192 protein-coding genes (1 of these 192 running past the window's edge) are annotated in these 213,072 nt (G+C 67.3%); 121 read left to right on the top strand and 71 right to left on the bottom strand.

Going from position 1 to position 213,072, the window contains the following annotated elements:
• Positions 1-491: 491 nt before the first annotated feature.
• The 6 genes from ACWF4Z_RS15040 to ACWF4Z_RS15015 form a co-directional block, all read right to left on the bottom strand.
• Positions 492-776 carry a helix-hairpin-helix domain-containing protein gene (locus ACWF4Z_RS15040; protein WP_452243602.1) on the bottom strand — a complete coding sequence of 95 codons (285 nt, stop codon included), beginning with the start codon at positions 774-776 and terminating at the stop codon, positions 492-494.
• 70 nt (positions 777-846) lie between these two features.
• Positions 847-1,497, bottom strand: coding sequence for a hypothetical protein (locus ACWF4Z_RS15035; RefSeq protein ID WP_452243601.1), 651 nt, complete (start codon positions 1,495-1,497; stop codon positions 847-849).
• Positions 1,498-1,749: 252 nt separating this feature from the next.
• Positions 1,750-4,872: a chromosome segregation ATPase gene (locus tag ACWF4Z_RS15030; protein ID WP_452243600.1), complete on the bottom strand. Its 3,123-nt coding sequence runs from the start codon at positions 4,870-4,872 to the stop codon at positions 1,750-1,752.
• The gene (locus ACWF4Z_RS15025; protein ID WP_452243599.1) at positions 4,869-5,573 is read right to left on the bottom strand and encodes a hypothetical protein; all 705 of its coding nucleotides are present in this window, start codon (positions 5,571-5,573) and stop codon (positions 4,869-4,871) included. Before ACWF4Z_RS15025 ends, ACWF4Z_RS15030 begins: the two co-directional genes overlap by 4 nt.
• On the bottom strand, positions 5,566-6,255 hold the full coding sequence (locus tag ACWF4Z_RS15020; RefSeq protein WP_452243598.1) for a hypothetical protein: 690 nt from the start codon (positions 6,253-6,255) through the stop codon (positions 5,566-5,568). Before ACWF4Z_RS15020 ends, ACWF4Z_RS15025 begins: the two co-directional genes overlap by 8 nt.
• On the bottom strand, positions 6,252-7,442 hold the full coding sequence (locus ACWF4Z_RS15015; protein WP_452243597.1) for a hypothetical protein: 1,191 nt from the start codon (positions 7,440-7,442) through the stop codon (positions 6,252-6,254). Before ACWF4Z_RS15015 ends, ACWF4Z_RS15020 begins: the two co-directional genes overlap by 4 nt.
• Positions 7,443-8,024: 582 nt before the next feature.
• Between ACWF4Z_RS15015 and ACWF4Z_RS15010 the strand changes: the two genes are divergently transcribed.
• Positions 8,025-8,816 carry a TrmH family RNA methyltransferase gene (locus ACWF4Z_RS15010; RefSeq protein WP_452243596.1) on the top strand — a complete coding sequence of 264 codons (792 nt, stop codon included), beginning with the start codon at positions 8,025-8,027 and terminating at the stop codon, positions 8,814-8,816.
• Here the strand turns inward: ACWF4Z_RS15010 and ACWF4Z_RS15005 are convergent.
• Positions 8,748-9,824, bottom strand: coding sequence for a LacI family DNA-binding transcriptional regulator (locus ACWF4Z_RS15005; protein WP_452243595.1), 1,077 nt, complete (start codon positions 9,822-9,824; stop codon positions 8,748-8,750). The genes ACWF4Z_RS15010 and ACWF4Z_RS15005 overlap by 69 nt on opposite strands.
• Positions 9,825-9,986: 162 nt before the next feature.
• On the opposite strand from ACWF4Z_RS15005, the gene ACWF4Z_RS15000 reads away from it, so the two are divergent.
• The 7 genes from ACWF4Z_RS15000 to ACWF4Z_RS14970 are packed head-to-tail and all read left to right on the top strand — an operon-like array spanning position 9,987 to position 18,960.
• A complete protein-coding gene (locus ACWF4Z_RS15000; protein ID WP_452243594.1) occupies positions 9,987-11,561 on the top strand; it encodes a glycoside hydrolase family 13 protein in 1,575 nt (524 codons plus the stop codon).
• Positions 11,562-11,569: 8 nt separating this feature from the next.
• On the top strand, positions 11,570-12,928 hold the full coding sequence (locus tag ACWF4Z_RS14995; protein WP_452243593.1) for an ABC transporter substrate-binding protein: 1,359 nt from the start codon (positions 11,570-11,572) through the stop codon (positions 12,926-12,928).
• Positions 12,929-12,932: 4 nt separating this feature from the next.
• Positions 12,933-13,862 (top strand): carbohydrate ABC transporter permease, encoded by a 930-nt coding sequence (locus ACWF4Z_RS14990; protein ID WP_452243592.1) that lies wholly within the window; start codon positions 12,933-12,935, stop codon positions 13,860-13,862.
• Complete coding sequence (locus ACWF4Z_RS14985) at positions 13,859-14,728, top strand: carbohydrate ABC transporter permease (protein ID WP_452243591.1); 870 nt, start codon at positions 13,859-13,861, stop codon at positions 14,726-14,728. Before ACWF4Z_RS14990 ends, ACWF4Z_RS14985 begins: the two co-directional genes overlap by 4 nt.
• 41 nt (positions 14,729-14,769) lie before the next feature.
• Positions 14,770-17,622 (top strand): CBM35 domain-containing protein, encoded by a 2,853-nt coding sequence (locus ACWF4Z_RS14980; protein WP_452243590.1) that lies wholly within the window; start codon positions 14,770-14,772, stop codon positions 17,620-17,622.
• Between the two features lie 54 nt (positions 17,623-17,676).
• Positions 17,677-18,657, top strand: a complete 981-nt coding sequence (locus tag ACWF4Z_RS14975; protein WP_452243589.1) for an SGNH/GDSL hydrolase family protein — start codon at positions 17,677-17,679, stop codon at positions 18,655-18,657.
• Positions 18,658-18,681: 24 nt separating this feature from the next.
• The gene (locus ACWF4Z_RS14970) at positions 18,682-18,960 is read left to right on the top strand and encodes an iron chaperone (protein ID WP_452243588.1); all 279 of its coding nucleotides are present in this window, start codon (positions 18,682-18,684) and stop codon (positions 18,958-18,960) included.
• A 79-nt stretch (positions 18,961-19,039) separates the two neighbouring features.
• Here ACWF4Z_RS14970 and ACWF4Z_RS14965 read toward each other — a convergent pair whose 3' ends face one another.
• Positions 19,040-20,359 (bottom strand): SWIM zinc finger family protein, encoded by a 1,320-nt coding sequence (locus tag ACWF4Z_RS14965; RefSeq protein WP_452243587.1) that lies wholly within the window; start codon positions 20,357-20,359, stop codon positions 19,040-19,042.
• Positions 20,352-23,168 (bottom strand): DEAD/DEAH box helicase, encoded by a 2,817-nt coding sequence (locus ACWF4Z_RS14960; protein ID WP_452243586.1) that lies wholly within the window; start codon positions 23,166-23,168, stop codon positions 20,352-20,354. Before ACWF4Z_RS14960 ends, ACWF4Z_RS14965 begins: the two co-directional genes overlap by 8 nt.
• Positions 23,169-23,281: 113 nt before the next feature.
• Between ACWF4Z_RS14960 and ACWF4Z_RS14955 the strand changes: the two genes are divergently transcribed.
• On the top strand, positions 23,282-24,247 hold the full coding sequence (locus ACWF4Z_RS14955; RefSeq protein WP_452243585.1) for a zinc-binding dehydrogenase: 966 nt from the start codon (positions 23,282-23,284) through the stop codon (positions 24,245-24,247).
• Between the two features lie 92 nt (positions 24,248-24,339).
• Here the strand turns inward: ACWF4Z_RS14955 and ACWF4Z_RS14950 are convergent, their stop codons facing one another.
• Positions 24,340-25,593: a diguanylate cyclase gene (locus ACWF4Z_RS14950; protein WP_452243584.1), complete on the bottom strand. Its 1,254-nt coding sequence runs from the start codon at positions 25,591-25,593 to the stop codon at positions 24,340-24,342.
• Positions 25,594-25,796: 203 nt separating this feature from the next.
• Between ACWF4Z_RS14950 and ACWF4Z_RS14945 the strand changes: the two genes are divergently transcribed.
• From ACWF4Z_RS14945 to ACWF4Z_RS14935, 3 genes are all read left to right on the top strand, one after another.
• Complete coding sequence (locus tag ACWF4Z_RS14945; RefSeq protein ID WP_452243583.1) at positions 25,797-25,985, top strand: DEAD/DEAH box helicase; 189 nt, start codon at positions 25,797-25,799, stop codon at positions 25,983-25,985.
• Positions 25,986-26,704: 719 nt separating this feature from the next.
• Complete coding sequence (locus ACWF4Z_RS14940; protein ID WP_452243582.1) at positions 26,705-29,302, top strand: MXAN_6230/SCO0854 family RING domain-containing protein; 2,598 nt, start codon at positions 26,705-26,707, stop codon at positions 29,300-29,302.
• Positions 29,303-29,449: 147 nt separating this feature from the next.
• Positions 29,450-29,995 carry a hypothetical protein gene (locus tag ACWF4Z_RS14935; protein WP_452243581.1) on the top strand — a complete coding sequence of 182 codons (546 nt, stop codon included), beginning with the start codon at positions 29,450-29,452 and terminating at the stop codon, positions 29,993-29,995.
• A 101-nt stretch (positions 29,996-30,096) separates the two neighbouring features.
• Here the strand turns inward: ACWF4Z_RS14935 and ACWF4Z_RS14930 are convergent, their stop codons facing one another.
• Entirely contained in the window at positions 30,097-30,855 is a 759-nt protein-coding gene (locus tag ACWF4Z_RS14930; RefSeq protein WP_452243580.1) for a FadR/GntR family transcriptional regulator, read from the bottom strand.
• A 154-nt stretch (positions 30,856-31,009) separates the two neighbouring features.
• Here ACWF4Z_RS14930 and ACWF4Z_RS14925 point away from each other — a divergent pair, with 154 nt between their 5' ends.
• The 8 genes from ACWF4Z_RS14925 (at position 31,010) to ACWF4Z_RS14890 (ending at position 39,863) form a co-directional block, all read left to right on the top strand.
• The gene (locus ACWF4Z_RS14925; protein WP_452243579.1) at positions 31,010-32,566 is read left to right on the top strand and encodes an ABC transporter substrate-binding protein; all 1,557 of its coding nucleotides are present in this window, start codon (positions 31,010-31,012) and stop codon (positions 32,564-32,566) included.
• A gap of 5 nt (positions 32,567-32,571) precedes the next feature.
• Complete coding sequence (locus tag ACWF4Z_RS14920) at positions 32,572-33,522, top strand: ABC transporter permease (protein ID WP_452243578.1); 951 nt, start codon at positions 32,572-32,574, stop codon at positions 33,520-33,522.
• Positions 33,522-34,340 carry an ABC transporter permease gene (locus ACWF4Z_RS14915; RefSeq protein WP_452243577.1) on the top strand — a complete coding sequence of 273 codons (819 nt, stop codon included), beginning with the start codon at positions 33,522-33,524 and terminating at the stop codon, positions 34,338-34,340. Before ACWF4Z_RS14920 ends, ACWF4Z_RS14915 begins: the two co-directional genes overlap by 1 nt.
• The gene (locus tag ACWF4Z_RS14910) at positions 34,337-35,299 is read left to right on the top strand and encodes an ABC transporter ATP-binding protein (protein ID WP_452243576.1); all 963 of its coding nucleotides are present in this window, start codon (positions 34,337-34,339) and stop codon (positions 35,297-35,299) included. Before ACWF4Z_RS14915 ends, ACWF4Z_RS14910 begins: the two co-directional genes overlap by 4 nt.
• Positions 35,292-36,131 carry an ATP-binding cassette domain-containing protein gene (locus tag ACWF4Z_RS14905; protein ID WP_452243575.1) on the top strand — a complete coding sequence of 280 codons (840 nt, stop codon included), beginning with the start codon at positions 35,292-35,294 and terminating at the stop codon, positions 36,129-36,131. Before ACWF4Z_RS14910 ends, ACWF4Z_RS14905 begins: the two co-directional genes overlap by 8 nt.
• Positions 36,128-37,561 (top strand): aldehyde dehydrogenase family protein, encoded by a 1,434-nt coding sequence (locus tag ACWF4Z_RS14900; protein ID WP_452243574.1) that lies wholly within the window; start codon positions 36,128-36,130, stop codon positions 37,559-37,561. Before ACWF4Z_RS14905 ends, ACWF4Z_RS14900 begins: the two co-directional genes overlap by 4 nt.
• A 161-nt stretch (positions 37,562-37,722) precedes the next feature.
• Positions 37,723-38,496 carry an SDR family NAD(P)-dependent oxidoreductase gene (locus tag ACWF4Z_RS14895; RefSeq protein WP_452243573.1) on the top strand — a complete coding sequence of 258 codons (774 nt, stop codon included), beginning with the start codon at positions 37,723-37,725 and terminating at the stop codon, positions 38,494-38,496.
• A gap of 11 nt (positions 38,497-38,507) precedes the next feature.
• Entirely contained in the window at positions 38,508-39,863 is a 1,356-nt protein-coding gene (locus tag ACWF4Z_RS14890) for an amidase (RefSeq protein ID WP_452243572.1), read from the top strand.
• Positions 39,864-39,991: 128 nt separating this feature from the next.
• On the opposite strand, the gene ACWF4Z_RS14885 is transcribed toward ACWF4Z_RS14890, so the two are convergent.
• The 3 genes from ACWF4Z_RS14885 to ACWF4Z_RS14875 form a co-directional block, all read right to left on the bottom strand.
• Complete coding sequence (locus ACWF4Z_RS14885) at positions 39,992-40,792, bottom strand: L,D-transpeptidase (protein ID WP_452243571.1); 801 nt, start codon at positions 40,790-40,792, stop codon at positions 39,992-39,994.
• A 578-nt stretch (positions 40,793-41,370) separates the two neighbouring features.
• Positions 41,371-41,787: a hypothetical protein gene (locus tag ACWF4Z_RS14880; RefSeq protein ID WP_452243570.1), complete on the bottom strand. Its 417-nt coding sequence runs from the start codon at positions 41,785-41,787 to the stop codon at positions 41,371-41,373.
• A gap of 9 nt (positions 41,788-41,796) precedes the next feature.
• Positions 41,797-42,690, bottom strand: coding sequence for an SEC-C metal-binding domain-containing protein (locus ACWF4Z_RS14875; protein WP_452243569.1), 894 nt, complete (start codon positions 42,688-42,690; stop codon positions 41,797-41,799).
• A gap of 117 nt (positions 42,691-42,807) precedes the next feature.
• Between ACWF4Z_RS14875 and ACWF4Z_RS14870 the strand changes: the two genes are divergently transcribed.
• Together ACWF4Z_RS14870 and ACWF4Z_RS14865 are read left to right on the top strand one after the other, a co-directional pair.
• A complete protein-coding gene (locus ACWF4Z_RS14870) occupies positions 42,808-43,695 on the top strand; it encodes a LysR family transcriptional regulator (protein ID WP_452243568.1) in 888 nt (295 codons plus the stop codon).
• 98 nt (positions 43,696-43,793) lie between these two features.
• Positions 43,794-45,263 carry a plasmid pRiA4b ORF-3 family protein gene (locus ACWF4Z_RS14865; protein WP_452243567.1) on the top strand — a complete coding sequence of 490 codons (1,470 nt, stop codon included), beginning with the start codon at positions 43,794-43,796 and terminating at the stop codon, positions 45,261-45,263.
• Between the two features lie 53 nt (positions 45,264-45,316).
• On the opposite strand, the gene ACWF4Z_RS14860 is transcribed toward ACWF4Z_RS14865, so the two are convergent.
• Entirely contained in the window at positions 45,317-46,291 is a 975-nt protein-coding gene (locus ACWF4Z_RS14860) for an aldo/keto reductase (protein WP_452243566.1), read from the bottom strand.
• Positions 46,292-46,986: 695 nt separating this feature from the next.
• On the bottom strand, positions 46,987-48,072 hold the full coding sequence (locus tag ACWF4Z_RS14855; protein ID WP_452243565.1) for a DNA cytosine methyltransferase: 1,086 nt from the start codon (positions 48,070-48,072) through the stop codon (positions 46,987-46,989).
• 67 nt (positions 48,073-48,139) lie between these two features.
• On the opposite strand from ACWF4Z_RS14855, the gene ACWF4Z_RS14850 reads away from it, so the two are divergent.
• Complete coding sequence (locus ACWF4Z_RS14850) at positions 48,140-48,628, top strand: very short patch repair endonuclease (RefSeq protein WP_452243564.1); 489 nt, start codon at positions 48,140-48,142, stop codon at positions 48,626-48,628.
• Here ACWF4Z_RS14850 and ACWF4Z_RS14845 read toward each other — a convergent pair.
• Genes ACWF4Z_RS14845 through ACWF4Z_RS14835 form a run of 3 tightly spaced genes read right to left on the bottom strand, consistent with a single transcriptional unit; the run spans position 48,615 to position 52,346 of the window.
• Positions 48,615-49,472 carry a DUF6339 family protein gene (locus tag ACWF4Z_RS14845; protein ID WP_452243563.1) on the bottom strand — a complete coding sequence of 286 codons (858 nt, stop codon included), beginning with the start codon at positions 49,470-49,472 and terminating at the stop codon, positions 48,615-48,617. The two genes, ACWF4Z_RS14850 and ACWF4Z_RS14845, sit on opposite strands and share 14 nt — an antisense overlap.
• Entirely contained in the window at positions 49,465-50,418 is a 954-nt protein-coding gene (locus ACWF4Z_RS14840; protein ID WP_452243562.1) for a hypothetical protein, read from the bottom strand. Before ACWF4Z_RS14840 ends, ACWF4Z_RS14845 begins: the two co-directional genes overlap by 8 nt.
• A complete protein-coding gene (locus ACWF4Z_RS14835) occupies positions 50,415-52,346 on the bottom strand; it encodes a hypothetical protein (RefSeq protein WP_452243561.1) in 1,932 nt (643 codons plus the stop codon). The genes ACWF4Z_RS14840 and ACWF4Z_RS14835 overlap by 4 nt, the downstream gene beginning before the upstream one ends.
• 565 nt (positions 52,347-52,911) lie before the next feature.
• Here ACWF4Z_RS14835 and ACWF4Z_RS14830 point away from each other — a divergent pair.
• From ACWF4Z_RS14830 to ACWF4Z_RS14820, 3 genes are read left to right on the top strand one after another with little or no spacing between them, the layout of a single operon-like run.
• Positions 52,912-53,937: a ribbon-helix-helix domain-containing protein gene (locus tag ACWF4Z_RS14830; RefSeq protein ID WP_452243560.1), complete on the top strand. Its 1,026-nt coding sequence runs from the start codon at positions 52,912-52,914 to the stop codon at positions 53,935-53,937.
• On the top strand, positions 53,934-56,270 hold the full coding sequence (locus ACWF4Z_RS14825) for a hypothetical protein (RefSeq protein ID WP_452243559.1): 2,337 nt from the start codon (positions 53,934-53,936) through the stop codon (positions 56,268-56,270). Before ACWF4Z_RS14830 ends, ACWF4Z_RS14825 begins: the two co-directional genes overlap by 4 nt.
• A gap of 1 nt (position 56,271) precedes the next feature.
• Positions 56,272-56,958 (top strand): hypothetical protein, encoded by a 687-nt coding sequence (locus ACWF4Z_RS14820; RefSeq protein WP_452243558.1) that lies wholly within the window; start codon positions 56,272-56,274, stop codon positions 56,956-56,958.
• Positions 56,959-57,787: 829 nt separating this feature from the next.
• Here the strand turns inward: ACWF4Z_RS14820 and ACWF4Z_RS14815 are convergent.
• The 3 genes from ACWF4Z_RS14815 to ACWF4Z_RS14805 are packed head-to-tail and all read right to left on the bottom strand — an operon-like array spanning position 57,788 to position 59,851.
• A complete protein-coding gene (locus tag ACWF4Z_RS14815) occupies positions 57,788-58,237 on the bottom strand; it encodes a deaminase (protein ID WP_452243557.1) in 450 nt (149 codons plus the stop codon).
• The gene (locus tag ACWF4Z_RS14810; RefSeq protein WP_452243556.1) at positions 58,230-58,919 is read right to left on the bottom strand and encodes a RibD family protein; all 690 of its coding nucleotides are present in this window, start codon (positions 58,917-58,919) and stop codon (positions 58,230-58,232) included. Before ACWF4Z_RS14810 ends, ACWF4Z_RS14815 begins: the two co-directional genes overlap by 8 nt.
• The gene (locus tag ACWF4Z_RS14805; protein ID WP_452243555.1) at positions 58,916-59,851 is read right to left on the bottom strand and encodes a hypothetical protein; all 936 of its coding nucleotides are present in this window, start codon (positions 59,849-59,851) and stop codon (positions 58,916-58,918) included. Before ACWF4Z_RS14805 ends, ACWF4Z_RS14810 begins: the two co-directional genes overlap by 4 nt.
• A 233-nt stretch (positions 59,852-60,084) precedes the next feature.
• On the opposite strand from ACWF4Z_RS14805, the gene ACWF4Z_RS14800 reads away from it, so the two are divergent.
• Genes ACWF4Z_RS14800 through ACWF4Z_RS14790 form a run of 3 tightly spaced genes read left to right on the top strand, consistent with a single transcriptional unit; the run spans position 60,085 to position 61,608 of the window.
• Complete coding sequence (locus ACWF4Z_RS14800; RefSeq protein ID WP_452243554.1) at positions 60,085-60,345, top strand: hypothetical protein; 261 nt, start codon at positions 60,085-60,087, stop codon at positions 60,343-60,345.
• Between the two features lie 5 nt (positions 60,346-60,350).
• Positions 60,351-61,205 carry a DNA/RNA non-specific endonuclease gene (locus tag ACWF4Z_RS14795; RefSeq protein ID WP_452243553.1) on the top strand — a complete coding sequence of 285 codons (855 nt, stop codon included), beginning with the start codon at positions 60,351-60,353 and terminating at the stop codon, positions 61,203-61,205.
• Positions 61,192-61,608: a hypothetical protein gene (locus ACWF4Z_RS14790; RefSeq protein WP_452243552.1), complete on the top strand. Its 417-nt coding sequence runs from the start codon at positions 61,192-61,194 to the stop codon at positions 61,606-61,608. The genes ACWF4Z_RS14795 and ACWF4Z_RS14790 overlap by 14 nt, the downstream gene beginning before the upstream one ends.
• A gap of 55 nt (positions 61,609-61,663) precedes the next feature.
• On the opposite strand, the gene ACWF4Z_RS14785 is transcribed toward ACWF4Z_RS14790, so the two are convergent.
• The 3 genes from ACWF4Z_RS14785 to ACWF4Z_RS14775 form a co-directional block, all read right to left on the bottom strand.
• Positions 61,664-62,296 (bottom strand): hypothetical protein, encoded by a 633-nt coding sequence (locus ACWF4Z_RS14785; RefSeq protein WP_452243551.1) that lies wholly within the window; start codon positions 62,294-62,296, stop codon positions 61,664-61,666.
• Positions 62,293-62,649 (bottom strand): hypothetical protein, encoded by a 357-nt coding sequence (locus ACWF4Z_RS14780; RefSeq protein WP_452243550.1) that lies wholly within the window; start codon positions 62,647-62,649, stop codon positions 62,293-62,295. The genes ACWF4Z_RS14785 and ACWF4Z_RS14780 overlap by 4 nt, the downstream gene beginning before the upstream one ends.
• Before the next feature lie 88 nt (positions 62,650-62,737).
• On the bottom strand, positions 62,738-63,091 hold the full coding sequence (locus tag ACWF4Z_RS14775) for a hypothetical protein (RefSeq protein WP_452243549.1): 354 nt from the start codon (positions 63,089-63,091) through the stop codon (positions 62,738-62,740).
• Between the two features lie 104 nt (positions 63,092-63,195).
• On the opposite strand from ACWF4Z_RS14775, the gene ACWF4Z_RS14770 reads away from it, so the two are divergent.
• Positions 63,196-63,525: an effector-associated constant component EACC1 gene (locus ACWF4Z_RS14770; protein ID WP_452243548.1), complete on the top strand. Its 330-nt coding sequence runs from the start codon at positions 63,196-63,198 to the stop codon at positions 63,523-63,525.
• A gap of 521 nt (positions 63,526-64,046) precedes the next feature.
• On the opposite strand, the gene ACWF4Z_RS14765 is transcribed toward ACWF4Z_RS14770, so the two are convergent.
• Positions 64,047-65,177, bottom strand: a complete 1,131-nt coding sequence (locus tag ACWF4Z_RS14765; RefSeq protein ID WP_452243547.1) for an epoxide hydrolase family protein — start codon at positions 65,175-65,177, stop codon at positions 64,047-64,049.
• Between the two features lie 54 nt (positions 65,178-65,231).
• On the opposite strand from ACWF4Z_RS14765, the gene ACWF4Z_RS14760 reads away from it, so the two are divergent.
• Positions 65,232-66,227 carry a helix-turn-helix transcriptional regulator gene (locus tag ACWF4Z_RS14760; protein WP_452243546.1) on the top strand — a complete coding sequence of 332 codons (996 nt, stop codon included), beginning with the start codon at positions 65,232-65,234 and terminating at the stop codon, positions 66,225-66,227.
• On the opposite strand, the gene ACWF4Z_RS14755 is transcribed toward ACWF4Z_RS14760, so the two are convergent.
• Both ACWF4Z_RS14755 and ACWF4Z_RS14750 read right to left on the bottom strand, forming a co-directional pair.
• Entirely contained in the window at positions 66,211-66,858 is a 648-nt protein-coding gene (locus tag ACWF4Z_RS14755; RefSeq protein WP_452243545.1) for a response regulator, read from the bottom strand. The genes ACWF4Z_RS14760 and ACWF4Z_RS14755 overlap by 17 nt on opposite strands.
• Positions 66,855-68,837: a histidine kinase gene (locus tag ACWF4Z_RS14750; RefSeq protein ID WP_452243544.1), complete on the bottom strand. Its 1,983-nt coding sequence runs from the start codon at positions 68,835-68,837 to the stop codon at positions 66,855-66,857. The genes ACWF4Z_RS14755 and ACWF4Z_RS14750 overlap by 4 nt, the downstream gene beginning before the upstream one ends.
• Positions 68,838-69,004: 167 nt before the next feature.
• On the opposite strand from ACWF4Z_RS14750, the gene ACWF4Z_RS14745 reads away from it, so the two are divergent.
• Positions 69,005-69,349 (top strand): hypothetical protein, encoded by a 345-nt coding sequence (locus ACWF4Z_RS14745; RefSeq protein ID WP_452243543.1) that lies wholly within the window; start codon positions 69,005-69,007, stop codon positions 69,347-69,349.
• Positions 69,346-70,035 (top strand): hypothetical protein, encoded by a 690-nt coding sequence (locus ACWF4Z_RS14740; protein WP_452243542.1) that lies wholly within the window; start codon positions 69,346-69,348, stop codon positions 70,033-70,035. Before ACWF4Z_RS14745 ends, ACWF4Z_RS14740 begins: the two co-directional genes overlap by 4 nt.
• A gap of 93 nt (positions 70,036-70,128) precedes the next feature.
• Here the strand turns inward: ACWF4Z_RS14740 and ACWF4Z_RS14735 are convergent, their stop codons facing one another.
• On the bottom strand, positions 70,129-70,680 hold the full coding sequence (locus ACWF4Z_RS14735) for a dihydrofolate reductase family protein (RefSeq protein WP_452243541.1): 552 nt from the start codon (positions 70,678-70,680) through the stop codon (positions 70,129-70,131).
• Positions 70,681-70,754: 74 nt separating this feature from the next.
• A complete protein-coding gene (locus ACWF4Z_RS14730) occupies positions 70,755-71,792 on the bottom strand; it encodes an alpha/beta hydrolase family protein (RefSeq protein ID WP_452243540.1) in 1,038 nt (345 codons plus the stop codon).
• Positions 71,793-72,114: 322 nt separating this feature from the next.
• Between ACWF4Z_RS14730 and ACWF4Z_RS14725 the strand changes: the two genes are divergently transcribed.
• A complete protein-coding gene (locus tag ACWF4Z_RS14725; RefSeq protein WP_452243539.1) occupies positions 72,115-73,479 on the top strand; it encodes an FAD-binding oxidoreductase in 1,365 nt (454 codons plus the stop codon).
• A gap of 85 nt (positions 73,480-73,564) precedes the next feature.
• Here ACWF4Z_RS14725 and ACWF4Z_RS14720 read toward each other — a convergent pair whose 3' ends face one another.
• From ACWF4Z_RS14720 to ACWF4Z_RS14705, 4 genes are all read right to left on the bottom strand, one after another.
• Positions 73,565-74,230, bottom strand: a complete 666-nt coding sequence (locus ACWF4Z_RS14720; RefSeq protein WP_452243538.1) for a hypothetical protein — start codon at positions 74,228-74,230, stop codon at positions 73,565-73,567.
• Positions 74,227-74,850 (bottom strand): hypothetical protein, encoded by a 624-nt coding sequence (locus tag ACWF4Z_RS14715; protein WP_452243537.1) that lies wholly within the window; start codon positions 74,848-74,850, stop codon positions 74,227-74,229. The genes ACWF4Z_RS14720 and ACWF4Z_RS14715 overlap by 4 nt, the downstream gene beginning before the upstream one ends.
• A 203-nt stretch (positions 74,851-75,053) precedes the next feature.
• The gene (locus ACWF4Z_RS14710; RefSeq protein ID WP_452243536.1) at positions 75,054-75,596 is read right to left on the bottom strand and encodes a dihydrofolate reductase family protein; all 543 of its coding nucleotides are present in this window, start codon (positions 75,594-75,596) and stop codon (positions 75,054-75,056) included.
• Between the two features lie 14 nt (positions 75,597-75,610).
• Positions 75,611-76,174, bottom strand: a complete 564-nt coding sequence (locus ACWF4Z_RS14705) for an NADPH-dependent FMN reductase (protein WP_452243535.1) — start codon at positions 76,172-76,174, stop codon at positions 75,611-75,613.
• 108 nt (positions 76,175-76,282) lie between these two features.
• Between ACWF4Z_RS14705 and ACWF4Z_RS14700 the strand changes: the two genes are divergently transcribed.
• Both ACWF4Z_RS14700 and ACWF4Z_RS14695 read left to right on the top strand, forming a co-directional pair.
• The gene (locus tag ACWF4Z_RS14700; protein ID WP_452243534.1) at positions 76,283-79,294 is read left to right on the top strand and encodes a BTAD domain-containing putative transcriptional regulator; all 3,012 of its coding nucleotides are present in this window, start codon (positions 76,283-76,285) and stop codon (positions 79,292-79,294) included.
• Positions 79,295-79,396: 102 nt separating this feature from the next.
• Positions 79,397-80,911 (top strand): LLM class flavin-dependent oxidoreductase, encoded by a 1,515-nt coding sequence (locus ACWF4Z_RS14695; RefSeq protein WP_452243533.1) that lies wholly within the window; start codon positions 79,397-79,399, stop codon positions 80,909-80,911.
• Here the strand turns inward: ACWF4Z_RS14695 and ACWF4Z_RS14690 are convergent, their stop codons facing one another.
• The 4 genes from ACWF4Z_RS14690 to ACWF4Z_RS14675 form a co-directional block, all read right to left on the bottom strand.
• Positions 80,912-81,538 carry a DUF6308 family protein gene (locus tag ACWF4Z_RS14690; protein WP_452243532.1) on the bottom strand — a complete coding sequence of 209 codons (627 nt, stop codon included), beginning with the start codon at positions 81,536-81,538 and terminating at the stop codon, positions 80,912-80,914.
• Between the two features lie 213 nt (positions 81,539-81,751).
• Entirely contained in the window at positions 81,752-81,973 is a 222-nt protein-coding gene (locus tag ACWF4Z_RS14685) for a TrfB-related DNA-binding protein (RefSeq protein WP_452243531.1), read from the bottom strand.
• A gap of 46 nt (positions 81,974-82,019) precedes the next feature.
• The gene (locus ACWF4Z_RS14680) at positions 82,020-83,039 is read right to left on the bottom strand and encodes a Gfo/Idh/MocA family protein (protein ID WP_452243530.1); all 1,020 of its coding nucleotides are present in this window, start codon (positions 83,037-83,039) and stop codon (positions 82,020-82,022) included.
• Positions 83,040-83,056: 17 nt separating this feature from the next.
• Positions 83,057-83,824: an SDR family NAD(P)-dependent oxidoreductase gene (locus ACWF4Z_RS14675; protein WP_452243529.1), complete on the bottom strand. Its 768-nt coding sequence runs from the start codon at positions 83,822-83,824 to the stop codon at positions 83,057-83,059.
• Between the two features lie 99 nt (positions 83,825-83,923).
• Between ACWF4Z_RS14675 and ACWF4Z_RS14670 the strand changes: the two genes are divergently transcribed.
• Together ACWF4Z_RS14670 and ACWF4Z_RS14665 are read left to right on the top strand one after the other, a co-directional pair.
• Positions 83,924-85,153, top strand: coding sequence for an ROK family protein (locus tag ACWF4Z_RS14670; protein ID WP_452243528.1), 1,230 nt, complete (start codon positions 83,924-83,926; stop codon positions 85,151-85,153).
• A gap of 375 nt (positions 85,154-85,528) precedes the next feature.
• A complete protein-coding gene (locus ACWF4Z_RS14665; protein WP_452243527.1) occupies positions 85,529-86,155 on the top strand; it encodes a LysE family transporter in 627 nt (208 codons plus the stop codon).
• Between the two features lie 9 nt (positions 86,156-86,164).
• On the opposite strand, the gene ACWF4Z_RS14660 is transcribed toward ACWF4Z_RS14665, so the two are convergent.
• Both ACWF4Z_RS14660 and ACWF4Z_RS14655 read right to left on the bottom strand, forming a co-directional pair.
• On the bottom strand, positions 86,165-89,674 hold the full coding sequence (locus ACWF4Z_RS14660; protein ID WP_452243526.1) for a UvrD-helicase domain-containing protein: 3,510 nt from the start codon (positions 89,672-89,674) through the stop codon (positions 86,165-86,167).
• Entirely contained in the window at positions 89,667-92,777 is a 3,111-nt protein-coding gene (locus tag ACWF4Z_RS14655) for a PD-(D/E)XK nuclease family protein (protein ID WP_452243525.1), read from the bottom strand. The genes ACWF4Z_RS14660 and ACWF4Z_RS14655 overlap by 8 nt, the downstream gene beginning before the upstream one ends.
• Positions 92,778-92,988: 211 nt before the next feature.
• Between ACWF4Z_RS14655 and ACWF4Z_RS14650 the strand changes: the two genes are divergently transcribed.
• The 9 genes from ACWF4Z_RS14650 to ACWF4Z_RS14610 all read left to right on the top strand — a co-directional run bounded on the left by ACWF4Z_RS14650 (position 92,989) and on the right by ACWF4Z_RS14610 (position 100,256).
• Positions 92,989-93,210, top strand: a complete 222-nt coding sequence (locus ACWF4Z_RS14650; RefSeq protein WP_452243524.1) for a hypothetical protein — start codon at positions 92,989-92,991, stop codon at positions 93,208-93,210.
• 42 nt (positions 93,211-93,252) lie between these two features.
• Positions 93,253-93,648: a VOC family protein gene (locus tag ACWF4Z_RS14645; protein ID WP_452243523.1), complete on the top strand. Its 396-nt coding sequence runs from the start codon at positions 93,253-93,255 to the stop codon at positions 93,646-93,648.
• 241 nt (positions 93,649-93,889) lie between these two features.
• Positions 93,890-96,589, top strand: a complete 2,700-nt coding sequence (locus tag ACWF4Z_RS14640; RefSeq protein WP_452243522.1) for an FtsK/SpoIIIE domain-containing protein — start codon at positions 93,890-93,892, stop codon at positions 96,587-96,589.
• Positions 96,586-97,260, top strand: coding sequence for a hypothetical protein (locus ACWF4Z_RS14635; protein WP_452243521.1), 675 nt, complete (start codon positions 96,586-96,588; stop codon positions 97,258-97,260). The genes ACWF4Z_RS14640 and ACWF4Z_RS14635 overlap by 4 nt, the downstream gene beginning before the upstream one ends.
• Before the next feature lie 18 nt (positions 97,261-97,278).
• Positions 97,279-97,539: a hypothetical protein gene (locus ACWF4Z_RS14630; protein ID WP_363691976.1), complete on the top strand. Its 261-nt coding sequence runs from the start codon at positions 97,279-97,281 to the stop codon at positions 97,537-97,539.
• Positions 97,540-97,563: 24 nt separating this feature from the next.
• Positions 97,564-98,787: a CdiA C-terminal domain-containing protein gene (locus tag ACWF4Z_RS14625; RefSeq protein WP_452243520.1), complete on the top strand. Its 1,224-nt coding sequence runs from the start codon at positions 97,564-97,566 to the stop codon at positions 98,785-98,787.
• On the top strand, positions 98,787-99,263 hold the full coding sequence (locus ACWF4Z_RS14620) for a hypothetical protein (RefSeq protein WP_452243519.1): 477 nt from the start codon (positions 98,787-98,789) through the stop codon (positions 99,261-99,263). The genes ACWF4Z_RS14625 and ACWF4Z_RS14620 overlap by 1 nt, the downstream gene beginning before the upstream one ends.
• Positions 99,264-99,639: 376 nt before the next feature.
• Positions 99,640-99,864: a hypothetical protein gene (locus tag ACWF4Z_RS14615; protein WP_452243518.1), complete on the top strand. Its 225-nt coding sequence runs from the start codon at positions 99,640-99,642 to the stop codon at positions 99,862-99,864.
• A complete protein-coding gene (locus ACWF4Z_RS14610) occupies positions 99,861-100,256 on the top strand; it encodes a hypothetical protein (RefSeq protein ID WP_452243517.1) in 396 nt (131 codons plus the stop codon). Before ACWF4Z_RS14615 ends, ACWF4Z_RS14610 begins: the two co-directional genes overlap by 4 nt.
• 211 nt (positions 100,257-100,467) lie before the next feature.
• Here ACWF4Z_RS14610 and ACWF4Z_RS14605 read toward each other — a convergent pair whose 3' ends face one another.
• Positions 100,468-100,779 (bottom strand): hypothetical protein, encoded by a 312-nt coding sequence (locus tag ACWF4Z_RS14605; protein ID WP_452243516.1) that lies wholly within the window; start codon positions 100,777-100,779, stop codon positions 100,468-100,470.
• 188 nt (positions 100,780-100,967) lie between these two features.
• Between ACWF4Z_RS14605 and ACWF4Z_RS14600 the strand changes: the two genes are divergently transcribed.
• Both ACWF4Z_RS14600 and ACWF4Z_RS14595 read left to right on the top strand, forming a co-directional pair.
• Positions 100,968-101,957, top strand: a complete 990-nt coding sequence (locus ACWF4Z_RS14600; RefSeq protein ID WP_452243515.1) for an oxidoreductase — start codon at positions 100,968-100,970, stop codon at positions 101,955-101,957.
• 11 nt (positions 101,958-101,968) lie between these two features.
• Entirely contained in the window at positions 101,969-102,460 is a 492-nt protein-coding gene (locus ACWF4Z_RS14595; RefSeq protein WP_452243514.1) for a metallophosphoesterase family protein, read from the top strand.
• 158 nt (positions 102,461-102,618) lie between these two features.
• Here ACWF4Z_RS14595 and ACWF4Z_RS14590 read toward each other — a convergent pair whose 3' ends face one another.
• Positions 102,619-102,774 carry a hypothetical protein gene (locus ACWF4Z_RS14590; protein WP_165546543.1) on the bottom strand — a complete coding sequence of 52 codons (156 nt, stop codon included), beginning with the start codon at positions 102,772-102,774 and terminating at the stop codon, positions 102,619-102,621.
• 116 nt (positions 102,775-102,890) lie between these two features.
• Here ACWF4Z_RS14590 and ACWF4Z_RS14585 point away from each other — a divergent pair, with 116 nt between their 5' ends.
• From ACWF4Z_RS14585 to ACWF4Z_RS14575, 3 genes are all read left to right on the top strand, one after another.
• Positions 102,891-103,424 (top strand): hypothetical protein, encoded by a 534-nt coding sequence (locus tag ACWF4Z_RS14585; RefSeq protein ID WP_452243513.1) that lies wholly within the window; start codon positions 102,891-102,893, stop codon positions 103,422-103,424.
• Between the two features lie 105 nt (positions 103,425-103,529).
• Entirely contained in the window at positions 103,530-104,762 is a 1,233-nt protein-coding gene (locus ACWF4Z_RS14580; RefSeq protein ID WP_452243512.1) for an exonuclease domain-containing protein, read from the top strand.
• 103 nt (positions 104,763-104,865) lie between these two features.
• Positions 104,866-105,342 (top strand): orotate phosphoribosyltransferase, encoded by a 477-nt coding sequence (locus ACWF4Z_RS14575; RefSeq protein ID WP_452243511.1) that lies wholly within the window; start codon positions 104,866-104,868, stop codon positions 105,340-105,342.
• A gap of 14 nt (positions 105,343-105,356) precedes the next feature.
• Here the strand turns inward: ACWF4Z_RS14575 and ACWF4Z_RS14570 are convergent, their stop codons facing one another.
• From ACWF4Z_RS14570 to ACWF4Z_RS14560, 3 genes are all read right to left on the bottom strand, one after another.
• Positions 105,357-105,608 carry a hypothetical protein gene (locus tag ACWF4Z_RS14570; protein ID WP_452243510.1) on the bottom strand — a complete coding sequence of 84 codons (252 nt, stop codon included), beginning with the start codon at positions 105,606-105,608 and terminating at the stop codon, positions 105,357-105,359.
• 74 nt (positions 105,609-105,682) lie between these two features.
• Positions 105,683-106,171 (bottom strand): FBP domain-containing protein, encoded by a 489-nt coding sequence (locus tag ACWF4Z_RS14565; RefSeq protein ID WP_452243509.1) that lies wholly within the window; start codon positions 106,169-106,171, stop codon positions 105,683-105,685.
• Positions 106,172-106,259: 88 nt separating this feature from the next.
• Positions 106,260-106,655 (bottom strand): hypothetical protein, encoded by a 396-nt coding sequence (locus ACWF4Z_RS14560; protein WP_452243508.1) that lies wholly within the window; start codon positions 106,653-106,655, stop codon positions 106,260-106,262.
• Between the two features lie 152 nt (positions 106,656-106,807).
• Between ACWF4Z_RS14560 and ACWF4Z_RS14555 the strand changes: the two genes are divergently transcribed.
• Positions 106,808-107,359, top strand: coding sequence for a YceI family protein (locus tag ACWF4Z_RS14555; RefSeq protein WP_452243507.1), 552 nt, complete (start codon positions 106,808-106,810; stop codon positions 107,357-107,359).
• A 192-nt stretch (positions 107,360-107,551) separates the two neighbouring features.
• Positions 107,552-108,106, top strand: a complete 555-nt coding sequence (locus ACWF4Z_RS14550; protein WP_452243506.1) for a hypothetical protein — start codon at positions 107,552-107,554, stop codon at positions 108,104-108,106.
• A 4-nt stretch (positions 108,107-108,110) separates the two neighbouring features.
• Here ACWF4Z_RS14550 and ACWF4Z_RS14545 read toward each other — a convergent pair whose 3' ends face one another.
• Positions 108,111-108,662 carry a hypothetical protein gene (locus ACWF4Z_RS14545; protein ID WP_452243505.1) on the bottom strand — a complete coding sequence of 184 codons (552 nt, stop codon included), beginning with the start codon at positions 108,660-108,662 and terminating at the stop codon, positions 108,111-108,113.
• Positions 108,663-108,906: 244 nt separating this feature from the next.
• On the opposite strand from ACWF4Z_RS14545, the gene ACWF4Z_RS14540 reads away from it, so the two are divergent.
• The 5 genes from ACWF4Z_RS14540 to pgm are packed head-to-tail and all read left to right on the top strand — an operon-like array spanning position 108,907 to position 114,567.
• The gene (locus tag ACWF4Z_RS14540) at positions 108,907-109,515 is read left to right on the top strand and encodes a hypothetical protein (RefSeq protein WP_452243504.1); all 609 of its coding nucleotides are present in this window, start codon (positions 108,907-108,909) and stop codon (positions 109,513-109,515) included.
• Between the two features lie 24 nt (positions 109,516-109,539).
• Positions 109,540-110,745 carry a sensor histidine kinase gene (locus ACWF4Z_RS14535; protein WP_452243503.1) on the top strand — a complete coding sequence of 402 codons (1,206 nt, stop codon included), beginning with the start codon at positions 109,540-109,542 and terminating at the stop codon, positions 110,743-110,745.
• Positions 110,720-111,385, top strand: coding sequence for a response regulator (locus ACWF4Z_RS14530; protein ID WP_452243502.1), 666 nt, complete (start codon positions 110,720-110,722; stop codon positions 111,383-111,385). Before ACWF4Z_RS14535 ends, ACWF4Z_RS14530 begins: the two co-directional genes overlap by 26 nt.
• 34 nt (positions 111,386-111,419) lie before the next feature.
• Positions 111,420-112,898, top strand: coding sequence for a fused MFS/spermidine synthase (locus ACWF4Z_RS14525; protein WP_452243501.1), 1,479 nt, complete (start codon positions 111,420-111,422; stop codon positions 112,896-112,898).
• 46 nt (positions 112,899-112,944) lie between these two features.
• Positions 112,945-114,567 (top strand): phosphoglucomutase (alpha-D-glucose-1,6-bisphosphate-dependent), encoded by a 1,623-nt coding sequence (gene pgm, locus ACWF4Z_RS14520; protein WP_452243500.1) that lies wholly within the window; start codon positions 112,945-112,947, stop codon positions 114,565-114,567.
• Here the strand turns inward: pgm and ACWF4Z_RS14515 are convergent.
• The gene (locus ACWF4Z_RS14515; RefSeq protein WP_452243499.1) at positions 114,560-114,946 is read right to left on the bottom strand and encodes a DUF3037 domain-containing protein; all 387 of its coding nucleotides are present in this window, start codon (positions 114,944-114,946) and stop codon (positions 114,560-114,562) included. The two genes, pgm and ACWF4Z_RS14515, sit on opposite strands and share 8 nt — an antisense overlap.
• Positions 114,943-115,680, bottom strand: coding sequence for a HipA family kinase (locus ACWF4Z_RS14510; protein WP_452243498.1), 738 nt, complete (start codon positions 115,678-115,680; stop codon positions 114,943-114,945). Before ACWF4Z_RS14510 ends, ACWF4Z_RS14515 begins: the two co-directional genes overlap by 4 nt.
• Before the next feature lie 42 nt (positions 115,681-115,722).
• Here ACWF4Z_RS14510 and ACWF4Z_RS14505 point away from each other — a divergent pair, with 42 nt between their 5' ends.
• Positions 115,723-116,778: a carboxylate-amine ligase gene (locus tag ACWF4Z_RS14505; RefSeq protein WP_452243497.1), complete on the top strand. Its 1,056-nt coding sequence runs from the start codon at positions 115,723-115,725 to the stop codon at positions 116,776-116,778.
• Here the strand turns inward: ACWF4Z_RS14505 and ACWF4Z_RS14500 are convergent.
• Both ACWF4Z_RS14500 and ACWF4Z_RS14495 read right to left on the bottom strand, forming a co-directional pair.
• Positions 116,775-118,565, bottom strand: coding sequence for a glycerophosphodiester phosphodiesterase family protein (locus tag ACWF4Z_RS14500; RefSeq protein ID WP_452243496.1), 1,791 nt, complete (start codon positions 118,563-118,565; stop codon positions 116,775-116,777). The genes ACWF4Z_RS14505 and ACWF4Z_RS14500 overlap by 4 nt on opposite strands.
• Positions 118,566-118,924: 359 nt before the next feature.
• The gene (locus tag ACWF4Z_RS14495; protein WP_452243495.1) at positions 118,925-119,539 is read right to left on the bottom strand and encodes a hypothetical protein; all 615 of its coding nucleotides are present in this window, start codon (positions 119,537-119,539) and stop codon (positions 118,925-118,927) included.
• 70 nt (positions 119,540-119,609) lie between these two features.
• Here ACWF4Z_RS14495 and ACWF4Z_RS14490 point away from each other — a divergent pair, with 70 nt between their 5' ends.
• The 18 genes from ACWF4Z_RS14490 to ACWF4Z_RS14405 all read left to right on the top strand — a co-directional run bounded on the left by ACWF4Z_RS14490 (position 119,610) and on the right by ACWF4Z_RS14405 (position 139,631).
• Positions 119,610-120,434, top strand: a complete 825-nt coding sequence (locus tag ACWF4Z_RS14490) for a GNAT family N-acetyltransferase (RefSeq protein WP_452243494.1) — start codon at positions 119,610-119,612, stop codon at positions 120,432-120,434.
• A 17-nt stretch (positions 120,435-120,451) separates the two neighbouring features.
• Positions 120,452-120,841, top strand: coding sequence for a hypothetical protein (locus ACWF4Z_RS14485; protein WP_452243493.1), 390 nt, complete (start codon positions 120,452-120,454; stop codon positions 120,839-120,841).
• A gap of 96 nt (positions 120,842-120,937) precedes the next feature.
• Positions 120,938-122,047, top strand: coding sequence for a GNAT family N-acetyltransferase (locus ACWF4Z_RS14480; protein ID WP_452243492.1), 1,110 nt, complete (start codon positions 120,938-120,940; stop codon positions 122,045-122,047).
• Positions 122,019-122,969: a potassium channel family protein gene (locus tag ACWF4Z_RS14475; RefSeq protein WP_452243606.1), complete on the top strand. Its 951-nt coding sequence runs from the start codon at positions 122,019-122,021 to the stop codon at positions 122,967-122,969. Before ACWF4Z_RS14480 ends, ACWF4Z_RS14475 begins: the two co-directional genes overlap by 29 nt.
• Before the next feature lie 652 nt (positions 122,970-123,621).
• Complete coding sequence (locus tag ACWF4Z_RS14470; protein ID WP_452243491.1) at positions 123,622-124,839, top strand: MFS transporter; 1,218 nt, start codon at positions 123,622-123,624, stop codon at positions 124,837-124,839.
• A gap of 160 nt (positions 124,840-124,999) precedes the next feature.
• On the top strand, positions 125,000-125,986 hold the full coding sequence (locus ACWF4Z_RS14465) for a LacI family DNA-binding transcriptional regulator (protein ID WP_452243490.1): 987 nt from the start codon (positions 125,000-125,002) through the stop codon (positions 125,984-125,986).
• On the top strand, positions 125,983-126,900 hold the full coding sequence (locus ACWF4Z_RS14460; RefSeq protein WP_452243489.1) for a carbohydrate ABC transporter permease: 918 nt from the start codon (positions 125,983-125,985) through the stop codon (positions 126,898-126,900). Before ACWF4Z_RS14465 ends, ACWF4Z_RS14460 begins: the two co-directional genes overlap by 4 nt.
• Positions 126,897-127,730, top strand: coding sequence for a carbohydrate ABC transporter permease (locus tag ACWF4Z_RS14455; protein ID WP_452243488.1), 834 nt, complete (start codon positions 126,897-126,899; stop codon positions 127,728-127,730). Before ACWF4Z_RS14460 ends, ACWF4Z_RS14455 begins: the two co-directional genes overlap by 4 nt.
• Before the next feature lie 8 nt (positions 127,731-127,738).
• Complete coding sequence (locus ACWF4Z_RS14450; protein ID WP_452243487.1) at positions 127,739-129,019, top strand: ABC transporter substrate-binding protein; 1,281 nt, start codon at positions 127,739-127,741, stop codon at positions 129,017-129,019.
• Positions 129,016-130,155: an ADP-ribosylglycohydrolase family protein gene (locus tag ACWF4Z_RS14445; protein WP_452243486.1), complete on the top strand. Its 1,140-nt coding sequence runs from the start codon at positions 129,016-129,018 to the stop codon at positions 130,153-130,155. The genes ACWF4Z_RS14450 and ACWF4Z_RS14445 overlap by 4 nt, the downstream gene beginning before the upstream one ends.
• Positions 130,152-131,450, top strand: a complete 1,299-nt coding sequence (locus ACWF4Z_RS14440) for an ADP-ribosylglycohydrolase family protein (protein ID WP_452243485.1) — start codon at positions 130,152-130,154, stop codon at positions 131,448-131,450. Before ACWF4Z_RS14445 ends, ACWF4Z_RS14440 begins: the two co-directional genes overlap by 4 nt.
• On the top strand, positions 131,440-132,363 hold the full coding sequence (locus tag ACWF4Z_RS14435; protein WP_452243484.1) for a ribokinase: 924 nt from the start codon (positions 131,440-131,442) through the stop codon (positions 132,361-132,363). The genes ACWF4Z_RS14440 and ACWF4Z_RS14435 overlap by 11 nt, the downstream gene beginning before the upstream one ends.
• The gene (locus ACWF4Z_RS14430; protein ID WP_452243483.1) at positions 132,360-134,348 is read left to right on the top strand and encodes an SUMF1/EgtB/PvdO family nonheme iron enzyme; all 1,989 of its coding nucleotides are present in this window, start codon (positions 132,360-132,362) and stop codon (positions 134,346-134,348) included. The genes ACWF4Z_RS14435 and ACWF4Z_RS14430 overlap by 4 nt, the downstream gene beginning before the upstream one ends.
• On the top strand, positions 134,345-135,532 hold the full coding sequence (locus ACWF4Z_RS14425) for a CaiB/BaiF CoA transferase family protein (protein ID WP_452243482.1): 1,188 nt from the start codon (positions 134,345-134,347) through the stop codon (positions 135,530-135,532). The genes ACWF4Z_RS14430 and ACWF4Z_RS14425 overlap by 4 nt, the downstream gene beginning before the upstream one ends.
• Positions 135,533-135,542: 10 nt before the next feature.
• Positions 135,543-136,370, top strand: a complete 828-nt coding sequence (locus ACWF4Z_RS14420; RefSeq protein WP_452243481.1) for an HpcH/HpaI aldolase/citrate lyase family protein — start codon at positions 135,543-135,545, stop codon at positions 136,368-136,370.
• Between the two features lie 10 nt (positions 136,371-136,380).
• Complete coding sequence (locus tag ACWF4Z_RS14415) at positions 136,381-137,973, top strand: phytoene desaturase family protein (protein ID WP_452243480.1); 1,593 nt, start codon at positions 136,381-136,383, stop codon at positions 137,971-137,973.
• Positions 137,858-138,394 carry a TIGR03668 family PPOX class F420-dependent oxidoreductase gene (locus ACWF4Z_RS14410; protein WP_452243479.1) on the top strand — a complete coding sequence of 179 codons (537 nt, stop codon included), beginning with the start codon at positions 137,858-137,860 and terminating at the stop codon, positions 138,392-138,394. Before ACWF4Z_RS14415 ends, ACWF4Z_RS14410 begins: the two co-directional genes overlap by 116 nt.
• A 1-nt stretch (position 138,395) precedes the next feature.
• Positions 138,396-139,631, top strand: coding sequence for an RNA polymerase sigma factor (locus ACWF4Z_RS14405; RefSeq protein ID WP_452243478.1), 1,236 nt, complete (start codon positions 138,396-138,398; stop codon positions 139,629-139,631).
• 582 nt (positions 139,632-140,213) lie between these two features.
• On the opposite strand, the gene ACWF4Z_RS14400 is transcribed toward ACWF4Z_RS14405, so the two are convergent.
• From ACWF4Z_RS14400 to ACWF4Z_RS14390, 3 genes are read right to left on the bottom strand one after another with little or no spacing between them, the layout of a single operon-like run.
• Complete coding sequence (locus tag ACWF4Z_RS14400; RefSeq protein ID WP_452243477.1) at positions 140,214-141,182, bottom strand: Gfo/Idh/MocA family protein; 969 nt, start codon at positions 141,180-141,182, stop codon at positions 140,214-140,216.
• Positions 141,179-142,171, bottom strand: coding sequence for an alcohol dehydrogenase catalytic domain-containing protein (locus ACWF4Z_RS14395; RefSeq protein ID WP_452243476.1), 993 nt, complete (start codon positions 142,169-142,171; stop codon positions 141,179-141,181). Before ACWF4Z_RS14395 ends, ACWF4Z_RS14400 begins: the two co-directional genes overlap by 4 nt.
• 57 nt (positions 142,172-142,228) lie before the next feature.
• Positions 142,229-143,212: a LacI family DNA-binding transcriptional regulator gene (locus ACWF4Z_RS14390; RefSeq protein WP_452243605.1), complete on the bottom strand. Its 984-nt coding sequence runs from the start codon at positions 143,210-143,212 to the stop codon at positions 142,229-142,231.
• Positions 143,213-143,313: 101 nt separating this feature from the next.
• On the opposite strand from ACWF4Z_RS14390, the gene ACWF4Z_RS14385 reads away from it, so the two are divergent.
• A complete protein-coding gene (locus tag ACWF4Z_RS14385; protein ID WP_452243475.1) occupies positions 143,314-144,618 on the top strand; it encodes an acyl-CoA dehydrogenase family protein in 1,305 nt (434 codons plus the stop codon).
• Positions 144,615-145,820, top strand: a complete 1,206-nt coding sequence (locus ACWF4Z_RS14380) for an acyl-CoA dehydrogenase family protein (protein WP_452243474.1) — start codon at positions 144,615-144,617, stop codon at positions 145,818-145,820. The genes ACWF4Z_RS14385 and ACWF4Z_RS14380 overlap by 4 nt, the downstream gene beginning before the upstream one ends.
• Positions 145,821-145,988: 168 nt before the next feature.
• Here the strand turns inward: ACWF4Z_RS14380 and ACWF4Z_RS14375 are convergent, their stop codons facing one another.
• Both ACWF4Z_RS14375 and ACWF4Z_RS14370 read right to left on the bottom strand, forming a co-directional pair.
• On the bottom strand, positions 145,989-146,741 hold the full coding sequence (locus tag ACWF4Z_RS14375) for an SDR family oxidoreductase (RefSeq protein WP_452243473.1): 753 nt from the start codon (positions 146,739-146,741) through the stop codon (positions 145,989-145,991).
• A gap of 261 nt (positions 146,742-147,002) precedes the next feature.
• Positions 147,003-148,124: an acyl-CoA dehydrogenase family protein gene (locus tag ACWF4Z_RS14370; protein WP_452243472.1), complete on the bottom strand. Its 1,122-nt coding sequence runs from the start codon at positions 148,122-148,124 to the stop codon at positions 147,003-147,005.
• A gap of 150 nt (positions 148,125-148,274) precedes the next feature.
• On the opposite strand from ACWF4Z_RS14370, the gene ACWF4Z_RS14365 reads away from it, so the two are divergent.
• From ACWF4Z_RS14365 to ACWF4Z_RS14305, 13 genes are all read left to right on the top strand, one after another.
• Positions 148,275-149,321: an aldo/keto reductase gene (locus ACWF4Z_RS14365; protein ID WP_452243471.1), complete on the top strand. Its 1,047-nt coding sequence runs from the start codon at positions 148,275-148,277 to the stop codon at positions 149,319-149,321.
• The gene (locus ACWF4Z_RS14360) at positions 149,318-150,397 is read left to right on the top strand and encodes an LLM class flavin-dependent oxidoreductase (RefSeq protein WP_452243470.1); all 1,080 of its coding nucleotides are present in this window, start codon (positions 149,318-149,320) and stop codon (positions 150,395-150,397) included. Before ACWF4Z_RS14365 ends, ACWF4Z_RS14360 begins: the two co-directional genes overlap by 4 nt.
• A gap of 124 nt (positions 150,398-150,521) precedes the next feature.
• A complete protein-coding gene (locus ACWF4Z_RS14355; protein ID WP_452243469.1) occupies positions 150,522-152,231 on the top strand; it encodes an ABC transporter substrate-binding protein in 1,710 nt (569 codons plus the stop codon).
• A complete protein-coding gene (locus ACWF4Z_RS14350; protein ID WP_452243468.1) occupies positions 152,232-153,215 on the top strand; it encodes an ABC transporter permease in 984 nt (327 codons plus the stop codon).
• Positions 153,212-154,027, top strand: a complete 816-nt coding sequence (locus tag ACWF4Z_RS14345; protein WP_452243467.1) for an ABC transporter permease — start codon at positions 153,212-153,214, stop codon at positions 154,025-154,027. Before ACWF4Z_RS14350 ends, ACWF4Z_RS14345 begins: the two co-directional genes overlap by 4 nt.
• Positions 154,024-155,688: a dipeptide ABC transporter ATP-binding protein gene (locus tag ACWF4Z_RS14340; RefSeq protein ID WP_452243466.1), complete on the top strand. Its 1,665-nt coding sequence runs from the start codon at positions 154,024-154,026 to the stop codon at positions 155,686-155,688. Before ACWF4Z_RS14345 ends, ACWF4Z_RS14340 begins: the two co-directional genes overlap by 4 nt.
• A 24-nt stretch (positions 155,689-155,712) precedes the next feature.
• Positions 155,713-156,936: an LLM class flavin-dependent oxidoreductase gene (locus ACWF4Z_RS14335; protein ID WP_452243465.1), complete on the top strand. Its 1,224-nt coding sequence runs from the start codon at positions 155,713-155,715 to the stop codon at positions 156,934-156,936.
• Positions 156,933-157,862: a hypothetical protein gene (locus tag ACWF4Z_RS14330; RefSeq protein WP_452243464.1), complete on the top strand. Its 930-nt coding sequence runs from the start codon at positions 156,933-156,935 to the stop codon at positions 157,860-157,862. Before ACWF4Z_RS14335 ends, ACWF4Z_RS14330 begins: the two co-directional genes overlap by 4 nt.
• The gene (locus ACWF4Z_RS14325) at positions 157,859-159,055 is read left to right on the top strand and encodes an acyl-CoA dehydrogenase family protein (protein ID WP_452243463.1); all 1,197 of its coding nucleotides are present in this window, start codon (positions 157,859-157,861) and stop codon (positions 159,053-159,055) included. The genes ACWF4Z_RS14330 and ACWF4Z_RS14325 overlap by 4 nt, the downstream gene beginning before the upstream one ends.
• A gap of 68 nt (positions 159,056-159,123) precedes the next feature.
• Positions 159,124-160,281 (top strand): LLM class flavin-dependent oxidoreductase, encoded by a 1,158-nt coding sequence (locus tag ACWF4Z_RS14320; protein ID WP_452243462.1) that lies wholly within the window; start codon positions 159,124-159,126, stop codon positions 160,279-160,281.
• 129 nt (positions 160,282-160,410) lie between these two features.
• Positions 160,411-161,181 (top strand): sensor histidine kinase, encoded by a 771-nt coding sequence (locus tag ACWF4Z_RS14315; protein ID WP_452243461.1) that lies wholly within the window; start codon positions 160,411-160,413, stop codon positions 161,179-161,181.
• 82 nt (positions 161,182-161,263) lie between these two features.
• Complete coding sequence (nhaA, locus tag ACWF4Z_RS14310; protein WP_452243460.1) at positions 161,264-163,105, top strand: Na+/H+ antiporter NhaA; 1,842 nt, start codon at positions 161,264-161,266, stop codon at positions 163,103-163,105.
• A 142-nt stretch (positions 163,106-163,247) separates the two neighbouring features.
• Positions 163,248-165,242: a sensor histidine kinase gene (locus ACWF4Z_RS14305; protein ID WP_452243459.1), complete on the top strand. Its 1,995-nt coding sequence runs from the start codon at positions 163,248-163,250 to the stop codon at positions 165,240-165,242.
• Between the two features lie 35 nt (positions 165,243-165,277).
• On the opposite strand, the gene ACWF4Z_RS14300 is transcribed toward ACWF4Z_RS14305, so the two are convergent.
• A complete protein-coding gene (locus ACWF4Z_RS14300; protein ID WP_452243458.1) occupies positions 165,278-165,847 on the bottom strand; it encodes a hypothetical protein in 570 nt (189 codons plus the stop codon).
• A 158-nt stretch (positions 165,848-166,005) separates the two neighbouring features.
• Here ACWF4Z_RS14300 and ACWF4Z_RS14295 point away from each other — a divergent pair, with 158 nt between their 5' ends.
• From ACWF4Z_RS14295 to hemA, 4 genes are all read left to right on the top strand, one after another.
• Entirely contained in the window at positions 166,006-167,844 is a 1,839-nt protein-coding gene (locus tag ACWF4Z_RS14295) for a sigma-54-dependent Fis family transcriptional regulator (RefSeq protein WP_452243457.1), read from the top strand.
• Between the two features lie 205 nt (positions 167,845-168,049).
• On the top strand, positions 168,050-168,670 hold the full coding sequence (locus ACWF4Z_RS14290) for an MIP/aquaporin family protein (protein WP_452243456.1): 621 nt from the start codon (positions 168,050-168,052) through the stop codon (positions 168,668-168,670).
• Positions 168,671-168,713: 43 nt separating this feature from the next.
• The gene (locus tag ACWF4Z_RS14285) at positions 168,714-170,174 is read left to right on the top strand and encodes a catalase (protein ID WP_452243455.1); all 1,461 of its coding nucleotides are present in this window, start codon (positions 168,714-168,716) and stop codon (positions 170,172-170,174) included.
• A gap of 88 nt (positions 170,175-170,262) precedes the next feature.
• Entirely contained in the window at positions 170,263-171,585 is a 1,323-nt protein-coding gene (gene hemA, locus ACWF4Z_RS14280) for a glutamyl-tRNA reductase (protein WP_452243454.1), read from the top strand.
• Here hemA and ACWF4Z_RS14275 read toward each other — a convergent pair.
• The 8 genes from ACWF4Z_RS14275 to ACWF4Z_RS14240 are packed head-to-tail and all read right to left on the bottom strand — an operon-like array spanning position 171,537 to position 179,473.
• On the bottom strand, positions 171,537-172,292 hold the full coding sequence (locus tag ACWF4Z_RS14275; protein WP_452243453.1) for an SDR family oxidoreductase: 756 nt from the start codon (positions 172,290-172,292) through the stop codon (positions 171,537-171,539). The two genes, hemA and ACWF4Z_RS14275, sit on opposite strands and share 49 nt — an antisense overlap.
• Entirely contained in the window at positions 172,289-173,077 is a 789-nt protein-coding gene (locus ACWF4Z_RS14270) for an SDR family oxidoreductase (protein WP_452243452.1), read from the bottom strand. Before ACWF4Z_RS14270 ends, ACWF4Z_RS14275 begins: the two co-directional genes overlap by 4 nt.
• Complete coding sequence (locus ACWF4Z_RS14265) at positions 173,074-173,826, bottom strand: amidohydrolase family protein (RefSeq protein WP_452243451.1); 753 nt, start codon at positions 173,824-173,826, stop codon at positions 173,074-173,076. The genes ACWF4Z_RS14270 and ACWF4Z_RS14265 overlap by 4 nt, the downstream gene beginning before the upstream one ends.
• Positions 173,823-174,563, bottom strand: coding sequence for an amidohydrolase family protein (locus tag ACWF4Z_RS14260; protein ID WP_452243450.1), 741 nt, complete (start codon positions 174,561-174,563; stop codon positions 173,823-173,825). Before ACWF4Z_RS14260 ends, ACWF4Z_RS14265 begins: the two co-directional genes overlap by 4 nt.
• A 47-nt stretch (positions 174,564-174,610) precedes the next feature.
• The gene (locus ACWF4Z_RS14255) at positions 174,611-175,846 is read right to left on the bottom strand and encodes an amidohydrolase family protein (RefSeq protein WP_452243449.1); all 1,236 of its coding nucleotides are present in this window, start codon (positions 175,844-175,846) and stop codon (positions 174,611-174,613) included.
• 5 nt (positions 175,847-175,851) lie between these two features.
• Positions 175,852-176,547: a cysteine hydrolase family protein gene (locus tag ACWF4Z_RS14250; protein WP_452243448.1), complete on the bottom strand. Its 696-nt coding sequence runs from the start codon at positions 176,545-176,547 to the stop codon at positions 175,852-175,854.
• Entirely contained in the window at positions 176,544-178,229 is a 1,686-nt protein-coding gene (locus ACWF4Z_RS14245; RefSeq protein WP_452243447.1) for an ABC transporter substrate-binding protein, read from the bottom strand. The genes ACWF4Z_RS14250 and ACWF4Z_RS14245 overlap by 4 nt, the downstream gene beginning before the upstream one ends.
• A complete protein-coding gene (locus ACWF4Z_RS14240; protein ID WP_452243446.1) occupies positions 178,226-179,473 on the bottom strand; it encodes a M20 metallopeptidase family protein in 1,248 nt (415 codons plus the stop codon). The genes ACWF4Z_RS14245 and ACWF4Z_RS14240 overlap by 4 nt, the downstream gene beginning before the upstream one ends.
• Positions 179,474-179,568: 95 nt before the next feature.
• Here ACWF4Z_RS14240 and ACWF4Z_RS14235 point away from each other — a divergent pair, with 95 nt between their 5' ends.
• The 4 genes from ACWF4Z_RS14235 (at position 179,569) to ACWF4Z_RS14220 (ending at position 184,650) form a co-directional block, all read left to right on the top strand.
• On the top strand, positions 179,569-180,630 hold the full coding sequence (locus ACWF4Z_RS14235) for an Lrp/AsnC family transcriptional regulator (protein ID WP_452243445.1): 1,062 nt from the start codon (positions 179,569-179,571) through the stop codon (positions 180,628-180,630).
• 110 nt (positions 180,631-180,740) lie between these two features.
• Positions 180,741-181,670 carry an ABC transporter permease gene (locus ACWF4Z_RS14230; protein ID WP_452243444.1) on the top strand — a complete coding sequence of 310 codons (930 nt, stop codon included), beginning with the start codon at positions 180,741-180,743 and terminating at the stop codon, positions 181,668-181,670.
• Entirely contained in the window at positions 181,667-182,593 is a 927-nt protein-coding gene (locus ACWF4Z_RS14225) for an ABC transporter permease (RefSeq protein ID WP_452243443.1), read from the top strand. Before ACWF4Z_RS14230 ends, ACWF4Z_RS14225 begins: the two co-directional genes overlap by 4 nt.
• On the top strand, positions 182,590-184,650 hold the full coding sequence (locus ACWF4Z_RS14220) for a dipeptide ABC transporter ATP-binding protein (protein WP_452243442.1): 2,061 nt from the start codon (positions 182,590-182,592) through the stop codon (positions 184,648-184,650). Before ACWF4Z_RS14225 ends, ACWF4Z_RS14220 begins: the two co-directional genes overlap by 4 nt.
• Positions 184,651-184,655: 5 nt before the next feature.
• Here ACWF4Z_RS14220 and ACWF4Z_RS14215 read toward each other — a convergent pair whose 3' ends face one another.
• Genes ACWF4Z_RS14215 through ACWF4Z_RS14205 form a run of 3 tightly spaced genes read right to left on the bottom strand, consistent with a single transcriptional unit; the run spans position 184,656 to position 188,277 of the window.
• Positions 184,656-185,540, bottom strand: coding sequence for an ROK family protein (locus ACWF4Z_RS14215; protein ID WP_452243441.1), 885 nt, complete (start codon positions 185,538-185,540; stop codon positions 184,656-184,658).
• Complete coding sequence (locus ACWF4Z_RS14210; protein ID WP_452243440.1) at positions 185,537-186,565, bottom strand: LacI family DNA-binding transcriptional regulator; 1,029 nt, start codon at positions 186,563-186,565, stop codon at positions 185,537-185,539. Before ACWF4Z_RS14210 ends, ACWF4Z_RS14215 begins: the two co-directional genes overlap by 4 nt.
• Positions 186,562-188,277, bottom strand: a complete 1,716-nt coding sequence (locus tag ACWF4Z_RS14205) for a class I mannose-6-phosphate isomerase (RefSeq protein ID WP_452243439.1) — start codon at positions 188,275-188,277, stop codon at positions 186,562-186,564. Before ACWF4Z_RS14205 ends, ACWF4Z_RS14210 begins: the two co-directional genes overlap by 4 nt.
• Before the next feature lie 122 nt (positions 188,278-188,399).
• On the opposite strand from ACWF4Z_RS14205, the gene ACWF4Z_RS14200 reads away from it, so the two are divergent.
• The 7 genes from ACWF4Z_RS14200 to ACWF4Z_RS14170 all read left to right on the top strand — a co-directional run bounded on the left by ACWF4Z_RS14200 (position 188,400) and on the right by ACWF4Z_RS14170 (position 197,695).
• Positions 188,400-191,204, top strand: coding sequence for a carbohydrate binding domain-containing protein (locus ACWF4Z_RS14200; protein ID WP_452243438.1), 2,805 nt, complete (start codon positions 188,400-188,402; stop codon positions 191,202-191,204).
• A 35-nt stretch (positions 191,205-191,239) separates the two neighbouring features.
• Positions 191,240-192,499 (top strand): ABC transporter substrate-binding protein, encoded by a 1,260-nt coding sequence (locus ACWF4Z_RS14195; RefSeq protein WP_452243437.1) that lies wholly within the window; start codon positions 191,240-191,242, stop codon positions 192,497-192,499.
• Positions 192,500-192,521: 22 nt separating this feature from the next.
• Positions 192,522-193,397 carry a carbohydrate ABC transporter permease gene (locus ACWF4Z_RS14190; RefSeq protein ID WP_452243436.1) on the top strand — a complete coding sequence of 292 codons (876 nt, stop codon included), beginning with the start codon at positions 192,522-192,524 and terminating at the stop codon, positions 193,395-193,397.
• Positions 193,394-194,203 (top strand): carbohydrate ABC transporter permease, encoded by an 810-nt coding sequence (locus ACWF4Z_RS14185; RefSeq protein WP_452243435.1) that lies wholly within the window; start codon positions 193,394-193,396, stop codon positions 194,201-194,203. Before ACWF4Z_RS14190 ends, ACWF4Z_RS14185 begins: the two co-directional genes overlap by 4 nt.
• A 10-nt stretch (positions 194,204-194,213) precedes the next feature.
• Positions 194,214-195,350 (top strand): galactonate dehydratase, encoded by a 1,137-nt coding sequence (gene dgoD, locus ACWF4Z_RS14180; protein WP_452243434.1) that lies wholly within the window; start codon positions 194,214-194,216, stop codon positions 195,348-195,350.
• A gap of 18 nt (positions 195,351-195,368) precedes the next feature.
• Positions 195,369-196,751, top strand: a complete 1,383-nt coding sequence (locus ACWF4Z_RS14175) for an MFS transporter (protein WP_452243433.1) — start codon at positions 195,369-195,371, stop codon at positions 196,749-196,751.
• Between the two features lie 92 nt (positions 196,752-196,843).
• Positions 196,844-197,695 (top strand): MBL fold metallo-hydrolase, encoded by an 852-nt coding sequence (locus ACWF4Z_RS14170; RefSeq protein ID WP_452243432.1) that lies wholly within the window; start codon positions 196,844-196,846, stop codon positions 197,693-197,695.
• 4 nt (positions 197,696-197,699) lie between these two features.
• Here the strand turns inward: ACWF4Z_RS14170 and ACWF4Z_RS14165 are convergent, their stop codons facing one another.
• Positions 197,700-200,411, bottom strand: a complete 2,712-nt coding sequence (locus ACWF4Z_RS14165; RefSeq protein WP_452243431.1) for an ATP-binding protein — start codon at positions 200,409-200,411, stop codon at positions 197,700-197,702.
• Between the two features lie 166 nt (positions 200,412-200,577).
• Between ACWF4Z_RS14165 and ACWF4Z_RS14160 the strand changes: the two genes are divergently transcribed.
• Genes ACWF4Z_RS14160 through ACWF4Z_RS14145 form a run of 4 tightly spaced genes read left to right on the top strand, consistent with a single transcriptional unit; the run spans position 200,578 to position 202,859 of the window.
• Entirely contained in the window at positions 200,578-201,000 is a 423-nt protein-coding gene (locus ACWF4Z_RS14160; RefSeq protein ID WP_452243430.1) for a hypothetical protein, read from the top strand.
• Positions 200,997-202,226: an NRAMP family divalent metal transporter gene (locus ACWF4Z_RS14155; RefSeq protein ID WP_452243429.1), complete on the top strand. Its 1,230-nt coding sequence runs from the start codon at positions 200,997-200,999 to the stop codon at positions 202,224-202,226. Before ACWF4Z_RS14160 ends, ACWF4Z_RS14155 begins: the two co-directional genes overlap by 4 nt.
• Positions 202,223-202,531 (top strand): hypothetical protein, encoded by a 309-nt coding sequence (locus ACWF4Z_RS14150; protein WP_452243428.1) that lies wholly within the window; start codon positions 202,223-202,225, stop codon positions 202,529-202,531. Before ACWF4Z_RS14155 ends, ACWF4Z_RS14150 begins: the two co-directional genes overlap by 4 nt.
• On the top strand, positions 202,518-202,859 hold the full coding sequence (locus ACWF4Z_RS14145) for a hypothetical protein (RefSeq protein ID WP_452243427.1): 342 nt from the start codon (positions 202,518-202,520) through the stop codon (positions 202,857-202,859). Before ACWF4Z_RS14150 ends, ACWF4Z_RS14145 begins: the two co-directional genes overlap by 14 nt.
• A 21-nt stretch (positions 202,860-202,880) precedes the next feature.
• Here ACWF4Z_RS14145 and ACWF4Z_RS14140 read toward each other — a convergent pair whose 3' ends face one another.
• A complete protein-coding gene (locus ACWF4Z_RS14140; protein WP_452243426.1) occupies positions 202,881-203,234 on the bottom strand; it encodes a hypothetical protein in 354 nt (117 codons plus the stop codon).
• Positions 203,235-203,340: 106 nt separating this feature from the next.
• On the opposite strand from ACWF4Z_RS14140, the gene ACWF4Z_RS14135 reads away from it, so the two are divergent.
• From ACWF4Z_RS14135 to ACWF4Z_RS14095, 9 genes are all read left to right on the top strand, one after another.
• Positions 203,341-203,862 carry a type 1 glutamine amidotransferase domain-containing protein gene (locus ACWF4Z_RS14135; protein ID WP_452243425.1) on the top strand — a complete coding sequence of 174 codons (522 nt, stop codon included), beginning with the start codon at positions 203,341-203,343 and terminating at the stop codon, positions 203,860-203,862.
• A gap of 2 nt (positions 203,863-203,864) precedes the next feature.
• The gene (locus ACWF4Z_RS14130; protein ID WP_452243424.1) at positions 203,865-204,746 is read left to right on the top strand and encodes an alpha/beta hydrolase; all 882 of its coding nucleotides are present in this window, start codon (positions 203,865-203,867) and stop codon (positions 204,744-204,746) included.
• Positions 204,747-204,803: 57 nt separating this feature from the next.
• Positions 204,804-205,574, top strand: coding sequence for an FAD:protein FMN transferase (locus tag ACWF4Z_RS14125; RefSeq protein ID WP_452243423.1), 771 nt, complete (start codon positions 204,804-204,806; stop codon positions 205,572-205,574).
• Entirely contained in the window at positions 205,571-206,233 is a 663-nt protein-coding gene (locus ACWF4Z_RS14120; RefSeq protein ID WP_452243422.1) for a response regulator transcription factor, read from the top strand. Before ACWF4Z_RS14125 ends, ACWF4Z_RS14120 begins: the two co-directional genes overlap by 4 nt.
• Entirely contained in the window at positions 206,230-207,462 is a 1,233-nt protein-coding gene (locus tag ACWF4Z_RS14115; protein WP_452243421.1) for a sensor histidine kinase, read from the top strand. The genes ACWF4Z_RS14120 and ACWF4Z_RS14115 overlap by 4 nt, the downstream gene beginning before the upstream one ends.
• Positions 207,463-207,485: 23 nt before the next feature.
• Positions 207,486-208,907 carry a ferredoxin reductase family protein gene (locus ACWF4Z_RS14110; RefSeq protein ID WP_452243420.1) on the top strand — a complete coding sequence of 474 codons (1,422 nt, stop codon included), beginning with the start codon at positions 207,486-207,488 and terminating at the stop codon, positions 208,905-208,907.
• 13 nt (positions 208,908-208,920) lie between these two features.
• Positions 208,921-209,463 (top strand): FMN-binding protein, encoded by a 543-nt coding sequence (locus ACWF4Z_RS14105; RefSeq protein WP_452243419.1) that lies wholly within the window; start codon positions 208,921-208,923, stop codon positions 209,461-209,463.
• On the top strand, positions 209,460-209,906 hold the full coding sequence (locus ACWF4Z_RS14100) for an FMN-binding protein (protein ID WP_452243418.1): 447 nt from the start codon (positions 209,460-209,462) through the stop codon (positions 209,904-209,906). The genes ACWF4Z_RS14105 and ACWF4Z_RS14100 overlap by 4 nt, the downstream gene beginning before the upstream one ends.
• Before the next feature lie 71 nt (positions 209,907-209,977).
• On the top strand, positions 209,978-210,469 hold the full coding sequence (locus tag ACWF4Z_RS14095; RefSeq protein ID WP_452243417.1) for a DUF2231 domain-containing protein: 492 nt from the start codon (positions 209,978-209,980) through the stop codon (positions 210,467-210,469).
• A 48-nt stretch (positions 210,470-210,517) separates the two neighbouring features.
• Here ACWF4Z_RS14095 and ACWF4Z_RS14090 read toward each other — a convergent pair whose 3' ends face one another.
• Together ACWF4Z_RS14090 and ACWF4Z_RS14085 are read right to left on the bottom strand one after the other, a co-directional pair.
• Positions 210,518-212,704: a S8 family serine peptidase gene (locus ACWF4Z_RS14090; RefSeq protein WP_452243416.1), complete on the bottom strand. Its 2,187-nt coding sequence runs from the start codon at positions 212,702-212,704 to the stop codon at positions 210,518-210,520.
• Positions 212,701-213,072 carry the final stretch of a copper resistance CopC/CopD family protein gene (locus tag ACWF4Z_RS14085; RefSeq protein ID WP_452243415.1) on the bottom strand. It continues 1,227 nt past the right edge of the window, so the window shows 372 of its 1,599 coding nt (coding positions 1,228-1,599); the start codon falls outside the window, past its right edge; it ends in the stop codon at positions 212,701-212,703. The genes ACWF4Z_RS14090 and ACWF4Z_RS14085 overlap by 4 nt, the downstream gene beginning before the upstream one ends.

Raw genomic sequence — 213,072 nt, 5'->3', positions numbered from 1 at the left:
GATGGTACTGCGACCGGGAGGTCGTGGGAGAGTAGGACGCCGCCGGACATTCACACTGTTAAGGGCCACCCCACAAGGGGTGGCCCTTAACATTTCCCCCGGCACTTCGCCGGGCGATTCTTAACGCCCACAGGCGAGCTCCTGATACCGTAGTGGACCAACACACGCCGGTCGGCTGATGCCGGGCCGGTCTACGCGTCGGTGGCTTGACCTCGAGTGGGTCGGTGTATGCGCTGCTGGGTTGCACCCGGGCGGGTCGGTCTACGCGCCTCTCGGTTGATCCCTCGTGTGCCGGAGTACGCGTCGGTGGGGTTGAGTTGGGCGGACCGGTGTACGCACTCGTGGGTTGATCTTGAGTGGGTCGGGCTACGCGTCGATGGGTTGATCTTGAGTAGGTCGGTGTATGCGGTGGTGGTTGAGCCCGAGCGGGGCGGCCGCGCTGGTGGGTTGGTCCTGGGGGCGTCGGGGAGCGGGCCGGCGGGGGATGTGCGTTAGGCGGTGGTTCGGTGGGTGGAGGACGCCGTGAGTGCTTTGCGGGTGGGTGTGTAGGTCCACCAGGGGCGGGCGGGGTTGCCGTTGGCCTGGTCTGTGGCGGACATCATGGTGTCTAGGAGACATGGGTCGTGGCTCTGTCCGTCGATTGTGCAGATGGTGTCGTAGAGCTCGACGGGATCGCGGCCGGCTAGTTGGTCGACCCTGGTAATGCCGGCGCGTCCGAGGTACCTGGCTACTGCCGGACCTACGTTCATCAGACCTGTGAGCTCTGTGGCATTCATACGGCCATGGTGTCGGGCGTCACTACGCGGAGTCTTGAAGGTTTCGGACATTCCGTACGGTGGTGACCGACTAGATCTCCGGGGCGATGCCGACCAGGGCGGCGGCGGCGCAGATGTGGACCGGGGTCAGGTCGGCGGGAGCGACTGGGGCCTGAAGCAGGGTGCCGCGCTCGTACGGCGTGAGCGTGATGTCGATGCCGTGGGCGCCGGCGACGAGACCGCGGACGTACGTGAGCCAGCCCATCATCGGGATCCCGCGCCTGAAGACGCCCGCCGCGGCAGCGAGTTCGGTGTCCGCGATGCTCGCCCACTGGGGCTCCCAGATCGTGACGACCGCGCGGAGGACCTGGGCGAACCGCTCCGGCTGGGCGAGTGCGTCCTCGTCACTCCAGTGCAGGGTCAGCTGGTCGGAGACCGTGGTGAGTGTCCCACCCATCGACAGGTCGAACAGCCACGGCAGCTCGCCGGTGCTCTGCAAGTGCAGGCGCGTCGTACTGGACCCGTTCGCGAGGACCTTTGTTGTGGCCTCGACCATCTCCTGCAGTGGGCTGGAGCCGTCAGCTTCGAGGACGTGGTAGCCCCAGCGCTCGTCCTGGGTCCAGTTGTGTACGTCGGGGAACGCCACCGCGACCGCTGTCAGCGTACGGCCGACGCGCAGCGATCGGTGCTCGATCGACTCGTCCCGATGGGTCCACTGGGCGCGAAGCAGCCAGGATGCCATTCACGCCCTCCGATCGTGGGGCGACCAGACCCGCGCTGGAGACGGTACGCCGCTAGTCGAACGATTGACCAGGGCTCCGCCCACCCAGTGTTGGCGGATCGACCCGGACCATGTTCGCCGTACGGCATGCCGACGGACAGGCGTGGGATCGATTTCTGGAGCGGTCACCGGTCCAGTCTGAAGCACCACCTGGTCCGGTGTATGCATCGGGGTCCGATTTAGGTAATCACCCGACCAAATTCTTGACAACTGTCAAGGAGTCAAAGTGGGTGATGCGAGGTCGAGCGTTGGCGTCGGACCGCGATACGAGCTCAGCCACTCGCGGAGCAGTTCCACCCGGGCGCCGTACTCCTCATTGCCCTTGACCACGGGTGCCTGGTTGTACGCCATCGTGTCGGAGCTCCGCCGGAGCTTCACATACAGCCGCGAGGACGCCAGCGCGTACCGCTCCATGTCGTCCTGCAGAGCGCCGATGACCGTGATGTTCCGGTCGCGGCCGATCTGCTCGAACAACGCGACCGCCTCACGTCGGTGCTGCGACCCGAGATTGCGTCCCAGCTCGTCCAGGATCAGCAGCAGCGGCCGGTCCGAGCCGCCGGCGAGCGCGGCCGCGCAGACCAGCTTGACCGCCTTCTCGTCCATCTGGGCGGTGTTGCCCTTCACGTTGAACGCCGAGAACGGCCCACCCTCGGAGCGACGCCACTTGGGCGTGACGGTCCAGCGCCACGGCTTGTCCGGCTCGGCCGGCGGATCGGGCTCGGGGAACTCGAGTTTCGCGCCGTACCCGCCGTACTGCTGATCGAGTCGGTCGAACTCCTGTGAGACCAGCCGGAGTCGCGCCTTGATGCCGTCGGCGAGTGATGCGCGGTGTGCACGTGCGGTGCTCTCGGCCTCGCCCAAGCCTTCGCGGGCGCGCTCGAGCGCGGCGTTGCGTTCGGCGCGCTGGCTGGCGATTTGTTGTTGCTGCAGGCTGTCGAAGGTCTCATGCTGCGCGAGGTGACTGCTCAAGGTCCGATGCAGCGCCGGGACGAGGCCGACGCGAGCGCCGAGCGTGCCGTTCGTCCAGCCGTCAGGGCCGTTGAGGATCTCCCAGAGCTCCGTCGGGATCTCCTCGCGGGACCGCGCATTCGGGAAGCAGCGGCGGATGACGTCTTCGAGCTGCGTGCAGGCCTGGTGGTTCCAGTCTGCCGTCGTACGGCGTTGTGCGTCATCCGGCAGTCCGAGAATGAACGCCTCGGCTTCCGTCGGCGTTCCACCCCAGGCAGTCGTCCGAGTAGTCAGGTCGAGCGCGGTCTGCTCCTCGAGCAGCGTGAGCCGGCGGCCGGTCAGGTCGTCCAGCAGCCGCTCGTGGTCACGACGCGTCGATTCGAGGTTCTTGAGCCGTTCGTCCCGGACGAGCTGCTGCCCGGCCGCGGCCTCGGCCGACTCCTTCGCGGCCTGCAGGTGCGGTGCGAGCGAGTCACGGTCGGTCTCGTGCCGATCGATCGTCTCCCGCAACGCGAGGATCTGCTCCTGCACCGACTCGGCATCGGCGAGGGCGCGGGCGGCCGCCGTACGACGCTGTGCCTGCTCGACTCGGGATCGCGCTTGGTCAAGCGCCGCGGAAGCAATGGCCCGTGCCTCGACGGCGGCCTCGACGCGGCGGCGAGCGGCCTCGATGCGCGCGGTCCGGCCGGTCAGCGGCTCGTCGAACTGACCGACCGCGACAACGCCCGCGACGTCGTCGATGGTGTCTTTGGTCGCGCGCTCGCCGATGGCCGTGAAGAAGGCGTCGAGTGTGAAGCGCTTGTCGGCGGACTTCGGTCCACCGCGCGGGCCCTTGCCGGTCCCCGGGCGATTCGCCAGCACGAGCAGGAATCCGGCGTACCCGGCATCGGACAGAGCGGTCGCCGCCACGCTCGCGTCAGCGGCGTCGATGACAACGGCCTCGCGGTACGGCGCGAGTCGTGGCTCCCACTCGGCGCGGTCCGACGCCGACAACTCGGTGATGTCGGTCAGCGCACCGCACTCGATGCCCGCGTTCTCCAGGACCTGCTGCTGCGGCGCCGACACGGTCTGACCGCTCTCGGCCTCCCGGAGCTCCGCCGTCGCGTGGTCGACCGCCGAGCGGGCCAGGTGATCCCGGCCAATGTGCTCCTCGAGTACGGCGCGGGCCTCGTCCTGCTCGTCCGCCGCGGCGGCAAGGTCACGCCCGTCCGCCGAACGCCCCGCGTCCACCAGCTTGCGATGCTCCTGACCGAGCCGCTCCAACTGCTCCCGCACCGAACGCTGCGCCAGGTCGAGCTCGCGGTCGCGCGCATCCAGCTTGTCGCGCTCCTGACGCGTCAGCTGAACGTCCCTGAGCAGGACCTCCTCGTTGCCAAAGGCATCGATCTCGGAGTCGACGGCCTCGCGCCGTACCTCCTGCTCCGCGACGCGTTCGTCGAGTACGCCGAGCTCCTGGCGGATCTCGTCGTTGCGGGCCTCGCCGTCGATCAGGTGCCGGGCGCACCGAGCGAGCCACGATTCCTTCGCTGCGGCGAGCGCGTCCCGGGCCGCGGCGCGCTGCAGGATGCCGGCCTCGACCGTCGCCATCTCCTGCTCCCAGCGCTGCAGGTCGGCCGTCGCCTGCTTGGTCGCCTCGCGCTGCGTGTGTTCGGCGGATCTGTGCGCCTGCTCCTGCTCGAGCTCGTGATCGAGGCCCGTGAGGGTCGCGATCGCGTTGAAGATCCGCGCCGGGCCGAGCTCGTTGAGCGGCTCGGCGAGGAGGTTGGCGGTCGGGCTTGATCGCACCGACGTCGACAAGAACGAGACGCAGCGGACCTGACCGCCGTACAGAACCGTGGACAGCTTGTTGGCGTGGAAGTCGGTACGGCCGTTCGAATGCGGCAGAGCGGCCCACAGCGCGTCGGCACCGGCGGCGCGCTCGGCCTCGGTCGCGCCGTACGGGACGTGGAGACCGTTCTTCCAGCGCAGATCGAGGTACGACGCTTTGCGGTTGATGCGGATCCACACCGTGATGGCAGCGGCCTCGATCTCGGCGAGGTCGGTCAGCTCAGGGTCGGAGAAGACGCCGACGATGTAGCCGCGGTCGACGTTCGACCAATTGCCTTCCTGGCCGGCCGCCTCGGCGGTGAAGAGCAGCTCGGCCGCGCCGGGGGCACCGCTGGTCAGACGCCACTGGTCGTCGGCGTGCAGGAGGCTGAGGGCTGCGATCCACGACGACTTGCCGGCGCCGTTCGAGTCCGTCGGGCCCTGGCCCGCGACCGTGACGAGGCCCTGGCCGACCATCGGGATCGGATGCGTCGACAGACGAGACAGGTCGACGACCTGAACGCCGAGCAGCACCTTGGACCCGAGGATGTCGTACGGCCCGTCCTCTACACCGCTGCTCATGCGATTCCTTCCGTACTCAGACTGCTTGGATCCGTGCTGCTTGACGCTTCGTTGGTGACGTCCGGGCTCGGGGTGCCGTTACGGGCTCGGATCGCTTCGGCGATCGGGCTGGCCGGGGCGGCGGCCAGAATCAGTTGGTCCTGCAGGCGTCGGCGCGCGGCCGGAGTGAGCCGTTGGAGTTGCGGACCGGGGATGTAGCTCGGACCGCCGGAGTGGTCGCCGGACAGCTGGATCAGACCGGCTGCTCGGAGGCGCTGGAGGGCGAGGCGTCGTTCCTCGCCGCTGATCCTCGTCGTGCGCAGCTCGTCGACAGTCGTGGGCCGCGCCGACTTCCAACTGTCGCCGGTCAGGATCCCTTCGCTGCGGGGGATCGCGACCGAGTGGATCAGGACGAGGACCAGGACGGCGCGATCGATGACCGAGAGCGGCTGCCAGCCCTGCGCGGTCAGGCTCGCGGCGATGTCGTCGTCGTACCCGGCCGTCCAGTGGGTGCCGTCGACGTGCACCAGGGTCCGCCCGATCAGCTTCAACATCTTCTGGACATGCCGACGAAGGGTGACGTCGCGCAGTCCTGCCAGCTGGACCTCGGCGACCGGATGCGCCGCGTACTGCACCGCGCTGAACGCCGCCAGCGCCTCATCGCGAGCCCGATCGCCGAGATCCTCCAGGAGGGGATCGAACAACACGTGCTGCTCACTCATCGGACACCTCCGTACGGCGCTCGTCCGCGCCGGAGGTGTCGTCCGGGAGGGCATCTGGTGATGGAGTCGGCTGGGTCGACGTGAGGAGTGCCGGTGGTGGGTCGGGGAGATGGCGGCACAGGTCTCTGAGGGTTGACTCGTCGGCGGGGGTCCAGGTGATGACGCGGGGGCCTAGGCGAACCTCACCGGCCTTTTCGTTCCAGCGGAGCCAGTGGGTGGCGTGGAGGCGGCGGAGGCTGCCGATGATCAGGGTCAGGTCGCTCGATTGCTCCGGGCGGCCGCGCATGCCGGCGTACACGGATCTGACCTGCGCGAGCGTGCCGGTCGACCCGGGCCAGGCGGGGCCGCTGCGGTCGGTCCAGCAGCAGGCGACGCAGATTGCCAGGACACGAGCTGTCTCGTTCGGCTGCTCGACCGCGACGGGGGGAGTGTCGAGCTCGTCGAGGACGGTGTGACCGGCACCGGAGGGCAGCGTGGGCACGAGCCAGACCGTTGCGCCGTCCGGCGAGACGGCTCTGGTGAGACCTGCGACCGCGGGTGTGTCCGGCTCGACCTCCAGCGGGCCGGCCGACTGCACCTTCGCCCACCACAACGCGTTGTACAACCGCCGCTCAACAGCCTCCGACGCCCGCGTCGCACTCGGCTCCGACGCCCGCGTCGCACTCGGCTCGGGCGTGGTCATCGGGTCACCCGGCGGAAGACGCCTTCGGTTGCCCAGGGGGTGCCAGCGGTGGGGTCGATCCGCATGCCGTCTGAATAGACCAGCTCGTAGTCGAGCTCGTCGTGCAGGTGGGCCGCGGTCAATTCGGCCAGCACCCGGCGCGCGGTGATCCAGTCGCCGGCGTCGTCGATGACCGCGACGATGTCGACCGAAGCTCGCCCGGCGAGCACGCGCTCGGCCTCCGCGCGCAGCTCCTCGCGGTCCGTCGCGGCCGCTGACTCCGGCGCGTCGACGTCCCCGGTCGGTCTCGGCGGCGCCATCCGGGCGGTCCCGGTACGGCGTCCTGTCTCGACGGCCTCGACCATCGTCTGGGGCGAGAAGTCCGGCGCCGCGGCATCGAACAGCAGCCCGTCGAGGACCCCCGCCAGCACCTCCGATGAACTGCCTCGCGTGAACGTCACCCATGTCTCGATCGGCAGCAGTCCGAGTGCGCGCGTCGTACCGGCTCGCTCGACCAGACGTCCTGCGGCTAGTTGCACGGCATCGGCGTACGCGGCGAGTGCCATCCGCAGCGACGTGCACGCGCGATGCAGCGCGGGCCAGCGGTCCAGGACGATGCGGTGCACCTTCTCGGCCTGCTCGATCAGGCGCTCGTTGCCCCAGGCGAGCTGAGCGTTCTCGCGCAGTTGGGCGGTCGTGCTGGTGGAGACCAGAATGGCTAGCTCGTTCCCGAGGAGGCGGAACACCTTTGTCAACCGCCCGATCGAGGCCAGGCCGTCGTCCTCGGTTGCAGTCGGGTCGCTGACGCTGTGGGCTTCCAGCGTGAGCAGTTGGTGCAGCTCACCTTGACCGCCCTGGACGGACATCCGGCGCAGGAACATGAGCATCACGTACGGCGCGAACGCGGCTCGGTGGCGTAGCTCGTTCGGACGGTCGACGAGTTTGGTGATGGCGCCGTACTGCCGCAGTACGTCGAAGCGCCGGACGATCACGTCGTGCGGGTACGAGCGGCAGGCGAGCGTCGCCTGCTCGACCGTGAGCCCGTCGCTGCCGGCCTCGGCGAATGCGTCCAGGATCGCCTGGTCCACGTCGAGGAGATCGGGGTCGACGATCATCGCGCCGGCCTCGCGGGCGAGCACGGCGAAGACCTGGCGGTAGACGCGCAACACGGCCGCCTCGGCCTCGGCGTCCAGCAAAGTCGCGTCCATCAGCACTCCCTCCCGTGTGATAACCCGAGGGCTACCAGAGACAAGGACTCTAACCACCCAAACCCCCACCCCAAAAACCGAGCCACGAGTACCTGGGGATAACTACGAACGGCAGGGCTGGAGGGGGCACACCCCCACCCCAAAACCGAGACGCGAGTACCTGGGGATAACTACGAACGGCAGGGGTAGAGGGGGCACACCCCCGCCCCAAAGCTGGGACGCCGGACCGGTGGTTGCTCGACTTTGTGCATGGGGTCCGTGTTTGGCGGGCGTTGGCGTACGGAATCGGTGCACAAAGTCGGGGTGGACAGCGCGGGGCGCGTGGCGCGGGGGAGGGGGTTGGGGTTGTGGATGGGGGGTGGAAAACCGGGTGACGGTGGGGTGGGGAGTGTTTAGCATCCGTAGGGTGATGAGAATCCTTGGCTGACGCGGTCCTGGTTGACCGCGCTCAGTTCACGCCGCCTCGAGTTGTGAGGTTCCGCTGCTAGCGGGACCGTGACTCCGGGCGATCGCAACGCCGGTGCGGACCCACCACAGGGTCCCCGGTGCGCTTGTTGATTCTCTCCTTTCGGAGCTTTGCACATGACCGTGCATGACGCGCGCCCCATCGGTGCGCAACACCCCCGTGTCCGCGACCTGCTCTCCGTCCGCAAGGACGGCTCATCCGGCCGCATCATGGTCGAGGGCAGCTGGGAACACGATCGCCTACTAGCGACCCCGACCACGATCGACGCCTTCTTCTGGTGTCCCGAAGCCGGTCAGACGGACATCCGGAGCATCGCCGACCGCGCGGCCGAGGTCTACCGCATCTCGGCGAAGCTGCTCGCCCGCCTCTCCCGGAAGACCCGGCCCGACGGCCTGATCTCCATCGCCCGCCTGCCGGTCTGGACCCCACAAGCTTTCAGCTTCGGCAACGAGTCGCTGGTCCTCGTCGCCGACGGAGTCGAGTACGCCGGAAACCTCGGCACGCTGATCCGGACCGTCGACGCCGCCAAGGCCGACTGCCTGATTCTCACCAGCAGACGAGCCAAGCCCAGCCACCCGAGCGTCTACTCGGCCAGCCGCGGCACAGTCCTGTCGACACCCGTCCTGGAGTTCGACGACATCGCGTCCGCGGCGGCGTGGTTGCGCGACCACGGCTTCGGCGTCCACCTCGCCGATCCGGCGGCAACAGGTAGCTACCGGGTTCCGGCGTACGACGGTCCGACGGCCTTCGTCGTTGGTTCGGAGGGCGCAGGCTTGTCGCGTGAGTGGCACGAGCAGGGATTCGGTGCGGTGTCGATCCCGATGCTCGGGCAAGCCGACTCACTCAACGTCGCGCTGTCGGCCGGCATCCTCCTGTTCGAGGCGCGAGCCCGCAAGGAAGGCTGGTGACGCGGTCGACCCACGCTCGATCAACGAGACATCGAGCGTGATCGGATCGGCCGGGTGGTCCTTGCCCTCGATCGCGTCGAGCAGCAGCCGGACGGCGATCTCGGCCTTGCGTGGGATGTCCTGCGCGATCGTGGTCAGCTTCGGCGTGACGTACTCACTCAGGTCGAGGTTGTCGAAGCCGAGGACGGACACCTGGCCGGGGACGTCGTACCCGGCTTCGGCGAGGCCCTCCATGATGCCGATCGCGAGGATGTCCGCGGTCGCGAACACAGCGGTTGCGTCCGGGTGCTCGGCCATCAGTTGCCGGCCGAGCTCCCGGCCGCTGGCGTGCGTGGTGGTCTCGACCGTGACGAGTCGCTCGGTCCAGGTCAGGCCGGCTTCGGCGTATGCCGCGCGGAACCCGTCGTACCGTTGGTGGACGACGCCGATGCCGCTGAACGACGGCCCGGCGAACACGATCTCGCGGTGCCCGAGGGTCAGCAGGTGCCGCGCCGCGAGCAGCGCGCCGGTGTAGTCGTCGGACCGGACCCCGGTGGTGAGCGGGTTGGCGGCGTAACTGTCGACGGCCAGGAGAGAGACGCTGCCGACAGCTCCGGGGGTCAGCCGCTCGATGTCCTCGTCCAGGAACCCGAGCAGGACCGCACCGTCCAGGCTCCACGACTTGAGCGCCTCCCCAACCTCACCGGGCTGGGCGATGCCGCGGAGCAGCAGGTGGTAGCCGCTCTTGCGCAGCTCTCGCTCGATCTGGCCGAGGATCGCCACGTTGTGCGGGCTGATCATCAGGCTGTCCTCGTCGGCCGCCGGCACCAGCAGTCCGATCAGCTTGGACGCGCGCGCGGCCAGGCTGCGAGCCGAGGCGCTGGGCACGTAGCCGCGCTCGGCGACGATCCGCTGGATCCGCTCGATGGTGTCGGGTGAGACCCGGGCCCGCTTGCCGTTCACGACGTTCGAGACCGTCATCATGCTGACGCCGGCCTCGTCCGCGATGTCCTTCAGCGTGACCCGCATCCACAGTCCCCTCTCGCTTTTCTCACCCTAACCGGGCAGCACCGCAGCGGCCCGCGGCCCGGTGCCGCCGGTTTGCGCCCACCCGTTGACAGCTCGTTTCCAGGACATTACGGTCCAGCAAGGTGGAGCGCTAAACCTACCACAAACGAAGGGATTCCGGAGATGGACCAGTGGTGGCGGGACGCGGTGATCTACCAGATCTACCCGCGCAGCTTCGCCGACAGCGACGGCGACGGCACAGGCGATCTGGCCGGGGTGCGCTCACGGTTGCCGTACCTGCGGAGCCTCGGCGTCGACGCGATCTGGTTCACGCCCTGGTACCTGTCCCCGTTGGCCGACGGCGGGTACGACGTCGCCGACTACCGCCGGATCGACCCGGCCTTCGGAGCGGTCGACGAGGCGGAGCGATTGATCTCGGACGCCGCCGCCCTGGGCATCCGCACGATCATCGATATCGTCCCGAACCACGTCTCCAGCGAGCACGAATGGTTCCGCGCCGCGCTCGCCGCCGGACCGGGATCACCGGAGCGCGAGCGATTCTGGTTCCGCACCGGCCAGGAGCCACCGACCGACTGGGTGTCCAGCTTCGGCGGCGAGACCTGGACCCGGACCAAGGACCCGGACGGTACGCCGGGGGAGTGGTACCTGCACCTGTTCACGCCCGAGCAGCCCGACCTCAACTGGAACCATCCGGACGTACGCCGCGAACACGAGGAGATCCTGCGGTTCTGGTTCGACCGCGGCGTCGCCGGTATCCGGATCGACAGCGCGACCATGCCGGTCAAGGACCCGTCGTTCCCGAACGTCGGCCAGACCGAGCAGCATCCGTACGTCGATCGCGACGGACTCCACGAGATCTATCGGGACTGGCGTGCCGTCGCCGACTCCTACGACCCACCCCGGATACTGGTCGGCGAGATCTGGCTCGCCGATCCGGTCCGGTTCGCCCGCTACCTGCGACCCGACGAGATGCACACCGCCTTCAACTTCGACCTGATGGGTCGGCCGTGGGACGCCGACGCGTTCCGCGAATCCATCCGTACGACGCTTGCCGCGCATGCCCCCGTGGACGCGCCGGCCACCTGGGTGCTGTCCAACCACGATGTGACCCGTCCGGTGACTCGGTACGGGCGCGCGGACAGTTCGTTCTCGTTCGCCACCAAGCGGTTCGGCGTACCGACCGATCTGGAGCTGGGCCTGCGCAGAGCGCGGGCGGCTGCTCTCTTGACCGGGGCGCTGCCGGGGTCGCTGTACATCTACCAGGGCGACGAGCTGGGGTTGCCCGAGGTCGAGGACCTGCCGCTGGTTGCGTTGCAGGATCCGATCTTCCATCGGTCCGACGGCGTCGACCCGGGTCGCGACGGCTGCCGAGTCCCGTTGCCGTGGACAACGATCGGCGGGACCTTCGGGTTCAATTCGCAGGGCTTCGGGCCTTGGCTGCCACAGCCCGGCGACTGGGGTTCCTACTCCGTCGAGGCTCAGCAGGACGACCCGGACTCGATGTTGTCGCTCTACCGGTCGATGCTGCGGCTGCGTCGCGAGCTCGGCGCCGGTTTCGACTGGTACGACGGCGAGTTGCTGGGGTTCCGCCGGGGTGACGTGCTCTGCCTGGTCAACTTCGGACCCGAGCCGCGGCCGTTGCCGTCGTACCGAACCGTTCTGCTCGCCAGTGCCGACCTGGCCGGCGACCTCCTACCCACCGACACCGCCGTCTGGCTGCGGCTGCACGACCACTAGGAGAGATCATGAAGTCCTTCATTGCCGCGGCCTTGGTGGTCGCTCTCGGCCTGACCGCGTGTTCCGGTTCAGGCTCCGCCAAAAGCGATACCTCCACCGGTCCGGTGACGGTCAAGGTGGCGCGCGACCCGGGTCTCGACAAGGGCGCTATCGCTGCTTTCGACCAGCGCGTGGCGCAGTTCGAGCAGGCCAATCCGGGCATCGACATCGTGCCGCAGGAGTACAACTGGACCGCGACCACCTTCACCGCCCAACTCGCCGGCGGCACACTGCCGGACGTGTTCACGGTCCCATTCACCGACGGCCGTGGGCTGATCGAGCGCAAGCAGATCGCCGACATCAGTGGACTGGTGACCGGGCTGCCGTACGCCGGCCGCTTCAACGCGAACGTGGCGAAGGCCGGTCAGGCCGAGGACGGCAAGCAGTGGGCAGTCCCGATCGCGGCGTACGGACAGGCGCTGCACTACAACCGCACTCTGTTCAAGCAGGCCGGGCTCGATCCGGACCAGCCACCGACCACTTGGGACGAGGTCCGCGCGGATGCCAAGCAAATCGCGGACAAGACCGGCAAGGCGGGTTACGCCGAGCTGACCACGGACAACACCGGCGGGTGGATCCTCACCACGCTCGACTACGCGTTCGGCGGCCGGACCGAGAAGATCGACGGCGATGCGGCGACGGCCGAGCTCGATACTCCGGAGATGACCGCGGTGCTGCAGCTGCTGAAGGACATGCGGTGGTCGGACAACAGCATGGGGTCGAACTTCCTGTACGACTGGGCCGGCATCAACCAGGCGTTCGCCTCGGGCCAGATCGGCATGTACGTGTCGGGCGGCGGCAACTACGGCTCACTGGTGACGCAGAACGCCCTCAAGCCGGCGGACTACGGCGTGACCGTGCTGCCGTTGATGGACAAGCCGGATGCCGGCGTACTGGGTGGTGGGACGCTCGCAACGGTCAGTGCGAAGTCCAACGATGCTGTGAAGGCCGCTGCGGTCAAGTGGATCGACTTCTACTACCTGAAGAAGCTCACCGACCAGGAGGCCGCCGTACTGGATGCTAAGACGACGGCCGCGTCGAAGCAGCCCGTTGGCGCACCGCAGTTGCCGGTGTTCGATCGGGCGACGTACGACGAGTCGCTGCGATGGGTGGCGTCGTACGTCAATGTCCCGCAGGCCCAGCTGAAGCCCTACACCGACAAGATGTTCGACCAGCCGTTGGTGACCGAGCCGGTCCGGTCGACGCAGGAGGTCTACAAGCTCCTCGACCCGGTCGTGCAGTCCGTACTGACAAACAAGAACGCCGACATCGCCGATCTGTTGAAGAAGGCCGACGCCGAGGCTCAGGCCTTGCTGGACCGGAAGTAGGCCGATGGCGACGTCAGTGCTGGTGAACCGGGCGGTCCGGCCGATAGCGCGCCGGCGATGGCGGACCGGTGGGCTGAGCACCCTGGTGTTCCTGTTACCGCTGCTGATCGTGTTCGGCGTCTTCTCGTGGATCCCGATCGGGCGTGCGGTGGTGATGAGCTTCCAGGAGACCAATCTGGTCACCCCGTCCACCTTTGTCGGCCTGCAGAACTTCAAGGACGTCCTGGCGGATCCGTTGCTCTGGACCGCGGTGAAGAACACGCTGTACTTCGCCCTGCTCGCGCTGGTCTTCGGCTACCCGGTGCCGCTCGTCGCCGCGGTGGTGATGAGCGAGGTACGACGTTTCAAAGGTCTCTACAGCGCACTGGCGTACCTGCCGGTGGTGATCCCGCCCGTGGTCGCCGTACTGCTGTGGAAGTTCTTCTACGACGCCGGACCGACCGGAGTGTTCAACACCATCCTGGGGGCGGTGGGGATCGGACCGGTGTCGTGGCTGCAGGACTCGGCGTCGGCCATGCCGTCGCTGGTGCTCGAGGCGACCTGGGCGGCGGCGGGCGGGACGATCATCATCTACCTGGCCGCATTGACCGGGGTGTCGACAGATCTCTACGAGGCGGCCGAGATCGACCGGGCGTCCATCTGGCGCAAGATCTGGCACGTCACCCTGCCCCAACTGCGCGGTGTCCTGCTGATCACCTTCATCCTCCAGATTGTCGGTACCGCGCAGGTCTTCCTGGAGCCGTTCCTGTTCACCGGTGGTGGCCCGGCCAACTCGACCACGACCATCCTGTTGCAGATCTACAACTACGCCTTCGCCAACAGCCTCGGCGGCGAGTACGGGATGGCGACCGCGTTGAGCATCATGCTCGCAGTCGTGCTCGGTCTGCTCTCCGCGCTCTACTTCCGGCTGACCAGGTCCTGGAGTACGTCGTGAGTCGCGGCATCCTGTCACCGGCCGACTGGCGGCGGATCCGGTGGCGGGTGCTCGGGCTGCACGGCGTACTGCTGGTCGTGTTGTTCGTCGCCGGACTCGGGCCGATGCTGTGGCTGGCCAAGGCCGCGATCACGCCGACCCAGGACACGCTGCGGTCGCCGTTGGCCCTGTGGCCGCACGGGATCGACTGGGCGAACCTGGCCACCGCGTGGACCCGCGTCGAGGTGGACAAATACTTCCTCAACACCGTGGCCCTGGCGGCCGGGTCGTGGCTGATGCAGTTGTTCGTGGCAACGACCGCCGGCTACGCACTCGCCGTACTGCGTCCTCGGTACGGCAAGCTGATCACCGGTGTCGTGCTGGCGACGCTGTTCGTGCCGTCGGTGGTCCTGCTGGTTCCGCTGTATCTGACGATCGTCGACCCGCCGTTGCTGAAGGCATCATTGATCAACTCGTTCTGGGCGGTCTGGCTGCCGGCCGGGGCGAATGCCTTCAACATCCTGCTGGTGCAGCGGTTCTTCGCGAACCTGCCCCGCGAGGTGTTCGAGGCGGCGCGGGTCGACGGTGCCGGTCCGTTCCGGTTGTTCTGGTCGGTGGTGCTGCCGATGTCGCGCCCGATCCTGGGTGTGTTGTCGGTGTTCGCGATCATCGCCGCCTGGAAGGACTTCCTCTGGCCGATGCTCGTACTGCCGGACCCCGCGCGGCAGCCCTTGTCGGTCCGGCTGCCGGCGCTGCAGCGGTTCGTCGAACTCGACGTCTTCCTGGCCGCGTTGGCGATCTCCACCGTCATCCCGGTGGTGCTGTTCCTGGTGTTCCAGCGCTTCTTCCTCAAGACGGGTGCCCTCACCGGCGCCGTCAAGGGCTGACCCGCCCATCCCGCCCCACAGCTCAGACGAAGGGCACCGCCATGTCGAAATCACTCCGGATCGCTCTGATCGCGGTCTTGTTGACGTTCCTCCTGGCCCGGACCGCAGCCGCTGCGGTTCGGACCATCGAAGCCGAGTCCGCCACCCTCTCCGGTGGTGCCGTGGTCGAGACCGAACACACCGGCTACTCGGGCACCGGGTACGTCGGCGGCTTCACCGACGCCCACAAGGGCACCGCCGCAGTCAGCGCGACTGTCAACGCCGGCACGTACCAAATCACGCTTCGGTACGCGAACGGGACCGGCTCCGACAAAACGCTGTCCCTGTACATCGGCGCGACCCGGCTGCAGCAGGTCACGCTGCCCGCCACGGCCTCCTGGACGTCGTGGGCCGACAACACCACGACGCTGTCACTGACCGCCGCGACAACCGTCTCGTACCGGTTCGACAGTACGGACTCGGGCAACGTCAACCTGGACAAGGTGACGTTGACCGACGCGCCGGCTCCGGCCGAAGGGACGTACGAGGCCGAGCAGGCCGCGCTCTCCGGCGGCGCTGTCGTCGCGACCGACCACGGTGGCTACAGCGGATCCGGGTTCGTGGGTGGGTACGTCGACGGCAACAAGGGGAACGCGGCAACGACCTTCACCGTGACCTCGACCAAGGCGGGCACAGGTACGGCGACTCTCCGCTACGCCAATGGGACTGGCGCGACGATGACGTTGTCGCTGTACGCCGGTGGTAGCAAGGTCCGCCAGATCAGTCTGCCGGCGACGGCGAACTGGGACACCTGGGGCACTGCGTCCGAGCAGCTCCCGCTGGTTGCCGGCAGCAACACCATCGCCTATCGCTTCGACAGCGCGGATTCGGGGAATGTCAACCTCGACAATCTCACGGTCGCGGCGCCGGTGGACGAGGCTCCGCCCGGCGCACTCGAGCGCGGCTTCCTGTCCGGCGGCGCCTCAGTCGGTACGTCGATCACCGGCTTCACCGGAGGCGGGTACGTCACCGGGTTCACCGCGGTCGGCGGCCGGGTGATCCGTACTGTGAACGTCGCCGCGGCCGGGAACGCAACGGTCACAGTGCGATACGCCAACAGCACCGGCGCCACCAAGACGTTGAGTACCTACGCGAACGGCGTGAAGGCCGGGCAGCTATCGTTGCCGGCGGCAACTGGCTGGTCGACGGTTCAGCACACGCTGCCGCTGCGGGCCGGGCTCAACCTGATCGGGTACCAGTACGACTCCGGTGACAGCGGGAATGTTGCCCTCGACGACATCACCGTTGCCGGGTCGACCCAACTCGCGGCCCGTGGAGCGACCGTTCCGTACACCGAGTACGAGGCGGAGAACGGCAGTACCAACGGCGTCGTACTCGGCCCGGACCGCACATATCGCACTGTTCCGTCGGAGTCTTCCGGACGACGGGCAGTGCGCCTGGACAACACCGGTAAGTACGTGCGATTCACGCTGACCCAGCCGACGAACTCGCTGGTGGTGCGCTACTCCATCCCCGACAACGCGGCCGGCACCGGCATCACCGCACCGCTCGGGATCTACACCGGCGGCAGCAAGGTGAAGGACGTCACCCTCACGTCCGCCTACAGCTGGGTCTACGGCCTATATCCGTTCCCGAACGACCCCGCGCAAGGTGGCGGACACCGCTTCTACGACGAGGTCCGTACGACGTTGCCCAGCTACCCGGCCGGGACCGTACTGACGCTGCAGAACGACACATCCACACCGATCACCGTCGACCTGATCGACACCGAGGTCGTCGCCCCGGCCCTCACTGCTCCAGCAGGTGCGCTCGACGTCACGTCGTACGGCGCGGTGTCGGGGACAGGGGACGACACCGCCGCGTTCAACTCTGCGATCAGTGCCGCGAAGGCCGCGGGCAAGCCGCTGTGGATCCCGGTCGGTACCTTCGACCTGACGTCGCGTCTGAACGTTGACAACGTGACGATCCGCGGCGCCGGCATGTGGTACTCCACCGTCCGTGGCAACGCCGGTCGCGGCGGATTCTTCGCGGTCGGCGGCAACGTTCAGCTGGCCGACTTCACCTTCGCCGGCGACGTCCGGTATCGCGATCCGGACGGATCGGTGACGACCGATGCCGCGCTTGAAGGCAACTTCGGTACCGGATCGCTGATCCACAACCTCTGGATCGAACACACCAAGGTCGGTCTCTGGGCGACCGGTGGAACCGACGGGCTCTACGTGGCCGGCATCCGGATCCGGGACAGCTTCGCCGACGGGGTCAACCTCAACAGCGGGGTCGCCAATACCCGCGTCGACCAAAGCGTGTTCCGCAACACCGGCGACGACGCCCTCGCGATGTGGTCCAACAGTGCCGCGGTCACGAACTCCGCCTTCACCTTCAACACCGCGACGTTGCCCGCCCTGGCCAACACCGCCGCGATCTACGGCGGCAACGCCAACCGGATCGAGGACAACCTGTTGTCCGACACCGTCTACACCGCCTCGGGGATCACCGTCTCGACCTGGCACGGTGCCTTGCCCTTCACCGGTACGACGATCGTCCAGCGCAACACGGTCACCCGGGCCGGCGGCTTCAACACCGACTGGAACAGCAGTCAGGGCGCGCTCTGGATCTACGCCGAGGCTCGCGACATCACGGCACCGGTCCTGGTGAAGGACGTCGACATCGTCGACAGCACCTACCAAGGCATCCTGATGAGCTGGCAGAAGAACGTCAGCAACCTCACTTTCGACCACGTCAAGGTCCAGAACACCGGGACCTACGGCATCGACATCCAGGTCGCCGGCAGCGCGACGTTCAACTACGTCACCGTGTCCGGCACCGGCTCCGGCGGCCTCAACAACACGACCGGCTACACCCTGATCAGAGGCCCCGGGAACAGCGGCTTCTGAGCGCCACCGGCAGAATGGAGGGCGTTCACGCCCGCAGCAGTCAAGGAGCAATCGGTGGCATTCGAACCAGGCGAGGTCGTCGCCCCGTCAGATCCGCGCATCGTCCTGGCGGGGCAGTGGGGTCACCAGCCCGGGTTGGCGATCACCGTCAACTCGGGGTCGCGGATCTCGTTCTCGTATGCGGGCGAGCGGCTCCAGCTCCTGTTCGACACCGACGGGCTCACCGTCGCACCGCACCTGTGGATCGCGGTCGACGACGGTGAGCCCGCGCTCCACCTCGTCGACGCCCCGGTCATCGAACTGGACGCCCCGACCGGCCGACACCAGGTCGAGATCGTCGTCAAGGACGTGAACGAGCACGCGAACCGCTGGAACCCGCCGTTCGAATCCGCGGTCGTGTTCGCCGGCCTCGTCCTCGACGTGAACTCGCGGCTGCGGCTCAGCGGTCGACCGGGCGGTCCGCGGATCGAGTTCTACGGCGATTCGATCACGCAAGGCGTGCGGTCGCTGAGCTCGCATCCGGAATCCGAGGGTGCTGACGGTACGACGTCGTACGCGTATTTGACTGCTCGCGCGTTCGGGGCGACGTCGTACCAGGTCGGCTTCGGGCGTCAGGGGATCAGCCGGCCCGGGAACGGCGAGGTCCCGCCCGGCATCGAGTCGTTCGGCTGGAACTTCGCCGGCTCGCCGGCCGAACGCGTCGAGCCGTCCGACGTCGTCGTGATCAACCTCGGCGTCAACGATCCGACGCTCGAGCCGGAGGAGTACGCCGGCTACGTCGCGCGAGTGCGGTCGGCGTACCCGGAAACGAGGATCGTGGCGCTGACGCCGTTCAGCGGCAAGCATGCCGAGACCATCCAGGCCGCGGTGAAGTCGCTCGACGATCCCAACCTCGTCTGCATCGATTCGACCGGCTGGATCACCGAGGACGACTGCACCGACCTCGTCCACCCGAGCGTGGCCGGCCACGCCAAGATCGCCGCTCAGTTGATCCCGGCCCTCGAAACCCACACCTCACTCCGACGTCCCAACTGACGGTTTTCGAGGCAAGATGACGCCATGAAGTTCTCGAGCGTCGACGAGTACATCGCGTCGTTCCCGGCTGACGTGCGGGAGGTGCTGGAGGAGGTACGACGTACCATCCGCGCCGTCGTGCCCGCAGCGGGCGAGAAGATCAGCTACGACATCCCCACGATCACGCTGGACGGCAAGTCCCTCCTCCACTTCAGCGCCTGGAAACACCACCTCGCCGTCTACCCGGTCCCACCCGTCGACGAAGCCCTAGCCGCCGACCTCAACACTACCGCTCAGGCAAAAGCACCCTCAAGTTCCCACTGACCAAGCCCATCCCCTACCCCCTGATAACCCAACTAACCCAAGCCTTCCTCACCACCCGCACCCAGCCTCAGTAGGCCGGTTAGCTCGTGAGGAGGTCGCGGGGGTCGGGGGATGGGGGGCGGGTGAGGGTCCAGTCGTTGAAGTGTTGGTCGAAGCGATACCAGAGGTGGTCGGGGCCCAGGCGTAGTTGGGTTTTGCCGGCGGTGACTCGGTTGGAGTGGGTGGTGGCGCCGGGGAGGGCTTCGAGGGCCTCGGCCAGGGATCGGGGGTCGACGTCGGTGGGTTCGTCGACTGTGGCTGCTAGGCCGCCGGCGCCTGCCTCGCGCCAGGCGACGGCCCAGCTGGTGAGTTGGCGGGCGGGAACTCCGGCTCGATGCGCGAGGTCGGCGAGGTCCGTCGTACCGAGGGCTAATGCCGCTCGGCGGGCGAGGTCTTGTTGGAACGGCAGGCTCAGACCACCGTCGCCGTCGCCGGATGCGAACTCCCAGGCTCGCTGGGCCGCATCCGTTGCCAGGGCGACAAGATCGCGTACGTCGACGCCCGAGGAGCGTGGTGGATCGAGCACCCGCACCGCAGCGGGCGTGCCAGGGGAACCGAGCGGCCGAGGTGGGACAGGCACCACAGCCGCGTCTCGACTGAACGCTGCCTTGGCGGGCATGCCGGCGGGCGGGGGAGTGCGAACCGGGGTAGTCGGATCTGGAGCCGATCGGCGTGAACGCAACGCGGACAAGAGCTCGTCCTTGCGGCGGCCGCGCAGAAGCAGCAGCGAGAACGGATCGTCATCGAGGGCGTCTGCGATCAGATAGCAAACGGCCGCGGAGTGCTTGCACGGTACGGCGAAGTCCGGGCAGCTGCAGTTGGTCAGCACCTCACCCGCTCCAGGCAACAGATCCAGCCCCGCCGCCTGCACGTCGTCGACGACCTCGGGCGGCAGCTCACCGTCGAGCAACGCGGCGACACGGCCGATCTGAGCCGAGACCACATCTAGCACGGCGTCCCACTCGGCGGCCGAGAACGGACTGATCCGGACAGTCACCTGGTACGGCGTGACGCGGCTGCCCTGCACGACTGCCTCGACCTGCCCCGGGGTGACCGTCAGCTCGAGCACACTGCCACGACGCGCGTACGAGCGTCCTCGTGACAGCCGACCTGGATCCAGCCGAGCCCGCTGCTCCAACGCCTCCAGCCACGCCCGCCCCCACCACGTCGCCCCGAACGTCCGCCGGCTCCCCGCCCCCTTGGCCGCCGGCAACCCGGCATCCTCCTCACCACGCCGCCGCCACCCCTGCCAAGCCCCTCGCTCGCCGCCCGCCGCATACTCCCGATCGCCATCAGACCCCTGTCGCCACTCCAAGCTCCCCGCAGCGCGACTGGTCGGTTGAGCATCGTCTTTACTCATCGGTCTCACCGGCCAGCGCGACGCGTCCGACGGTGGATGGGTTGTGCGGACCGGCGGCGCCGGCGCGCAGTGGAGTGGTCGAGAGCTCGACCAGCTCGGTCAGCTCGGTGTCCGACAGCTCGCTCAGCCACGCCTCGCCCGACCCCACCACGGCATCCGCGAGATCGCGTTTGGCCGCGATCACGGTCGAGATCCGGTCTTCCAGCGTGTTCTCGGTGACGAGCCGATGCACCTGCACCGGCCGGTCCTGGCCGATCCGATAAGCGCGGTCGGTCGCCTGATCCTCGACCGCCGGATTCCACCACCGGTCGTAGTGCACGACATGGGTCGCCCGCGTCAACGTCAGCCCGACCCCGCCGGCCTTCAACGACAACAAGAACACCTGAGCCGCACCGTCCTGGAACTGTGAGACCAACTCCTCCCGCTTCCGCACCCCGATCCCACCGTGCAGGAACAACGTCTTGACCTGCCGCGCCGCCAGGTGTGACTCGATCAGGCGGCACATCTCGACGTACTGACTGAAGATCAGCACCGACTCGCCCTCGGCCAGGATCACGTCGAGCAGCTCGTCCAGCGCCGCGAGCTTGCCGGACCGTCGCTCCAACGGCCCAGGCTCGTGCAGGAACTGCGCGGGATGGTTGCACACCTGCTTCAACTGCGTCAGCAGGCTGAGCACCAATCCACGCCGCGCGATCCCCTCGGCCGCCTCGATCTTCGCCAGCGTCTCCTTCGCCACGGCTTGATACAGCGTCGCCTGCTCGGTGGTCAGCGGTACGACGAGATCCTGCTCGGTCTTCGGCGGCAACTCCGGCGCGATCCCGGGATCGCTCTTCTTCCGCCGCAACAGGAACGGCCGCGTCACCCGCGCAAGCCGAGCCGTCGCATCCTCGTCGTGATACCGCTCGACCGGTACGGCGACGTCGTGCCGGAACCGCTCCAGCGTCCCCAGCAACCCCGGTGCCGCCCAGTCCAGGATCGACCACAACTCCGACAACCGGTTCTCCACCGGCGTCCCGGTCAGCGCGATCCTGGTTGCCGACGGCAACGTCCTCAACGAGCGCGCCGTTCGTGACAACGGGTTCTTCGCGTGCTGCGCCTCGTCCGCGACCGTAAGCCCCCAGAACACCTCGCCGAGGACCCGATGGTCCTGCCGCACCACGCCGTACGTCGTGAGCACGACCTCACCCGGAACCAGATCGCTCAAGCTCCGACCGGCACCGTGATACCGCCGCGTCGGCACCTCGGGCGCGAACCGGGCGAACTCCCGCTCCCACGTCCCCAGCAGCGTCGAAGGGCAGACCACCAACGTCGGCCCGCGCCCACGCCCGAGCAACTGAAGGTGCAACGCGATGACCTGGATCGTCTTCCCCAGACCCATGTCGTCGGCCAAACACCCGCCCAGCCCGAGATCGGCAAGCTGCGTCATCCACGCCACCCCACGCCGCTGGTAGTCGCGCAACGTCGCCTGCAACCCAGCCGGCTCCACGAACGGCGCGGGCTCATCGGCCGCCCGCAGCCGCGCCAGCATCGACGCCAATGATCCATCGGCATCGAACGCGACGAGCTCACCATCGACCTCGATGCTCCCGGTCAATGCGGCACCGAGCGCCTCGGCTCCAGTCAGCTTCCGGGTCTCACCACGACGCAGCTTCCGGGCAAGATCGTGATCGATCCGAACCCACCGGCCACGCATCCGGATCATCGGCCGCTTCGCCTCGGCCAGCGCAGCGACCTCTTGCTCGGTCAACTCCTGCCCATCCAACGTCGGCCGCCATCGGAACGCGACCAGGTCCGTCAGGCTGAAGTCCGGCCCGGTCACCGCGCCCGGCGCCGGTGTGGCGACCGTCCCACGCACCGCGAGCTCACCGGCAAAGAGCTCGGTCGGCCACAGCACTTCGATCCCGGCGCCCTCCAAGGCCGTGCTGTCCTCGACCAGCTCCTCCAACGCCGTGTCGTCGACCTCGACGTCCGACGGAGCCGCGTCCCGCAACGCGGCACCCAACGGCGGCCAGACCCGCGCCCCACGCCGCAAGGCCAGCAGGAGATCCGTCTCGGCCCGCTCCCCAAGAGCAGCCAGCACAGCGGCCGGCGCACTCCACACGTCCGACACATCGACCAGCAAGCTCGGATCTACGCCACTCCGCAACTGCAGGACAGCCCGGAAGTCCTCAACCTCCTCGGAGGGCGGCTCGATCCGCAGCACCAGCCGCGCCCCGGCCTCCTCACTCAGGGCGGTCTCCTCCAACCACCCTGAAGGCCCAGTCACCGCCACCGGATCAACGCCAGCGAACGCCGAAGCACCGGGACGTACGGCGACCGCGGCGGCCGACGTCCGCACGAGAGTGTCGGCCATCGCGTCCCAGAACGCTCGCACCAGTTGCTCCGGATCGACGAGTCGCACCGGCCGCGTCCCCTCGATCGGCAACGCATGTCCGTACGCCGGCATTGCTGCCGCCAGACTCCGCAACCAGCCGTGGTCCAGCGGATCAAGGGGCGCGACTCGCCAAGCGCCGTACCCGCTCGGACTTTGATCCGGGACGAGCCGACCCCGCCCGATCAATCCGATCCCTGCCAGCGCGGCCGCCCGCCACGCCTCCCAGCTCCGCGAGCCCTCGACGCTCAGCCGGGACAGCACCTCGTCGATCCGCAACAGCTTGGCGGGCACTGTGGTCCGTCGGACCGCGGAACCCTTGGGCAGCACGAGATCCACCGTCCCGTCAGCGACCTCACCGGCCGCCGCGAGATCGCCGTACAACGCCAATCGCCCCGCACGCGGCGGGTCGGCGGGGACGAAGACGGCGTCGAACATGCCCAGAAGATTACGCCGGGCCACCGACAACTCTCCGCGGATCACCCGAGTTGACCTCAACCAATGTCGAGGTTGCACCCTGGGAAGTACACACGAGTATTCGAGGAGCAGATATGCGTGCAGCAGTAGTCACCGAGTTCGGCGGCCCGGAGGTCATCCAGACCCAGGAATGGCCGGATCCGGTGCCGGCCGCCGGTCAGGTTCTGGTCGAGGTCGCCGTCGCGGATGTGATCTTCGTCGAGACGACGATCCGGCGCGGAGTCTACGGCCAGTACTTCGACGTGAAGACGCCTTATGTGCCCGGCAACTCACTGGGTGGACGGGTGCGTGCGGTCGGTGCCGGTGTATCAGAGGATTGGCTCGGCAAGACCGTCGTCGGCCGCTCGCTGGGCTTCGGAGCGCACGCCGAGCTTGCTCTGACCGGCACCGACCTCGTCGAGGTCTCCGGCGACCTCGAGACCGCGGTCGCGGTCTTCGGCGACGGCTTCACCACACTGATGCTCGAGGAGCTCGCTCCGCCGATGCAGGGCCAGGAGGTCCTGATCACCGCGTCGGCCGGTGGCATGGGCCTGCTGCTGATCCAGTTGGCGCACAAGGCCGGCGCGCACGTGATCGCGGCGGCTCGTGGACAGGCGAAGCTCGAACTCAGTAAGGCCCAGGGCGCCGACGTAGTCGTCGACTACAGCGAGGCAGGCTGGGAGAAGCTGGTGCTAGAGGCAACGAGCGGCACCGGCATCGACATCGGCTTCGAAGGCGCCGGCGGCGAGCTCGGCGCGACGGCGTTCACGCTGGTGAAGGACGGCGGCTGGTTCTCGGCTCACGGCTCGCCCAGTGGCGGTTTCGCGGCGTACGACGAAGCCGAGGCCGAGCGCCGTGGGATCACCGTGAAGACCATCATGGACCTCCGCGCCGACAGCACCACGACAACCGTCACCGGAGCCGATGTGATCGCCAGAGCCGCAGCGGGCGACCTGGTCCCGGTCATCGACCAGGTCTACGACCTCGACCACGTGGCTGACGCCCACCGGGCGCTGGAGGACCGCACTCTCCGCGGCAAGGCCCTGATCCGGGTCAGATAGCGCCGATCTCCAGGCCATCACAATCTGCCGGTCCGACGGAGGTCAGGCGGGGCGCCCGCGGCGAACGAGGATTGTGATGGGCTGGAGATCCGCTAGTCCCCGACGGGTTGGTCGGAGTGGTCGGTAAGACCGGGCGGGGTGGGACGCGCGGCGACGATGCGGTTGCGCCCATCCCGCTTTGCGGTCAGCAGTGCGTCGTCGGCCGCCAGAATCAGCTGGTCCATGGTCGTCGCGACATCTGGATACACAGCAGCGCCGAACGACGCCGGGACGCCAGTGATCACCGCATTGCGCAGGTCCGACCTACCAACCGCGACGCTGAGGTTGCACAGCCGGTCCCGGATCCGCTCGGCGATCTCCAGCACCTCTGTCTCGGCCGCACCGGGCAGGAGCACCGCCAACTCGTCTCCACCGACCCGTGCGACCAGATCGCCCTGCCTGACCTCCGCCCGGATGGTTTCGGCCACCGCACGCAGCGCCTGATCACCGGCCGGGTGCCCGTACGTGTCGTTGATCTCCTTGAACTTGTCCAGGTCGAGCATCAACAGACCGACCGAGCTACGCAGCGTCTGAGCGCGCGCAAGCTCAGCCGGCACCGCGTTGGCCCAGTACGACGGAGTCGCGAGACCGGTCTTGGCATCGGTCGCGGCGGCACGCTGGTACTGCGGGAGCAGCAGATCGCGATGCAGCGCGAACACCGTCACCATCAGCACCGGGACGACCCAGGGGTACGACGTCTGCATCGCAGCGATCGCGATACCGAGACCCAGCCCCGCGCACACGACCAACTGGTCGGACAGCTCACCGAGCGCGTCCTTCGCAGTCGCCTCCGGGCTGGAGAGCATGATCGCGCCGATCACCAGCGCGTAGTTGACCAGCCACCAGGTCGCGGCCGCAGCCAGCACCACCAAGAGCGACCAGAAACCGGTCGGGACCCGTGGGGCGTCGACCAGACCGCCTCCGCGCAGCACCGCAGCAGCCGCGGCGCTGGCAAGGACGTACGTCGACATCGAGAACACCTTGCGGTGGGCGACGGTCCGGCCGTACACGCGGAGCCAGGAGTACACGTACGACAATGCGATCAGCGGGATGACCAGTGAGAGCGGCAGTAGCAGCAGGGCGGCGAAGATCCACAGGCACTTCAGGTTCGTGTGCGGCGAAGTATTCGCCGCCATCTCGCGTCGGCGCTCGATCCCGCGGGCAGACTCCAGATGCAGGGTTGATGTGGCGGCCAGCACGGCGAACGCCACCCACTCGGAGTGACTGACTCCGGAATTCGGGCCGAACACCGTCGAACGGATCGCGAGAGTGGTTATCGTGACCGCGATCAAATCAATCGCGAGCACATATCCCAAGGCAGCCCTCGGTAACGACCAGAGCTTCCATTGCCGGGGTGGCACCCAGCTGCTCCGACCGATCAGAATCATCATGAGCCTCACACAGTCGATCTGAGCGGTTATGCGTTCATCGTAACGGCCTGTTCACTTCAGGTCACCCCTGTGTCCGGGTTATTCCACCAGATGGTCAGCACCAAGAAGGGTCGAAAATCATGCACAAGACAGTGCGCGTCACCGGCGGCGGCAACGACTGGTTCACCGGGGGCAACGACTGGTTCCACGGGGGGAACGACTGGTTCACGGGCGGTAACGACGGGTACACGTCGGGTGGGAACGACTGGTTCAGCGGGGGGAACGACTGGTTCGCACCGGGCGCCGGCAAGGGCGGTAACGACTGGTGACGAAAGGTAAATCTTTACGTCATTCTTACATTCCGCGAAACTCTGTCAGGGGCTAAACCCCAGGCCCGGAGAATTTACCTTACCGTGATTTAGCGGATTCGGTCCAAATCGGCGGGCGCATGCGCCGACAGCGCCCGCCGAGCCCGCCTCGGAATGAGTCCGCACCGGCCATTGCTGCGGTCGCGGGATCGACGTCCGAATGCCAGCAGATCGACGTCCGGACGCCGGGACTTCGGCGTCGATGGCCGGTGGCGGATCAGTGTCACGCTTGGGCGCCGGACGGCGGCCTACGCTTCCACGCGTCGGAGGGCCGGTCGACACAATCCGTGGTGGCGCATCTCCCGGCAGTCACCAAAAGTGTTCCATCGCACCGTGAGGGCAGTGGTTCAAGGGTTTGTTTGCGGCGCATCAGTGCCAAATCACGCCAGATCGGGGGACCCGAGTGGGATGTCCTTGGATGAACGTTCTACTCTGGAGGTCTCCGGTAGCGGGGTCTGGGCGGGGCGGCCCCGACCCTGCTACCGGAGCTCTTCTTTGTCCGGGCCGTGAAGCACCACTCAGCTAGGGCCCGCGCGACAGAAACTGTCGGTGGCGGACGGTAGCGTTCTCAGTGCCAGGGGCGGCTCCTGGACGTGCTTCCTTCTCCTTCACCAGGCCAAGTAGCGCGTCCGCTCTCCGCCCCTGGTGCCTCATCAGAGCGCCCACTGGGGAGACGCACCATGCCGGAGCCGGAGACGCACTCGACGCGAGCTGCACACGCCGCAGCGCAGGCCGCAGTGCTGCTGCGTCGCCGGCGCCTGGTCGACGCCTCGACGCTGACCCCGCCGGTCCGACGTTCCGCCTGGCAATGGCTGCGTCGGCCGCTCACCATCCAGGCCGGGCTGTCCGCGTTGCAGGCCGACCTGATCCAGCGCGGCCTTCTGTTGTCCGTTGCCCTCTACCGCCACTGCTCGGCGCTGTCCGCACCGGCGCTGGCCGGCTTCGGCACCGCATTGCTCGACCTGTTGGACGCCGAGTCCGGTCATGACACCGAGCACACGCCGCTGTTCCGTGGCTTCCCCGAGACCGTTCCGGGCAACACGGAGACCTTCTATGTCAATCGTGTGTTCGCGCGGCTCCTGCAGGAGCCCCAGCAGCCCTGCGTGCTGTGCGGCGATACGAAGTCGGTGCATGCGGTCTCTCCGTGCGCGCACCTGGTCTGCCGGACCTGTTGGGACGGATCGGACCTGAGCGCCTGCCCACTCTGCCTGCGTCGGATCGACCCGAAGGACCCGTTCCTCCGGCCATCGTCCGACGAAACGCAGCCGACCCACGTCCGCTCCGACCGCCTCCGCCTGCTCGACCTCGCGGCCCCCGACGCTGTCCGTCAAACGGTCAACGCCTTGCTGGTACGGCGTTCTCCGCTCGCTGCCGTGGATCGCGCCGACCTGCGCGTGCTGCTCGCCGATGCCGACCCGTCCTGGCTGCCCGACGACATCCCGGTCCGCGAGACACGTGCACTCGTCCTCGCGCATTTCCTCGATGTCGTCCCCGAGCTGATCGAGCGAGCCGGCACTGCGACCGATGTCCTCCGGTTGCTCTACGCGTTGATGGACGCCGATCCCGGGCTGCGTACTCCACCGGTCCGGCGGAAGTCGTTGCCTCGGGCAACTCGCCGGCTGATCCTGCAGCGACTCGATCGGCTGTCGGCCGAGCGGCTCGTCGAGGACATGCTCCGGCACGAGCGCGCGTGGAAGCGGATGGCCGAGAGCCTGCATCCGTTCGAGTTCGCGACCCGGTATCGCGTGGCCGCGCTGGCGTTCGCGATCCTGCGGCGTACCGAGCTGGAGCTGGGGACCGCGGCTGGGCGCGCGATCGCGGGCGAGGCGGCGCAGAATCCCTTTGTCCGCTGGGAGAACGGGCGCTTGGCGACAAGCACCTTCGCGTCGCGGGTCGAGGGTGCGTTCGCGGACGGGAGTCCCGGGCATGCACTCGATCTGCTGCGGGACCGGCCGGGCGAGTTGCTGCGGCGGCTCATGCAGCTCGCCCGTGCGCTGCCGGCAGATCAGCATGGTGCGTTGGTCGGCGCGTTGACGACCGCGGTCTCGGACGTGTCCCCGGCGGTGATCACGGCCGCGCTCGGTCAGGTTCGGACGCCGCCCGGCGACCTGCGGCTGTTCTTCCCCCGGGGTGGGACGGCGCGGATCTGGACGACGGTGGATGACCGTGAGCCCTTACCGACGGAGCTCGCGGTCGCGTTGTCCGGCGTACTGGTCGGTGAAATGTTGCGTCGGGCAACGGATCTGCCGCGGTGGCACCGGGCGTTCCTCGACGAAGAGCTGACTCGACTGGCCGCTCCGGCGTCGGAGCGAGGCTCGTCGTCGACGTTGCGGCGGTTGACCCGGGGGAGCGCGCTGCCGATTCCGTCGGACGAGTTGCTGCGGCTGTTCTTGCACTGGGTCGAGCCGGCCGGTCGTCGCGTCGATCTCGATCTGTCGGTCGCGGTGTTCGACGAGGAGTGGGATTTCGTCGGACTGTGCGACTACACCCGACTGCGCTTCGACCAGGACGCGTTGGTGCACTCCGGCGATCTGACCTCCGCGCCGGCACCCGGCGGCTCGACGGAGTTCGTCGACCTCGACCTGCGTGCGCTACGCCGCGTCGGCGGTCGCTACGTGCTGCCGGTGGTCTTCAGCTACAACAATGTGCCGTTCGAGGACCTCGAGCGCGGGTTCGTCGGAGTGATGCGGACGCCGACCGACCTGTTCGACCCGGCCGCGATCGAGGAGCGGTTCGACCTGAGCGGACCGGCGAAGATCCTGCTGCCCTTCGGCGTCGATCTCTTCACCAAGGAGCTGCGCTGGTACGACGTCAACCTCAGCGCTGCCGGATACGGCCACAACGTCGCGCGGTACGGCGGTCACCTGGCGCTGATGGCCGCGACCCTGGAGGAAGTGCACGGCGCCGGGGACCGGGTGAGCCTGTGGGAGGTCTGCTGCTGGCATGCGGCCGCCCGCACCGACGAGATCGCCGTACGGTGTGCTGATGGTTCGGTGGTCGGCTACTTGCGCGATCCGGCCGAGGACGTGGCGACGTTCGCGCGGCGGCTGACGGCCCGGCTCGAGCCGGATCGGGTCTGGGACGAAGACGCTGCGACTCGATCGGATTTCGTCGCGGTGCTGACCGGCGACATCTCTGCGCGGACCGGCGCGGAGATCTACGCGTTGCACCCGCATCTGCTCGACCACGCGAGCCACCGGCTGATCGACGCGTCGCACCTGCTTGCGGTCCTGGCGCCGGACTCCCGTGCCCACGCGCCCGCGCCTCTGCCCAGCTGAGCCGCCCGATCCCACCACCCGCGCGGTCGGGCGAGTCTGGCAGGAACCTGAGAAGAGTTTGACATTTCCGTGTCGGTGGCGGGGCGCGTCCTTCGGTGTGGTCCAGGGCAGGAGTACAACGGATAGTGACTGCGAAGGGAGCCACGAATGACGTACGACGTGGTTGTGCTCATCGAGCGGGAGATGAGCGAGGGCGACGCGCGCCGCGTTGCCGCCCTGCATGCAAGGCTCGAAGAACGGGTGAACTACCACCTCCTGGTCTCCACTCATCCGGAGAGCGGTTTCGGTGGCCCAATGGCATTACTGGGTTCGACATTCGCGGATGTGGCCGGCACGACCGGCTCTGCTGCGGTGATCGGCTCCGCGACCGCCCCGTCCGCGCGCTACGTCCCGGCTCAGCCGGCGGCAACGGCGGTCGCGACGCTCGCGGACCCAGCCGTCGACCTGGCGAGCGTGATCGAGCACAGCTCGCGCCGCCTCCGTGCCGCGAGTGGGTATCCGGCCAATGTCTCGATCACCCACGGCGAGGTGCTGCTTGCGCTGATGTCGCTGGTGAAGAGCACGCAGGGACAGGAGGTCGTGGTGGTCGCGTGGCCGCAGACCGCGGCCCAGTTCCTCTGCTCCGACTGGATCACGAAGGCGCGCAAGGTCCTGAAGGTCCCGCGCGTCCGGATCCTCGAACACGACACCTGAGGTCCAGTTCCGGACGGCAGGACGTAGCAGTCATCGCGAGCGGGCGGGCTCCGCGGTGACGGCGCGCACCGCCACTACTTCCTGTCGTTCGGAATCGGTCGTCACTCGTCGATGAGGGCGCGCAGCGTCTCTCGTTCCGCCGCAGGCACGTAGCCGGCGTAGTAGTCGTACATGTTCTGCCGGGCGATCCGAGCGGCCGCATGGCCGCGGCCGGCGCGGACCGCTTCGACGACCTCGGCGTGATGCTGCAGGGACTCGAGCATCAGCGCCCGGCTGTTCGGCGCGTGCGTGATCTTGTCCGAGATCAGGCCCAGTACGACGCCGCGGACGACCTCGTTGCAGGTCTGGATCAACGAGTTGCGGCTGATCCGTGCGATCACGTCGTGGAAGGCCAGGTCCGCCTCGCTGAACGCCGCGAAGTCGACGTCGATCGCGGCCCGCATGGCGACCAGCGTCTCTTCCATCTCCGCCAGCTGCTCGGGGGTCCGCAGCCGGGACGCGACCTGGATCGCGGCGCCGTCCATGATCATCCGGAAGCCGATCAGCTCGGACAGCGTGAGTTCGTCCACCCGCGCGAGCCGAACCAATTGCTTGCGCAGCGCGGTCTGCGAGAACGGCAGGATCTCCGGGCCGTTCGGATCACCGGGCCGGGACCGGACGACTCCGTTGCTCTCCAGCACCCGCAGCGCCTCGCGCACCGTGGACCGGCTGACGGCGAACTGCGTCACCAGCTCCCGCTCGCTCGGCAGTCGCTGACCCGGCGCCAGATCACCCCGGAACAACGCGTCCTCGACCTGTTCCACGATCCGCTGGTACGCGCGGACGGGCTGCACCGGCTGAAACTTCGGAGCCTTTGTCATCCGGTACACCCCAATCGCCTTGACACAGCCGTGTGGTGCGACAAACCTAGTGCCCCACTGATACCTAGTCCACTGGTCTGACCAGTCACAGCTGAACGGCGAAGTCCGTCGTACGGCGTGGCCGGTGCCGGGCCGCCGGACCGGGTTCGTCAGAATGCGGCGACAGCTCGAGGCACTGGAGGAGTTCGTGAAGTCCCCTCGCATCAAGATCTCGCCGCCTACCCGCGCGGTCGCCCTGGCCGCTGCCGCGCTGCTCGCGCTGGCAGCCTGCTCAGCCGGTTCCAGTACGTCGTCGGGCAGCTCGCCGGGAGGTGATCAGCCGCTGTCGATCGGCCTGGTCGCCGAGCCCGCCAGCCTCGACTTCACCACCACCGACGGCGCCGCGATCCCGCAGGTGCTGCTCGGCAACGTGTACGAGACGCTGGTCAAGCAGGACGACTCCGGCAAGATCGTGCCGTCCTTGGCGAAGTCGTGGACCGTCTCGCCGGACCGCAAGACCTACACGTTCGACCTGGTCGACACCGCGAAGTTCACCAACGACAAGCCGTTCACCGCGGCCGACGCGGTGTTCAGCATCAACCGGGTCAAGACCGCCTGGACGATCTCGCTCAAGGGCGCGATGGACGTCGTCACCGCGTCGAAGGCGCTGTCACCGACGCAGCTGCAGGTGACGTTGGGCAAGCCGAGCAACGACTGGCTGTTCCGGATGACGACGCGGATCGGGGCGATGTTCTCCGAGACCGGCGTGAGCGCGCTCGCGACCGATCCGATCGGCACCGGGCCGTACAAGTTCTCGAAGTGGAACCGCGGCGACTCGATCGTGATGGTCCGCAACGACAACTACTGGGGCAGCAAGCCGTCGTTCCAGCAGATCACGCTGAAGTACTTCAAGGACCCGACAGCGTTGAACAACGCGCTGCTCACCGGCACGATCAACGTGATCGGCACGGTCCAGGCGCCCGAGGCGCTCAGCCAGTTCACCGGCAACGACAAGTACCAGGTGATCGAGGGCACCACGAACGGCGAGGTGTTGCTGTCGTTCAACAACTCACGGCCGATCTTCTCCGACCTCCGCACCCGGCAGGGGATTCGGGCGGCGATCGACCACAAGGCCTTGCTGGACACGTGTTTCGCCGGTCGCGGCAAGCTGATCGGCAGCATGGTCCCGCCGACCGACCCGTGGTACGAGGATCTCACCGGGGTCGCGCCGTACGACCTGACCAAGGCGAAGTCGTTGCTGCAGGCATCCGGTGCGGCCGGTAAGACGCTCCGGTTGCGGCTGCCGACGTTGCCGTACGCAACGTCCTGCGGTCAGGTGGTGAAGAGCCAGCTGGAGCAGGCCGGGCTGAAGGTGCAGATCGACCAGCTCGAGTTCCCGGCGGCGTGGCTGACCACGGTCTTCAAGAACGCCGACTACGACATGTCGATCGTCGCGCATGTCGAGCCGCGGGACCTGGGTGCGGTGTTCAACGCGAAGTACTACACCCGGTACAACGATCCGACCCTGCAGGGCTACCTGGCCGCGGCGGATACGGGTGACGAGGCCGGCCAGATCGACAACATGAAGAAGGCGGCGCGGCGGTTGTCCGAGCAGGCGGCGGGCGACTGGTTGTTCCTCCTGCCGAACCTGATCGTCGCCGACAAGAACATCAAGGGCCTGCCGCAGAACGCGATCACCGAGAGCTTCGATCTGTCGAAGTTGTCGAGGTGAGCTGAGTGGTCGTCCGCCTGATCGAGCGCACCGGGGTGTTCTTGGTCAGCCTCGCGGTGAGCTCGGTGCTGGTGTTCGCGTTCATGGCTGTGCTGCCTGGCGATCCCGCCCGGGTCGCGCTGGGCGTGAACGCGTCGGACGAGGCGGTGGCCGAGCTGCGGCGGCAGTTCGGCCTCGACCGGCCGTTGGTGACGCAGTACTTCGACTGGCTCGGCGGACTACTTCGCGGCGACCTCGGGACGTCGTACGTGTCGAAGGTGGCGATCGGCCCGCAGGTGTTCGACCGGCTGCAGGTGACGCTGTGGCTGGTCGTCGCCGGCATGGTGATCGCGCTGCTGGTCGCGGTACCGGCCGGGACGGTGATGGCGGCGCGACACCGCAAGGTCTCCGGGCTGGTGTTGTCGGCGCTGTCTCAGCTCGGCGTTGCGGTGCCTGCGTTTCTGGCCGGGATCCTGCTGATCATGCTGTTCGCGGTGAAGCTCGGTTGGTTGCCTGCGAACGGGTGGACGCCGCCGGCGCAGGACCCGGGGATGTTCCTCAAGCAACTGATCTTGCCCGCGCTGTCGCTCGGGTTGGTGCAGGGCGCGGTGCTGACCCGGTACGTGCGCAGCGCCGTCCTGGATGTGCTGCGGGAGGACTACCTGCGCACGGCGCGGGCGAAGGGGTTGCGGCCCTTTCAGGCCTTGTGGCGACATGGTTTGCGCAATGCCGCCGTGCCAGTGGTGACTGTGCTTGGTCTGCAGCTCGCAACGTTGCTGATCGGTGCCGTGGTCGTCGAGCGGGTCTTCGTGATCCCGGGACTCGGCAGCCTGTTGCTGGACGGGGTGTCGAACCGCGACCTGCTGCTGGTGCAGGACGTGGTGATGGTGCTCGTCATCGCCGTACTGCTGGTCAACTTCGTCGTCGACCTGCTGTACGTCGCTCTCGACCCGCGCCTGCGGACGGGGGTCTCTTGATGCGAAGATTGAACCCGAGCCTGGTTGCGGGTGGGGTGATTGTCGGGATCATCGTGCTGATGGCGCTGGTTTCGTTCGTCTGGACGCCGTACGACGCAACCCTCGTGAACCCAGCTGGTCGACTGGCGCATCCGTCCTGGGCTCACTGGTTCGGGACGGACAAGTTCGGGCGTGACGTGCTGAGCCAGATCATGGTTGGGTCGCGGACCACCTTGTTCGTCGGGGTGGTCGCGGTGGGGGTTGCTGCGGTGATCGGCGTACCGCTGGGGATTCTGGCGGCGATGACGCGGCGGTGGGCTTCGGAACTGGTGATGCGGGGCAACGATCTGTTGCTGGCGTTTCCGGCGTTGCTGTTGGCCATCATGTTCGGTGCGGTCTTCGGGGCCAGCACCTTGACGGCGATGGTTGCCATTGGCATCGCTTCGGTGCCGAGCTTCGCGCGGGTGATCCGGAGTGGGGCGCTGCAGGTGATGCGGACCGAGTACGTGCTGGCGGCTCGGGCGGCCGGACGTCAGCCGTGGCCGATCGCCGTACGGCATGTGCTGCCGAATGTGACCAGCCTGATCACCGTGCAGGCGTCGGTGTCGTTTGCGATTGCGGTCCTGGCCGAGGCAGCGCTGTCGTTCCTGGGGTACGGGACGCCGCCGCCGACGCCGTCGTGGGGACGGATGCTGCAGGAGAGCCAGGAGTTCCTGTTCAGCGCGCCACGGCTCGCGGTCTTCCCGGGGGTCGCGATCGCGATCGCCGTACTGGGGTTCAATCTCTTGGGTGACGGCCTGCGCGACCGGTTCGATCCGAAGCTGGAGGACCGGCGATGAGCGACGTACTCACCGTGCAGGGGTTGAACGTCGCCGTGCGCGACACCGCTCTGGTCTCCGATGTCGATCTGACGGTGGGGCCGGGGGAGCGGGTCGGGCTGATCGGTGAGTCCGGATCGGGTAAGTCGCTCACCGCGTTGAGCATTCTCGGGTTGCTCCCCGAGGACGTGATCGCTTCCGGATCGGTTCGGCTCACCGGTGTCGACCATGAGCTGATCGGTGCGGACGAGCGGCGGATGTCGCGGGTGCGCGGGCTGCAGATCTCGATGGTCTTCCAGGAACCGATGACCGCGCTCAACCCGACCATGCGGATCGGCGACCAGCTCGCTGAGGCCATGCTCATCCACCACACCCGACCGGGTCGTCGTGCCGCGCGCGCCGCCGCGACCGAGCTTCTGGAGCTCGTCCAACTCCCGATCGACACCCTGCGCACCTATCCGCATCAGCTCTCTGGGGGCCAACGGCAACGAGTAGTGCTGGCGCTTGCCTTGGCCAACGATCCCGCGCTGCTGATCTGCGACGAGCCGACCACCGCGTTGGACGTGACCGTGCAGGCTCTCGTCCTGGACCTCATCCTTCGCGGTGTCGTCGCCCGATCGTCCGCGCTGCTCTTCATCACCCACGACCTTGCCGTGGTCGCCACCGTCTGCGAACGCGTCCTGGTCATGTACGGCGGCCGCGTCGTCGAGTCCGGCCCGGTTGGTGAGGTCTTCACGCGTCCCCGTCACCGCTACACCGAGGGGCTCCTGGCCGCCTCGGATCTGGAGACCGCCGACCGCCGCCTCCCGACCATCCCTGGCAACGTGCCCCCAGCCGGGCAGTTTCCTTCGGGCTGCGTCTTCCGGACTCGCTGCGCGCAGGCGACCGACATCTGCGCCACCCAGCCTCCTTGGACCGGCACGCCGACGGACGGATTCGCCTGCCACCACCCTGCCTCCGTTGGGGATGCTCATGTCTGAGACGGCCATTCAGGTGGTTGACGTTGTGCGCGACTATCCCCGGCCGCGGACGTCGTTGCTGCGACCGGCGCCCGTCGTCCATGCCTTGCGTGGTGTGAGTCTCGAGGTCAAACCAGGCGAGCGCTTCGGCATCGTCGGCGAGTCGGGCTGCGGCAAGTCGACGCTGCTGCGGATCATCGCGGCCTTGGACCGCGCGACCTCGGGGAACGTCGTTGTCGAAGGCACCGACATCACCCGCCTCCCGGAGCGCCGGCTGCGGTTCCTCCGCGAGAACCTTCAGCTCGTCTTCCAGGATCCGATGAGCTCCCTCGACCCGCGCATGCGAGTCCGCGACATCATCGCCGAACCTCTCGTCGTCCAAGGGCATCCGGCCTCCGGCGAGCGGGTTCGCGAGCTACTCGACGCCGTCGGCCTGTCCGCCGACGCGGGAGACCGCTACCCGCACCAGTTCTCCGGTGGGCAACGTCAGCGGATCTCGATCGCCCGAGCGCTGGCTCCTCGCCCGCGGATCCTGATCGCGGATGAGCCGGTGAGCGCACTCGACGTTTCGGTCCGCGCTCAGGTACTCAACCTGATCTCGGACCTCGTGGACGAACTCAACCTCACCCTCGTCTTCGTCTCTCATGACCTGTCCGTCGTGAAGCACGTCTGCGACCGCGTCGCCGTGATGCATGCCGGCCAGATCGTCGAGACCGGCATCACCGGTGACGTGTACGCCGCGCCCCAGCACCCCTACACCCAACGCCTCGTGTCGGCGATCCCGACCCTGCAGCGTGCGTTGTCCGGGGCAACGACTTCCGACCTGCTCACGACGAAGGGGGAACCCGGATGAAGTTTCCCGCCGGGTTGCCGATCGGTGCGTCCTGGGTCGAGACACCCACGACCGCTGCGGTCCTCTTCCCGTACGACGGATCCACGGTGGCAGACGCGCCCGTGGGAACCGTTGAGCTGGCCCATCAGGCCGTGGAGAACGCGGCTGCGGTCCGCGAGTCCGTCGGCCGGCTCTCGTCGTACGTGCGCCGGAAAGTCTTGCAGAGCGTGCATTCCGCGGTCTCGGCGTCGCGGGATGCCTTTGTCGACCTCTTGGTATTGGAGACCGGCAAGCCGCTGATCGATTGCCGCGTCGAGCTCGAACGGACTCTGCTCACGCTCGAAACCTCGGCTGAGGAAGTCGCGCGGCTGCATGGCGAGACCGTGCCGCTCGACCTGCTGCCGAATGGAGAGGGTCTGCTCGGTTTCTGGGTCCGGAAGCCGATCGGGGTCGTCGTGGGAATCACCGGCTTCAACTATCCGCTTCTGCTCGCGGCGCACAAGCTCGCTCCGGCCGTTGCTGCTGGGTGTCCGATCATCATCAAGCCCGCTCCGCAGACTCCGCTCGCGACGCTGTGGCTGGTTCATATCATCCGCTCTGCGCTGCTCGAAGCTGGGGCGCCGGAGAGCGCGGTCCAATTGGTCACCGGGGGAGTCGACGTCGGGTCGGCCCTCACCACCGACAGCCGGATCGGCGCTGTGTCTTTCACGGGCTCTGCTGCTGTGGGTCACCAGATCGCGCGGGATGCGGCGCCGACCAAGGTCCTACTCGAGCTTGGCTCCAACTCTGCCTTGGTCGTCGCGGACGACGCCGACCTCGACGCGGCCGCGGACGCGATCATCCGCGGCGGGTACTACGCGTCCGGGCAGGCCTGCATCTCCGTCCAACGGGTCATCGCGGTCGAGTCCGTTCGTCCCGTCCTGCTGGAGAAGCTCAGCGCCCGGCTTCCTGAGGTCATCGTCGGCGACCCGCGCGATCCCGCGACCCGCGTGTCCGCCCTCATCGACGCTGGGTCGACTGCCCGCGTCCGCGCGTGGGTCGCCTCGGCGGTCGACGCGGGAGCCGCGATCGCCTACGCCGCTGCGGGTGAGGTGTTGGGGCCGACCGTGCTGACCGACGTACCGTCCGGGCAGCTTGCGTGGGACGAGGAGATCTTCGGGCCGGTCATCGCCGTACGGTCGGCGCCGGACATCGATGCCGCTCTTCGGACGGTCAATGAGACCCGCTATGGCTTGCAGGCAAGCGTGTTCACGTCCTCGCTCGACACCGCGTTCGCCGCGATCGATCGGCTCGAGGTCGGGGGAGTGGTGATCAATGAGGTCCCGGGGTTCCGCTCCGACGTCATGCCGTACGGCGGCGTGAAGGACTCCGGCATCGGCCGGGAAGGACCACGGTTCGCGATCGAAGAGCTCACCACGACCCGGATGGCCATCATCCGCCCCCGCCCATGACATCGCCCACCCGACCGCCGTCCACCACCCGACCGCCGCCGGTCGCCCAAGCCTCGTCCACCACCCGACGCCGTCTACTGCCCGACTTTGTGCACGGGATCCGCGCCGCGCGCGCCGCAGGATGCGGATCTGGTGCACAAAGTCGAGAGAGGTGAGCTCACATGACCAACTACGCGGATCTCTTCCGGCTTGACGGGAAGCATGTGGTGGTGATCGGTGCGGGCAGCGGGATCGGTCGGGAGAGCGCGCTCGCGCTGGCGGCTCAGGGGGCGCGTGTGACGTGTGCGGACCGGGATCTGCCGGCAGCGGCGGAGACCGTGACACATGGGTCGGGCGGGCTCACGGCGTACGCGCTGGATGTGCTGGATGATGCGGCGATTGTTGCGGCCGTTGAGGAGCTTGGGCCGGTTGATGTGTTGGTGTTCACGGCCGCGACCAACGTGCGGAAACGGATTGTCGACTACAGCCTGGACGAGTTCGATCGGGTGGTGGCGCTGAATCTGCGGGCGTCGTTCCAGCTGATTCGTGCCTTTGGCAAGGAGATGGCCGACCGGGGGAGCGGGAGCATCATCGGGTTCAGTTCTATCCGCGGTACGACGGTCGAGCCTGGGCAATCGGTGTATGCGGCAACCAAAGCCGGCCTCGTCCAACTCCTTCGGACGGCGGCCGCCGAGCTTGGGCCATCCGGCGTACGCGCCAATGCGATCGCTCCGGGCGTCGTCGAGACCCCGCTGACCGCGCAAATCAAGGCGGATCAGAGCTGGTACGACGCGTACGCACAAAAGGGTGCTCTGGGTCGCTGGGCGCAACCGAGCGAACTCGCGGGCGCAGTCGTCTACCTCGCCTCCGACGCCTCCAGCTTCGTCACCGGCAGCGTCCTCGCCGTGGACGGCGGCTGGACCGCGGTCGATGGTCGCTTCAACCCACCCACCTGACGGGAGCCTCCATGAGCCTGGCTGATCTCACCGCGACCGAGCTGCTCGAGCAGTACCGCGAGCGCTCGATCTCACCCGTCGAGGTGATCGAGGAGGTGCTCGCGCGCGTTGAGGAGTTCGAGCCACGGATCTGCGCGACGTATGCGTTGGACCCTGAGGGCGCCCGGGCTGCGGCGCTGGAGTCGGAGGGGCGGTGGCGTGACGGCGTGGCCGGGCCGTTGGACGGCGTACCTGCGACTGTGAAGGAGAACATCGCCACCCGCGGCACTCCTGTCCCGCAAGGGACGGCGGCGACCGAGTTGATCCCCGCCGCTGACGATGCTCCGGCGGCCGCTCGACTTCGCGCGGCGGGGGCGGTGATCTTCAGTAAAACAACGATGCCTGAGTACGGGATGCTCTCGTCCGGCGTCTCCACCTTTCACAAACTGACCCGCAACCCGTGGGATCTGTCGAAGACGGCCGGCGGGTCCAGCGCAGGCGCTGCGGCGGCTGCGGCAGCGGGCTACGGACCGATCCACCTTGGCACCGACATCGGCGGTTCGATCCGCCTGCCCGCCGGGTGGTGCGGCCTGATCGGCCTCAAACCAACCCACGGCCGAGTCGCGGTCGGCAACCCGTACCCGGGCCGAGCGATCGGCCCACTGACCCGTACGGCGGCCGACGCCGCGCTCACGCTGTCCGTCATCTCCGGCTACGACCCACGCGACTACACCTCCCTGCCGGCTTCCACCGATCACTTTGAGCTGAGCGTGGACGGACTGCGCGTGGCGTTGCTGCTCGATGCCGGCGTCGGCTTGCCGGTCGATCCCGAGGTATCCGCGGCCGTCGCCACGGCAGCCGCCGTACTCGAGAAAGCCGGCGCCCGGATCGAGCCGATCCCGCCGATCATCACCCGCGAAATGCTCGACGGCCTGGACCGCTTCTGGCGAATCCGCTCCGCCACCGACATCGCCGCCCTCCCCGAGAACCGCCGCGCCAAGGTCCTCCCACAAATCCGCTCGTGGGTCTCCTCGGCCGGCTCGCTGTCCGGCTCAGACGTCTTCCACGGCTATACGCAAATGTCCGCCATGGCCCAAGCAGTCACACAGGTGTTCACGACGTACGACGTCATCCTCTCGCCGGTCGCCCCCATCACCGCCTTCCCCGCCGAACTCGCCTATCCCACCGACGACCCCGCCCGCCCGTTCGAACACATCCCCTTCACTGTCCCCTACAACATGTCCCACCACCCCGCCACCACAGTGAACGTCGGCTGGTCGACATCAGGCCTCCCCATCGGCGCCCAACTCGCCGTACCCCACCACCAAGACCTAACCGCCCTGGCCCTGGCCGCTCACCTGGAAACCCAACACCCCTGGCCCACCTAGCCAGCCACCGCCTCAAGCTTCAACGCAGCCTCGAGAACAATCGCAGGACGATGCCGTCGGTCACGCCAGGAACAGGCACCTGCCTGGCGCGGTATGAACATCAGTTGGGTGGACGCGCGGGCGTCGCCTCAGAACTCGCCGTACACCTGGACCTTGGTGCCGATGGGGGTGTCGGCGTAGATTTCGTGGATTTCTGGGCGGAGGACTCGGACGCAGCGGTGGCTGGCCGGGTACGGCTTGATCAGGGAGTTGACTCGCGAGCCATGCAGAGCGATGCCGGGGCGGTCCTTGAGGAAGTAAAGCGAGTCGTACATGAACGCGTCGTCGTACAGGCTGCTCTCGTGGGCGCCGGCCCACTTGCGCCAGACCTTGCCGGTGCGGTTCGGGGTGTCGTACCCGGGCGCGCCGGTCGAGATCCAGACGATCCGCTTGTAGGTCTTGCCAACGATTTGGTACAGGATCTGGCAGGTCTTGTTGACGTAGATCCCGGGCTCGCGCGTCGGTGTCGGCTTGGTCGTTGCGTTGAGCACCGAATACGCGTCGGTGAGGGTGAGGCCGCCGCGGTTGACCGGCATGCCGTGTGTCTCGCGCCACGCGCACAGCGCCTGCTTCGCGCGGACGGTGATGTCACCATCGATGTCGCCGACCGGGTACCCGAGCTTGTCGAGCTGCTGCTCCACCCGCAGCGCGTAGTACTGCGGCTTCTGCTTCGCCTTCGGTTTCACGGGCGTCGGTTTCACCGGCGTCGGCTTGGTGGTGGTCGGAGCGGAGGTCGGCGTACTCGGGCTCGGCGTCGCTGGGCTCGGCGTACTGGCAGTACTAGTTGGGGTATCCGAAGGACTCGTCTCGCTGGCCGCCACGTCGGAGCAGCCGACGAGCGCGAACGACAGTACGACGGCACCGGCAACGAGACCACGACGACCAGACACGCGATTCCCCTCTCCCTCGAGCAGTTTTCAGGGTCGCAGAACCACAACGAGTGATCCGGCAACGACCCGCCGAGATTAGTGCTCCAAGGGCTCTCCGGAGGCGTCGTCCCCCAATCCCGTCACCGAACCGTTGTCGACCACGACTTCAGCCCGGCCAGATTCCCGATGCATGACCTGAATTCCGCCTCCGGCGTATGCGAATCCGGCTCCTGCGGTCGAGGCGTGAGTCAGCGGCGGACGGCCAGCACTCACCAACCAGATCGTTGAGCACCCGGGCGCGCTCAAACGCCCTGCGGGGCGACCCACCGCCGGGGTTGTTGAGTGGCACGGGTCCGCTCCACCCAACTTGGCGCGTGGGTGCGGATCTCCAGGCCATCACAATGCGCCGATTCCCCTGGAGTTCAGGCGTGAAAGCCTCGCGGGACGACGATTGTGATGGCCTGGGGATCCGTCGGCATGACAATGACCGGCAACAGCCCATCGCCGCAACCCCGAGACTGTCCTGGTGCGGACGTGTTCGAGCCGACAACGTACTGGCCGCGGCCTGACGGTTCTGGCCGGTTGCTTACCTGGTGGGGTCAGAGGCCGAGGTCGCGGAGGAATTCGGGTTTGTAGGCCTGCAGGACGACGTACCGGGGGTCCGGCACCTCCATGTCGGCGTTCTTGGCTGCGTCGCTGGCGGCGTCGTGTTCGCCGACGGGAACGCTCGGGTCGGTCCACTCCTGCTCGGCCGGGTTCCACCGCGTCACCGTGTACTCGGCGATGAGGTTGTCATCGGCCACCAACTGCTTGGCCGTCCGCTCCGCTTCCTGCGCGTCCTCGAGCGTGTGCGTGTACATCAGCATCCGATGCCCGTCCCGCGTCACCGTCACCTGCCGCCCGAGCCGCTTCTGGGCATCATCATCCAGATCCAACGCCCGCAACCGATCCCAGAACGACAACCGGTGCTCCTCATTCCCCAGGACCACCTCAACCCGAAACTCCTCATCCGCCATGCGGTCACCCTACCTACTGAGTGCCGCCGTGAGCCGTCCGCCCGGCTCAGGAGGCGGCAACGGTCCGCCGCAGCACTTCTTGTACTTGAGCTCAGACCCGCACCAACACGGTGTGTTGCGCGGAGGCGGCCACACGATCCGTCGACCGTCGGGCAGTTCGTCGTGCCGGAGTCTGGCGTTCTCCAGGCAGTCGAGCATCCCGCCGTAGGTCCAGGTGGCGATCATCACCCGGTGAGGCTGGGCGCGCAGAACTCGCTCGACCATCTGGCAGTACGCGTCCGCGTTCTCGCCGATGAAGTGTCTGCGCCACGGCACCTCCTCATCGAACTCGCCGCGATCCCAGACCTCGATCCGGCCTTCGTGCACAGTCGGCTCACGCAGCGAGGCACGCAACTCGCCCTCCCTGTCCACCGCTTCGTCGTCGCCCTCTTCCCCCATCAGGTCGAGGCCGTCGAGTGGCAGCCGCAAGGCCCATTTCACGCGTCTCCGCCCCGTGACCAGATCCTGGATTCGGGGTGAGCCGCTGGTCACGTCTTCGGCGGTCAGCTGGTCGGCTGCGATTTCATACCAGAGCAAAGCCTCCTCCAGTTCGCCGCGCCTTTCGAGCAACTCGGCCGCGCTGCGCCAGGCGAAGCTGTAGATCCGGTTGTTTGTCATCACGGCGTCGAGTTCGCTCGATGCCTCGGTGTCCCTGCCCTCCTCGAACAGGAAATCGGCATAGTCCACTCGAGCCACGTCACCGGTCGCACCTCCTTCCCTGATCAACTGTTCCCAGATCGCCGCTGCTCGCTCGGGTCGTCTCTCACGCACGTGCTCGCTGGCGATAATGAGCAAGGACAAGGTCCGCCCGAGGGCCGTACCTATCCAGTGGTCGCGAAGCTCTTCTCCAAGGGGATCGTCCATGCCTGGAACATAGTGAGATCGGGCCGCCGGCGAGCGCCCTCTTTGGCGGCTGTGGATAACTCGACAACATGCGGGAGAGGAGAATCGGGTTGGTTTGATCGGATAGGGTTCTTAGTTATGGAGCTGAGGCACTTGGAACACTTCGTGGCGGTGGCGGAACAGAAGCACTTCACGCGGGCCGCTGAGGCGATGTCGATCTCGCAGTCGGGGTTGTCCGCCTCGATCCGTGCGCTCGAGCGTGAGCTCCGGGCCTCGCTCTTCGTCCGCAATACCCGCAGCGTCGAGCTCACCGAGGCCGGTCGGGCGCTCCTGTGCGAGGGGCGTCGTACGCTCGCCTCCGCAGAAGCAGCCAAGGACGCGGTCGCCGCAGTGCAGGGTCTGCTCCGCGGTCACCTGACCGTCGGGCTCGAGCAGTGCCTCGGGGTGGTCGACGTACCGGCCCTGCTCTCCAAGTTCCGCTCTGCTTACCCGGGCGTGGAGATCGAGGTGCGGCAGGGTGGCTCGACGCCGATGCTCGACGAGCTGGCGTCTGGGCGGCTCGATGTCGCGTTCGTCGCCACGGCCGGCGATCCGGTCGAGGGCCTCGACCTGCGGCCGCTGTCGCGCGAGTCGATGGTTCTCGTCTGCGCGCCCGACCACCGTCTCGCCAACGCGAACGCCGTCTCGCTCGACGACCTGGTGGGGGAGTCGTTCGTCGACTTCGACCCGACCTGGGGAGCGCGCGCGATCTCTGACCGCGCCTTCGCCACCAGCGGAGTTGCTCACCCCGTCACGATCGAGGTGAACGACGTACACACGCTCCTGGCGCTGGTTGCGCACAACCTCGGCGTGGCCCTCGTCCCCGAGCGCATTGCCGCCAAGCGCGGCGACCACGTCACCGTCGGCCTCACACCGGGCTGTGCGGCCGACTGGCAGGTAGCGGTCGCCGTACCCGCCGGCACGGCAGCCTCCCTAGCCGCCGACGCTCTCATCGGCATGCTCCCCACGACCGCCGGCCACAACTGACTCGACGTACCGGCCGACAGACGGTCGGAGGAACTAACGTTGCGGGCATGGCACGTAAGCAAGATCGTCGGCCGCTCTCGGCGGAGGAGACGTCACTGTTGGAGCAATTCACGGCGAGCATCTCCGGCGTGGGATCCGATCAGCTACGCCAACTGCTGCCACAGCTCCTCGAGGCGGTCCCTGACTCCTTCGACCAGGCAGTTCCTTCGCGTCGGAGGCCGCGTCGCGATGACGTGGTCACCTACCAGGTACGGGTCGATCTCGCCGAGACCAAGCCCCCGCTGTGGCGGCGGCTGGAGCTTTCTTCCGACCTGACCCTGAACGACGTCCACGACATCATTCAGATTGCCTTCGGATGGACCGACAGCCACTTGCACGAGTTCGCCGTCGGCAGGGATTACTACCACCCCGCGAGCGAGCACTACCTATGTCCGTTCCAGGTCGAGGAAGGCGAGATCGGCGTACCCGAAGAGGATGTGCGCCTCGACGAGGTCTTGGCGAAGCGGGGTGACGAACTGCACTACCTGTACGACTTCGGCGACGGTTGGATGCACGTCATCAAGCTCGAGTCCGAGAAGCCTAGGGACGAGTCTTCGTCCCGGGCTGTCTGCATCGGTGGTCGCCGCCCCGGGCCTAGTGAGGACTGCGGCGGTGTGTACGGGTACGAGCTGATCTGCGCGGCGCTCGATCCGCACCATCCGGATCGTGCGGAGACGGTTGCCGACTATGCCCGCATGTACGGCGAAGACGCGGACCCGGGCACCTACGGCCCCACTCCGTTCGATCCAGAAGCCATCAACAAAATGCTGTCCGGGCCTGTCGCTCGTGAATCCGATCCTGCCGGGCCGCTGGAAGACCTCATTGATGCCATTGGCCCGGGGAAACATCGGCAGCTGTTCCAGCGGCTGGTCGCGGACGCGGATCTGGATCAGGCTGTTGACATCGATGCAGATACGGCTGCCCGGATGGTGGCGCCGTACTCCTGGTTGCTGGATCGCGTCGGAGCCGACGGCATCAAGCTGACGGGCGCCGGCTACCTACCGCCCGTCCACGTGGAAGCGGCAGTCACCGAACTCGGATTGGCCGAGGAATGGATCGGTAAGGGCAACCGTGAGGTGCAGACGCGGCCCGTCCTCAGACTGCGGGAGACTGCGCAGATTTTGGGCCTTGTACGCAAACACAAGGGAGCGCTTGTGCTCACGCCACGTGGCCGCGCGCTGCGCGCTGATCCTCTCGCGCTCTGGTGGCATCTGGCCGAACACATGCCACCGACCACCAAGTACGCGTACGAGACTCACGCCGGGCTGATTTGCCTTGTCGCTCTAGCCGCTGGATCGACCGAGAACCTGAACCTGAAGCTCGCCAACCTTCTCGCCGCGATCGGTTGGGGGGATCAGGATGGAACTCCGGTCACGCCCGGGATGGCGAACGACGCGGCCTGGGACTGTATGTCCGTTCTGCGCCGCCTCGGTGCAGTCATCCGCGAGCCACGCGACCACCGTTTTGACGTGCCCACGCCAGAAGGCGTGATGTTCGCCAGGGCTGCATTGCGCGCCAGCCGGCCTTGACTCGGGAGGTCTGTACGGCGGCCGGGTCGCCGTACAGACCTGAGCCGTGCTTGCTACCAGGCGTAGTCCTCAGGCGAGGTCTTGTACCCGGGGAAGATCTCGTCGAGTCGGGCCAGTGCCTTCTCGTCGAGCTTGACGTCGACCGCGCGTACAGCGGAATCCAGCTGCTCCATCGTCCGCGGGCCGACGATCGGGCCGGTGACGGCGGGCTGGTGGAGGAGCCACGCGAGGGCCAGTTCGCCAGGCTCGTGACCGAGCTCGTCGGCGAACGCCTCGTACTGCTCGATCTGCGGACGCAGTCGCTCGAGTGCCTCCTTGGCGCGACCTTCGAGACGCCGTACGCCCTCGTTCTCCTTGCGTACGACGCCGCCGAGCAGACCGCCCTGCAGCGGCGACCACGGGATCACGCCGAGACCGTAGTACTGCGCGGCCGGCAGGACCTCACGCTCGACGTCCCGCACGATCAGGTTGTAGATCGACTGCTCGCTGACCAGGCCGATGTAGTTCCGCCGCGCTGCCGCCTCCTGCGCCTGCGCGATGTGCCATCCGGCGAAGTTGCTGGACCCGGCGTACAGGATCTTGCCCTGCTGAATAGCGACCTCGATCGCCTGCCAGATCTCGTCCCACGGAGTGGCCCGGTCGACGTGGTGGAACTGGTACAGGTCCACATAGTCGGTCTGCAGCCGCTTCAGCGACGCGTCGAGCGCCCGCCGGATGTTCAGGGCCGACAACTTGCCCTCGTTCGGCCAGCCGTCACCCATGTCGCCGTACACCTTGGTCGCGAGCACAGTCTTCTCGCGATTCTTCCCGTCCTTGGCGAACCACTCGCCGATGATCTCCTCGGTCCGCCCCGGGTAGATGGCCCGCCCGTACCCGTTGGCCGTATCGAAGAAGTTGATCCCCTTGTCATGCGCCGCATCCATGATCGCGTGCGCATCCCCCACCTCGGTATGAGGCCCAAAATTCATAGTCCCCAGTACGATCCGACTGACCTTCAGTCCCGTCCGCCCAAGCTGAGTAAAGTCCATACCTTCACCCTCCCCCCACACCCCTCAGATTTCCAACAGAAGAATCAACTCAGTCCCATCACCCCCACTTCTGAGTACCGAGAGGCTGGAACGGCGACGTGGCCGTAGCGGGAACCGTCGCCTTCGCCTACGAGCTGAGCGTCTTGAAGAGGCTTCGCAAGTCTGGATGGTGACACTCCGGCGTCCCGCGATCTGGGGTCCGTTACAGAACACAGCCCCAGAGCCGCCCAGCTAGCCGCCTTAGAGTCGCCAGCGACGAAGTCGGCCTGCCCGCCCGCGCCGCGCACCTCGCCCTCTGACACGACTCCCCAGAGACGCGCATCGGCAGCATTGGCCACAGCGCACGCCCGTACGTCGAGACTGTCAGTAACGACCGAATCACCGCAGACCAAACCGCCGCAGACCAAACCGCCGCCTTACCCGACAACGCAGCCCAGAGCATCCGCGACGCCGTCACCGAATACGAAGCCGCCGAAACAGGTTCTGGCCAGACGTATTCGGGCTCGCAAGGCTGGACGTCCAGGCGGCGAAAGATGTCACCTGGACGTCTCTGTGGGCATCGGCCAGGGAACAGGAACTTGTCAAGATGGTCGATAATTCTGGGGCAATTCACGCTGCCATTGATCGCCTCATGTACGTGTGTTCGTTCAGGTAGTGATTTACGAGGCATAATTCAGAGGCAAATCCTCGGTCCGTCAATCCTGACGGTCGAACTCATTGCTGATTGCCCGTCCTATCGCCTGACCAAGCTTGATTGGCACCGCGTTTCCGATCTGTCGAGCGATCGAAACCTTGCTTCCACACCATTTATAACCCACCGGGAAGCCCTGGATCAACGCAGCTTCGAGATGCGTTATCGCGCGGTTCTCGCTAGGGTGAAGGTATCGACCCTTTTCTGGCTTAAAGAACTCGGTTCGGATCGTAACCGACGGTCGATCCCAATGCAGGCGTCCCATCACATCACCGGAGCCGGACGTGTGGTTCAGCCAGCATGGTGCCTTCAAGCGATCAGGTAAATTGAAACGATTGCCGCCCTGGGGAATATAGGAGAACCTCTCCAGTGACAGATCTTCGTACCTTCGTGATAAGTGCAAGTCTGATGTCTTGAAGATACCCCGCATCGATCTACCGAACGCGGTTGTAAATTTCTCTGGCAAGTCTATTTCTCTCGCCGAATGCGAAACTTTCGCGAGAACCTTGGAAATTGGTACGTGACGACCAAGATGAGTCTTTGGCAGCCGCGCTGGTGGTTTCAGATCCCGATGCCATCCGATGACAAGAACACGTTTGCGGATCTGAGCAGCTCCGTAATCCGCGGCGTTCATCACTTCCGCGTGAAAGTCGTATTCTTCGAGTAGGCCGCCAGGAGAGGTCGACTCACGCAGCTGTTCGAACTGCTCGGACTGGAAGAACGCAGGAACATTTTCGAGTACGAAGTACTTCGGGGTGGCTCTGCTAAGTGTTTCGGCGTAGTGAGCCCATAGTCCGTTCCGCTTGTCCATGGCATCGCGCTTTCCCAGAAGGGAAAACCCTTGACATGGCGGTCCGCCTATCACAACATCCACCTCAGGAACCGATTCGTTGGCGAGCCAATCTTCGATAGCGCCCTGATAGACATGGTCTACACCGAAATTAGCCGCGTATGATGCGGCAGCTGCGACGTCGCTTTCGACGGCTCTGATCACCTCGTAACGCTTAGTAGCAGCATGGAAGCCTGAGGTGAGGCCGCCAGCGCCAGCGAAGAGGTCAAGGAGGCGTATCGGAGTGCGCGCGTCAATCACACCCCGCACACTAGGTGGTCGTGCCGACAAATCGCACGCCGGCGCGCGAACGGCGTGGACAGTAGTCATGATCCCACAGACTTTGGTACCGACGAGGATGGATGTCGTGAGCCTAAACGGCGAGGTCCTGCCCGCAGATGAAGCCGTGTCCCGAAGGATGTCCAGGCAACGACGTCGAGACACTGCGCCTGAGCTGAGATTGAGGCGTGAGCTCTTCGCAATGGGCTTGCGCTATAGAGTCAACCACCCGATACCCGGATTCCCGCGCCGACGCGCCGACATCACTTTTCTGCAGGCGAGGATCATGGTCTTCGTCGACGGATGCTTCTGGCACAGTTGCCCACAGCACTCGTCTTCACCTCGAAACAACTCTGAGTGGTGGAGGAGCAAGCTGGAGGCGAACCGCACACGAGACCTGGAGACAACCCTTCACCTCGAGGAGTTGGGATGGATTGTCATAAGAGTATGGGAGCACGAGCAGGTCGCTGAGGCGGCGAGCACGATTGCGATAGCGGTGCGGCTGGCGTCCGCGAAGTCCGGCCCTAAGTCGAAGTAGCGTCGAATTGATGCACGCGTCCCTCTGCATACCGGAGGCCGCGAGTCGCGATTCCTCGGCCCATGAAGATGGACCTCTCAGTCGTGTCAACAGCGCGAGGACCTAGAGGCAGGTACTCCCAATCATCTGGTGTCGTCGGATCGTTTTCGGCCCACTCTAGGGCGGCCAGATGATCGTCTACCTGGTATCCAACTTCGGCTTCGGGCGGCCGGCCCGATGTACATAGATTGATCACGCGTGCGAGGTCATTTACCTGATCCGACGACAGAATCTTTGCGCCGTCAATTGGTGCGATTACTTCAACAATCCCCAGGGCGAGCGATCGACATCTGACCATGGGGCGGTGTAGATAGCTATTCGGCAGGTCCTGCCGAATAAATGCCCGCTCGACGGGAGAGTAGTCCGCGCCATCTCTAAATATTTCAGCCCCCCACCAGAGACGTGCCAATGACTGTTTGTGAATCGGGCCGTACCATCGGTCGGCGGCAACTCCTCCGTGTCCTGTCCAGCGCCACTCGGCATATGCAGGGCAAATTGCGAGGGCGAGCCAATGCCACAGGCCGCGATCCGAGGCCTGTGTTCTTGTGAGCCGTAGGGCGTGGTGCAGACGAGGTGCAACCCACCGGTCGCTCACGGCGCGATCGCGGTTCCAATCACGACTTTGTCGCTTCTGCTCGAACATCGACATCAGGTCCTCGACCACGTCCAACGGAATTGTCGTGCCATTCTGACGCAGCACGAGCTCTTCGTGTACGCCCACTGGCATGACGCCGGTGCGGAATATTCTGCGATCGTCCTCACTTAGTTGGCGCGTAAATCGATGCACGCTTCGCGGATCAGACATGAAGAACCTCCTTGCAAATTCCCGCAATCACCCTCGAATGGTTCGTGAGGCGATCAATCGCCGAATCGATGTCCGCCCACAGATACGCTCGATCGACGGCGGTCATCTGTGCCTCCCGTGCCAATCCGTCATACAGTTCGTCGACGGAAGAAACGCGCAGCATCTCCGCAGCGACGGCTTCGCAGAGCTGCCGACCTAGGCGATCCGAAGGAGGTGTCGGTGCCTCGTCATCGATCGCGGACACCTCGCCGGCGGCTGCCCTGAAGAGGGCGGTCGTAGCGTATCGAGCAATTCCTGCGGCGATGCTGTCTCGGTGGCGGCGCCTCTCCAACTTCGGGCTCTTGGAGTTAAGTAGATTCTGCAGCCCCTCGACTCCAGCGTTGAGCAGCAGGATCGGTTCGGGCGTCGTTAGATCCATGAGGGCGTGGGACGTCGCCGCCTCGCGTGCTATTGCGGGTGCGCTACGGTCGTTGAAGTTGATCCAAATCGTGCGGAACGGAGGAACGCCTGGCGCTGGCGGCTTTTGCGAGCTGTCTACCACGAGGATCCACGGCTCGGACTCACCCACCAGATGTGAGGATTCGTCGACGTCTACGACCTCTAGTCGGATGTCGACGATGCCAACCACGAGCGCTCGTGGGATGACGATGTTGCCGTTGAAGAGCGTCGGCCCCTTGGGATCGAGAGGGGCAGGCAGTCGGAGGCTGGTTCCACTGCAAGAAACAAGAATATGAGCGGCGAGGTTGCCGATACCTAGCGGGCATCGTTCGGTTGTTGACGCCGTCACCTCGAGTTCGACCTCTGTCCAGTCCGGTACTCCGTCAAGCCTGACCCGACGCCTCTCGTCATCGACAATTGCCTCGGGTAGGCCATCACCGAGCCGCACCACTCGGAGTTGAACTTGCCACCCTTCACGGAACTGTGGCCATGCGAACTTGAGGCTCACTCGGCGACTCCCATTGGCCCGACAAGTGGGGAGCAACGACCGATCAGCACATCGACGGAGGACTCCGCCGCGGGAATCGGCAGGTTCGGTCCAGACTTCCCTCGGATCACTGCGGTGAGGGTGCGACCGCGTCGTGCCGGGTACAGCTTGATGTCGTCGTCGTCAACCACGCCGCCCGAGAGGACGTCGAGCTCCTGCCACTCGACTCTGTCGCCACGACCATCAAGACCCACGAGGCAGAGATGGGGCTCCACGCTCCAACCCTCGGGCCTATTTCTGGCCCGGAGCTCGAACGTGACGTTCCAGCAGTCCTCAACAACCTTCCAGTCCGTTACTCGGATCTCTGGGCGCCTGAGGGCCCCACCTGCACCTCCGATGCCGGCCTCGCCTTGGAGAAAGCGCAGGTTGCGAAAGATCGCCTCCGGCCCCTTCTCATCCGAGGTTGGCACTGTGTCGAACAGATCAAATAGCGCCTTGAGGACCTCGTCGCCGATGCTCTTCAGGTTTGGTAGCCAGGGAGCGACGTACCGCGCCGTCAGGTTGGCCTGTGAAATCTGTCCGCGACCCGCACCTGGAATCCAGCGGTCATGAGCTGGCGGCTCAGCGAAGCGCAGGAAGTCGTCAGCGCGAATATCGTCCGTGGAGGGGGTGTCTGGGTGAATGGCGGCGCCAGCCAGCAGGAACGCGTGATAGATGCGCCCCTCGAACTCTCGACCTACGGTCTGAACTACCATCTCCGGCTTACGGATGAAGCAAACGGTATTTTCGAGCGTATCCCGATCGTCATCCGACATCGTCACAACTAGCTTTGCTGTGTGTACAAACGCATCATGGGGGTCGCCAGAATTACGCCTAGCTGAAACTTTGATGGGTATGTCCCGAACAACTACCGAGTTCGGTTCATCCAAGGTCGAGTCAATCAGGCCGCCGTCAAACCGCTGTAAGGCTCTGACCAGTTCTGTGAATGTATCACCGGGATCAATCTCCTCATTATAGATGAGGCCATTGTCGAAAACCTGGATCTTGACCCTCAATCTCCCTCTCGTGAGAAGTGGCCAGAAGCTTTCCTCGACCCCTCGCCGGAGCTCTTTTGCGAGATCAATTAGCTCGGCCCCGCCTCCGAGCCCCTTGTCAGGTTCATCCGGATCGTAGAATCCGACGAGTAATGCGGTCGTGCCGGGCCGAGAGTCCACGCGTGCAAGGTGCAGCGGCTCGATCACTTCAGCGTCCGTGTCCCAGAACGACGCGACGTCATCTTCGTCGGGAATGCCGAAATAACCACGCCCGATGTAACCTTGCCCGTCGATATGGTGATCAACGCCCTGGTTCACGCCGAAGACACGGTTCTCGGTTCTTCCGGCCACGGCGGATGTCTCATCTAAGACCGAGTTAAAAAGGACAGTTTGCAGTCGCGAGAATCGCCAGTAGACGGCCTTACCGAGGCCAAAGGATCCTCCAGCGGCCTTGTCTTTGCCGCTGAATAGATCTAGCCTACAAAGCTTGATAAAGTTACCGTAGTCATCTGGCGTGAGGCCGTCGCCTGCAAATTCCGGCCCAGTCAACCCGTGGCATCCGTAATCCGAGATCTTCAACAGCAGGAGAGCTTTGCTGTCGTCGAGAGCTTCTAGGCCAGCTTTGATCTGTCCGGCGGCGACAGCTCCGCCAGCCGCGTCCCCCATGGCAGCTAAATGCTTAGAAAGGCCAGCGTTCCATCCGACAGCTGTTTCGAATTCGCGTCGCTGGTCGCCGACCAGACGCACAAAGGTGTAGACCAATTCGGCCGGTCCATCTTCTCTTCTGGCATCATTTGTGTTTTGTGCGCTCTCCCGCGCCAATGATGAAAGACCCGCATTGACTGTCCATTGATTCGCGTTGCCGAAGTTTCCGTAGTTGCGCTTCTGTCTATCCCACAACCAGGTCAAAGTCATTTGACTATGCCCTCCCTGCGTCTTCGATCTGCCGGATCCGCTTGGTCTGATGGGCGCCAGCATCCCCGGATAATAGGCCACCCGTGACGAATTATCTGGTCACGCGAATGCACTCTGTCAATGCGTCGGCCAGAGTTCGTTCACGTGCAGCGCCATCATGTGATCCTTGGGTACTTCTCCGACCAGGTCAACAACTTCCCGTGTATCGATCCTGATGTAAGGCCGACAGCGGTAGGCGCCATGTGGGGCAAGCAAGGCGCTGGTCGTTGCTCCCCTAGGCCTCTGTCAGTGAGCGGACCGGGGCACCGAGCCGGCGGAAGTTGGCCGGAGGCCGAGCAACGGCGACGAGGTCAGGGCGGCGGAGCCCCTGATAGGAGCCGAGCGACCGCCGGCCAGTCTCGTGTCAGACGTAGTCCTGGCTCATATAGCGAGATATGTTCGCTGTGTCGTCATCGCTGAGTCACTATATTTTAGATATACTTGACATACGAGCATCACTCCGCGAGTATGTCGCGTATACACCAGTGAAGGAGGTGAGGATGTGGGCCAGCTAGACCAACGGATCATGCGGATCCCGCTCCCGGTCTCTCTGATCCGCGAGATGGACGCCGTGATCCTCAATGGCGTGGGTGGATATACCACCAGAGCGGAGTTCATCGTCGACGCAATACAGGAGCGCGTCCTCGACCTGACGGTCGAGCAGGAGGAGGACTCCGGTGCTCCGCCGGCCGAGAGTGGCTATCTGCCACGCAATGAGGTCGAAGAGAAGCCGGGCGTAAGTGGCCCAGCGAACAGCGGGATATCGATGACTGCCTTGGCTCGACCGGCACTCGGCGCCAAGGCCGCGGCAGGCAGCGAGTTCGCCCAGCCGGAAGGGCAGGTCCTGTTCGGCCTCCACAACCGAGACTTTCCCTCACTCTGGGCATTGTCACGCCTAGCTGAGTTCACCGCGACGGATCCGATGCCAGTGCAGGCCTACTTGGCTGAGGTGTCCGAAGAGGCGTGGAAATTTGGCGAACTTTTGCTCGAGATTGAGAGGCGCCTTGGGGGCAAGAGGACGGCCTTGTTTCCCACTAATCGGGACAAGAAGAAGGCGGCGGAGCTGGGGTTTCAAACGTTCGCTGTTGGTGGATACCGATACGACGGGCGCGGGTCAGTCGTTACGGGTGGTCCACTCTTCGAGTGGCGCGTTGCGGCCTTGATTGCCGGAGAGGCTGGAAGCCCGCTCATCGCGGTCACCCCTGAAGGGCACTTACTGCTCGAGGCCATAGCTGGGCTGACGATCGCCGAGCCGCACGAGGCTCATGAGACAGCCGCGTTCCTAGCTCACATCGGGCGGTACGCGCCAGCGGATTGGGCTGGGTTCGTGGCGATATTGCGGGCTGTGGGGCGTGATGGCGCGACCCGCCAGAGTGTGCTCGACAGCCTGTCACAGAGGTGGCCTGATTGGACGGAGAGTGAGCTGTCGACGAACGCCGCTGGTTATATCGCACGAGCCCGCGAGTGGGGACTCGTTGAACCTAAGCAAGTCAAAGCGGAGTATCACCTGACACCTCGTGGTCTCGACCAACTGAACGGAGTGTACGCATGACCGTCGACAAACGCGGGATCATCGGACTGGCACTAGCTGCTCGCACTGAGGAGGAGGCGTTGGAAGTTCAGCGCCTGATTGAGGCAGCCATCGGCGCGCGGAATCAGCGTCCTCTCGGCAATACATGGAATAATCAAGGAATTCTTACGGGCAGTGGTGCAAGCTACGATCACAAGGCACTTGAGGTCGTGACCAACATGCAGGATGCGGTACTTGAGAGATTCGCTGTACAGCGATACAAGTCTCGTGCAGCGGCGCCGTTTGCTACCCCACACGAGGCCGCCGCATTGTTGTTGGCAGGGATGACGAAGAAAGAACGGGCGGACCTGTCGACTGTCTCAATCGACCGAGCGGTTGAGGGGATCGGCAAGAAGCATGTCACTATTGTGATGAGAGATCAGGGTTGCGGAATCGCCCCTGGTGAAGTACCGCAGGGAATCTTTCGCGTCGGTTCTAAGCATAAGGACGGCTGTGACTGGCAGCAGGGGACTTTCGGTCTGGGCGGGGCGACTACCTACAGAAATGCAAAGGCTGTCGTTCTGGTCACGCGACGTCACCCGGATCTACTTGGGCGCGGTGAGCCAGATCTAATCTCGGTGGCAGTTGTGGAGTGGGAGCGGGTTCGGACCACAATTAACGCATCTTACCTCGTAATGGAGCCCTGGGACGAGGATGACCCAGCAACTTGGGGATCCTCAGTTCCTTTCTCAATCGCGGCCTCTGAGTACCCTTCGTTCGAGCCCGGCACCCACCTAGCTCTCATTGCCTTCGATACGGAAGGCTTCGGACGGCGTTCAGGTGACGAGAAATCATTCGACACCATTCTAAATACTCGACTGTACCGGCCGGTGCTTCCGACAAAGTACCGTAACAACATTACGCGCGCCAACCGAGAGGAGGTGCTTGACGGACTTGAAAGACGCCTCAATGACAATCCGGGTGAACCGGGGTCAGAGGGCGCAGACACCCTTCCATTTAACCATCAGGGCATTACGTATCAGCTGCCGATCCGTTTCCGTATATTCGCCAAGCGCGGTGAGAAAGGGGAACGAAGGAATTATGTTGCGCACGGCCACTCTCTTCTCGTCACGTCCAACGGGCAGGTTCATTTTCATTGGACGCCACAGGGCTTCAAGCAGAACACCCGGCTTAATAAGCTAAACGATCGAATTCTGGTCATCGTCGAAAGTGATGCTCTTCCGATTGAGATGAGAACAGAGCTGTTTACGGCCGATCGCGCGCAACTTGTCAGTAGTCCGGCGGCTCTACGCCTGGAGAAAGAAATCGCCGCTTTTCTTGACGAGTGGCCCGCGCTCAACGATGCCAATCGGGCGCTTGTCCGAGAGGCAATCACCGGAGACAACAACGACCGCCCGACGATCGCCATCGCTGAAAAAATTTCCCGCGCATTCAGAGCCAAGGGGTTTACGATCGGCAATACTGGTGTCGGAGGAAGCGGTGGACGAGGTCGGAAGGCGCCAGAACCAACGCCGCCGGAGGATTTGTACGACGACCCCACGCACTTCGAGGGCCCAGCATCGCTCGAGGCTCAGCCTGGCAAGGTCAAAGGCCTCTATTTCAGGCTGAACGCGAAGGACGGATTCCTCGGTGCCGATCGCCGCGGACAGCTCGTTGTTACCTGCGACCATCCCGACATCGGGGCCGACGAAATCACCGTTGGTGAGTTGCGGTCCGGCCGGGTTCGTGTATCCATCGCCGTTCCGGATGGCGCTGACCTCGGTCCGTATCTCATCAACGCCGAAATCTCTACCTGGCCGAAATCCTCCGGTGGGTTGGGGCCGCGCTTCGACTGGACGACCAAACTTCATCTGCAGGAGGAGATCAAGCCGAAGGACAGCGGCGGAACGTCGGGTCAGAGTTCCGGCAGGCATGGTTCGAAGGATGGTGGGCTCGTAGCAATGATCTGGAAGAGCGATGTCGAGATGGAGGGTTGGACGCCGGCGACCGTGGGTCAGATCGAGATGGTGCCAGCTAAGGATCTCGCGGGCCAGAGAGAGGAGTACAGAGAGCTCGCCACAATCGATGCGGACATACCGACCGTCGTGCTGAACCGAACCTACTCACATCTGAAGACCTACACCGCCGCTCGTGCGGCGGAGCTGACCGAGGAGGGAAAGGAGGCCACGCGTGATCGCTACGCGGTCGGTGTTGGAGTTGCCCTTCTTGTCATCGATGAGGATGCACGTAAGAGCCAGAACGCTGGCAGGCTCATGGATGACGTGGCGGTCGCTGCCGGCCAGAGGGCGGCGGCACGTGCGGTCCTCAGCGTGATGCCCGACTACGACCGTTTGGCCAAAGAATTGGAGGATTAAGGTGATTCCCTATCGAGAACCAATAGGATCACGTGCACTCCCGTCGCAGGCGAAGTTCTGGACTCCAAGACCAGCGGATATTAGCGACGAGGGCTTCGGATTCTTTCGCGACGTCTGGCCGATCCTCCAGACACCAGTAGACGAGGCGAGAGAGTATCTCGCCGCGGAGCGGAAAGTTCTGGAATCCGTTAACAGCATCGCGATGACCGAGGAGCGATTCGACCTCGTGGCGTCGGCAATCGAAGACGATGACGTTGATCGCTCGGAATTGACGTCCGCCGAGCGTCGCCATCTTCAGGACCTGATCGACGATGCCGAGCAATTCTTGGATGGTCTCGAGCTCGGAGTAGGTGGGCTCGTCTATGCACTCTCGGCTGTTGGAGCCTTTCCGGCGGCGAGTTGCCGCGGACATATCGGCCCGGCAGCCTGGTCTGAGTCACCAGTTGTTCTCGTCGCGATCGATGAATTCCGGGCGAGTGTGCTGGAGCCAATGGTGACACTTGCCACCTGCCGCTTCGACATTGACCCCGCCCGTGCAGACCTGCTCGTGATTCGTGGTAGCTCGGTCATGTCCACCGTTCAGCTGGCGGAAGCTATTTTAGCAACCCGATCCGCGTTCACCCCCGGCAAGACGGAAACTGCTCCCAGGACAGATCACCTGCTTCGCCATCAGGGTCGTCCGTTCTAACGACGAGCATTTGGGCGGAATCTACGCGATGAGGCTCGGTAGTGTGGCGCGCCTCCGCGGCAAAGAGTGCCGCCCCGGCACGTGCAACGAGGCGCCGATTCGCCGAAGGCGAAGTAGTCAACTTCATCGGGCGGCACCCAGATCGGCAATCCCTTCAGGTCAGTCACGTCGTGCAGAAGGCGGCGCGAGCGTGTAGCCGTTCCTGTTGTAGATGGTCATCTCAAGGTGAGCAAGCACTGGCGCAGTCAGATGATAGATCTGTTCGTGTCGCCGAATCTTTGGCTTCCGAAGCGAACCGGAGCGACCGCGGGAGCGTACGGCGACCCTCGTCTGGCCGTATTTGAGCGGCGGGCAGCTGAGCCGTCGTCGTTCGCACTGGCGTCGGAACGCTCGTGCTGACTGCTCAGGAACGGGCACCCCGCTGATTTGCAGCTCGACACGAATGCACCTGTTCTGTCGGTGGGCGAGCTGCTGGGACGGGGTTGGGGAGCCGACGTCGCCAGAGCTCGTAAGGAATATGACAGCCGTTGGCTTGGGTGTATCGCCGAAGATGAGCGGGATCACCTAGACACGGTCGCCGTCTGAGACGGTTTGCGTCCGAATGTCGAGCGTCCTCTGGGCCGATTTGCGTGGGCTTCGACGCCGGCCAGCTAGAGCCAGCCAACTCTGACACGTTTCTCAGGCCATGGTTCAGGATAGGTACGCACGGAGCCATTCATGGACTGCGGCCGCGGGCGCGTCTCGCCGAGGCGTGCGCAACTGACGTTGACCTGAGCCGTCGAAATCAGATGGTGACGTCTGGCGCACGTTTGGTGGCCGAGGCGTGTAGTCATCCCAGCAGGTGCGCATTGATTGACTTGACCTTGCCGGCCAGGTCGGGGAGTTCGAGGACCTTGACGTTTGCGGCGTTCAGGAGTTCTACGCCTTCGCAGTCGACGAAGACTGTGGGCTCTCGCCAGGCTAGGACTACTCGGGGGATGCCGGCGGCGAGGATTAGCTCGGTGCAGGTTTGGGGGCGGGAGGCTCGTTTGCTGCAGGGTTCGAGGGTTGTGTAGATCGTGGCTTGGCGGAGGCGGGGGTCGTTGGGGAGGACTTTCGTGAGGGCGATTTCTTCGGCGTGGTCGTGGGGGTTCGTCTCGCGGGAGTATCCGGTTGCCAGGACGTCGCCTTCGGCGGTGACGATGATGGCGCCTACGGAGAAGGCTGTGGTTGAGGGTGGGCACGAGCGGGACAGATCGATGGCCTGCTCGAGCCAGTAGTGGTCGTCTAGATCAGGCACGGGGGCTGTCCTTCGGGAGGTAGCGGAGGAGAACGACGTCGCCGATCTTCTTGACCTCGGCCAGGTCCATGCGGTTGGACGGGCTTTGGGGGTACTGAGCGTTGCTAACGAAGCGAGGAGCGCTGCTGTCTCCGATGAAGAACGGGGCGATGACCAGGTGAACCTCGTCGGCGAGGCCGGCGGAGAGGAACTGGGTGTGCATGGTGCCGCCGCCCTCGACCATGAGTCGCTTCACGCCGCGCTGAGCAAGGTCGCTCAGGACAAAGGCGAGATCGACGGCTGATCCGGCGTCGACGACGTTGCTCACGGCACCGACCGCGGCAGTTGCCTTGTCGACTGCGGAGGACTGAACATAGACGACCTTGTCGACATCGCCGGTAGCGAAGAACTTCGACGACGGGTCAAGGTCGCCGCTCGCGCTGATCGTCACCTTGATCGGCGATTCCGTGAGGCCGGCATCCAAGCGGCGTTTGCGGCGGTCGTCGGAGCGGACGAGCAGACGGGGATTGTCCCGGCGGATCGTGTTCGCGCCCACGAGGATCGCGTCGACCCCGGCTCGTACCTCGTCGACCCTGTCGAAGTCCTCGTCGTTGGACAGCAAGAGTCGCTCGCTGTTGTTGTCGTCGATATAGCCATCGATAGAGGCCGCCACCGACAGCAGTACGTAGGGGCGCTCGGTCACGCAGGGTCTCCTTGATCGGTGTCGACGAGGTTGTCGATCAGGTACACGAAATCATCCGTCATCTGCTCGATCGCGCTCGGCCCGGCGTCGTCGCCGAGCTGTGCGCAGCTGGCGAGCATCTCTCGCGTGCTGTCCGTCATCCAGTTCGATAGGCGAGAGGCGCGGAGCGTCTGATGGTAGACCGCATTCGCTGAGCCTCCGCTGGCGCCGAGAGGCAAGATCTTCTTCCCCATCGACATCGCGATGTCAGCTTCCGCTTGGGTGCCGCCTCCGCCACCGATGATGACCACGTATGCGGCGTCGAAGATCACATTTCGTCGCCCGAAGATGGCAACGGCTCCGCGCAAGCCGGGTGGTTGGTAGTGATCCGCGATGTGGGTGATCACCTCTATGCCGACACCAACGGGGCCGTGGTTGACGAGTAGGCGCCGTACCATCACGAGGCGAGCTAGCGAGCGCACGGCCACATCGATAACCGCGGGATTCGACCCGCCTGATCGGCTACCGCAGATCGCTATCCGGGTGCTCGACGAGTCGGAACCATCGACCCGTATACGCGTCGACTCAGCGAGGGGCGACGTACCTCTCGCGAGCTCTCGCTCGTCGCGGATGGAGGAAACGAGCGCATCGGCTGGTGCCAAACCCATCAACATCCGTGCGTCGTCAGGCATCTGCAGACCCTCTGCGATCCGCGTGAGTACGTTGATGTCGGACACTTGGCCGTGGCGAGTACCTCGAATCCAGTTGGACACGTCAGACCGGTCATGTTCGGTCAGAAGCGCCAGTTGAGTCTGGGTGCACTCAGCGAACTCGGCGAGATACCTGCGAAACACTTCGGCCACGTCTCGCCGCGCCAAGGCAACCTGTACGGCGCTCTGTCGCCAGAACGAGACCGGTACGGCTCCAGGGTCAAACACCCGGCGACGAGTCACGGTTCTTCCCAGATGCCGAATCCCACCCACAGAGCGTAGCGGGGTGCTCCCGGGGTGTGGGACGAGTCCACGGGCTGAGTCAATTTCGCGCGCGTGCATTTGTAGCCAGCATGAGGTCATGGGCACGACAGCACACGCCGTTCGTGGCCCGAGGCCCAACTAAGCAGCGGGGTCGGCGTGCTGGTCCCTGATGCCCGCGTCGACCCCGCGTTCCACGTCTGTGAGGAAGCCACGTGTCCGTCGTACAGCAGTTGAAAGAGCAGCTACACCACATGTCGATGGAAGCCAATCGGGCTGCAGGTAGCCTCGGCGGCTTTCAGAACAACTTTGGTCAGAGCAGCGCGCAGGTCCAGGCGCTGATAGCGGGTTCTGCCACGAGAAGCGATCGGGACATCTGCGAGCTGCTCGACGCGGCGAGCAAAGCGGTCGGCGACGCTGTCCAGTCCCTCCAGATTGCGGCGGCAGGATGCGCTAGCTACGCGAACCAGATCTAGGCCGAATGCCATCTGAACTGCAGCGGGTCGCGCAGGGGCTTGTGGAGTGCCTTGATCGGATTCCTTCGATGGTTGGGTACCTCCACCGATTGGCGGCGCAGTGTCGGGAGAACGCTTCGTTCATTGCGGATTTCGCGTCCGGCAATCCGGCCGCCCGGCAGGCGGCGTACCAGCTTGCGGCAGCTGCCGACGCTTGCGAGCGTGCCGCGCATCTGGCAACCGCGGCGCCGCCGAAGGCTCGAGCGTGGGCGGATCAGATGGTGACCGGTGTCCGGGGTGCTGGGCCGACACCTGGCGCTGGACTACGCGATACTAAACGCCCTCCAGGGGACTCCGGCAAGCCGGCAGCGACGATCATTGAGCTGTCGACAACAGAGCCGGATCACAAAGACCTTCTGAGCCGGCCGCCGCCTCGAAGCACGATCAGGGTCGACGGGCGCTTCGTGTACGAAACCGATGCCGACGGCCGAGTCGTTCGAGCCAAGGCAACTCTTGATGTTGTCGACCTGAAGCATCCGCGGGACACGACCTCGCAACGCAACCTCGATGGCAAGCTCCCCGGGGATCACGCCGGGCACATCTTCGCCAGAATCTTCCGCGGGCCGATTGGCAAGCTGAACCTCACACCGATGGCAGGGAGCAGCGTCAACCTCAGCGCCTACAAGCGGGCTGAGAACGCTTGGCGTGCGGCTCTGGAGGCTGGATCGGAGGTGGATGTCCAGATTGACCTCGTGTACCGCACTGACAAGAATCGTCCCGACCTGATCGCCGTCAGATACTCGATCGACGGTGTTGTTACGCAGCAGACCATTCGCAACTCCCCGCGCCCCAGACGAGGAACTACAGATGCCGATTCCTGATCAAGCAACGTTGGAGACCATCGGCTCGGCCATGGCGAAGGCGGTGCCCGAGGGCTGGGCGAAGGTTGTTCTGACGGTGTCAGCAGTCGCGGCGACGATGGAGACGCAGCTCGTGATCGAGATGTTGGATGGCTCGGTCGACGCGGATCTCAGCATCGATGTCGAGGCGCAGATGGCCTGCGACGACCTGCGTGATGCCATGTACGAGGAGGGGAAGGGGACCTGGTACAACGCCGTGTTCAGCGTGACGCAAGGGGCCGGAATAGAGGCATCGTTCGACTATGACCATCCTCCGTTCGAGGGTGGCGGGACGCCGGACCTGCTCGAGGACGATCAGCGTGCCTACCCGCGGGACGCTATGCACCTCCCGGCATGGCATCCGTCCAGAGGCAGTTCGACCTGACAGCTGACCGACGGGCGGCCGGCCTGCGTCGTACCTCGGTAATGGTGATGCCTGGTCATAGTTGGCGACCCGTTGGTCCGGATCGGCCTGGTGTGCCTGGCCGGTTCTGACTGGTTGGTTGGGTGTTGACTGCGCCGCGGGCGTGCGCGACGTCGGCGGCTGCGGCTAGGGCTTGGCGGAGGTCGGGCGGGAGGGGGAGGCGCGGCGGGCCGGTGGGTTCGGCGCCGCCGCGATGGAACGAGGGGCGGTAGTTGGGTAGGTGGGCGAGTTCAGGGACGGGGTGGCCGATTTCTCGCTGCAGCTGGGCTGCCGCGATGAGGAAGGCGCGGTTGTCCCCGCGGGGTGCGAAGCTGACCGCCTCTCGGTATGGCAGGCCGCCGTCCTCGGCCTCGAATTCGCGGTAGATCAAGCGATGCGATGGGCCGAGCTCCTTACCATGACGGACCTCTGAGACGACCGGGACCTTGATTTCGGCGCAGTCGCGGAGGTCGTGGTGCCCTGGTGAGTAGCCGAGCCGCTTCCCGTCGTACTCCTCCTCGCGTCCTTCGGCCAACGCCAGAAGGCCGAGCTTGAGGGCGCGGAACTCGCGACCGCGAAGACTGGTTGGTTGTGATTCGGCCGCACGCTCCAGCATCGCCAGTTCCCGCCGAACCCTAGGCCTGATCAGCAGCCGGAACCGTTCGGTCATTTCTTTGGGGGTAGGTCAGAGTCATCGATCGGCTCGTTCAGATCCCAGCCGATCTCGGCTGCAACTTCTTCCAGCGGAAGTGACGGGCCGTCTTCGGCCAGAGACTCGCGCGCCATGTCGTAGACGTGTTCGAACTCGAGCGTTTCGGCCGCCAGAACTGCGAGGCGTTCCCAGAGTTTCCAGGAGATGAATGCGCCTTCGGGTTGTCCGCCGGCGCCGATGATGAAAGGCCCATTCTCGCCTGAGCGGAAGCGTTCGAGCATCTGGGGGAGATGGTCGGCAGCAGCGGAGGGGCTGATCACCCAGATTCGTTCGCCGGTGGCGAAGATGTACGGCGTTTCGTCGGAGCTCATGGAGATCCTTCCGGTGTTTGTGCGTGCTGGTCAGCGTAGGAGCAACCGGCCGGTCGGCGTCGGAGTTATCCACAGACCTCGGACTGTGTTACCTCGGCTTGAATTCGGAGTCGTCGATTGGCTCGTTGAGGTCCCAGCCGAGCTCGGCGGCGACCTCTTCGAGGGGGATTGAGGGGCGGGGGTCGGCGAGGCGGGCGCGGGCGATGGTGTAGGTGGTGTCGAAGCCCTCTTCGTCGAAGACTCGGGTGTCCAGAGCTCGCCATAGTTCGAAGGGGACTACTACGCCTTCGGGTTGGCCGGCATCTCCGAAGATGAGCGGGTCTTCGTGACCGAAGCGGAAGCGTTCCAGCATCTGGGGGAGGAGCTCGGATGCGGTTGAGGTCTTGATGACCCACACGTGGTCTCCGTCGGGGAGGAGGTGGGGCGTTTCTTCGGAGTCCATCGGGGTCCTTTCGGTTGTGGGGGTGCTCATCAGGATAGGAGTGGTGGGATGGTTGGGGTGGGAGTTATCCACAGGGGGCCGGGGGCAACTGATGGGAGTGGCGGATGGGTGAAGGGCGTTGGGTTGAGGTTCGGGTGGTGGATGGGGTCGAGGTTGATGAGAAGCGGTGTGTGAAGGCGTTTCAGCAGTTGCGGAAGGAGCTGGCTGAGGAGGGGTTGCCTACGCAGGACGTCGCCGCGACGGGGATCGGGGTGGCGTTGGTGGGTGGGGCTACGGCGGTTTCGACCGTGGTCGCCGTACTGCGGGACTGGATTCGGCGGCGGCGGAATCCGGGGAAGGTCACCGTGTCGTTGGGGGAGCGCTCGATCGAGTTGGAGCGGGGGACGTTCGACGAGCGGGTCGGAGAGCTCGAGGAGTTCTTGAGCACTCACTGAGACGTCTGTTTGAAACATGATTCAGGCGTTGTCGCGGCGGGTGTGGCGGGCGTAGCGTCGACAGCAGGATTCTGGCGACGCGGCCGGCGGGGGGCTGGTGCGGAACGCGCCGGGGGGCGTGCGAGGCATGGTGTCGCGTGGGGGGAAGTCACGCGATCCGCCGTGAGGAGACTGCCTGGTTCGAGGGGCGAGCCAGGGGTGGGGATCTCCGAGGGGGGAAGACGATGAGGTCTTCGTTGGGGTGCCGGCGCATGGGCCGGTGCAGGATTCGGGTGTACGTCGCTCATCGAGCGGTTCGCTGCAGTCACACGGGTGGTGCCCGGCTGCATCGAGCCTGGTGGCAGCAACGCCACAGCGCCTGAGGCCCGCAGGAGGAAGCTCTGCCGGACGTCCCTCCAGTCGGGTGGAGCCCAAAGGAGCCCGGAGTGCGCAAGCACTCCGGGCTCTCTACGTACGACGGCGCCGCCGGGAAGCATGCCGTACGACGGCGCCCGCTGCGGACCACGTCGTACGGCGAAGCACTACAGGTTGCGGAAGAAGGTCCGCAGGTCACCGACCAGCTCCTGCGGCCGTTCGAGCGACGCATAGTGGCCGCCGGTCTCGAAGGTGGACCAGTGGACGATGTTGGTGTTGTCGCGTTCGGCCAGCGGACGGATCGTCTTGAAGTCGTCGGAGAACACCGCAACGCCCGTCGGTGCGTGGTTCTGAGCCGGCTCAGCACCAGCGTGAGCCTCTTCGTAGTGGTACCGACCCGCTGCGGCAGAGCTGTTCGTGAACCAGTACAGCGAAACCTCGGTCAGGATCTGCTCCGGCGTGACCAGGCTGGTCCCGTTGCCGAAGCTGTTGAAAAGTTCGTTCCACGCCAGCTGTCCGACCGGTGAGTCGGAGATGCCGACGGCAACGGTCTGCGGCCGGGTGGAGTTGATCGCGTTGTACCCGCCGACGGACTGGAACCACTTCAGGTGCTCCAGCGCCGCGTAGTCCTCCGGCGTGAACTTCTCGAACTCGGCCGGGTCACCGGAGGGGAAGGAGAACAGCTGCAACACGTGCAAACCAAGGAAGCCAGCGGGGTTGAGCAGACCCAACTCCCGCGAGATCATCGCGCCGCCGTCGGAGCCGTGCGAACCGTACGACGTGTACCCGAGCCGGCGCATCAGGGTGTCGTACGTCCGGGCCACGCGGGCCATCGTCCAGCCCCGGTCGACGAGCGGCGTACTGAACGCGAACCCCGGCATCGACGGGACGACGACGGAGAAGGCGCCCTCCGCGGATCCGCCGTACGCCTCGGGATCAGTCAGCGGCCCGATCACGTCGAGGAAGTCGACGAACGAACCCGGGTACGTGTGCAGCAGTAGCAGCGGTGTCGCGCCCTCGACCGCGGACGGTACGTGGATGAAGTGGATCGTCTGGCCGTCGATCTCGGTCAGGTAGTGCGGGAACTCGTTCATCCGCGCTTCCTGCTCACGCCAGTCGAACCCGTTCTGCCAGCGGTCGACCATCTCGCTGAGGTAGTGGTTCGGGGTGCCGTAGTCCCAGTCGTCGCCGGGTACGGGCTCGGGCAGCCGCGTCCGCGCCAGGCGGGCGAGCAGATCGTCCAGGTCAGCCTGGGCGATGTCGACGGTGAAGGGCCGGATGCTCTCGTTCGTGTTCATGGTTTTACCGTAGAATCCGTATAGGAACATTAGGTTCCTATTTTGGAGAAGAACATGCTGGAGACTTCGTCGAGGCTGTTGTCACTGCTGGCGTTGCTGCAGACCCGCCCGGCCTGGACCGGCAGCGAGCTCGCCGAGCGTCTCGAGGTGACTACGCGGACGGTTCGCAACGACATCGATCGGCTCCGCGAGCTCGGCTATCCGGTCGACGCGGCGCGCGGACCGGCCGGTCACTACCGGCTCGGGGTTGGCGCGAAGCTGCCGCCGCTCTTGCTGGACGACGAGGAAGCCGTGGCCGTCGCCATCGGACTCGGCGCCGGCACCGGCGTCGCCGGGATCGCGGACAGCAGCGCGCGGGCGCTGACGAAGCTGGAGCAGGTGCTGCCGCATCGCCTCCGCCGCCAGGTCACCGCGATCCACCGCGCGATGGAGAAGGGCCCCGAGAACACCGGCTCGAACGTCGAAGATCCGCAGATCGACTCCGCCGTACTGAGCGCCATCGCGGCCTGCATCCGCGACGAGCACTATCTCCGGTTCGACTACGAGATCCCTACCGGCGCGCTGATGCGGAGCGCCGGCTCAGGACGCAATTCCGAGTTGCCGATCCTGGTCGAGCCGTACCGGTTGGTGAGCTGGCATCGGTACTGGTACCTGGTCGCCCGCGACGAGGCCGGCGAGTGGCGCACGTACCGCGCCGACTGGATGTCGTTGCGGATGGCAACAGGTCGTCGCTACCAACCACGTCCGATGCCGGCCGACGACTACACCGACTTCGTCCTGAGAGACGTCGCATCCACCGGCTGGGTGGTCCATGCCCGGATCCTCGTCTTCGCCTCCGCCGAGGAAGTCGTCTCCCGCATCCACGCCGCCGTCGGCATGGTCGAGCCGATCGACGCCAACACCTGCGTCCTCGTCACCGGCGCCGACTCCCTGGAGATCATCGCCGTCTACATCGGCATGCTCGGCCTCGACTTCCACGTCGACGGCCCACCCGCCCTCGTCACCCACCTCGAAACCATCGGCAACCGCTACCTCAAGGCGATTCGGTAGAGCCGAGGCCGGCGTTGCGGGCTTGGATTATGGCGGTGGAGCGGTCGGCTATGCCTAGTTTGGTGAAGATGGTGGAGACGTTGTTGGCGACGGTTTTGGCGGCGAGGGCGAGGCGGTCGGCGATGGCGGAGTTGGACAGGCCGGCGGCGAGGAGATCCAAGATCTCGCGTTCCCGGGTGGTGAGTTCGGGGAAGGGCGCGGCGGTTGGCGGGGGTGCGGAGAAGAAGCCGAGGACGCGTCGCGCGACGCCGGGGCCGAAGATCGCCTCGCCGGCGGCCACTGCGCGGATCGCGCGCGCGATCTCTTCCTGTTCGGCGCCTTTGACCAGGTAGCCGCGCGCCCCGGCTCGCATCGCGGCGAAGACCGAGTCGTCGTCCTCGAACATCGTCAGCACCAGTACGGCGACCGCCGGCGCCGAGCGAGCCAGTTCGCGGGTCGCGGCGAAACCGTCGAGGTCGGGCATCTGCAGATCCAGTACGGCGACATCCGGCCGATTCGTGATCACCTCGCGAACCGCCTCCCGCCCGTTCGCGGCAACGCCGACGACCTCGATGCCGTCCAACGACGTCAGCAAGGCCGCGAGCCCGGCCCGCACGACCGGATGATCATCGGCCAACACGACCCGAATCATCTGCTGTCCAAGGGAAAGCGAGCCCGAACAGCCCCGCCGGTCGGAGTCGGCCCCGCCTCGAAATGGCCGCCCAGCTCGGCGGCGCGCTCACGCATGGCCTGCAGACCGACGCCAGGATGCCACGCACCGTTCGGCGGCCCGTCGTCGGTCACGTCGATCTCCAGCTCACTGCCACAGCGCAACGCTAGTACGGCGGACGTCGCGCGCGAGTGTCGTACGACGTTCGTCAGCGCCTCGGTCGCGATCCGATAAGCGGCCACCTCCAGCGCCGCGGGTAGCGCCGGCAGACCGTTGGCCGACACCTCGACCTGGATAGACGCGCCGTCTGCGCGGAACGACATCTGGTCCGCACGCTGCCTGAGCGCGCCGACCAGCCCGAGCTCGTCCAAGGCAGGTGGTCGCAGATCGTCGACAAGACGACGTACGTCGGCAATCGCGGTTCGCGTGTCGGATCGCAGCGTCGTCAGGAGTTCCTGCGCTCGACCAGGATCCGAGCCGACGAGGTTGGTCGCCGCATCGGCCGCGAACGCGACGCCGGTCAGGGTCGGGCCGAGACCGTCGTGGAGATCGCGGCGCAGGCGACGGCGCTCCTCTTCCCGCGCGGACACCAGGTTCTCGCGCGAGGTCTGCAGCTCGGCCGAGAGACGCGTCGCGTGGACCGCGGCAGCGAGGGGTACGACGACCAACGCCAGCACATTCCGGTCCGCCGTGGCGAGTCCGGACTCGCCAGATCTCAGACCGACCTCGAGCGATCCAACCACCTGACCGCCGTACTCCAGCTCAAGCGGCACGACGTCGCGCCGAGTCCCCGATTCGGCCACGACCTGGTTGTCGACCGTCAGACTCGCGTACGGGAGCCGCAGCGCAGACCGGATCGCGGCCACGACGCCGGGCAGTCCGACAGAGAGCTGTTCGCCGACTCGGGACGCGACGCGGGCCGGGTCGTGGCGGTCGCCGTACAGAGCTCGGTCGACGAGGCGCTGCAGACGGGGGAGTACCGGCGCGAGGATCAGCGCGAGCAGGACGGTGATCGCGGCGGATCGGCCGACCTGCGACGAGATGAGTGAGCTGAGCAATGCGGCCAAACCCGCATAGGTGCCGATGGCAATCAACGACAGCAGGGCCCAGGTCAGTGCGCGGGATACGACGAGCCGGATGTCGAGCAGCTGATACCGCACGATAGCCACGGCGACCGCGATCGGGATCAGCGGAATCGCCAACAGAACAAAGACCGGCGTACCGGCGACGAAGGCCCACGGGGTCACGAAGAGGATCGCGATGACCGATGCCAACAGCAACCACAACAGTTGTCGGCGGCCCATTTCGTCGGCACGACGGTATCTGATCAGGAGACAGGCGATCGCCAGCAGGATCGCGATCAGGTTGCGCACTTCGGTGGCGGTCCACAGCGGCTGGAGCTTGTCGTACGACGAGATCGTCAGGTACCCGTGGGGGATGCCGGCGGACGGCGGCTCGCCGTCGGTGCCACTCTCGAGGGCGAACAAGGGCGACGTGGCAATGATGAAGATCGCTGCCCAGCGCCAGCGTGGTGACAGCAGGTGGCCGGTCGGGAAGAGCAGCAGGGCCAGCGGAAGGAAGAGCGCGATCGACCACGGCCAGGACCACAGGAACAGCGTGACCGCCAACCGCTGAGCAACGATCGGTGCCCCGGCGTCCACCAGCGCCTGGCCGAGTGGTGCGCCGAGCGCAGTGGTTGCGTAGCCGATGCCGAACGCGATGAACAGCCAGCCGATGGCGTTGGCCGGGCGGTGCCACGCGATCACGCTGCCACACAATCCGAAGGTCACCGCCATCAGCCCGTTGGTCACCACGAACCCGTCCAGCAGGTCGTGCCAGCCCCAGCCGGCCACGGCCGCGAGGACGAGCGCCGCGATCACCTCGGCGACGGCCAACCCGCCCAGACCGGCCGCGAGCGCGTGCCGAGTGGGTCGGGTCGAGGCAGACGCGACGGGATCCATACCGGCAGTGTGCTCCCGCAAGTGTCCCGCTGTCCCGGGAACACGATCCCGACCGTCCCGGGGAAGCGCCTGATCAGGAGGGATTCCGCGCCCAAGCGCCGTACCGGCCCCGGCCCGGATGGTTGAGCCACTCGGAACTCGATGAGGGGGTACACAAGATGTCTCGGATGAACAAGGCGGGCCTGATCGTGCTCGGCCTGCTGTCGGTAGTGGATCTGCTGGGGCCGCTGATGACCGACGGGGAGCACCCGCCGATGGAGATCGCGATCGGCGGAGCAGTGGTCGGGCTGATCAGCCTGGTGTTCGTCGGTCTGGCCTGGCGCGGGAAGCGGTGGGCGTTGGCGCCGTTGATCACGCTACGGATCGCGTCGGCGTTGCTCGCGGTGCCGGCGTTCTTCGCGTCGGACGTGCCGGCACCGGCGGTCGCGGCGGCGGGGATCGGACTCGCGGCGACAGTCTTCGGCGTGGTGGCGGTACTGCTGCCGACGCGGGAGCTGGTCGGTGCACAATGACAACACAAACGGTGACGCGTACGACGGGAGCCGACGTCCGGCCCCTGTCACGCTGGGTCGCCGCGCTGGTGCTGCCGATCGGACCGCTCGCGATCGCGTTGCTGCGTTACTTCCTGCCGTACTACACGGTTGACGACGTTCCGACGATCGTCAACAAGACCGTCGGAAATCTGGATCGCGCGTCTTTGGTGGCATGGCTCGGTTATATCGGGATCCTCACGTTGGTTCCCGGCGCCTACGCGGTGGGCCGGCTGACTCGGCGGCGGGCGCCCTGGGTGACCGCGATCGCGCTGTTCCTCGTCGTACCGGGGTATCTGTCGCTGCCGTGGACGGCTTCGTCGGACCTGTTCACCTGGTCGGCGGGGACGGCGGGGCTCGATCCCGCGGACATCACCAAGGCGGTTGAGGCGACGCATGGGTCGATGAACCTGGCCGGCACGGTGTTCGTGATCGGACACGTCCTCGGAACGATCCTGATCGGCGTCGCGATGTGGCGGTCGCGGATCGTCGCGCGATGGGCCGCGGTGGCGGTCCTGGTGTCGCAGCCGATTCACTTCATCGCCGCGATCATCATCCCCAACCACACGCTCGACCTGATCGGCTGGGGGCTGCAGGCCGTTGGGTACGCCGTGGTGGCGTTGGCGATCCTGCGGATGTCGAACGACGAGTGGCAACCGCTGCCGTAGAGGAATCGGGGGTGGGCTCGTCCGGCGCGTGTCGGACGAGCCCTCGATGGCCGGGCAAGATCGCTCCGACTGTGCTGACGAGCGACAGCGCGGTCAGACCAGGTCGTGGCGTAGGAGGACTGTGCGGCCGTCGAACACGCGGCTGTCGGCGAGCCGGAAGTTGCGCCGGTCGATGCCCTGGTGGACGGGCTTGCCGCCGCCCAGGACGACCGGGTGGACGACCACGTGGTACTCGTCGACCAGATCGCGCTCGGCGAGGGCTGCCGCGACGCTGGCGCTGCCGGTGAGCAGGATGTCCTTGCCCGGCGCCTCCTTGATCGCCTTGATCTCCTCGATCGTGCGGACGATCCGGGTGCCGTGGTCGGCGCTGTCCAGCGTGGTCGACAGCACGACCTTGGGCGTCGACCGCCAGACCGGCGCGAACGCGATTGCATGCTCGTCCGGGCTCATCGACTCGGCGTTCGGCCAGTACGACGACATCATCGTCCAGACCGTCCGTCCGTACAGGAGGATGTCGGCGCGGTCGGTCAGGCTCATCGAGTAGTCGCCGAGCTCCGGGCCCAGCTGGGCCCAGTCGAACTCGCCGTTCGGGCCCTCGATGAAACCGTCGAGTGACGAGTGCACGTAGTACATGATCTTCCGCATGATGTCCTCCAGTTGAGCCGTTGTTGTACCCCCTGGTCGGAGCTCATCCGCGGCCTTTGACATCCGCTGACGGATCAGACTCCAGATTCTTTGAGGAAGGTCACCGTGCGGGCCATCGACGTCGACCAGGCTGGGCCGAACGCGTGTTCTTCGCCGGGGTAGGTGTACATCGTCGCGTCCTTGCCGGCCGCCTTGAGCGCGGCGAGGGTCTCGCGGGACCAGGCGATCGGGCAGGTCGAGTCGGACTCGCCGTGGTGGATCAGGACGGGTTCGGTGACCCGGCCGAAGAAGTTGATCGCGGACAGGTTCCGCCAGAACGTCGGGTTGCGGGACGGTTCGCCGTACGCGCGCAGGATGGCGGTCGCGGTCGGGCCCTCGTTCCGGGTCCAGCGGTCGAAGTTGTCGACCGCGTCGGAGCTGACCGGCGCGAACACGACCGCCGCCTTGACCAGACCGGGTTGCGCGACGAGCACGTTGTACGTGATCCCGCCGCCCATCGACCGGCCGAGGAGCCCGATCCGCTCGGGATCGACGTACGGCGAGGTCCGCAGCGCGAGCACTGCGTTGATCACGTCCTCGGTGTACCCGATCCGCAGGTTGAGCTCGGACCGCGGATCGTCCGACGACTGCGCGTGATTGCGGTAGTCCGTGTGTAGTACGACGTACCCGCGGCGGGCGAGGTAGTCCTGCTCACGCATCAGGCCGCGGCCGTTGGTGTACACGGCTGGGTCGATGTAGCCGTGGTTCAGGACGAGTGCCGGGTGCGGTCCTGGCGTGGTCGGGACGTTCATGATCCCGGAGATCGTCAGCGACCCGCTGGTGTACGTGACGTGGTAGCGCGTGTAGGCGGCGTTGCGTGCCAGGACGCGGGCGAGGCGGAGATTGCCGCCGTTGTACTTCTTCGTCATCAGCGCCTGCAGCGACACGGGATTCGGGGCCGCGGTCGATGGCGGCGATGTCGCCTGTGGAGCTGTCGTGGATGGAGCGGGTGACGTGGAGGGCGTTGTCGGACTCGGGCTGGACGCAGGGGGTGCCGCGTCGTCTGCTGAGGTGCAGGCGACGGCGGCCGTCAGCACGAACGCCAGGACTCCCGCCAACGCCACCCGCTTCATGGTCCCCAGTGTCTCGGCGGACGGCGGAAATCGGTCGAAAGACGACGCAACGATTGTCGGCCGGTGAGCGTGAGAGTTAGGTAGCGATCGGTGAAAGTTAGGCATTGACGTACGCCGATTGCCGGTAGAAGGTCGATGTGGAATGGGCAGGGTTCCTGGGGAGGACCGGGGTGCCCGTCGGGGGTTCAGACGCTCTCTGGGGTGAGATTCGCGCTGCAGCCGACGGTGAGGACCGGCCTGCGCTGCGTGCGTCGTACGCGCGCGTCCTGCCGTACCGGACAGTCCTGGACAGGACAGTGCCGTACAAGACAGGGGAGCGGACATGAGCACGATCGAAGACCTGAGGGAACGAACGCGGGGACAGATCTTCACCGAGGGCGACGAGGGGTACGACGCGGCGCGGCGCGTCTACAACGCGATGCACGACAAGCGGCCGCGGGTCGTGGTGCGGTGCGAGAACGCGGGCGACGTGATGGCCGCGGTGGATTACGCGCGGACGAACGAGCTCGACCTGGCTGTGCGGGGAGGCTCGCACAGCGTGCCGGGCTTCGGCACGGTCGACGACGGGGTGGTGATCGACCTCGGAGAGATGCGCGACGTACGGGTCAATCCGATCACCCGGACCGCACGGGCCGGTGGTGGCGCGACCTGGGGTGACTTCAACGCGGCGACGCACGCCTTCGGGCTGGCGACGACCGGCGGGATCATCTCGACGACGGGTGTCGGTGGGCTCACGCTCGGTGGCGGGATCGGGTACCTGGCCCGTGGACTCGGGTTGTCCTGCGACAACCTGATCTCGGCCGACGTGGTGACCGCGGACGGGCAGTTCCTGATCGCGAGTGAGAAGGACAACGAGGATCTGTTCTGGGCGCTGCGGGGTGGCGGTGGCAACTTCGGTGTGGTGACCGCGCTGGAGTTCCGGCTGGCGCCGGTGTCGACCGTCTTCGGTGGGCCGATGTTGTTCGAGATGTCGGAAGGGGCCGCGGTGCTGGAGGGGTTCCGCGACCTGATCGCGAACGCGCCGGAGGAGCTCGGCGGGTTCCCGGCGTTCCAGATCGCGCCGCCGCTGCCGTTCATCCCGGAGGACCGCCACGGTGAGGTGTTCACGTTCATCGTCGCGTGCTGGGCCGGGGATCCGGCCGAGGGCGAGGCACAGGTCTCGAAGTTCCGTGAGTTCGCGCCGGTCGTTGCCGAGCATGTCGGCCCGATGCCGTACCCGGCACTCAACAGCGCCTTCGACGGGCTGGTGCCGGCCGGGCTCCAGCACTACTGGAAGGCAAACTTTGTTACTGAACTTACGGATGAAGCGATCCAGGCGCACTTGCGGCACGCGTCCGGTCTGCCTGCGGTGAACTCGACGGTGCACATCTATCCGATCAACGGCGCGTGCCACCGGGTCACGCCGGACGCGACCGCGTTCGCTTACCGGGATGCGAATTTCGCCACTGTGATCGCCGGGATGTGGCCGGATCCGGCCCAGAACGACGCGGGAATCGACTGGGTCCGTTCGTACTACGACGACCTCGCGCCGCTGTCCGAGGCCGGCGGTTACGTCAACTTCATGGCTGACGACGACCAGGGCCGGATCCGGGACAACTACCGGGGGAACTACGACCGGCTGGTCGAGGTGAAGCGGAAGTACGACCCGGGCAACCTGTTCCATCTGAACCAGAACATCGCGCCCTAGGCAACGAACAGCGAGCTGGGGTACGGCGATCCGTACCCCAGCTCGCTGTCGTGATCCTCGGTGCCGTGATCCTCGGTGGTGTGGGTCAGAGGGTCAGCAGGCGCTGGAAGAACGCGCGGTAGCGCTGCAGGGCCGAGCGGAGGTCCTCGGTGTCGGGCTCGCCGTCGGACCACTGGTTCTCCAGGTCCTGGTGCTGGCGGCCGAACGTGTCCGAGAGCCGCTTGAGCAGGTCGTCGACCAGCTTGTCCGCCTCGCTCACCGCGTCCCGCGGATCGTCGACGAACCCCTGCTGGATGACCTCCCACCGCGCCCGGAAGTCCACAACATCAGCAGACGCGACCAACGGCTCCGCACTCGACGTACCATCGCCGGCCGTACGGTCGTTACCGGCCGTACGGTCGTCACCGGTCGCACCGGCGTCAACCGTCGTACGGCCGTCACCAGTCCTCCCGGCGTCACCAGTCCTGCCGGAGTCACCCGTCGTACGAGCGTCACCTGTCCTGCCGGCGTCACCGGTCGCACCGGCGTCGGTCGGCAAGGGGTCGTTCAGGGGGTCGCGCGTCGTACGGGCGTCACCTGTCGAGCCGGCGTCGGCCGGGTCGGTCGGCCCGCGGTCGTTCAGGGGGTCGCGCGTCGCGCGGTTGCCGAGTTGGTCGTCGGTGGGCTGATTGGTCAGGCCCGCGTCGGCGTCGGTCATGACTCGGTCGTCGTCCGTCGTCGAATCGAAGCGACGGTCATCGTGCATGGTCATGCTCTGTGCTCCTTGGCGTCGGTCGGTCGGGCATCGGTCGGTTGGGCGTCACGGCGCCCCCGGTCGGCTGCTGCGTCGGCGACAGCCCTGTCGCTGTCGGCCAGCAATGCGTCAACCAGCGCACGGTAGGAAGTCACCGCCTGGCGCAGCTCCTCGGTGTCGGTCTCGCCGCGCGCCTGCGCGACTGCAACCCGGTGCGCCTCGCGGTAATGCGTGGCGACCTGCGGGTGGTCGACCGAGATGTCGTTGACCCGCTGGTCGAACCCGTCGACCGGGTAGCCGGTCTCGCGCATCATCCGCAGCACAAGCTGATCTGCGTCGGCCACAGCAGCTCCGGGCTGATCGACGAAGCTCTGCTGGATCTGTGCCCACTCGTCGCGATAGCTGACAGCGGACTGCCGGCTCAGCGGCACGATGTCGAGCTTCGACACGCGGCGTTCACGCCCACGGAGCTCGCGCTCGGCGCTGCGCCGATCACCGGACTCGTCCAGCGTGCGCTCGTACTCCGGGCCGAACTTTCCTTGCAGTTCTTGCGAACGTTTGCGTTGGTACATGAACAGCACCGCGGCAGCCGCAAGCACGACGACAACGATGATGACAATGGTCAGGACGGTACCCATCAGACCTCCAGTCCGAATTGCTGTGCGGACCCGGCGATCTGGACGTGACTGATCGCGAGGACCGTAGGCAGGCGGTCCCCAGCGCCGCCTCACTTCCCCCGTTGCCAAGCCGGTACCCAAGGTCTGCGACGACAAGCATTCAGCCGGCCACCGAACGCTCGGTGACCGGCTGAAACCTCTTGTTTTCGGGGCGTTTCGGCTTTTCAGGCCTTCGGTGCCAACTTGTGCACGATGATGCCGGACTTGAAGGTGGTGGAGCCGAGCAGTTCGAGGTGGGTGAGGTCGAATTCCGTGCCCTGGAACATGGTTTCGCCGTCGGCCAGCACCGGGAAGATCCAGAAGTGGTACTCGTCGACCAGCTTGTGGTCGAGCAGCGTCTTCGAGAACGAGCCCGTGCCGTACTTGATCAGATCGCCGCCGTCGGACTCCTTGAGCCGCCGGACCGCGTCGGCGGCGTCGCCTTCGAGCTTCTGCGCATTCCAGGTCAGGTCCCCGGTGAGCGTGCGGGTGGCGACGTACTTGGGCATCGCGTTGAAGTGGTCCGTGAACGGATCACCGCTGCGCTGCGACCACGCCTCCGCGAACCCTTCGTAGGTGACTCGGCCGAGCACCTGCGCGTCGACGCCCTCCATCAGCGCCTGGGAGTAGGCGGCGTGCTCGTCGTCCCAGTACGGCGGGCTCCAGCGCTGCGGGTCGGAGATGACGCCGTTCAGGGTCATGAACGTGGTCTCGATCAGCTTCCTCATGGGTCTTTCCTTTCTTACGGTAGGTAAGGACGCTTGATGCGCGCGTCCCGGAGCGCTTCGGCCCACCAGACGAGCTGGTCGAGCATGATCGTGACTTCCGCCTCGTAGCCGGCGGAAGGGCGGGGCCAGTCCCCGTCGGTCGTGAACTGCTCCCAGTAGCAGGGCAGTGCGACCGTCGTACGGATAGTGACGGCTTGGAGCTCCGCGAACACCTGCCGGAGCTGGGCGGTCGCGTTGCGTCCACCGGTCTCCCGGCCGTAGCTGACGATCGCGACCGGCTTGGCGTGCCACTCCGCGTAGTACCAGTCCAGTGCGGTCTTCAGAGAGGCCGGAAAGCTGCAGTTGATCTCTGGCGTCACCACCGCGAACGCATCCGCACGATCCAGCCTCGGAGCCAGTACGGCGACCTCCGCCGGCGTCTCGTCGTCAGTGTCGGGCAGCGTGGTCGGCAGGTTGGCTGTGATCAGGTCGATCAGGTCCACGTCGAACTGTTTGGCGGCTTGCTGCGCCAGCCAGTGCGCCACGGTCGGTCCGAAGCGCCCGTTGCGGGTGCTGCCGATGATCACTGCGAGTCGCATGTCCTGCCTCCTCTCCGGTGTCTCTCTGCTGACTCAGACTCTGCCCGAGGGCGTTTACGGTTTCTTTCCGGTCAGCGGGTGGCAGGGCGGGAAAGATAGGGTGCGGCCATGCGTTTCGGGGTGCTGGGACCGGTCACGGCCTGGACGGATGCGGGCAGTCCCGTGACCATCCAGGGCCTCAAGGTCCGCGCGCTCCTGGCGGACCTGCTGGTCCACGAGGGCCGCCCTGTCCCTGCCGACCGCCTGATTGACGACCTCTGGGGCTCAGACCTGCCGGGTAACCCGTCCGGGACGCTGTCCGCCAAGGTCTCGCAGCTGCGGCGCGCCTTCGAGGACGCCGAGCCCGGCAGCCGCGCCCTGGTCAAGTCAGGACCCGCCGGCTATTCGATCAGCGTTGAGAGTTCGTCGTACGACGCCCTGCAGTTCGCGGACCGCGTTGCGGCCGGGGAGCTCGGTGAGGCGTTGGCGTTGTGGCGCGGTCCGGCGTACGCCGATTTTGCCGATGAGGCGTTCGTGGAGACCAGCGTGGCTCGGCTGACCGAACAGCGGCTCACTGCGCTGGAGCGATGGCACGAGGAGCGCATGGGTGCTGTCAGCGAGCTTGCCGAGCTCGTTGCCGCCTATCCGTTGCGCGAGCGGCTCAGAGCCGCACACATGAAAGCCCTCTACCGCAGTGGTCGGCAGAGCGAGGCCTTGGAGAGCTACGACGAGCTGCGCCGGCTACTCCTCGACGAGCTCGGTCTGGACCCCAGCCCGGAGGTTGTCGCGCTGCAGCAGTCGATCCTCACGCAGGAGCTTCCGCACGCGCGCAGCAATCTCCCGGCGCAGCTGACCGAGCTCATCGGCCGCACTGGCGCGGTGACCGACATCGGCGCGTGCCTGGCGTCCTCGCGGCTGGTGACGCTGACTGGGCCTGGGGGAGTGGGGAAGACACGTCTGGCGCTCGCAGCGGCTCGCGAGGTGGCAGAGCGGTTCCCGGACGGCGTCGTACTGGTTGAGTTGGCCGCGGTTACACCTGACGCGCTGTCGATAAGCAGCTCGCTCACAGACGCTGTGCAGGCCGCTCTGGACCTACGGGACAGCTCTGGCTCGGGTGCTGGCGCTATCGAGCGACTGACGTCAGTCATGGGCAGTCGGCTCCTGGTGCTGGACAACTGCGAGCAGGTGATTGCGGAGGTCGCTGCGCTGACTGATCGGCTGCTGGCCGGGGCGCCCGGACTGCGGGTGCTGGCGACGAGTCGCGAGCCGCTCGGGCTTGCTGGTGAAGTGGTGTGGAGTGTGCCGCCTCTCGACATCCCAACACCTTCGTCGGCTCTGGATGCGTTGTCGGACTGCAGTGCGGTTCAGCTTTTCGTCACCCGAGCCGCTGCGGCCGACCGCGACTTCACTCTCTCCCCGGAGAACGCGGCTGACGTGGCTGTGCTCTGCCGGCGGCTCGATGGGATCCCGTTGGCGCTGGAACTCGCGGCGACGCGCGTGCGCGCACTGGGCGTGCGCGGGCTGGTAGCGCGGCTCGATGACCGCTTCCGGCTCCTGGCCACCGGCCACCGCGGTGCTGCGCCACGTCAGCAGACTCTGCTCGCGATGATCGACTGGAGCTGGGAGCTGCTCACGCCGGCAGAGCAGTCGGTGCTGCGACAACTCGCCGTACACGCAGATGGATGTACGGCGGAAGCCGCGGCCGCGGTCTGCGCTGAGCCGGACGTGGTTGAGGTCCTGATCCGGCTGGTTGACCGGTCGCTCGTCGTACCGGTGCAAGGGGTGGATGGGCCGCGGTATCGACTGCTCGAGTCGGTGGCGGCGTACTGCATCGGGAAGCTGCGTGCGGCTGAAGAGCTGGAGGCTGTGCGGCAGCGGCATCTGTTGTACTACACGTCTTTGGCTGAGGCCGCCGAGCTGTTCGGTGGTGAGCAGAGTCGGTGGTTGGGGCTGCTGGATGAGGACTCTGCCAACTTGCGGACGGCGGTGGAGCGGGCCGTGGCCACTGGGCAGTCGGATCTGGCCGAGCGGCTGGTTGACGCGATGGCCTGGTACTGGTTCCTGCGGGGGCGGCATCTGGAGGCTCTGCGGTCTCTGGAGAGTGTTCCGGGTTCCGCACGGTTGTCAGCGTGGCAGCTCGGGTTCAGGTATCTGCTGGGGCAGACCGGCGAGCGGATGGAACCCGCTGACGCCCGAGGGCAGTGGTGGGTCGCCTACAACGGCAGCGATGCGGGCGACCTCAACTGGTGCCTGATGCTGTTGGAGCGAGCGCTCAAGACCTTCGAGCACGACGGCGACCAGTGGGGCATAGCGGCTGTCCTGTTGGCTCGGGCGAAGCATGCGCACGTACGAGCTGACCTGCCTGCCTTGTACGCCGATGCGTCTGAGAGTGTGCGGATCTTCCGGACGCTGGGGGATCGGTGGGGCATGCTGCAGGCCACGAGTTGGCTTGGCGCTCATGCGGAACTGATGGGTGACTTCGACGAGTCAGCCCGGCTGCATCTGGAGAGCGCGCAGATCGCCGAGGAGTTGGGGCTCTGGCCGGAGGTCGGTGGCGCGCTGGGCATGCTCGGGTGGACGTCGATCCGGCAGGGCCGCTACGAGTCCGCGCGCACCCATGGCGAGCGTGCACTGCGGCTGGCGACCGAACAAGGGCAGCGCGCGACGCAGGCTCTCGCGGAGATCGTGCTGGCGTTCGCGGCCCGTCGTACTGGCGCTTTGGACGAGGCCTCACAGCGTCTACAGGCGTTGATCGACGTTGCTCGGCGGCAGGCCGAGCCAGTGCTGTACCTGTCGATCGTGTTGGAGGAGCTGGGCTTCGTCAGAGAGCTCCAGGGCGATGCCGTGGCCGCGCTGGCCCTGCACAGGGAGGCTTTTGAGGTCTCGGTGGAGTTCGACTCGCTTCGTGGCATGTGCTGGGCCCTCGAGGGCATCGCGGCATGCCACCCCGACAAGACGCTGGCTGCCACCCTGCTCGGCGCGGCAGCCGCGACCCGTGCCACCGAGAACTATCTGATCGCCTCGACCGAGTCCGAAGACCTCGATCGAGCCATCACGGCCGCGCAGAGTGCCCCGGACTACGAAACCGCTTACGCCACCGGTCTCACCCTCACGCCCGAACAAGCCTTCGACCTGCTGTAGCTATCATGTTAGCGGCAGATATTCTGTCCTTGAGATTATTCGTCTAGCGAAGTAGTTTCGCTTCGCTGGACGAGCGAACCTCTCTACAGGTGAAGGTGAACCATGGACTACGGCCACGAGCTGGTCTTCGGCACGTTCCTGACCCCTGCGGTCGACAATCCGGCGCGGGTGATCGCGCTCGCGCAGCTGACCGAGCAGGTCGGTCTCGACCTCGTCTCGTTCCAGGACCACCCGTACCAGCCGCGCCTGATGGACGCGTGGACGCTCGTGTCCGCCGTCGCCGCGCAGACCCAGCGCGTGAAGGTCACCACGAACGTCGCCAACCTCCCACTGCGGCATCCCGTCGTACTCGCTCGCAGCGTCGCCACGCTGGACCTGATCACCGGCGGTCGCATCGAGCTCGGTCTGGGCGCCGGTGGGTTCCTGGATGCGGTCGCTGCCAACGCCGGTCCGCAGCTGACCAGCGGCCAAAGCATCACTGCGCTGGAAGAAGCCATGGCGATCATCCGCGAGGTCTGGACGCCTACAGGCGGTGGCATTCGCCTGTCTGGCAAGCACTACAACGTTTCTGGTGCCAAGCGCGGGCCGCAGCCGGCTCACGACGTCGAGATCTGGCTTGGCGCCTACAAGCCCCGCATGCTCGCCGTCACCGGACGCCTTGCGGATGGCTGGCTTCCGACCAGTTCGTACGCCGGCCCCGACCAGCTCACCGCGATGAACAAGATCATCGACGAGGCCGCAGTCGAGGCAGGACGCGATCCAGCCTCGGTACGGCGGCTCTACAACGTAGCCGGCCGGTTCACCGGCCGCGGTGGGTTCCTGCAGGGGCCGGAGGAGGTCTGGATCGACCAGCTCGCCGAGCTGACCTTGGGCGAGGGGATGAGCACCTACATCCTTGGTTCTGACGACCCGGACGACATCCGGCGGTTCGCCGAGGTGGCTGCTGGGGTGCGCGAGGCGGTGTCGGCCGCTCGCGCTGGTGAGGTTGTTGCCGCTGCACCTGTGGTTCAGGTGGCGGATGGGTTCAGCGTGGTGCCGACTCCACCTCCAGCGGTACGACGGAGCGCCGTACAGGTACTGGATGAGTCGGAGCGTCCGACCGGTCCCGCTCTCGATCCAGATCGCACGTATACGCCGTACCAACTGTCGTCTGGCCAGCATCTGATCGACGTACACGATCATCTGCGTGCCGAGCTCGAGCAGATCCGCGACCTGGTCGAGCAGGTCGCGGCTGGGTCGCTCGGTGTGGGGGCGGCGCGTTCACACATCAACACGATGACCATGCGGCAGAACAACTGGACTCTCGGTACGTACTGCGAGTCCTACTGCCGGCTGGTGACCACACACCACTCGCTGGAAGACGCGTCGCTCTTCCCGCACATCCGTCGGGCCGACCCCGCTCTGGTGCCAGTGGTCGATCGGCTGCAGGCGGAGCACCGCATCATCCACGACGTACTGGAGGGTGTGGACAAGGCGCTGGTCGCGCTGGTCGATGGGTCAGGCACCATCGACGGTTTGCGGGCAGCGGTCGACCTGCTGGACGACACGCTGCTCTCACATCTGTCCTACGAGGAACGCGAGCTGGTCGAGCCGCTGGCACGGCTCGGGGTCATGTAGCTACTTGGCCTCACCGAGCAGTGAGGCGAGGATGTCGAGCAGGCGGAGGGTCGGGGCCTCGCCGAGCAGCCGGGCAGCCGAAGTGGCCGGCTCTGCGATCAGGCGGACCTGCAGGAGCTTGAAGTCGCGGACGTTCGCCGGGTTGACCAGATCGCGATGCACTGCGGCCAGAAGATCCGCTCCGGCGGAGGCGTTCGTGTAGGTCATCCGGATGAAGCTGTCGCTGACCGGGTAGAGGAACGGCCGCTTCAGGTGCAGCAGCTTGGACTTCTTCGCCTGCCCGAACCCACGGTGACCGGTGAACTTCTCGTCCAGCGCCATCGCGGCCTCGAACAGCTCGCTGCCCGGCTCGGCGTCCTCCAGCCGCGCCTTGACCGGGATCGCGGCGAACTCCTTCTCCGCTTCCACCTCGAGCAGCCAGGGGATGTCCATCGCCCGCAGGTCCGCGCCGACCACCATCGTCCGGGCCAGATCCTCCAGGGTCACCTGGTTCGGGTCGGAACCGCCGACGCACGTCATGCCCGGCAGGCCGTCGTAGTACTGCAACACGGCGCCGTTGGTCTCGGCGTACAGCCGCAACTGCGCGATCGCCTCGTCGACGACGATCTTCCGAGTACCGATGTTCATGGCCACACCCTCACACTCTTGGTGGCAGACCCGCCAGCAGACGGACCGATTCCTCACTGTTTCCGCAGATGGTAGGCGACCGAACGCTCATCTCCACGCCTGGGTAGCTTCCCGTTGTCCACAACCCGTAATCATCCGCTCCCAAACCCTCCAATCCCCGTAAACTCTCAGTGACAACCCATCAACCGAACGGAGGCAGAGGGTGGGGTCGGACTACCCGGCGGCGACCATCTTCTGGATCGCTTGGCGGGTGACGCCTAGTTCTCGGGCCAGGTCGGACTGGGAGAAGCCTTCGGCCAGGAGGGTGTCGATGAGGACGCGGCGTTGGCGGGACAGGTCGCGGGCGATGCGGGCGTGCTCGATGGCTTCGGCGCGGACGGTCTTGAGTTGGTCGAAGAGGTCTTGATGCTTGGTGGACTCGATGTCTTTGCTCATGCAGCCATGGTGACAACCCCTGGTTGTCAATGTCAACCCCCAGTTGTCAAACAGTGCGGAGGTCGGACAGGTCCACCGAGTTGCCGGTCTCGAGTGAGCGTTCGATCGCGCAGATGGTTTCGGTGACGAGCAGCCCCTGGTCGATGCCAGGACCCAACGCCCCAGCGTCGATCAGCCCGGCAGCGAAGTCCTGAACCATCCACACGGCCGGCCCGACGGCGGAGCGGCCGATGCGACCAGCGAGCGGCCAGAGCGAGCGTTGCCGATCGGTGACGGTGGCCAGCCCCTGATGGCTGAGATCCGCAGCCACCGAACCCTCGGTACCCACCACGCCGAACCGGAAGTCGACGATCCCCTCGCCCGCATCCGGCAGTATCCAGGCCGAGCTGATGGATCCCGTCGTACCGTCGTCGAAGGTCAGGAGTGCGTGGATGACATCCCAGGTGTCGACTCCGCGTCGTTCCAGCACGCCGCGGGACCCGACTGCACTGACCCGCGTCGGCGTACGGCCGGTGAGCCATGTCAGCAGGTCGATCGAGTGCGGCATCAGGAACCACGCGGGCGACGAGCGTCCCGCCCAGGAGAGCATCGTCGTCGGAACGAAGTACGAGTTGCTGAGGGTCGCATTCGACGTGATCGGTACGCCGATCTCGCCCGCCTGGATGCTTTCGTATGCCTTCAGTACATGCGGATTCCAACGGTTCTCGAATCCGACGAGACAGCGTCCCCCACCGGACGCGACAGCCGCGGCGATCGCGTCGGCGTCGTCGAGCGTGGTAGCAAGTGGCTTCTCGATCAGCAGGTGTGCGCCGTAGTGAGCAACGTCGACCGCCACTTGCCGGTGCGCGAAGTCGGGCGTAGCAATGATCACGGCGTCCGGCGCGAGATCCGAGAGCAGGTCGACATGCGAGCCGACTACCGGCAGGCCAGTGCTGGTAGCGGCGTCCTCGGCTACCCGCGCCGACGGTTCGGCGAATCCGATGACCTCGACACCTGAACTGTCGGCCAGCGCATCGGCGAAGAGCCGCCCCCGCAGCCCGGCGCCGACGATTCCGATTCTGAGCACGTGAATCTACTTTCGGCCTAGAAGAGCGTGAAGCCGCCGTCGACGACAACGACCGAGCCGGTCATGAAACTGGACGCGTCACTGGCGAGAAAGATCGCCACCGGACCCAGCTCCTCCGGCTCACCCCAGCGCTTCATCGCCGCCGGGTCTACGCACCACGGCTTGAACTCGGGCTGATCCACGGGCGACATCTCGGTGAGAAAGTATCCAGGCGCCATCGCGTTCACACGGATCCCGTACGGCGCCCACTCGGCGGCGAGCCCCTTGGTGAGCTGGTGCACCGCGGCCTTCGAGGTGAGGTACGAGATCTGCCACCGCGGCTGATTCACGATCTGCGCCGACATCGAGCCGACGTTGACGATCGTGCCGCCGCCGCGTTCGGCCATCCGCTGCGCGACCGCGCGACTGCAGTACCACACGCCGTCGACGTTGGTCGCCATCACCTCGTGCCACGCGCTGTCCGGGGTCTCGAACGCCGCGCCACCGATCCCGATGCCCGCGTTGTTCAGGAGGACGTCGATCGCGCCGAACTCGGTGCTGACCTGTTCGATCGCGCGCTCGACGTCCTCGACATCGGAGACCTCGAGCTGCACGCCGTACGACCTGATGCCCAGTTGCTCGAGTTCGGTCGCTGCTGCCTGTGCCGCGGCCAGCGTCCGCGCCGTGACGGCAACGGATGCGCCGGCCTCACCGAGTCCCTGCGCCATGGCCCGGCCGAGGCCGCGGCTGCCGCCGGTAACGAGCGCGACCTTGCCTTCGAGAGAGAACTTCTCCAGTGCGTTCATACCGGCCCTCCGAAGGGTTTCCTGACTAGGCAAGCAGGTATGTACACTTTCCGGACTAACTCGGTACGGTGTCAAGAGAAACCCGTCGCCCGGAATGGGGTGGGACCGATCGAGACCGCGCCCACCTATCGCACGCCCGCACGAGCGGGGTCGTCGCCGAGGCTGATCTCCCAGTCGGACACGGGCAGACTCAACCGCACCCGGCTGCTGCAGATCCTGTACGACCTCGGCCCGCGGTCCCGCGCCGATCTCGCGCGGATCGCCGGCGTCGCCAAGACGACCATCGGCTCCATCGTCCAGCCGATGATCGACGCGGGCATCCTGGTCGAGGGAGCGCCGCAACGCAGCAGCGCACAGGGTGGAAAGCCGGCCCGGCCCCTCTGGTTCTCACCCGCCGGACGGCCGATCATCGCCGTCCACGTGCTCCCGAAGAATGTGTACGCCGCGCTCGTGAGCCCGACCGGCACGATCCTCGCCCGCGCAGCGGGCACCTACTCGGGGACGCGGAACTCAGCCGAGACGATCGTCGAGCGCATCGTCGCTTGCATCGAAGAGATCACTCCAGCGGACTCGGCGGACGTGCTCGGCGTGGGCGTCGCGGTCGGCGGCATCGTCAACACCGACGAAGGCACCGTCGTCGAGATGAATCTCGCGCCCCGCCTGTCCGGACTCCCGCTCGGGCCGATCCTCTCCCGCCGGCTCGGGCTCGCGGTCCACCTCGATCTGCATCCGCGGGTCCAGGCGATCGGGGACCGGTGGTTCGGCTCCGGTCGGCGCAGATCGTCGTTCGCGTCGCTGTACTGCGCCGAAGCGATCGGCGTCGGTGTCGTCATCGGCGGTGACGTACACCGCGGTACGGCGGGTGCCGGTGGCGAAGTCGGCCACACGATCGTCGACCTCGGCGGCGCGGTGTGTCAGTGCGGGCGCCGCGGATGCTGGGAGACCATCGCCTCCCATCGATGGTTGCGCAGCCGGGCCGCGGCGCTCGGACTCGCGGGCGCTCGATCAATGACCGTCAAGTCGCTCAGTCGCCTGGTGAACGACGGTGCCCCGGGAGCTCAACCACTGCTGGAAGAATTCGCTCGCAACGTTGCGGTCGGCATCATCAACCTGCAGCAGACGCTCGCGCCTGGCCTGTTCATCGTCCACGGCGAGATCGTCAGCGGCGGCGAACAGCTTCGGGCGCTGATCGAGCAACACGTCATCCAGGGCGTCGCCCACCACCCGGGTGGCGATCCAGTCATCGAGTTCGCCACCGATCCGGACGACACCGTCCTACTCGGCGCCGCCGGCTTAGTGCTGTCGGAGTCGCTGGAACTCCTCAGCTAGAGCAGTCGATCCGCTTGAGCTGCGCTGTCAGGCGCGGCTGGCCTCCCCGATGTGGTGAGGGTGTAGATATCGACAGCAGGTGTCTGGTGATTGGGTCTGGCTGCAGGCGCAGCGGGGGCAGCGTTGGGCCGTAGTGGAGATATACGTCCTTGCGAGTTGCACCTGAACTCGATCGCACGCCGCCGCCAGCTCTCCTTCGATCAGGTCGGTTGGTTGCGTTAGGCAACAGATAAATCGGTTGAGAGGTTGAGGGTTGGTGCTCATCATGAGTTCCATGACTGAGACCCGTGGAGTGTTGCTGAGTGAACCTGCTGCCGATTCGGCGCGGGCGCTGCAGCAGGCGGGCCGTTGCCGGAAGGCGATTTTCGGTCAGTCGTGATCGCGGCGCTGGTCGCCGGGTTGCTAGCCGGGTATGGCGTTGCCATGCCGGTCGGGCCTGTGGGGACCTATCTGGTCGCGTTGAGTGCTCGGAGTTCGCTGCGTATCGGAGCTGCTGCCGGACTGGGGATCGCGTCCGCTGACGGCCTGTACGCGTGGGTGGCCGTGGCCGGCGGACATGCGCTCGCGCCGTTGCTCGCGCCGATTGTCGAGCCGCTGCGCTGGGTGTCCGCCGTCGTACTGGTCGGCCTCGCCACGATGGGAGCAATCCAGGCCGTACGGCGGTATCGAGCACACCGGTTGTCCGTGATCGAGCAGGAGTCGCCGGTCGGTGGGCGCCGCGCGTACTTCGGGATGCTGGGTATGACCCTGCTCAACCCCTGGACGGTGATCTACTTTGCCGCGTTGGTGCTCGGCGGTTCCGGCACGTCGGCGCATCCCGGCGTCGGTGAGCGCGTGGCGTTTGTCCTTGCCGCGTTCATCGCGTCTGCGAGTTGGCAACTGCTGCTGGCCGGCGGCGGCGCGTTGCTGGGCCGTTTGCTGACCGGGCCGCTCGGTCGGCTGTTGACCGCGTTGGCATCCAGCGTCCTGATCACGGCGCTTGCAATCCGCCTGGTTGCCTAGCAACCGGTATCAGTCGTGGAGTTGCCGCTCTACGGCGCCACTCGGGTTGAGGAACAGGAGGATGGGCGGTGCCGTGTTCGGCAGGATGGCTGAGTAGGCCTGCAATTGGGGAGCGTAGTAGGCGACTCGACTCTCCAACGCCGCTGCTGGGATGGCGTCGGTTTTGTAGTCGACGATCGTCAGGCGGCCGTCGTCCTCCCGGTAGATGAGGTCGACGAAACCTTCGAGCACGGTGCCATCGGGCCGGACGGTCCCGACGTACGACTCACGCCAGTGCTCACGGGCGGCGGCGCGCTTGACCACCTCGGAGACCAGTGCTGAGCGGGCCAACGCGGTGACGACGTCGGCATACTCGAGGACGCCTTCCGCGAGGCATTGGGTGGAAACCGCGGCTTCGAGACCGGCGCCGGTGGAGAGATCGACGACCTGCAGTACGGCGTGCACCGCACGACCGATCGCGCTGCCGTAGCGTCCCTTCGACCAGGGCGGAAGCTCGAGGTCGCGGGGTGCCTTCGCGGTGCCGGGATCGACGTCGGCGAGCGTGACGTCCGGGCCGGTGCCTTCCAGACCGGAGGCGCTCTGCGCCGACCGCCGTCGGCTGGCGGACTGGGCTGCGGTCGCACGTGCTTCCCAGTCGGCGCGAGAGATCGGGGCAGTGACGTCGGGCGTCGCTCGGGGGTCGCGCTGCACGGCCGGTGAGCTGGTGAAGAGGGTGGCGTGCGGTGCCTCGACGCCGCCGGCCGAGGCGAGGAGCTCGGCGTTGCTGGAGTGGCGGCGGTTTCCGGAGCGGTGCAGCGAGACGACGAGGTGATCGCGCGCGCGGGTCGCCGCGACGTACAGAAGACGTCGGCGTTCGTAGTCGTCCATCTGCTCGTCGACCGGTTGGACGAGGTCGAAATCCTCGGTCTGCACGGACGCCTTGAGCTTCACGGCGTACCCACCGTCCGGCGGCCACAGCACCTGGACGCCACGCTGCCGGTTCGGCGCCGCGGTCATGCCGGAGAGGATGACAATCGGGAACTCCAGGCCCTTCGCGGCATGGATCGTCATCACGCGGACGGCATCCGCGTCTGTCTCGGGCAGCACCGCCTCGGCGACGCGGGAGGTTTCTTCACCTTGGTGTGCGGCCCAGGCGAGGTACGAGCGCAGTCCGCCGTGCTCCACCTCGGACCACGCGCGGGCCTGGTCGACGACGAACCGGATCCGGCGCCAGGCATCGCGGGCCCGCGGGCCGACCGCGGCGACCTCGAGCATGCGCCGATCGGCGACGATCTTCGCGAGGACCTCGCTCGGGGTGAGCCAGCGGGACGCGTAGTACGTCCGGCGGAGCCACTCGACCGCCTCGCCGACCGGGTGCGTCAGGAGCTTGTCGGGGATCGGCGCGGTCAGGGTGAACGAGCCGCCGGAGCGTTTCCAGACGAAGAGGTCGTCGTCGCCGCAACCGAAGAGCGGTGAGCGGAGGGTGGTGACGAGGGCAAGCTGATCGCTCGGGTCGCCGAGCGCGCGAGCGCAAGCAAGAAGGTCGCGGACCTCGGCGGTCTGGTAGACGAGCGAGCTCGCCTCGGCACGGTACGGGATGTCCGCGCGGTCCAGGGCGTCTTCGAGAAACGGGAGCGAGGTCCGTGCGGGGACCAGCACGGCGATGTCGCCGGCTTCCGCCGTACGCCAACGCTCGGTGCGCTCGTCGTACACCTGCCAGCCTTCGGTGAGCGCCTGCTCGATGACTGCTGCTACGTCGCCGGCCTCGCGCTCGCGCAGGACCGAGGCTTGGGCGCGGGGGAGATCGTCGTGCGGCTCGGCGCCGAGGATGGTGACGGCTGGTCCGGAGATTGCCTCGTTGTAGTCCGCAGGCTCGACGTCGGCGGCGTCGTCATCGTGACGGCGGAAGGGGAGAACTGCCGCCAGATCTCCAACCTGAGCCTCCGAGCCAACGCCGCCCGAGACCGAGGAGCCGCCCGAGTCCGACGGGTCGCCCGAGACGGGGGAGCCGTCTGCCGGGGTGGCGCCGAAGTCTTCGTCGAAGAGAGTCAGCTCGTCGTCGGAGTCGCCGAAGAAGGAGAGCTGGCCGCCGGAGACGTCAGGGGGTGGTGGAGCCGGGGCAGGCTTGACCGGCCCGGTTGGACCGGTGCGGTGTGGTGCGAGCGATTGGTACGACGGTTGGGCGGCTTCCTGGGGTTGGATCAGCGTCTCGAAGACCGTGTTGATCCAGCCCAGGATCGGCGGGACCGTACGGAAGTTGGTGGTGAGCGCCACGGTCTCGCCGAGGAGATCCTGGGCGGTCAGGTACGTCGCGATGTTGGCGCGTCGGAAGCGGTAGATGGACTGTTTCGGGTCACCGACGACGAACAGCCGGCCATCAGGGACCTCGACGGCACGCCAGTCCTCGGCGTCCGCCTCGGCGCCGCCCGCGATCCGGACCGCGAGCTCGATCTGAATGGGGTCCGTGTCCTGGAACTCATCGAGCAGCAGCCGCTCGAACCGCTCCTGCAGCGCCGACCGCACCGCCGGATCCCGCCGGAGCAGATCCCTCGCGAGCACCAGCAGGTCGTGGAACTCGAGCCGCCCTTCTTCCCGACGCAGTCGCGCCGACTCGAGCACCCGGCGCGCGATCCAGTGTGAAAGGTGCCGCAGGCAAGCATCGAGCAGCAGCTCGACCAGTGAGCCCGCGACGTCGACCACCTCGGTGCAATCGCCACGCACCTTGGTGATGTCCGGCCAGTTCTCCTTGCGTCCGATCCGGCCCACCTTCAAGCCGCGCATGGTCTGCAGGATCGCGAGCTGGGTCTCCTGGTCGGAGGCGGCGTTCAGCATGACGCCGAGCTCGCGGATCTGGTGAACCTTGGGCAGCAGCCGGTCCTCGGCATCCAGGCACGACTCGGCCACGCCGCCGATCTGCGCCGCGGCCGCGACCAGGCCCTCGAGATCCGGCATCGAGACGAGCTCCGGCGGATCGACCAGCACCCGCTCGGCGATGAGGTCCCAATCGTTGCCGAAGAGCCGCGCGAGTGACCGCAGGTGTTTGAGCTCGACCCCGACGGCCATTGCCAACAGCAACGGCTCCGCGATCGAGTCGTCGTCGAGCAGTTGCTGCTGCAGCTCGGCCCAACGCTCTTCGAACGCGACCGACGATCCGACCTCGTCCAGTACGTCGATCAGCGGCGGCAACCCGGCCTCGATCGGATGAGCGAGCAGGATCTGCTGCGCGAACGCATGCAGGGTCCCGATCGACGCGGAGTCCAGATCGTCCAGCGCCGCGTCCGCCAGCTTCCCGGCCGGACCCCTCCGCGCCTTCTCGAACTCGACCCGCAACCGATCCCGCAGCTCCGCCCCGGCCTTCTCGGTGAAGGTGACGGCTGCGACCGTTCGCAGGAGTACGCCGTCGCGCAAAACCAACGTGGTCACGCGATCGACGAGGGCGTGCGTCTTACCGGATCCGGCACCCGCTTCGACGAAGAGGGTCGCCGACGTGTCCGACCGGATCCGCTCCCGCGCCGGCTCGTCCAGCAGCAACTCACTCATCGCCGCCCCCGTCCGGAGTCAGCGCGGTGGGGTCGATCAGGCGGACCAAACGTTCCAGGGTCGGGTCGTGGCGTTTGCGCTCCCAACGGGCTCGGACCTCGCTGTGGCCGAGGCCATCGGGATTGCAGTACGGGCACTGCACCCACAGGAAGTCCGGTACCTCGGGCGCCTTCGGTGGAAAGAATCCGGCTGCGATCGACGACACGATCACGTCGAGGGTATCGACGTACCGCTCCTCGACCTCTGGCGTCAGCGGCACCGGGATCCGCTTCCCGCCACGGCGGACGAACCAGTACGACGCCTCGACCGGTGTGGACTCTTCTCCGAGCCGGGCCCGCGCCGCGTAGGCATAGACCGGCAGCTGCAGTTTTGTCCCGCCGGCAACGGGATCCGACTCGATCCCCTCGTACCGCGAGAAGCCGCCGGTCTTCACGTCCGTCACGTAAATGGTCCCGTCCGCGCCGAGGTCGACCTTGTCCGCCGACCCGCGCAGCAGCACCCGCCCGGACGGGACCGGAATCTCCACCGGCGGCTCGCCCTCGAACCCGAATCGCAGCTCGCTCGCCACCACCGACGCATCCCGCTCGGACCGCCAGCGATCGTCATCGGTCAGCAGCACCAGCAGATCACCGAGAATCCGCATCCGCTCCCGCTGCCACAACCGCGGATGCCCGGTCAGCCCCTCCGCCTCGAACCGGTCCGCAAGATCCGCACCGATCGCCAGCAACAACGCCCGCTGCTGCTCGGTCCACGGCTCGCCCTGCTCCGGCAGGGAACCCTTCAGCTGCGATACGAAGGCGTCGATGCTGTAGTGGATCAGATTCCCCACCTGCATGGGTGAAATCACGAGCAGATCCTCGGGCGCCTCGAGCGGCTCCACCTGAAGCAGCCGCTCGACGAAGTATGCATGCGGGCAGGTCGCATAGGCCTCCAGCGAGGTCGGTGATGCGATCCGATCCTCAACCGCATACTCAGGCAGACCCGACACCCCGGACAGGTCGCCGTCGAAGCGGGTGAACGCACTGCTTCCCCGCCCGCGGAGCAACTCGCGCGCACGCACCAACACCTCGTCGTTCACCCACAGACGCGCCGCCGCGGCGCGCACCTGCCACTCCTGCTCGGTCGCCGGCATGGTTGCCGTTGTCAACGATCCCGCGTACGACGCCGACGTACGCAGGAGCTCGCCGTGCTTGTCCCACTGTGTCGCCGGCAACCCGTGATCGCCGGTCAGCTCACGCAGCGAACCAAGCAGCCAACGACTCGGTAGACGTCGTGACGACCGCCGCAGGTCGCCGCGCGCGAACGACGCCACGACGCGGGGCCCGGCTGCGAACGCGACGAGCAGATGGCGCTGCTTCTCGTCGAGCCGATCCCGGAACGACGCCAACTCCGGCGCGGCCGCCTCCCGCACGCGATGGGGAAGCAGCGCGTCCTCGTGCACGCGCCCCGGATAAAGGTCCTCGGACAGGCCCACGACGTACACGATGTCGGCCGCCAGCCCGATGCTCGCCGACAGCGGCGCGACCAGCACGCCAGTGCCGAAGGTGCCGACGCGCGGGAGTGATTGCTGCAGCTCGAGATCCAGCACGTCGCGCAGCACTGACAGGCTGGCCGGCGTGCCGAGCTCGTCCAACGTGGACAGGCCCCGCAACGAGCTCTCGACCGCGGCCGCGGCGTACTGCTCCTCGATCGGCAAGGACGCGTAGTCGCCGAGCAGATCCTGGAACAGTTGCAGCACAGCGCCGGCCACCTCGGACCAGGTCTCCAGGACTGCAGCCGCAGTCAGTCGCCGCCGGAGCTCCGAAGCGAACGCATGCAGTCGCTCGGCCGTGGTGGCGTTGTACTGCGCGCGGCGGATCGCGGCCGGTCGCGGGTCCTCGGCCGCTTCCTCCTGATTGGCCGTACGGCGCTCGGACTCGGCGTACCGTGCGAGTCTCGTGTCCCAGTCGTCACCACGGACGACGCCGGCCGCGCGCGACATCCGCTCCCACTGCGGCACCGGGATCCGGTCGCCGGCGAAGTCACGCGTCGGCGCGTTCGCAAGGGCACGGAACACATCCGCCCGCGGCAGGTCCTGATCGACGAGCGCCAGGACCTCGAGTAGCGTCCGCGCGATTGCGCGCTCGTGAACCGGACGTGTGCCGGGTCCGTTGACCCCGATCCCTGCGGCGCCGAGGTGCTCGTGCAGAAGACGCGCGTACGGCGAGGCGGCCGAATACAGGATCGCGATCCGATGCGCGGGTGTGTGCTGCAGTGCTTCGACGACGTCGCGTACGACACAACGCACCTCGTCGTCGGCGTCCGACGCGTTCAGGATCTCGGTGGCGACCGGGTAGTTCTTCGAGATCGAGGTCGGCAGGTCGATGCCGATGCGTTCGAGCGAACGGCGGACAGCGCGGTCGGCTCGTCGTACGTCGGTCAGTCCGACGATCACCGTGAGATCGGCCGCGGCAGTGCCGAGCGCCTCGACGAACGCGGCCTCGGATTGGGTGAGCTCCTGGGGGAGATAGAGGACGAGCGCGCCGAGCTCGCGCACGACGGTCGGCTCGGCGGCGAGGCGTGCGGTCGCGGCCCGGAGCAGGTCGGTCTCGTCGTACCAGTCGGAGGTGAGCTCGGTGGTGACGTGGCGGTGCAGGCGGACGAGGTCGGGACCTAACGAGGACGCGTGGGTGATCTTGTCCAGCGCGGGATCGGTGAGGTCACGAAGCTCGCGATGGGCTGAGGCAAGCGCTTGGATGGTCGAGGGATGGTCGGCGACCTCGTGGAAGATGCCGGGAGCTTTCGACAACGCCGTCCGCCAGGTCGCGGCCACGATCGGACGCGTCGCCGGACGGCGCGGGGACAGGATGCTCGCGGCAAGCTGCTCGGCCAGGCGCTCCAAGGTTGCGAGGTAGAGGCCGGCGATCGTGGTGCGAGCCAAATGGCGGCGGGCGATCACGCCGGTCAGGTTGTTGGGCAGGAGAAGGGTGACGGGCTTCAGCGGATCGTCGGCCTTGAGGTCCGCGACGACGGAACGCAGGCGCTCCAGAGCGGCCTCGCCGTACGGCGTGCTCTCGATCCGGGTGGTACTCACCACAACCCCCGATCCGTCCTCGACTGTCACCGCAGACGGTAAACCCTCCCACAGACAAAACCAGAAGGCGGACGTGCGCCACTCACCAATCAGATCGTTGAGCACCTGCGCACGCTCACGACTGCGGTCTGGCGGAGCGGGGTGCGTGGTTGATGAGTGGCGCGAGTCCGCGCTCTGGACCGGGCGGGGCGAAACGCCCGGGTTGGGTGCGGGGGTGGCGGGGGGATCTCACAATTGAGGAATGGGCAGGGAGACGGCGGTTGTGCGGGTGTTGTTGGTGCTCGTCTTCGCGCCGTCCGGCGGGTTGTTCGGGAAGGCTGTGGCCGAGGCGGCGCAGGGTTTGCCGTGGTGGCCCTGGCTGGTCGCGGCGCTGGTCTGGCTGGTCGTGACGGGAGCGATCTCGCTGGTGGTTTCGAACCGGTTCGACGTACCCGCAGAGCAGCCCAGAGACCGGTCGAGATGAGCCCCGGTGTGGCGGGACCAGCGGATCGAGGATGATGCTCCGATGGTCGCTGCGGTGCATCACGTCGAGATCTGGGTTCCGGACCTGTCGCGGGCTCAGGAAAGCTGGGGCTGGGTCCTCAATCGGTTGGGTTGGAAGGACGGTGACGGCTGGCCCGGTGGCATGACCTGGACGGCGCCCGACGGCAGTTATGTCGTGGTCGAGCAGAGCCCGGCGATGTCGGCCGGTGAGCACGACCGGATGCGCCCCGGCATGAACCACCTCGCGCTGAACGCAGCCGGCCGGGCCGAGGTGGACGCGATTGTCGCCGAGGCGGCGCGGCACGGGTGGACGCTGATGTTCGCCGACCGGCATCCGTACGCCGGCGGCCCGCAGCATTACGCCGCCTTCCTCCACAACACCGACGGCTACGAACTCGAGATCGTCGCACCCGACTAACTGGTGAGACCAGAAGTGCCTGGAGTGACAGTTGGGACAAGCCGTATGACATGGTTACACCAGGCAGTGGAGGTCGTAGTCGCGGGGCAAGTGTGGAAGGACGGTGCTCGTGACGGAGAAGCCTGACGGGGGAAGTACGCCCGGACCGGCTTCGCGCTCTGCGCGCACTAGTGGCACAGCGCGCTTTGCGCGCACGAGGGGCACAGCGGGTGCGGCGCATTCGGCGGAATCAGCCCCGGAGGTGCTGGAAGCTCGGATCCGCGGTCTGCAGCATGCGCTCGCGCAGTTGCTGGACAACGCCCGCCGGCTGACGTACGGCGAGCACCAGCGCGCTGTTCAGCTGCATCGTCAGCTGCAGGAGCAGACCGCGCTCGCCCGCCGTGAATCGCGGACGCTCGTCGACGCCAAGACTGCCGAGGTGCTCGCGGTGGCCGAGCCGAAGGCCCGCCTGCTCGCGGACCGGCTCGCGCCCGGTCTGGCGTCGATCCCGCCGAACGACGCCCGCTGGCGTTCACGGCAACTGGTGGGCGCCGGCGTCTCGTCGTACCTGCGCGTCGGCGAACTGGACCCCGGTACGCCGGTGGTCGCGCCGCTGCTGCGGACGAACGGCTGGAAGGTCACCGCGGATCGCAACGAGTCCGCCCGTCGACTTCTGCAGAGTGTGGCGTTGCGCTTGGTCGCCGCCGCTGAACCTTTCCGGCTCCGGATCGACGCATTCGACCCGCGATTGACCGGGATGATGGGCCTGCTCGGTCACCTGACCACGAAGTACCCGCAATTGGTGCCTAGGGCAACACATACCGCGGAACAGCTGCACACGGTGCTCTCCGGGCTGGTCGATGTGTCCTCGCTGCGGGCCAGTCGGCAGGCGCAGCTGGGGCATCGGCGGTTCGAGGATCTGATTCTGGAGACCGGGCAGGTCACCGATCCGTACCGGCTCGTCATCCTGTTCGACTACCCGGCCGGCATCGACTCGCTCGCCCAGCGCGACCTGCTCAGGTTGGCCGCGACGGCCGGTGAACGCGGCATCTGCTTCCTGGTCCACCACGATCCGTCGACGACCTCCGAGACCGACATCGACACGAAACAGTTGCTCGATCTCCTCAATCCGGTTGCCATCACCAACGAGAAGGTCGAGATCACCCAGCTGCCCGGTGTCGCCGCCACGCTGGATCCGCCGTTCGACGCGAACGTTGCCGCGGGCATCTGTGACGTCGTGGCCGAGCTCGCGGAGATCGCCGTACTCCCGACGATCGACTTCGAACGGACGTTGCCCGATCGCTCGACCTGGTGGCAACCGGTCAAGGACGAGATCGGCACAGTGATCGGGTACGACGATCGCACGCCGGCGCTGGTGCGATTGCGTAGCGGCAACCCGGCCTTGCCGCACGTTCTCGTAGGAGGCGCGGTCGGTCAAGGCAAGTCGAACCTACTGCTCGTGCTGATCCACGGTCTGGCCGCGCGGTACGACCCAGCGGATCTGGAGATGTACCTGCTCGACTTCAAGCACGGTGTGGAGTTCTCTGCGCTCGGACCGGCCGCAGGACGGGCACACTGGTTGCCGCAGGTGCGCGTGCTGGGGGTGCACAGCGACCGGGCGTTCGGCCTCGCCGTACTGCGTCATCTGTCCGACGAGCTGGCTCGCCGCAGCGAGATCTTCAAGGCGCACGGCAACGTTGCCGACATCGCGGAGCTTGCCCCGGGCCCCGATCGGCCGCCGCGGATCCTCGTCGTACTCGATGAGTTCCAGGTGCTGCTCGAGGACGACGACGAGCTGGCGGACGAGGCGGCCAAGCTGTTGGAGCGGTTGGTTCGGCTGGGGCGTGCGTATGGCGTGCACGTTGTGCTTGCCACGCAGACGATCGAGGGCGTGAAACGGCTGGCGACGCGGCGGGATTCGATCTTCGGCCAGGTGCCGTATCGGATCGCTTTGAAGACGACGCCGGCCGACTCACAGGCGATCCTGCGGAGTGGGAACACGGCTGCGGCCGAGCTGCAGTTCCGCGGTGAGGCGGTGCTGAACGCGAACTTCGGTTCACCGGACGACAATCAGCACGTGCTGGTGAGTTTCGCGGACAAGGCAGTGCTGGACCTGCTGCGGCGAGAGTTGTGGCAGCGTGCGGGTGCGGCGGCGCGTCCGCCGCGGGTGTTCCATCTGGCGGAGGCAGCGCGGTTGGTGGATACGGCCGCCGCTGTGAAGCCGGAATTGGGACGTCCGTGGACCGGCCTGCCGATTGCGGTGACCGAGGAGCCGGTGCAGGTCGAAGTACGTCCTGAGCCGGGCGCCGGCGTACTGGTGCTTGGTGATGGTCCGGCTGATGCTCTCGGCGTACTGACTGGGTTGGCGTTGGCTACGGCCGCCGCTGCGGTGGATCCGCCGCGGTTTGTGTTCATGGACGGCACTGAGTCGTCGCCTGCTGTTGCTGAGGGCAAAGATGCGCTGGTGCAGGCGCTGCGGCAGCTCGGGTGCGAGGTCGAGACGGTCGACAAACACGGCGAGATTGTGCCGCGGTTGTTCTCGCTGCGGGACGCTGTGCGCAGTGGTCAGGCCGGTGCGACCTATCTGCTCGGGTTCGGGTTCCATGGAGTGCCTCGGATGCAGGTGCACGCGGAGGGGTACTTCGAGAGCCCGGCGAACGCGCTGCAGGACATCGTGCGCGACGGGCCGGCGCAGGGGCTCATCACCTTCGGCTGGTGGAACCGGCTGCACGTGTGCACCGAGCACCTCGGGTACGGGCGGGCGAACGTCGCTACCCACCTCTTCCTGCGGCACCCACAGGACGGCGTACGCGCGGTGGCCGGTCCGCTGGTGCGGTGGGCTTCAGAACCACACCGTGGCCTGCTGTGGGACGGACTGCATCCCGAGGCGCAGGTCGTCGTACCCTTTGCTCCGCTGCGGTCTGACGAGGTGGATCGCGCGGTGGAACTGGTACGCCGATGAAAACAGCAGAGCAGGAGTGGGCTGAGTACGCGCGGGCGCTGCGGACGGTCGCAGGGGCCCGTGCGGACGCGCAGCAGGCGCAGGACCGGGTGACGGCGCACAAGTCGAAGGCTGAGGCCACCGCGATGGCGGAGGCCGACGCTATGGCTGAACGCGGACGTCAGTTGGAGGCTCGGCTGAACGCGCTGGCGGAGAAGGCCGCCGCGTCGCTTCAGCGCGCTGGGCTACCGGCTGAGGGGAAGCGGGCGAACCATGCGCTGCCCGAGATCCGCGTACTGAACGACATCGAGACTGTTGCGGCCCGCCTGACTCGACAGCTCGGTGAAACCGTCGAGCAGCTCGAGGAGGTCCGTGCGGCGGCCCGAGCTGAGCAGGAGCGACGGAAGCGTCGTACCATCAGCGCGGCCTTGGCGGTGGTCGGGTTCGCGGTGGTGTGGGGGCTGTCTACGTTCCTGGCCGGTGTTGAGGCAGCGGCGATCGCCGCGGTCACGATGCTGGCGGCGTCGCGAGTGCTCGGGCTGCCACGGCTGCCCGGTGCGCGCTGGTGGGGCTGGGGTGGTGCGGCCGTGGTCGTGGTGGCGATGGCCGCCGGTCTGCCGTGGTGGCTCGCGATCATCGTCCCGGTGGTGGTGGCCGGTACGGCGATCGTGCTGCCGAAAAAGCGTAACTAGTCTGGGAGTGGGTCAAGGGTGTCCGACGTACAGCGGCTCAAGGAACAGCTGCACCAGGTCTCGATGGAGGCCAAACAGGCAGCGGGCGGCCTGGCCGGGTTCAAGTTGCGCTTCACCCAGCACAGTCAGCTGGTGGAGAGTCTGATCGCGGGTACGGCGACCGGGGTCGACCGGGACATCGCGGAGATCCTCGACGCGGCCGGCAAGGCGGTCGAGCAGGCGGCCGAGGCGCTGGAGATCGCGTCCGCCGGATGCAAGAGCTACGCCGACCAGATCTGACCTATGCCGTCAGACTTGCAGCGGGTGGCTCGCGGACTGGTGGACTGCCTGGACGAGGTGCCCGAGGTGGTCGCCCATCTGCACCGGACCGCTGCTCGGTGTCGCGAGAACGCTCAGGTCGCGCTGATGGCGTCGCACGGGCAGGCGAAGGTTGCGGCGTTGCAGCTGGACGCTGCGGCGCGGGCGTGTGAGGCGGCCGCGCAGTATCTGTTGATGGCACCACCGAAGGCGCGCGCGTGGGCCGATCGGTTGGTGGGATCCGGCGGTCCTGCGACGAACCGCCCGTCGGCTGACTCGGCCGACCGCAACAAAACCACGGGCGGCACCGGCGACGCCGCCGAACGCGACGCACAAGGCCGCACCAAACGCCTCACCGCCACCTTCGAAGACCTAGAAGTTGCCGAAGACAACGAGCCCCCGCTGATCACGGTCGCCCGCAAAGCCTTCGAAGCCTTCCGCAAGGTCCGCGAGAACGACGACGAAGACAACCTCCCCGAAGACCCGCTGGAGGTACAGATCACCGTCCTGGAGTCCGGTGAACTCGAGTTCGACGAACCCAGCAAAGACGAAGAAGACAAGCGCAACACCCACCTCCTCCAAGACTTCGACATCGCAGTCGACCTCACCGAGCCGGTCAAAACCCTCCTAGCCGCGATGGCCGAGTCCGCCAACCACCAATGGCAACACGCCACCCTCACCATCACCACCACCCACCTAGAAGCCACCTTCGACTACCCCAACCAGCCACCACCAGCCCCCACCATCGACATCAACCTCCCAGACCGACCCACCATCGACTTCGACCCAGCCTTCGACCCCCGTCCCTTGGGCGCAGACTTCGCGCCAGTCGTGATCGACCCGCTGACATCGTTCAAACCCAAGGAACGGTTCCTGGCGGAGCGACTCACCAAGGAAGGTTGGCGTATCGACGCCCGGCCGGAGGACCACACGCAGCACAAGAAGAAGAATCCGGATGTGATGGTGCGCAAGAGCGGCGAGGACGTCGGTATCGTCGTCGAGTTCAAGACGCCCGAGAGCGGTTCGTCGAACGCGGTCAAGCGGAACATGGAGCGTGCCAGTAGCCAGGCCGACGAGGTTGTCATCGACGGTCGGCAGGTTGGCCTGACCGAGGAGGTCGCCGGCAGATCATTTCGCCGTGCGTGTGGTCAGCCAGGCAAGGTTGTTGCGCGTGTGGTTCATGTCATTCTCGGTGACGGGCGGTTGGTCACCTTCACTAAGGAGCAGTGATGTCCACCAGCGATGACATCTTTCTTGCGGCGGGGGAGTCGCTCGGGGCTACCGCCGAGTGGATTCTTGGTGCGCTCGGGCTTGAGCATGTTGGCGATCCCGAGTTGAAGGAGGACGAGTACCTGCTGCGGGGGCGTGCTCGTACGGTCGCTGGGGACATCGTGCTGGTCGTCGAGCCGAATTCCTATGGTGAGGTCGATCCGGAACCTGAGGATGTTTCGGCGATTGATCGGTACACGGGTGTGGTTGACGTTCGGCTTGTGGGGGCGAAGGACGAGGAGTCGCAGGTGCGCGAGGCTCGAGCCGTCTTCGATGAGCTCGTTGCGGCGCGGCCGGACGTGGCGCTGCTTCTGAGCCATGCGATGTCGTGGATCGTCGCGGCATACCTGCCTGGTGTCGGCGTCAACGTCTTCCCCGCCCACACCAGCCTCGACGCCGAACACCTCGAGACCTGGCGCCCGTGGGTCGTCACCTGACGGCGGGTGGCTGGGGTGAGACTGGGGGAGTTGCAGTCCAAGGGGCGGGCTAGGACGTTCGACGGGTGGTCGTCGACGTACGGACTCGGCAGCGGAAAGACGCTCAGCCGGCGGAGGCTCGGCCGGCATTCCAGCAGTGGTGACTGCGCTTGGCGACGTACCGGCGCTGTTGTCCCTGGCGGGGCTGGGTTGTTGGTTGAGGAAAGTTTTGGGGAGTTGCGTCATGAACTTCTTCGGGGGGCGTCACTTCTTTGAACGCGTCCCTAGTGGGAAGTGGGAGTGATTGCTGTGATGGATTGTTGTTGTTCTTGGGTTGACCGGCCTGGGCGTCGGGTGCATTGAGATGGGTGACAACGCTGATGGGGACCCTCACCCCGTGGTCAGGGTTGTTGAACGTCGTCGGGTGCGGGTGCGGGTGTGGTTCGGGGACCACGTCGTGGCCGATTATCGGGCCGAGGCCGAGTTGGCCGAGCGCTACGCCGCTGCGATGTCGCGCCGGTTCGCCGGGTTGCGCGTGACCAGTGATCCGATCCCCGCTACCGATCCAGGCCCGGACCGCGCGCTGCCGGGCGAGCGCCTCTGGGAGGTTGCGCCGAAATGACCGCGCGACGCTTCCGGCTGATTCGCCATCATGACGTCTCCGGCGTCAGCGGTACCGGGCCCGTCGCCGAGGGCGTGCAGTTCACCGACGGGGCTGTTGCGCTCCGCTGGTACGGCGACTATCCGACCACAACGGTGTGGGACGGGATCGAGTCTGTCGTCGCGATCCACGGTCACGGTGGAGCCACCGAGGTCGAATGGATGGACCCGGACCCCGGTCCGGATCCAGAGCTGAAGCTGCCACCCCGCGAGAGTCTTCCACCACGACCTTGGCCGGATCTGCACTCCGCTCCCGAGCCACAGGATCCCGACCCCCTGCACAGCGACCGCGAACTCGGTTCGTACGGCGCGGCCCCGCCGGCGGGATGGTCGTCGTACCGCATCTTCCGCTGAACCGGCCCGGGTCCGCGCGGCCCCGGGACCGACGATGAGCTGGTCCGGATCCACAGCACGGATCTGGATCCACACGAGCTGGTCCGGGTCCGGCGCCGCGGATCCGGGCCGATGAGGGTGGTCGGTGCTGTACTCCCTTGCAGCGCCGAGTACCTGGTTCCCCTGTCTCGGGTCCAGTCGGAGGCGAGTCCGGCTGGGCCCGAGCCCCCTGTCAGCCGAAGTCGGCGGTGCGGGTGATGTCGAGGTTGTAGAACGTCGTCGGCCCGTCGCTCAGACCCATCATCTTCTCGGCGAACTCGGTCGTGTCGGCGCGCTTGGAGTTCTCCATCGCGTCCTCGTACGACGCGAACTCGACGACGGCGAAGTAGCGCCCGGGCTCGTCCCGGTCCGCACAGGTGGTCGAGCGCGTCGGACTCGGCCCGTCAGCGGCCGCCGTACGGGCGCTCTGGAAGTCCTCCATCAGCGCCTCGATCTCGTCCGGTTTCGACGTCCGGTACTCGATGATCTGCAGAAAACCAGCCATTTCTCCCCCTTGCCCGTGGCACCCACCGCAGGGTGCCTGTGAGGCCGACACTGCGCCGGGAACGCCCGTACCGCAAGGGGTCGCGACCCGCCGTGACGTGACGCTGACCGGAGATCACGAAGCGTCGCGCGTTCTGCCCGTGGCAGAGGTGGTTGGGATTGTCGGCGCGGCCTGATTGGCTTGCCCACATGGAGATTCTGATCCTCGGTGGGACGGCGTGGCTCGGTCGTGAGATCGCGACCCAGGCGGTGGCGCGCGGCCATTCCGTGACGTGTCTTGCCCGTGGCGAGAGTGGCGGGGTTGCCGACGGAGCGACGCTGATCGCGACCGACCGCAGCCGTCCGGATGCGTACGACGCTGTGCCGCAGCAGGACTGGGATGCGGTGTTCGAGGTGTCGTGGCAACCGGGCTTCGTGCGTGGGGCGTTGGCGGCGTTCGGGCCGCGGGCGAAGCACTGGACGTACGTGTCGTCGGGCAATGCGTACGAGAAGTTCGACACCCCCGGAGCCGACGAGTCGGCCGTACTGCGGGAGCCGACGGAGCTGGACGCGGTCGACCGGGAGTCGTACGGCGAGGCCAAGGTTGCCAGCGAGCTCGCCTCACGGGAGGTCGTGGGGGATCGGCTCGTGATTGCTCGGGCCGGCCTGATCGGTGGGCCGGGGGATGTGAGTGATCGGGCCGGTGCGTGGGTGGCGCGGGCGGCTCGATCACCCGAGGAGCCGATGCTGGTGCCGGATACGCCTGAGCTCGCGACCTCGGTGATCGACGTTCGCGATCTGGCCGCGTGGTTGCTGGATTGCGCGACAGAGGGACGTACGGGGACGTTCGATGCGGTCGGTCCAGTGGTTCCATTCGGGGAGTGGATCGATCTCGTGCGGGAGGTGGGCGGTCACACCGGGGCGGTCGTCCTCGCGCCGGCGGAGTGGTTGGTGGAGCAGAAGGTCGAGCAGTACATGGGTCCGGACTCGCTGGCCATGTGGATGGTCGAGCCTGGGTACGAGGGCTGGTCGAGTCGGAGTGGTGCGGCGGCGATCGCGGCCGGGCTGAGGCACCGGCCACGGCGGGAGTTCCTCGTGGACACGCTCGTCTGGGAGCGGACGCTCGGGCTGGATCGGGAGCGCCGCGCCGGGCTGAGCCCTGCGCGCGAGAGGGAGTTGATCGGGTCGCTGGGGGAGTAGAGAGTGGGCGCATGCGGTTGGTGCTGATTTCGGACACTCATCTGCCGGGGCGGGCGAAGAGGTTGCCTGCGGCCGTGTGGGATGCGGTCGAGCGTGCTGATGTGGTCATCCATGCCGGTGACTGGGTGAGCGTTCCGTTGCTGGACGAGTTGGAGAGTCGTGCGGCCCGGCTGGTGGGGTGCTGGGGCAACAACGACGGTCCGGAGTTGCGGGCGCGGCTGCCGGAGGTCGCGCGGGTGACGCTCGACGGGTTGTCGGTCGCGGTCGTACACGAGACCGGGCCGGCCAAGGGGCGCGAGGAGCGCTGCGAGAAGGAGTATCCGGGCGTCGACCTGTTGGTGTTCGGTCACAGTCATATCCCGTGGGACACGACGACACCGGGCGGACTGCGGTTGCTGAATCCGGGATCGCCGACGGATCGGCGCCGGCAGCCCTACTGCACCTACCAGACCGCGGCGATCACAGCCGGCCGACTCGACGAAGTTGCCCTACACAACCTTTGAGCTGCACGACATGAGTCGTGGAAGTTGTGTGACCGGGGAGTGGTTGCGTTGGACAACGAATAGCCGGGCGCGCGGGATGGACGCCGTACCACCGAGTTACGGCGTGCGTCGCGCGCCCGGCCGATCGTCGTACCGGATCGTGCCTATGTCCTGAGGGACTAGGCGTTCGCTGCTTCCTTGACGCGGGTCTTGAGCCGGTCGCGGACCTCTTCCGGCGTGTAGGCGCGACGCTTCCGCTCTCCGCGCGCGATCACCACGCCCGTAGCGGCCACGCCGACGAGCCCCGCAAGCCCAACCACCTTCCATACCTTCATGGCACTAACCTAGCGACGTGGAGAGCCGGATTTCACTGGATGACGCTACGGAACTGACACGAACAGGTGACATTTGGCTGTTCCGCGGGGACAGTCCCGCCGATCGGGCGATTCAAATGACCACCAACAGCCCGGTCAACCATGTCGGGATGGCGATCGTGGTCGAGGATCTGCCGCCGCTGCTCTGGCACGCGGAGCTGGGTCGTTCGCTGGAAGACGTGTGGACCGGGACGCATCATCGCGGTGTGCAGTTGCACGACCTGCGGGACGCCGTGCTGGTGTGGGGCCGCAAGTACGGTCAACGCGCCTGGTTGCGCCAGCTCGATCACCCGGTGACGCGGGAGCTGGAGGACGGTGTGCTGCGGACGGTCGCGAGGCTCGACGGTACGCCGTTCCCGTCGACGGCTCGGTTGGCGTCGCGATGGGTGCGTGGGCGGGTGCCGGCGATCCGGCGCGGATCGCGTGAGGTGGATCTGGAGACGGCATACTGCGCCGAGGTGGTCGCGGTGACGTACGAGGAGATGGGGTTGCTGCGGGAGCGGCGGCCGAACTGGTACGACCCCGGTCGCTTCTGGAGTGGGGACGAGCTCAAGCTGGCTCACGGGGCGCGGCTCGGCGACGAGATCGCAGTCGACATCCCGGCGGAGTGAGGTCTCGGGTCCGCTGCTGTTCGGGTGGTTGCTGACGCGGCGGAAACTGTCGGCGGGGTGTGATTGGGTTCTTCCAGTGGGTCAGCGAGCTGGAGGAGGCCCGGGATGTACGCCGTGATCGACACCGAGACGACCGGCTTGCTGCCAAGTCAGCGCCACCGGATCATCGAGATCGCTGTGGTGCTGCTGGATGCGCGTGGGCAGGTCGAGCACGAGTGGGTCACCCTGCTGAATCCGCAGCGCGATCTTGGTCCACAACATATTCACGGGATCTTGACCGCTGATGTGCTGGCGGCGCCGGAGTTCGCGGAGATCGCGCGGCAGCTCGGTGCGATGCTGGCGGGGCGGATGGTTGTCGGGCACAACGTTGAGTTCGATCTCGGGTTCCTGCGGATGGAGTTCGCGCGGCTCGGGGTTGCGGTGCCGCTGATCACCGAGCGGTCGATGTGCACGATGGCGTTGGCCGGCTATCTGTATCCGGGAGCGAAGCGGACGCTGGGTGCGTGTTGCGCCGCGGCTGGGGTCTCGCTCGAGGGGTGGCATTCTGCGCTGGCCGATACACAGGCCACGGCTGAGTTGTTCGGCCGGTATCTGCAGGCGTTTCCGTCACCTCCGCCGTGGCAGTGGGCCTACGAGGAGGTCAGCCGGTTGCGATGGCCGGCGTTGCCGGGGACGGATGTTGCGCCGACTGTGCGGCCGGTGCACGCGGGTGGGCGGCATGGGTGGATGAGTCGACTCGTCGATCAGTTGCCACGAGTGCCGGAGCCGCCGCAAGCGGACTCGTACCTCGCGTTGCTCGACGGGATTCTTGCGAACCGGGAGATCACGGCAACTGATGCCGATCAGCTTGTTCAGGTTGCCACCGAGCTTGGGCTGACTCGATCCGAGGTGCACGAGTTGCATCAGGATTATGTGTCCGCGTTGGCGGAGACGTCGTGGGGTGGTGGCGAGATCACGCCGGATCAGCGCCGTGATCTGGATCAGGTCGCGGTCATGCTGGGGCGGCGATCAGCGGATGTTGACGAGGCCCTGGTGCGGGTGAGCGCCGGGCGGTACGTCGTACCGGCTCGTCCTGGTGCGCACGGGTTTCCGCGGGGGAGCACGATGGTGTTCACCGGGGACATGGTTCAGGCGCGGGAGGTCTGGTGGGATCGGGCCGTGGCGGCGGGGTTCGTTCCGCAGGAGGCGGTGCGGCCGGATACGACGTTCGTGGTCGCGGCGGACGTCGACAGCCTGTCCGTCAAAGCACGCGCCGCTCGGGAGCTCGGCATCCCGATCATCTCCAGCGACGACTTCCGCCACCTCCTCCCACCCGAAGACGCCCGCAAAGCCGGCTAACACAGCGGGCACCCCCGTTGCCCACAGATGACGCCGGGTGGGTGGTTAGGGTTTGGGGGTGGAGATTGGGGAGTTGGGGCGTCGGGTTTATCAGGCTGCGCATTTGAGTGGGGAGTTTTTGTTGCGGTCGGGGCAGGTGACGGGGGAGTACTTCGACAAGTACCGGTTCGAGGCGGATCCGGTGTTGTTGGATGAGATCGCGGGGGCGATGGTCGAGCTGGTCCCGGAGGGGACTGAGGTGTTGGCCGGGCTGGAGATGGGCGGGATCCCGGTGGTGACGGCGCTGGGGCGGCGTACTGGGTTGCCGTGTGCGTTTGTGCGGAAGGAAGCCAAGGCGTACGGGACGCGGCGGCTGGCCGAGGGTGCTGACACCACCGGCCGGCGGGTGACGATCGTCGAGGATGTCGTGACGACAGGCGGGCAGATCGTGCTCTCGACGAACGAGCTGCGCGCGCTTGGTGCCGAGATCACCGACGCCCTCTGCGTGATCAACCGCAACCCGACCACGCCGACGCCACTGACCGACGCAGGCCTGACCCTGCACGCGCTCCTCAGCTCCGAAGACATCAAACCCGCCTGACCCCCCAAGGGCGGTCAGGCGTCGTTGCGTTCTTCGATTTCGAAGCGGAGTTGTTTGCCGGAGCGGATGCGTTCGATGGCGGCCAGGCAGGCTTCGTCGCTCATGTGCACGCCGATCTCGGCGAGTTTGTGGCGCAGGACCAGAGCGGCGTCCTCGGCGGAGCGGGCGCTGGACTCGTTGATCGCCTCGATCGTGGTGGCGGTGAGCTTCTCGCGGATGTCCGGGTGAACCTCGTGGATCTCATGCGTGATTCTGAACTCGGTCATCGCGACTCGCTCTCCCTTTCGCCCGCGGGCCGGTTGTCGAGACCAGAGTAGTGGTCCCGTGCCGTCTGGGAACCTCAGGCGAGGACGCGATTTACGAAACCTTCAAGCCGGGCCGCGAGCCGCTCGGCGCGTACGTCGGGCGCGGCGGTTTCTCCTTGTGGTACGTCGAGTTCGCGCAAGCCACGGATGTACAACGAGCAAGCCAGATCCGCGCACACGTACGTACCGACCGTGTTGCCGTCGCGACCGGCCGTACCTGCCCGGCGCGCCGCGAACAGGGCGACATCGCTGAGGTGATGCGCGGTGTTGCACAGGTCGCACAACCCGGCACCACGCCGCGGCGCTCCCGAGGCCTGGGTCCTCAGCGCGATCCCGGTCACGACGGCATCGCGTCGTACGACGAGGTAGCCGCGGTTGGGCGCCTTCGGATCGCGCCAGCCGAGGAAGTCCAGCGACTCCCACGGCAGCTCGGTGAAGCCCGGCGGCAGCGTCATCGCCTTGAGCTGGCTCTTGGTCGAGTTGACGAACGAGCGCTTGATCTCGTCGGCGCTGAGCGGTTCCACGGACGTTCTCCGATCTTGTCGACCACCCATGAGACCCGCTGCCGTCGTACGCCGCAACCGAATAAGTCTAGTTGCTACAGGCAACGGGTCAACTGTCGGCGTACCCGGTGGTCCGATCCTGGTCGTGGTTGCGCAGGTCGACACCGAAGTCCACCGAGGCCTTCAGTCGCAGCAGCAACGAGACGTACACGGCATCGGCCTCCGCGTCGGTGCGGTCGGAGGCCATCGTCAGCTCCGTGCCACCCGACTCGCCGGCCACGAGGGTGAACGTGACCGTCCGGCCGAAGTACCGGACCTGGTAGAGCTGATCCGGGACAGCGCGCTCGAGCTGGCACTTGTCGGTCCGCCCGTCGGGCAGCACGAACTCGATCACTCCGTCGCGGGTCTGGGTCGACTGCGCCCAGAACCGCACCCTGCCGTCCGGCGTGCTCAGGGCTCGGTAGACGTCTCCCGGCCCTGACCTGCAGAACACCTTCCACTGCACCAACCCGAACTCCTCTATCGATGTCTACTCCCCATTGTCCGGGCGGCCCGGGCCAGTTCCGGGACACGCCGTCCGCAGGGGGTGGACATCTGTGCTAGTTAGGTGAAAGCTGGACGATGAAAACTTCAATTAATCTCTGGAGGAGCCCCGATATGACCAGCGAGTACGCCGCACTCTCCGGCGACTACACCATCGACACGGCCCACAGCCGGGTCGGCTTCGTCGCCCGGCACGCGATGGTGGCGAAGGTGCGGGGAGCGTTCGACGAGTTCGAAGGGTCGTTCCACGTCGACGGCGAGAACCCGGAGAACTCGTCCGGGCAGGTCACGATCCAGGCCAAGAGCATCCAGACGCGCAACAGCCAGCGCGACGACCACCTGCGCAGCAACGACTTCCTGGACATGGACAACCACCCGGAGATCACGTTCGTCTCGACCGGGATCAAGGCGGCCGGCGAGGGCGAGTTCGTGGTCACCGGCGACCTGTCGATCCGCGGCGTGTCGAAGCCGGTCGACGTGACGTTCGAGTACACCGGTACGGCGACCGACCCGTTCGGCAACGAGCGGCTCGGCCTCGAGGGTTCCGTCGTGATCAACCGCAAGGACTGGGGCGTCAGCTGGAACGCGGCGCTCGAGGGCGGCGGCGTCCTGGTCAGCGAGAAGGTCACCCTGGAGATCGAGATCTCCGGCATCAAGAACAAGTGAGCTTGTCCGAAGCCGGCTGAGCAGGCTTTGTAGCGCGACAGATCCCGCGGTTGCCTTCGTGGCGGCCGCGGGATCTTTGCGTCGGAGGCTTCGGGTTTGTGGCGGTGCGGTCACGATCGCGTGTGGAGCGGGTACGGGCGCAGGCACCTGGGCAGACTCGTGGTGAGTGCCGCGAGGGCGAGGGGTCCGCCGATGATCGACACGAGACTGGTGCGCTGGTTGCAGCCGTTGTTCGGGCGCCGAGGCGGTGAGCCGAATGCCGAGTCGAGTGCCGAGTCGAGTGGCCAGTCGAGTGGTGGTGTCCGCCGTACGCCGGAGCGGTTCCGTCCGCGCGGGACGAGTTCGCGGGTGAGCCGGCTGGCTGCGCGGTACGACGCCGACGTGGACGCCGCGCTGCAACGGTTGTGGCCGAAAGCGCGGATCTATCACGATCGTGAGTTCACCCGGGACCGGGCCGATTTCCTGCTCGTCGTACGAGGGCGCGGCGTGATGGTCGAGACCAAGGTGAAGAGTGATCCCGGAGTGTTCCGCGGGTCGACGTTGCCGCCGCTGCTGGACCGGCTACAGCGGGATGGTCGACGGCTGGTCGTCGTCCTGAATCAAGGCGATCCGACGCCGGCCCGGGAGTTGGTCGCGAGCAAACTGGGCGACAAGGGCTGTGTCGTGGTGTGGTCGGGGTCCGAGCACGACGACGACCTTCGGGACGCGATCGAAGCGCTCCTGCATCAGATGGTCCGCCACGCCTGACGGATCAGCAGGCGTTGGGCGCCGTGGTGCCGCCGTCGACGATCCAGCGGCCCTGGACCTGCTCGACGCGCATCTGGTCCAGCCAGCGAGTCGGAGTGGATGCGGGCAGAACCGAGCGCCCCCGGGCGTCGACGGTCCGGGCGGCCGAGGTGTCGTAGCAGGCGCTGACGAGCACGCCGTCCGATGCGAGGGTGCGCTTGGCCCAGACGATGGTCGTGAGGCCGGTGTTGTGCAGCTTCTTGGTGCGGTAATACCGCGCCTGGGCGCTGATCGCCTGGACCATCTTCGGTGTCATCACCGGCACGAGCTGCGTGACCCGGCTGCCGCCGCTGCGCATCATCTGGTCGAGTGCGACGCGGTAGTTGTAGTACGCGTTCACGACCGGGTCGGACGCCGGGTCACCCTGACTGGCCACCTCGTCGGTGAGGCCGTGCTTGGCGGCCTTCTGTGCGCCGGGCGCGGACGCGGTGGCGCCGGACGCGGTGTCGGTGCCGCAGCCGGGGAGCATCAAAACCGGGATCAGTGTGGCGACGACCGCCAGGTTCCGAATGCGCATGGTCCGAACCTCCTGTTGAACGCGGCCGTGCCGCTCGTGCCGTCGGCACCCCAGGTGTGCGCGCGAGCCGCGCATGCCGTCCAGCACTGACCGTGTAACCTCAAAACACGGACCGTGGTCACTGTGACCTGGATCACAGCCGGCCCCCTACCGCGGTACTGGATGCGACTTGGCTCTGCGCCGGATGTGCCGGGCGCGCCTGATTCCTAGCCTCGATCTCAGGACTTGAGACCGAGGAGGCATCATGACGGACACCGTCACCACCCACCCGACCGGGGCGGATCGACCGCTATCCGGGCAGCCGGTCACCACCGGTAGCGGCCGGCGCAGAGGCTTGCTCACGCGGATGGGCGGAGTGATCGGGTACGACGTACTGCTCGTGCCGGTCGGGATCCAGTCGATCGCCGACGCGGTAATGGACGAACCAACCCTGGCAGCGAAGCGCTGGCAGCGCCTCAGCCGTCCGCGCCACCCAGAACAGTCCGCGACCAGCGAAGCGTCGCCTGCGCGGGTGCTGGGGGATGGGGTTATTAGTTCAGTGCTTGGGTTGTTGAGTTGGTTCCTGGTGATGTTGGTGGTGACGGCGGTTGTGCGTGGTCCGTTCTGGGGTTTCGTGGAGCACGGACCGGTCGAGGCGGGCACGTGGGGTGGGCCGAGTCGGGCGGGCGCCTGGGTCGCGCACGGAATCATCGCCGTACCGTCCATCGGGGTGCTTCTCCTGGTGTTGTGGGGCATCTCGGCCCTGCACGCAGCCCTGGTCCGTCGGACCCGGGCGCGATGGGTGCTCCCGGCAACTATCGCCGTGGCGGCCGGTGGACTGATGTTCTTCTGGTCATGGCTGCAGCAGCTGTGAGCCTGCGGCGACTAGGGTCCGATCGTGACCGCTGAAGAGAACCCGAGGTGGCCCCGTGGCGTTTGGGCCTGGGTTGCGGGCGTCGGCGTCGCGGGACTGACGGTCCTGACCGTCCTGGACCTGATCCAGCACTACAGCCTGGGGATCGGCGCCATCACGCTCGCCTTGGCACTATGGCGGGGCCTCAGCCTGACTCTGGCCTGGCTGCGCCCCCGCGCCGCAGTGCTCAGCTCTCTGGCCACCACTGCAGCCATAGCAGCAGTCACGACCCCGATCAGCTCCAGCGAACCGTGGCCGTGGGCCGCAACCTCAGTCTTCGGGCACACGTTCGTCCTGGCGATCGCCGGCGCGCGCGGACTGCGTCGGCGCGAGCTGGTGGTCTGGTGGACGATCACACAGCTCCTCGGCGTGGTCGCGATGTCGATCGCGCCGGACCGCGGCAGCTGGCTCGGACTGCTCACCGTGGCGGTGTTCTCGGCAGTCGCCGTGGTGGTCGGCGATCTGTTGCGGACCCGGGCCGAGACGGGCCGGCGGCTCGCCGAGCAGGAGACCATCAGCAGGACCGAACGGGCCGAGCGCGCGCGCCTGCAGGAGCGGGCCAGGATCGCACGTGAGCTGCACGACGTCGTGGCACACCATCTGTCGGTCGTGGTGGTGCGGGCCGACAGCGCGCCACACCGGTTGGCCGACGTGCCCGACGACGTACGCGCGGAGTTCGCCGAAATCGCCGCGGCAGCCCGCGCCTCGCTGACGGAAATGCGGCGGGTGCTGCTGTTACTACGGGAGCCGGTCCAGCAGCCGCCGACAGGGCCGCAGCCAGGGCTGGAACAACTCCAGGAACTCGTAGCGAGTACCCGTCGCGCCGGAGCCGATGTGCGGATAGACGGTGGTGTGCCGGTCGGACTCGATCCCGCGGTCGAGCTGACGGCGTACCGGGTCGTTCAGGAGGCGTTGAGCAACGCGGTCCGTCATGCGCCCGAGTCAGTCGTTCTAATAGAAGTACGACGTACTGGTGAGCAGCTCGCGGTGAGTGTGCGCAATAGTGCGCCGCGCTCGACATCTCCGGACGCAGCCGGGAGTGGACATGGACTCGTGGGGATGCGGGAGCGCGTGACGCTCGTGGAGGGCACGCTGACCATCGGCCCGACCCCCGAAGGCGGTTATCTGGTGGAGGCGTCGATTCCGCTCCGGCAGGAGGTGGCGAGTGGCGATCCGGGTCTTGGTAGTTGACGACCAGGAGATGGTGCGGGCCGGGTTCAGTGCGTTGCTGGACGCGCAGGCTGACATCGAGGTGGTCGGACAGGCCGGTGACGGCGCCGAGGCCGTCGTACTCGCGGCCGAGCTCCAGCCGGACGTGATCCTGATGGACGTCCGCATGCCCCTGCTGGACGGCCTCTCCGCAACCCGCCGGATCGTGTCCGGCACGACCGCCGGTGAGCCGCCGCGGGTCATCATGCTGACGACGTTCGACCTCGACGACTACGTGTACGCCGCACTCCGGGCCGGCGCGAGCGGATTCCTGCTCAAGCACTCGACCCCCGACGAACTCGCGGCCGCCGTGCGGATCGTCGCGGCGGGCGATGCGCTCCTAGCTCCGTCCGTGACTCGACGACTGGTCGAGGACTTCGCCCGTACACAACCGGTCGTATCGATCACTCCGGCTCACCTGACGCCTCGTGAGATGGACGTCCTGCGGCTGGTCGCGCGTGGTCTGTCGAACCGGCAGATCGCCGCGGAGCTCGTTCTGGCCGAGCAGACGGTGAAAACACACGTCAGCAACATCCTCACCAAACTCGACCTGCGAGATCGCGCTCAAGCAGTCGTCTACGTCTACGAAGCCGGTGTGGTCGTTCCAGGTCCGCGACGCTGAAAGCAGAGCCCTGCCGCCCGGATAGGGTGACGCGGTGAGTAAGGGTGAAGGCAGGACGGTTGGGCAGCGGCTGGCGATCGGGCTGGCGTTCGGGAGTTCGGCGGCCGTCATGGTGCTGGAGCTCGTTTCGCTGCGGCTAGTGGCGCCGTACATCGGACTGACGCTCGAGACGAACACTGCGGTCATCGGGGTCGCTCTGGCCGCCATCGCGACCGGCGCCGCGTTTGGTGGGCGATTCGCGGACACAGTGCCACCGAGCCGGACCCTGGGTCCGCTGATGCTGTTCGCCGGTGCCCTGGTGATGCTGATCCTCCCTGTCGTTCGGTGGACCGGTGAGGCGGTCCGAGGCGAAGCCACCAACGTTGTGTTCCTCGTGCTGGCGGTCACGCTGTTCGCGCCGGCTTCACTGCTCGCGGCTGTCACTCCGATGGTTACCAAGCTGCGTCTAGGCACTCTGGATCAGACCGGCACCGTGGTCGGTCGGCTCTCCGCTTACGCCACGGTCGGCGGCATCGTGGGCACAGTGCTGACCGGATTCGTGTTCGTGGCGAAGACTCCGATCAGCACGATCGTTCTGACCCTTGGTGGGTTGCTGGTCGTCGCGGGTGCCGTGTTGACCGTCGTACTGCGAGGCGCGCAGGCAGCCGTCAAGCCGGTGGCGCTCGCGCTCATCGGCGCCACGCTGACTGTGATCGCACCACGTCCCTGTGAGGTAGAGACGGCGTACCACTGCGCGCGAGTGGTCGCCGACCCCAACCGTGAGGGCGGACGGACGCTGTACCTGGACCAGCTGCGGCACTCGTACGTCGATCTGAACGACCCGACCTATCTCGAGTTCCCCTACATCAAGAACTTCGCCGTAGTGATCAATGCGACCTGGCCGGCCGGACAACCGCTCAGCGCGCTGCACGTGGGTGGCGGCGGGATGACCATGCCGCGATACCTCACAGCGACCCGTCCGGGCACCAAGAACCAGGTGTACGAGATCGACGGCGCCGTCGTCGACCTGGACAAGAAGGACCTCGGTGTCCGGACCGGTCCGGATCTCGGCATCACCGTCCAGGACGGTCGGCTCGGAGTGCGTTCGGAGGCGACGGACAGCAGGGACGTCGTCATCATGGACGCCTTCGGTGGTCTGTCCGTCCCGTGGCACCTCACCACGCGTGAGCTGATCGCCGACGTACGACGGGTGCTCCGGCCGGACGGTGTCTACCTGGTCAATGTGATCGACTATGGCAAGAAGCGGTTCGCCAAGGCCGAGATGAAGACCCTGCAGGCGGAGTTCCCGCACGTCCTGGCGATCGCGCGGCCGGACGAGTTCGGGGACTCCAGCGGCGGCAACTTCGTCCTGGTGGCCTCGGACCGACAGATCGACCTCACCAAGCTCAGAGCCATCGTGGCGCCCGACACCGAGGTGCGCGATGACCTGTCCGGCTTTGTGGGCGACGCACCGGTGCTCACCGACGACTATGCGCCGGTGGACCAGCTGCTGACGCCGTACCCGAGCCAATAGCCACCCCGGAGTTGTGATCTGACGCCCGGGCTTGTTGCATGTGGTCATGCACCCACGCGCAGGCCAGCTCGCCCAGCCCGAGGACCTCGTCGATCTCCACGCGCTGCTCGCGGCGTACGACGACATCACCCCGGACGTGGCGAACCCAGCTCAGAAGGTCGTCTTCGGTACGTCGGGTCACCGCGGCTCCAGCCTGGACGGTGCCTTCAACGAAGCACACATCCTGGCCATCACGCAGGCCATCTGTGAGTACAGGGCCGGTGAGGGCACGTCTGGACCCCTTTTGGTCGGTCGGGACAGCCATGGCCTCTCAGAGCCGGCCTGGCGGACAGTGCTTGAGGTGCTCGCCGGCAACGACGTGCAGACCCTGGTCGACAGCGGTGACCGGCTGACCCCGACCCCGGCGGTGTCACACGCGATCCTGCGGCTCAACCGCGGTGCGGGCGCCGGTGCGGACGGCATCGTCATCACTCCGTCGCACAACCCGCCGCGTGACGGCGGTATCAAGTACAACCCGCCGCACGGCGGCCCCGCCGACTCCGACGCGACCGGCTGGATCGCGACCCGGGCCAACGAGCTGATCGCCGGCGGCAACCGAGAGGTACGCCGGAAGCCGTTCGATCAGGCCCGTCAGCACGCGGGGGACTACGACTTCGTCGCGCACTACGTCGACGACCTGCCCTCCGTCATCAACCTGGATGCGATCCGCGCGGCCGGTCTGAAGATCGGCGCCGACCCGCTGGGCGGCGCGAGCGTGGACTACTGGGCCGCGATCGGTGAGCGGTTCAGCCTCGATCTGACCGTGGTGAACCCGACCGTCGACCCGACCTGGTCGTTCATGACGCTGGACCACGACGGCAAGATCCGGATGGACTGCTCCTCGCCGTACGCGATGGCCTCCCTGGTCGCGCAGCGCGACAAGTACGACCTGGCCACCGGGAACGACGCCGACGCGGACCGGCACGGCATCGTCACCCCCGACGCCGGCCTGATGAACCCGAACCACTACCTGGCCGTAGCCATCTCCTACCTCTTCGCCAACCGCTCCTGGGGTACGAACGTCGCCGTCGGCAAGACCCTGGTGTCGTCGTCGCTGATCGACCGCGTGGTCGCCGATCTCGGCCGGCGGTTGTGGGAGGTCCCGGTCGGCTTCAAGTGGTTCGTGCCCGGCCTGATCGACGGCTCGGTCGGCTTTGGCGGCGAAGAGTCCGCCGGGGCAAGCTTCCTGCGCTTCGACGGCTCGGTCTGGACGACAGACAAGGACGGGATCCTGCTGGCATTGCTGGCGAGTGAAATCACTGCAGTCACCGGTGAGACACCCTCACAGGCCCACGCCAAGCTGGTCGAGCGGTTCGGTGCTTCGGCGTACTCACGAGTGGACGCCCCGGCTACGCGCGATCAGAAGGCCAAGCTGGCGGCCCTGTCCGCGGACGCGGTCACTGCGACCGAGCTGGCCGGTGAGCCGATCGTGGACCGGCTGACGAGCGCGCCCGGCAACGGTGCCCCGATCGGCGGGCTGAAGGTCACCACGGAGTCGGCGTGGTTCGCTGCGCGTCCGTCCGGCACCGAGGACCTCTACAAGATCTACGGCGAGTCCTTCAAGGGCGCCGACCACCTCGAGCAGGTTTTCGAGCAGGCCCGCGAGGTCGTGTCCGCGGCACTCACCTGACGAAGGCGTCGAGCAACCGGTCCAGATCCGCGGCGGGGTCGTTGGTGAGCCCGCTGTGGATCGGACTCGGGTGCACGACCGTGCTGCGCGGTGCGGCGAGCCAGCGGAACCGCTCACCGATCCGAGTGGCGGCAGCGGGCCCACCACTCGGTTCCCCAGCGCAGATCGCCCGAATTTGCTCGAGGGACGCGCACACCACGTCCACGTCGACCGCTGGGTCGAGGGCCTTCAGGCGCGCCGGGTCAACGTCCCAAGCCGCGCCGAGGAAGTCCATGGCGCGGCAATACAACACCGCACCCACGTTGACGAACTCACCGCGCTGGATCCGCGGCGCTGCCCGCAGAATCACGTAGTCAAAAGGAACCAGGTCGGTGCTCACTGCGCACCTCCCGGCAGCCATGCGGCCCGGTTGGCCAGCCGAGCGGTCAGGTGACCGAGATACCGCTCCCGATCACCGTCCTCGATCCACTCGTCCGGCACGAGCCGGATCACTTCGGTCAGCAACGATGGTGTGATCGCAGCGGCCAGCTCCGCGTCCACAGCAGGTACGCCGGGTGCCGCGACGGAGAACACGTGGTCCGAGGCGTCGTACGGAAGGCCTGCGAACTTCTCGGCCGACATCCAGGAGTGGTGGAAGTACAACGCGGCTCCGTGGTCGATCAGCCAGAGGTTCTTGTGCCAGACCAGCAGGTTCGTGTTCCGCCAGGACCGGTCGACATTGGCGACGAACGCGTCCAACCACAGGATCCGGGCCATCTCGACGTCACCGGGGTTGCCGGACGATCCGTCGTACCCGAAGGAGCCCGGCAGGAAGTCGACGGCCAGGTTCAGGCCGGCGCTGCGGATCAGCAGCTCCTGGATCTCGAAGTCGGGCTCGGACTTGCCGATGGCCGGGTCGAGCTGGATCAGCTTGAGCTCCGGCACCCGCAGGCCGAGGCGCCGGAAGAGCTCGCCGACGATCACCTCAGCGACCAAAGCCTTCGGGCCCTGGCCGGCGCCGTGGAACTTGATCACGTACGTGCCGAGATCGTTGCCTTCGACAACAGCTGGGAGCGAACCGCCCTCGCGCAACGGCAGCACGTAGCGGGTCGCGGCGACGATCGGGAGACTCACGTCGCAGAGCCTAACCCGTTTCGTGCTGGGTACTTTGCCAGGGTGAGGCATCCTTCGTTCGGCGTCGAGGAAGAACTTCTGCTCGTATCCGCCACCGGTGATCCGCTCCCACGCAGCAAGGCTGTCGTGGCGGGCGTCCAAGACCTTGACATCGAGCTCGAGCTGACCCGGGCGATGGTCGAAATCAACACCCCGGTCTGCCAGACATCCACCGAGTTACGCGGGCACTTGGCCGACATGCGCTCCAAGCTGGCCGCAGCGGCGGCTGAGGAAGGCGCCCGGCTGCTGGCGATCGCCGTACCGCCACAGGGGAACGCGGCTCAGTCGATCACGAACAAGCCGCGCTATCAGGAGCTGGCCCAGCAGTGGGGGTTGCTGGCGCGTGAGCAGGGTGTGTGCGGATGTCACGTCCATGTCGACGTATCTGACAAAGAGACAGCCGTCCGCGTCAGCAATCACATCCGGCCGTGGCTACCCGCCCTCCTCGCGCTGACGACCAATTCGCCGATCTATCTGGGTCAGGACACCGGTTTTGCGAGCTGGCGTTGGTTGATGACCACTCGGTGGCCTTGTTCGGGTCCACCGCCGTACCTGGAGTCGGTTGAGCACTATGACGCGTTGGTGGCGATGCAACTCGCGGCCGGCACTCTGATCGACGAGCGGATGGTCTATTGGGACGTCCGGCCGTCTTCGCACCTGCCAACCGTGGAGGTGCGGGTCAGCGACGTTCCGCTCACTATCGACGAGACGGTGGTGCTGGCGACGCTCATCCGTGCCCTGGTGATGACTGCGCTCGAGGACGGCTCGAATGGCCCGACCCTGCAGCCCGAGATGCTGCGGACGGCGTACTGGCTCGCGACTCGCGACGGGCTGAACGGCAAGGGGCTGGACGCCCAGACTGGCGAGCCGATGCCGATGGCTGACGTAGTCAAGCGTTTGCGTAGGTATGTGGAGCCGGCGCTGCAGGAGCTCGACGCGGTGGAGCTGGTGGATGAGGGGATCGAGCGGACGATCGTGGACGGCAACGGCGCGGTCAAACAGCGCAAGGCCTTCCGTGAGGGCAGTGACTTCACCGCCCTCACGGAAGTGCGGCCTTAACCCCGCAGGAAGTCCTCTAGCCCGTGCAGGTCGTCGGTGTTGAGGTAGTCGACTCCGGCGGCACGCAGCTCGCCCCATAGCGCCTCGCGAGCGGCGCCTGGCAAGTCGGGCGTCTCCCAGAAGCGCACCTTGTAGCCGGCGTGGTGCGCGGTCCCCACGATGTCGTGCAGCTTGGTCCGCTCGGCCGCCGGAATCGGGCCCAGACCACGCCAGGTGAAGTTGTTCGACCAGTTGTCACTGACCAGCGGCATCAGCGCTGCGGGCATCCCTGACTGCAGATCACCCAGTCGGCCGTCGTAACCGGCGTACCGGACCTTCTGTGCCTTCAGCACGTCCAGCGGCCGGTTGCCGCTGATCACCGAGGTCACAGCGCCCTTGCGGACGTGCCCGTTGACGAACGTCGTGCTGATGCCGCGGTACTTCTGCAGTGCCTTGTCGATCGCGGCGTACGTCGAAGGCCCGTCGCTCTTGATGTCGATCAGCAACTGGAAGTCGCGGCCGTTCTTGTACACCTGCCCGTGGTTCGACCGGACCCGATCGGCCAGCGGCTTCAGGTACAGGCTCTCGAGGTTGCGGCCCGGCACAGCGGCGTCCAGGTCATGAGCGACCCGCAGCTCACCGTCGACCAGCCACACGTCCGCCTCGACGCTGTTGAACCCACGATCCAATGCGTCCTGCAGCGGCCGTCGGTGGTCGTAGTCGTTATGTGCATGCGCTGACGACAACGCCCGTACGGCCGGAGCCTCGTACGCGCGCGGCAGTCGCAGGCCGTCCTGCCGTACGACGTCGCGCACCCGGTCGGGGTAGTCACTGATGATCCCGTCGACACCCTGGTCGATGAACCACTGGATGGTGGCCGGATCGTCGACCGTCCACGGAATGACCTTCAGGCCGGCCTTGTGCGCGGCCTTGACCGTGTCCTTGGTGAAGTACGGCCGGAACGCCGGGTCGGTGATCTTCCCACCCTGCGGGAAGCCGTCGACCGGGGAGATCGCCGAGGCGCCGAACGACTTGACGGCCTTGATCGGGTCGCCGCCGAAGTCGTCGATGTCGATACCGCCCAGCCACGGCGACTTGCCGGGCTTGCCGACCTGCAGGAAGTCGTAGTTGTCCAGCGCGACCAGCGGCAGCTCCGGCATCACCTGGTGCATCCGCATCAGCGAGCTCCAGTCGAAGCTCTGGATGGTGACCTGGTTCGCGATGTGGGCCTTGCGGATCTCCTGGGCGACCACCTGGACGAACTGCTCCATCGGCGCGGTCTGGGTCGGCGAACCGGCCTCGACCTTGGTCTCGACGTTCAGCTTGACGCCATCGGCGTGGTAGCGGTGCACGAGCGCGAACACGTCGCGCAGCTCCGGCATGCGGGCGCCCGGGTCAGGCTGCTGGCCGGGGAAACCGGACTGCGGCAGCGAACCGCAGTCGAGCTGCTTGACCTGCTTCAGCGTCAGCGTGTTGATGAACTTGCCGACGTACGGGTACTCCGGGTCGTTCGGCGTGTAGGGCGCAGTGTCGCGGCACTTGCTCCCGGTGACCTGGCGGTCGTGGGTGACCACGGCGTACCCGTCCTGGGTGATCTGGACGTCGAGCTCCAGCGTGCTGACGCCGAGCTCGAGGCCGCGCGAGAACGACGCGATCGTGCTCTCCACGGTGAGGCCGAGACCACCGCGATGGCCCTGGATGTCGAAGTCGGCATGCCTGGCCGAGGCGGGCGCCGCGGGCAGCAGCAGTCCGGCCACGAGGGCGGCCGCCAGGGTGCTGGCTGGTAACGCGCGATGAAGGGTTCGCACGAGAGAACCTTTCCGAAGGGGACGGGCGGATGCACCCGAGGCTTGCCGCCGCAGGCATACCCGTGTCTTCGTGAAGGTAGCCGACACAAGGCCGACCGATGACCGCCACATGTCGCATGGCGGTCACAGCGTGAGAGCAGTTGCTACCGGCAACAGCTGGCCACGGTGGTGCCGGGAGGATTAATGGTGTCGGACCGGGAAGCGCCTCACGGCGCGTGGCCGCTCGTAGCGGCTAATTTTGGGACCCGGGGCTTGCACCGGCCCGACACCTCCAACAGTATAACCGCCACCGCCAGGGTTGCTCAAACCCCTGTACTGCAAGGGGTTTTCGCCATACCACCCCAAGTCAAGTGGCGCAACTACCAGAGGTGTCCGGCGCGTTCGGAGCGGGCCGCGGCCTGCAGCTGATCGGCCATCTCGACGAGTTTCGACGCCGACAACACGCGGTCGTGACCGTCGTCCGCGAGGTGTGCACGCCCGGTCGCGACAATCCGGGCGAACGCCGCCGCCCGGTCCAGCGTCGTGGCGAAGTCCCCGGTCGCGACACCCCGCAGTACGGCGTCGACCATGTCCCGCACTTCGGCCGGTCCGGGCGGCTCGGCGACACCCGCGACCACCGCGTGGACCTCGGCGTACCGGCGTCCCGCGGCGAACTCGCGGGAGACCTCGTCAGCGTTGGAGTGCACCCACGAGCGCAACAGATACAGCCGCCACAGCGATCCGGGCAGCGAGTCGGCGGGGGAGTCGGACCACAGCTCGGCCAGCTCGTCCAGACCGTAGTCGTCGGCCAGCTTGACCACCCGCGCGTGCACCTCGGCATCCTCGGAGTTGCGGACGCCCCGCACCAACAGCTCAGCCGTCCGGTGCGCCACTTCGGTCACGGCCGCCGGATCGGCGGCACCGGGAAGCGACTCGAACAACTTGTTGCCAGGCAGAATCGGCCGGCGCGGATTGGGCGTACTCACGGCCTCCATGGTGCCTGATCCGCCCTACCCGCGCATGCCGAGCCCGAAATCACGTTGCGCGCGCTGGTGTACTGGAGCCGTGATTCCTCTCGACACCTCACCCGAGGCCCTGGCACTGCGGACCGCGTACGACGAACAGATCCGTTCCCGCCCCGGCAGTCCGAACGGCGGCGGAGTCGTTGAGCGGGTCGGCCCGCTGATCCGCAAGATCGGCTTCGAGGGTGACGGCTTTCTGCTCTACCCCGATCTGGGTGGCCTCGACGGCGACGAGTTGGACCGGCTGATCGCGGACCAGGCCGAGTACTTCCAGAAGCTGGGCAAGAAGGTCGAGTGGAAGTACTACACGTACGACGCTCCGGCCGATCTGCCGGAGCGGTTGGTCAAGGCCGGGTTCGTGCCGGAGGACGACGAGTGCGTGCTGATCGGCGACGTGGCCGAGTTGCCGACCGACGTCGTACTGCCGGCGGGGATCCGGATCCGCGAGATCAGTTCGCAGGCGGATCTGGAGCGGATGCAGGTGATGGAGGAAGAGGTCTGGGGGCACTCGCATGCGTGGCTGCCGGGTGCGCTCAGCGCGGCCATCGTGGACGACGACCCGGCGGTCGTGATCGTGGCCGAAACCGATGAGGACGAGCCGACGGTCGTCTGTGCCTCGTGGATCCGGTTCCACACCGGGACCGAGTTCGGGTCGCTGTGGGGCGGCTCGACGCTGCCGGAGTGGCGCGGGCGTGGCATCTACCGGGCTCACGTGGCCTACCGACGCAATCTGGCAGCTGAGCGCGGCTACCGGTACCTCCAGGTCGACGCGTCGCCGGACAGTCGTGGAATCCTCGCCCGGCTCGGACTGCGACCGGTTGCGGTGAGCGTTCCCTACATCCGGCAGGCCGTCGAAACACCCGCCTGACCGGTACGCTCGGTGGTATGGCGGGTGGACGGGGCCAACTGGCGAAGAACCTGGTGAAGTACGGCGTGCGCTACGGGCCGCTGGCGGTCGAGGCGATCCGGCACGGGCGTGAGCCGGCTCAGCAGGCGATGCAAGCTGCCCTGGCCAAGCGTTCGGCGCGGAAGAAGGCGCTCGAGCACGCCCTGACGGTCCGCGACGGTTCGTTGCTCAAGGTCATCAAGGAAGGCCAGGCGATCTTCTTCGTCTTCTCCGGCGACGCGATCGTGACCACCTACCCGTCGGTGCCGTCCTCGTCGTACCCGGAGCTTCTCCGCCACGCCGACCTGGACAAGCGCGAGTCCGCGGCCATCCTGGTCGCCCGGAAACCCAAGATCGGCGCTCACCTCCCCAAGATTCGCCGTCGCTAGCTCCGGAAGCTTGACGCGGGCGTAACATTCGCGACCCGGCTGGGCAACAGGCGGGACGCAGAGTGGAAGGACGATTCCACGAGGGAGGGCGTCCGCATGCTCTGGAAGATCAGGACCGAACTCGCCGACCGGCCCGGTGCGCTGGCCGAACTCGCTGCACGGTGTGGTGCGGACGACATCAACATCCTCAGCCTGGAGGTCTTCACCGCCGAGACCGGTGCGGTAGACGAGCTGGTGGTCTCGACCGGCGTCGGCTGGACCGCGGACGACCTGACCGCGCTGGTGGCCGAGGCCGGCTGCGCCCGTACGACGGTCCGCCCGTGCCAGGCCGCCGTACTGAGTGACGGGCCGACCCGCTACCTCCGCGCCGTACTGCGGTTGCTCGACGACCCGATGTCGGTCGACGAGGAGCTTGGCAACCTGCAGGGCTTCGACGAGTACACGCCGGCGGAGTGGGCTCGTGCCGAAGCACTGGTCGAGATCGCGAGCCGGATCGCCGGTCAGGCCGAGGTGGTCGAGGGTCCGCGGCCGGGCAGCGGCGTACCCGAGCTGCGGAAGGCGACCGTCGAGGACGCGGACGCCGTGGTCGCGATGCACGACAGGTGCTCGTACGAGAGCCGCACCCGGCGGTACCACGTGCCGATGCCGAAGCTGACCGCCCGTACGGCGCGACACCTGTCCGCGCCCGCGGGTGGCGTGTCGATCGTCGCGTCCCTGGACGACGCAGTGATCGGGATGGCGACGGCCGCGCCGTGGGAGGAGCTGGGGACTACGACCATGGAGGTCGCCGTCCTCGTGGAGGACGGCTGGCAAGGGCAGGGTCTGGGGCTGCGGATGCTGCGCCAGCTTGTCGGCGAAGCCCGCGCGCTCGGGGCGGACCGGGTCGTCTGCATGGTCCAGCCGGAGAACCACGCGATGTTGCGCACTCTGGAGCGTCTGCGGATGCGATCCAGGGTCATCCGGGACGGCGACAACCTGATGGTGACCGTCGCCTTGTCCGACGAGAGCCTGTCTAATGCGGTGGATCGGGCGCACGTGCAATATCGTCTGACGCGTGCCACCCCCACCCATCGGTCGCAATCCGCACGGTCTGCTGGTCAACCTGCCCGCGAGCACACGCTCGCCGCTCTTTCAGCTCTTCAGCCGCATTCTGGTGGCGTTGGGGCTGTTGACCGTGATGGTGCTGATCGTGGTGGTCGACCGTGACGGCTACCGGGACAGCTACGACGGCCGCGTCGGCCTGATCGACAGCATCTACTACGCGACTGTCACGCTCACCACGACCGGGTACGGCGACATCACGCCGGTGACGCCCGCTGCCCGGCTGGTGAACGCCTTCATCGTCACACCGCTGCGCATCGCGTTCCTGGTGGTCCTGGTCGGTACGACACTGGAAGTCCTGGCCAACGAGGGCCGCCGGATCATGCGCGACACACGATGGAGGAAGCGGATGAAGGACCACACCGTGGTCGTCGGCTACGGCACCAAGGGCCGCTCCGCCGTCCAGACGCTGATCAGCAACGGGGTCAAGCGCGACGACATCGTGGTGATCGACCCGCGGGCACAGGCGATCGGTGACGCGGGCAACGACCAGATCGCCGCCTTCCACGGCGACGCGACGAACCGGACCGTACTGCGCCGGGCCGAGGTGACGTCCGCGCGCGATGTAATCGTGACAACCGACCGCGACGATTCTGCGGTGCTCGTCACGCTGGCGGTGCGGCAGCTCAACCCGAACGCGCACGTGGTCGTGGCGGTCCGTGAAGAGGACAACGTCCCGCTGCTGCGGCAGAGCGGCGCGGATGCTGTGGTCACGTCGTCCGAGGCGGTCGGGCGGTTGCTCGGCCTGTCCGCGGTCAGTCCGAACCTCGGTGAGGTCATGGAGGACCTGCTGACGTACGGCGAAGGCCTCGAGGTAGCCGAACGCCCCGTCCTCGGACGTGAGGTGGGCAAGCCCCCGTCCGCGGTGCCGGACCGCGTCGTGTCCGTCGTGCGCGATGGCACGGTCTACCGCTACTACGACTCGAACGTCTCGGTACTCGCCGCCGGCGACAAGCTCATCGTCGTACGCCCCGCCAAAGAAACCCCTTGGGCCGAGCGCCCAGGTGCTGAGGAGCAGGACGAATAAGAGGGATTCAGAACCCTCAAAGAACCAACAGAAAGACAAGAACAATAGGTTCTTGTCAGGGATGTGCGGGCAAGACGGTCACCGCTGCGCGGCGGCTGTCTTGGTTGCCGCCTGCGCGGCGGCTGTCCTGGTTGCCGCCTGCGGCGGGGGCGCGGGCGGTGGATCCGCCGGTGGGGTGGTTTGCGCCCCGCCCGCCGCCGGCTGCGGTCCGGCTACTCGACCCGGGCCGGGGTGAGCTGGCCGATTTCGGGGGCCGGCCCCCGAAGTAGGGGGTTGCGGACCGTGAATATGAGTGTGCAACCCCGGATTTGAGGGGTCGGCCCCTGAAATGGGGCCTGTTCGGGGCGGTCGGGCTGATTCGGCGGGCTCCCCGCGGACGGCCCCGACCGAACCACAGTCCCTCCGCAAGGCCTGATCCAACCACGCCCTCTGGCGCACACCAGATGGGCGGCGGCCCCACCATCCGCGCGCCCGCCGAAGGCGGCAACAGGTCTGCGGCCGCGCAGCGGTGAGCGTCTTGGCCAGATCCCTCACAAGTATCGATGTTTCTCTATTTTTGAGGCCTTTTCCTTGCCTGGAGAGGGTGAGGCGAGGTTTGCGTTCTGGCGGTAAGGGTTGAGGGGGGTGGGGCGGGGGCACGACTATCCGGGGTATGGGTGAGGGGGGTGGGTTTCGGGCTGCGCTGGGTGTGCCGGAGTTTCGTGGGGTGTGGTTGGGGGAGGCGCTGTCGCAGGTTGGGGATCAGCTTGCCCGGGTTGCGCTCTCGGTGCTTGTGTTCGACCGGACCGGGTCGGCGGCATTGGCCGCGCTGACGCTTGGGCTCAGCTACACCCCTGCGTTCATCGGATCCGCCTTGCTGTCCGGTCTGGCCGATCGGCTGCCGCGGCGCGAGGTGATGATCGGCTGCGACCTCATCTGCGTCGCACTCGTCGTCCTGATGGCCGTCCCCGGAATGCCGTTGGCCGTCGTGTGTGCGGCGATGGCCGGGGTCGCGTTGGTCGGAGGTCCGTTCCGCGCCGCGCGGCTGGCGCTGCTTCCGGAGATGCTGACCGGCGAGGCGTACGTGAGTGCGCTCGCGATCCGGAGCATGACGATCCAGACCGCACAACTGCTCGGCTTCGCGGCCGGCGGTCTGGCCGTCGCCTTGCTGAACCCACGCGTCGCGCTGCTCGTCGACGCCGCCACGTTCCTGTGCTCGGCCCTGATCCTGCGCATCACGGTACGACGACGCCCGGCACCAGCAGGTGGGGTACGACGGAGCTTCTGGTCGTCCATGGCCGATGGAGCGCAGGTGATCCGATCGATCCCGGGACTACCGGCGCTGTACATCCTCGGCATGCTGGCCGGTCTCTACATCGGCCCTGAAGGACTCGCCGCCGCCTGGGTCGCCGAGCTGCACGCTCCGCCCGTGACCATCGGCCTCTTGATGGGTGCACCCGCGGCCGGACTGGTCCTTGGCGCCTGGCTCTTCACCAGGTACGTCGATCCCGCGCACCGACCCCGGTGGACAGGACCGCTCGCGGTCGGGGCCGGCGCCGTCCTCATGCTTTGTTTCGTCAAGCCTGGTGTGGTTCTCGTGCTGGTGATCCTGGTGCTGAGTGGCGTGTTCACGGCGTACCAGGTGCAGGTTGGTGCGACGTTCGGCCGGGAGACGCCCGCCGAGCACCGGGCCCAGGTGATGGGTTTGCTGAACTCCGGCGTACTCACCGCGCAGGGTCTCGGCGTCCTTCTCGCCGGTCTGCTCGCGGATCGGATCGGTGTCGCGCACACGGTCGCTGTAGCCGGTGCAGTCGGAGCGGTGATCGCGGCGGCAACCACTCCTCGGGTCACCGCCGCTCAGGTGATCAGTACTCCCAAGCGCGACGCATGAGCAGCCCCTCTCCTCGGATGGATCATCACTTCAGACGGTAGGGGAGCGGGAGGTTTCGACCGCTGGTCTCGCGCGCGTGCGCAAAGCCTTGACTCGGACTGGCGGGGCGCCCTAGTCTCGGCGCTGTAAACGATTACAAGAACGATTACAGGAGGTCGGCGTGAGTCGTCCGACGATCGCTGGGGTGGCTCGGTCGGCCGGGGTCTCGGTGGCGTCGGTGTCCCGCGTCCTGAACGGGCTGCCCGCGACCGAGGAGATGGTCGAGCGGGTGCAGCGCGCGGTCGAGGAGCTCGGGTACGTCCCGGACGCACGAGCCCGCTCGCTGAAGGTCGGCCGGACGTTCCAGCTGACGCTCGCGGTCGCCGACGTCGGCAACCCGGTGTACGTGACGATGATGCGCGCCGTCGAGGAGGTCGTGTCCGCGGCCGGCTATCGGCTCGTGGTGACCACGACCGGACCTGACGTGGTGGACGAGGTCGCGCTGGTCCGGGGGATGGCTCGCGGGTACGCCGACGGTCTGGTGATCAGCCCGATCCGGGTCGACGACGATCTGATCAAGTCGATCCGCGAGTGCGAGGTCCCGGTGGTCGTCGCCGGAAACGTCCCGGCCAAGGCCGGGGTCGACACCGTCCGGGCCAATTCGCCCAAAGGCATTCTGCTGGCGATCGAGCACTTGATTGCCCAAGGCCGCAAGGAGATCGCGTTCGTGAACGGACCCGCGGACACGGTTCCCGGGACGGCACGTGCGAAGGGATTCGCCGACGCGATGAAGCAGTTCAAGCTGCGGTCGGCCGGCGAGATCGAGGCCGCCGACTTCACGTTCGCCGCCGGGCGGGCCGCGGGGAAGAAGCTGTTCGCGAAGAATCGTCCGGGCGCGGTGCTCTGCGCCAACGATCTGCTCGCCGTCGGCGTGATGCACGAGCTCGCCGGGTACGGTCTCGACGTACCGGGCGATGTCGCCGTGGTGGGGATGGACGACAGCGAGTTGGCCGAACAATGTTTTCCGCCCCTGACGAGTGTGAACCTGGGGTCTGCCGAGCGGGGACGACGGGCCGCCGAGTTGCTGTTGGCAAGGATCGAGGACAACACCCGGACGCCGCGGCGGATCGTCGTACAACCGTCGTTGAGTGTGCGGAGATCGACGTGACGGCGACGATGACGGCACCGGCGCCGGTGCGGAAGGCCGGCAGGCCACGACAGAACCGGGAAGCGATCTTCCTGTTCCTGCCCGCGCTGCTTCCGGTCCTGCTACTGAGCGTCTACCCGCTGATCCGCGGGATCGCGCTCGGCTTCACCGACGCCCGCGCGGGGCTCAACGTCGACACCAACTTCATTGGCTTCGGCAACTTCTCCAAGCTTCTGCACAACGGCCTGTTCTGGGACTCGTTCCGGATCGGCGTGGTCTGGACGCTGTCGGTCACGATCCTCCAATTCGTTGCGGCGCTCGGGCTGGCGTTGTTGCTCAACACAAACATCAGGTTCCGCGGCGTCGCCCGCACGATCGCGTTGATCCCGTGGGCGATGCCCCCGGTCGTCGTCGCGATCATGTGGCGACTGCTGCTGCATCCGACCAACGGCCCGGTCAACGAGATCCTGCAGAACCTGCACCTCACCGACCACCCGATCAACTTCCTCGGCAACTTCAGTACGGCGTTGCCGGCCGTGATCGTGGTCGGTATCTGGGTCGGCATGCCGATGACGACCGTGACTCTGCTGGCCGGACTGCAAGGCATCGACCGCACGTTGTACGAAGCGGCCGCGGTCGACGGAGCAGGCGCGTGGAGCCAGTTCTGGAACATCACGCTGCCGCAGCTGCGGACCGTGATCGTCGCGATCACCAGCCTGGACATGATCTGGAACTTCAACTCGTTCGGCCTGGTCTACGTCCTGACCGCGGGCGGTCCGGGCGGCAAGACGATGCTGCCGATGCTGTTCGCCTACAACGAGGCGTTCCGGTACGGGAACTTCGGTATGGCCGCCGCGATGGGTGACGTGATGGTCGTGATCATCATCGCGTTCCTGGCCTTCTACCTGCGGAACCGCTTGCGGAGCGAAGCATGAGGACGCGACCGACGACCCGGGCCCTGCAGTACGTCGCGGTGCTCTGCTACCTGGTCTTCCTCGGGTTTCCCCTGCTCTGGTTGATCTCCAGCTCGCTGAAGTCGCCGCAGGAGTTCGCGACCATCACGCCGACGCTGCTGCCGAAGAACCTCGACTTCTCCAACTACAGCGACGCCCTGAGCGAGCAAGGCCTGATCCGGGGACTCGGCAACAGTCTGCAGATCTCGGTCCTCACCACGATCCTGGTGCTGATCGTGTCGCTGCCGGTGTCGTATGCGCTGGCCCGGTTCCGCAGCCGGCTCCGGCCGCTCACGAACGGCTGGATCCTGGTCAGCCAGGTGTTCCCGGTGATCCTGATCGTGATCCCGCTGTTCATGATCCTGCGGCCGCTGCACCTGACCAACACGATCGCCGGCGTGGTGATCGTCTACATGGTCTGGTCGCTGCCGTTCGCGCTCTGGATGCTGCAGGGGTACGTCGCCGCCGTGCCGCGCGAGCTGGAAGAGGCCGCGTCGGTCGACGGCGCGAGCCGAGTGCGGACGATCGTCTCCATCGTGCTGCCGTTGCTGCGGCCGGGGCTGATCGCGACGGCGATGTTCACCTTCATCTCGTCCTGGAACGAGTTCTTCTTCGCCCTGGTCCTCCTGCAGGATCCACAACTCAAAACGCTTCCGTTGGTGCTCGCCCGCTTCGTCGGCGCCGAGGGCCAGGTCCAATTCGGCCCACTCGCCGCCGCTTCGGTGCTGGCGACCGTCCCCAGTCTCGTGTTCTTCGCGTTCCTCCAGCGCCGATTGACATCGGGACTGCTGAGTGGCGCAGTGAAAGGTTAGGAGAGGTAATGAAGAAGGTCATGACCGCGTTGCTCGCGGCGAGCGCTCTGGTGACGCTCGCCGCGTGCGGTGGCAACAGCAACGACAGTTCAGGGTCGGGTGACTCGAGCGAGAAGGTGACGCTGAAGTTCCAGAGTCTCGCCTTCCAGAAGACGACTGTCGACGCGACCAAGAAGATCGTCGCGGACTGGAACGCCGCCAACCCGAACATCCAGGTCGAGTACGTCCAGGGCAGCTGGGACTCGGTACACGACCAGCTCGTCACCCAGTTCCAGGGTGGGACCGCGCCGGACATCATCCACGACGAGTCCGCCGACATCACCGGTTTCATCAACCAGGGCTACCTGGCGGACCTCTCGCCGTACCTGAGCCAGTCGACCAAGGACGCCGTCTCGCAGGGCGTCTGGGACACGGTCTCCACTGACGGCAAGGTGTACGCCGCTCCGACCCTGATGCAGTCGTACGTCGTCCTCGCGAACTCCACGCTGCTCAAGCAGGCCGGCATCACCGCGACCGGTGATTCGCTGACCTGGGACGACCTCGCCGCCGATGCCAAGAAGCTGACTGCGGCCGGCAAGTACGGACTCGGCTGGGGCTTGAAGAGCCCGACCGCGACCGTGCTGAACCTGGGCATGAACTTCGACGGGAAGTTCTTCGACGGTAGCGGCAAGGATGCCACGGCGACGATCGGCGACCCGGAGCTCGAGGTGCCGAAGCGGATCCACGCGATGGCGTACGACGACAAGTCGATCGACCCGACCTCGCTGACCCAGAGCGCGTCCGACGTACTGCCCGGGTTCTACGCCGGCAAGTACGCAATGATTGTCGCTGGCAACTATGTCGCGCAGCAGATCCTCGAAGAGGCGCCGAAGACCTTCCAGTGGGAGGTGCTGCCGCCGCTGAAGGGCACCAGCACCAAGCAGGCCGCGAACCCACAGACCCTGTCGGTGCCGGCCGAGGGCAAGCACATCGAGCAGTCGGCGAAGTTCATCGACTACTTCATGAAGGCCGAGAACCTGGCGGCGGTCGGCCAGGGCGACTGGCTGATCCCGACCACGCAGGCCGCCCGGGACGCGATCCTCAAGGCGACCGGCGGCAAGAACGGCTGGCAGCAGACGCTTGCGACCGGCAACGACCTGACCAAGGCGCCGTTCCAGAGCGTGGAGAACTACCCGAAGTGGAAGGACCAGATCGCGACGCCGGCGCTGCAGGAGTACCTGGCGAACAAGACCGATCTGGCCGCACTCGGCAAGAAACTGAGCGATGGATGGGGTCAGGTCAACCAGTGAAGTCCCAGCTGGAAAGCAAGTCGGTAGGTGCCCTCGTCGGTTCCGCGGTCGGTGACGCGATCGGTGGAGCCGTCGAGGGCTGGACCCCGGCGGCGATCCGGGAACGGCACGGCGGCTGGGTGACCGGCATCGTCGGTCCGTGGTACGACGATTGGCGTACCGCCCGGCCGATTGCGCCGTACCACAAGGGCGATGGGCACATCACCGACGACACGTTGATGACGCACGCCCTGGTCGAGGTGTACGACGAACTCCGCACCCACCTCGACGCCTACTCGATCGCCGACGTACTGGTCCCGAAGATGATCAACGGCCCGCGCTGGGTGCCCGAGCTGGAGGCGGACGCGCTCCTCCTCCAGCGGGTGTTCCTGGCCGAGAAGTGGCTGGTCGCCCGGCTTCACTACGGGCATGTCGACCCACGCGAGGCCGGTGTCGGCAACATCGTCAACTGCGGCGCGGCCATGTACGTGGCGCCGGTCGGCATCGCCAACGCGGGTGACCCGGAGGGCGCGTACGCCGAGGCGATCGAGCTGGCGGGAGCGCATCAGTCGAGCTACGGGCGGGAGGCGGCCGGGGTGTTCGCGGCCGCCGTCGCCGCCGCGATGACACCCGGCGCGACCGCAGCCTCAGCAGTGGAGGCGGCGGTGGGCCTGGCCAAGGACGGCACTCGGAGGGCCGTCGAGGCGGTGGCCGAAGCGGCGAACGGCGTGACCGACTGGGAGCAGGCGATTCCCCTGCTGCGTAAGGCGATCGAGCCCTTCGACACGGTCGGACCGGACTATCGCGACCAGTCGTTGGACGCCCGCCGGCCGAGCCGGACGAAGGCGATCGAGGAGCTGCCGGTCGCGCTCGGATTCGTGCTCGTCTCGGAAGGCGACGTACGCCGAGCAGTCCTCGGCGGCACCAACTACGGGCGCGACGCCGACTCGATCGCGTCGATGGCCGGCGCGATCACGGGCGCGCTGTCGGGGCTGAGCGGCGTACCAGCAGACTGGGCGGCCGAGATTGCCGCGGCGAGCAAGACCGACCTCGAGGCGCCGGGCCGGGTGATGGTCTCGGTCGCCCTCGAGCTCCGCGACGCCGACGCGCGTCGATGGGCCCGGCGGACCGAAGTACTGGAGAATTTGACGAGATGAGACTGACCTGGGTGCAGCCGGAGGACCTGCTGCCGCACCAACTGGTCCAATCGCGCTCCGAGGGCGTCGACGTCACCGATGTGCAGGCACGCTGGCTGACGGGCGGCGGCACGACGGATGCCCCGGCCTCGGGCGCGACCGACGAGCCGGCGACCCCCAAGCTGCGGGCCCTGGCCCGTGAGCTGCTGGACGAGTTGGACGCGCGGACCTCGGCCTGGCGCGAGCCGGAGATTCCGGAGCTGCCGACACTGGGCGAGCCTGCGGACCTGGAGCGGCGGACGCTCAACGCCTGGCTCGGGCGGGCCGCCGGGAACCTGCTCGGCAAGCCGGTGGAGAAGATCCCGCGCGAGGGCATCAGGGAGATCCTCGAGACGTCCGGTCAGTGGCCGCTGACGCAGTACATCACCGCTGTCGGCGTACCCGATGACGTACAGCAGCGGTGGCCGTGGAACCGGCGGTCGAAACCGACCAGCCTGCGCGAGGTCATCGACGGGATGCCCGAGGACGACGACCTCAACTTCGCCATCCTCGCGCTGCGGATGCTGACAGACCACGGGTCGGAGCTGACCACCGAGGACGTCGCCGCGGCCTGGCTGAACGACCTTCCGGCCGGTCGGGTCTTCACCGCCGAACGTGTTGCCTACCGCAACCTTCTCGACGGTGTCGAGCCAGCGAAGGCTGCCCTGGTGGCGAATCCGTTCCGCGAATGGATCGGCGCGCAGATCCGGACCGACGCCTACGGCTGGACCCATCCCGGTGACCGGACCGCCGCCGCCCGGCTCGCCCTCGTCGATGCCCGGCTGAGTCACACCGGCGCGGGCGTCGACGGCGCGCTCTGGGTCGCGGCGATGTCGGCTGCCGCCCTGGTGCTGGATTCGCCACGCGATGTGGTCGTGGCTGGACTCGACGTAGTGGACGCGGACGGGGCGATCGCGCGGGCGGTCCGGTTCGGACTGGCGCTCGAGGATCTGACGCTGGATGACGCGCTCGATGCCCTGCACGCGGAATACGGCGACCTGCACTGGGTACATGCAGTGAACAACACCGCGCTCACGGCTTACGCGTTGACCGCCCCGGACTTCGGCGCCGCGATCGGACGCGCGGTGATGGGTGGGTGGGACACGGACTCGGTCGGCGCGACTGTCGGTGCGGTGTTTGGCGCGGTCCGCGGCGTTCCGGCAGAGTGGTCCACACCACTGGACAACCGGGTGACCACAAGTCTCCCGGGGATGGACCAGATCGCGATCACCGAGCTGGCACGAAGGACCGTGGAGGTAGCCCGGCGTGGAGCCTGAAGTAGTCCCCGACGTAGTTGTTGTCGGGAGCGCGAACGTCGACCTGGTGTTGCCGGTCCAGCACATTCCGCGCCCAGGCGAAACGGTTCTCGCGGGAGTCATGACCCGCGGACCCGGGGGTAAGGGCGCGAACCAGGCCGCCGCCTCGGCGCGGGCCGGTGCACGGACGGCGATGGTGGCTTCACTCGGCGCTGACGACGGTGGTGCGCTGCTGCGCGACGCGCTGGGCGGCGCCGGAGTGGACCTCTCGCTGGTCTCGTCCAGCCAGGCCCCGACCGGTACGGCGATCATCACGGTCGAGGAGAGTGGTGAGAACTCGATCGTCGTCGCTCCAGGCGCCAACGGCGAGCTGACCCTGTCCTCGGAGGCCGCGGCCGCCGTCGGTCGAGCGAAGGTTGTGCTCGCCCAGCTGGAGATCCCGTTCGTAACCGTCGGACAGGCCGCCGCGGCGAGCTCCTACTTCATCCTCAACGCCGCCCCGGCTGCCGAGCTGTCGGACGATCTGCTCGCCGAGGTCGATCTGCTCGTGGTGAACGAGACAGAGGCGGAGGCGATCGCCGGTTCGGACCGGTCCGCGCTGCTGAAGAAGGTGCCGGCCGCCGTGGTCACGCTGGGCGCGGCCGGAGCGGTGATTCTGGCCCGCGGTGAGGACGAGATCGCGGTGCCCGGCGTACCGGTCGAGGTTGTTGACACGACGGCCGCCGGAGACACGTTTTGCGGGGTGCTGGCGGCAACTTTGGCTGCCGTGTCAGCTACCGGATCACATGCTGGCGCGTTCTCCGGAACTGACCTGACGAATGCCGTTCGACGCGCTACGGTGGCTGCGTCATTGAGTGTTCAGGCCGCGGGGGCCATCGCCTCCGTGCCTCACGGGGATGCGATCGACGCGCGCTACGCGGAGGTGTACCTGTGAATCCGCTCGAGCCGCGGCCCATCGATCTCCCCGCCCGGGTGGATCTCGGGCTCCGGGCCGACCTGTCCTTCCTGGACGACGCCAAGATCCTCGGCGCTCCGGAGGACCCGGCCGACCTGCCGCGGTGGCGCGCCAAGCTGGCGGAATGGTTTGTCGGCGCCTCCGAACGGACCGTCTACGACGGATCGCACTACGCGGTCCCGGAGCGCGAATGGACCCAGACGGCGTACTCGGTGGCGCTCGTCTGGCTCTGGGACGACCAGCTGTACGACGTGACAACGGGGAAGTTCACGCCGGACAAGTTCGTCCAGCGCGGTCTCGACGACTTCGGCGGGTACGACGCGGTCGTGTTGTGGCACGCGTATCCGGTGATCGGGATCGACTCGCGCAACCAGTTCGACTTCTACCGGGACGCGCCGGGGCTGCGGGCACTGATCGATGACCTGCATCGCCTTGGTCTGAAGGTGTTCTTCGACTACAACCCGTGGGACGTCGGCACTCGCCGGGCCGCGCGCTCCGACGCCGACGAGTTCGCCGCGCTGGTGACCGAGTACGACGTCGACGGCGTCTTCCTGGACACGTTGAAGGAAGGCGATCCGGCCTTCACCCGCGCGCTACGCACGGCGAATCCGGCCATCGCGCTGGAGGGCGAGTCACGGTTGCCGATGGCAAGGATCGGCGATCACGCGCTGTCCTGGGCCCAGTGGTTCGCCGATACTCAGGCTCCGGGTGTCCTGCGTGCGCACCTGTTCGAGCGTCGGCACATGATGCATCACACCCGTCGATGGAACCGTGATCACAGCGACGAGTTGCAGTCCGCCTGGGTCAACGGCGTCGGCATGCTCGTCTGGGAGTCGGTCTTCTCCGCGTGGGTCGGTTGGAACGCGCGCGACCGGGCGACCCTGCGCCGGATGGTTGCCGCGCAACGCGCATTCGCGCCGGTGCTGATCAACGGCGACTGGATCCAGCTGACCCCCGAGGTTCCGGACAAGGCCCGCGAGCACGGTGTCTACGGGTCGCGGTTCGACCTGGCCGACATCACCTTGTGGACGTTGATCAACCGCGACGACGAAGACTTCGACGGCATTGTGCTCAGGTCGGAGGACCAGGTCGGCGATTGGTACGACGTGACGTCCGGGGTGCCGATCACCGCCGACGACGACGGCGTTCACCTGGTTGTGCCCGGGCGAGGCGTCGCCGGGATCCTTCGGGTCGGCGCCACCGCGGGCTCGTCGTGCCGGACGACCGCTCGTCGGCTGGGGACGATGCCGCGACCACACGTCAAGGACTCCGCGTTCCCGATGCGACCCGCCCAGCTGGTGCAGCCGCCGGCGGTTGCCGGTGACGCGGAGATCGGTGCGGTGGTCGTCGTGCCGGCGGGGGAGCGGGTGCTGAAGGTGCGGCACCGGCGTCGCGAGACCGGTCTGTACGACCAAGCGCCGTACGTGGACGAGTGGAAGCCGTTGCCGCCGCGTTTGCACGACCTGCGGACTGTCGACCGGGAGGTCTCGCTGGCCGGTATCTCGGTCGCGATCACCGAGGTCACGAACGCGCAGTACGCCGAGTTCCTGGCCGCGACCGGGTATCGGCCGCGGATCTCGAACCGGTTCCTCAAGCATTGGACCGACGGTGCTCCGGTCGCCGGGACCGAAGATCAGCCGGTGACGTACGTCGACCTCCCGGACGCGCGGGCGTACGCGGCCTGGCGGGGTGGACGGTTGCCGACCGAGGACGAGTGGCAGGTCGCCGCGGCGTCGCCGGAGTTCGTCCGTGGTGAACCCTTGGTGTGGAACCTGACCGAGAGCGAGTATCGCGACGGGCGCAGCCGGTTCTGCATCCTCAAGGGCGGTTCGCAGTATGTTGCCGAGGGCTCCGATTGGTACGCCGACGGCGGGCCGCAGGAACCGGACGTGAGCTTCAAGTTGGTGCTGACCGGCGGGGGCCTCGACCGTTCGGAGACCATCGGTTTCCGGTGTGCGGGATGAGGCCTGCTCCTCTCGACGGTGTGAAGGTGCTCGAGGCGGCGACGCTGTTCGCGGGACCGCTGGCGGCGACGTTCCTCGGTGACTTCGGGGCCGATGTCACGAAGATCGAACACCCGTCCCGGCCGGATGCCGCGCGTACGCACGGCGCTGCCAAGGACGGCGTGGGGCTGTGGTTCAAGACACTCGGCCGGAACAAGCGGCTGGCGACGCTGGATCTGTCGCGTGGGCGGGACGTCTTCCTGGAGCTTGTCCGGAGCAACGATGTTCTGGTGGAGAACTTCCGGCCGGGGACGTTGGAGCGTTGGGGTCTTGGGCCGGAGGTGTTGCTGGCGGCCAACCCGCGGTTGGTGATCGCGCGCGTCACGGCCTTCGGCCAGGTCGGGCCGTGGTCCAGCCGGCCGGGGTTCGGGTCGTTGGCCGAGGCAATGAGTGGGTTCGCGGCCGTGACCGGTGAGCCGGACGGTCCGCCGACGCTGCCGCCGTTCGGACTCGCGGACGGGATCACCGCGCTCGCGACGGCGTACGCCGTCCTTGTTGCACTGCGCGAACGCGATCGGTCCGGGGCCGGGCAGGTGATCGACATGGCGATCATCGAGCCGATCCTGATGATGCTCGGTGGCGGGATCACGGCGTACCAGCAGACCGGGTACGTACAGCCGCGACTCGGGAATCGCTCGTCGAACAACGCTCCGCGCAACGTCTACCAGACCGCGGACGGTCGGTGGGTCGCGGTGTCGACGAGTTCGCAGAGCATTGCCGAGCGGGTCGTGACGCTGGTGGGTCGCGCGGATCTGGTGGCGCAGCCGTGGTTCGCGACCGGACGCGAGCGAGCTCTGCACGCGGACGAGTTGGACGATGCCGTGGGTTCCTGGATCGCCGAGCGGCCGTTGGACGAGGTGATGGCCGAGTTCGAGAAGGCCGAGGCCGCGGTCGGTCCGGTGCACGACATCCGCGGCATCATGACCGATCCGCAGTACGCCGCTCTCGGCACGATCGTTGCCGTGGACGACGAAGAGCTCGGCGGGCCCGTCGCGATGCAGAACGTGTTGTTCCGGCTGTCCGAATCGCCGGGGTCGATCCGGTGGGCCGGTGGACCGCATGGCGCGAACACCGACGAGGTGCTCGCGGACATCGGCGTCACGGCCGAGCAGCTCGCTGCGTTGCGCGCAGCCGGCATCGTGTGAGGGGGATCAGTTGCTGACGGCATTGTATGTTCCGGCGAACCGGCCGGACCGGTTCGCCAAGGCTGTTGCCGCAGGCCCCGATCTGGTCGTGTTCGACCTCGAGGACGCCGTACCGGCCGATGACAAGGCGGACGCGCGTGGGTGGGCGATCGCGTGGATCGCCGCCAACGCCAAGGGCTCGGTGGAAGTGCGGGTGAACGCGCCGGGGACGCCGTGGATCGAGGACGACCTGGCCGCGATCGCCGCCGTACCGTCGGTGCGGATCCGGCTGCCGAAGGTGGAGAGTGCGGCCGACGTCCGGACCGTGCTCGAACAAGTGCCGTCGGCGAGGATCACCGCGCTGATCGAGTCGCCGCTGGGGTTGGAGCGGGCATTCGAGATCGCCTCGGCGGATCCGCGGGTGGTGGCGATCGCGTTGGGTGAGGCGGATCTGTCCAGCGCGTTGGGCGTCGACAGTTCGCAGGGGTTGGCGTGGGCACGGGGACGGCTGGTATCGGCGTCACGCGCGGCCGGTCTGGGTGCGCCGATGATGTCGGTGTTCGCCCGGGTGAACGATGACGACGGCCTGCGGCAGACGAGCCTGGAGGGACGCGCGCTCGGCTTCGTCGGGCGTACGGCGATCCACCCGCGGCAGCTGGCCACGATCGTGGAGTGCTTCACGCCGTCCGCCGTTCAGGTGGCCGAGGCCGAGGCGTTGCTCGCGGCCGTCGAGAAGGCCGGTGTGTCCGCCGGCGGCGTGATCGTGCTGCCGGACGGCCGGATGGTCGATCCCGCCATGGTGGGGCGCGCCCGCGAGGTCAGCACCCTGATGCGAGAGATCGAGTCGAGGCAGAGCTAGGCTCATGAGTATGCTCCCGCGCAGTGTTGATGCCGTGGTGATCGGGTCGGGGCCGAACGGGCTGGTGAGCGCGATCGCCCTGGCCGACGCGGGCTGGGACGTGCTGGTGCTGGAGGCCGCCGACGCCTTCGGTGGCGCGGTCCGGTCAACCGAGGACGACGGCTGGATCAGCGATCGTTTCAGTTCGAACTATCCACTGGGCGTCGCGTCGCCGGTGCTGCGGGCGCTGGAGCTGGACAGGTTCGGGCTCAAGTGGGCGCACGCGCCGTTACCGCTCGTGCACCTGCTGGACGACTCGGGCGCCTCGGTAGCCGTGCATCCGGATCCGGAGGACACCGCGAAGTCGGTCGGCGTCGACGACCCGGGCGATGGTGACGCTTGGCTGCGCTTGTATCAGCAGTATGTGACGCTGCGCGAGCCGCTGCTGCAGTCTTTGCTCACCTCGTGGCCGCCGGTCGGGCCCGGCCTGAAGCTGGCCCGCAGACTGGGGTCGGCGGGGGAGTTGCTGCGGTTCGCGCGGTTCATGGCGATGCCGATGCACCGGATGGGCCAGGAGCTGTTCGCCGGCCCGCGCGGTCCGGCCGTGCTGGCCGGGAACGCGATGCACGCCGACTCCTCGATGTCCGGCAGCGTCAGCGGCACGATGGGCTGGTTGCTCGCGATGCTGGCTCAGGACGTCGGCTTCCCGGTCGCGGCCGGCGGTTCGTCCTCGCTGTCGGGCGCGATGGTCCGTCGCGCCGAACGCGCGGGCGCCCTGCTCGTCTCCAGTACGCCGGTTGCCCGGATCGACGTCTCCGGTGGGCGAGTTGCCGGCGTACGCGCGGCATCCGGTGAGACAGTCGCGGTCAGCCGAGCTGTCATCGCGGACACCTCCGCGCCGATGCTCTACCGCGAGTTGTTGCCGGACGCAACGATTCCGGCCGGGTTGCGACGAGACCTGGACGAGCGGTTCGAGTGGGACTACCCGACGGTCAAACTGAACTTCCGGCTGAGCGGTCCGATCCCGTGGAAGTCCGGCGAGGCGCGGTCGGCGGGTGTCGTCCACCTCGGCGGGACGGCCGACGAGCTCGTGCACCTGTCCGCCGACCTCGACACCGGGCGGCTGCCTGCGCAGCCCTTCCTGCTGATCGGCCAGACGACCAAGTCGGACCCGACCCGCTCACCGGCCGGGACCGAGGCAGTCTGGGCGTACTCGCATCTGCCCCGCGGCATCTCCGACGACGAGTCGGCCGAGAAGCTGGCCGGCCGGATGGAACGCGCGATCGAGCGCTTCGCCCCCGGCTTCACCGACCTGATCCTGTCCCGCGACCTCCAGCGCCCCTCCGCCCTGGAGTCCAGCAACGCCGCCCTCGGCTTCGGCGCCGTGGGCGGCGGCACCATGCAACTCCACCAGCAACTGGTCTTCCGCCCAACCATCGGCCTGGGCAGCCCCCGAACCTTCATCACCGGCCTCTACCTGGGCAGCTCCGCCATCCACCCCGGCGGCGGTGTCCACGGCGCCCCCGGCCACCTGGCCGCCCGCACCGCCCTCCGCGACGCCTCCCTGCTCGGCCCCCTCACCCGAACCTTCCCCACCGCAGCCCTCCGCCAACTCCAACGCTGACGTGCGACTGGATGAGGCTCGGTGTCGGGAGCGAGTGGGGGCTGCCCGGGTGGGGCGGTTGGCCACCGTCGGGGGTGATCTGCGGCCTCATGTGGTGCCCGTGACTTTTGCGGTGGGTGGGGATGAGTTGTTCGTCGGGATCGATCAGAAGCCGAAGTCGACGGTCGATCTGAAGCGGTTGCGGAATATTGCCGGGAATCCTCGGGTGGCGGTGCTTGTCGACGAGTACGACGACGATTGGGCGCAGTTGTGGTGGGTGCGGGTGGACGGGGTGGCCCGGGTGTTGGAGGACGATAGGGCGGCGGTGGAGTTGCTGGTGGCGAAGTATCCGCAGTACGTCGCTGACCCGCCGCTCGGGCCGGTGATTGCGATCCGGGCTGATGGTTGGTCGGGGTGGGCGTACAGCGGGGAGGAGAGCTGAGTTGGCGAGTGTCGAGGGTTTGCTACGGGAATTGGCGCCGCAGGTGCTCGGGTTTCTGGCTCGGCGGTACGGGCAGTTCGACTTGTGTGAGGACGCCGTACAGGAGGGTTTGCTGGCGGCTGCGACGCAGTGGCCGGTTGACGGCGTACCGGCGAATCCGCGCGGGTGGTTGATCACGGTCGCGACGCGGCGGCTGACCGATCAGTTCCGGAGTGAGAGTGCGCGGCGGCGGCGTGAGGACACGGTCGCGGCGATGGCCGGGCCGGAGGAGTTGCTTGCCCCGGGCGCCGATGTCGACGGACCCGCCGAGGATGACGACACGTTGACTTTGCTGTTCCTGTGTTGCCATCCGGCGGTCACGCCCGCGTCGCAGGTCGCGTTGACGCTCCGGGCGGTCGGGGGTTTGTCGACGGCCGAGATCGCGGCCGCCTTCATGGTGCCGGAGGCAACGATGGCGCCGCGGATCAGCCGCGCGAAGAAGAGCATCAAGGCGGCCGGCAGCCGGTTCGTGATGCCGCCGGAGGAGGAGCGCGCCGACCGTCTGCGCGTGGTTCTGCAGGTGCTCTACCTCATCTTCAACGAGGGGTACACCGCGAGCTCGGGTGCGGAGCTGCAGCGGGTCGAGCTGACCGCGGAGGCGATCCGGCTGGGCCGGATGCTGCGCTCCGCCCTGCCGGACGACGGTGAGGTCGCCGGCCTGCTGGCGTTGATGCTGCTGACCGATTCCCGTCGTACGGCGCGGACGACCGCGGACGGCGGCTTGATCCCGATCGACGAGCAGGACCGGTCGTTGTGGGATCGCGGGCAGATCGAGGAAGGCGCTGCGCTGATTCTTGACGCGCTCCCGCGGGGGACCGTCGGGCCGTACCAGCTCCAGGCCGCGATCGCGGCCGTTCACGCCGAGGCACCGAGTGCGGACGAGACCGACTGGCCGCAGATCCTCTCGCTCTACCTGCTGCTGGAGAAGCTCGCGCCGAACCCGATGATCACGCTCAACCGGGCGATCGCGCTCGCGCAGGTCGAAGGCCCGCAAGCCGGTCTCGACCTGTTGGCCACCCTCGACGACGACAAGAACATCACCGAGACCCACCGGCTGGACGCGGTCCGAGCGCACCTGTACGAGCGAGCCGGCGACCTGGCCAAGGCCCACGAGCACTACCTGACCGCGGCCCGCCGTACGACAAGCCTCCCCGAACAGCGCTACCTCACCAACAAAGCCGCCGCACTAGGAACTTAATAGAGTGGCTGGGTGCCTGGCGGTCGGGTGCTGCTGCTGTGAATGCTCGTCGGACGAGCCGAATCCGTCGATCAGCCAGCCGAACATAGAAGTACTGAAGACCCAGAGCAAAGAACAAGAGCAAGAACGTTAAAAAGGCAGGAAAGAGAAAACAGAGAGGGTGCTGGGTGCCTGGCTGGGCTGGGCGGGCCGGTGGTGGTCGGCGGGTCAGAGTACGTGCGGGCATCGAGTCGTGGATCGTGGTCGGCCAGACACACCCCACCGCGCCACAATCCACGACTCGAACCACCCGTCGGGCACGCAAGGCATCGGCCCCGGGGCTGCAGGCCATCACAATCGCCGTCCAGCGGCAGAGTCACGCCTGAGCCGCACCGGAACCATCGATTGTGATGGCCTGGAGGGCCGCTCACTCAGCGGCTGGTCCTCGACAGCCCCGATCCCTCACGCGCCGCGGTCGTCGCATTCCCGACACGCCAGCCACAGGCCGCCCGCACCTATGCACCGAGCCCGCCACGCGCCCAGCGGCTCTATCTTTCTTTCCCTGTTCTTGCTTTCTTTTTTGAGGGTTTCTGAATAACCCTCTTAAGTCTGTGGTGTTTGCCGGGTGCCTGATTCGTGGGACTTGATGGCTGCGTGGGCGAGTTGGAGAGCGCGGCGGCCGGCGCGGGCGTGGATCGGTGGTGGGGTCCCGGCGCGGAGGGCCTCGAGGATGGCATCGACGTGGCGGTCGAAGGTGGCCGTGAAGGTGCGGGACTCGTCGTCGAAGTAGCCCGAATGCCAGCGGTGTTCGACCGGATCGCCGGGCTTGGCGAAAGTCAGGGATCCGATCGTGTCGTGGATGACCAGCCGACCTTCGGTGCCGTTGATTTCAACGTGTTGCGCGTCGGGATAGGCGTACGACGAGTCGTAGCTGCCGAGCATGGTGCCGACCGCGCGGTTCTCGAAGTCGAGAGCGAGGGCGATGGTGCTGAAGTCGCCGTACGTCTTGTCGGTCATATGCGCGGAGACGGCCGAGATCGGGCCGACCAGGTGTTCGAGCAGGTCGAAGCCGTGGCACTGGGTCTCGATCAGGTTGGCGTGCGGCGACGTGCCGTGGTTGGCCTCGCCGCCGAAACGCCAGGTCGCGAACACGGGCTCGCCGAGCTCACCGGCGTCGATGAGTGCCTTCGCGCGCTGGACGGGTTCGGCGTACCGATGCTTGAAGTTGATGGCGAAGAACTGATCGCCAGCCGCCTCGAGGAGAGTGTCCGCCTCGGTCAGGTCGAAGACGAGCGGCTTCTCGACCAGGAGTGGGATGCCGGTCCGGAGGAGCTTGAGGGTGACGTCGAAGTGGTCCTCGTTCGGGAGGCAGACGGTGACCAGGTCGGGGTGCTCGCGCTGCAGCATCTCGTCGAGATCCGTGTACGGCGTGGCGCCGTACTTCTTGGCTCGGGACCGGGTCCGCTCGGGTGTGCGGCCGACGATCGCGCAGAGGTCGGTGTCTTCGCGGCGGGAGAAGATGCGCGCGTGTTGTTCGCCCCAACCGCCCGCGCCCACGACGGCGACCCTCATTGCGTGATCACGACCTTGCCGGTCTCGCCGGAGAGGAACAGCCGGAAGGCTGCGCCGATCTCGGCGACCGGGAAGCGATGGCTGATGACCCGGCCGATCAGGTCCTGGTTGGCCCGGAGAAGTGCGAGGTTGCCGGGCATTTCGTCGTACCGGAAGTACTCGCTGCCGAGGATCGCGTGCTCGGGCGTGATCAGGTCTCGGGAGACGTCGACGGTGATGCTCTCGCCGTGGCCGACGCAGATGAGGGCGCCGCGTTGGCTGAGGATGTCGAGGGCGGCTCGACGCGCGGTCTCCTTGCCGGTTGAATCGAAGGCGATGTCCGGGTTCCCGGCGGCGGTGAGGTTGTCGGCGCGGACGGGGATGGCGCCGAAGGATTCGGCGTAGTCGAGACGCCAGGGGGAGAGGTCGGAGATGTAGACCGGGACGTCGTCGTACCGGAGCTTGCTCATCACCGCCAGCCCGAGCCCGATCGGACCGGCGCCGGCGATGTAGATGCTCTCGATGTCCTGCCTGACCAACGCGGCGCGGCCGAGGGCGTGGCTGCTGGTGCCCATCACGTCCAGCAGCATGGTCGCGTTGCCGATCTCGATGTCGTCGGTGATCGGGAAGAAGTTCGTCTCGTGAACCAGCTCGAACGGGCCGTAGCCGCCGTCGTGGGTGAATCCCATGTCGGCTCGTTTGGCCGTGCACTGGTTCGTGGCGCCGTACCGGCAACTGCGGCACTCACCGCAGAAGTCCATCAGGAACACGGCTCCGCGGGTGCCGATCGCCGTCGTCGTGCCGTCGCCGGTCGCGATCACGGTGCCGGCGGCTTCATGACCTGGTACGACGCTGGAGCCGCCGAAGTACTGTCCGCGATCGCTACCGCAGAGGGCGTTGGCCTGGACCTGCAGGAGGAGCCGGCCTGGACCTGGGTCCGGGTATTCGTGGTCCGCGAAGTCGATCCGGCCGTCGCCGGCGAAGACAGGTGCTCGGGCGGTACGCGTCATGATCGCGGAATTTACTACGTAGCAAACCTTGGTCACAAGGGGGAAAGGACGGCGGGCTCAGCGCGAAGTGCTTTCGCGGAGGCGGAGTGCGTAGCCGGCCATCCGGTGCTGCGGGACGTGGGATTCGCCGGCGCCGAACTGTTCCTCGAGAAGGTCCAGGGCCGACGTGGCGATCTCGTCGAGCAGCGGTGCGACCGTGCTCAGGGACGGTGTGGACAGACTCGCCTCGACGATGTCGTCGAAGCCGATGACCGAGATCTGCCGCGGTACCTCGAGGCCGGCTCGGGTCAGTGCGCGGAGTGCGCCGAGCGCGGCCGAGTCGTTCATCGCGAAGATGCCGTCGGGGAGGGGTTGGTCCAGGATCTCGGTGACGGCCCGCGCCGCCGCGGATGTGGTCCAGTCGCAGTCGATCAGCAGCTGCGGATCGACCTGGATGCCCTTCTTTTTCAGGGCCGCCTGGTATCCCTGCCGTCTGAGCTGGTAGGACCGCCTGGGACCGTTGTTTGCCCCGAGCAACGCGATCCGCCGGCGGCCGGTGTCGAGCAGGTGGGTGACCGCGGCCTGGGCCGCCTCACGGTTCTTGATGCCGACGTGGTCGATCTCGCTGCCCGGCTCCCGGTCGCCGACCAGGACCACGGGATGCTTGCGGTCGCGGAGCTCGTCGGCGCGGCTGAGGGTGACCGCGCTCAGGATCACGCCGTCGGTGACGACCTCGCCGCCACTGTGCAGCAGCTCGAGCTCGGCCTCGTGGTGTCCACCGGTGGTTTCGACGAGGACCGTCGTACCCCTGCGTTGGGCAGCGGCGATGACTGCCTCGGCCAGGTCGGCGAAGTAGCGCTCGCTGAAGGTGGGGACGGCCAGGGTGACCGTGCCGGTGCGGCCGGTCCGGAGGCGCCGAGCAGCTGTATTGGGCCGATAGCCGAGGGCGTCGAGGCTCGCCTGCACGCGGGCGCGGGTGGCTGGGGCGACGTGGAGGTAGCCGTTGACGACGTTCGAGACCGTGCGCTGGGAGACCCCGGCGTGGCGGGCCACGTCGGACATGCTCACGGCCACGGCGTACTCCAGCCCTTCGAACGGGGGTCGTCAGGCTATCACCGGGGCTAGACGTGACCTGAGTTGTAACTTCGGTTTACAGTAGCGGCATGAGCCTTCAGGAACGGACGCGGGACTCCAGGGACGTGATCGGCTTCGGGGTGGCGCTGCTGAACCGGCTGGCGAGGCTGCGGGTGATCGACCGGTTCCGGCTGCGGAAGCCGACCGAGCGGGTGGTGTTCGAGGCGACCAAGACGGGTTTCCGTACGGCGGGAGCCCTGTCGCGCAGCTTCACCGCGGCGGTCAAGCTCGCGCAGCCGTCGCGGTTGCCGGCGGCGCAGGGGACCGGGCAGTTCGACCTGACGCCGACCGAGGATCAGCAGACGGTGGTCGAGGTCGTGCGCGAGTTCGCCGCGGAGGTGCTGCGTCCTGGCGCCGGCGCCGCGGATACGGCGTGCGCGACGGAGGAGAAGGTGCTGTCGGCGTCCGCCGAGTTCGGGTTGAGCCTCATCGAGGTGCCTGAGGAGCTTGGTGGGATCGTGACCGAGCGGTCCGCGATGACTGGCGTACTGGTGGCCGAGGCGATGGCGCATGGGGACATGGGTCAGGCGGTCGCATGTCTGGCGCCGGCGGCGGTGAGTACGGCGATCTCGTTGTGGGGCGATGAGACGCAGCAGGCGACGTACCTGCCGGCGTTCACGGGTTCGTCCGTACCGGCCGCGGCGTTGGCTGTGCTGGAGCCGCGGGCGTTGTTCGATCCCTTTGTCTTGGAGACTCGGTGGGCGCGCGGGCGGTTGAACGGCGTGAAGTCGTTGGTTCCGCGCGGGGCCGAAGCCGAGTTGTTCGTGATCGCGGCGCAGACGGGATCCGGGCCGGCGTTGTTCCTGGTGGAGTCCGATCATCCGGGGGTGACCATCGAGGCCGAGCCCTCGATGGGGTTGCGGGCGGCGTCGCTCAGCCGGGTCGTGCTGGCGGATGTGCCGGCGGTGCCGCTCGGGTCGCTGACGGACTACGCGGAGTGTGTGCGGTTGTCGCGACTGGGGTGGTGCGCGTTGTCGCTCGGTACGGCACGGGCGGTCCTCGACTACGTCACGCCGTACGTGAATCAGCGGACGGCTTTTGGTGAGCCGATCAGTCATCGGCAGTCGGTCGCGTTCATGGTGGCGAACATCGGGATCGAGCTGGAAGGGATGCGGCTGGTGACGTACCGGGCCGGATCGCGGGCTGAGCAAGGGCTTTCGTTCGCCCGCGAGGTCGCGCTGGCGCGGCGGCTGTGTACGGACAAGGGGATGCAGATCGGGACTGACGGCGTACAACTCCTGGGTGGGCACGGGTTCGTGAAGGAGCATCCGGTCGAACGGTGGTATCGAGACCTGCGGGCGATCGGCGTGATGGAAGGGGCGGTGCTCGTATGATCAACCTCGAGACGCCGCGGAAGTTCCGTGCCTTCGTCAACCAGGCGCATCAGGTCGCGGCCGAGATGCTGCGGCCGAATTCGCGTCGCTACGACCTGGCCGAGCACGAGTATCCGGTCGAGCTGGACATGCTCGCGGCGATGGTCGACGGATTAGGTGCCTCGGGCAACGGCGCCGGCGCGGGCGCTTCCGGCGTACGACGAACTGCCTCAGGTGACGGGGTTGTGAACGGGTCCAACCTCTCGTCGGTGTTGTCGATCATGGAGATGTGCTGGGGTGATGTCGGGCTGTTGTTGTCGATGCCGCGTCAAGGGCTCGGCAACTCGGCGATCGCGTCGGTCGCGTCCGACGAGCAGTTGCGCCGGTTCGACGGGGTGTGGGCGGCGATGGCGATCACCGAGCCGGAGTGTGGATCCGACTCGGCGAACATCCAGACGACCGCCCGGCTGGACGGCGACGCCTATGTGCTGAACGGCGAGAAGATCTTCGTCACCTCCGGCAGCCGCTGCGACGCCGTGGTGGTGTGGGCAACGGTCGACAAGTCGCTCGGGCGGGCCGCGATCAAGTCCTTCGTGGTCATGAAGGACACGCCTGGGCTGACGGTCGAGCGGCTCGAACACAAGCTCGGGATCCGGGCGTCGGACACTGCGACGCTCCGCTTCGAGAACTGCCGGGTGCCGCGCGAGAATCTGCTGGGCTCGGCCGATGTCAGCGCGGACAAGGGTTTCGCGGGCGCGATGCAGACCTTCGACAACACCCGCCCGCTGGTCGCCGCGATGGCGGTCGGATGCGCTCGCGCCTCACTCGAGCTGACAAGATCCTTGCTCGCCGATGCGGGTGTCGAGGTCGACTACGACCGTCCCGTCCACCTCCAGCCCGCCGCGGCAGCGTCGTACCTCCAGATGGAAGCCGACTGGGAGGCTGCCTACCTCCTGACCCTGCAGGCCGCCTGGCTCGCCGACAACGGCCAACCCAACTCCCTCCAAGCCTCCATGGCCAAAGCCAAAGCCGGCCGCACCGCCAACGACATCACCCTCCGCTGCGTAGAACTCACCAGCTCCCTCGGCTACTCAGAACACCACCTCCTGGAAAAGTGGTCCCGAGACTCCAAGATCCTCGACATCTTCGAAGGCACGCAGCAGATCCAGCAACTGATCGTCGCGCGGCGGTTGCTCGGGAAGACCTCGGCGGAGCTGAAATAGCCTTGTAGGCAACGAAACCTGGGCCACTTCGGCCGAACATCAAAACCAGCCCCGGATCGTGGTGACCGAGATGCCTGCCGCGGCGACGGCGGGCTTCCCAATGAGCGTTGCCGGTGGCTCCGAGCTCGGACTGCCGACCTGGGCACGCAGAGCATCGTTCCTGACGGATCAGAATGTGGTGGTCATGCCGCCGTCGACTGCGATCGTTTGTCCGGTGATGAAGGATGCCGAGTCTCCGGCGAGGAAGACCACCACACCGGCGATCTCGTCAGGGCGACCCCATCGCCCGAGCGCGGTTCGGGTTTGTAGCCATTGTGACCAGTGGGGATCCGCCGCGAGCTCGGCGTTGACCTCGGTAGCGAAGGTGCCCGGTGCCACCGAGTTGACCGTGATGCCGTGCCGGCCGAGATCTGCGGCGAGCGCCCTGGTCATCCCATCGACTCCGGCCTTTGCGATGGGGTAGGCGATGTCGCCGACCCGGCCGAGCTGTGCCATCACCGACGACACATTGATGATTCGGCCGGGCTTGCCCGCCTCGACCAATCGACAGGCGACATGTCGGGTCAGCGAGTAGGCCGACGTGACGTGCACGTCGAGCAGATGGGTCAGGTCGGCAGGCTTCAGTACTTCGACGCCGCGGCGGTCTCGATGTCCGACGTTGTTCACCAGGATGTCGATGCCATCGAAGCTGTCGATCACTTGATGCGCCCGCTCCAGGTCTGTCACATCGAACGCCGCCGACGAGACATCTTGTCCGTCGTTCTGCAATCGCCGAGCTGCGTCGATCACTGCAGCTTGGTCGCGTCCGTTCAGGACGACTCGCGCCCCGGCGGCGGCCAGTCCGCGTGCCATCTCGAACCCCAATCCGCGGACCGAGCCCGTGACCAGTGCGGTGCGTCCACTCAACGATGAGCCGTCCATGCTCCACCTTCACTGAAACAGATGTGTCAGCACCGAGCATAGATCTCGCCTGAGGCCACCTCTAGCGGTAACTCGAAACCCGTGTGTACGACGACGCGACCGAGGCCGAGGGCCTGCGCGTGGTCAGCCGGCCGAGGCGGAATTGAAACGGCGGTCACCTACACCGCTGCAACGGCCTCCAGTGCGGGCGCCGCGTGTGTGAGTGCTTCCCGCAGGATGTCGGCCAGCGGGCCGTTGGGAACGACGAAAGGTCAGACGGCTTCACCGTCGGGGGACTTGTCCGGTGTGCTCTTGGTTTGCGAGGGCGCGGAGTTGGGCTTCGCGGACGGCAGCGGTTTGGCCTTGGACCAGGAGAAACAGGGCTGAACGGGCGTGGAGCTGGGCGGTGTCGCCGCCGGTCAGGCCGTGGCCCGCGCGAGAGATGAGGAGGGCACGGGTCAGGGTGGCGAGGACTTCGCCGATGGCCACCTTGAGGTCGAGTCGTTCCTCGATGCGTTGCGGCGCGCCGGGTCCTGCTGTGGTGACAGCGTCGGTCAGCGCGTAGGCCTGCTCACGGATCCGGGCGACTTGCGGTGCCCAGGTCTCGGCCACCTTCCGCGCGGCCGGGTGAGACGAGGCGCGCAACTCGTCGACGACGGTGGCTGCCAAGCCGAAATGATGTGCGCGAGCGTCGGCGGCGGCCGCCAGATCGGCAGCGCGCCAGCTGTCGAGATCCTCGACGGTGAGGACGTGGCTGTCCGACACCTCCACTCCGTGCAACGTGACGCGTTCGGTCCGGCTTCCGCCGGCCGCGCTGAGCTGGAGCGGAGCGTTGTCGACGCCATCGCCGACGGGGAGCAGGGCGTAGACGATCCGCGGTCGGCCGGCACTGCCGTCGTCGACACCGGCCACGCCGAGCCATTGGTTGAGACCCCACCCGCTGACCCAGGAGATCGTGCCCTCGAAGGCCCAGCCGGCTGCCGTCCGCCGTGCGGCGACGTACCGGTCCGGGTAGCGGCGTACGTCGCTGAGCGCCGCACCCAGGAGTATTTCGCCGCGCAGGATCCGCCCTGCCAACGTGGGGTCGAAGATCGAGTCCGGCTGCTCGCTGACCTGCCGGATCCGGGCGACCTGGGCGCCGTGCTGCGCCCACACCAGCCACGTGTTGAAGCACGCGCCGGCGATGATCTCGTGCAGCCGGCGGTCGGCGTCGCGATCGAGGTCGGCGCCGCCGTACACCGCCGGCGCGAGGTGGTTCAGGGCGCCCAGGCCGGCCAGGTCGCGCACGGTCTGCTCGGTGACACCGGTCCGGTCGGTCTCCAGGGCCTGGGGTAGCAGCACCGCGGCGGCATACGACTCCACCTTGGCGAGAAACGCCGTTGGGTCATCGCTCGTCGCCGTCATCTCGTCTCCGCTCTCGACCGCCTGATGAGACACGACCCTACTAAGGACCCTATGTCTATAAATTTACTAGACATCTCGTGAGACGCGGTCGCGCTCCTCCAAGCCCGATCCGAGGTTGCCCACAGCACCGACTGATCGAAAGGCATCCGTATGTCCCTTGACCTGACACGTCACCTCGGCCGCACCGGAGTACGGGTGCCGCCGCTCACCCTCGGCACCATGAACTTCGGCCGCTGGGCGACCGAGGACGACAGCATCCCCATCATCCACGCCGCGATCGATGCCGGCCTGATCGTGCTCGACACCGCAGACGTGTACGGCGGCGGCCGGTCCGAGGAAATCGTCGGCAAGGCGATCGCGTCCGCGCCGGTACGGCGCGAGGATCTCTTCCTCGCCACGAAGTTCCACGGGCAAGTCGGCGACGACCCGCAACACGCGGGCAACAGCCGCCGCTGGATCACGCAGGCTGTCGAGGACAGCCTGCGCAGGCTCGGCACCGACTACCTCGACCTCTACCAGGCGCACCGGCCTGATCCGCACACGGATCTGCTGGAGACCTTGCAGACGCTGGACGGTCTGGTCCGGTCCGGGAAGATCCGCTACTACGGCACCTCCGCCTTCCCGGCGCATCAGCTGGTCGAGGCACACTGGCTGGCCGAGAAGCACGGCTTGATCGCGCCACACACCGAACAGTTGCCGTACTCGCTGCTGGTGCGTGGCTCCGAACGCGAGGTCTTCCCGGTCGTCCAGAAGTACGGCGTGGGCGTGATCAGCTACGGCCCGCTCGCCGCGGGCTGGTTGTCCGGTAAGTACCGAGTCGGCGGCGAGCAACCGGAGTCGGCCCGGGCCGACCTCATCGCCGGACGCTTCGACATCGCTCTCGGACGCAACCAGCGCAAACTGGCCGCCGCCGATTCCCTGGCCCGGCTGGCCGAAGAGCACGGCCTCACCCTGGTCGAGCTGGCCGTGGCCTTCGCGCTCAACCACCCGGCCATCAGCAGCGTCATCATCGGCCCGCGCACCGCCGAGCACCTGGATGCGTACCTGAAGGCGGCCACGGTCGAGCTCAGCGACGAGGTCCTGGACCGGATCGACGAGATCGTTGATCCCGGCACCCAGTTCCTCGAGCGCGACACGGGTCGAGACACGCCCTCGTTGCGTCCCGTCGCGCTGCGTCGTCGGCCGGTGGACCGATGAGCCGGGCTGACCCGATCGCGACCGACCGGACCGCGATCGGAGCAGGCGTCGGTGACGGCCGTCCGTTTCGGTTGGGCTTCCTGCTCCATCTCGACAACGATCTGCCACCGGCTCGGGCCTACCGCGACGCGATCGAGTTGTTCAAGGTCGCGGAAAGCCTCGGTTACGACTCCGGCTGGGTGATCCACCGGCACTTCCGGCAGGGCAACGAGCATGTCTCGGCACCGCTGGTCGTCCTGACCGCGATCGCCGAGCACACCACCCGGATCGGACTCGGCACAGGCGTGTACGTCGTACCGCTCGAAGATCCCCTGGTCGTCGCCGAGGCGGCCGCGACCTTGGACGAGTTGAGCGGCGGCCGGCTGCAGCTCGGGGTCGGGTCGGGCCCGTTCCCGGGAGCGTGGGAGGCCTTCGGCAAGGATCTCTCGGACCGGCACGAGCTGTACGACGAGGCCGTCGGACGACTGCACCGGCTGCTGGCCGGCCACCCGGTCAACAGTCTTGGCGAGGTACTCCACCCGCCGGCCCGGGAACTGCGGCGGCGGCTGTGGCAGGCGACCTCGTCGGACCCGGCCGTGGCAATCAGTTCGGTCCAGGCGGCCGGCCGGGCCGGCGACGGCCTGCAGTTGTCGCGGGCAACGGAATTCAATCGGCAGCAGACCCGCGAGCGACAGGCCGAGATCGTCGCCGCGTATCGGGAGGCGCACCGCACCGCGCATCCGGGCGTCATACCTCGGCTGCAGGTGTCGCGAGCGATCTACCCTCATCCGGATCGAGACACTGCCGTCGCCGCGGTCGCGCCCGGGGCGCGCCGGTGGCAGTCCTGGATCGCCTCCCGGCAGGGCCTCCCCGAGCTGAGCGTCGAGGAGTTCCTCCGGCAGGACAACGCGCTGGTCGGGCCGGCCGGGGAGATTGCGGACGCACTGAGCGGCGATCCGGCGCTCGAGCACGTGACCGATCTGCTGTTCAGCTTCGTGCCCGGTGTGCCGCCGTTCGAGGAGCACGTCCGGTTGTTGCATGCAGCAACAGAGGTGGCCGGTCAGCTCGGCTGGAGTGCCCGGGAGGAGAAGAGATGACCCGGCGCCCGGTGCCGTCGCAGCCGGAGCCGGGCGATCTGTTCACTCTGTGGACAGCGCCGAACGGGTCGATCCGATTTCCTACTATGTCTATCAAGTAACTAGACTTTAGTGAGGAACCGTCATGGCCGACACCCCTACTGCCATCGAGCAGTCGAGCACTCCACGGAAGAAGTGGCCCTGGCTGACGGTCAGCCTTGCCATCGTCCTGGTCGTTGCCCTAGGCATCATCTTCGGCAGTAGGGGAGGGGGCGGCGACACGGCTGCAGCCGGGGGTGACGGGACACCGGTGTCCGGTGGGACCCTCCAGTTCGCGCTGCTCGACTACCAGCGCAGCCCGGATCCGCAGTGGGGCACGAACTACGCCGAGTCGATCATCGGGAACAACATCACCGACAAGCTGACCTGGCAGGACCCGAACACCGGCGAGATCACGCCCTGGCTGGCCCAGTCGTGGGAGTACAACAAGGACCTCACCGAGTTCACCTTCCACCTGCGCCACGACGTGACCTTCAGCGACGGTACGCCGTTCAACGCCGCCGCTGTGAAGGCCAACTTCGACCAGTACGTGCGCGGCGACGAGAAGCTCGGCATCACCGGCACCGGTGCCGTCCTGCTGCACGGGTACGTCGACACGCGGACGCCGGACGAGTACACGGCGGTCGTGGTGTTCAAGCAGCCCAACGCCAGCTTCCTGCAGGCGTCGTCGTTCACCGCGAACGCCCAGCCGGGCTTCCTGTCGCTGAGCACGCTGACGAAGAGTGCCGACGAACGGGCGAACCCCAAGAACGTGATCGGCACCGGTCCGTTCGTCTACGAATCCTGGCAGGAGCAGGTCAAGACGGTGCTGGTCAAGCGCAAGGACTACAACTGGTCGCCACCCGCGCTGCACCACCAGGGACCGGCCTACCTGGACAAGATCGTCTTCAACACCATCCCTGAGGCGAGTGTGCGGACCGGCTCGCTGCGCTCCGGAACCATCGACGCGACCCTGGACGTCGGCACCACCGACGAGGAGCCGTTGCGAGCGGCCGGCTTCTCGATCATCTCGCGGCAGGTGTCGGGGACGGCGATCCGTTGGGACCTGAACACGTCGCTGGCCCCGACCAACGACCTCGCGGTGCGCAAGGCGATCCAGCGCGGCTGGAACCGGGACGCGATCGCCAAGACGGTCCTGACGAAGTCGTACACCGTCGCCAACTCCGTGCTGGCCAGCTCGGTCCCGGGCTTCGCGGACTACAGCGGTACGACGCTGAAGTACGACCCGGACGGCGCGAAGAAGCTGCTCGACGACGCCGGCTGGGTGCCCGGCCCGGACGGTATCCGGGTCAAGGACGGCAAGCGGTTGACGATCAAGGTCCTCGGGATCAACAACCTGGTCGCGAACAAACCGGCGTACGAGTCGATCCAGCAGGATCTGAAGCAGATCGGCATCGATGTCCAGCTGACCGTCCTTCCGCTCGCCGACTACGCCGCCGAGCAGACCAAGGCCAAGACCAAGTACAACGCGAAGGCCGCAAACCGGTCCCGCAACGATCCCGGCGTCCTGCGGCTTGCGTTCGGCCCGGACTTCGACAACGGCGTGTACCTGTCCAAGGACTTTCCTGGGTACGACGAGATCGTCAGCACGCTCGACAAATTGGACACCACGCTCGATCCGGCCAAGCGCAAGGAGTACGCGAAGGCGGCGCAGGACCTGATCGTGGACAAGTACGCGCTCACCAACCCGGTTTACAACCCGTCGCAGGTGATCGCGCACGCGCCGTACGTGCACGGGATCGTCTTCGACGCGCAGTCGCGCAACCACTTCGTCGATACCTGGAAGAGCAAGTAGATGTTCAGGTACGTAGCTCTCAAGGCAGCGCGTGCCCTGTTCGTCGTCTGGGCGGCGTTCACGGTGACCTTCGTCCTGCTGTTCGTGCTGCCGGCGGACCCGGTCGACCTGCTGTTCGACCCTGCCGAGATCAACAGCATCCCGCCGGACGTGCGGGCCCGCGTCGCGGCGAGCTACGGCTTCGACAAACCTGTGTTCGTGCAGTACCTGGACCGACTGAGCCACGCCCTCCGCGGCGACTTCGGTACGTCGGTGCAGTCCGGGCGGGCGGTGGACAGCGCGATCGCGGACTCGCTGCCGAGCACGCTCGTCCTGGCTACCGGAGCCTTGGTGTTGGCGGTGGTGATCGCCGTCCTGATCGCGCTGGTGGCGACCAGCACCCGGCGGCGATGGATCCGGGACCTGGCCGAAATGTTGCCGTCGGCATCGGTCTCGGTGCCGGTGTTCCTGCTCGGCGTGATCATGCTGCAGGTGTTCTCGTTCCGGCTGGGGTGGTTCCCGTCGTTCGGGAACTCTGGCCCTCGCAGTGTGGTGCTGCCGATGGTCACCCTCGCCATCCCGGTATCGGGCCCGGTCGCGCAGTTGCTGGTCCGCAACTTCGCGTCCGAGTTCCGTTCCGGGTACGTGACGACCAGCCGGGCGAAGGGCGCCACCCGGAGTGCGATCGTGATCGGTGACGTCCTTCGCAACGCGAGCCTGCCCGCGCTCACGATCGCGGGTATCACCTTCGGCAACCTGATCGCCGGGTCGGTGATCACCGAAACCGTGTTCGCCCGTAACGGGATCGGGCGGTTGACGCAGACCGCGGTCAACACGCTCGATACTCCGCTGGTGCAGGGGATCGTGGTCTTCGTCGCCGCCAGTTTCGCGTTGATCAATCTGATCGTCGACCTCGTCTATCCGCTGCTCGACCCCCGTCTGCGTGCGTCGCTCACCGCGCCCGCCGAGAGGACGAACGCCGTCAGTGTGGGGAGCCCGGCATGAGCGCTGTCATGGGTCTCGCCCGCAGGCCCGTCCTCCTGCTGTCCTGGCTGATCGTGACCGTCGCGATCGGCTGGGCGGTCGCGCCCGGCCTGTTCACGTCGTACGGTCCGTACGAAGGCAACAGCAACCTGAGCTTCGCCGGACCGAGCCTCGACCACCCGTTCGGCACGGATCGCCTCGGCCGGGATCTGTTCGCGCGGTCGGTGTACGGCGCCGGCACCACGCTGACCGCGACACTGCTCGCCGTCCTGATCGCCTTCGGGATCGGTACGCTGGTCGGTCTGGTGTCGGGGTATCTCGGCCGGACCGTGGACACCGTGGTGATGCGGGTGATCGACGTCTTCTTGTCGATCCCGAGTCTGTTGCTGGCGATGGTGATCGTCTCGGTCCTCGGGTACTCGACCAACAACATCGCGCTCGCCGTCGGCATCTCGTCGATCGCGTCGTTCGCCCGCGTAATGCGTGCCGAGGTGATGTCGGTGGTCCGCCGTGACTACGTCAAAGCGGCGTACGGACTGGGCGTTCGCCGGCTGGGCGTCGTACTGCGTCACATCGTGCCGAATTCGCTCAACTCCGTGCTCGCACTCGCGGCGCTCGAGGTCGGGACCGCGATCCTGGCGGTCGCGTCCCTCGGCTTCCTCGGGTACGGCGCTCCGCCGCCGCAACCCGAGTGGGGTCTGCTCGTCGCCGAGGGCAGGGACTACCTCGCCGTCCACCCCTACGTCGCGATCCTTCCCGGCGTCGCGCTCGCGCTGGTCGTGATCAGCACCCACCGCATCAGCACCTCGTTCCGGAAGGACCATGCGAGATGACCGTGCTTCTGGAACCCGATCCCGCACTTCTCGAGATCACCGACCTGGCTGTCGACTACCGCAGCGGCCGACGGGATCGGACGCCTGCAGTCGACGGGGTCAGCCTGGCCGTGGCCGCAGGTGAGTTCGTCTCGCTGGTCGGTGAGTCGGGGTGCGGCAAGACCACGCTCGTACAGGCCGCGTTGGGTCTGCTGCCGGAATCCGCGCGGATCCGCAGCGGCAGTATCGCCTACTCGGGCGTCACGGTCACCGACTGGCCGGATCAGCGCATGGCCCGGATCCGGGGCAACCACGTGGGCCTGATCCCGCAGGATCCCGGTACGTCGCTGAACCCGGTGAAGAAGATCGGCCGGCAGGTCGTCGAGGCGGTGAAGCTGAACGACCCGGGTCGCGCACCGGCGCAGGTTCACCGTGACGAGGCACTCGCGTACCTGCGGACCGCCGGCCTGAAGGACGTGGTGCGGATCTTCGAGCAGTACCCGCACGAGCTCAGTGGGGGCATGAAGCAACGAGCCCTGATCGCCATCGCCCTGGCCGGGAAGCCGAAGATCATCCTTGCGGACGAGCCCACGAGCGCGCTCGACGTGACTGTGCAGCAGGTGATCCTCGACCACCTGAGCGAGCTCGGCCGCAGCTTGGGCATCGGCGTGCTGCTGGTGACCCACGACCTCGGTGTGGCGCTGGATCGGTCCGACCGGATCCTTGTCATGCAAGCGGGCCGGATCGTCGAGCAAGGCGCCGTACCTGACCTCCTTGGTCGTTCCCTGCGGAGCGAGTACGCGCGCCGCCTGCTGGACGCGGCGCTCCGGCCGGACCGTCTCAGCCCGACGAGCGGCCCGCGATCCACACCATCCGGGATCGCGATCGAGGCCCGCGATGTCGCCAAGCACTACTCGATCCGCGCCGGTGGCCGGCCCGAGGTCGTGCGCGCTCTCGACGGCGTTGCCATCACGGTCAGATCCGGCACGACGCACGCCGTGGTGGGGGAGTCCGGCGCCGGCAAGTCCACGCTCGCGGGGATTCTGGCCGGCTTCGTCACCCCGGACCGCGGTCGGGTGCAGGTCGGCGATCGTGAGCTGACCAGCCTTCGGCGCGGCGAGCTCCGGGAGCTGCGGCGCCGGCTGCAGTTCGTCTTCCAGAACCCGTTCACGTCCTTGGACCCGCGGTTCACCGTCGGCCGGATCGTCGCCGAGCCACTGCGTGCCTTCGGTTTCCCGGGAGGCCGGACGGCGTTGCGTGCGCGAGTCAGTGAACTGCTGCGGGCTGTGTCGCTGGACGACGGCTATCTGGACCACACACCTGAGCGACTCTCCGGTGGCCAACGCCAGCGGGTCGCGATCGCGCGGGCGCTGGCATTGAACCCGGAGATTCTCGTCCTCGACGAAGCGGTCAGCGCACTGGACGTTTCCGTCCAGGCGCAGATCCTGCAGTTGCTCGTTGACCTGCAAGCACGCCTCGGGCTGACCTACGTGTTCGTGACCCATGACCTCGGCGTGGTCCGGCAGATCGCCGACGACGTGACGGTGATGAAGGACGGCGTCGTGGTCGAGTCCGGGCCGGCCGATCAGGTACTCAATTCACCCGTCGACCCGTTCACACGGAGTCTGCTCGACGCGATCCCCGGCGCCGGACTGCGGGCCCCGGCCGAACGGTCCGCGTGACGTCCTGTCCGAAGGAGTGATTCGATGACTCGTCAGTTGCACCTCAATGTGAATATCCTCAACGCCGGTGTCTTCGGGGGGTCGTGGCGATTCCCGGGGACGGACGCGACCGCGAGCTACACGGTCGAGCACTACACGTCGATCGCGAAGAAGGCCGAGCGGGCCAAGTTGGACGCGGTCTTCCTGGCCGACGGTCCGGTCCTGGACCCGAACGTCCGGCACCGGCCCGGCAACAATCTCGAGCCAACCACGGTGCTGGCCCGGGTCGCCGCCCAGACCGAGCGGATCGGGTTGGTGGCCACGCTGTCGTCGTCGTACAACGACCCGGTCGAGCTGGCTCGCAGACTGGCGGACCTGGATGTGGTCAGCGGTGGCCGGTTCGGTTGGAACGTCGTCACGACCGCAGGTGCTGCCGCGGCCCGGAACTTCGGGCGGGCGAGTGAGCCCGACCATGCCCTGCGCTATCGCCGGGCCGAGGAGTTCGTGACCCAGGTCCAAGCGTTGTGGGCGGAGCGGGACATCCGTTCGCCGCAGGGGCGGCCGGTGATCGTGCAGGCCGGCGGGTCCACCGACGGCCGTCGGCTCGCGTCGAAGGTCGGCGAGGTGATCTTCTCCGCCGACCAGGACCTCGAGCACGCGCGGGACTTCCGGCAGGAGATCCGCAGCGGAGCGGTCGCCTTCGGGCGGCGCCCGGAGGAGATCGTCGTACTGCCTGGGCTGTCGACCGTGGTCGGGAGCACCGAGACCGAAGCCAAGGCGCGCCGAGAGCTCCTGGACGACCTGTTGCCCGACGCGTACGCGCGAGCCCGGTTGTCGGCACAGCTCGGGATCTCGCTCGAGGGACTGTCCGACGACGAGCCCGTCCCGGCCGAGTTGCTGGCCGAGCCCGACGAGGCCGGCGGATCGCAGACGTTCTTCCGGGTGGTGAAGGCGATCATCGACACCGAGCGGCCCACACTCGGCCGGCTGCTGCGGCGGCTCAGCGGTGGCGCCGGCCATCGGATCGTGGTCGGTACGCCGGAGCAGATCGCGGACGACATCGAGCACTGGTTCCGGCGCGGCGCGGCCGATGGGTTCAACGTGATGCCGGATGTGCTGCCCTCGGGCTTCGACGACTTCGCCGATCACGTGGTCCCTGAACTGCAGCGCCGCGGTCTGTTCCGGCGCGAGTACGACGGCACCACCTTGCGCGATCACCTCGGTCTGGACATTCCTGGTACGACGGCTCAACGGAAGGAGCAGGCATGAGCGCGGTCATCGTTCTGGCCCTTGAGGTAGGTGCGGCCGACGGCGCGCTGTCCTTGCCGGAGGCCGTGGAGGCCCTGGGGTTGGCCGAGGCGGCCGGGGTGCCGGTGGTGCGGATTCGCGACGGTGGCGACGCCACGCTGGATCCGAGCATCGTTGCGTCGTACCTGGCGGGCCGGTTCTCGTGGGCAAGCTTCGTCATCGAGGCCGCTACCACGCACAACGCGCCGTACAACCTGGCCCGCCGGGTGTTGTCGCTCGACCGGGCCGGCAACGGCCGGGCGGGCGTGGCGTTGAAACCTGGTGGCGGTGACGACGTGAGCGCGGCGACGGCCACGGTTCGTACGTCGTTGGACCAGGACGGGCGGTGGTCGGAGTACGCGGGCGTCCTGGTCCGGTTGTGGGAGAGCTTCCCGGCCGAAGCGGTGATCGGCGACCAGGATGCCGGCATCTTCGTCGACGACGAACAGATCGTTGCCATCGGCCACGAAGGCCGGTTCTACCGGGTCGACGGGCCGCTGGACGGGCCGTCGTCTCCGCAGGGTGGGCCGGTGATCGTGGCTGACGCGGACCAGGTCGGTTGGGCCGCGGTCGCGCCGGTGGCAGACGCGGTGGTGGTGACGCCGGCACACTCGGCGGGCGCCGATGCCGCACTCCGCAAGGCACTGGAACAGGTCGGCCGGCAGCGCGATGAGGTCGCGTTGCTGGGGCGTGCGGTGGTGACGGCCGACGACGACGCCCTCCCCTTGCAGCAGTGGGCGGACCGGGACGGTCTGGACGGGTTCGAGCTCGTGCCCGAGGGCGGGCCGGCTGGATGGCGCTCGGTCGTGTCGCAGTTGGTTCCGCGGCTGCACCCAGCGGCGGCAGGGTCCTGGCCGACGTTGCGGGCAGGCTTGCGCCTCGGCGAGGTCGCGGAGGTAAGGCGATGACCGCGACGGTCCCCGACGTGATCACCGTCGCGGGTCTGCGAGCCGCAGTCGCACCCGTCCTCGCCCGTCTCGCCGGTACGGCGCGACACCGTGAGCAGGTCCGCGAGTACGCGTTCACCGACGTGAGTGAGTTGGCTGCCCAGCGGCTCCTCGCTGTGGGCATACCGGCGGAGGACGGCGGCGCGGGTGGCTCGCTGCGCGACGTGGTCGAGGTCGTGATCGACCTTGCCCGGGCGGACTCCAACGTCGCCCAGGCCTTGCGTGCCAGCTTCCTGACCGCGAACCGGGTTCGGACGCGCGCCGACTATCCGCACCGGCGGACGGTGATCGAGCGGTTGCTGCGTGGCGACCTCTTCGCCGGCACTGCGAACGAACGGAGCGGAGGCGCCAGCGGATCGGTCTCGACCACCTTGCGGCGCGACGGTGGCGGGTATCGGCTGGATGGCGAGAAGTACTACTCGACCGGCGGTCTGTACGCGCAGTGGTTCAGTGGTACCGCTGTGGACGAGGACGGCGCGACCGTATGGTTCACGGTTCCGGTCGACCGCGAGGGGGTCGAGTTGCTGGACGACTTCGATGCCGTCGGTCAGCGACTCACCGCGAGCGGTACGACCCGGCTGAACGGCGTACCCCTGAACCGGAACGAGTTCGTGTACCCGGCCGACGCGCCACCGGCGAACCCGTGGCAGGGCGCGTTCGCCCAGCTGTACCTGTCCGCGATCGAGGCCGGCATCGCCGCGGCCGTGCTCGACGATGCGGTGTGGTTCGCCCGGGAGAAGGCCCGGCCGATCAAGCACTCCACCACGGCGACGAGCGTCGAGGATCCCTACGTACGGCGGGTCGTCGGCGAGATCGCGGCCCGCGCGCATGCCGGGCGATCCGTCGTACTGATTGCCGCCGAGACGCTCGACGCGGTGGACACCGCGCCCGGCGAGACGATCCGAGCTGCCGGGGCGACCGCGTCGATCACGGTCGCCCAGGCGCAGATTGTCGCGATCGAGTCGGCGTTCAAGGCGGCCGAGCTGCTCTTCGACGTCGGCGGCGGCTCCGCGACGAATCGCGAGTACGGTTTCGACCGGCATTGGCGCAACGCCCGCACGATCGCCAACCACAACCCGCGGGACTGGAAAGCCGCCTACGTCGGCGCTCACCACCTCACCGGCGAGGAGCCTCCCACCACAGGCTTGTTCTGAGATCTGGTCATCCGGTCGCCGCCGGCTCATTCTCTAGTAATTTTGTAGACAAAGACGCCCCGGACGGAATGAGCGACCTCAAGTTCCATTGGTTTCTGCCGACGAACGGCGGCGACGGCCGGCAGGTGGTCGGCGGCGGGCACGGCCTGACCGCCGGTGCTGCCGGACGGCCCGCGTCGGTGCCGTACCTCGGCCAAATCGCGCGCAGCGCCGAACAACTCGGCTTCGAAGCCGCGCTCACCCCCGCCGGAGCGTGGTGCGAGGACGCCTGGATCAGCACGGCGATGCTCAGCTCGGTCACCGAGCGGTTGCAGTTCCTGGTGGCGTTTCGGCCTGGTCTGGTCGCGCCGTATCTCGCCGCGCAGATGGCCGCCACGTTCCAGAACCTGTCCGGGGGACGGCTGCGGCTCAATGTCGTGACCGGTGGCGAGAGTCACGAGCAGCGGATGTTCGGCGATTTCCTCGACAAGGAGGAGCGGTACGAGCGGTGCGACGAGTTCCTCGACATCGTCACCCGGCTGTGGGCGGGCGAGACGGTCACGTATCAAGGCAAGCATCTCCGGGTCGAGGACGCGGTCCTCGCGCAGCGGCCGGACCCGCTGCCGGAGATCTACTTCGGTGGGTCGTCCGAGGCGGCGCTGCGGGTCGCGGCCCGGCACGCCGATGTGTACCTGACCTGGGGGGAGCCGCCGGAAGCGGTGGGCGAGAAGATCGCCAAGGTCCGCAAGCTGGCGGCGGACGAGGGGCGAGAGATCCGCTTCGGCGTACGCCTGCACTCGATCGCCCGGGACACTGCGGAGGCTGCTTGGGCCGAGGCCGATCGGTTGCTGGCAGGGATCTCGCCGGAGCAGATCGCCAAGGTCCAGGCCGGCCTGCGCCGCAGCGAAGCCGAGGGGCAGCGCCGCATGCTGGCGCTCAACCAGGGCACGAAGGACGGCCTGGAGATCTATCCGAATCTGTGGGCCGGGGTCGGTCTGGTCCGCGGTGGTGCGGGCACGTCGCTGGTCGGGTCGTACGCCGAGGTCGCCGACCTGATCGAGCAGTACGCCGGCGTCGGTATCCAGGAGTTCGTCCTGTCCGGCTACCCGCACCTGGAAGAGGCCTACTGGTTCGGTGAGGGCGTGTTACCCGAGCTCGCCCGTCGTGGCCGTTGGCACCATCCTGCCCCGACGGTCACGCGGTCAGCCGTCCCCTTCGCCCAGCCGGTCGGAAAGCCAAGCACCTGAGACCGGACCTGCGTGGTTCGATGTGTGGCGGTTGCAGGTAGCGGGTGGGGCGGGAGTCCGGGCAGCGGGCCCGGTTGGTGGGTGCTTGCCTCGACGACAGCACGGGCTCGGTGGCGGGATGCTTCGAGGGTGCGAACAGTCTGCAGTTCTCAGAGCGGTTCGGGATGGTTGCGGCCGTCGGCGGCTGCCGATGGCTTTGCCGCGGACATCAGTCACGAGCTGCGGACGCCGTTGACGACGATGCTGAACTCGATGGAGCTGATCCACCACCATCGCGCCGAACTGCCTGCTGCCGTCCGCGAACCGGTCGACCTGCTCAGCGAAGAGCTGGAGCGGTTCGGGCGGTTGGTCGTCGACCTGCTGGAGATCTCTCGTGACGACGGCGACGACCAGTGCAGTGGGGAACAGGTACGGATCGCCGAGCTGATCCAGGCTGCCGCCGACGGTGTGGCTGGGCGGCCGGTGACGCGGGCGAGCGCCGATGCGGCCCGCTTGACCGTGCTGGCCGACAAACGCCGCCTCGAGCGAGTGATCACGAATCTGGTCGAGAACGCCGCGAGCCACGGCGGTGGATGCGAACAGGTATCGGTCTCGGCCGGTGGCCTGGGCGTCATCATCCAGGTCGACGACGCGGGTCCCGGCGTACCGGCCGGTGAACGCGACCGGATCTTCGAACGGTTCTGCCGGGGCCGGTCCGAGCGGCGACCGAGCGAGGATCACGGCATCGGTCTCGGTCTGTCCATCGTGGCCAGGCACGTGAGGTGGCATCACGGGGAGATCCGGGTCGAGGACCGCCCGGGTGGTGGCGCACGCTTCGTCATCGAGTTGCCGACCTGCGAACCGGTTGGGCGAGCGCACCGAGGTCGACCGACAGGAAGCCTCGCTGGGCGCTGGTCGTGAAAGACCTGAGCGATCCGCCGGCCCGGCCCTGCCTGTGTGGGGCCCGCACCCCGAAGGCATGTGAGCGGAGGGCGGCTGTCGCGTGGCCAGGACGATGACGCCGCTGCGAGCGTTCCTCCGGACCGAGACGGGCGGCGCAGCGGTTCTCCTGACAGCCACTGTCGCTGCTCTGGTCTGGGCGAACCTGTCCGCATCGTCGTACGACGCGGTGTGGGGGACAGGCATCGCGATCCGGGTCGGCGGCTGGAGCATCGCACAGGACCTCCGCCAGTGGGTCGACAGCGGTTTGATGACGTTGTTCTTCCTGGTTGTCGGTCTGGAGGCTCGCCGCGAGTTCGACATGGGTGAGCTGCGGGAGCGGCGACGGGTCGCGCTGCCGCTGGCGGCCGGCCTCGGTGGCATGATCGTCCCGGTCGCGATCTACCTCGCCGTCAACGCCGGCCGACCGTCCGCGCAGGGGTGGGGTGCGGCGATGTCGACGGACACGGCGTTCGCGCTCGGGATGCTTGCCGTCGTGGGGCGGAGTTTGCCGGCCCGGCTGCGGGCGTACCTGCTCACGCTGAGCGTCGTCGACGACCTCGTCGCCCTCGTCGTCATCGCGACCGTCTACACCAGCCACCTCGCCCTGATGCCGCTGCTGATCGGAGTCGGGGTCCTTGGGCTGGTCCTGGTCGTCCGCACCGCCGGCGTTCGCTACGGCCCGGTCTATGCGCTGCTCGGAGTGACGGCCTGGGTCGCCTTCTATTTCTCGGGGGTGGAGCCGATCGTGGTCGGCCTTGTCATCGGGCTCTTGACGTTCGCGTATCCGGCCGCCCGGACCGATCTCGAACGCGCGACCGAATCGTTCCGGCTGTTCCGCGAGCAGCCGACCCCGGAGCTCGCCCGCTCGGCACAGACCGGGGTCGTTGCGGCGATCTCGCCGAACGAGCGCCTGCAGCTGCTGTACCACCGGTGGACGGGCTACGTGATCGTGCCGATCTTCGCCCTCGCGAACGCCGGGATCGGGATCGACACCGCTTTCCTCGGCCGGGCGTTCCGATCGCCGATCACCCTGGGCATCCTGTTCGGCTATCTGGCCGGGAAGCCGATCGGGATCGTTGGATTCTCCTGGCTGGTGCGATGGATCAGTCGTGGTCGCCTGCGCCCACCGGTCGGCTGGGCCGCCGTCGCCGCGGCCGGCGCGATCGCGGGCATCGGCTTCACGGTTGCCCTGCTGGTCTCGACCCTTGCCTTCTCCGGCGAACAACTGCAGGAGGCCAAGTTCGGCATCCTGACCGCGGCGCTGTGTGCGTCGATCGCCACCTGGCTCGTCCAGCGCGCGGTCGTCCTGCTGCCGCGGAAGAAGCGACGGCGGGCGCTGTTGGGGACCGCGGAGTCCGTCGTCGACCTCGCCGCTCCGGTCGATCCGAACCGCGACCACGTGCGCGGACCAGCGGACGCGCGGGTCACCGTGCTCGAGTACGGCGACTTCGAGTGTCCGTACTGCGGCCTGGCCGAGCAGCCGGTCCGCCAGTTGCTCGCCGAGCATGGCGACGTTCGCTATGTCTGGCGGCATCTGCCGCTCGCGGACGTCCACCCGCGGGCCCAGCTGGCCGCTGAGGCGGCCGAGGCTGCGTCCGTCCAGGGAGCGTTCTGGGAGATGCACGACCTGCTGATCGAGCATCAGGACGCGCTGCGGATGCCTGACCTCGTCCGTTATGCCACAGCGTTGGGCCTCGAGGTTGAACGCTTCCGTGACGACCTCCGCCGGCACCTCGGCGCCGGCCGGGTCGCCGAGGACGTCGAGTCCGCCGACCTGAGCGGAGTGTCGGGTACGCCGACGTTCTTCATCAACGGGCGCCGGCACCACGGGGCCTACGACCTCGAGGCCCTTTCGGCCGCGGTGGTCGCGACCGAGCGGCGGGTCGCGGCGAAGGGACCGTAGGACTCAGGGGTGCCGATGGAGTGTGGTCGGCAACTATTCCCGCAAAAGGGTGTTCCTGGTGGCAGACTGGACCAGGATTCGGCAATCCGGGGCGACGCCGGTGGCAACGATCCTGGCCGGCGTCCGGCGAAGGAAGCGTGACATGACACGGAGCCGGTGGGATCCGGCCGTTGTTCGCTGGTCGGGCAGGGTGCTCGGCAGCGTGGCGATGGTGGCCGCGGTGACGGGGATCATCGCGCTGCTCAAGTCACACGTTCCCGCGCTGAATCTGCTCGTTCTCTACCTGCTCGCGGTGCTGCCGATCGCGATCCTGTGGGGAGCCCGGCTGGCGGCGGTGATGTCGGTCGTCAGCATCACGGTCTTCGCCCTGGTCCTGTCGCCGGACGCCTCGGTCCTGATCGCCGACTCGCGCAACGTCGTGGTGCTGGCGGTGTTCCTGGTGACGGCGATCGTCGTCGCCGAGCTCGCCGCACGATCGCGTCGATCCGCGCTGGAGTCGGCGCGCCTGTCGAAAGAGCAGTCGGCCCTGCGACGGGTGGCGACGTTGGTGGCCCAGTCGGTCCGGCCGGCGGAGGTTTTCGAGGCCGTGACCCGGGAGGTCGGTCTGCTCTGCGATGCCGACCTCGCGCGGATGGAACGCTACGAAGCAGACGGGACGGTGACCGGGATCGCCGCCTGGACCAGGGGAGAGGGCCGGCTTGCGGTCGGGACGACGTTCGAGCTCGGCGGCCTGAGCGTGGCCCGTGACGTCCGGCGTACCGGTGGTCCGGTCCGGCTCGACGGTTTCGCCGGCGCATCGGGCGATATCGCCCTCGAGGCGCGTGCACAGGGCATCCGGTCGTCGGTCGGTTGCCCGGTGGTCGTGGCCGGACGGTTGTGGGGAGTGATCGCTGCGTCGACGAGGCGTGACGCGCCCTTCCCGGTGAACACGGAGGTACAGATCGCCAGCTTCACCGAGCTCGTCGCCACCGCGGTCGAGAACGCCGAATCACAGGCTGAGCTTCGCCGGATGGCTGACGAGCAGGCCGCCCTGCGCCGGGTGGCGACCCTGGTCGCCGGTGGGGTCCGTTCCGAGCTGGTCTTCGACGCGGTGGCGCAGGAGCTGAGCCAGCTGACCGGCGCCGATATCACCGGCATCCTCCGCTTCGAGTCCGACGGCTCGGCGACGATGATGGGCAGCCGCGGCCTGAGCGGGGATCGCACCCGGGTCGGCGCCCGGATGGTGATGGAGGTGCCATCGGCCATCGCTTCGGTGCAGGCAACCGGCAGGTCGGCACGCTACGACGTCGATGTGGAACAGCTCGAGCGTGGCGCCGAGCTTGTCAGCGGCTGGGGCGTGCGGTCGGCGGTGGCGAGCCCGATCATCGTCGAGGGCCGGTGCTGGGGCGGTATCACCGTCGCCTCGCGGGGGAGCCCGTTCGCGGCGGCTACCGAGCCGAGGGTGGTCGAGTTCACCGAGATCGCCGCGACCGCGATCGCGAACGCCGAGAGCCGGGCGCAGCTGGTCGCGTCCCGTGGGCGGGTGGTCGCGGCCGGCGACGAGATGCGGCGCAGGCTGGAGCGGAATCTGCACGACGGAGCGCAACAGCGGCTGGTGTCGCTGGCGCTCGAACTCCGGCTGGCCGCGACCACGGTGCCCTCCGAGCTACCGGCGCTCAGGGCCGATCTCGGCCAGAGCGCCGAGGTGCTCAACGAGGTGGTGGACGAGCTGCGCGAGATCTCCCGTGGCCTGCACCCCGCGATCCTCGCCGAAGGTGGCCTTGGTCCCGCACTGCGGACGCTGGCCCGACGCTCAGCCGTCCAGGTGGAGTTGAAGGTCGAGACCGAGTCGCGCTACTCCACGCCGCTGGAGGTAGCCACGTACTACGTCCTGTCCGAGGCGCTCACCAACGCGAGCAAGTATGCGCAGGCCGCCATCGTCGAGGTCACGCTGGCGGAGCGAGCCGACACGGTCCGGCTGCGCATCCACGACGATGGCGTCGGCGGGGCGGATCCACACCGGGGGTCGGGCCTGGTGGGCGTCCGCGACCGGGTCGAGGCCCTGGGCGGTTCGATGGATCTGACCAGCCCCGTCGGCCAAGGCACGACGATCGAGGTCTCCTTCCCGATCGTGCGCCCGGACGACGAGAGCCGCTGAGACCCTTGGCGGCAGTCGTGGTAGGTGCTGTCAGCTCAGGTTCGCAACTCGTGAAGACACCGGGAGGCCGGCGGCACCACGACCCCGTTGAGGTTGGTACCGGCAACGTCGACCGTGGAGTCGTTTCGCTGCGCGACCGGCCAGCGGTAGTGGTAGGCGACGTCGAGGATCGGGGCGTACGCCGTCACATCGTCGGGAGCCAGCCCGGGCAGGTCCGCGCGCCGGCAGTCCAGCAACAACAGAGTCACCGGAAGCGAGGAGAAGCGGCGGAGCCAGTCGGCGATGTACAACGACATGCTTTCGCCGAGACCGGGCGAGATATCGGTATCGCGGCCACCAGCACACAGCTTGTGGGTCTGGGCCAGCCAGCGCAGCGGCGACGGTACCTGCAGGACCAGCGGCGTCGTCGCGGTCCGGGCGACGCCCGAGACGAGCTCGAGCGCTGCGCCCGCCGTGGCGTAGTCCGACAGCAGCGTCTTGAGGGCATAGCCGACGTGCGTGCGCGACGACGTGAGGGCGAGCAGCGCTTCGTCGTTCGCGAGCAGGTCCGTGTAGATCGTGCTGAGGTCGACGAGCGTGCAGTCTGCATCGAAGGCGCCGCGCATGATGGACTCCCGGACTCACCAAATGTGGTTGAGACCACTGTGGCGGGATTCGCGCGGGACAGGGTGTCTCACATTCGGACACTTGCAGGCGCAGGCCGGCCCGCCAGTAGCTTCCGGACGGGCTTTGCAGAGCCTCCACCCAGGGAGATGATCGAAGGGTGAAGGAGGAAACCGCCGCCGGCAGGCGGGTCGCGGCCGCCCGGATCGCCTTCCTGACCTCGGGGGACACGGTCGCCGGGGTGGTGCCCGACCTGGTGGAGGCGTCCTGGCGCCGTTCGTACTCGGCCGGGGTGAACGCGGCGACCGTGGAGGCGCAGTACCACGCGGACCTCGACCTGTCCTCGCGGTTGGTGCGCTGCGCGGAGCCGGTGATCGAACGTCTCGGTCAGGAGGTCGCGGACCTGCCGCTCAGCATCGCGCTGACCGACGCCCGCGCGCGAATCCTCACCAGGACGGACACCGATCGCAGCATCGGGGCACGGCTGGAGAAGGTGGCGTTCGCGCCCGGCTTCGACTATGCCGAAGGAGGCGTCGGGACCAACGGCGTCGGCACGGTCTTCGAGTCCGGACAGCCGGTACACATCATCGGACCACAGCACTTCCACGAGCGGTTGCAGCCGTTCTCCTGCGCCGGTGCCCCGATCCGCGATCCGATCAGCGGCCGGGTCGAGGGCGTCCTGGACCTCACCTCGCTGGCCGAGCATTCGAGTCCGCTGATGCATACGCTGGCGCGGGCCGCGGCCCATGACATCGCGCAGAACCTGCTGGCGGATCGCAGCCTGCAGCAGCAGGCGTTGTTCGAGATGTTCGTGCGAACGGACGGTCGCACCCACGGCGCGGTGATGGCGATCGGCGGCACGGTCGTGATGGCCAACACGATGGCACAGACCCTCTTCGATCCCGCTGAGCAACTGACCATCCAGCAGCACACCCGCTACCTGATGGCAGGCCGCGACGAGCCGGTCGACCAGATCGAGCTTCCGACCGGCAAGGTGGTACGGATCCGCGGCGTCCGGATCTTCGTCGGCGGTGAGGTTGCCGGGCTGGTCGTGGAGGTGCTGCTCGTCTCCGAAGGCACGCGACCGTTGCCTAAGGCACCCTTGATGCCGTTTTCGTTGCCGACCGCAACGGTGAGCGCACCGAGCGGCGGCCCGGCCCCGCGTGGCGCGCTGTCCCCGGTGACCGACGGGCGGTCGCCGCTGTGGAAGCGCGCGGGGGAGCGGATCACCGCAGCACTCAGCCGGCACGAGGCCCTGCTGGTGATGGGGGAGCGGGGGACCGGAAAGTTCTCACTCGTCGCGGAGATCTTCCACCAGGTCACCCCCGGTGGGCGGAGCCTCGCCATCGACGCGGCGGAGATCAGCCGGGACAGCTACGACGAGGCCGAGGATGCGCTCGCGGCGACCACCGTTCCGACGCTGTACATCCTGCGCAACATCGACACCCTGTCAACCGAAGGTGTCGAGCGGCTGCACACTTTCCTGCTCGCTGTGGCCGACAGTGACCTGCCGGTCTTCGTGGCGGCCACCCTCGCGGATGCCAATCTCGATTCCGACCTGCCGTTCCGGGACTTGCTCGTGCACTTCCAGCACGCCGTGACGGTCCCCCCGCTACGGCATCGGACCGAGGACCTGCCTGCCGTGGTCTCCCGAGTGCTCGCCAACGTCGCTGACCGACGCGGCGTCCGGCTGAGTCCGGCCGCGATGCGCGTTATTGCCCGCTACTCCTGGCCAGGCAACATCAATCAACTCGAACAGGCGCTCAGCTCTGCTCTGCTCAAACGCCCGGTCGGAGAACTCCAGCCGGAAGACCTGCCCGGCTACTGCCACAACACAGCACGACGGCAACTGGCGGGGATCGAGGCGGTCGAACGAGACGCGATCGTCAAGGCCCTACACGATGCCGACGGCAACCGCTCCCAAGCCGCGGCGGCGCTCGGAATCGCTCGCTCGTCCCTGTACCGCAAACTCAAGACCTACGGCATCACCACCATCTGATCGCCGTTCCTGCCGCCCTGCTTACCTGCTAGCGGGTAGGTGGGATTGCCGCTGGCGGAGTTGGGCCGGCAACTGCCTGCGGGGAATCGTGGAGTCGTTGGCAAATCGGACTCCTCGCAAGGAGGAAACAGAGATGGCTGCCGTCGTAATCGGCGAACATGAAGCTGCAACGCTGCCCCACCATCGGGCGGTCGCAATTCGGAAGATGACCGTCGAGGGGATCGGGGCGTTCTTCCTGGTATTCACCGTGGCTGTCAGCGGGTTGAGCCACAGTGCGTTCACTCCGCTGGCCGCCGGTGCGGCGCTGATGGTGATGGTCTACGCCGGCGGACACATCTCCGGCGGCCACTTCAACCCGGCCGTCACGATCGCGGCGCTGGTGCGTCGCCGGATCGGGCCGGCTGACGCCGTCCAGTACTGGATCGTGCAGCTGGTTGCCGGCGTGGTCGCCGGGCTGGTGGCTCGAGCAGTGGTCGACCCGGCGAGGGTGATATCCCTGCACCCGTCGGGTCGTGCCCTCGGCGCGACGGCGGTCGTGGAGCTGTTGTTCACCTTCGCGCTGTGCTACGTCGTACTGAACGTTGCCACCAGCAAGGATCAGCCGGGCAATTCGTTCTTCGGTCTGGCGATCGGTTTCACCGTCGTGGCCGGAGCGTTCGCCGTCGGCGGGATCTCCGGCGCGGCGTTCAACCCGGCCGTGTCGCTCGGCGCAGCCATCGGCGGCCTGTTCGCCTGGTCGACGATCTGGGTCTATCTGGTGGTGCAGGTCATCGCCGGTATCGCGGCCGGCCTCGTCTTCCGCGCACTGAACCCGGACGACAAATGATCCCGGTCGAGTTCACCCTTCCATCCACTGAGGAGACACGAGTATGACCAGCACGCAGCCCAAGCCGACGACCACCGACGCCGGAATCCCGGTCGAGAGCGATGAGCACTCGCTCACCGTCGGCCCGGACGGCCCGATCCTTCTTCAGGACCACTACGTCATCGAGCAGATGGCCAACTTCAACCGCGAGCGGGTACCGGAGCGCCAGCCGCACGCCAAGGGCGGCGGCGCGTTCGGCAAGTTCGAGGTCACCGGCGATATTCGCGCCTACACCAAGGCAGCGTTGTTCCAGCCGGGGACGACGACCGACATGGTGGCGAGGTTCTCCACCGTGGCCGGTGAGCACGGCAGCCCTGACACCTGGCGTGATCCCCGCGGCTTCGCGCTGAAGTTCTACACCTCCGAGGGCAACTACGACATGGTCGGGAACGACACCCCGGTGTTCTTCCTGCGCGACCCGATCAAGTTCCAGCACTTCATTCGTTCGCAGAAGCGCCGGGCCGACAACAACCTGCGCGACCACGACATGCAGTGGGACTTCTGGACCCTGTCCCCGGAGTCTGCGCATCAGGTGACCTGGCTGATGGGAGACCGGGGCATTCCCCGCTCCTGGCGGGAGATGAACGGGTACTCCAGCCACACCTACATGTGGGTCAACTCCGACGGCGTGAAGTACTGGGTGAAGTACCACTTCATCAGCGACCAGGGTGTCGAGTGCCTGACGCAGGCCGAGGCGGACGCACTGGCCGGTACGGACAGCGACTACCACGTCCGGGATCTGTACGAGGCGATCAAGCGGGAGGACTTCCCCAGCTGGACGCTGAAGGTTCAGATCATGCCGTTCGAGGACGCCAAGGACTATCGCTTCAACCCGTTCGACATGACCAAGGTCTGGCCGCACGCCGACTACCCGCTGATCGAGGTCGGAAAGATGACGTTGGACCGCAACCCGGCCGACTATCACTCCGAGATCGAGCAGTTGGCCGTCGAGCCCAGCAACATGGTGCCGGGGATCGGGCCGAGCCCGGACAAGATGCTGCTGGGCCGGATGTTCTCCTACCCGGACGCGCACCGCGCCCGCATCGGGGTGAACTACAACCAGTTGCCGGTCAACGCTCCCAAGGCGCCCGTGAACAACTACAGCACGGCCGGCCACATGCGGTACCACAACGCCACCGACCCGGTGTACTCACCCAACTCCAAGGGCGGCCCGCGGGCCGACACCGAGCGGTACGGCGAACCGGCCGGCTGGTACACCGACGGTGAGATGGTGCACGCCGCCCAGACCCTGCATGCCGAGGACGACGACTGGGGTCAGGCGGGCACCTTGGTCCGCGAGGTGATGGACGACGCGGCCCGCGAACGGCTGGTCTCGAACATCGTCGGCCACCTGCTCGACGGCGTCACCGAGCCGGTGCTGGTGCGTGCCTTCGAGTACTGGCGCAACGTCGACTCGGATCTCGGCCAGCTGGTCGAGAAGGGTGTCCGCGCCGGACAGTCCTGATCCGCGGATCGCCCGTGGGGCCTGGCATCAGGAGGGCCAGGCCCCACCGTCACCCGACCCGAATCTCCACAGCCGAACGGTTACTGCGATGACGATTGTCAGTCTGAGCCTGTCCCACCGGACCACTCCGGTCGAGGTACTCGAGAAGCTTGCCGTCCCGGCCTCGCAACGGCGTGGTGTGCTACTCGGCCTGCACGCTGCGCCGAGCATCGACGAGGTCGTCGTACTGTCGACCTGCAACCGGGTCGAGGTCTATTCGGCTGTCCACGGCCCGGTCGACCACGTGACGCAGGTCGTGGCAGACCTGCTGGCCGACCACGGGCGGCTAGAGGTCGGGGAGGTGATGCGGACAGCCCGGATCCGAGTGGGCGGTGCGGCTGCCGAGCACCTGTTCTCGGTGGCGTGCGGGCTGGATTCGATGGCTGTCGGCGAGGACCAGATCGTCGCTCAGCTCAAGGCCGCGGCCCGCGCAGCCACGGCGGCGGGAACTGCCGGCCAGGCCACGACCCGGTTGATCGACGCCGCACTGCGGGCCAGTAAACAGGCCCGTACGCAGACCACGATCAGCACCGAAGGCATCTCGCTCGCGCGGGCCGGCTTGGAGGTCGCCGCCGTACAGCTGGGCGGGCTCGCCGGCCGCGATGCGGTCGTGCTCGGGACTGGCAGCATCGGCAGGCTCGCGATCCGACTGCTCCACGAGGCCGGCGTCAGGCACCTGTCCGTGGCCAGCCGTAGGGAGACCCGCGCCGGCGAGGTCGCCGCGTTGGTGGATGGCATTGCGCTGCGGGTGAGCGACGTACCAGCGAAGCTTGCGGAGGCAGACATCTTCGTCACGGCAACCGGGGCAGCCGTTCCCGTCGTACCTGTCGAGCAGGTGCGGGCGGCCCGGGCGCACGTCGGCGATCGGCCGCTGTTCGTGCTCGACCTGGGGTTGCCGCCGGACGTGGATCCCGCTGTCGGGTCCTTGGCCGGGGTGACGCTCGTCGACCTGACTGCACTCGGCCGTCACCTCGCCGACCGAGAGATTCCGGACCAGGTCCCGCAGGTCCGGGCCATCGTCGCTGCGGAGCTCCGCGCGTACCTGGACCGGGAGGAACAAGCGGCCGCGGCGCCCGTCATCGCCGCGATGCACACGCAACTGAGACAACTCGCGGACGCCGAACTGACCCGCCTGAACGACCGGCTGCCAGACCTCACCGACCAGCAACGCGCCGAGACGGCCGCGACTGTGCACCGCATTCTCCGCAAGATCCTGCACCGGCCGTCCGTGCGGGCAAGGGAGTTCTCCGCCGGTCCTGACGGGCCTGCCTATCTCGACGCACTCAGCCAGCTCTTCGACCTCAGCACACCTGCAGACACTGCTCAGCTTGGCCAGGCTGCGGTGAGGCCGCCGTCGATGGTGAGCGACTGACCGGTGATGTAGGCGGCCGCGTCGGACAGGAGGAAGAGGACGGCGTCGGCAATGTCGGCCGGCTGGCCGACCCGGCCGAGCGGAATGGCCTGAGCCGACCGTTCCAGCCCGGCCGGGCCGCCAGAGTTGACCGGATCGAGTGACTGGGGTGACTCGATCACCCCGGGCAGGACGGCGTTGATCCGCAGCCCGCGTGGTCCGAGCTCGAGGGCCGCGCTGCGGACGAACCCGATCAGACCAGCCTTGGCCGAGGTGTACGGCGTATGACCGGCCCACCCGACCGCCGCACCCGCGATACTCGACACCACCACGATCGCGCCCTGCGGAGACAGCTTCGGTACGGCGGCCCGGACCGTCCGCATCACGCCGGTCAGGTCGATGTCGAGTATCCGCAGCCAGTCGTCGTCCTGGAGCACCTCGAGTGGCGCCAACGTGAGCACACCCGCATTGGCCACCACCGCGTCGAGCCGTCCGAACCGCGCCACCGTCGCATCCACAGCCGCAACCATCGCGTCGGAGTCACGCACATCGGCCGGTACGGCGAAGGCCCGGCCACCAGCGGCGGTGATCTCGGCCACCACGGCCTCGGCATCGTACGGATCGCCGTCGAAGGTACCGACCGCAACCGCGCAACCGGTCGTTGCCGCGACGAGTGCTGTCGCGCGGCCGATACCGCTGGCCGCTCCGGTGACGAGTAGGGCGGTCACAGCATCACGTGTCCGCTGTTCGGGCCGAGGGTCTGCCCGGTGTAGAGGTTGCCACCCGGTTCGCTGGCCAGCAGGACGGCTGTCGGTGCGACCTCGAAGGGTTCGCCGGACCGCTTCAACGGCAGTTCAGCCATCAGTGTGCGGATCCACTCGTCGGACAAAGTGCCGCCGAGTGGGGTGTTGATCGGGCCGGGAGCGATGCAGTTCGCCGTGACCCCGGTGCCACCCACCTCGCGCGCCAGCGACTTGGTGAAGCCGATCACGCCGGCTTTCGCGGCCGCGTAGTGCGCGAGCCCGGCCCCGCCACGCTGACCGACCTGCGACGCGATGTTGATGATCCGGCCGAAGCCGGCTTCGAGCATCGGCGGCAGTGCGGCCCGCGAACACAGGAAGACGCTGCGCAGGTTGACGGCGATCATCTCGTCAAATAGCGCCGTCTGCATGTCGAGCACCGGCGACTCGGTCAGGATGCCGGCGTTGTTCACCACCACGTCCACGGCGCCGAGCGCATCCCGCGCCTCACCGAACATTCGCTCGACGTCGGGCTCGCTCGACACGTCGGCTTCGACCGTCACCACTTCGTTGCCGAAGGCAACACACAGGTCCCGGACGGCGTCGAGCCTCGGTCCACCGGTCCGGTCGGCCAGGCACAGCCGCGCTCCGGCTTCGGCGTACGCCATCGCGATCGCAGCGCCGATGCCGCTCGCAGCACCGGTTACCAGTGCGGTCAGTCCGTCGAGCGCGGCGATCGGTACGCCGGACGACCTGATCGGTTCCGCGGTCACGCGCTCACCCCACTGAAGATCCGGGCCGAGTTGCCGCCGAGGATGAGCTCGCGCTCGGCGTCGCCGAAGTGGGCCAGGTCGACCCGCAGGCGCTCGTACCTCATCGTGAACAGGGGAGCGGCGGTGGCGAACAGCAGCCGCTCCGGTCCGAACTTGGCCACCACGCCCTCCAGGAAGTCCTCGCGGTACATCGCACTGGTCTGCACATGGACGTTGTCGTTCGCGAGTGCGAGCTCCGCGTCGAACCCGGACAGCCCGGAGATGTTGAACTGACCGCCGTTGGTCAGCACGAACGGATTCGCCGGGGTCCAGGCCGCGGCCGCGGCCAGCTGCAGCGGCTCGGCGAACAGATGGAAGCCGGCGGCAACCATCACCGGAACCGCCAACTCTGCGGCGCATTCCACGATCGGGCGGACCAGCGGTCCGTCGTTGATCCGGAAATGTTCCTCCGACGGATGCAGGAAGAGCCCACGAGCACCAGCTGCCACCGCGCGGCGCAGCTCGGCGACCGCATCGTCGCCCTCCCACGGATCGACCCGGCAGAGCGGAATCAACCGGCCGCCGGACGCCGTGGCGGCGGCCATCAGTACGTCGTTCGCCGACGGGAGGCCACCACGATGAGGGTGCATCGGAACTGCGACAGCCACATCGGTGCCAATGGCATCCATTCCCGCCAACGCCGTGGCGGCGTCCTGCCCATAACCGAAGTGGGACGTGCCGAGATAGACAAGTCCATCGACAGTGCTCATGCCGCCAGCCCCAGCAGCTTCTCGGCGTTGCCGCCCAGCACGAGCCCGGCGTGCGTCGCGCCCAGTTCGGCGATGACGACCTTCTGCCGTTCGAGTGCGGGGGAGCTGACTGGTCCGTCGCTGCCGAAGACGACGCGCTCGGCGCCGATCCGCTCGACCGCGGTGAGGATCTTGTCCGGGTAGGGCATCGCAGAGGTCTCCAGGATGACGTTCGGGAACCGTTCGGCCACCTCGAGCGCCTCGTCGACATGGAAGTAGCCGCCCATGTGGCCCAGGATGATGACCGCATCGGGACACGCGGCCGCCGCTTGCGCGATCGAGAGCGGCGTACTCAACGGCTCGTCGCCGCAGTGGAACAGCGTCGGTACGCCGAGCTCCCCGGCGTACCGAATGAGGTTGATCGTCGCCGCACCGCCGGGGTGCTGCAGCGTCGACACCGGGTGCAGCTTGAGACCCTTGAAGCCGAGCTCGGTGATGGCCCGCTTGAGTAGTTGCCGCGAAGTCTCCAGGTACGCCGGATTGAGCCGGACGAACCCGTAGAGCCGGTCGGGGAAGCTGTTGCACGCCTCGGCGATCAGCTCCAGCCCGCGGGGGTTGAGGCCCGGCAGGTCGGTCAGCGTCATCACTGCCGACCGCTCGACCCCGGCCTCGTCCATCGCCCGGATACAGTCCTCGGCCGACATCTGCCAGCCCAGCGAGGTCCCCTCCTCGATGTGCATGTGCATGTCGAAGATCATCTGCAGTCCTCCTTCATCGTCTAGGTCCCGGTCAGGCTTCGTCGTGGTCAGGCTCGGGCCTCGGCGAGCACCGGCTCGACCTCTGCGAGGGTGCGCTCGACCCAGGTGAGGTCGACCGGACGGCCGCCGGCCACGACTCCGATCGGGCGGCGAAGGACCGCCAGACCCTGCCGCGGATCCTGCTCGACCATCACCAGATCAGCCCGGGCCCCGATACTCAAGATGCCGACCGGGGCGTCCTCGCCGACACGGCGAACCAGCGTTCCGGCGGTCACCGTGGCGGCGCGCAGCGCTTCGGTCGCGCTCATGCCGCGGTCGGCGTACATGATCAGCTCGTCGAGCAGACCACCGATCGGGTTGAGCGCCGTACCGGCATCTGTGCCCGCCGCGATCGTGACACCGGCCGCGATCGCCTTGGCGGTACTCGCCTGATAGATCTCGCGGGCCTTCAAACTCTTCGCGACCGTGGCGGCCGGGATACCGATCCCCTCGGCGATCGGGTTCAGCGCGGTCACGGTCGGCACCAACGTCACCCCGGAGTCGATCATCTGCTGGTGGTTGTCGTCGTCGGCGAACGCGGCGTGCTCGATGGTGTCGACGCCGGCCGCGATCGCGTTCGTGATGCCCTGCGGCGCGTGGGCATGGGCAGCGACCAGGACGCCCGCCTTGTGGGCCTCCTCGATACCGGCCGCGAGCTCCGGGATCCCGAGCTGCGGTACGCCCGGGTTGCCGGGCGTCGAGATCCCGCCCGTCGCCATCAGCTTCACCACGCCGGCACCGGCTGCCAGCTGTTCGCGGACAGCCAGCCGCACCTCGTCCGGCCCATCGGCGATCCGTCCGTAGTCCGCGCAGTGCCCGCCGGTCATCGTGATCGGCCGGCCCGCCGCGACGACGCGCGGGCCGAGCAGCTCACCCGAGTTCACCTGCGCGGCGTAGTGCAAAGTCATCCGGTCGGCCGAGCCGAGATCGCGGACCGACGTGATGCCGGCCCGAAGCGCCAGCAACCCGTTGTGGAAACAGGTCATCGAGCGGACGAACGGCGTACGGTCCCAGTGCAGGTACGGCGCCGGATGGGCGGCGAGGTCGAAGTGGACGTGACAGTCGATCAGCCCGGGCAGCACGAAGGCGCCATGCAGCTCGACCTCCGTGGTCCCGTCCGCCGGCACCTGCTCGGCGGTCAGCTCGGTGATCACACCGTCGCGCACCACCAGCGATCCGAACGGCTCCGCCCTCAACTCCTCGCCGGTCAGGGCGATCCCGTTCCTCAGGATCAGATCAGCCATCGGGCTCATGCACTCGCCTTCCTGTTGCCCACGGCAACCTTCCATGCGGATTCGATGTCGCCCGCGGGCGCGAGGTCGAAGCGATGCCGCATCAGCAGCATCGACGCGTCGTGCTGGGCCGGGTCGTCGCTGCCGACGCAGTCCTCGACGATGACCGCGTAGTAGTCGTTGAACAGTGCGTCGCGTGCGGTCGACTCGACGCAGCCCTCCGTCGTACACCCGGTGACCACGACGGTCTCGATGCCGTTGCTGCGCAGCAGCAGGTCGAGGCTGGTGCCCCAGAACCCACTCGACCGCCACTTCGGTACGACGAGCTCGCCGGGCAGTGGAGCGAGTTCGGCGACGACGTCATGACCGGCATCGCCGTACTCGGTGAAGCGGAACCGGCCGCCGGTGATGTCGCCCTGCCGTTGCAGGCGGAGGTTGAACCTCAGTTGCGCGGGCGACTCGCTCATCCCGTCGGGCAAGGACGTCATCTGCACATGCACGACCAGCACCCCGGCCGAACGCGCTGCCCCCAGCAGCGCCGCGATCCTGGCCCGCACCGGCGGATACATCGACAGGTCCAGACCGAGCCGGTCGAACGCGAAACCCGGCTCGACGAAGTCCCGTTGCATGTCGATGATCACCAGCGCGGCCCGGGACGGATCCACCAGCTCGGGCAGTTCCGTGAGGACCTGCTTGCCGGCGATCTCGATCACTGGAACGACGCCGTGTGGTAGTAGGAGTACCCGGTCGGACCGAAGTGCAGGCCGGCGAGGTTCGCCGTACCGGAGTACACACCGCTGACGTTCCACAGCGGCAGGAAGATCGCGTCGTCCATCAACGTGGTGGTGATCTTCTCGTACGCCGCGGTCCGCGCGGCCGCGTCGACGACGGCGTTCGCCTTCGGGATGGCGGCGTCGATCGCGGGGTTGCTGTAGTGCGCCCAGTTGAAGCCCGCCTTGATCTGGTTGCTGTTGACGAGGTTGTTCAGCAGGAACGGATCGACGTCGTAGTAGAAGATCGCGGACAGGTTCTGGACGCCCTGGTTGTACGACGCGGCCGCGGTGGTGAACGGCTGCGACTTGGTGGTCGAGGTGAAACCGACCTCCTTGAGCGCGTTCACGACGTACTGGGTGGGCAGGTCGAACCCGTTCGCACTCTGGATCAGGATGTCCAGGGACAGCTTTTGGCCGCCCTTGGTCCGGGTACCATCCGGGCCGGCCACCCAGCCCGCCTCTTCCAGCAGGCTCTTCGCCTTGGCCGGGTTATAGGCGTACATGGTGTCGTTGGCCTTCACATAGCCCGGGGTGCTCGGAGTCAGCACGTTGTACGCCGGTGTGAACGCACCCCGCAGTACGGTCTCGTTCAGCTTCTTCTGGTCGACCGCGTAGAGGATGGCCTGGCGGACCTTGAGGTCGTTCGTCGGACCCTTCTCGACGTTGATCGGGAAGCCGTACGGCTGGCCGGTCGACGGCATGTCGTAGTGCTTGAACTGCGCGGTCTTCTTGATCGTGGCGATCGTGTCGGGGTCGAGGTTCATCGCCATCTGGACCTGGCCGGCGCGCAGCGCGTTGTAGCGGGCGTTGGTGTCGAGCAGGATCTTGAAGCTCAGCTTCTCCAGCTTCGGGGCACCGGCCGGGCCGAAGGCCTCGGGACCCCACGCGTACTTCGGGTTCTTCGCCAACCCGACGTGGTCCTGGGCTACGTAGTCGACGAACGTGAACGGGCCGGTCCCGGTCGGGTGGGAGGCGATGTCGGTGCCGTACTTCTTCAGCGCGGCCGGCGACTGGATGCCGAAGATGATGCCGGTCATCTCGTGCTCGAAGGCCGCGTTCGGTTGGCTGAAGACCACCTTCGCCGTGTACTGGTCCACGACCACGGTCTCCTGGTACGGACCCAGCGCGCCCCGGGCCGAGCGGGACTTGGTCGCGGGGTCGGCGATGTGATCGAACGTCGCCTTGACCGCGTTCGCGTCGAAGTGCGTGCCGTCGTGGAAGTCGACGTCCTCGCGCAGCGTGAACGTGTACGTCATCGCGTCCTTCGAAACCTGGTAGCTCTTGGCCAGGCCCGGGTGGAAGACGTTCTTGCCCGAGCTGTCCGGCAACCACCAGACCAGCGGGTCGTAGATGTGCGAGATGATCATCGACACCATCGCCAGCCCGGTGGCGGCCGGGTCGAGCGAGTCCGGCTCCTGGTAGATGCCGACCGTCAGGTTGGTGGTCTTCGCGCCCGATCCGGCGCCGGATGCATTGCCCTGGCAGGCCGCCAGCACCGAGCTTCCGCCGAGCGCGACCAGGCCGGCCGCCCCCGCCTTCAGCAGGCTGCGACGGCTGAACAGTGCTCGCTGGTTCAAGGGTGGGACAGCGTTCGCGAGTGGGACAGTTGGTTCGAGGCTCACGAGTGACTCCTTCTACTTTCCTGATCTGCTGTTTGCGCTCCGAGCCGCTCGAGCGACCGGACGGCCAGCTCGGCGTGGAGCAGTGCGCCCCGAGTCAGCACGGCGTCGTCGAACCGCGCCAACGGACTGTGGTTGCTGGGCGCGTTCACCAGGTCCTCGGTCATCGAGGCGCCGAGCATCAGGTAGCTGCCGGGGACGGCGGCCAGCACCCGGGAGAAGTCCTCGGAGCCGGGCTCCGGGAACTCCATCGCAACGAACTGATCCGGGCCGAACACGTCGGCGACGACGTCCGCGACGAAAGCCGCGTGGCGTGGATCGTTGACGGTCGCCGGGTATTCGCGCACAAGCTCGACGTCGACGTCGAGCCCGTGCACCTGGGCAACGCCCTCGCACACCGCGGTCGCCAGCCCGCCGATCGCGTCGCCGGTGGCGGCCGAGAACGTCCGGACCGTCGCCTGGAACTCCGCGGTGTCGGGGATGATGTTGGCCGCCGTACCACCCGAGACCGTTCCGACCGTGACGACGACCGGGTCGAACACGTCGAACCGCCGGGTCACCATCGTCTGCAGCGCGGTGATCATCTCGGCCGCGGCTGCGATCGGATCGCGGGCCGAGTGCGGCGACGAGCCATGCCCGCCGCGGCCGCGGACCGTCACCTTGAGCTTGCTGCTCGACGACATCATCGTGTTGCCGCGCGTGGTGAACACACCGTTGGGTGTCTTGTTCGACCGCACGTGCATGCCGTACGCCGCGCTCACAGTCGGGCCGGCCGCGGTCAGGACACCCTCGCCGATCATCGTGCCGGCGCCGTCGTACCCCTCCTCGCCGGGCTGGAACATGAACACGATGTCGCCGGCGAGCGAGTCGCGCTGTTCGGCGAGCAGCCGGGCGGCGCCGACGAGCATCGCCATGTGCAGGTCGTGACCGCAGGCGTGCATGGCTCCGTCGATCTCGCTGCTGAACGGTTCGCCGCTGCGCTCCTGCACCGGCAGCGCGTCCATGTCGGCCCGCAGCAGCACCGCGGTGCCGGTACTGCGACCGCCGCGCAGGACGCCGGTGATCGACGTGATGGTCTTGCCGGGTGTGATCTCGAGACCGAGGTCCCCGAGCGCCTCGAGCAGCGTCTCCTGGGTCATCGGCAGCTGCAGCCCGATCTCCGGACGCCGGTGCAGTTGGTGCCGGAGCTGGGTCAGCTCCGGGCCCAGCTCGGCGACGTCGGAACCGAGGGTGCCGCTGATCGTCATGCCTTCTCCTTGCCTCGGGGGAGTTGGCTTCAAGCTAAGATCACGTCTGTTACATTGTCGTTTCGTGCTTGATTTCATTCACGATCGGGGATTTTGTGAAGGAATCCACTATTCTCAGTCCTGACGACCGGGAGCTCATCGGAGCCCTCCAGGTCGGTCCGCGGACACCGTGGACCGATATCGGCGAGGCCCTTGGGATCAGCGGGATCACGGCCGCGCGCCGCTGGGAGCGGATCAGCGCGAGTGGGGTCGCGTGGGTGACAGCAGCACCCGGGATGAGCCGGCGCGCGGAGCAGTGCGTCGCCTATGTGGAGGTCGACTGCCTGCCGGGCAAACGGATCGAGGTGGCGGCCGAGCTCTCGCGACACGAGCTGGTCGTGACCGTCGAGATCACCACCGGCACCGCGGACATCCTGCTCACCATCGCGGCCGCGAACCTGCAGATGCTGTCGCACTACCTGCTCGACCACCTCGGCGCGATGGAGAACGTGTTGAGGAGCAGGGCGCGGATCGCCACCCAGATCTACACCGAGGGATCCCGCTGGCGGCTGGTCGACCTGTCCGAGGACGCGCTCCGCGTGCTCGAGCGGTCCCGGCCGAAGCCCGGTCCGGCCGGCGCCGACGCCGCGATCACGATGACGCCTGACGTGCAGCGCCTCGCGGGTCTGCTGACCGTCGACGGGCGAGCGTCGTACGCCGAGCTCGCGGCCGCAACCGACCTCAGCCCGACGACCGTGCGCCGACATGTCGCCGGTCTTTTGCGCAGCGGCATGCTCCTCCCGCGGACCGACCTGGCGGCGGAGCTGTCGGGGTCTCCGGTGCAGGTCTACCTCTGGGCCGACGCACCCGTCGAAGGGCTACCGGGGACAGCCCGGACGATCTCGCAGATCCGGCAGGTGCGGCTGTGCGCGACAGTGTCGTCGGCGCCGAGCATGCTGCTGTGCGCGTGGCTGCAGACGGTCGAGGAGGTCCACCGGCTCGAGCTGGCGATCGCCAGCCGGCTTCCGCAGGTCCGCATCATCGACCGCCTGGTCGTGCTGCGGACGGTGAAGCGGATGGGACGCCTGCTGGACACCAACGGGCGTTCCGTCGGCGTCGTGCCGATCAACATCTGGGACGACCGCTTGGATCACCCGAAAGCTCCGGAGGGAGGCTGAAGATATCCGCCACAACGGGCTCACCTCCGAAGCATGCGACCGCCCGGATTCCCGTGATCGAAGGATGACTGGAAATCTGGGCGTGACAATGCGGGGCTACAAAATCTTCTATGTCCTTCGTACTCCGCCGCTTGCTCGCCTCGATCCCTGTGATCGTCGGCGTCACGATCATCGCGTTCGTGCTGATCCACCTGGTCCCCGGCGATCCGGCGCAGACCATGTTGTTCGGCTCCAACGCGACCCCGGAGCAGATCGACCAGCTGCGTGACCAGCTCGGTCTGACCCAGCCACTGTGGCAGCAGTACTTCACCTTCGCCGGTGATCTGCTGCACGGTGATCTCGGGACCTCCTACGTCACCCACAACTCGGTCGCCTACGAGCTCGTCTCCCGGACGCCGAGCACTCTCGCGCTCACCGGTACGGCGATGCTGGTGGCCGTCGTCATCGGCGTACCACTGGGGCTGGTGGCCGGTCTGCGGCCGAACTCCTGGCTCGACACCATCGCCCGGTTCGTGTCGTTCCTCGGTGTCGCCGTTCCGTACTTCTTCCTGGCCCTGCTGCTGGTGCTGGTCTTCGCGTTCCACCTCAACTGGTTGCCGGCGATCGACACCGGCAGCTCCAGCGGACTGGTACTGCCGGCGATCTCACTGGGCTGGGGGTACGCCGCCATCCTCACCCGGCTGATCCGCGGTCGGGTGATCGACGAGTACCGCAGCGACTACGTGAAGTCGGCGCGCGGCCGTGGATGTTCGGAGCTGCGAGTGCTGCTCGCGCACGTGTTCCGCAACTCCTCGGTCCCGGCCGTCACGATGATCGGCCTGCAGTTCGGCAACATCCTCACCGGTGCCGCGGTGACCGAGGTGATCTTCGGCCGGCCGGGCGTCGGTAGCTTCCTGGCCACGTCGATCACGTCGAAGAACATCCCCGTGGTGCAGGGCGCGATCGTGCTGGTCGGCCTCAGCTACATCGTCATCAACCTGGTGGTCGACCTGGTGGTCGGCGCCATCGATCCGCGCACGCAACTGAGCACCGCATCATGACCGCCCGCCGAACCGTCATCTCGGCCGTGATGCTGATCGTCCTGGTCGGCTTCGTGCTGTTGCTCCTGTATCCGGGCCTGCTGGCGCACACGAGTCCGTTGAGCAACGGCGACGACTCGCTCGCGGCACCCGGCGGCACCCACCTGTTCGGCACCGACCAACTCGGGCGGGACATCTACAGCCGGGTGATCTTCGGTGCCCGGCCGGTGCTGGCCGCCAGCCTCGGCGGCGTGCTGCTCGCGACGCTCATCGGGGTGACCATCGGCCTGATCGGCGGGATGGCGCCGCGGGCGATCAGCGTGCTGGTGATGCGGGTGGTCGACGTACTGCTCGCTCTGCCGGTGCTGCTGATCGCGCTGATCCTGATCGCGACCATCGGGGCCGGGGTGAAGAGCATCATCCTGGCGCTGGGCGTCGCCTACACGCCGGGCTTCGCGCGGATCGTCGAGTCGTCGGTGCGCAAGCTGCGCTCGATCGAGTACGTCCAGGCCGCCAAGATCTTCGGCTCGTCCGGTCTGCGCACCGCCGTACGGCACCTGCTGCCCAACCTCGTCACCGAGGTCGTGGTGATGGTCAGCAGCGCCATCGGCTGGGCCGTCCTGACCGCAACCACCCTGAGCTTCCTGGGCCTCGGCGTACAGCTGCCGAACCCGGACTGGGGCAGCGACCTCGCCGCCGGCGCCACCAGCCTGTCCACCGCCTGGTGGTTGTCCACCTTCCCCGGCCTGGCGATCACGGTCACGATCCTGGTCGCCAACTTCGCCGGGGACTGGGTGATGACGCTGCTCGACCCCGGCGGACGACGGACGTGGACGAGGTTCCGCGCGTTCCGCGGCCTTCGTACCAGCCTGCCCGCAGCCGCACCCGATCAGACACCGGCCGATGCGAACCGTCGTACGACGGCCAGTGAGGAGCAAGCATGACCGCACCATCCACCGTCGTCCCGGCCCCACCCGGCGACCTCGGCGAGACGGTCCTCAGCATCCGCGACCTCCGGGTCGAGATCCGCACCTCGAACGGCGTGGTGCGGCCGGTGGACGGCGTCACCTTCTCGGTCCGGGCGGGCGAGACCGTCGGTCTGGTCGGCGAGTCCGGTTCGGGCAAGACGATGACCGGCATGTCGGTGCTGCGGCTGTTGCCCGAGGGTGGCTCGATCGTTGGTGGCTCCATCGAATTCGGCGGACGGGAGCTGACCACGCTCAGTCCGAACGAGCTCCGCCGGCTGCGGGGCAACGACATCGCTGCCGTCTTCCAGGATCCGATGACGTCGCTCAACCCCACGCGCACGATCGGCAGTCAGCTCCGGGAGGCGTACCGCATCCATCGGCCCGGGACCTCGGTCGCCGAGGCCAACCGGCGCGCGGAGGAGGTGCTCGCCCTGGTCCGGATGCCGTCGCCGAAGGAACGGCTGCGGGACTACCCGCACCAGTTGTCCGGTGGCATGCGGCAGCGGGCGATGATCGCGATCGCGTTGCTGTGCGAACCGCGGCTGCTGATCGCGGACGAACCGACCACCGCGCTCGACGTCTCCATCCAGGCGCAGATCCTGGAACTGCTCGACGAGCTGAAGAACCGGCTGGGCATGGGCATCATCCTGGTCACGCACGACCTGGGCGTGATCGCCCGCCACGCCGACAAGGTCGCGGTCATGTACGGCGGCCGGATCGTCGAGGAAGCACCGACCACCGAGCTGTTCGCGGCTCCCCGGCATCGCTACACCCAGGCGCTGTTCGAGTCGATGCCGACGATGGAGCTCGACTCGCGCCGCCCGCTGGCCTCGATCCCGGGGATGCCCCCACAGCTGATCGGGCTGCCGCCGATGTGCCGCTTCGCGCCTCGGTGCCGGTTCGCGACCGACGAGTGCCGGACCAAGGACCCCGAGTCCGTGCAGGTGGCGGCCGGTCACACCCATTCCTGCTTCCACCCCCGGCCGACCGGAGCCACCGACGAACACCTGTACGTCGACGAGCCGGTCGAGCCCCGATCGGACCGGAAGCCGGGCCGGCCGCTGGTGATGCTCGAATCGGTCGTGAAGCAGTTCCGGATCAAGAGTCCCGAGGCGTTCCGGCCCCGGCGGGTGCTGCATGCGGTGTCGGACGTCAGCCTCGAGGTGCTCGAGGGCGAGACGCTGGGGATCGTCGGCGAGTCCGGTTCGGGCAAGACGACGGTCGGCCGGATGATCGTCGGACTCGAACAGCCCACCAGCGGCGAGGTCCGGTTCGACGGCCGGGACATCAACCGGCTGACCCGGGCCGGGCAACGAGCCCGGGCGGGCAACCTCCAGCTGATGTTCCAGGACTCCGCGGCCGCGCTCGACCCGCGGATGAACGTCGCCGACCTGATCGCGGAGCCGCTGGCCGTCCAGCACATCGGAGGGCGGAGCGAACGGCGGGCCAAGGTGATGGAGCTGATCGACGCCGTCGGCCTGCCCCGGACGGCGGCCGAGCGACGGGCGTACGAGTTCTCCGGTGGTCAGCGCCAGCGGATCGCGATGGCGCGAGCGCTCGTGCTGCGGCCCAAGGTCGTGGTCGCCGACGAACCGGTGTCGGCCCTCGACGTCTCCATCCAGGCACAGATCCTGAACCTGATGCGCTCACTGCAGACGGCGTACTCCCTCACGTACGTGGTGATCTCGCACGACCTGTCCCTGCTCCGGTACCTGTCCGACCGGATCGGCGTCATGTATCTGGGCAAGCTGGTCGAGCTAGGACCGAGCGCCGAGGTGTACGCGGCCCCGCGGCATCCGTACACGGCCGGCCTGATCGCGTCCGTCCCGATCCCCGATCCGCGTCGGCGCGGCGAGCAACAGAAGGCTGGTCTGTCCGGAGAGATCGTTTCGGCGATCGATCCGCCCTCCGGCTGCCGGTTCCGCACCCGCTGCCCGTTCGCCACCGAACTGTGCGCCCAGGAGGAGCCGACCCTCGACCGCCGAGACGGCCCCCACGCCGTCGCCTGCCACTACCCCCTCGCCGCAACCTGACAAATTCACGGATCCGAGGACGGGCGAGCGGGTGCCTCGAACGTCGAGGATCGGGTGGCGCCGCGCAGGGCGGCGCCTTCCGTGTCCGCGCTGCGGGTGAGCGTGAGATCGGTGCCGAGGCCCTCGCGCAGCGGCGTCGACACCAGTTCCCAGGCGGCGGTGATGCCGCCCCCGAGGACGACAACAGTCGCCGCGAACCGGCGTACCCAGGGCGCGAGGGCGAGGCCGAGCTGACCGTAGGCGCGCTCGATGCACCTGCTCGCGTCGGGGTCGCCCTCGGTGGCTCGGGTGACCACGTCGGCGACATTCGTGCACACGCCACCGCTCGCGCGGTAGGCCGCCACGATCGCGCGGGTCGAGACCACGTCCTCCAGTGGGGCGCCATCGATCGTCAGCAGGTCGGCGCGACCTTCCGGCGGGACGGTCGAGCCCGTGGTCACGGGTTGGCCGGCGGCCAGGAACGACGAGCCGACACCTGTGCCCAGCGTGATGCCGATCGCCCTGTCGTGGCCCTGTGCCGCGCCCCACGTCCACTCGCCGACGACGAACGCGACCGCGTCGTTCACGAAGTGGATCTCGCTCGCGGCCAGGGCGACCCGCAGCGCGGTACCGACGTCGAAGCCGTTGAGTGCGGCGAACTTACCGACGTCGTGGAAGCGACCGATTCCGGTGGCGTAGTCGAACGGGCCGGGGATCGCGACGCCCCAGGCCACGCCGGGGCCGGGGGCCAGTTCGTTGGCTGCGGCGGCGATCGTGGACAGCAGTACCGAGGCCCCGGCGTCGCCATCGAGCGGCCGGCGGACGCGTCGACCCACTGCGCCGGTGACCGGGTCGACCAGCGCCGCGGTGACGTGCGAGCCGCCGATCTCCAACGCCGGCGCGGAGTTCATCCCTGGGCCGGCCGGGGGTAGTCGATCACCCGGGTCGGGATGATGACCTGCTGGCGGCCGATCTTGGTCGGGCCGGTGTCCTCGATGCGCTCGAACAGCAGCCGGGCGGCCTCGCGGCCGACATCGGCCGCGTCGTAGGAGACCACGGACAGTGGCAGTTGCAACAGGTCCGCGAGTTCGATGTCGTCGAAACCGGCCAATGCCACCGGCGTCGGACTGTGCCGCAGGATCCGCAGGGCGCCGACCGTGTTGCGGTTGTTGGCGGTCAGCAACGCGGTCGGCGGTGCAGGCAGCGCGAGCATGCGGCGGGTGGCCTGCTCGGCCAGCTCGATGTCGCCGCGGTGTCTGCTGACGTACTGCTCGTCGACGGTCAGGCCGGCGTCTTCCATGGCCGCCGCGTAGCCGCGGAAACGTTCGGAGCCTGTCCACAGTGACGGCGGCAGCCCGAGAAAGCCGATTCGTTCGTGCCCGCGCGCGATGAGCCTTCGGCAGGCTTCGTACGTGCCGTTGAAGTCGTCGACGAAGACGCAGTCCACGTCGATGCCGCGGGGAGGGGTGGCAGCCAGTACGACGGGCGCGCCCTCGAACTCGGCGGGATCCAGATGACTGTGGTCGTTGCCCGCCGGTACGACGATCAGGCCGGAGATCCGTCTGGCCGCCATGTCCATCACCAGTTCGCGTTCCCGGTCCGGATCTCCGTTGGTGCTGGCGACGAGGACACCGACGCCGTGTTTGGTGGCGACCTCCTCCACCCCGACGGCGAGCTGTGAGTAGAACGGGTTGGCGAGGTTCGTGACGACGAGGCCGACCAGTTCGTGTGCGGAGCCGGTGCGGAACTGCCTGGCGAGGTCGTTGCGGCGGTAGCCGATCGCTTCGACCTCCGCGAGCACCCGTTGCCGCGTGGGTTCGGCGATTCCACTGTCACCGCGCAGGGCGCGCGACACCGTCATCGCGCTCACCCCGAGCCGGGCGGCGACGTCGCGCATCGTCACCCCGGACGGGCGCTCCGGCTTGGCCTTCGTCATATCCGCGTCACGTTCGCTTTCACCACCCGCGCCGGGAGGTCGCCGAGACCTCGCACCGTGTACCGACCGACCGAGGCCGGTACGACGATCGTCTCGGCGTAGCCCAGCTGATGTTCGTCGCCGTTGTCGGTAAGCAGTATCACGCGTTCGCCGTCGACCACGTTCAGCACGTGGAACCGGCCCTCGGTGTCCTGCTCGGCGGTCGCGCCGGGGTCGACCTGCAACCGCCGTACCTCGAAGAACATCTCCGGCAGTGCGCCGATCAGCTCCTCGTGCCAGCCGTCGCCGCCGGCGATCCGGCGAGGGGACTGAACGAGTTGCTCCGCCACCGCCGCGCCCGCGCGATCCGGATCGAGATTGCGGAACGCGTGGTCGACGTGCACCGGGCGCTGCCGGTCCGCGCTGTCGCGCCGCAACCAGTCGTAGAACCGCAGCGAGTACAGGTACGGCGTCGCGCTGACCTCCAGTACGACGTTGCCGCGGCCGCTGCCGTGTGGGGTGCCGCCTGGAATGAGGAACAGCTGATGCGGGGTCGCCGGGAAGGTCTGCACGAACTGCTTGATGTCGAACTCGACGGCGTCGTTGTTCGCCCGCCGGGCCGCCTGTTGGAACTCCTCGACGGACGCGCCCTCCCGCAGCCCGAGGAACACCGTCTGCTCCTCGCTGCCGACCATCAGGTAATAGGTCTCGTGCTGGGTGTAGGGCCAGCCGAAGACCTCCCGCATGTAGGTCGGCTGTGGGTGGCAGTGCACGGACAGGTTCCCGCCGTCGACGGTGTCGAGGTAGTCGAACCGGATGGGGAACGACGTGCCGAACCGGTCATGGACCTCCGCGCCCAGCACGTCGACCGGCGCGAGCGCCACGACCAGCTGGAACGGGACCTCGACGCTGACCTCCGGCGTCTCACCGACCAGTACGCCGCTCTCCGGGGCGATCAGCTCGTAGCCGAGTGCGCTGTTCTCGGCATCGGGGTTGTGCCCGAGCTCTCGGCGGCCCCACTGGCCGCCCCACGGAGTGGTGTTGAACGTGGGGCGCGTGCGGTGCGGTCGCCGGGCGAGCGCGGCGCAGGTGGCGCGGAGTGTCAGACCGTCCAGCCAGGTCGGGTTCTCCACGTGGCGGGTGTCGAGCCACAGGTCGAACCGGCCGACGAGCGCGTCGCGATGCCGGTCGAGCAGCGGCCAGTCCACGTAGAACAGACGCTTCGTGGTCGGTTTCTGGCCGGCGGGGGCCAGTAGATTCCGGCCGGTGCCCGCGACCACGGCCGCCTCCGCAAACCGCTTGGGCAAGTCGGCCCACCAGACGATGTCGGGGTCGCCCGCGGCCGCGGCGCCGGGGCCGATGAGTACCCGGACACCTGCGGTCACGGGATCGCCGCGCAGCGCCGCATGATCCAGCAGGTCGGCCAGCGTGCCGGAAGCGATGGCCTCGAAGTCCGGGTCGTCGGCGAGGGTCGCCGACCGGGTGCGCTGCTCCACCTGCTCCCACGGCAGGCCCGCGGCCCGCAGGTCGACCACGTCAACCGGGCCGCGGTCGGCCAGTTCGGCGGCGACCGCCTTGGCCACGTGGTCCCAGTCGAGCACCGCCGGGCCGTCGATCGCCAGCACCCGCGTGCCGGCAGGTAGCGTCGCAACTGCGGCGGCCCAGCCGAGCCGGACCACGCCGGCGACGGGCGGGTAGTGGGGCAGAGGGTCGTAGGCGAACGAGGTCGACACGGTGAGTCACTCTACTTTTCGTTACCGGTAACAGCAAGCTGATCATGGAGTATTGCCTTCAATCTCTGTTACCGATAACGTGCGTCCACCTGGGGCGGACATCGAGGCACGAGGTGGAGCGGATGGACAAGCACGACGGCTGGAAAGACGAGCCAGGGCAGGTGTCACGCCGGACCGTGCTGGCGGCGTCGCTGGCCAGCGCGACAGTCGCGTTCCTGGTGGCGAACGGCGACCGCGCCCTAGCCGCGCCGGCGACGGGGACCGTGCCGGTCGGCAGCGGGCTGACTGTCCGGCCCGCGAGCTTCGGCGCGGTGTTCGTCGGCGTACGGGTACAGCGCTTTGACGTCGTGACCAGCGCCGACTCGATCACCTGGACCGTGCGGGACGTATGGGGTGAGGTCACCCGATCGGGTGCGGCCACCGTGCGCGGCGGCCGGTCTGCGATAGCTTTCGACGCCGGAAACGGCTACCACACGCTGGAAGTTGTGGCGTCCCGGCGCAGCGCGGAGATCGCGCGGCAGAAGAGCGCGTTCGCGGTGCTCGAGCCCTACCGCCTGCCGCACGACTCGCCGTTCGGCGCAAACACCCACCTGCCGCCTGTGAAGTTGCTGCCGCTGATGGTGGCGCTGGGCATCACCTGGGCCCGCGTCGATCTCACCTGGACCGAGATCGAGCCGCCGCCACTCGCGGGCTGGACCCCGGACGTCTACCAGGCGGACGCGACCGTCGAGTTGGACAAGACGGTTGGTCACAGCGGTCGGGCGTCGGTGAAAGTGGTCAACCGTACGCCGATCGCCGCCAACCACTACGCGACGATCTCGCAGGCGCTGACCGTTCGCCCGTCCACGACCTACGTGTTCTCCGCGTGGGTGAAGGGCGAGAACGTGCAGCCGAAGGCGCTGCAGTTCTCTGTGCGGCCGGACTGGGGTTCGCGGGTCGATGCACCGAGCGGGACGTTCGACTGGACGAAGGTGACGTTCCGGTACACCACCGGGCCGGAGTCCGTGCTCACGTTCCGCTTGCTGTCGAGTGATGTGGTCGGTGCGGGCTGGTTGGACGACGTGAGCATCAGTGTCGAGGGTTCGGACGTCAACCTGCTGACCAACCCGGGCTTCGAGCGCGGACTGATCAGCGGCTACAACTTCGACACGTACACGCCGTACCTGAAGGCCCTGGCTCGCAACGGGATCCACCCGCTGCCGATCCTCGACTACGCGAACCCCAAGTACGACGGCGGCCTCACGCCGTACACCGACGCGGGCCGCGCGGCGTTCGCCGCCTACTCGACTGCGGCCATGAAACGGTTCCGTGGGCAGTTCACGGCTGTCGAGGTCTTCAACGAGTTCAACGCCGGCTGGTTCACGACCGGCCCGGCCAGCGGCGATCCGAAGTACTACGCGGCGTTGCTGGAGAGCACCTACACCGCGGTCAAGGCGGTCGATCCGTCGATCGTCGTGGTCGGCGGCGTCACGTACGGAACCGCCATCGACTGGCTCCGAGCGGTGTTCGACGAAGGTGGCATGGCACACCTCGACGTGGTCTCGAACCACCCGTACGTCGGTATCCCGGAGTCGCCGGACGCCATCGACGCGGCCGAGCGGGAGGTCGCCGCACTGATCGAGCAGTACAACGGCGGCAAGCCCAAACCTGTCTGGGTGTCGGAGCTGGGCTGGTCGCTGGGCGACGGGCTCACCGCGGCCGGCTATCTCGTCCGTGGCCTGGTGTTGTCCATGGCCGGCGGCGTCGAGAAGTTCTTCTGGTACGACCTGGTCGGCGACCAGAACTTCGGCCTGCTGAACGAGATCGGCGCGGACACCTACACCCCGCGGCCGGTATATGCCGCCTACGCGGTCGCGATCCGCACACTCTCCGGCCGTAGCCTCCGCGGCCAGGACGTCACCGGTGCCGTCCGGCAGTACTCCTTCTCCGGCCCGGACGGCGACGTCGCGGTCGTATGGAGCACCGACCCGCGCACTGCCGTGGCCTTGCCGACCGACCGGCCGATTGACGTCGTAGACCTGACCGGCGGAAGCACGCGGCTCACCCCGCTCGACGGCAAGGTCCACCTGACCCTCACCGGCTCGCCCGTCTACGTGCGGACGACCGCGAAGGTAGTCCCCAACGGCCGGTTCGATGCCACGGCACCACCGCTGGTCCGTACCGCGGACAAGACGGTCACGCTCACCTACGTCGTGGACAACACCGGGGGAGCGGACTCCGTGGACGCGGTTTTCACCAGCCTGGGCAAGGAAACCCGGGTCACCGCGGGTCGTGGTCAGCGGGTCGAGCGGGCGACCGCCGTACCGATCGCGTCCTTGTCCGCCGGACGCAACACGATTGTCTCGGCGGTATCGGTCGGCAAACGGCAGGTGGCCCGGTTGATGGCGGCGGTGGTCGTGCTCGACGTACCGGACGGGGTGCTGGCGATGGTCGGCGTTCCTGACTGGACCGATCACGAGTTCGCCCTGGCGCCCGGCTCGTACGGCGACTTCGCGGCCAGGTTCCCGAATGATGTCGTCTTCACCGCAGGCGTTGACGATCCGGCGCAGGCGTGGCCCTACATCCACCCTGGGCCGGACGACGGGTGGGCAGGTGGGCGTACGCACCGGTTCACGCTGAACTTCACCCTCGCCACTGCGCCTGCCGCCGACCTGCGGCTCGTCGTGTACCTGCTGGACACGCACAACACCGCGCCCGGCACGGTCGCCATCGGGCTCAACGGCGGTGCGGCGACCACTGTCACGCTGCCGGCCGGCAGCGGCTCGGGGTACGCGAACGGCAGTGCGCTCGATTCGGGTGTCTCCCCGTCACAGTTCACCGTGCCACTGCCTGCCGCGGGTCTGAAAGTCGGCAGCAACACCGTCACGATCGACAAGAGCAGTGGTTCGTGGCTGGTCTACGACGCCGTCGGTATCTACCCGGCATAGCAACTGCAATCCCTACTCTGAAAGGTCTTTGCGCCATGCGCACATCCCGTTCGCTCTGCCTGGCGGCGGCCGTGCTCGCCGTCACCGGTTCCCTGGCCGCGTGTGGCGACTCGGACTCCGGCTCGGCCGGTACGACGTTGCACGTCGTGAGTTGGAAGGGCGGCGGCGCCGAACCGGCCAACGTGGCCGAGATCAACGCCGCCTTCCAGAAGGCCCACCCCGACATCACACTCGACTTCAGCTACGTCCCACCCAATGACGTCTACCAGCAGAAACTGCAGTCCCAGCTGCTGGCCGGCAACGCGGCCGACGTCATCATGGTGGACCCGCAGAAGGTGCAGGCCTGGGGCAAGTCCGGCTACCTCGCCGACCTGGGCCAGCAGGGCTGGGCGACCGGGATCTCGCCGTCGGTCAAGTCGTTCGTCAGCTACCAGGACAAGGTCCTCGCCTCGCCGATGGAGCTGAGCCCGGTCGGCGTCTACGTCAACCTGGACATCCTCGCCAAGGCCGGAATCTCAGCACCGCCGACGGACTTCCCGTCGTTCCTCGACGCGCTCGGCAAGCTCAAGTCGGCCAAGCAGCCCGGCTACTCCTTCCCCGACGCGCAGGGCTACATGGCCGAGTTCGTGATGCTGATGTCGGCTGCCACGACCGTGTACCAACAGACTCCGGACTGGGACCAGCAGTTCCTGCAGGGCAAGGTGACCTTTCCCCAGTCCTTCACCGAACCGCTGGAACAGATCGAGCAGCTCGGCAAGAACGGCTACGTGGACTACAAGAACGCGGTCGGCACCGACGAGACCACGACCGGCCAGCCGGACTTCATCGCCGGCAAGTCGGCGTTCTTCGCCGGTGGCTCCTGGCTCGCCGCCGCGATGAAGAAGGCGCCGTTCAAGCTGGCCTTCGTCTCCTGGCCGGGCGGCGCGGCGGGCAGCAAGCCGAGCGCGCTGTTCTTCCCCGGCACGATGTGGGCGGTCAATGCCAAGAGCAAACAACAGGACGCGGCCAAGCAGTACGTCGACTTCTGGTCCAAGTCCGAGAACCTCGCGCCGTACCTGTCCGCGGAGGCCGCGATCAGCCCGTTCGGCGGTGCGGCCGCTACCGACCCACTGCTCGCGCCGATGGTCGAGGCGTACGCCGACAAGCGGTTCGCGCTGTTCCCGACCAACACCTGGGATCTGGCCGAGCCGGAGACGAAGATCCGGTCGCTGCTGCAGAACTTCCTACTGGGTAAGGCGGATGTCGCCGGCACTCTGAACGCAATCCAGGACGCGGCCAAAACAGCCGGCTCCTGACCTCTGAGCGGAAAGGCACGACTTGTTCCGGCGACGCGGTCGATACGCGGCGATCCTGTTCCTCGCCCCGGCTGTCCTGATCTACGGGTTGTTCGTCCTGTACCCGTTGGTGCGCGGCGTGTTGCTCAGCTTCACCGACAACACGGGTGGGCCGGTCAGCAACTTCGTCGGTCTGACGCAGTACAAATCACTGCTGCGGGACCCGACGGCGCTCGACGCCCTCGGCCACACCGTCCTGTACGCGGCGGTGGTGCTCGTCGTGCAGACCACGCTCGGTCTCTTCGCGGCGTCGGTGCTCGCGCACCGGCGCCGGATCCGGCGTCCGGTGAGCAGTCTGTTGTTGCTACCGGCCCTGATCTCTCCGGTGATGGCCTCGTTCATCTGGTCCTACCTGTACCGGCCGGACGGCGGCATCAACAACCTGCTCGGTGCCTTCGGACTGCAGGCGTTGCAGCGAGTCTGGTTGGGAGACACCTCGATCGCCCTGTACGCGGTCGCGGTCGTCAACATCTGGATGTTCGTCGGCTACTCGTGTGTCATCTTCCTGGCGGGGTACGCCGGCATCCCGCAGGAACTGCTGGACGCGGCCGGCATCGACGGGGCGAACCGCTGGCAGCGGTTCCGGCTCGTCGAGTGGCCTCTGCTCGCTCCGGCACTGACGGTGAACGTGACCTTGAGCCTGATCGGTTCGCTCGGGGTGTTCGACTTCCCGTTGGTGCTGACCAACGGCGGGCCGGTGGACTCGACGAACACCCTGGCGCTGCTGATCTACCGGGAACTCTTCAACAACAGCAACTTCGCCATGGGCGCGGCGACCGCCATGCTGCTGCTCGTGCTCGTCGTGGTGGTGTCGACGGCCGCAAGTGTGCTGCTGCGGAGAAGGGAGCGTGCGCTGTGAAGGCGCGGGTGCTCGACACTCTGATCGTGATCGCGGCGGTCGCATTCATCGCGCCGTTCCTGTTCACGCTGCTCGCGTCGTTCCGCACCGCCGGGGATCTCGCCCGCGCACCCCTGGGTTTGCCCCACGAGTTGACGCTCGCCAACTACCGCGTCTCGATCGACCAGATCCACTACCTCCGCAGTGCGCTCAACACGGTTTTCCTCACCCTGGCCTCCTGCCTGACGGTCTCGATCATCGGCTCGATGGCGGCGTACCCGCTCGGTCGGTTGACCTCGTCCCTCAGTTCCTTCATGTACCGCCTGTTCATGGTCGGCCTGACGGTCCCGGTCTTCGTGCTGATCGCGCCGCTGTACCTGCTGATGCGCGATCTTGGTCTGCTGGACAGCCAGTTCGGTTTGATCATCATTTACACCGCGCTGAATCTGCCGGTGGCGGTGTTCTTCTATGCCAGCTTCGTCCGGCAGATCCCGGAGGATCTCGAGGAGGCCGCCGCGCTCGACGGCTGCGGTCCGCTGCGAACGTTCTTCCTCATCGTCTTTCCACTCATGCGGCCGGTCACCGGCACTCTGCTCACGTTCGTGTCGCTGCAGGTGTGGAACAACCTGGTGATCCCACTGGTGTTCCTGCAGGATCCCGCCAAGAGCACTGTGATGGCCAACGCCTACTCCTTCGCCGACCCGCACACTCTGCAGCCGACACAGCTGTTCCCGGCGGCACTCCTCGGTGCACTGCCGCTGCTCGCGCTCTTCGTCGTCTTCCAGCGGCAGGTCGTCCAAGGCCTGACCCAAGGAGCGGTGCGGTGAGGATCCACTGATGCGGATCACCGCTGTGGAGACGTTCGTGCTGACCAATCGGCACGCACTCGTGAAGGTGTCCACCGATGAAGGTGTCGCGGGCTGGGGCGAATGCACGCTGGAGAACTGGGTCCGCACGGTCACGGCTGCGATCGAGCGGATGACCGAACACCTCCTCGGCGCCGACCCGCTACGCATCACGGCCCTTTGGCAGACACTTGCTCGCGGCGGCTACTACCGGGGCGGCCCGGTGCTCTCGACCGCGGTGGCCGGGATCGATCAAGCGCTCTGGGATCTCAAGGGCCGCTGGTACGACGTCCCGATTCATGAACTGCTCGGCGGCCCCACCCGCGACTCGGCCCGGATCTATGCCCACGCCAACAAACCGGGTGCCACCGGCGACCCGATCCTGGCTGCCGAACACGTTGCCGCCGGCATCGATCTGATCAAGGTGGCGCCGCAGGGCCGGATCGAGTACCTGGAGTCACCCGACCAACTCGTCGCAGACCTCGCCGCGGTCCGCGCGGCGATCGGCCCGAACATCGGCCTCGCCGTCGACCTGCACGGACGCTGCTCGGTGCCGCAGTCCAGACGACTGCTCCCACAGTTGGCATCACTAGGTATCGCGTTCGCCGAGGAGCCGCTGCGCCCCGAGCACAGCGACCTGATCGGCACGCTGGTCCAGTGCTCACCGGTGCCCATCGCGACCGGCGAACGGCTCTACTCCCGGAACGAGTTCCGCGGTGTCCTGGAGGCCGGGGTGGCGATCGTGCAGCCGGATGTCAGTCACGCGGGCGGGATCACGGAATGCTTCCGGATCGCGACGCAGGCCGAGATCTACGATGCGCAGCTCGCCCCGCACTCGCCGATCGGCCCGGTGGCGCTGGCCGCATGCCTGCAACTGGCGTTCGCCGTACCGAACTTCTACGTGCAGGAACAGTCACTGAACCTTCACCTCGGCCCGTCCGAGGCCACCGCCGTCCTCCGTGACCCCACGCCGCTCATCCCCGTCAACGGCCGAATCCCGCGCCTCGCCGGCGCCGGTCTGGGCATCGAGATCGACGAGGACGCCGTTCGAGCGGCCGTCGACACCGGCCCCCTCGAACCGGGCTCCCCGCTCTGGCACTACCCAGACGGCAGCTTCGCCGAGTGGTAGACGATGATGGCCGTTGCTATGGCTGATTCCTCGGCGACCTCGGAGGCAACCGCCGTCCCCGATGCTCCGCACGCTCGTACTGTGATCACGGTCGCGTCGCTGGGGTTCTTTCTGATCACCCTGGATATCTCGATCGTCAACGTCGCGTTGTCGCGGATCAGGGCCGAACTCGGCGGCGGGCCGACCGGACAGCAGTGGACGATCGACGGCTACACCCTGCTGTTCGCCGCGTTGTTGCTGTTCGCCGGCACTCTGTCCGACCGCATCGGCGCCAAGAAGGCCCTGCTGGCAGGCATCCTCGGATTCGGCCTCGCCTCGGCCGCGTGCGCGGCGGCCCCGACCATCGGGTCGTTGATCGCGGCCCGCTGCGCGCAGGGCGCAACCGCGGCGGTCATGCTGCCGGCATCGATGGCGCTGGTCCGCGAAGCCTTCCCCGACCCTCGCCGGCGAGCCGGCGCGCTCGGCGTGTGGGCGGTCGGCGGCGCCGTCGCCGGGCTCGTCGGGCAGCCGCTCGGAGGACTGCTCACCACAGTGGATTGGCGTTGGGTCTTCATCATCAATCTGCCTGTGTGTGCCGGGATGGTCGCGTTCCTGTTGGCGGTTAGTCCGTCACCCACCCGACCCTCCCGGTTCGACTGGTCCGGCCAGGTCCTCGCGGTCGTCGCTTTGGCGACGCTGATCTACGGACTGATCGAAGGTGGTCACCGCGGCTTCACTCGTCCCGTGGTCGTCACTGCCCTCGCGCTGGCGGTAGTCGCGCTGGCCGCTTTCCTGGTGGTGCAGGCACGTGGCCGCCAGCCGATGATGCCGCTGGAACTGTTCCACGCCCATGGATTCCGGTTGGCGCTTCCCGTCGGGTTCGCCTTCATGGTCGGAAACTACGGCAACGTGTTCGTCGTCAGCCTGTTCCTCCAGCAACACCTCGGGCTGACTCCTCTGCACGCCGGACTGGCATTCCTCCCGTCGGCCTTCTTCGCCATCGCCGGCAACCTTGCCAGCGGACCGGTCACCAACAGGTTCGGCGCCCGGATCCCGGTCGTCGCCGGCCTGCTGTCCATGGTGGTTGGTCTGGTGGCTCTGGTACTCACGGCGCACCTGGGATCGGCGGTGATCACCGCGCTGTGTGTCATCCCGATCGGCGCCGGCGGCTCTCTGGCCATGCCCTCGGTGACCGGGGTCGTCCTCGAAGGCGTCCCCGCCGAACGCGCCGGAACAGCCAGCGCCGTCTTCAACACCTTCCGCCAAATCGGCGGAGCCGTCGCCATCGCCGTCTTCGGCGCCCTGATCGCCAATCCCGACACCTTCCTCACCGGCATGCAGCTCAGCCTCGGCATAGCCGCAGCCCTACTCCTGCTCGCAGCACTCAACAGCACTCGCATCAGACCCCGTAGGAGCAGTTGACTACCGAGCCACAGGTAGCGGTCACCTGTTCAGGTGATGTCGTTCGGGTGGGAGGGTGGTGATGATGCTGCTGTCGGGCACGTCGCGAGGAGGTGGCTGGGTTGCTGGCGGTCGAGGTGTTTCTTGCTCCTTACAAGCCGTTCGTGGGGGCGTCGAAGTCTTGGGATTCGGGGCAGCAGCCGACGTGGCCGGCTAGTACGGCGACGCTGGTTGAAGGTGCGCAGGACGCCGTACTGGTTGATGGGCTGATGACTCTGGCGGAAGGGGAGGAGCTGCTTGCCTGGGTTCAGCGATCTGGCAAGCGTTTGAGTTCGGTGTATGTGACGCATGCGCACGCGGATCATTTCTACGGGCTTGAGCCTGTCCTGCGGGCCTTTCCGGAGACGCCGGTGCTGACTCATCCGGAGATCGCGGCGGCGGCTGTCGAGCAGGTTGATGCCGGTCACCAAGCGGTGTGGGAATCGTTCTTTCCTGGCCAGATCGCGGCTCAGCCGGTGACGCCGGTCGCCATGGCTGGGGACACTCTGGAGCTCGAGGAGCACACGCTCAGTTGCGTGTATCTCGGCCAGAGCGACGTCGAGCGGTCCAGCGTGGTTCATGTCTCGGAGCTGGATGCGGTGGTCGCTGGAGATGTGGCCTACAACGGGATCCACATGTGGCTGGCGGGATCGGATCCGAAGAGTCGCGCTGCCTGGATCGAGTCGCTGGATGCGATCGAACGACTCCGGCCGACGACGGTGATCGCGGGTCACAAGGATCCCGACGCACCGGACGACGACGCCGGCCGGGTGCTCGACGCGTCCCGCCAGTACATCCGCGACTTCGACGGCATCGTTGCGAACAGCGAGACGGCAAAGGAGATCATCGCGAAGATGCTGGCCAAGTACCCCGACCTCGGCAACCGCTACACGCTCACCTTCGCCGCCGACACCCAGCGACCGTAGTCATTCAGCGGTCCGGGTGAGTGTCTGCCTCGTGGAGGGCGTTGGCGAGTTGGACGCGGGACTGGATCCCGAGTTTGGCGAAGACCGCGCGCAGGTGGGTGCCGACGGTGTTGATGGAGATACCGAGGTTCGAGGCGGCCGCCTTGTTGGTGTTGCCGGCGGCAATCAGTCTCGCCACCCGTTGCTCGGCCTCGGTGAGGGCATTCCACCCCGTCGCCGGGCGCGCGACCACCTGGTCCCATTTGGTACGGCGGACGCCGTACCGCCGCATCGTGGTCGCGATCTCGTCCCGGCTGACCGTCGAGCCGATCACCTGATAGATGTCCCAGGCCTTGTCCAGTTGAACCATCGCAGCCTCTCGATCGCCCGCCGTCAGCAGTGCCTTGCCGTATGACGAGGCACCAACCGCCTGGAGCGCGGGTCGGGGGCTCGAGGCAAGTACTTCGGCGGAGCGGGCGATCAGCGCGAGATCGTGGTCGGCCCGGCCACGGAGGTTGAGGGCGATCCCTTCGAAGCTGCGGACACCGGGGTTGCGCTCGGCTCCGAGCTCGGCGACCTCGACCGCCTGCTGGGCGAACTTCGGCTCGCCGGCCGCCGTCCCGATCGCGTAGAACACCGGCATCCAGCCGGGCCACCACGGCCAGAACGAACGTGACTCAGCGGCCGCCTCGAGCAGCGGCGCGAGCACCGCCGTCGCGCGGCGCAGGTCGCCCTCGGCCGCCGCGAGCCAGCCGCGCATCAACCCTGCCGAGGGATCGCGGAAATGCTCGTCGGTGTCGGCGAGGTGCACGGCATCCTCGATCCATCGATCGGCGGCTCTGTACTCGCCGCGGACCAGCAGGACGCCGGCATGAATCATCATTGCCTCGAGCAACTGCACGTTGGTACCGAGAAGCCGCCCCTGGTCGATCAGTCCGATCGCGCCGGCGTCCGCGTCGTCGAGCCGGCCGAGGTTGAAGTCCTGCCACACCTGCGCGTAGGCCAGCGCAGGGCCGGCGCCTTCGACGGCGGCGTCGCTGTCTTTACGGGCCTGGTCGAGCAGGGTCTGCGCATGTTCGTAGCGGTCGAGGAGTTGCAATGCAGTGATTTCTTCCGCCAGGTACGACGTACCGAGCAGCGGCCGGAGTTCGCGGAAGAACCGCAGGCCCGCGTCATGCCGGCCTTCGTTCTTGGCGGCCTCACCGGACGCCTGCAAAGCAAGGGTGATTGCCTGCTGGTCGCCGGTGGCCCGCGCAGCTTCAAGAGCAAGGTGGGCTCCCTCGGCGGCCGCGGTACCGGGAATCATCCGGGTCCGTGCGAGGGACTCGGCAGCGACGAGGCGGGCGGAGGTGACGGGCGCCAGCCCGGGGAGACGTAGTACGCGATCGCAGCGCTCGGTGAGCTCGACCACCCGGCCGCCCAACCACAAGGCGCGGGCCGTCACCGTCTCGATCTCGCCGATCATGTCGGCTTCGTCGGTGCGGGCGAGCAGCTGGTCGGCGATCCGAAGCGTCTCTGCGACGTGCTGTACGCGCGACAGCACTGCCAGGCAGCGTCGGCCGATCTCGAACCACCGGTCGTGGCTCGGCCGCAGGGTACCGAAGGCCAGCTGGGCGAGCTCGGCCGCGTCGTCGGCGCTGATCGGAGCCAGCAATTCGGCCGCGGTGATCAGGATCTCTGCGCTGTCCGGGTCGCCGGCGATCGCGGCTGCCTTTATCTGGGCTGCCGCGAGCAACGGTTTGCGAGCGACGCGGAGGAGATGATCGGCGATCCTGCGGTGCAGCTCGCGTGCGGTCCGGCCGCTGATGGATGCATACACCGCCGCGCGGATCAGGTCGTGCCGGAAGGCAACGGTCCCGTCGGTTTCGGTGACCAGCCCGCTCCGCACAAGATCGTTGACGAGAGCCGGTGTCAGGTCGGGCTGGAGCATGGCGAGATCGTCGATCGGCAGGGGACTCCCGGCGGCGGCGAGTAGTTCGGCGGCCCGTCGTACGGGATCGCTGAGTTCGGCCAGCCGGCGGTGGATCGTGGCAGTGAACCCGGCCGGGACCTCATCGTCGAGCCCGTCGAGGATTTGCATGGCCAGGAACGGGTTGCCGTCCGCGGCTGTGAGGAGTTGCTGGGTGTGCCGGCTCGGTGCCTCGCCGAGCCGGTCGTGGGCCATCGCGGCGAGATCCGGACCGGTGAGCGGCCGCAGCGGCAGGTGCTGGAAACGGACGTGATCCACGCCCGCGAGCTGGGATTCCAGGTGCTGGTCGCGGCTGGTGAGGACCCACAGGACCGGCAGGCCGACCAGCCGGGGGATCAACGAGCGCAGCAGGAAGAGGCTGATCCGGTCGGCCCACTGGAGGTCGTCGATCGCGATCACCAGCGGCCCGGCGGTGGCGGCCTTTTCCAGGTACGACGCAATCCGGTCGGCGAGCACCAGCGTTCCGGACAAGCCGACCAACTCGTAGTCGTCGGCCGAGATCAGTGGGTCACGACCTGAGCGCAATACGGCGATGACCGGCGCACCGGGGGAGACCTGCTCGAGCTCGTCGCATTTCGTCTGGGATACGCGGAACCGCTGTGCCGCGGCCTGCCGGCAGATCTCGGCCAGCACCGCACTCTTTCCGATCCCGGCCGGGCCGGTGACGAGCACGATGCCTGACGAATCAGTCGCGCGCACGCGTCGTACGGCGCTCAACGCCAACCCCAGCGGTTCGCTGCGTCCGCGGAGCGGCCGCCGTTCGCCCATCGTCCCCTCCGCTCTCGTCCCAGACCATGGAATCAGACCACAACAAGACCACGCAGAGCTGCCTGCCGACGGTCAGGCGAGCACGCCGCCGACGTCGGCGGCGAACGCGGCGGTTTGATCAGGGGGTACCGGAAGCCGGAACTGTTGTCGGACCTGGGTGGTGAGCGTGCGGCGGTGGAGCGCTGGCGGACTGTTGCTGGTCCTCGTGCTGGCTGGTTGTGCGAGTCCGGATCAGAAGATCCGGGACGCTGCGGCGCAGTCGGCGCGGGAAGCGGTCTCCGAGGTCAACACCACCCGGCTGGTGGTTGAGCAGTTGCGATCGCATCAGCTCTGGTCGCAGCCGGCCGGCCGGATGGTCGTCGACGCGGAGAAGGGCCTCGGTACGGCGGTGACCTCGTTCGAGTCGCAGCAGCCGCAGACCGAGGGATCGGCGCGACTGTACGAGCAGGTCGTCAAGGCGCTCGACGACGCGCAGACCACGGTCACCGCCGTTCGGATTGCGCTGGGCAACGACGACCTTACGGCGGCCGGCGAGCAGCTCGACGCGCTGAAACGAGCGGCCGATGCTCTCGGGGAGCTGTCCCGGTGAAGAAGCTCCTCGGGGTCACGCTCGGGATCCTGACTGCGATCGGCGGCTTCGTCGACATCGGTGACCTGGTCACGAACGCGCTGGTCGGTGCCCGGTTCGGCATGCACATGGCCTGGGTCGTGATCGTCGGCGTGCTCGGGATCATCGTGTACGCCGAGATGACCGGCCGGATCGTGGCGATGTCCGGGCGGCCGGTGTTCGACCTGATCCGGGAACGCCTCGGTCCGCGGACCGGTCTGATCGCCCTGGTTGCGTCCTTCCTCGTCACCTTGCTGACTCTGATCGCCGAGATCGGCGGGGTGGCTCTCGCGTTCGAGCTGGCCAGCGGAGTCAGCTATCTGTTGTGGATGCCGCTGGCGGCACTCGCGGTGTGGCTGGTGATCTGGCGGGTCAAGTTCTCGCGACTGGAGCAGGTCTTCGGTCTGCTGGGACTGTTGCTGATCGTGTTCGCGGTCGCGTTGTTCAAGCTCGGTCCGGACTGGGGCCAGTTGTTGCACCAGGCAACCAGTCCGCATCCGACCGGTCACGAGGGCTGGGCGACGTACGCCTATTACGCGATCGCCCTGTTCGGCGCCGCGATGACGCCGTACGAGGTGTTCTTCTTCTCCTCCGGAGGGGTCGAGGAGAAGTGGACGCGGCGCGACCTGGGGACCGAACGGACGAACGTGTTCATCGGGTTCCCGCTCGGTGGGCTGCTGTCCCTGTCGATCATGGGGTGCGCCGCGGTGCTCTTCCTGCCCGCCGGGATCCAGGTCGGCACGTTGGGCCAGGTCGCGCTGCCGGTGACGGTTGCCCTGGGCAAGATCGGGTTGGCGGTCGTGCTGATCGGAATGTTCGCGGCGACGTTCGGCGCGGCGCTGGAGACGGCGCTGTCGTGCGGGTACACGATCGCGCAGTACCGCGGGTGGCAGTGGGGCAAGTTCGTCCGCCCGCGCGAGGCGTCTCGCTTCCACGTCGTCATCATCGTCTGCTTGGTCCTCGCGGTACTGACCTTGCTCACCGCGGTGGATCCGGTGAAGGTGACCGAGTACTCCGTCGTGTTCGCGGCGATGGCGTTGCCGCTGACATATTTGCCGATCCTCATCGTTGCGAACGATCCGGACTACGTGGGCCGCGAAACGAACGGTCGGGTGCGCAACGCGCTCGCTCTGGTCTATCTGGCGCTGCTGATCGTCACCTCAGTTGCCGCCATACCGTTGATGATCGTCACGAAAGCAGGTCAATGACCATGCCGAACGAGTCCGGACGCGTACTCCACGCCCAGTTGCATCTCCTGGACCGGCAGCTGATCGACCAGGCCGACGGCCACCTCGCCGGCAAGATCGACGACGTCGAGCTCGACCTCGACGCGGATCCGCCGGTGGTCGCCGCGCTGATCTCCGGCCGCGAACGCATCACCGCGCGACGGATCGCCGAGATCGACACGGCCGTGACGGTCCAGGTGCAGGACCTGGACCTCGACTACTACGACGAATGGGTCGAGCGCCACGTGATCGACAAGATCCCCGGAGCGGGACATGCGGCTGAATGAACTCCTCGGACATCGCGTCCACGACAGCGCCGGTGACGACATCGGCGGAGTGGCCGACGTACGCCTGATTCAGGACGGACCGCTGCTCACCTCGATGCAGCGTGCGTTACGCGTCGACGGCTTGATCGTCGTCGAGAACCACACCACCCGCCTGTTCGGCTACGAACGCCACCTCGGTCCGGCCCTGCTCCGCCGCCTGGTCCACTCCCGACTCGGCGCAGTCTGGTACCTGCCCTGGACCGAGGTCGAGCAGATCACCACCGGAGTCGTCACCGCCCGCCGCGGCCGCGCCGACCTACAACCCCTGGAAGAAACCTCCCGCTACTGAGAGGGCGCTCGCCGACGATGCTCAGGCGTGGTTGCCGTCGAGGAGTTCGTGGATCTGCTCGAGGGCCTTCTGGATGTCGGGATGGTCGTACTGCGCGGCGCGGGACTCGGCGCTGATCACGCCACAGCGATGGACGCGGCGGAAGTCGCCGTACGGGAACTCGTAGTGGCCCTTGGTTTCCTCGCCCTTGTCGGTGTCGACGCCGAGGAACCACAGGCTGTAGTCGCTCCAGCCGTGCTTGTCCAGGTATGCGTTCTGCTCGTCGGCGGTCGGCGCGTGCTCACTCCAGTCGTCCCGCTCGTCCTTGACCGTCTGCCCCTTACCGACCAAATACTTCGCGTGCGCGAGCGCCTTCTCATTCAGCTTCACAGTCATGTCGCGCCAGTACCCGCTGACCGCCACCCCACGCGCGTTTCTTCCCGGACACCCGGGGGTACCGGCTGGCACGTAGGCGTGGACGCATGACTTGGAGGAGGACCGGATGGGCAGGATCGCTTTCCTGGTGGCCGCGGAGGGGATCGAGCGGGTGGAGTTGACGCAGCCGTGGGAGGCGGTCAAGGACGCCGGACACGAACCGGTTCTGATCAGTCCGGAGAGTGGTCAGGTCCAGACGTTCGACCATCTGACGGCGGCGGAGAAGCTGCCGGTCGATGCCGTCGTCGGTGACGTCTCGGTGGATGAGTTCGCGGCCCTCGTCCTGCCTGGCGGCGTGGCCAATCCCGACGCCTTGCGCCGCGACGGTACGGCGGTTGCCTTTGTCAAGGATTTCGTTGCCTCGGGCAAACCGGTCGCCGCGATCTGTCACGCGCCCTGGACGCTGATCGAGGCCGATGTCGTTCGTGGGCGCACGCTGACGTCGTGGCCGAGCCTGCAGACCGACCTCCGCAACGCGGGCGCGACCTGGGTTGACGAACAGGTCGTCACCGACGGCAACCTCATCACCAGTCGCAACCCGGACGACCTGCCCGCCTTCAGTGCAACGTTGCTCAAGGCACTCGCCTGAACATGTTCGATGGATTCCTGCTCGACGAGGTGGAGGTCGCGGGGGTTCGGATTCGGGTCCGGCGGGGAGGCGCTGGACCCGCTGTCGTGCTTTTGCACGGGCATCCGCGCACCCACACCACCTGGTACGCCGTGGCCCCGCGGCTCGTCGCAGCCGGCTTCACGGTCGTGTGTCCGGACCTGCGCGGGTACGGCGAATCCGGGAAACCGCTGACCGATGCGGACCACACGCCGTACTCGGCGCGTGCGATGGCCGGTGACATCGTCGGGCTGATGGAGCTCCTCGGGCACCGCCAGTTCGCGGTCGTCGGGCACGATCGCGGGATGCGGGTGGCCTACCGCGCGGCCCTCGATCATCCGGACCGGGTGGCGAAGCTCGTGGTCATCGACGGGATACCGACGGTCGAGGCGATGGAGCGGTGCGACGCCACCTTCGCCGAGGCCTGGTGGCATTGGTGGTTCTTCGCACAGTCCGCCAAGCCGGCCGAGCGCGTCATCTGTGCGGATCCAGAAACCTGGTACGACGCCTGGACGACGAACGGCCCGGATCACCTCGGTCCGGAGAACCACGCCGACTTCCTGGCGGCCATTCGCAACCCCGCGACCGTGCACGCCATGCTCGAGGACTACCGCGCCGGCGTGGGCATCGACCGTCGCCACGACGAGGAAGACCGTGCCGCGGGACGGCAGATCACCTGTCCAGCGATGATGTTGTGGTCCACCCAGGACGACATGGAGGAGCTGTACGGCGACCCCCTGGCGATCTGGCGTCCGTGGTGCCCGCAGATAGTCGGCCACGGTATCGACTCGCCCCACCACGTCGCCGAGTACGCACCGGCGGAACTCACCGAAAGCCTCCGCACCTTCCTCGCCCCGGGCGACTGAGCGCCGACAGGGAGTGGTTGGTGGGTCGGGACTCCGGCTCGGAAGTACGGTTGCCGCATGGTGTCGAGGCGGAGCTGGGTCGAGCAGATCATGGGTCTGCCGGTCAGTGTGCTGGCCCGTGGGGAGCGGGCGGAGTCTGCGCAGGCGGACGCGGCGGTGCGGGAGGTCTTTGCGGAGCTGGTCGAGGTCGATCGGGTGTTCTCGCCGTACAAGACAGACAGCGCGGTCAGTCGGCTGGCGCGTGGAGAGCTGAGTTGGGGCGACGTCGATCTGGTCGTGCGGGAGGTGGCCGACCGGTGTGTGCGGGCCCGCGAGCTGACCGGCGGGCTGTTCGACGCCGAGTTGCCGGGCGGCGGATGGGACCCGTCGGGGCTGGTGAAGGGCTGGGCAGTCGAACGCGCGGGAGAACGATTGCGCGAAGTCCCTGACCTGGACTGGTGCCTGAATGTCGGGGGCGACGTTCTCGTCGTGTCCCCAAGTAATCGTCCGTTCACGGTCGGAATCCAGGACCCGCGTGATCCCGGGCGAGTGGTCGCAACCCTGGCGCGGACCGACGGCGCTGTCGCCACCAGCGGTACGGCGGCCAGAGGGGCACACCTGTACGACCCACGAACCGGCAATGCCGTGGACGCTCAGTGGCTGTCGGTGTCGGTGTGCGGTCCGTCCCTGGAGTACGCCGATGTGCTCGCGACCGCGGCGTTCGTCGCCGGCCAGGACTGGCCTGGTGTGCTCGCGGCGCTGCCCGGGTACGAAGGACTGGGTATTCTTGCTGACGGCAACCTTTTTGCGACGGACGGTTGGCCCTCGAGCGAAGCGGCGGCAGGATGACAGGGAGTCGGATCCTTCTGATCGAGGACGACGCAGATCTCGCCGGCCTGCTCGATCGGGTGCTGGCCGACGAGGGGTACGCCGTGACCCGGGCCGGCGACGGTCACACCGGACTACACATCGCACTGACCCAGCCGTTCGAGGCGATGATCGTCGACCGCGGCCTGCCGGCCGTCGAGGGCCTGGATCTGATCGCGAGATTGCGCAGCCGTGGCGTCAGTACGCCGATCCTGGTGTTGTCCGCGCTCAGCCGGACCGAGGACCGGGTCGACGGCCTGGACGCCGGAGCCGAGGACTATCTGGCCAAGCCGTTCGAGCTCACCGAGTTGCTGGCGCGCCTGAGGGCTCTCTTACGCCGGCACCTCGACCACGCCCGTCAGCTGAACATCCCAGGTGGTTCCCTCGACCTCGCCACCCGCAGCGTACGACGTACTGATGGCGAGACCGTGGAGTTGTCCGAGCGTGAGGCGGCGTTGCTCGGTCTGCTGGCAGCGCGGCCCGGTGTCGTGTTCAGCCGTGGCGAACTGCTCGACCTTGTCTTCGACGACGCGGAGTCGGAGACCGTCGTCGACACCTACGTCCACTACTGCCGGCGGAAGCTCGGGCGCGGAGTGATCAGCACTGTCCGCGGCCTCGGTTACCGGCTGGGCAGTTCATGAGCGCGCGGCCGATCGGTGACGAGATCCTTGTCCGCAGAGCCGCTCGTGGCGTCGCCGTCCAGGTCGCGGCTCTGGTCGCGGTGGCGATGCTGCTGCTGATCGCGTCGGTAACGATCGTCGTGGTCCGCAGCCAAGCGGGTGCGGCCGACGACCTGCTCCGGTCCGCGATCGCGACAGCCGATGACGTCGGCGACCCACCGGCCGGCATGTGGCTGGCCATGACCGGCCCTGCCGGTACGTCGGTGACACCCGGGCTGCCGGACGGCCTTCTCCCCGAATTGGCCGCGATGCGAACCGGCGCCGGCGCGCAGGTTCGACTGATCACCGTGGAGAGCGGCGCCGGTGAGTACCGCATCGCCACCGCGATCATCAAGGGCAGGCCGGTCCAGGCTGTGCTCGATCTGGCGACGGCGCATCAGGAGCGTGCGCGGCTGCTCGAGGCCATGGGGTTGGCGTCGGCCCTCGCTCTCCTGTTCGCGGCGCTGCTCGGCATCCTGATCGGCCGCCGCGCGGTGCGGCCGTTGGCGCAGGCACTCACCCTGCAAAGGTCGTTCGTGGCCGACGCCGGTCACGAGTTGCGGACGCCACTGACGTTGCTGAGCACGCGGGCTCAGGTCCTCGACCGTGCCCTGCGCCGCAGCACTTCGAGCGACGCGATCCTGCGCGACTCGGGTGGGGTTGTCCAGGACACCAAGCGGCTCGGCGAGGTCGTCGACGACCTGCTCGCGGCCGCCGACCCGCGCGGTGCCGAGGACCATGAGCCGGTCGATCTCGCCCGGGTCGCCGAAGATGTCGCAGACAGCGCTGGAGCCCACGCACACCAGGCCGGCGTACGGCTGCGGTGGCAGGCGGACGAGGGCAGTCTGCTGGTCCTGGGTGCGACCAGCGCAATCCGCCGAGCGACGATCGCACTGGTCGACAACGCCATCGACCACACCCCGGTCGACGGCGAGGTGCGGATCGCCGTACGACGGCAGCGGGGTGACGTGATCCTCGCCGTCAGTGACACCGGGCCCGGGATCGGACCGGAGCAGGCACAACGGGTCTTGCGCCGATTCGACACGGGCGGGCATCGCGCCGGCCGGGCACACTACGGCTTGGGCCTGGCGCTGACCCACGATGTCGCGAATCGGCATGGTGGCCAGCTCCGGCTGGCTCCGAGCGAGGTCGGCGCGACCTTCGAACTGGTCCTGCCCGCGTTCGAGGTACCGGGTCACAGGAAAGCCTAAGATTTCGCGGTCATAGTCGTAGCATGACGAACCGCGCTGTCGAGCAGGCCACGAGCCGGCATCGCATCGGGCATGTCCGGCGGCGGCTTCGTCGTACGCCGGTCTGGTGGCGCGACGCCATCGGCGTCCTGTGCTGGAGCAGCGCACTCGTGGTGGTTGTGCTCTGGCTGTCCGGGCGAGGGGTTCAGCTGCTCGCGTCCGGCCCGGCCGATCTGCTGACGTCGCTGGGTCGGCTGGCCGGTCTCGTGGCCGCGGACCTGCTGCTGGTACAGGTGTTCCTGATGGCGCGGGTGCCGATGGTCGAGCGGAGCTACGGGCAGGACGAGCTGGCCCGCCGACACCGGCTGGTCGGTTTCTGGTCCTTCAACCTGTTGATAGTCCATGTCGGCTTGATCCTTGCGGGATACACGCTCCGCGATCACAACAATCTTCTGCGTGAGACGTGGAACGTCGTCACGACGTACGGCGGAATGCTGCTCGCGGTCGCGGGAACCGTCGCGTTGACGGTCGTCGTCGTCACTTCGGTCCGGGCGGCGCGCCGGGCGTTGCGGTACGAGTCGTGGCACCTGCTGCACCTCTATGCGTACGTCGGGGTAGGGCTCTCCGTCCCGCACGAGATCTGGACCGGCCAGGACTTCACGACGTCATCGGTGGCGCGGGTCTATTGGTGGTCCGCATACGGCGTCGCCCTCGCTGCGATCCTGCTCTACCGCGTCGCCCTGCCGGTGTGGCGGACCCTTCGGCACGGGCTCTCGGTGCGCGAGGTCGTCCGCGAAGGTCCCGGCGTGGTGACGGTCACGCTCGCCGGTCGTGGTCTGCATCGGCTGCCGGTGCAGGCGGGTCAATACTTCGTCTTCCGGTTCCTCGACGGCCCCGGGTGGTCGCGCGGCAACCCGTACTCCCTGTCCGCGTCGCCCGCGCCCGACCGTCTCCGGGTGACCGCGAAGGCGGCCGGTGACGGAAGCAGCCGGCTGGCCGGATTGCGGCCAGGTACCAAGGTCGCGATCGAGGGCCCGTACGGTCGATTGACCGGCGAGCGCCGCCTGACCGACAAGCTCGCGATGTTCGCCTGCGGTATCGGGATCACACCGCTACGGGCGTTGCTGGAGGAGCTCGACTATCGGCCGGGTGACGCCGTTCTGGTGTACCGGGCCCACGAGGTCGAGGACCTGGTGTTCCGTGACGAGCTCGACCAGTTGGCACGTCGCCGCGGCATCACGGTTCATTACCTGCTTGGCCGGCGGATCCGGGACCGGCAGTCGTGGCTGCCGGAGAGTGCCGCGGCCTGGTCCGACGAGGCCGCGCTGCGGAAACTCGTCCCTGACATCGACCAGTACGACGTCTACGTGTGCGGTCCTGATCCGTGGATGGACGCGGTGGTTGCAGCCGCCCTTGGAAGCGGTCTTCCGCCGAACCAGTTGCATCAAGAGCGGTTCTCGTGGTGAGAGGAGTACGTGCGTGAGGCGCGGAATCAAACTGGTCATGTCGGCCGCGACGTTGGTGGTCGTCGGGGTGGCAGCGAGGGCGGGCGCACAGCCGGCGACCACCGCGGTGTCATCGGTGCAGGTCGAGCAACCCGGGCCGTCTTCCCATCGGTCCGCCGCCCGGACCGCACCGGCGAGCCGACCGAGTCCCACCGTCCACGCATCGGCACACCCGTCCACGCCGGCACCTACGCCGAAATCGACGCCGAAATCGACGCCGACGCCGACGTCCGTGATCGTGGCCGGTGGCGTGGCCCAGACCGAGTACGGGCCGGTTCAGGTCCAGATCAGCGTGCGCAGCGGCCGGATTACCAGTGCGCGTGCCCTGGCCCAGCCGAGCGGGGACGGACGAACCGACGCGATCAACAGCTACGCCGTACCGCAACTGGTCCAGGAGACCGTTGCCGCGCAGAGCGCGCGGATCGACACGGTGTCCGGAGCGACCTTCACGTCCGAGGGGTACCGGCAATCGCTGCAGTCCGCCCTCGACGCGGCCCATCAAGCCGGCGCGCGATGAGGACCCATGCCGCGCGGCTGCGGCGCAACGCGGCGGTGATCGGAGCCTCGGCGGTACTGATCGGCCTGCTCTTTCTGTACCCGACGAGCACGAACCGGACCGACTCGCCGACGGCCACCGCGGCCGCACCGGGCGTCGTCAGCACCCGACCCGCGACCGGGACCACGACGGTGAACGGTACGTCGGCCGACACCCGGTACGGACCGGTGCAGGTCCGGATCACGATCCGCTCGCAGCGTCTGGTCGCGGTCACCGCGCTCGTCTATCCGTCGTCGGGAGGGCGCGACCGGGAGATCAGTTCGTACGCGCTGCCTCAGTTGGAGCAGGAGGCGATCGCGGCCCAGAGCGCACAGATCGACACCGTGTCGGGCGCGACGTTCACCTCCGACGGCTACCGGCGTTCGCTGCAGGCAGCCCTGGATGCCGCCCACCTGAAGGGCTGAGGGGCTCCAAGAAACCCCCAAGAACTGACTGCGACCGTTGCAACTCCATTCCAGCGCCCCGAAGGAATCTGATGCACACAGTCAATGGCCTGCCCGCCCATGTCCTCCTTGTCCATGCCATCGTCGTGTTGTTGCCGCTGTCAGCGGTGTTGCTCGCGCTCACCGCGATCTGGCCGGCCGCACGACGTCGGCTGGCCGGACCTAACGCGATCCTGGCGCTACTTGTCGTCGTACTGGTACCGATCACGACCAGCGCGGGGGAGTGGCTCGAACACCAATTGGCGCCCAACGCCCTCATCAGCCGCCACGCCGAACTCGGCGACACCGCCCTTTATGCCGCCCTTGCCGTCGCCGTACTGGCGCTGGTCGTCTGGTGGCGGCAACGCGAAGCCAACGGCTCGAGCCCGGTGAAGCGCGCCTACCTGGCACCGACCTCGGGCATTGTCACAACCGTCGTGACAGTAGTCGCCGTCCTCGTCGCGGGCACAGCTGTGTACGACGTCGTCAGGATCGGTGACTCCGGCGCCAAGGCGAGCTGGAGTGGGTGGGCCACCGGATCCTGACCGAGGCGTCCGGCCTCCTGCGGTCTCAGAAGATCCCGGCCCGCCAGGTCAGCGGACCACCAAAGCTGCTGTCGCCTGGTGGGTCAGGGATCCACTGGTAGCCGTGACCTTCACGGTGAAGGTGCCGCGCGTCGTACTCGACGTCGTTTTCACCTTCACCGTCGCGGTCCCGGGCGCAGCGACCGGACTACCGGTCCAGGTCGCGGACGCGTTCGCCGGCAGGCCCGCGGCCTTCAGACTCACCGAGCCGGCAAATCCACCGGCCGACGTCACGTTGACGGTGTACGTCGCGGTTTGCCCGCGGGTGATCGTCACCGACGACGGACTCATCGTCACGGCGAAGTCCGGTCTGTTGACGACCAGCGTCACCGCAACCGAGTGACTGAGCCCGCCGCTGACGCCAGTCACCGTGAGGACGTAGGTCCCGGCGGGCGCGGTAGCCGAAGTCGTGACAGCGAGCTGCGCTGTCCCGCTGCCGTGCACAACTGCCGGACTGATCGCCAGGGAGCCGACACTGCCCGGTAGGCCGGCGGCAGACAGCGTCACGTCGCCGGCAAAACCGTTGGCCGGAGCAACAGCGACCGTGTACGCGGTCGCCACCCCCGCGTTCACCGTGCGTACGCCAGGAGTCGCGGTGATGCTGTAGTCCGGCGGGGGTACGACCGTCAGCGAGGCCGACGCAGTATGGCTTACAGCGCCGCTCGAGCCTGTGATGACGAGCGAGTTGGTGCCCGTGGTCATCGGGGCGGCGACTGTGAGCGTGACTGCGCCGGCACCACCGTGGACTACCGGTGGATCGAAGGTCCCGGGCAGCCCGCTCAGTGAGAGCGCGACATCCCCGCTGAATCCGCCACTACTCGTGACTGTCACGGTGTAGGTCGCAGTCCCACCGGGCTGGACGGTCACCGACGCCGGCGCCACACTCAGCCCGAAGTCCGGCGTACTGCGCAGCCAGTTGAACGAAGCCAACGCGTCGAGGCGCCCGGTGCCATAGTCGTTGTCGGCGCCCGGCGGACCCAGATCGACGACGCCGGCCTGCAGTGCTGCCTGCTGACGATCAGCCGGCAGTCCCGGGGTGGCCTGGAGGAGCAGCGCCAGCGCTCCGGCGACCTGGGGTGCGGCCAGCGACGTACCGGAGGCGTTCAGGTAGCCGCCGTACAGATCGGTCGTCCGGATATCTGTGCCTGGGGCAACCAGCTGCGGGTAGGTCGCCTGCGTACAGGCGGACGGTCCGCGGCTGCTGTACGGATCGATCGACCCGCTGCCGTCCACCGAGCCGACCGCGAGTGCCTCCGGGTTGTTCGCCGGGCTGGCCGAGGTTCCGGCCGCCGGTCCGTAGTTGCCGGCGGCAAAGACCGGCAGGATGCCCGCAGCGCGGAGGTTGCGCAGGTCCGGCTGGAACTCCAGGCTGCAACTGCCCGCGGTCATCGTCCAGGAGTTGTTCACCACGTTCGGTGCGTCGGCCGTCGCCGGGTTGCCGTCCGGGTCGAGCAACCACTGGTAGCCGAGGTGGATCGCGGTCGACGAGGCCTGCCCGCGATCGTTGAAGATCTTGACCGCGATCCAGCGCGCGTCCGGCGCGACACCGATCGACGACCCGCCGGCGTCTCCGCCGACCATCACACCCATGGTCTGCGTGCCGTGGCCGATCAGGTCGATCGGCGTGGCCGGATGCTGTCCGTTCGGGTCGTACCAGCTGTTGCCGCCACCACGCCAGCGCGCCGCCAGTTCCGGATGACCGATGTCCACGCCGGTGTCCATCGACGCGACGACCATGCCCTGACCGCGGTATCCGAGGTTCCACAACGCCGGTGCGTTGATCTGGTCCACGTTCGGTTCGACGGCTGCCGCAGCCGAGACGCTCGGCGCCAGAACCGTCGTACTCGGCCGGACCTCGCGGACCTCGGGTCGGCCCGCCAGTTCCGTCGCGACGCTGGAGCGGACCCGGGCACTGATCGCGTTGGTGATCCACAGCGGGACGATCGAGGTCACCCGCCCCTGCTTCCGGCGTACGGCGAGCAACTGCCGGGCGCCGGCCTGCGTCGCGTCCGCATGGTCCCGCAACACCTTCTCCAGTTGGCGAAGCCGCTCGCCGCGGTTCGGTGTCGCGACCGTGGGGGCGTCCTGTGACTTCATCACCACGACGACATCGACGAACGGATCGGCCGCCGGGCCGGCGAGAGCCTGTCCGGACAGCCCGAGTGACGCGATCACCACGACCGCAAGAGACCTCATCGTGAACCTCCAGGACCTCGAACAAGCCGCCAGGCACACACCACGACACCAAGCTCCAGCAGGAGCAACGCGGCGCCGTCGACGTACGGCGCCAGCCTGCGTCCGGGCGCCGACCGGGTTGCCGGTGCCGACACCTGCCAGTCGATCGGTACGGCGTAGTCGCCGTCGGCGCGATGCAGTACGGCGACCATCCGCACAACTCCGGCCGAAGGAGCGCGATACGTCGCGAAGTAGCGAGTGGTGGTCAGTCGCTGCAGGACCACACTCTGATCGCCGATGCGCAGGTCGACACCACCAAGCGGAGCCGGGGCGGGTCGGCGACTGCTGTCCGCCAGCACAGTCACCCAGTTCACCCCAGGCTGGTTCGG

The sequence above is a fragment of the Kribbella sp. NPDC055071 genome (assembly GCF_053608045.1).
Note: the sequence above shows the minus strand (reverse complement) of the source record. Positions and strands in the feature narration are given on the sequence as shown.

Coding starts and splice junctions, on each gene's coding strand:
- ACWF4Z_RS15040 (WP_452243602.1), bottom strand. CDS start 776: ATGAATGCCACAGAGCTCACAGGTCTGATGAACGTAGGTCCGGCAGTA.
- ACWF4Z_RS15035 (WP_452243601.1), bottom strand. CDS start 1,497: ATGGCATCCTGGCTGCTTCGCGCCCAGTGGACCCATCGGGACGAGTCG.
- ACWF4Z_RS15030 (WP_452243600.1), bottom strand. CDS start 4,872: ATGAGCAGCGGTGTAGAGGACGGGCCGTACGACATCCTCGGGTCCAAG.
- ACWF4Z_RS15025 (WP_452243599.1), bottom strand. CDS start 5,573: ATGAGTGAGCAGCACGTGTTGTTCGATCCCCTCCTGGAGGATCTCGGC.
- ACWF4Z_RS15020 (WP_452243598.1), bottom strand. CDS start 6,255: ATGACCACGCCCGAGCCGAGTGCGACGCGGGCGTCGGAGCCGAGTGCG.
- ACWF4Z_RS15015 (WP_452243597.1), bottom strand. CDS start 7,442: ATGGACGCGACTTTGCTGGACGCCGAGGCCGAGGCGGCCGTGTTGCGC.
- ACWF4Z_RS15010 (WP_452243596.1), top strand. CDS start 8,025: ATGACCGTGCATGACGCGCGCCCCATCGGTGCGCAACACCCCCGTGTC.
- ACWF4Z_RS15005 (WP_452243595.1), bottom strand. CDS start 9,824: ATGCGGGTCACGCTGAAGGACATCGCGGACGAGGCCGGCGTCAGCATG.
- ACWF4Z_RS15000 (WP_452243594.1), top strand. CDS start 9,987: ATGGACCAGTGGTGGCGGGACGCGGTGATCTACCAGATCTACCCGCGC.
- ACWF4Z_RS14995 (WP_452243593.1), top strand. CDS start 11,570: ATGAAGTCCTTCATTGCCGCGGCCTTGGTGGTCGCTCTCGGCCTGACC.
- ACWF4Z_RS14990 (WP_452243592.1), top strand. CDS start 12,933: ATGGCGACGTCAGTGCTGGTGAACCGGGCGGTCCGGCCGATAGCGCGC.
- ACWF4Z_RS14980 (WP_452243590.1), top strand. CDS start 14,770: ATGTCGAAATCACTCCGGATCGCTCTGATCGCGGTCTTGTTGACGTTC.
- ACWF4Z_RS14970 (WP_452243588.1), top strand. CDS start 18,682: ATGAAGTTCTCGAGCGTCGACGAGTACATCGCGTCGTTCCCGGCTGAC.
- ACWF4Z_RS14965 (WP_452243587.1), bottom strand. CDS start 20,359: ATGAGTAAAGACGATGCTCAACCGACCAGTCGCGCTGCGGGGAGCTTG.
- ACWF4Z_RS14960 (WP_452243586.1), bottom strand. CDS start 23,168: ATGTTCGACGCCGTCTTCGTCCCCGCCGACCCGCCGCGTGCGGGGCGA.
- ACWF4Z_RS14955 (WP_452243585.1), top strand. CDS start 23,282: ATGCGTGCAGCAGTAGTCACCGAGTTCGGCGGCCCGGAGGTCATCCAG.
- ACWF4Z_RS14945 (WP_452243583.1), top strand. CDS start 25,797: ATGCACAAGACAGTGCGCGTCACCGGCGGCGGCAACGACTGGTTCACC.
- ACWF4Z_RS14940 (WP_452243582.1), top strand. CDS start 26,705: ATGCCGGAGCCGGAGACGCACTCGACGCGAGCTGCACACGCCGCAGCG.
- ACWF4Z_RS14935 (WP_452243581.1), top strand. CDS start 29,450: ATGACGTACGACGTGGTTGTGCTCATCGAGCGGGAGATGAGCGAGGGC.
- ACWF4Z_RS14930 (WP_452243580.1), bottom strand. CDS start 30,855: ATGACAAAGGCTCCGAAGTTTCAGCCGGTGCAGCCCGTCCGCGCGTAC.
- ACWF4Z_RS14925 (WP_452243579.1), top strand. CDS start 31,010: ATGCGGCGACAGCTCGAGGCACTGGAGGAGTTCGTGAAGTCCCCTCGC.
- ACWF4Z_RS14915 (WP_452243577.1), top strand. CDS start 33,522: ATGCGAAGATTGAACCCGAGCCTGGTTGCGGGTGGGGTGATTGTCGGG.
- ACWF4Z_RS14910 (WP_452243576.1), top strand. CDS start 34,337: ATGAGCGACGTACTCACCGTGCAGGGGTTGAACGTCGCCGTGCGCGAC.
- ACWF4Z_RS14905 (WP_452243575.1), top strand. CDS start 35,292: ATGTCTGAGACGGCCATTCAGGTGGTTGACGTTGTGCGCGACTATCCC.
- ACWF4Z_RS14900 (WP_452243574.1), top strand. CDS start 36,128: ATGAAGTTTCCCGCCGGGTTGCCGATCGGTGCGTCCTGGGTCGAGACA.
- ACWF4Z_RS14895 (WP_452243573.1), top strand. CDS start 37,723: ATGACCAACTACGCGGATCTCTTCCGGCTTGACGGGAAGCATGTGGTG.
- ACWF4Z_RS14890 (WP_452243572.1), top strand. CDS start 38,508: ATGAGCCTGGCTGATCTCACCGCGACCGAGCTGCTCGAGCAGTACCGC.
- ACWF4Z_RS14880 (WP_452243570.1), bottom strand. CDS start 41,787: ATGGCGGATGAGGAGTTTCGGGTTGAGGTGGTCCTGGGGAATGAGGAG.
- ACWF4Z_RS14875 (WP_452243569.1), bottom strand. CDS start 42,690: ATGGACGATCCCCTTGGAGAAGAGCTTCGCGACCACTGGATAGGTACG.
- ACWF4Z_RS14870 (WP_452243568.1), top strand. CDS start 42,808: ATGGAGCTGAGGCACTTGGAACACTTCGTGGCGGTGGCGGAACAGAAG.
- ACWF4Z_RS14860 (WP_452243566.1), bottom strand. CDS start 46,291: ATGGACTTTACTCAGCTTGGGCGGACGGGACTGAAGGTCAGTCGGATC.
- ACWF4Z_RS14850 (WP_452243564.1), top strand. CDS start 48,140: ATGATCCCACAGACTTTGGTACCGACGAGGATGGATGTCGTGAGCCTA.
- ACWF4Z_RS14845 (WP_452243563.1), bottom strand. CDS start 49,472: ATGTCTGATCCGCGAAGCGTGCATCGATTTACGCGCCAACTAAGTGAG.
- ACWF4Z_RS14835 (WP_452243561.1), bottom strand. CDS start 52,346: ATGACTTTGACCTGGTTGTGGGATAGACAGAAGCGCAACTACGGAAAC.
- ACWF4Z_RS14830 (WP_452243560.1), top strand. CDS start 52,912: ATGCGGATCCCGCTCCCGGTCTCTCTGATCCGCGAGATGGACGCCGTG.
- ACWF4Z_RS14825 (WP_452243559.1), top strand. CDS start 53,934: ATGACCGTCGACAAACGCGGGATCATCGGACTGGCACTAGCTGCTCGC.
- ACWF4Z_RS14795 (WP_452243553.1), top strand. CDS start 60,351: ATGCCATCTGAACTGCAGCGGGTCGCGCAGGGGCTTGTGGAGTGCCTT.
- ACWF4Z_RS14790 (WP_452243552.1), top strand. CDS start 61,192: ATGCCGATTCCTGATCAAGCAACGTTGGAGACCATCGGCTCGGCCATG.
- ACWF4Z_RS14785 (WP_452243551.1), bottom strand. CDS start 62,296: ATGACCGAACGGTTCCGGCTGCTGATCAGGCCTAGGGTTCGGCGGGAA.
- ACWF4Z_RS14780 (WP_452243550.1), bottom strand. CDS start 62,649: ATGAGCTCCGACGAAACGCCGTACATCTTCGCCACCGGCGAACGAATC.
- ACWF4Z_RS14775 (WP_452243549.1), bottom strand. CDS start 63,091: ATGGACTCCGAAGAAACGCCCCACCTCCTCCCCGACGGAGACCACGTG.
- ACWF4Z_RS14770 (WP_452243548.1), top strand. CDS start 63,196: ATGGGTGAAGGGCGTTGGGTTGAGGTTCGGGTGGTGGATGGGGTCGAG.
- ACWF4Z_RS14765 (WP_452243547.1), bottom strand. CDS start 65,177: ATGAACACGAACGAGAGCATCCGGCCCTTCACCGTCGACATCGCCCAG.
- ACWF4Z_RS14760 (WP_452243546.1), top strand. CDS start 65,232: ATGCTGGAGACTTCGTCGAGGCTGTTGTCACTGCTGGCGTTGCTGCAG.
- ACWF4Z_RS14755 (WP_452243545.1), bottom strand. CDS start 66,858: ATGATTCGGGTCGTGTTGGCCGATGATCATCCGGTCGTGCGGGCCGGG.
- ACWF4Z_RS14750 (WP_452243544.1), bottom strand. CDS start 68,837: ATGGATCCCGTCGCGTCTGCCTCGACCCGACCCACTCGGCACGCGCTC.
- ACWF4Z_RS14745 (WP_452243543.1), top strand. CDS start 69,005: ATGAACAAGGCGGGCCTGATCGTGCTCGGCCTGCTGTCGGTAGTGGAT.
- ACWF4Z_RS14740 (WP_452243542.1), top strand. CDS start 69,346: ATGACAACACAAACGGTGACGCGTACGACGGGAGCCGACGTCCGGCCC.
- ACWF4Z_RS14735 (WP_452243541.1), bottom strand. CDS start 70,680: ATGCGGAAGATCATGTACTACGTGCACTCGTCACTCGACGGTTTCATC.
- ACWF4Z_RS14730 (WP_452243540.1), bottom strand. CDS start 71,792: ATGAAGCGGGTGGCGTTGGCGGGAGTCCTGGCGTTCGTGCTGACGGCC.
- ACWF4Z_RS14725 (WP_452243539.1), top strand. CDS start 72,115: ATGAGCACGATCGAAGACCTGAGGGAACGAACGCGGGGACAGATCTTC.
- ACWF4Z_RS14720 (WP_452243538.1), bottom strand. CDS start 74,230: ATGACCATGCACGATGACCGTCGCTTCGATTCGACGACGGACGACGAC.
- ACWF4Z_RS14715 (WP_452243537.1), bottom strand. CDS start 74,850: ATGGGTACCGTCCTGACCATTGTCATCATCGTTGTCGTCGTGCTTGCG.
- ACWF4Z_RS14710 (WP_452243536.1), bottom strand. CDS start 75,596: ATGAGGAAGCTGATCGAGACCACGTTCATGACCCTGAACGGCGTCATC.
- ACWF4Z_RS14705 (WP_452243535.1), bottom strand. CDS start 76,174: ATGCGACTCGCAGTGATCATCGGCAGCACCCGCAACGGGCGCTTCGGA.
- ACWF4Z_RS14700 (WP_452243534.1), top strand. CDS start 76,283: ATGCGTTTCGGGGTGCTGGGACCGGTCACGGCCTGGACGGATGCGGGC.
- ACWF4Z_RS14695 (WP_452243533.1), top strand. CDS start 79,397: ATGGACTACGGCCACGAGCTGGTCTTCGGCACGTTCCTGACCCCTGCG.
- ACWF4Z_RS14690 (WP_452243532.1), bottom strand. CDS start 81,538: ATGAACATCGGTACTCGGAAGATCGTCGTCGACGAGGCGATCGCGCAG.
- ACWF4Z_RS14685 (WP_452243531.1), bottom strand. CDS start 81,973: ATGAGCAAAGACATCGAGTCCACCAAGCATCAAGACCTCTTCGACCAA.
- ACWF4Z_RS14675 (WP_452243529.1), bottom strand. CDS start 83,824: ATGAACGCACTGGAGAAGTTCTCTCTCGAAGGCAAGGTCGCGCTCGTT.
- ACWF4Z_RS14660 (WP_452243526.1), bottom strand. CDS start 89,674: ATGAGTGAGTTGCTGCTGGACGAGCCGGCGCGGGAGCGGATCCGGTCG.
- ACWF4Z_RS14650 (WP_452243524.1), top strand. CDS start 92,989: ATGGGCAGGGAGACGGCGGTTGTGCGGGTGTTGTTGGTGCTCGTCTTC.
- ACWF4Z_RS14645 (WP_452243523.1), top strand. CDS start 93,253: ATGGTCGCTGCGGTGCATCACGTCGAGATCTGGGTTCCGGACCTGTCG.
- ACWF4Z_RS14635 (WP_452243521.1), top strand. CDS start 96,586: ATGAAAACAGCAGAGCAGGAGTGGGCTGAGTACGCGCGGGCGCTGCGG.
- ACWF4Z_RS14620 (WP_452243519.1), top strand. CDS start 98,787: ATGTCCACCAGCGATGACATCTTTCTTGCGGCGGGGGAGTCGCTCGGG.
- ACWF4Z_RS14610 (WP_452243517.1), top strand. CDS start 99,861: ATGACCGCGCGACGCTTCCGGCTGATTCGCCATCATGACGTCTCCGGC.
- ACWF4Z_RS14605 (WP_452243516.1), bottom strand. CDS start 100,779: ATGGCTGGTTTTCTGCAGATCATCGAGTACCGGACGTCGAAACCGGAC.
- ACWF4Z_RS14600 (WP_452243515.1), top strand. CDS start 100,968: ATGGAGATTCTGATCCTCGGTGGGACGGCGTGGCTCGGTCGTGAGATC.
- ACWF4Z_RS14595 (WP_452243514.1), top strand. CDS start 101,969: ATGCGGTTGGTGCTGATTTCGGACACTCATCTGCCGGGGCGGGCGAAG.
- ACWF4Z_RS14590 (WP_165546543.1), bottom strand. CDS start 102,774: ATGAAGGTATGGAAGGTGGTTGGGCTTGCGGGGCTCGTCGGCGTGGCC.
- ACWF4Z_RS14585 (WP_452243513.1), top strand. CDS start 102,891: ATGACCACCAACAGCCCGGTCAACCATGTCGGGATGGCGATCGTGGTC.
- ACWF4Z_RS14580 (WP_452243512.1), top strand. CDS start 103,530: ATGTACGCCGTGATCGACACCGAGACGACCGGCTTGCTGCCAAGTCAG.
- ACWF4Z_RS14570 (WP_452243510.1), bottom strand. CDS start 105,608: ATGACCGAGTTCAGAATCACGCATGAGATCCACGAGGTTCACCCGGAC.
- ACWF4Z_RS14555 (WP_452243507.1), top strand. CDS start 106,808: ATGACCAGCGAGTACGCCGCACTCTCCGGCGACTACACCATCGACACG.
- ACWF4Z_RS14550 (WP_452243506.1), top strand. CDS start 107,552: ATGATCGACACGAGACTGGTGCGCTGGTTGCAGCCGTTGTTCGGGCGC.
- ACWF4Z_RS14545 (WP_452243505.1), bottom strand. CDS start 108,662: ATGCGCATTCGGAACCTGGCGGTCGTCGCCACACTGATCCCGGTTTTG.
- ACWF4Z_RS14540 (WP_452243504.1), top strand. CDS start 108,907: ATGACGGACACCGTCACCACCCACCCGACCGGGGCGGATCGACCGCTA.
- pgm (WP_452243500.1), top strand. CDS start 112,945: ATGCACCCACGCGCAGGCCAGCTCGCCCAGCCCGAGGACCTCGTCGAT.
- ACWF4Z_RS14495 (WP_452243495.1), bottom strand. CDS start 119,539: ATGGAGGCCGTGAGTACGCCCAATCCGCGCCGGCCGATTCTGCCTGGC.
- ACWF4Z_RS14485 (WP_452243493.1), top strand. CDS start 120,452: ATGGCGGGTGGACGGGGCCAACTGGCGAAGAACCTGGTGAAGTACGGC.
- ACWF4Z_RS14480 (WP_452243492.1), top strand. CDS start 120,938: ATGCTCTGGAAGATCAGGACCGAACTCGCCGACCGGCCCGGTGCGCTG.
- ACWF4Z_RS14475 (WP_452243606.1), top strand. CDS start 122,019: ATGGTGCTGATCGTGGTGGTCGACCGTGACGGCTACCGGGACAGCTAC.
- ACWF4Z_RS14470 (WP_452243491.1), top strand. CDS start 123,622: ATGGGTGAGGGGGGTGGGTTTCGGGCTGCGCTGGGTGTGCCGGAGTTT.
- ACWF4Z_RS14455 (WP_452243488.1), top strand. CDS start 126,897: ATGAGGACGCGACCGACGACCCGGGCCCTGCAGTACGTCGCGGTGCTC.
- ACWF4Z_RS14450 (WP_452243487.1), top strand. CDS start 127,739: ATGAAGAAGGTCATGACCGCGTTGCTCGCGGCGAGCGCTCTGGTGACG.
- ACWF4Z_RS14440 (WP_452243485.1), top strand. CDS start 130,152: ATGAGACTGACCTGGGTGCAGCCGGAGGACCTGCTGCCGCACCAACTG.
- ACWF4Z_RS14425 (WP_452243482.1), top strand. CDS start 134,345: ATGAGGCCTGCTCCTCTCGACGGTGTGAAGGTGCTCGAGGCGGCGACG.
- ACWF4Z_RS14415 (WP_452243480.1), top strand. CDS start 136,381: ATGCTCCCGCGCAGTGTTGATGCCGTGGTGATCGGGTCGGGGCCGAAC.
- ACWF4Z_RS14400 (WP_452243477.1), bottom strand. CDS start 141,182: ATGAGGGTCGCCGTCGTGGGCGCGGGCGGTTGGGGCGAACAACACGCG.
- ACWF4Z_RS14395 (WP_452243476.1), bottom strand. CDS start 142,171: ATGACGCGTACCGCCCGAGCACCTGTCTTCGCCGGCGACGGCCGGATC.
- ACWF4Z_RS14390 (WP_452243605.1), bottom strand. CDS start 143,212: ATGTCCGACGTGGCCCGCCACGCCGGGGTCTCCCAGCGCACGGTCTCG.
- ACWF4Z_RS14385 (WP_452243475.1), top strand. CDS start 143,314: ATGAGCCTTCAGGAACGGACGCGGGACTCCAGGGACGTGATCGGCTTC.
- ACWF4Z_RS14380 (WP_452243474.1), top strand. CDS start 144,615: ATGATCAACCTCGAGACGCCGCGGAAGTTCCGTGCCTTCGTCAACCAG.
- ACWF4Z_RS14375 (WP_452243473.1), bottom strand. CDS start 146,741: ATGGACGGCTCATCGTTGAGTGGACGCACCGCACTGGTCACGGGCTCG.
- ACWF4Z_RS14370 (WP_452243472.1), bottom strand. CDS start 148,124: ATGACGGCGACGAGCGATGACCCAACGGCGTTTCTCGCCAAGGTGGAG.
- ACWF4Z_RS14365 (WP_452243471.1), top strand. CDS start 148,275: ATGTCCCTTGACCTGACACGTCACCTCGGCCGCACCGGAGTACGGGTG.
- ACWF4Z_RS14360 (WP_452243470.1), top strand. CDS start 149,318: ATGAGCCGGGCTGACCCGATCGCGACCGACCGGACCGCGATCGGAGCA.
- ACWF4Z_RS14355 (WP_452243469.1), top strand. CDS start 150,522: ATGGCCGACACCCCTACTGCCATCGAGCAGTCGAGCACTCCACGGAAG.
- ACWF4Z_RS14350 (WP_452243468.1), top strand. CDS start 152,232: ATGTTCAGGTACGTAGCTCTCAAGGCAGCGCGTGCCCTGTTCGTCGTC.
- ACWF4Z_RS14345 (WP_452243467.1), top strand. CDS start 153,212: ATGAGCGCTGTCATGGGTCTCGCCCGCAGGCCCGTCCTCCTGCTGTCC.
- ACWF4Z_RS14340 (WP_452243466.1), top strand. CDS start 154,024: ATGACCGTGCTTCTGGAACCCGATCCCGCACTTCTCGAGATCACCGAC.
- ACWF4Z_RS14335 (WP_452243465.1), top strand. CDS start 155,713: ATGACTCGTCAGTTGCACCTCAATGTGAATATCCTCAACGCCGGTGTC.
- ACWF4Z_RS14330 (WP_452243464.1), top strand. CDS start 156,933: ATGAGCGCGGTCATCGTTCTGGCCCTTGAGGTAGGTGCGGCCGACGGC.
- ACWF4Z_RS14325 (WP_452243463.1), top strand. CDS start 157,859: ATGACCGCGACGGTCCCCGACGTGATCACCGTCGCGGGTCTGCGAGCC.
- ACWF4Z_RS14320 (WP_452243462.1), top strand. CDS start 159,124: ATGAGCGACCTCAAGTTCCATTGGTTTCTGCCGACGAACGGCGGCGAC.
- ACWF4Z_RS14305 (WP_452243459.1), top strand. CDS start 163,248: ATGACACGGAGCCGGTGGGATCCGGCCGTTGTTCGCTGGTCGGGCAGG.
- ACWF4Z_RS14300 (WP_452243458.1), bottom strand. CDS start 165,847: ATGCGCGGCGCCTTCGATGCAGACTGCACGCTCGTCGACCTCAGCACG.
- ACWF4Z_RS14290 (WP_452243456.1), top strand. CDS start 168,050: ATGACCGTCGAGGGGATCGGGGCGTTCTTCCTGGTATTCACCGTGGCT.
- ACWF4Z_RS14285 (WP_452243455.1), top strand. CDS start 168,714: ATGACCAGCACGCAGCCCAAGCCGACGACCACCGACGCCGGAATCCCG.
- hemA (WP_452243454.1), top strand. CDS start 170,263: ATGACGATTGTCAGTCTGAGCCTGTCCCACCGGACCACTCCGGTCGAG.
- ACWF4Z_RS14265 (WP_452243451.1), bottom strand. CDS start 173,826: ATGAGCACTGTCGATGGACTTGTCTATCTCGGCACGTCCCACTTCGGT.
- ACWF4Z_RS14260 (WP_452243450.1), bottom strand. CDS start 174,563: ATGATCTTCGACATGCACATGCACATCGAGGAGGGGACCTCGCTGGGC.
- ACWF4Z_RS14255 (WP_452243449.1), bottom strand. CDS start 175,846: ATGGCTGATCTGATCCTGAGGAACGGGATCGCCCTGACCGGCGAGGAG.
- ACWF4Z_RS14240 (WP_452243446.1), bottom strand. CDS start 179,473: ATGACGATCAGCGGCACCCTCGGTTCCGACGTCGCCGAGCTGGGCCCG.
- ACWF4Z_RS14230 (WP_452243444.1), top strand. CDS start 180,741: ATGTCCTTCGTACTCCGCCGCTTGCTCGCCTCGATCCCTGTGATCGTC.
- ACWF4Z_RS14225 (WP_452243443.1), top strand. CDS start 181,667: ATGACCGCCCGCCGAACCGTCATCTCGGCCGTGATGCTGATCGTCCTG.
- ACWF4Z_RS14220 (WP_452243442.1), top strand. CDS start 182,590: ATGACCGCACCATCCACCGTCGTCCCGGCCCCACCCGGCGACCTCGGC.
- ACWF4Z_RS14215 (WP_452243441.1), bottom strand. CDS start 185,540: ATGAACTCCGCGCCGGCGTTGGAGATCGGCGGCTCGCACGTCACCGCG.
- ACWF4Z_RS14210 (WP_452243440.1), bottom strand. CDS start 186,565: ATGACGAAGGCCAAGCCGGAGCGCCCGTCCGGGGTGACGATGCGCGAC.
- ACWF4Z_RS14200 (WP_452243438.1), top strand. CDS start 188,400: ATGGACAAGCACGACGGCTGGAAAGACGAGCCAGGGCAGGTGTCACGC.
- ACWF4Z_RS14195 (WP_452243437.1), top strand. CDS start 191,240: ATGCGCACATCCCGTTCGCTCTGCCTGGCGGCGGCCGTGCTCGCCGTC.
- dgoD (WP_452243434.1), top strand. CDS start 194,214: ATGCGGATCACCGCTGTGGAGACGTTCGTGCTGACCAATCGGCACGCA.
- ACWF4Z_RS14175 (WP_452243433.1), top strand. CDS start 195,369: ATGGCTGATTCCTCGGCGACCTCGGAGGCAACCGCCGTCCCCGATGCT.
- ACWF4Z_RS14165 (WP_452243431.1), bottom strand. CDS start 200,411: ATGGGCGAACGGCGGCCGCTCCGCGGACGCAGCGAACCGCTGGGGTTG.
- ACWF4Z_RS14150 (WP_452243428.1), top strand. CDS start 202,223: ATGACCATGCCGAACGAGTCCGGACGCGTACTCCACGCCCAGTTGCAT.
- ACWF4Z_RS14145 (WP_452243427.1), top strand. CDS start 202,518: ATGCGGCTGAATGAACTCCTCGGACATCGCGTCCACGACAGCGCCGGT.
- ACWF4Z_RS14140 (WP_452243426.1), bottom strand. CDS start 203,234: ATGACTGTGAAGCTGAATGAGAAGGCGCTCGCGCACGCGAAGTATTTG.
- ACWF4Z_RS14135 (WP_452243425.1), top strand. CDS start 203,341: ATGGGCAGGATCGCTTTCCTGGTGGCCGCGGAGGGGATCGAGCGGGTG.
- ACWF4Z_RS14130 (WP_452243424.1), top strand. CDS start 203,865: ATGTTCGATGGATTCCTGCTCGACGAGGTGGAGGTCGCGGGGGTTCGG.
- ACWF4Z_RS14125 (WP_452243423.1), top strand. CDS start 204,804: ATGGTGTCGAGGCGGAGCTGGGTCGAGCAGATCATGGGTCTGCCGGTC.
- ACWF4Z_RS14120 (WP_452243422.1), top strand. CDS start 205,571: ATGACAGGGAGTCGGATCCTTCTGATCGAGGACGACGCAGATCTCGCC.
- ACWF4Z_RS14115 (WP_452243421.1), top strand. CDS start 206,230: ATGAGCGCGCGGCCGATCGGTGACGAGATCCTTGTCCGCAGAGCCGCT.
- ACWF4Z_RS14110 (WP_452243420.1), top strand. CDS start 207,486: ATGACGAACCGCGCTGTCGAGCAGGCCACGAGCCGGCATCGCATCGGG.
- ACWF4Z_RS14100 (WP_452243418.1), top strand. CDS start 209,460: ATGAGGACCCATGCCGCGCGGCTGCGGCGCAACGCGGCGGTGATCGGA.
- ACWF4Z_RS14095 (WP_452243417.1), top strand. CDS start 209,978: ATGCACACAGTCAATGGCCTGCCCGCCCATGTCCTCCTTGTCCATGCC.
- ACWF4Z_RS14090 (WP_452243416.1), bottom strand. CDS start 212,704: ATGAGGTCTCTTGCGGTCGTGGTGATCGCGTCACTCGGGCTGTCCGGA.